The organism is Caldicellulosiruptor bescii DSM 6725 (genome assembly GCF_000022325.1).
GTDB lineage: Bacteria > Bacillota > Thermoanaerobacteria > Caldicellulosiruptorales > Caldicellulosiruptoraceae > Caldicellulosiruptor > Caldicellulosiruptor bescii.
The window spans coordinates 740,858-971,543 of record NC_012034.1 but is presented as its reverse complement, the minus strand read 5'-3'; the positions used below and the strand labels follow the sequence as shown (position 1 = coordinate 971,543).

The following is a 230,686-nucleotide window of genomic DNA, read 5'->3' as shown; positions in this document are numbered from 1 at the left end:
TTGCCCTTATATATTTTAAATCAAGCATTACACTCGCCTCTCCCTTGTAATTGTAATTTTTTATCTTAGAAATTAATAAACTGTATACATTTTATCTTATCAGTATTTTCAGAGGTTGTAAATATCTTTGCATCTCTTTCCAAGCTACCTTGATTTTTGTCTCAAGGCTCTTTACAATAGCCTCAAAATGTTGTATTATATTGTTTGCAAAAACGTTGTGCGCCCGTAGCTCAGTAGGATAGAGCAATGGTTTCCTAAACCATGTGCCGGAGGTTCGAGTCCTCTCGGGCGCACCAAAAAATTAACTCTTCTGTATTTCAAATCTAACACATACCAAATCAACTATGAATTTTTTTAATTAAATTTGAAAAAGAAGTGTTTGAATCTTGAATTTCCTTTCCAACAAAAAATAGATAATTACAAAACTTATTGGCAGATTCGACGAACTTCAAAAATGAAACCAGCTTCATATGTATTGTTCAAAAATACCTCCATTTCATAAGGCCCATAATCTGGCAATAGCAGATTATCAAGACCTATAACATGTATTGCCTCACCCTCAGGGCTTAAAACAAAACCAGGATGCTGTAAATTTAAGAGCGGTTCTCTGCTATCAGGTCGCATTAGTCTTAATTCAATTTTTACATTTTCATTAGGTTCGCCCAGTACCTGGAATACAAAGGCACACCTTGTGTGTTGAACAGGTACATGTTGAGCTAAAATATATTTAAAAATTCCTATCAGACAGACTTTACCTCCTTGATCGAAGAAAGCATAATCACAAAAATGTCCCCAACCAACTTTTGCCATATTCAAAATCCCTCCAATCCCTATGCAATTTGAAAACTTTTAAAGATTTAACAAATACCCATTCTTCTTCAGCCAGTCTTCATGTTTCTTGTAATCAGGCATGAGCAGTTTTACCTTTGTCCAAAAATTTTTGCCATGATTTTTCTCTTCAAGATGGACAAGCTCATGAACAATCACATAGTCTATTACAGACAGCGGTGCCATAATAAGTCTCCAAGAAAAGTTCAAGTTACCCTTTGCAGAACAAGAACCCCATCTTCTCTGTGCATTTGTTATATTTACTTTGTTGTACTTAAAATCTCTTTTTTGAGCCCACCAGTTTACTCTCTCAAGAATCTTCTCATAGGCAGCTTTTTTATACCAATCTATGAATACATTCTTTGCTTCTGGCAAAGCACTTCTTGAGAGATAAAACCCATTTTCGAATTTGAGAGGGAAATCTTGGTTTTCCACTATGTGCAGTTTATAATACCTGCCAAGGTATAAAAATCCCTCTCCGCTGACAAATTCTTTTGGCAAGACTTTGGGATCTCTCGCTTCTATCTCTTTCTTTCTCTTGTCAATCCACTTTCTATGTTTTTGAATAACATCCCATATTGTTTTTTCATCCACATTGATCGGAGCTTTGACTATGAGTGTGCTATTTTCTGTCATTTGCAAAGCTATGGTTTTTCTATTTGAGCGTATGATTTTTTCAATTTTAATGTCTACCATAATATCACTTCCTAAAATGATGATAAGCAAGTTCTAAAAGTCTTTGAGCAATTTCATTTCTCTTGTTGAATATATTTTGACCGGAAGAATTAGAGATATATACTGCAGTTTCTGTTTTAACTCCATCATGGTTGTTTTCATACATAGCAGGTGATATTTTTTCAAGCAAGTGCGAAATTATATAGGATTTCAACTTTCTTTGTTTTGTTGCACTTTCCCAAAAATCAACCGCTTGAACCTCTCTGCTTATTAATTCCACCAAATCTCTTGTTGTGCTAACAAGAAAATCTATTTCCCTCTCAGAAAGTTCACTTACAGGTTTTTTCCCAAATATTTGGTCTTTTAGTAACCCAAAAAACGGCATTTCTTTCTTAGGGTCAAGCCCATAAGTCTGTTCTGCTTCTCTCCCTTTTTTCAACTCTTCTCTTAATTTTTCTAATTCAATACATTGAGCATCCCCATTTTCTTTGTATTCTTGAAGTAACCTCTTTAGTCTATCTGAAAACCTCTCATAAAGTTCTGGATCTTCTTCCCAATGCTCATCAATATACTCAATTATCGCATGCTGAAGCTCTTGAGCTTTTGCTTTGCTTGATTTTTTGTGAAGTTTTTCTAGGAATTTGTCTTCAAAAAGTGGAGTAGGTGGTATTTTGGGATCTATTCCCTGAAAGATCAGGTATTCTTCCACAATTTCTCTTATTTTATTGCTTGCATCTTTTATACTCAGCTTGTCATCTCGGTATCTATTTCGAGCGGATTCTTTTATGAAGGCAAGAATTTTCAAGTCAGTAAGGTATTTTAGTGCTGCAGGGTCAGGAAGAACCTCGTCCATACAGCGGTTAAACCATCTCACAAGAGCTATAAATTCATTTCTGACCTGCTCATCAACAAGAATGTCAATGCATTCATCTACATTCTGGCGCCAATTTCTAATGCCATATTTTTCAAAAAACTCTTCAATAAGATTGTGAACATACTTTAGCTCATCAATGCTTTTTGCTTTGTTCTTTACAACCTCTGAAATTTCCTCAATATCTTCATCAGCGTAAATAGCCAGCGCCTCTTTTAAATGTTTTAAAACACCTACATAATCTATAACAAAACCACAAGACTTATTTTTGTATACTCTATTCACCCTTGCAATAGCTTGTAGTAAGTTATGACCCTTAATCACATTATCAAGATACATAACCTGCTCCACAGGTGCATCAAAACCAGTTATTAGCATATTTTGAACAACCAAAATACCAACATTGCCACTGTTACCATTTTCATCCATATTAGAATATTAGGTGATGTATTAAGGACAGGAATTTCTCCTTTTAATTCCCTCTCTTGAAATTTATGAACCATAGCCATGACAAGTTCGGGTGTGTCAGTTTTTAAAAGTTCTTTAAGTTCCTGAATGCTTCTTGCTAACTTAACAGTAAATCCAACACTTCTTGATGTTTCATTTAACTGCTTTTCAAGATCTTTTCTATCTGTGACAAAAACAACTTTGTAGTTTCCAAACTCAGGATTGTGATAAAGCTTTCGAACCATAAACATCATTGTCAAAGATTTACCGGAGCCTTGCGTATGCCAAACAATTCCTCCTCTTTCGGTTGGTGTTTTGCCTTCTTTTAGCCTTTTTATCATCTTCTTTACTGCTCTAAATTGCTGATATCTTGCAACAACCTTTATCATCTTGCTCTTTGGATCTTCTTTAAAGATGGTGAATGTGTGAAGCAGATCAAGAAGGTTTTCTTTTGAAAGCATCCCATGAATCAAAACTTGCTGGCTTGTTACATTTCCATCTGGATTTACGTCTGACAGCGAAAAAGGATAAGGGTCTTTCCACTCAACAAAGTGCTCATACTCTGAGGTTATTGTGCCATATTTTGCGACCTGATTGCATGTAGCTACCACAAATAGGTTGTACCAGAAAAGCTTTTCATTTCCCTCAATTACGCCACGTCTGTTACAATAGCGCATAAGCTGAGTAATTGCTTCAGAAATTGGGTCAGCAACTGCTGGAGATTTACATTCAACCACCACAAGAGGCAAACCATTTACAAAAAGAACTATATCGGGAACAATATGTTTTTCAGTCCCCGTTATATTCATTTTAAACTGTGATATAGCAATGAATGAATTATTGTCCGGATTTTTAAAATCAATAAACTTAACAGTTGGGCTTTTTTCTCCTGTTTTTCTATTTTCAGAAACTGAGGTGTTCTCTAAAAGCAAGTCGTGGATTTCTTTATTTGCCTCTAAAAGAGAGTTTGACTGTGGTGTTGTAATTCTTCGAATAACTTCACTTATTTGGTCATCTTCTATCCATGGGTTTATTCTCTTTAAAGACTCCCTTAAAACTCCCTCAAGGATTACTTCTTTAAAGCTTTCTCTTAATCTTTGGCTTTCACCATATTCAGCTTCTAATGAAGAAGTGAACGATATTATTTCTTTTGTATCCTCAGGGTTATCTTTGTTTTGTCTGTAAATCTTCCATCCAAGCCTTTGAAGCTGAAAGAGGAATGGATTTTCAACATAATGTTCTTCGTCAAGTTTGTAAAACATTTTTAACTCTCCTTTTCAAGAAGGAATTTTACTGCCTTTTCTAGTTCCGGCAGCTTCTTTTTGATAACCTCCCAGATTATTTCAGCATCTATCCCGAAATACTCATGAATAAGAATATCCCTTAAACCAGCGATTTTCTTCCATTCTATTGGATAAAGTTCTCTTTTATCATCCGGAATCTGCTTAACAGCTTCACCAATATTTTCAAGAGCTTTTAAAACTGCATAAAAAACTAGTTCATTTTCAACAAAATTGTTGTATTTTTCAATTCCTTGTGTAAACTTTTTAATGCGGTCAATCTCTTCAACGATGTCTTCAAGAATTACTTTTAGTATACGCTTTTTAGACATATACTGCTTCCTCCATTATGAAAGGCTTTAGACGTGGATTTATAGCTGATTTAATCACAAGGTCAACCTTTTTACCAAAAAGTTCTTCAAGGTAGAATTTCAAATTCATATAATTATCGAATGTTTTGTAACCCTCTTTAAAATCAACAATGATATCTATATCACTATCTTTTCTTTGTTCGCCTCTTGCATAGGAGCCAAAGATAGCAATTTCAATTACTCCGAACTTTTCCACTAAATAATTTTTTCGTTCTTGTAGAATTACTTGTATATCACTATTCATATTTCTTCCTCCTCAATAAGGTGGTTTATCCTGACTTTGCCTGTTAGCAAATCTTCCATTAAGCCTTTTTTGATTCTTTCAAGCTTTTCCTTATAGGCTTGCTCTTTTTCTATGGCTTCATCTATTTGAGATAGAATTGAAGCTATGCGTTGTTGTTCGGGAAGAGGTGGAAGAGGAATTAAAATTTCTTTAAAGGTTTCTCTCGTAATTGTATTAAATACATTTTCATATGCTAATGATAAAAATGAAGTAATAAAATGTTTTAAAGCATAATATAGGAAATCATTGGAGAGCTTCATTTTATCTTTTGCATCAAGGCCGTAGCATGACTGATTGAAAGCCATATCCGCCCCAAGTTGTGCTAACACACCTACTGTACCACGTGCAGATATTATCAACATACCTTTTTTAAGTAGCTTTGTTGCACTTTGCTTTAAACCTAATTCAGTTATGTATTTTGAACTTGAGAAAACCCATCTTTTGCCTATATTAAAATCTTCTACAGATAGCCAAGGTATACTTCCATTCCAAAACTCGGGCCTTCTGTGCTTGGAGTTCCTCCATTAATTAAGTTGACATGTCCGTAGACATCCACCACTTCCCACTCTTCCGGAATCTTCCCAAGCGGTGAATCCTTGAATTTATCAATATTCTCATTTCTCAACCTCCACCTCTCACTCTCACCTTCACCCTCACATACCACTCCCTTAGTAAGCAAATCTTGCATCAAACCTTGCTTTATGCGTTTGTATTTTTCTATAATGGCGTCAGTCTTCTCAATTGCATTATCAATTGTCTCAAGTATTTCAGCGATTTTGCGTTGTTCGGGGAGAGGAGGAAGAAGAACTTTAAAATTGAAAATCTGAGATTTAGTAATTGCCTGAAAAGTTGAACCCTCCCCTATTGCTTCAACATCAGATTTTTGGAAAGCCATTAGATAATATAAGAAAAGAGCTATAATTCCTTTTTTTGCCCTTAATGAAGCTAATCCTCTCCCGATGCAGTAAGTCTTATCAGCAATATTAACATCACCTACTGGAGCCCTGACTGAAATCAATATAGAATTCTCAAAAGCTATCTTTAAAGGTTTTGTGGTATACTTAACATTTACAGGATGATTGCTTCCAAATTCTTGTTTGCCTTGTAAAAAAGGCATTCCCTTTCCTTCCGTATTGTATGATTCACTTGGTGGAGATTGTCCCATAGTTATTTCACATTTTTCTCCTAACTTTACAACACCCCAATTTTTAGGAATACATTTTGTTTTATCCATTCTTAATTCTTCCTGTTGTTTAAACATTAGTGCCACTCCTCGATATGGTTTTGCATCCTCATTAAACATTTTTTCTACATAAGCATTACACAATCGCCATAATCGCCACAATCGCCAACTAAATGCCAACAAATCGCCAACTTATTTAAGAATGTAATGAGTATTCCTTCCTTTCCCAACAGGCAACAGCAATCCTTTTTCAACTAAAACGTTTATATCCTTTCTTGTACCCTCATCAGAAAGCCCTGTCAGTTCCCGATATTCTCTGTTGGTAATTTTTCCTTTCCCCTTTACATACATAACTGCCTTTATCTGCCTTTCATTTAACCCAAGCTTAGTCAAATACTCTTCTGTGTATATGTCTTTATAAAATTCGACCACAAAACCGCCTTCTTCTTTAAACTCAGGTTCTGGCAGTCCTGCTTCCCTGCAAAGTTCAACCATTCTTTTTGTACCGCTTCCCCATTTTTCAATCAATCCTGCAAGGAAAAATACATAAGCAATATGCCTGTTGCGTGGTATTGATCCATGATCTTGTTTTAGCATCTCAATTGTTATTTCTTCTGGAAGCTTACCCGGATTGAAAAACCAAATTTTATTATCATAAATCTTTATTTGAACGTCCGCAAGGCTTAAATAATCCCTATGAATTAATGCATTTATTACTGCCTCTCTTATAGCTTCAAGAGGATAATCCCATATATCTTCTCTTTCTATCCCTTTTATTTCAAATCGAACATTCAAATGTTTTTTAATAGCTTCCATTAATCCATCAAGCTGTTTGAAAAGATTTCCACTAACATCAATGGTATCAAGTATGATGGTTGGAGTTTTAAATCTTCCAACACGGGCACCTGCACCGTGGATATACTTTTGAGGTTTTTTACCAAAAAGCAACAATCCTGCATTTGTAAGTTTATCCTCTTTTACAAGTTCAAGGTTTTTGAGAATCTTTTCGATGGAATCTTCTTCGGATATTTCGGGCAATCTCTTCTTTGCCATCCTTTTAAACCTTTCTATTGTTTCGATGTCTACTTCGTCAACACCTGCCTCAGAAGGTAATGAATCCCACAAAATTCGCTGTTTTTTTAACATAAATCTCAGAAGTTCATTTCCGCTAAGTTGCTGAATGGTCGAACCTGTCCGAATGTAAAACTTGCCATCATATGAGATCGGCACTTCTGACTTTTCCACTTTTATTTTTATTACCTCTTGCCCTTTTACCATTTCAACATCAACATCTGCAATAACTCCAAGTTTGCTTAAAATTTTATTTGGTATGTCTTCAAGAAGTTTATCCATATTGGTTATTCCAATAGGATTGCCTTTGTCATCTACACCTATGTATATTATTCCACCTTCTGAATTAGCAAATGCACAGATTGTTCTAAGATGCTCGTCGTTCCACTGTGCTTTAAATTCCACTTGTTTAGACTCTCTCATAGTATCCAAGTTCCTCCAAAAATTTATTTAACCTACTGACCTCCTGCTCTCGTTCCTTTAAAAGATGTTCAAGAGACACATGATATTTATCCCAAAGCTTTTCAAAAATCTTTATCAGTTCTTTCTTTTCTGCATTTAAGTACTTTTCAAGTTGATTGCTAATTAATTCAAAGAACTTTACGAGCAATAGCTCTTTTGCTTCTTCTTCAGTAATAGATTCAATCTTTTCATCTATCTTATTTTCAATTTCCTTTTGCTTTCTGCTTATCTCACTTCTCACCTTTTTAATTTCCTTTTCTTTTTGAGCAATATTTTCTAACAAATCTTCCCATTTTTTTGCTTCTCTTCTTGAAGCCTCGCTGTCTTTTGATCTTAAATCTTTAACCAAGTCCTTCAAAAACTCTTTGACCTTGCTTGCAGTTTTATCTCCCTGCTGTTCTTCATCCCAATCTTCAACTTCTTCTAAAAGCTCACTTAAATCTGCTTCAATTTCGGCAAGCCTGCTTTCAAGTTCTTCCATTTCTTCTACATCTTCTTTAAAATACTTTTCCTTAATCCTTTCTCTTTCAACCAAATTCCTATTCCAACCAGCAGAAACTATACTTTTGAAATCATAAACAAGCTCTTCCCACCAATTTGCAAATATGCCCGCAACTTTAAATTCGTCAAATGTTCCAATTGGCAGCAGACTTTCTTTCAACTTTTTCAAAGCTTCATTTCTAAACTTCCAAAGATTATTTCTGCCAAAAAACTGTTCAATTTCAGTCCTTACAAGCTGCCACCAATCCAAAAGTTTTTCTTTGTGTTTTTCTATTGTAACTTTCACTTCAGTGCAATTATCAATCAGTTCCCTAATTTGATTTCTGTCAGTAATGTCCTTTTTAAACTCCAAATAATTTTCGCTCTTCTCTGCCAGCAAAATATCATAGCTCAAGTTAAATTTCCTCAACTGTTTTTCATACAGCAATACTTCTTTCTTCGGTACACCACCAAAAAGCTGTGCACGAACATCTTCGATTTCAGGATCTGGAGAATTGTCCACATAACGCCTAATATTCAGATTAAAATCGTTTTCTTCTATCTCCTTTATATCAACCAACCTGGAGTATTTAGGTATCTCTTTCTTTTCATCGAACACTGTAACTATTTTTTCTATGTCCTCTGGTCTCAAGAAATTCTGATTTCTACCTTCTCCATACTCTCTATCAGCGTTGATAAACAAGATCTTATTTTTTAAATGTTCTGGCTTGTTTTTATTAATCACAATAATACAAGCTGGTATTCCAGTGTTGTAGAAAAGCTTAGGCGGCAGTCCTATTATTGCCTCAATTAGATCATCTCTTACAATTCCTTCCCTTATAACCTTTTCTTGCCCACCTCTGAACAAAACTCCATGGGGCATAACTGTTGCCATTACTCCGTCATCTTTCAGGCTTGCAATCATGTGCTGCAAAAACATAAGGTCTGCCTTTTTTCCATTCTCAGGAGTAAAGTCATATTTAAATCTTTCTTCAAACTGCATATTTGCGCGGGTATAGTTTTCTGAAAAAGGTGGATTGGCCAATATTCTGTCAAACCTTTTTATGTATCCATTTTCCAAAAACATAGGGGTTGTCAACACATCTTCATTTTCTATGTGCGCGTCATTAATGCCGTGCAAAATCATATTCATTTTGCATATAGACCATGTCAATCCATTAAGCTCTTGCCCATATAGTGCTAAATTTCTTGGGTTTTGCCCTTGTTCCTCAACATAGTGGAACGCTTCAATCAAGAAACCACCAGAGCCCACAGTTGGGTCGTAAATTGACATGCCCTCACAGGGCTTAACTAACCTTACCATCAATTTTTTAACATGTGATGGTGTGTAAAATTCTCCTGGTCAACCAAACTGTGTAAAATTGCACAGTATTGGCGGCTGGGGTATTTGTAGTCCGCCTTTCAGGCTTTCCCAGCCCCAGCAGGCGGTATTTGGGAAAGCCATAGCCCCTGCCCCAAGAAGCAGGAACTTACGCCCTTACAGGTCTTCCCCACTTGCCCTGAAATCAAAAGCGATTTCAAGACAGACATATCACGCAGGACTCTGTCAGGGGAGAGTGGCGTTACCACCGCTACCCTAAGAACTTGCCAGGGATTGTGTTTTTTGCCACGACTACCCGCGCTTGTTCCATCCAGAGGCACGGATAGCCTCCCTGGCTCACTCCCAGAGCTTTGTAAAAACTTTATCGCTCTATCTATCGCTTTGAGTTGTTTTTTCCTCAGATGTTTGTTCTTGACTACCTTCCTTACATACTCTTTTAGCTCTTCCAGGTTGTTTACATCAAGCCTACTAAGAAGCAGCATATAATTGTGCGGTATCCTTTCTCTCAAACCAAGTCCTCTTCGCGCTATTACATACGCTGCCGCAATATCCTTGCTCACCATATACTGCGGTGCATACTTCAACATCCCTATCACAGAAGTATACGCCGGGTCTACTTCTATAACCTCTACTCCTTCCCGTTTTGCCAGAAGTTTTACCTTCTCCAAAAGTAATCTGCTTCCAAAATAGTGCCTTATCCGTCTTGATTTTCTACCTGAAAAGTCGCCTCTTCTGCCCCTGTCCTGTATGCTAAGGTTCTCAATCACTATGGCTTTTTGCTTCTCTTTCGCCATTTGTACTATCATGTGTGCATACTGCCACCTGTAATACTCTCTCTTGCTTGAGCTTCCACTCTCAAGCTTCTCAAGTGGTATTCTGCCATATCCCAGAAACTGTCCGTACTCATCTGTTTCTGCCCATGCAACATTCTTTGGATATGCGTTAGTGTCTATCCCTATAACTCCATTTGCTCTCGTTATCGCAGGCTTGGGGAAAACTTCTTCAACGGTGAAGTAGGCATATACTACACCGTTTTTGAGTTTCAGTTCTACAGAATAAGGTCCACTAAAGCTGCTTATTGCTTGTAGCAGTAGGTTCCTATCCATGTATGTCTTACCTTTCATCTTCCATCCAGCTTGTATCGTCGCATATACGTACTCTCTTTTTCCTACGTTAATCCTGAGTTTTGTGAAGTTCCCGTCTATCTCAATCCTTGTATTGAGATTCCCCTTTTTGCTCCTGTCTCCTCTTGAGTACAGATTCCCCTTCCTTTTCTCCTGCCACTCTCGTTGAAGTTTCCTATATACCTTGCCGTTTATGTGCCGCCTCTTTAGTTTTTCAAAAAGTTGCCTGCCACCAAAAATGACCTTTTCAGGATTTTCTCCTCTTTCTTTGCATGAGTTTAAAACACTGTTTGCTTTCATTATTGCATCATCAACGTATCGGGAATTAAGATTAAAAATTCCTTGCAGTTCTCTTTTGAGTTCATTCCTTTTATGCCCTTCCAGTAACCTCTTGTATGCATACCTCATACAAGAGGACCATCTTCTCATAAGATCTAATACTGCCTTTTTGTCTTCCTCTCTATCGAACACTAACTTCGCCTGAACTGTTACCATGTCTTTTAGCACCTCTTTGTCCATAAATCCTCGCTGCAAAAGATGTTACTATCGCTATTAAGTCCTCTGCCAGTTCTCTGTTTATATCTTCTTCATTTTCTCTGCCATTTAACACTACCAGTTCTACCCCAAAGCTCTCCATGAAAAACTTAAGATATTTAAATCCAAACCTTGCAAGTCTGTCTCCTTTTTTACCAGCTGAATCGGCAAATTCCTTTAGCAAATACTCATAAGCAGCACCAAGCAGATCAGGAAATTCAAAGTTTGAAGGTGTTAGTTTATACTTGTTGAAATGGTTAATAAGGTCAATAAGTTGCTGATCTTTGAGTCGGGTTTTTCCCTTTACTGCGTTAAAATCTATGTGTTTCAAAACTCCATCAAGCTCTGGATTTGCTTCCTCTAAAGCGCTCAGAGCTTTATTTAGCTGATTTCCAACATCTTCTTTTAACTTTAAAATATTTTCCCATCTTGCCTTTTCAGGGACAAAAAAGGCATCACCATAAGAGCTTGGATCTTCTAATAGTTCATGTATTTGTTTTTCAGAAAATCCCATAGCTTTAAATCTATCTTTTAACTCCTGTCTTTTTTCTTCAAAAACATCCGAAGTATATTTTAGAAAAAGCATACCAAAAATATATTCTTTATACTCAGAGGCATCCATCTTACCTCTGAGTATATCAGCTGCCTTGAAAAGATGGGTTTCAAGCTGTCTTAAGGTTATTTTGTCACCAGCCAAATCAACCCCTCCGATTAAACTTTATTGACACAACAAATTTTTCATTATAATCATTTTATTCTTTGTTATCTATTTTACCAATTACTAAATTATTTTTCAATCAATTCAACCTGTGAGAATTCCCAATTTATATAACTTTGAATTTGGTATACATAGATACCCTCTTCAATCTTGTATTAATAGTCACACCAGAAATTCTTCCTGTTATTCTGCATATTTACTACTAAATTTTTTATATCCACTGTCATGTTAGTTGAAGGTACTTCAATGTTTTCATAAAAAGTACATACCTGTAGTCAAACCCATTTTAATCTCTTCATGTTGGGCAGAAAAAAATAATCTTTCATTTTCGATTTTGAATTTTTCCACATCATCAAGTCTACTAATCCTCATATGGTCTGCTCACTTCCCTTTAAAAATTTTTGATTTAGTAGCCCTAACATCTCAAACATCAAATTCTTCATCTATGACTTCAGCTTCAAGCAAAAGATTTTTATCTTCTAAAATCTCTTTTGTAGTGCCAATCTTCAGTATTCTGTGGTCTGGTGAAAGCAAAATTGTATAATCAGCCAAGCGAAAAAGCAAGTCAAAGTGGTGCGTAGAAACAATTAGAGTTTTTCCAACATCTTTGAGCTGTTTTAAAATCCTTGCAAAAAACCTTATGCTTTTGGGGTCAAGGTCGTTTGTCGGCTCATCAAGTATTAAAACCTCCGGGTTATTTGCAAGTATTGAAGCAAGCGCTACTCTTTTTTTCTCCCCACCGCTCAATGTCAGTATATCACTTTCAAGTAAATTATCAATCCCCAAAAACTTTGCTACCTCCAAAACTCTTTTTTGGATTTTGCTTTCATCATTCATAAACTGCCTTGGGCCAAAAGCAATCTCATCAAACACAGTGAGATTAAAAAGCTGAAGTTCTGTCTCCTGAAACATATAACCTACCTTTTTGTAAAATCCGTTTTTGAAAAGCTCATCAAAAGAAGTTTTATTAACTTTTTTATCATAAAAGTAAAGCTCACCTTCAAAATCAAGTGTGATTCCAGAAAGTATTTTCATCAGTGTAGTTTTTCCACTCCCGTTGCAACCTACCAGCGCATAAGCCTTTCCTTTCTCAATCTCAAAACTTGCTACTTCAAGAATGGTTTTGTTGTTTACCCTGTATGTTATATCTTTTCCCCTGAACACTGTGCTCATCTTAAAATCCTCTCCAAAATACTCATAATAATTAATGAAAATACCACCAAAAGCTCTGAGATAGTGACCTTAAATCTATACACAGATTTAATATTTCCAGATGAAAAGCCACGCGTTTTCATGGAGATATAAGTAACCTCTGAAATATACATGGTCTTTTGAGCAATGGCCCTTATCATAGATTTTACAAAATCTAATCTATTCCTTGATACACCCACCGTCCTTATCTTCTTTGCGAACAAAATATCTGTAATTGTGTGCAAAAGTACAAAGATGTTCCTTATCGTGAGCTCAACAAGCCATATGAATTCTTTCAATCCCCCAAAAAAAGAAAAAGGCTTAAAAAGCCTGTCAATTCTTGAGTTATATATTACAACCTCACCTGTCATTATAATGATACCTGTCTTTAAAACCTGCAAAATAGCTGGCATAATATTCTTTGTTATTAGCATATAAGGAATGCTTATGATAAATGTAACAAGCGGCACAAACCCCCAAGATGAAACAATCAATGCCTTGATATGAGCTTTTGATATTGCCGCAACTACCAATACAAAAGTAAAAGCAACTGCTAAAAACAAAATACTATTAGAGATACTCACAAGTAAACTAAACCATATTAAAAACAAAAGTTTTGCCCACTCATCAATTCTTGTAAATAAACTTTTGCTTCTTTTGAAAAACCACTGAGAAACTTTCAAGTAACCAGAAAGACTCTTTTCCACATATCCTTCTTTTGCAACTTTGACTTTAGCGTTATCTTCTTCTCTCAAAAAATCTGGCAGCACTTTATCTTACTTCCTTTCAGTCATCAAATGCTTTAATAAGAAAAATATGACGAATATAACCCCTATTCCTATAAGTGCTGATAAAATATAGCCAATGTACTGGTTGGAAATAAACTTAACTGAATAGCCATCAAAAAGGTCAAATTTATAAACCTCAGCATACCTTTTTAACCCTTCAGGCACAAACCCCAGCATTTTCTTTATTTCTTCTTCAGTCCACTCGCCAAACGCCGGGTTTTGCGTCAAAAGCCCAAGCGGGGTCAAAATAGCAAGGGCAAACAGAACTATTATACTCACCTTGAGGTTATTGTCAACTCCCCTTTTCATAACAAAAACACCCCTTTAAACTTCCTTTTTTATCTTAGCAAAATTTTTTAAAGGCGAATATAGCAAAACTGTCAAAACTGCTTCAATCACTCCAACCATCAAAAGGTGTGGAACCATCATAGCAGGAATGGTTGTTTTCAAATCGTACATAAAATATAACGGTTTTCCTGCTTTTGTAAAAAAAATTGGTTGAAGTCCAAGCTCAACTGCCGTCAAAAGCGCAGCCACATTTGTTGAAATGTATGTGCTTATAAACATTCTCACCTTTTCATTCTTGAGATTAGCCGTTTTCAAAAGGCTGTCGACAAAAATGGTAACCAGCGGAATAGCAATGGCCATATTAAACACATTTGTTCCAAGTGCTAAAATTCCTCCATCTCTGAACAAAAGAGCTTGAATTATCAAGACCACTGTAGATGCTATGATTGAAGCAAACGGCCCGAACAGATAAGTTATAAGCGGTATTCCAGTAATATGAGCAGAACTTCCTCCCACTACCGGAAAGTTGAACATCATAACAATAAATGTAAATGCTGATGCCACTGAAAGATGAACAAAGGTCTTTTCATCAACTGATTTTTTAAACTTTGCAAATGCAAAGCCAACTGCTGCCACAGATGCAGCATAAAATGTAGCACAAGTTTGCGGACTTAAATAACCATCAGGAATGTGCATTTGTACCTTTCCTCCTTTTTTTAAAGTATTTGTGAAAAAATAAAAAAGCCCACGAAAAGCTATTTACTTTAACCCTTCGTGGGCTTTGATTCAAATATTTTGTTCTTTTAGTAATCCCTCTTTACTCTGTCGTTTTTAATTTTATCATATAACTCGATTACTGAGCAATACTTTTTGTTGAAAGGCAATTATACCCAAAATATCCATTTAACTAAATTAGAAAAAATTGATAATTAAATCTCCTTAAATGCATTTTACAAAAACTTGTGCACCATCCAATCCTTCTGCCCAAGCTTTCAATTTAAATTCTCCTTTTTTGCCAATGCTCTTTACTATTGCCAATGCTCGCCCCTTATAGAGCTTTCTCTCTCGGCTAACAAATGGTTCTGTTGACAAAGGATTGCTACTTCCTAAAGCAACAAGTTCGCCAACACCTTCAACTTCTACAACTATTCTGTTATCTGCAAAAACAACCTCTCTTCCCTTTCTATCTACTGCCATTATTTTTATATAGCACAAATCACCATAAGAAGAGGATATAACTTCTCTATCAGGCACCAGTTTTAAGGCTACGGGCTCACCTGTTGTTTCTATTTTGTCTCTGCCAATCTCTTTACCATCTTTGTATGCTACAGCTTCTATCACTCCTGGTTCATAAATTGTGTCATAAACCATTTTAAACTGAGTATTAATCCCTACTTCTTTTCTTCCCAAACTTCTGCCATTTACAAACAGCTCAACCTCATCTGCATCTGCATAGACATGTATAGCCACCTTCATCCCTTCATATCCAGGAAAAGTGTAGTTTCTTTCGACCGGTTCCCATGCCCAGGGTTTAAAATATAGTTTTTTGCCATAAACTTGCGGTGGAAGTATTACAATATAAGGGTCTTTTCTATTTCCCCAAACAACATCTCTATAATACGATTGAGGACGTTTTTCCCCACAAATATCAATATCCCCACAATTTGCTAAAAACCATGGATAAGACCCGCAGAAAGATTTAAGGTCATCTGCTTCAATACTTACCCTACCAAGACCTGCTTCGCCCAAATAATCAATAGCCGTCCACACAAAATCACCTATAACATTTGAATTTTCTATTGTTTGTTTCCAGTTTTTAAAAAGAGTATATGGATAAGTTTCTGTGCCACAGATTACTCGGTCAGGATATTTATACCTATCGAATCCATATCTATCTACTTTATAGTTATAACCAACTACATCCAGAAATCTTGAAAACTTCTCTGAAAACTCGCCCCATTTATCTTCAATAACATCTACTTCTTGTTTTAGCATTCTAATTACATAGTTACCTTCTTCAATTATAGCAAAAAGCCTTTTATAATCATCCGGAATTGCGCACAGTGCCGCTGTTATTAGCCTTGATGAATCCAAACTTTTTACCTTTTTTGCTAATCGTTCACACCAGGTGTATATTGAGTAGCTACTATCGTCATCAACATCAACTCCAACTCCCCATGTAATCTCGTTTCCTATTGACCACATTATTATCGAAGGATGATTATAGTCCCTCATTATGGTGGACTCCAAATCTTCTTCCCAGTACTTGTCAAAAAATAGATGGTAGTCAAAGCTAACCTTGCCAGCATGCCATACATCAAAAAATTCTTCTATCACAAGCATCCCTAATCTATCACATGCATCCAAAAAAGCTGGAGCAAAAGGATTATGTGCAAGTCTTACCGCATTGAATCCAGAAGCTTTTAAAAGTTCTACTTTTCTCTCTTCTGCCCTATCGTAACTCGCACTTCCAAGTGGTCCATTGTCATGATGAATACAGCCACCTTTTAATTTTAATGGCTTACCATTTAATTTAAATCCTTCCTTGGGATCAACTGAAATTGTCCGAATACCAAACAATGTAGAAGCACTATCTTCAATACTCTCATCACAAATAATAGTTGCTTGAATTTTATAAAGATATGGGTCTTCTATATCCCAATATTTAAATGGTTTTAGTTCTAAGGTTTTGGCAATTACCTTTTCTTCATTTTTACCAATCAAAAACTTCTCTTCACTGCTGAGAATTAGTTTCTCATCTTTTGAAAATACATCAAATTTTATTACTCCTTGAACTTTTTCATTAACACTGTTGACAACAACAGCTCTTACTTCTAACTTTGCAGTTTCATTTTCAATTGCTCTGGTTTGAACATGCAAATGCCATGGTTTTATATACACCTTGCCACCAATGTGTAGCCACACGTGTCTGTATATGCCACAACCTGCGTACCATCTTGAGCTTGGCTTATGAGTATTTTCTACACGCACAATAATAATGTTCTTATCATCAAACTTGACATGCTTTGTTATATCAATTAGAAAACTTGTGTATCCATTGAAGTGTTTAGCAACTAACCTACCATTTACAAAAACCTCAGCTATACCCATGATTCCTTCAAACTCAAGTATTAAGTTTTTGCCTTGCCACTCTTCATCTAAAATCAATTCTTTTTTGTAATACAAACTGCATCCCGCAGTATACCCTTCACCGGCACCTGAGGGATTAGCCTCACTTCTTTCTTTTTCAATTACAGCATCATGTGGCAGATCCACCTTTTTCCACTCATATTCTGAACTTGTTAAGTTTAATACATTTGCAAAACCAAGCTCAAGATATTCCCATGACCTGTCCAAATTTATCTTCTGCATTTTTTGAAACTCAAGAACATCTTGAGCCGCTTCAGAAAAGCAGCGGCTCAAGATGGCTGGGGTATTTATAGTCCGCCACATCAAAGTCTCCCAGCCCCAGCAGGCGGTTTTGGGGAGAAACCTTTCTCTTTTCTACTTACTACTTTTTCTCATTTCTTGACATCTTGTCAATTGCCTCCCACAGCCCGTTCAAATACGCAATGCCAAGTGCTCTATCATAAAGTCCATAACCAGGTCTCCCTTTTTCGCCCCAAATCATCCTTCCATGGTCAGGTCGCATATACCCGTCAAAACCTATGTCGTATATAGCCTTCATAATCTCAAACATGTCAAATGAACCATCTGTCGACAGGTGGGATGTTTCGTAAAAAGACCTCTCACCTGTAAATTTTATATTTCTCACATGCATAAAATGTATTCTTCCCATTTTGCCAAAATACCTTATAAGCTCCGGAATGTTGTTTTCCCTGTTTGCTCCAAGCGACCCTGTGCACAAAGTCAACCCATTGTACGGACTATCAACCGCTTTTAAAAACTTTTCTATATTTTCCTTGTTTGTTACAACCCTTGGAAGACCAAAAAGTGACCACGGTGGATCATCTGGGTGTATTGCCATTTTAACATCGCACTGCTCACACACAGGAATTATATTCTCCAAAAAGTAGATAAGATTTTGCAAAAGCTTATTCTCATCAACATCTTTGTACATCTCAAACAGGCTCTGGAGCTGTTTTAACCTGTAGCTCTCCCAACCAGGAAGAGAAAATCCTTGTGAGCCCCTTTCCATGCTTTTTACAAGTTCATCTGGTGTCATATTTTTAAGTATCTCATGGTTATATTCCATAACCTCAGAACCATCAGGGAGCTTTTTTGCAAGGTCTGTCCTCAGCCAGTCAAATACAGGCATAAAGTTATAGCATATTACCTTTACTCCCGCTTTTGCTAAGTTCCTTATGGTCTGTTTATAGTTTTCTATATACCTATCTCGACTTGGAAGACCAAGTTTTATGTCCTCATGGACATTTACGCTTTCTATTACCTCAAACTTAAGCCCTGCACCTTCTACCATTTTTTTTAGCTCAAAAATCCTATCTTCTGGCCATACCTCTCCAACTGGAATATCAAAAAGCGCTGTCACAACACCATATATGCCTGGAATCTGACGTATATACTCAAGAGGAATATTGTCATCCTTTGGTCCAAACCACCTAAATGTCATCTTAAAACCCATTTTTCTAGCCCCTTTCTTTTTGAAAATCTTTTAATTTACATACTTTTGCAAGGTCTTTCTCACAGCTCCAATGCCTTGTATCATCTCTTTAAAATATTCTACTACCCTCTGAGATAGTCCCACTTCAAATAAGTCAACCCTGAAAATAACCTCATTGGTTAGAATTGGTCTTAGCTTTTCTTCCAAATCTTCATACTTTTTGCCAAGTTCTATGCCCTCAAGATGTTTTTTAAGCTCAAGTATAAGTGGATCTGGGCTTGGCTCAAAAGCTCTCCCTTCATCATCAATGCACATCAAATATCTCAGCCACCCTGCTATTACAAGAGGAATGTATTTAAGGCTTTTTACATCTAAATCCGGGCTTTCTGCGTATGCTTTTATAGTCTCTCCAAATCTAATTGGCATCTTTTGTGATGTGTCTGTTGCAATCCTCTGCGGTGTGTCAGGTATATACGGGTTTGGAAATCTTTCTTCTATCACTTCCTTTATATACTCCCTCGGATTTATTATCTTCGGGTTAACAACAACCTTCAATCCCTCATCATATCCTATCTTTTCGATAAGCCTTTTTAAATGCTCATCTTTTACCTCTTCATAAATTGTCTTATACCCAAGCAAACAGCCAAATATAGCCAAAGCCGTGTGAAGAGGATTCAAACATGTCTGAACCTTCATCCGCTCAGAGTCTTCCACAGTCTTTCTATCTGTCATAAATACTCCTGCTCTTTCCAGTGGCGGTCTCCCATTTGGAAAACTATCTTCTATCACAAGATACTGAGCCTTTTCTGTATTGACAAACGGTGCAATGTACGTATTCTTTGATGTGCAAATGATATCCATATTCTTCAGTCCATCTTTCTCTAAAAGTTCCTTTATTCTCTCCGATGGCCTTGGGACAATCTTGTCTATCATGCTCCATGGGAAACTTACTAAAGAATTATCGTTCAAGTATTCAACAAAATCCTCTTCAACAAAACCTCTTTTCGCCCACTCTATAGCTATTTGAACTATTGAACTTTGCAATTTTTCACCATTTTTAGAACAGTTGTCAAGGCTCACATATGCAATTGGCTTTTTGCCGCTTTTGTATCGAACATATGCCAATGCTGCAACTTTGCCCATCGAACTTTTTGGACTTTGCGGTCCATTTTCTATATCCTCTTTTACCGCAGGCAGATAGTCACCTTTGAGGTCAAAGAGGTTGTATCCTTTTTCTGTTATTGTAAATGTCACCAGCTCAAGAGTGGAACTTTTAAAAATTCTACAAAGTCTTTGCCAGTCTGCTTCAAAGCTTTTATCACACTTTAGCCCCTCTGTAATGCTTGCAATCACTCTTTTTTCTAAATTGCCTTTTGCATCAGATGTCACAACCAAGCAGAGATTGTCATAAGGCTTGTATATTCTGTCAATTATCTCATAGTCAAAAAGCTCTGCTGCAATTACTCCTCTGTCAAGTTCCCCTCTTTCTATTAAATCCTGAACTATTGCTGCAATATACCCTCTAAAGATGTTACCTGCTCCAAAATGTACCCAAACAGGATTTGTGTAAGTAGCATTTTTTATTTTTTCAATGTCAAACTTAGGCAAAATAATATTGGCTTTTTGCCATAAATCTTGCTTTGATATATCTTTTATCTTCAGTTCAAACATTTCAACTTTTCAACCTCGCTTTCAAAAAATATATATTACGGATATATTAGTCTTCCCTTTTCATCAGGTATTCCTGTCTTTCTATAAAAATATGTGTTGATAACATCTCTCCATTCCATTGCATGTTCTTTTTGCATCTTCAATCTTTCATATACTCTGTTGAAGATCTCCTCATCAATCTTTCCTCTCAGTTCCTCCCACTTTTCTATAAGTTTATCTACCATATCAGCCCCTTCAAAGTGAGAGTCATACATAAACTGCAGGAGCGTTTTTCCATTTTTCAGTCTAAAATCATACGGCACTCTGTGGAAAAATAGAAGAAGTTCTTCAGGACATTTATTTATATCATCGAATATTTCCTGCCAGGGCTTGTGATATTGCAAAGTATAACCTGTCCCTCTTGAAGTTCTGTCAACTCCAATTGCTTTTGTATCTGACCGATGATACGTTCCCCACTTTGAATACTCATACCCTTCCGGGTTTGGACCATAGTGATGACCTGGATTTACCATCCAGCCAAGCCCAAGCGGAGTTGTATATTTTTCGTAGATCCCGTGAGAATTAAGAAGCATCCATAAAATGTTGTCAACCACTTTTTTGTCATCTCCAAATGTTAAAATGGCCCACTCTCTTGCTATATCTTCAATCTTTTTATCTGGGTCCCATGCAAGTTTTCCAAACGTCCACAGATTCGCCTGTGCAAGGTCATGACCTGTCCAGTTGATGCTATCCCCAATATTCGAAACACCTGCAAATCCTGCATATTTCATTCCAAAAAGACTTCCATCCACTATTCTCTTTACGTACGAACCTTTTCCTTTACAATATGTGTCAAACTCTAAAATCTCTTTCCATAGCGTCCCCAAATAGCACAGATGAATTTGTTGCCCCGTATATTCTTGGGTTATTTGAAACTCTATCATCTGGTTTGTCTTTTCCATAGCGCCAAAAAGAGGTGAAACAGGTTCTCTTACCTGAAAATCCATCGGACCATACTTTATCTGTAAAATGACATTTTTAGAGAACATCCCATCAAGTGGTTTAAAATTGTCATATGCAGCCTTTGCCCTGTCTGTCTTTGTATCTCTCCAATCCTGCAAGCAGTTGTAAACAAACGCACGCCATATAACAACTCCTCCATAAGGCAAAAGTGCCTCTGCAAGCATGTTTGCTCCATCTGCATGTGTTCTACCGTATACATACGGCCCTGGATTGAACTCAGAATCGGCTTTTACCAAAAATCCACCAAAGTCTGGTATGTAGCTGTAAATAGTTTTTACAGTGTCCTTCCACCACTTTTGAACGTTTTTGTCAAGTGGGTCTGCAGTGTCAAGACCTCCTATATAAATTGGGCTTGCAAAGTTTATGCTAAGGTAAAGTTTTATCCCATAGAGTCTAAAAATTTCTGCTATTTTCGAGAGGTCATTTAGATATTTTGGCGTAATTAACCATATAGCCTTATCTCTTACATTCACATTATTTATTACAACACCGTTTATTCCAATTGAGGCAAGAAGCCTTGCATAATCCCATATACGTTTATAATTGCGTTTTATTCTACCATTTGTAAAAAATATTGATTTACCCGCATATCCTCTTTCAATACTTCCATCCATATTATCCCAATGGTTAATAATTCGTAACGAGGCCTTTGGATTTTCTATACAATTGAGTTCTTTTAATCCTGTTTTAAGTCTAAATTTGTTTATCAAATGAAATATCCCATATATTATTCCTTTTTCACCCTTTGAAGCAACAATAATGTATTTTTTCTTACTTTTATCTACAAGTTTTATTATAAACCCTTCCTCACCTACTGCTTCTTTTTCAACATCGGTTATAAAACCTCTAAGATTTTCATTTGTCACTTTACCTAAAATAATTCCACTGTCAACATAAAGACTTAAAGCATTGTTCAATCTTAGTTCAGTTTCAAACAATACACATAAAGCCTTTTTAAGTTCATTCGCCGCATTTTCGAAATAAATATTTTTCTCCAATAAAACTATTTGCCCTAAAAATTTTTCAACTTCATGTACATATTCTTTCTTACCTATAGGTTTATAAGAAAGCCAACACATAGAATAGTTTGGGTTACTGCTCCTTGATAAAATCATAATTAATCACACCTTTCCGCAGCTATTTAGAAAACGATTTCTAAATAATAAAAACCACATTACTCCTCGTTGACAGAAACAGAATTTCTAAATTTTGAAGGACTTTTGCCTACATATTCCTCAAATTTTAATGCAAAATAGTCAGGATCACTATAACCTACTTCCTTAGCTATTTCATAAATCTTTTTATCAGTTTTAAGAAGTAATCTTTTTGCATTCTCAATGCGCACTAAATGCAAATATTTGTTAAATGGCATGTTAAAGTGTTTTTTAAACATCCTTCCCAAATATATAGGATTGATATAAAATTGTTGAGCAATACTTTTAATTGTTATATCTCTGTTGTAATTTTCCTTTATAAACAACTCTATTTTCTTCATAAAACTCGAACCATTAAATTTAGAATTTTCGTCAATGCAGTTTATAATCTGCTCCAAAATTTCCATAACTTTACTCAAGAATTTACTTTTTTGTATATTGGTTCTAAATATAAACTTTATACTATCAGTCTCAAATAACTGGTAAACTTCAAAATAATCTATTATTTCAAGCACAGCAAAAAGAATATAACCCTTAATCACCTCAGGCGACACTTTATTAGTCTGACACTCATCAAAAAATCTTGAAACTTTAACATTTATATCTTCAAATCGTTTTTCTTCGATTAGTCTAATCAACTCTTTTGAAAGTTTTTTATCCTCAAGGTAATGTTCAAATTCCCCTATCTCTGATGCCTCAATGACACCACTCTTTTCGTAAAATTGGGCAAAGTTGAATTTTCTCAAAAGCTGTTTATACAATGTATGTATCTTCTGGCTAGATACATACTCCTGCACAATTATTGCCTGCAAATTTAATAGACTTCTTATCTCGTCAAAAACCTGTTTAACTAAACTATTTTTCTTATACCCTTGAATGGTGTTTACTACAAAAAGTAAGTTAAAGTAACTATCCCAATAACATTTAATCTCTATACCTTTGTCCAAATACTTGGTATTTACACTTTTTTCTGTTTCCATTAATTTTTCATAAATGGTCAAATCATCTTCATATTGAAAAGCTTCCTGTTTTGAAATTCCAAGATATTTTTTCACTCCATCTTCACTACTACTTACAAGATAATCATCATTTTGTATCTCAAGAGCTTTTATAAAAGCTGAGTTCCTTCTCACATATTCAAATAATTCTTTCTTTTTATAGTCTTCCTTTTCGCTTGATATCCTCGTTTTTATCCTCTCTAAGGTTTGAATAAGCTCATTCTCATCTATAGGTTTTAATAGATAATCATTTACACCATACTTTATAGCTGCCTTTGCAAATTCAAACTCATTGTACCCACTTATAATTATTATTGCCGGTTTGTTTTCAAACTTCTCTGAGACTCTTTTTATCAGCTCAATTCCATCCATTACTGGCATTTTTATATCCGTTATTATCACATCTACTTTCTCACTTTTGAGAATATCAAGGGCTTCCTGACCATTTCCCGCTTCATATGCAATTTCAAATCCAAGTCTTTCCCAATCAATAAGTTTAATTATACCCTTTCTCATGAATATCTCATCTTCAACCAAAAGAATCTTTATCATGGTTACACACCCTCACTATATTCTATGAAACAAATGCTGGCAATTCTAAAGGAAGTTTAATAACAACCTTTGTCCCTTTATTGATAGAACTTTCAATATAAAACTCAGCATTGTCGTTGTAGTACAGCATTAACCTTCTGTAAACATTTTTAAGCCCAATGCTTTTATCATAGAGTGGATTGTTAAGGTTAGCATAAAGCTCCTCAAGCTTTTTCTCGTTCATCCCTATCCCGTTGTCAGCAACTTCTATTATTAAATTTATACCCTCTTTTTTTACTTTAACTATTACTTTACCACTGTCTTCTTTTTCTTCTATACCATGTATACACGCATTTTCAACAAGTGGCTGGATTGTCATCTTAGGAATCAAACAATTTTTAGCATCCTCTTCTACAAAAATTTCATATGTCAATTTTTCACCAAATCTGTATTGCTGTATTTTTAGAAAATCTTCTACAAAATTGATTTCTTCCTGAACTGTGGTTATATCATTTCCCCAGTAAATAAGCCTCCTTAAAGTCCTTGTTAGATACTTAATTATCTCAGCTGTTTCCAGTTCGTTCTTCAAAACAGAACGCATTCTTATTGAGTCCAGTGTATTGAAAAGAAAATGTGGATTTATCTGACTCTGAAGCGCATTTATCTCTGCCTGTTTTTTTTCAACTTCAAGTGTCTTCTTTTGAATTTCAGAAAGCATTTCCTTCTCTATTAGTTCTTTAAGTCTTATTGTCATATTGTTAAATTCTCTTATAAGATTTCCAATCTCATCGTTCCCTTCTCTGCATGTCAGAATCTCGAAGCGCTGCTTCTTAACTTTTCTCATATGTCTTTCTAAAAGTTCCAGTCTATTTGATATAGAAGAAGTTATGAGTCTTATTAAAAAGGTTGCAAATATCAAGCTCAAAAGGGAAATAAGTAATATGAACTCAATAGCTCTGTATATCTCTCCCATCATATACGATCGCGAAAATACTCCAACAAGTTTCCATCCATTTAAAAGATTTATATCCAGATTATTTACAAACACATACGAACCTTTCGGCACAAATTTACTCGTCTCAAATTTTACAAAAGGCTTGGTAAAAATTAAATTATTGTATGTATGAGCTGCAATTATTCTGTTACTGCTGTCTATTAAGTAAATTTCTCCACCAAATACCTCAAAATTTATGGAATTAAAAAAGCTTGAAAGATAAATATCAATTTTTGCTATTTTCGTATATTTACTATTGTTTCCCGTCGAAGTACTTCTTTGCTCATATTGATTGAGATTTCTTATCAATGACACATATCCTTCTTCTCCATTAACTCCATCGTCGCTGGTAGGTATTATAACTATTCCTTGCAGATTATTAATTACTTTATCATACCATTCTTTAACCTCTTGAATATTTAACTTTCTATACCCGTCACTATTTAAAATTGTAGGATTGTTTGTATATATTGTTACGCGAGCAATGTTTGAATACACATTTCTACCCTGATATATCCTATTTCTCAGATACTGAACATAATTAGAATAAAAATCATCCATACCATGGTAATTAATGTCAAGCATATCGTTAAGTAAATCATCTGTATACAATGTATTTGAATACAATATAGCTTCATCTATTACCTTTTTTATGTTAGTATTTAAGATGTTAAAAGCACTTTTTATCTGGGTAATTTTTTGTTGTTGAAGATTTTTTATAATGAAAATGGTAAATATAAAATGGCTTACTAATGTGGGGATTAAAACACATAGAATGTATACAAGTAACAATTTCTTTCGGACAGAAAGATTATCTAATCTGTCAAGTATTCTTTCTTTTGAAAATTTAAAAAACTTTTTTAACACTTTATTCCACCACAAGTTTTATATCTCCTAAGCTTAATTATATCATAATACACAAGGATAATAACTGTATTTTATTTACTTATAAAAAACAAATCAAAGTGGGCGAAAATCACCCACTTTAAAAAGCTTTGATTACTCTCCTTTAACGCTACCAAGAGTAAGACCCTTTACAAAATATCTCTGCAAGAATGGATAAACCATAATAATTGGAGCTGTGGCAACAATTGTCATACTTGCTCTTACCGAGTTTGGAGTAACCTGCTGAGTTTCAGCCATTGCTCCCATTTGATAGTCAGGATTTCTTCCAACCTGCATGCTTACAGATGCCAGAATTTTTTGAAGCTCATACTGAAGAGTACTCAGGTCAGGTCTTTGCGAATTAAAGATATATACGTCAAACCATGAATTCCAATGCCCAACTCCAATAAAGAGTGCTATTGTCGCAACTGCTGGCAGGGTAAGTGGAAAGATTATCTGCCACAAAATTCTAAATTCGCTTGCTCCATCAATTTTAGCAGATTCTATCAAACTTGATGGCAAAGATTCTATATAGCTTCTGACCACAACAACATTAAACATTCCCAAAAGTGCAGGAACAATATAAACCCAAAATGTGTTTAAAAGTCCGAGCGACCTATACAATAAGTAGGTTGGAATTAAACCTGCTCCAAAATACATAGTCAAAACCATTATTGCAGAAAACGGACGTCTTAATACAAAATCTTTTCTTGACAAAGGATAAGCAACAAACATTGTACAAATAATACCAAGCACTGTACCAAGAACTGTTCTTGCAACAGATACTAAAGCTGCATTGTAAATCTGCGGATTGCTAACAATAATTTCATAGTTTTTTAATGTCCATTTTCTTGGCCAGATATAAATTCCTCCTCGAACTGTGTCAAGTGCATCGTTGAATGAAACAGCTAATACATTTAAAAATGGATATAAAGTCACAATACCGACAAAAATCAAACTTATATAAACAACCAAGTCAACTATAATATCCTCGGCTGTTTTTTTCTTAAACATTTTGAATTTTCCCTCCTTAACGTTTAAGCTTTTTTATACAACAGTTGATGCATTCAATTTTGCAGCAACCTTATTTGCAAACAACACAAGCAAAATACTTACAACGCTCTTAAACATACCAGCAGCTGTAGCATATGAATATCTGTACATTGTAATACCATAATCAAGAACATAGGTGTCAAGAATTTGAGAGTAATCCTGAACAAGGGGGTTTCTGAGCAAAAGAACCTGTTCAAAACCAGCATTCAAAAGCCAACCAACGTTGAGAATAAGAAGCATACTAATTGTTGGAGCAATCCCTGGCAGTGTTACATATCTTATCTTCTGCAGTCTTCCACAACCATCCACGCTTGCAGCATCGTAAAGTTCAGGGTCTATACTTGTCATTGCTGCCAAATACACTATAGCATTCCATCCTGTTTCCTTCCAAACATTCGAGAGAGCCAATATCCACCAGAAATAATGTCCTTCACCCATCCAGACAATTGGCTGTTTAATAATCTTGAGTGACATCAAAATTTGATTGAGTATACCTGACTCAGGTGAAAGCACACTTATAACTATACTCGCCGCCACAACCCAAGAAACAAAGTGTGGAAGATATGAAATTGTCTGAATAGTTCTTTTAAATAACATATTCTTCACTTCGTTAAGCATCAATGCAAGTAAGATAGCTGCTGCAAAGGACGTAACAAGCTTCAAAAAGCTTATAACAATTGTATTTCTCATAGCAAGCCAAAAACCAGAGTCGCTGAATAAATCTTTAAATTGCTGCAAACCTACCCACTCTGAACCCCAAACACCTTGGAATGGCCTGTATTCTTTAAATGCAATGACCCACCACCAAAGTGGTATGTAGTGAAACAAAATTACATACAAGACAAATGGAAATATCATAAAAACAAGTTCTTTCTGCTCTTTTACTTTTTGCCAGAACGTTTTCTTTGAACCATTGTAGTATACTGCATCCAATGTAATTACCTCCTTTTAAAACTTTGCTCCTACAAGATTAGTACCCATTATAATGTAGTCTTAACAATTTAGTTATATAAGGGAAGAGGGTTTTACCTCTTCCCTTTGAGGTTTCAGAAACATTACTTAACTTTAATCCCGTACCAATCTGCCATTCTCTGTCTCATTTCCTGTGTATAGAACTCTTCAATTGGTTTTGTGTTAATCTTTGATCTAACCTCTGCTTTGTATTTGTTCCATACCTCATCATACTTGCCCTTTGGAGCCATTATAAGCATTGGTATATACTTCCTTGCAAGGTCGTTAGCAATGTTGAGTGGAACCTGGATTTCTTTTTGCTTTTCAGGTGGAACGTTGATCTCCCATGCATATCCCCAAGGTGGACATTCAGGTTCATCAGCAAATGGTGGTTCAACAAATGTTTTTGCTTTGTATGCTTCAAGCACTTTCTTTTGTGCTGGTGCCCATTGCATATATGCAATATCTGGATCAAGTTCAGGTTTTACATAATTTCCATCTGGAAGCTTGAGCTGCCATCTTGGCCAGATGTTCCAGTAGCCAAGCCCTTCTTGTTTCTGGTAAACAGGGTCTCTTGCTTTGTCAATCATAGCTTGTGTTCTGTACATCTTACCTTTATTGTCAACAAGATAATCTCTTCCTTTAATACCCCAGAACATAAGTTTCTGAATATCTGGATTGAGCATTTGGTCTAAGAACTGGAATGCTCTTACAGGATCTTTACACTTCTTTGTAATGCTTATGCCATCTCTTGTTCCAATTGACTGAAGCATCACATATCTTGATTTTTTAACCCCTTTAAATACAATGCCAAATGGAACAAGGATTCTATCATCTTCGCCATTCTTTCGTAGTGTATTGAATGCTGTGTTAAAGTGCCATGACCTTCCCCAGCTTGTCACAACTCTACCTTGAGCAACTTTCGCAGCCCATTGGTCATATGTCTGAACAAATGCTTCTTTATCAAACAAACCTTCATTCCACAGAGCATTTAGTGCCTTGTAAGCTTTGTACATTCCTATTCCTGCAGGGTCATAGCTTGCTTTATATGTTTTCGGATCAACTTGTACAGTATCTGCTATAAGACCATTCAAACCTGTTGCAGGATCTTGAATTACATAGAATCTTGCGCCTTCTGTAATTGCTGACATGCCTATTACAGGCATACCTTTGTACTTTGGATATTTCTTAACATAATTTCTTAACATTGGCATCAAATCTTCCCAGTACTTTAATCTTGGCCAGTTATTCTTTTGTAACATGTCAATCATTACATATAAACCTTCACCACTTGCACTTGGTGACACTTCACCTCTTGTGTAGCTCAAGAAATAAATATGTCCATCAGCTTGGCGAAGTTTCCTCAAATCTGCCTGAGAGTACGCCTTCTTTGTCCACTGACCATATTTTTGAATGTAGTTATCAAGCGGAACTAAAGCTTTGTTCTGAATAAATTGTTTGTGCTCACCACTGCCATAAACCAAGTCTGGTAAATCACCAGATGCAAGCATAAGTGATATCTTTGTTGCCTGGTCCATTCCTACAAAGTGTTCGATTTTCAATCTTACGCCTGTCCTTTTTGTAATCTCTTGCCCAATAGCAGTACTGAAAATATCTGGGTGATACTGTACTGTCGCATCTGCACTAAACATTGTAAAAGTTACAACCTTTTTTGATGCACCTTCAACCTTCTGGGAAGATACAGGTACAATCCCACCCAGCACCGCGGAAATAATGAAAACAAGCGCTACCACAATCGAAATTTTTCTTAAAAATTTCAAATTGAAACGCCTCCTCTCTTTGAATTTTTATCAAGGATGAACAATTATCATTCTCTACTGTTCATTTTACATAGTATTTAGATAAAAACAACCCTTAAAATCTAACATATTTCCCCCATAAAATTGATATGTCAAAAGTCTATATTTTTCCATATTCTTGAACTGCCCACATGTATATTTTTATGTTTTCAAGAGGAGTACCTGATGCAACAGAACCTGCTGGTGTCTCGATAAAGTTTCCATCATCTTTTAAAACTTGCATATCTCTTTTTACGTACTCGATAATTTCTTCTGCACTCCCATTTCTCAATATAAATGGTGGCATCTGTCCATAAATCAATGCATTTGGCATAAACTTTCTTATCGTTGCAGGGTGAATTTCAGGCCCAAAATTAACGCTATTTACTCCAAGGTCATTTAAAATAGGAAGTAGGTGCTGCATATTGCTATCCGAATGTTGATAGCGAGTATCTTCTTTTCTTGGTGCAAAATTTTTAAACAAACTCTCTAAAATAGGTGCACAGTATCTTTCATATAACTTGGGCGAAAATAAAAAACAGTTATCATCATTAATTGCAATTCCGTTATATTCAACTTCACAGTAATCTCTTAAATTTTTTATATATTCCACGAGCTTTTCCTTTAATATCTCAAAAAACTCATCCATAAGCTCTGGCTCATCCATGAGCAATATACAAAGACTTGTTGTCCCCAATAAACTTGTTGCAATTGTAGCAGGTCCTCTTGTCATATGCCCCCATTTTAGTTTCTTCCCTGTCGCTTTTTCATAATCTTCTTTTGCCTTCAAAAGTTCAGGTGTAACTACTTTTTTTACATCAATCTTCTCTATTTTTTCTATATAACTCTTCATCTCATCTAAACTTTCAATTGCCGGTTCAAGCCAAGGTGTCCCACCTTCTGATATCACTACTTTACTTCCCATGACAATCTCAAACCTTGTTGGTTCTGGTGGCTCAATTTCTTCCTCAGAATAAAATCTTCTTCCAAGTTCCTTTTCCAATACGTCATTAGCTTTTTTATGAATTTGAAGTCTGTATGATTTTTTAGAATAATAATCAACTGTTGAAAAAGGACCCACCAGCTCAAACAGAAAATGGTCATCAAGCCAAAAGTGGATAGGAATCCTTGTTTTTTTGTCAAAATTAAGCCTACAAAAATCATTCTCTTCCCAGAATTTTTTTACATCAAATTTAGATAAGTCCACAAGAACCCTCCTCCTTTGTTGAAATTATTTTTAGGTTACAAAAATTTATAGGGAAGACCTCTAAAATAAGAGGACTTCCCTATAGAATATACCACAAATTTATTCCATATTTAGTTCCAATTCTTTACTCTCCAGCGAATCATTTCTGTCTTGAACTGCTCATAAACTTTGTAATTTGTTTTTTCAAATGCCTGAACAAATTCTTTCCATATTCTATCAAAATCTGCATCTGTCTTTGCCATTACAAGTTGTGGTAGATATTTTCTTCTCACTTCGCTCATCTTCTGTTGAGCAATTGTAACTTGAGGCTTATCAGCAGGAATATTGATTTCCCATGCAAATCCATAAGGTGTTTCAAGTGGAGGATCTGTAAATGGAGGTTGCATGAAGTATTTAGCTTTATATGCATCGAGAACTTTCTTTTCAGCTGGTGAGAAGTTCTTGTATACATACTCTGGGTCAAATCCGGGCTCTCTGTAATTTCCATCCTGCAGCTTCAAATATGCATGTGGAAATACCCACCAGTATCCAAGACCTTGTTTCTTCCTGTAAACAGGGTCTTCTCTCTGTTTTTTCTGTTTATCTGTTAGGTACATTTTTCCGTTTTTGTCTACACTGTAATCAACACCTTTTATTCCCCAATACATAAGTTTTTGAGCTTCTAAAGAGCACAGTTTGTCCAAGAACTTAAATGCTGTAACAGGATCTTTACACTTCTTAGTTATGCTAATACCATCTCTTGCGCCAATCGGCTGAATCATAAGATATCTTGCTCTTTGAACACCTTTGTAAACAACTGGGAATGAAATATGCATTCTATTGTATTTCTTTGCATTCTTCAGTGAAGCCTCTGCATCATATCCAAATTGCCACCACTGATCATAGAATCCTACAACTCTACCCTGAGCAATCTTAGAAAGATATGTGTCGTAGTTTTGAACGAACACTTCTTTGTCAATAAGTCCCTCTTTCCACATCTTATTCAAATCTTTATAGTATCTCTTTGACCCTCCCATTGTAGAATAAACTTTTGCTTCATATGTCTTCGGGTCAACAATTACATCACCATCATTTTGATATCCCATAAGATATGAAGGCGGATTTTCTAAAGTGAAGAATCTCCAACTTTCTGTAATAAATGTAAATCCAATGGTTGGTTTCCCCTCAATAGTAGGATTTTTCTTTACATAATCTCTAATGAGCTGCTGATAGTCCTCCCAATACCTTACCTTCGGCCATTTTGCTTTTTCAAGAAGATCAATTGGTAGCCAGAAGCCATCTGGTTTTAAGTCTGGAGTTATTTCGTTTCTGTAAGGAGACAAGAAATAAATTTTTCCATCTTTCTGTCTGAGTCTTTTGAGGTCTTTATCAGTGTAAATCTGTTTACAATATTTCCCGTATTTTTGAATATAGTTATCAAGTGGTACCAATACACCAGCTTCTATTAACTTTCCATGCTCCTGATGACCATGAATCAAATCTGGTAAATCACCAGATGCTAACATAAGACCAATTTTTGTTGCTTCATCCTGTCCTGCTAAGTATTCGATTTTGAGTTTTACACCTGTAAGTTTTGTAATTTCTTTACCAATAGGAGTGCTAAACAGGTCTGGATGAGGATCTGCATTTGAATCTCCATAGAAAAATGTCAATGTCTTTACGGGTTGATTGCTTGAAGCCGCTTTCACAAAATCAGATTTTAAACTTGGGAATGTAATAAGAGTTGAAAAAATGAACACAAAACAAATAAACCAAGCAAATACTTTTAATTTTTTTGACATCTCAAACCCTCCTTACTGTATATTTTGACGTTTCTACGGGCAAAAAGACTTTTAAAATTGTGAATCTAAAATAAATTATAACTATAAATTGTAGAAATGTAACCCTGAAAAATTTTATATTTTTCCCCTGAAAAATTGACTTTTTTGGAGCCTGATAAATTAAAAAGTTTATAACTAATCCACAAACATTTCTGCTAAATTAAATCTACTATATTTTTTGTCCATCACTTTTTTCTTGACAACTCCTAATAGTTGATAATAAAATTATTGAAAATCGTAAATTAGGGGTGTGTTAATTTGTTCAGAGAAGTAATTAATACAATTTCACCCTATATCCCTGGCAAACCTATTTCTGAGGTGAAAAGAGAGCTTGGCCTTGAAAAGGTAATAAAACTTGCTTCAAATGAAAATCCTTTAGGACCATCCGAAAATGTTAAAAAAGCTTTGATGCAAAACTTGGATGAACTTGGTATTTACCCGGATGGAAACTGTACAGAACTAAAACTCAAACTTTCAAAAAAGCTGGGTGTAAAACCATCGCAGATACTTCTGGGGGCAGGGTCTGATGAAATCACTCAATTTATAGCAGCTGTATTTATTAATCCAGGGGACAATGCAATAATGGCAAAACCTTCTTTTCCCCGATACGAAACAGTTACAAAAGTGATGGGCGGTGTACCAATCGAACTTCCATTAAAAGACTTTACCCATGATTTAGAGGCTTTCTATAACAATATAAATGAAAGAACAAAAGTAATTTGGATTTGCAATCCAAACAATCCAACTGGTACTATTGTTAAAAGGAAAGAATTATATGATTTTATAAAATCAGTACCTTCACACATTGCGGTTGTTGTGGACCAGGCTTATAAAGAGTATATAGATGACCCTGAATACCCAGATGCTACAGAGTGGCTTTATGAATTTGAAAATCTTATTGTTCTTCAGACATTTTCAAAGATCTATGGTCTTGCATCTTTAAGAATTGGGTATGTAATGGCATCAGAGGAAATCATTGAAAAATTAAACAGAGTAAGACCACCTTTTAATGTAAATCACCTGGCACAGATTGCAGCTTCTGCTGCTCTTGACGATGAAGAACATGTAAAAAAGGCAAAAGAACTTAATAAAAAGTCTCTTGAATTTTTCTATAAAAACTTTGAAGAAATGGGTCTTTTCTATATAAAATCATATGGAAATTTTGTAATGGTAGATGTAAAGAAGGATGCTGTTGATGTGTTCAAAAAGCTTCTTTTAAAAGGTATAATAGTAAGACCAGGCGACATATTCGGTATGCCAACATATCTGAGAGTCACAACTGGGCAGGAAGGTGATAATATGGGATTCATAAAGGCTTTGAAAGAAATTCTATAGAAAAAGAAAATTTGAAGAATGGTAGAACGGATGCAAACTGTAGTAAAATAAAAAATGGTAGTATGGAGGCGATGAATATGATTATTGTAATGAAAAAGGACTGTAAAGAGTCAGATATTGAAGAAGTTGTAAAGCTTATCACATCACTGGGCCTTCGGCCCCACATTTCACAGGGCGTTGAAAGAACTGTGATTGGTGTCATTGGCGATGAGAGAATTCTGTCTGATGTTCCTGTTGAGCTTTTACCAGGTGTTGATAGAATAATACCAATCCTTGAGAGCTACAAACTTGCAAGCAGAACATTCAAATCCGAACCTACAGTTGTAAAAATCAAAGATGTAGAAATTGGCGGAGATACACTTACGCTCATTGGCGGTCCTTGTGCAATTGAAAGTTATCAGCAGATGTTTGAAGTTGCAGAAAAGATTAAAAGAAGCGGTGCAAAGATTCTACGTGGCGGAGCTTATAAGCCAAGAACATCTCCATATTCTTTCCAGGGTCTTGAGGAAGAAGGATTGAAAATCCTCAAAGAAGCTGCACAAAAGTATGATCTTTTAGTAATAACAGAGGTAATAAGTGAAAGCGCTGTTGACAGAGCGTATGACTATGTAGATATTTTTCAAATTGGTGCAAGAAATATGCAAAATTTTAACTTGCTAAAATATGTAGGAAGACAAGACAAGCCAGTTCTTCTCAAGAGAGGGCTTGCAGCAACAATTGAAGAGTGGCTGAATGCTGCTGAATACATTTTAAGCGAAGGAAATCCAAATGTTATTTTATGCGAAAGAGGAATAAGGACATTTGAGACAGCAACAAGAAACACTTTGGACATTTCAGCAATCCCTGTTGTAAAGGAAAAAAGTCATCTTCCAATAATAGTTGACCCGAGCCATGCAGCAGGGAAAGCAAAGTATGTTCCAGCACTTTCAAAAGCGGCAATTGCAGCAGGAGTTGATGGGCTTATGATTGAGGTCCATCCAAACCCGCAAAAGGCTTTATCTGACGGACCTCAGTCAATCACACCTGAGGAGTTTGACAAACTTGTAAAAGAGATATCTTTAATAGCAAAATCAATTGGAAAGAGTGTATAGAGAAAATGGTAAGGGAAAGGATACTCATAGCAGGGCTTGGTCTCATTGGTGGTTCACTTGCAAAAGCGTTCAAAAGATACGGGTATGAAATTCATGCTTACGATATAAACAAAAGTGCAGTTGAAAAAGCTATTTGTGAGGGCATTGTAAAAGAAAAGATTGAAGACTTAGATGAAGCAGAAGATGAGTATGCCTTTAGTTTCATATGTGCCCCAGTATTAGAAAGTATACCTATTCTTAGCAAATTATCATCAAAAATCAAAAATGGAATCATAACAGATGTTGGAAGTACCAAAACTCAGATTTGCAAGTATTCCATCGAACATAAAATTACCAATTTCATCGGTGGACATCCCATGGCAGGCACTGAAAAGATAGGCTATGAATATTCATTTGATACACTCTTTAATGGTGCATACTACTTCATAACCCCAACTGGGATCAATAGAGAAGAGGATATTGAAAAGCTTAAGAATCTATTACAATCAATTGGATGCAAGGTTGAGGAGATTGACTTCGAACTTCACGACAAAATAACTGGAGTTATCTCACATCTTCCTCATGTTGTGTCTGCAGGGCTTGTGAATATGTTAAGTAGTAGCGAGATATATTGCAAATTTGCTGGAGGAGGTTTTAAAAATATAACTCGTATTTCTTCCTCCAGTCCAAAAATGTGGGCAGATATATCAATCTCCAACAAGAACGTGTTACTTGAACTTATTGATGCTTATATTGAACTTTTGAAAAATTTTAAATTAAGTTTGCAATATGAAAACTATAGCCAAATTTACTCTTACTTTGAAAAAGCAAAATTAATTAGAGATAAGATTGTGAGTGATAGAAAGTGAATGTTAAGATTGATGGAAGAAGAAAAATAAACTCAAATGTAATTGTTCCGCCTGACAAGTCAATATCCCACAGAAGTATCATGATTGGAAGTTTGGCAAATGGTGTGACAGAAATAGAAAACTTTCTTTTTTCAGACGATTGCTTGGCGACCATCAATTGTTTCAAAAATCTTAGCACTGACATAGAAATTCGAAATGACAAAATAATTGTTAAAGGAAATGGCTTTGCTCTTAGTGCTCCAAAACAGATACTGGACTGTCAAAATTCAGGAACAACCACAAGACTTCTCCTTGGTATTTTGTCAACCCAGGAATTTGAATCTATTTTGACAGGTGACAGCTCCCTTAAAAAAAGACCTATGAAAAGGGTCACAGTACCTCTTTCTCAAATGGGAGCTGAGTTTGAGTTTTTAGAAAAAGAAGATTTCTTGCCTATTAAGGTAAAAGGCAGCAAAAAATTAAAACCGATTGAATATACCTTACCTATTCCAAGTGCGCAGGTAAAATCTGCATTGATTTTTGCGTCTTTAAAAGCTGAAGGCAAAAGTGTCATAAAAGAAAGTCCTAAGTCAAGAGATCACACAGAGCTTATGTTAAAGCATGCAGGAGCAAATATAAAAAGCTGGGAAAAAGATGGGGTATATACAGTAGAGATACTGCCGAGTCAAATTTCCAGTATAAAGATAAAAATTCCATCAGATATATCATCTGCAGCATTTTTTATTGTTCTTGCACTGATATGTGAAGGTAGCTCAGTGGTAATTGAAAACTGCATTTTAAACCCAACAAGAACAGGTATAATTGATGTTCTAAAACAAATGGGTGCTGAGATTAAAATTGAAGATGTGGAAAATAGAAATGGAGAGCTTGTGGGAAAAATAGTTGCAAGAAGCAGCAACCTAAGAGGTGTAAAGGTTGAAAAAAACGATATTCCGCGCATCATAGACGAAATACCTATTTTGGCAGTTGCAGCGGCATTTGCCGAAGGTAAAACCATAATTGACCATGCTTCAGAGCTAAGAGTAAAAGAGAGTGATAGAATAAAGACAACAGTTGAGATGCTGAAAAGTTTTGGAGCTGAGTGCTATGAACTTGAAAACGGACTCGAAATAATAGGTTCAAGAGAAAAACTCAAAAGTGCAGTTGTAAATTCATATAAAGATCACAGAATAGCAATGGCAGCATCTATCATGGCATGTGCAGTGGAGGGTGAAAGTACCATTTTGGATGCAGACTGCGTATCAATCTCTTTTCCAAACTTTTACGACATTCTTTTTTCCTCAACAAAAAAGATATAAAAAAGGGGCTATTTGCCCCTTTTTTAGCAATATACAATCTCTACATTTTTCTCTCTGATTGCATTTTCTTGGCTTGGCGGCAGTATCTTGTCTGTGAAGATAAAATCAACATCGTCAAGTGTTGCAATGTTTACTAAAGCTGTCTTGTTCATCTTTGTATGGTCTGCTATCATGTAGACTTTATCTGCTATCTCAATCATGAGTTTTTTGACCTGAGCTTCAAGCTCGTTTGACTCAGTAAACCCTTTTTCAATATCAAAACCTTTACAGGATATTATTGCTTTGTTTGCATTTAAAGACCGCAAAGTCTGTTCAGCTATTGGTCCGACAAGCGACAAAGATTTGTTTCTAAGTGTCCCACCAGTTGAGATAACCTTTATTGTGTCTTCAAAAACTTTTAGCTCATTGATTATCTGCTCTGAGTTTGTAATAACAGTGATTTTTTTCTTTGTTTTCAAAAGCTTTGCAACCTGAAGCGCAGATGTGCTCGAATCCATCACAAGAGTATCGCCATCTTCAATGTACTTTATCAAGCTCAGTGCTATCTGCTTTTTACCCTCTATGTTTGTAACATTTCTAAACTCAAAAGGAATATCAACATTGTAGTTCTCAACCAATACCGCCCCGCCATACGTTCTTTTCAGAAGACCTTCTTTTTCAAGCTTTTCAAGGTCACGTCTTATTGTCTCTTCTGTAACATTGAAAAGCTTTGCAAGCTCAGGTACAAGCACACTTTTGTTTTCATTCAACATCGCCATAATCTTTTGTCTTCGCTCAATCGCAAGCACTTTTCCTCTTACCTCCCTTTGTAGTATTCAAACTGTATACTCTTTTTGAGAAGCTCTCTTCCTTCCTGCAGATTCTTAATCTCACCTAAAGCTATAAGTTGCATAATAATATTGCCAAGTACTGTTGCCTCAACAGGTCCTGCTACAACATCTCTTTGTGTAATCTTTGCTGTAAGCTCGCAAAGATACTTATCTCTAATACCTCCACCAACCATATTTATTGTAGAAATCTTAAGCCCTGTTAAGTTTTCTATCTCCTCAACTGTGTTTTGGTATTTTTTAACAATTCCATTGTAAGCTGCTTTTGCAATGTCCCCAAGTGTTTCTGGTTCTTTTCCAAAGTGTGTTTTGCAGAAGTTCTTTATTTCCGAAATGATATCGACAGGTGCTAAAAACTGTACACTGTCAGGATCGATTGCGTAATCAACATTGGATTTTTGTGCAAGTTCACTTATGAGATTGTAATTTACTTCTTCGAACTTTTTGCTCCATGCGCTTTTTAGCTGCTGGATAATCCAAAGCCCAGTGATATTTTTCAAAAACCTTATTTTGTTCTCAACCCCGCCTTCGTTCGTAAAGTTTTTTACAAATGTTTTCTCGTTTATTAAAGGACTGTCAAGTTCAACCCCCATCAACGACCATGTGCCACAGCTAAGAAAAACTGTTTGTTTTCCGTCAGAAAACGGTGCTGCCACAACAGCTGAAGCTGTGTCATGGCTTGCTACTGCTATAACAGGTATGCTTTCTACCTCAAGCTCTTCTTGAATCTCCTTTGAAAGTTTTCCTAAAATGTTTCCTGGATAAATTATATCATTAAATAAATCTTTTTCAAACCCAAGTTTTTCAATGATCTCAAAACTCCATTTTCTCTTGTGGGCATCTAAAAGCTGAGAAGTTGAAGCAATAGTGTATTCGTTTACCTTTTCACCTGTTAAAAAATAAGCAAAAAGATCTGGCATCAACAAAAGCGATGAAGCATTTTTCATTATCTCAGGTCTTGTTTTGTAGTCTATGTACAGCTGGTAAATGGTGTTGAAATTCATAAATTGAATACCAGTGGTGTTATACAACTGATTGAGGGGTATAATGTTTCCTACTTCCTCAATAGCTGATTTTGTTCTCAGGTCACGATAATGATAGGGGTTTGAAATAAGATTTCCACATTTGTCTATCAAACCATAATCCACACCCCATGTGTCAACCCCTATACTTGTTATACTTTCAAATTCTTTTTTTGCTTTGTAGATTCCAATCTTAAGATTGTTAAAAAGGTAAAGGAAATCCCAAAAAAGACTTTTACCAAGCCGCACAGGATTGTTTTCGAACCTGTGAACCTCACAAAGCTCCAAAACAGACCCGTCAAACCTGCCTACAAAAACCCTTCCGTTTGACGCACCAAAATCAGCACCGATGCAATTTATACTTTTCATTTTTGTCCTCCTTATTCTGTTTGGGTTATTTTGTGTTTGTTTTTATTATATCACATTTAAGTTTTGTTTGCTATTTTTAAATAATCTTTTCTTGTCATTCCCATAATAATTACATCATGAAATTTTCCTTCAATAAGCCTTGCTTCTCTTAAAACGCCCTCAATCTTAAAACCGCACTTTTGATATGCTTTAATTGCCCTTATATTCTCATCGAAAGTATCAAGTTCTATCCTATTGATATCAAGTGTATCAAAAAGGTATTTCACAAACGCTTTAATTGCATCGGTGCCAAATCCTTTTCCCCAGTAGTTCTTTTCTCCAATATGTATGCCAAGAACTACCACTTTGTTAATAGAATCATAATCTCTATAGGAAATAGAACCAATCGGCTTTTTTGATTCCTTTGTTTCTATGATAAATCTTTTAACAGAAGAGGAGGAACGCCTGTAATACCATCTTCTAAACTCACCTATAGTCACATTTGAAATATTTGTTTCTGCTCTTGCCCAGTAGGTAACTTCTGGATCATTTGCCCATTTTTGAAGATATTTTAAGTCCCCCCACCTAACCTCTCTTATATTCACAAGTTCACCTTGGGCTATTATCAATTTCTTTCACACCTTTTCCAAATATGCTACAACCCCGTAAGGAGTAACTTCTGCTATTGCAAACGACCTTGAACCATCCCTTGAAAAAGCTAAACTTCCCGGATTTAAAAAGAGAATGCTATCTGAATAAAACTCCTCCTGCTGATGAGTATGACCAAAAAAGCAGGCATCCACTCTAAATGCCTTTGCATGATTTACAATAAGGTCATATGTTGACTTCACAGAATACAAATGACCATGGGTGATGAGGATCTTTTTGCCACCAAACTCAATTATCTTCTCAGACGGAAAATCCTTTGTAAAGTCATTGTTGCCTCTTACAATCTCAAACTTGAGATTGGGAAACCTGCTTTGTAGATAAATTGCATCTTTTACCAAATCTCCAAGGTGAATGCACATTTCTATGTTCTTCTCGTATTTTTTAATAATCCTCTCTGCATCATATACAATCCCGTGTGTATCACTAATTACAAGTACCTTCATTGTAAATCTCACCCAGAATCTTTTTTAAGTTTTCAAAAGCCTTTGCTCTGTGAGATATTTGATTCTTTATATGGCTGTCAAGCTCTGCAAATGTCTTGTCAAATCCATCAGGTACAAACACAGGGTCATAACCAAAACCATTTTCGCCTCTTGGTTCAAAGGCTATTCTGCCACGGCAAATACCTTTTGTCTGATATATCCTACCTTGCTGGTCAATAAAAACAAGAACACATACAAACTGCGCTCCTCTTTTGTCTTCTGGCACATTTTTTAGCTCATCCAAAAGTTTTTTTATTCTATCCTCATCTGTGGCTCTCTCTCCTGCATACCTTGCAGACATCACACCCGGCCTTCCACCTAAAGCATCCACCTCAAGCCCAGAATCATCAGCAAGTGTGGGCTGCCTGTAAAGGGTATATATCATCTTTGCCTTTTTCAAAGCATTCTCTTCAAACGTTCTGCCATCTTCTATGATGTTTACACTGCTGTCAAAATCGTTTAGTGTAACCACGTCGTCAAAATAACTTCCAATGAGCTGCTTTATTTCCTTTGCTTTTCCCTCATTCTTGGTCGCAACGAGAAGTTTTCTCATCTTTTGGCACACTCCCAACAAGCTCGCAATCTTGTCCCAAAACTTCTTTTTGTACTTCTATTATCTTTTGTATACCCTGTTTGCCAAGCTCCAAGAGTTTCTGGAATTGCTCCCATGAAAAAGGAGCTCCTTCAGCAGTTCCCTGTATCTCAATAAACTCACCTTTATCGTTCATAACAAGGTTCATGTCAACTGCAGCTTTTGAATCCTCTTCAAAGCAAAGGTCAAGCATTTCAACGCCGTCGCAAATTCCCACAGATACAGCCGCAACAAAGTCTGTTACAGGAAAGTTTTCAATTATCTTTTCATCGTAAAGTTTTTTGCACGCATCAAACATGGCAATAAACCCGCCAGTGATAGACGCTGTTCTTGTTCCTCCATCTGCCTGGATTACATCGCAGTCTATGATTATTACTCTTTCTCCAAGCGCTTTAAAGTTTATACCTGCTCTGAGTGCCCTTCCAATAAGTCTTTGAATTTCGTGACTTCTTCCACTGAGCCTCAGTTTATTTATATCTCTTACATTTCTCTGCTGGGTTGCACGGGGTAGCATTGAGTATTCAGCTGTTATCCATCCTTCCCCACTTCCCTTTTTAAACGGTGGTACCTTGTCGTCAATGGTTGCTGTGACAATTACTTTTGTGTTGCCCATTTCGATAAGGCATGAACCTTCTGCATATTTGATAAAGTTTCGTGTTATTTTTATTGGTCGAATCTCATTGTAAGCTCTCTGGTCTTGTCTCATTATCTTTTTGCTCCTTTCCTTTTACAATCTTATTTTTAAACTGTTAAGCTTGAACTGGCCTATATCTATATTTTCTTTCAAGTCATACTGGTCAAGATAAGGTTCTTTCCCATCTATTGAGATCTTTAAATACTTAAGAGTTTTGTCTATTCCCCTTGCAGTAAAACATATTGAAGAAAGAATAATATCTACTTGGCTACTACCTTTTAGGTTTAATAGCTCTTTTGACAGATCAATATACAAAGTATTTTCTTTTATCTTTACATTATTCAATTTTAACCCATTTAACTTAGAAAATCTACAGCTAAGACTATTGATTAAACTTTTTTGTGCAAATGTCATGGGAATATTTTTAAACTTTTCTGGAATATCTATCCATTTAGGAATTAGAAAAATCTCTGTCAAAACCTTTTGAGGAACAAAAATTATAACCTGTCCTGCTTTTTTTCGCTCAAAGGCTTTGTTTATATACCTTCTCCCTTCATTATAAAAGTATACTCTATCTATATTTTCAAACGATGTCAAGTAAAAGGTTATTGCTTTGATGTAAAAATCCAAATATTTTTGTTTGAAAAACTCATTATTTAAGTCAACAGCTGCAGTGCCATTTTCAATTTTCAAGAAGTTTATCTTCACACTGTCAGGAAAGATACAAAAAAGCCCAAAACTTCTGAGAGTGTGCTGTCGAGAAGCAGAAAAAATGGAAAGTTCAAGCCCTCTTTTTGCAACATCAAGTGTCTTGGTTGATAAAACTTCTGTCAACACCAAATTGTGATTTTTATCACAAAAAATAGTTTTAATACTTGCAAGATTCTCACTTTGTCCAGTTTGTTGAGAAAAATAAGCATCACTTTCCACAATCTCAAATTTGATGCTATCGTCTGTTTGACTGCTGTCGTTATTGTAATTACTTTCCTGTGAGGTGGAAGATAGACTTTCCCAGCTGCAACCTGCCAAGAAGATTAAAAAAGAAAGCACAACAAAAAAAATAATTCTTTTTCTCATTCCAAACCACCCTTTCAAAAAGTTATGTTAATCTTTCATATTAAGAAAAATATTTAATCAATGGGCGGCTTAGAACAAGAAAAAGAACTTAAAAAACTTTGATATCTTATCTTCTGGCAAGAAGCATGATAATCAGGGATGTCAAAGAAAAACAAATACTAACAAGGTATAAAAACAAGACTGTCTGTTTCTGATTCAAACCTGCCTCCAAAAGCCTAAAATGCACCTGGCTTCTGTCAGCCTGATAAATAGGCTTGCCTTCTTTGATTCTCTTGAATATGACAAAAAGGTTATCAAAAATGGGAAGTCCAAGTGTCAAAATTGGTACTATCAGTGATACTACCGTTGCAACCTTAAAAGTCCCTTCTACCGCAATTGTTCCCAGCACAAACCCTAAAAAAGTGGCACCGCTGTCGCCCATAAAGATTTTAGCCGGATGACGATTGAATATCAAAAACGCAGAAGACACACCCACTAAAGCTGCTGCCATATATGTTGAAACCTTTGCGGTTGATATTATGCTCAGATTCATCAGTGCAACAAAAAACAGGGTTGTTCCGGAAATTGTGGTAATACCAGCTGCAAGTCCGTCTATACCATCAATAAAGTTTATAACAGTTGTCACTCCAAAAAGCCAAATAACTGTTGCTATATACTGGAACCAAACAGGAAAGCTTATGAATTTATGTGTAAAAGGATTTGTAATCCCTTCAATCTGTATTCCCATAAAGAATACTATTGAACATGCTAAAATCTGAACAATGAATTTTGGCAGGGCACTCAGTTCTTTCCCTTGTGATTTATACCAGTCATCTAAAAGACCTATTGCTAAAATCAAACATGAAGCAATAAAAAATCCTAAAAATTCCTTGCTAAAACCTCTTATCAAAAACTGGGATATGAAAAAAGCCAAAAAGAGAGCTATACCGCCTGTCACCGGTATAGGTGTTGAATGAATTTTTCGGGGATTGGGTCTGTCTACAAACCCCAGCTCAATAGATTTTTTCTGCACATACGGTGTGATGATGGTTACAATGACAAATGCTACCAAAAACGAAAGCGCGTCTTTTATCACAAGCTCAGCCATGGTTAGTCCCTCCAAAGATTTTGAAGCTCTTTAGTTTTTGTAAAATCAGCGTAAGAAGATAATCATACAGAATAAAAATAACTTCTGAAGAAATAACTGTAAGAAGTATTCCATATTTGAAATGCGGAATCTCTTTTATAATTAGTTTGAACATAAAATATAAAATAATTAACGCAAAGTTGTAATACAAAAGCTTTAAAAAAAACTCTACATAAATGGGAAAGCCTTTTTCACATAAAGCCTTTATTATAGGATATAGACCAAAAATTAAAATATAAACCATTGCTACAAGCTTGTTAGGAATTAAAAATATCCCTGACAAAGAACTTGCAATATATACTAAAAATCCCTCTTTAATTCCAAAGAGCCAAACCATTATCATGATACTTACAGAGCAAAGTATATAAAATATGCTATTTGCTCGTGGCAAGATTGAAGCAAATATCAAAAAGATTATTATCAGTGCCACCATCATACCTGCGTATGTTATTTTCCTTGTGTTCAAATATTCATCACCTTTTCATAAAAGAAGGTTTTTATGGGTTTTAACCCATATTTTTGAGGCATTATTATCTGTTCGGTTGAACCTACAAACAAAATACCATTCATGACAAGCGACTTGTTAAAATTTCTGTAGACCATATCCTTCGCTTCTTCAGTAAAGTATATTAAAACATTGCGACATACAATCAGGTCAATATCCTTTGGATAAGGGTCTTTCAAAAGGTCATGGTGTTTGAATTCAACACATCTTTTTATTTCATCACTTATGTAATATAATTCTCCATTTTCTTTAAAAAACCTTCTTACAAATTCTTGAGGCAGTCCTTCTAAGCTCTTTTTCATATATACTCCCTCTTTGGCTTTTCTTATAGCATCATCATCAATATCGGTTGCTAAAATCTTTATTTCACTCAAAGGAAAAAATCTTGTCAAAAGCATTACAATTGAATATGGCTCTTCGCCTGTGGAACAGGCAGCAGACCATATCTTGGGTCTCTTTGTCCTCTTTAGTATATACGGCATTATTTCTTTTTCAAGTATCTCCCACTGTTGAGGGTTTCTGTAAAATTCTGAGACATTGATAGTTAAATAATTTATAAATTCGTTGAAAAGTTTCTGGTCCTTTGTTAACGCATTATAATAATCTGCAAAAGTTTCATATCCATTTTTTTTCATAAGAGACTCAATTCTTCTTTTCATTTGTTTTTCTTTATAATACGAAAGATTTATTCCTACATATTCCAAGACCTTTTTCTTGAACCACTCATAATCAAGTTGCATCTCTTACCCTCTTTCTACAAAATTTTATTGCTGACATTTTAGATTCGCATAAAATGCCTGAACATCTAAAACAAGATATACTCCCTCTTCTACAAACCCAACTCTTTTGAAAAAATTGTCATTGAGCCCCTTTTTTACTTTAACAAAACTTATTGAATTTCTATAACAGTAATTAATCTGCATTTTTAAAAGCCCATCTCCCAATCCCATGTTTCTATATTCTTCCTTTACAAAAATGGACAAGATCTCAGCTATACCATTTTCAATCTTGATCTGAGCAACTCCTAATATATTGCTGCTATCCAACACAACATGTGAAATTGCGTCTGCATTAAAAGGTACATTGTTGACACTACAAAAATTTTTGATTTTCTCTCGGTTTTCCAGTGGTACTTCTTTGATCTCTATCATCAAATTTTCCCTCTTTCAATACAAGAAAATATCTTATATAATTATAACAAATTTATGTTGACTTTGAAATGCCAATTAAAAAATATTGTAGCAGAAGCATTGCAGGAAGGAGATGAAAGAATGAATTTTACATTTGCAGTAATCACATGCTCGGACAAAGCTTCAAAAGGAGAAAGAGAGGATTTGAGCGCAAAAGTATTAATTGATATATTATCATCCCAAGGTTTTATAAATGTATTTTATAAGATTGTACCAGATGAAAAAGAAATGATAAAAGAAGCTATAGTTCAGGCACAAAAAAGCGGAGCAAACCTGATACTGACAACTGGTGGAACAGGATTTTATAAAAGAGATGTGACACCCGAGGCAACACTTGAAATTGTTGAAAAACAAACACCAGGCATTTCAGAGCTTATAAGATATGAAACGGGAAAGATAAACAAGAGAAGCTACCTTTCCCGTGCAGTGTCAGGAATATATAAAAACAGTTTGATAATAAATCTTCCAGGTTCGCCAAAAGCAGTAAAAGAGTGCCTTGAAGCAGTTTTGCCAATTTTAGAACATGGCCTAAATATTCTTTTAGAAAATGAAAAAGAATGCGGAAGCGAAAGCTAATTAGAACTAATTTTTTTATCCATTTATAATCTCAATAATATCTCCTGCTTTGATCTTGCCACCTTTTAATACTTTTGCAAAAAGACCCTCTTTTGGCATTATGCAAACCCCAACAGACTTTGCAATTTCGCAGCCACTGCCGTGACACTTTTTCCCTATTTGGCTTATTTCAAGTAACACATTATCTCCTATTTTAAGTTTTGTCCCAAGTGAAATTTTTTGAAAATCCAAATTTTCTGTTGTAATGTTCTCTGCAAACTTTCCAAAACAAAGGCCTTTAAGACCGTACTGCTGCATCTTCTTTATGCTTGAGATATCAAGAAGACTTACCTGACGATGAGAAGACCCTGCATGGGCATCTCCTTCAATCCCATAGTCTTCAATCAAAATGGCTTCACTTACTGGTTCTTTTGGAGTCCCTTTTTGTCTGCTGATGTTGATTGACACAACCTTTGCAGTTTTATTTTCACTCTCAAAAATGTAATGTCCAGATTTTCCCCCAGATTTTTCTATAAGCCTGACATCAGTAATTACCATATCTTTTTTTACCGCTTTGCACATGTCATACACTGTCTCTAAAAAAATGACAACGGCTGTGATTGCTTCCATCTCAGCACCTGTTTTTGCCTCAGTTTTTACTTCTGATACCGCTTCAATGTACCCTTCTTCCCTCTCTATTTTATACGAAACATCAACAAAAGACAAAAATATGTTGTGACAAAGAGGTATGAGTTCAAACGTCTTTTTAGCAGCATTTATAGCTGCAATTTTAGCAGTTGCAAACACATCCCCTTTTGGTAAAAGCCTATTTTCAATTGCTTCAATAACATCCTTTCCTACAAAGATTTTCCCAATTGCCCTCGCAACCCTAAAACTTGGCTCTTTTGACGTAACATCTACCATCTTAGGAAGACCATCTTTGTCAATATGCGTAAATTCCATCTTCAATCTACCCTCCTATTCTGAACATCGGCATATCTGATTCTAAGCTTCTTATCAACTTTTTCTTTTTTACAAAATCCTCTATCTTTCTGAGCAGGAGAGCTTCATCATTCAGAAAATCTCTTAAACGCAAGCCAGTTTTATCAAACAGGCAGTTGTAAAGCATGCCAGTTGATGAGACTCTGACTTTATTACACGTTTTGCAAAAATGGTCTGACACAGAACTTATAAAACCTACCGTGTAGTCGAAATCTTCAATATAGTAATATTTAGCAGCCGAAACTTCCACTGTCCCTATTTCTTTTATCCTTTTAAACCTTTTAATAACATCATCTTTGCTCACAAATTCGTCTTTAAAGATTTGGTTGGCAACGCCAATTGGCATAAGTTCAATAAAGCGAATAATAATATTATTCTTTTTTGCAAAGGAAATCAAATCTTTTATCTCATCAAGGTTCACAGAGCGAATGAGCACAGTGTTTATCTTCACTTTTTTGTGTTCTTTGAGCTCTTCTATAGTCTCTAAAACCTTATCCAAGCCGTCAATTCCCGTTACAAACTTGTATTTTTCTCTATCTAATGTATCAAGAGAAATATTTATTGATTTGAGCGGACTTTTAATAATCTTTTTAATCTTTTCGGTATCTAACCAACCATTTGTTGTTATATTTATATTTTCTATACCAATCTTGTTTGCAAACTCAATTATCCCAAAGATGTCATCTCGCAAAAAAGGTTCACCGCCAGTGATACGAAGCTTTTGTATCCCAAGCTTTTTAAATGCAGAGATTATTCTAAATATCTCTTCTTCTGATAGCTGACTTGAGCTTTCAGAGCATAAATCCTTTGTTCGGCAATACATGCAAAAAAAGTTGCATCTATCAGTCACCGAAAGTCTTAAATAGTTTATTTTCCTTGAAAAACCATCAAACATTTTCATCACCTTTTTCAAATCATCTTTACCTCAACCAAACTTCCCTCTTCCACAACATCCACATTTACTGGAACAATTATATATCCATCTGCCCGTATCAAACTTGAAATCACGCTTGCTCCTCTTTTTAAAACTCTTGCATGGTTTTTGCCATCCTTGTTTTCAACCTGTACTCTTATATACTCCTCAGCTCCAACGTCCGACCCAATCCTTCTTTCCAGTACAGCAAAGTAGCTTTTTTCTTTTGGATTTAGCAAATATGCCTCAAAGAAAGCTTTTAAAAAAATCTCTTTGAGAACAAAAAACATGGAGACAGGAAAACCAGGAAGTCCCATTACAAGCTTTCCATTTACCTCACCTATGACTGTTGGCTTTCCAGGCTTTATAGCTATACCATGGACAGTGACTTTACCAAGACTTTGAATTGCCTCATGTGTCAAATCCTTGTCACCTTTAGATGAACCAGCATTTATAAACACAATATCAAACTCGTCTAAAAGTTTTTTCAAAGTTTCTTTAAGAACATTTAAATTGTTGGCAATCGGTCTAAAAATGGTAATTTCAAAACCATACTGTGAAAGAAGTTCACTAAAAATCACCGAATTGAACTCAACAAGCTGTCCAACTTTTTCAATTCTATCAACAAGCTCATCCCCAGTTGGCACAAAGGCAACTTTTGGCATTTTGTAAACCCTGACGTCAAGCCACCCACCAGCTTTTAAATATACCTTGTCAAAAAATGTCAAAAACTCACCTTTTTTGATTATCATCTCACCTTCTTTTATATCCTCGCCCTGTAAACGCACGTTTTGACGCGGATAGTAGCTTTGAAAAATTTTTATTTTACCGCCTTCAACTTGGACATCTTCAAAAGGAATAACCGCATTGAAATTCTCAACACTTTCCCCTGTTTGGACAGTTTTGAAATTTTCAAGATATTTTGGATTTGTATCATACGCGTCAAATGTCTCTTCAGCCATCACAGCATATCCATCCATTGCAGCAACATCTGCAGGTGGAGATGTGTGAATAGCTTTGTAATCCTCCGCAACAAATCTATTTTTCGCATCATACAATGAAATCTCTTCTTCTTCTAATACCAGATATTTCTTTAGAATTTCCTGGATACAAGCTCTTGCATGCTGGGGAAGCACAGCATAAAAATGATAATCTTTCATATCAATATCACCTCAACAATATCTCCTGCCTTGATACCGGTCTTTGTTGCATCAACTCTTATATATCCACTTGCATTATTCAAAAGATTTATCGAACCTGATTTTCCATAAAGAGGCTCAGCTAAAATCTCATCACCAAAATGAAGCTTTACAAATACAAACTCTGTTCTGCCGGATGAAGTTGCAATGCTTGTCTTCATCTTTGCAAGAATTTTTCTTGAAGTGTCCTGCTGATGTAATATGATGTCAATGAGCCTTTTAACAAAAAAGTTGAATATAAAAAGGCAAGACACAGGATGACCAGGAAGTCCAAAAACCGCCCTTGTTCCAACCTTTGCTATTATTGTTGGCTTGCCAGGTTTTATTGAAACACCGTCAACAAGCACCTTGGAATCTTTTAGGCTCTCAATAGCCTTTAAAGTGTTGTCGTATGTGCCAACAGAACTTCCACCTGAAATAAGAACAATGTCATTTTCCTGCAAAGCTTTAAAGAGGGCATCTTTTAAAGCTTCAAAATCATCTTTTACAATCCCGTACATTTTTGGAAGAGCATATTCCTTGTAGCATGATGTGTACAATGTAAATGAGTTCACATCATAAATCTTTGCACTATCGAGTTTTTCATCCTGCGATATTATCTCATCTCCGGTTGAGATGATACCCACTCTTATTTTTTTAAAAACCTCCACATCCTTTTTCCCTATTGCAGCCAGCACACCAATTTGAGCAGGCTCAAGTTTTTGATATTTCTTGATGACAATGCTATCTTTTTTTATATCCTCACCTTTTCTAAGTATATTCTCGCCAGGCTTTGCTGGCTTGAAAACATAGAGTTTTCCATCCTCTTCAATGGTATTTTCAAACATCACAACGGCATTGGCATTTTGCGGTACATACCCTCCTGTGAATATCCTTGCAGCCTGTCCTTTTTGTATTTGAAGGTCTGGTACCTCACCCGTTTTCACCTCGCCCACTATTTCAAACACTGCCGGGTTTTCATCATTTGCTTCAAATGTCTCTTCACACCTCAAGGCATAGCCATCAACTGTGGACTTATCAAAGTGAGGAACATCTATTCCTGATACAATGTTTTGAGCTACAATTCTAAAAACTGCTTCTTGGATAGAAACCTTTTCTGACTCAAGATTAAAATCACAAAACTCATTTTTGAGTATCTCAAAAACCTCAAAATACGTTTTTAATACCTTCATTTGTAGAGCTCCCCTTCTTTAATAATCTGACCATTTTCAAAACGTATCACATTGCCCTTCAAAGCTGCACCTTGATGATGTGTTACAACTATTATACATCTTTTTTGTGCTTCATCTTCTATAAGTTTGTACACAAACTCTTTTACATCTTTGTCAAGAAAAGAATCAGGCTCATCCAAAAAAAGTACATCAGAAGGTATACAAAACGCTCTTAAGAAACTTACCAGCTGTCTTTGCCCAGCTGAGAGCTGATTTATGTTGGCTTTAATAGGAACACCAAACATCTTTAAAACCTCTTGAGCAGACTTTAGCCTCTCATGCGAAAGGGCAAGTGCAAGATTATATTCAACCGACCCTTTAAAAAAATATGGCTGCTGCGGAAGCATAATGTTTTTCTTAAACAGATTGTGTATCCGCCCTGAATATTCTTTGTCTTTTCCAAACAGCATTTTCAAAAATGTGGTCTTCCCGCAACCATTTGGTCCTTTTACAATATAAAGCCCCCTCTTTTCGAATGTGAGATTTTTGCACTCAAACAATTCTCTGTTTTCAAAACTCTTTTTTACATTTACCACTTCAATCAAAGACATCACCCTGCAATATTTGCAAAATTGTATTAAAAGTAAATGAGATGGCAAGCAGCACTAGCCCGAGCATAAGAGCGTTTGAAAACTCACCTTTAGTAATTTCAAAAATTATGGCTGTTGTCAAAATTCGTGTGCTTCCTTCTATGTTACCTCCAACAATCAAAACTCCACCAACCTCAGAAATTGACCTTGATAGTCCCAAAACAATAGCATACATTATTTCTTTTGAATATTCCTTCATAATGGCTGTATACCTTTTGCGTCCTTTTATGTTCAAATAATCTAAGTTTTCAAGAACCCTATCTATGTTTTTAAGTCCAGACAGGGTATAAAGCATCACTATAGGAACAATTAATATTACCTGGGTAATTATCATAGCCCATTTGGTAAAAAGCATGTCCAAAAAACCAAGAGGACCTTTTCTGGAAAGAAGTATGTATATAAGCAGCCCTGCAAGCACAGGCGGTAGCCCAGATAGAGTATAAACTATTCTAATTAGTACTTTCCTGTATTTAAACCTTTTGACTTTGATAAAATACCCTGCAAAAACACCTATCAAAACTGCCAATAATGTCGAAGGAATACATACAACTAGGGTTGAAAGAACTACATTTGCCAGCATCTTTATACCTCTTGACTGCTTATTTTACCGCTCTGTAGATTTCTTTTTTGAAGAATTTTTGGTTAAAAGAACTTACAAGATTTTTGAATTCCTTGCTTTTTAAGTAAGAAGCAAATTTAGAAAGCTCCGCTTTTTTAGGTGAGTAAGCAAAGTAATAAATATTTGTAAGCACCTGCTCCTTCGGATTTTGATAAATTACATCCAAGCTCTCTAATTTATCTTTCATCTTATAATATGTGGCCTCATCTGTGAGAATAAAAGCTTTCTTTTCATTTGCAAGATTTAGACTCATTCCCATACCCTGCCCTGACTTTATATAGCCTCCAAAATCTGGCTGAACCTTTGCTAACTTCCATATCTCAAGCTCTCTTATATAAGTTGCCGAGTTGTCTGCACGCGAGACAAATTTAAAATTATTTTTTCTTATCAGTGCAAAAGCTTCATGGACACTTTTTACCTTTTTAAATAAATCTTTTTTATCTTTTGGCCCAACAAGTATAAAATAGTTCGAAACAAACGCAGTATAACCATTTATAAGCTTCTCTTTTTTAAGCTCATCCAAAAACGACTTTTCATGTATTATTATCCCATCAGCGTCACCATTTTTAAAAATCTTCACCGCCTGACCGCTTCCCACTGAAATAAAATTGAACTTCACATTATTTTTCTTTTCAAATGCAGGTGTAACAAAGTCCAAAAAACCACTGTCATATATACTTGTAGTTGTAGCTATCTTGTAAGTTTTAACAGAAGCAGTCCCAGAGAAAATACTAACTCCAAACACACAAATCAAAACAAAAAATACAACGACATTTTTTAAATATCTTTGCGTTTTCATGCGCTTTTCCTCCCTTTCCATAAAATTTTTATGTTATAAAAACGAAAAAGGATACTCCCCCGCTTTGAAACTTGAAATAGGAAAGAGTATCCTTCTAAAGCTAAATTTTAGAAGAATCTTTCCTTTCCAAAGCGGGAGGCGCAGAGGTTTCCCAAATCTGCACCCTATCGGCCACAGCTCCATGAAGAGGATACACCCTCTTTTTAGGCTTCTGCGGCTCGGAAAGATTCTAAAACTCAAAAACTCTGTATTCATTTGTCAGAAGATTTACAACCATACACTTTCCGATTAAGTTCTCACCTTGAGCTGATATCAGCTTACAAAATTCAGAAAGTTCCAAAGCTGCTGTCAGCATTGGTGCAAAAATAGGGTTGCCCATGTCTTTTTCAGCACCTTCAACATTTGTCTCTCCCAAAAGTTTTTCAATCCCTGGTGTGTCTTTTGTTATGACGGCAATCTGAGCATACCAGCCAGCACACCCGCCGTGAATTAATATTTTCCCCATCTTTTGTGCAAACTTTGAAAGGCTCTTTCTTATTTCTATATTGTCAGTTGCATCAAATATATAACTTGCTTCCATCAAAAATATATCAAGATTTTCTAAATAAGCCTTTTCCTTTATAGGTTCAAAAGAAACGGCAGGGTTTATCTCTTTTACTCTTTTTTCAGCCTCAAACACTTTGAATTTTCCAAGGTTGTTTACGTTAGAAATTATCTGCCTATTGAGGTTAGTCTCATCAAAAGAGTCCATATCAACAGCAATAATCTTTTTCACACCAAGCCGCGCAAGTCCTTCAATCAAAAAACCACCTATTCCACCCACTCCAACAACTGCAACTGTTGTTGAAAGAAGTTTTCTTTGCCCTTCTTCTGTCAAGGCACTCAAGTTTTTTAAATATCTTTTTTGCATACTCAAATTAGCCTCCAGTTGCAAATGGAGTTATATACACACTATCATTTTCCGACAAAACATAGTCAAAGTCAACTCTTTTTTGATTGACAATCACAAATCCTACTTTGTCTTTTGGAATGTTTAAGTTTCCAAGAAGCTTTTCTACATTTGTGTTCGGGTCAATCTCAACTTCCATTTTCCCTATTTTGCTGCCGTACCTTCCAAAAAAACTATTTACCTCTACTCCAATCTTCATATTCCTTTTCCACCCTCTCGATATACATTTTCAAAAGCCTATTTAACCTCTCTTCATCCATCTTACCCCACATTGTCGGTGTTTCAAATATTCTCTTTGGAAACTTATAATTTTCAAGTGAATATCCAAGCTCTTTTTTGATTTTCAGTTTTGTGAAAAATACATCATTCGCAAGTCGTGTGAGGTCATCGTCTGTCCAGTTTATACCAACAGCATTTAACGCTTTCAAGATGGTTGACCTGTCATACACCTTTCGGGCAAACAGACATATGCATAGTGATGTGAGCACTGCCCTTTCTTTTTCTTCATTAATTACATAATCTATTATTTCCTCATCTTTTAATTCTTTTGCACTCTGGTCATAAGAGTAACCTGCATTGTCTAAATGAGAATGCCTTGCACCAACTGTTTGACCAAGCGCAAATGCATAGCCTGTATGATATCCTGCCATCTCATTGCCACCATACAAAAGTGCAAACTCTTCTCCTCCATATTTTTTCACAGCTTCTTTCAAACCTTTGCCAATTGTGTAGTAAAACTCGTTGCTTCTATCTGCAATATTGTCGATTGCTTTAACATACTCCATGGTGTTGCCAAACTCAAGGTCAGCAAGAGTGTCTTCTCTTGAGATAAGTCCTTTTTTGAGCGCTTCTGTTGCCCATGCCAATACAACACCTGTTGAGATAGCATCAAGTCCTGCAAGTTCAACCTCTTCTATAATCTGCAATACCTCGTCTGTTGTCTTTATCCCCAAAAGGCTTCCAAGTGCGTATATAAGTTCATGGTCATATGAGACAGAAATGGACTCATACTCATATCCCTTGTCAAACTCGCGTCTGAACTGTCCTATATGGATGCATCCAATAGGACATCCTACACACGAAACCTTTCTGACAAGGTTTTTCTCAGCAAATGTCTCACCTGAGATATCGTCCGCATGCTCAAATGTTGACTGAAGTAAATTCTTAGTTGGAAGAGAACTTATGCTATTTAGAACTTTGATATTCATAGGTGTTCCAAGCTCGTGATACTTAGCCATTGCATCTGTCTGTGTAACTTTTTTGTATATCTCCTGATAAGTCTTAAAGTATTCTTTAAGGTTGGCAATTGGCAAGTCCTCTTCTCCCATTATCATCATAGCTTTGAGGTTCTTGCTGCCAAAGACCGTACCAATCCCAAGCCTTCCAAAATGTCTGTAAGTATCAACGTTGACACAAGAGTATGTTACAAGGTTTTCCCCTGCCTTGCCAATTCTGATTATGCTTCTTTTTCCTGGACCTGGCTCTCTTTCTCTTATCACTCTTCCTGTTTCTTCTATGTCAAGTCCCCACATAGCCCTTGCATCTTTAAATTCAATATTCTTATCTGTAATGACAAGGTATGTTGGCTTTTGAGCCTTTCCTGTTATTACTATTGCATCATATCCCGCATTTCTTATAGCCATTGCAAGTCTTCCACCTGCATGGCTTTCACCATACTCGCCTGTATGAGGTGAAATGAAGGTTGCTACAGCTTTTGTCACAACAGGAAAGATTGTTGAAAGAGGTCCGATTGAAATGATTAACGGCTGGCTTTCATGCAAAGGGTCAACACCTTTTTTCATATTTTCCTCTAAAAGCTTTGCAGCAACACCTGCTCCGCCTAAGTATTTATAAAGATCCTTCCTTTCTTGAATGTCTGCTTTTTTGTTTGTAAGGTCTATATAAAGCACTCTTATAAAGTCTTTGCCTATCATCTTACTCACTCACCTCTTCCATTGAAAGACAATTGTGTGGACACATTCTCACACATGCTCCACAGTGCTTGCAAACAATTGGAATTTTCCTGTCATAGTCCATGTGAATTGAGCCAACTATACACGCGCTAACACATTTTTCACATGCAATGCATTTTTCTTCGATTAGCTTAACACCGCCACCAGGCCTTTTTACAAGCGCATTTGTAGGACAAGCCTCTGCACACGCTGGTTCTTTGCACGCAACACAAATTGTTGCTGCAAACTTACTCTGAAGTCCTCCTCTTGTCTTAACTTTTATTGAGCTTTTTGCAAGGTTGTGATTGTTATGGTTCACCGCTGCGCATGTAAGCATGCATGTAAAACACCCCAAGCACTTGTTCATGTTATCAGCTCGAAGAACCTTTGGCAATTAAATCACCACCTGTAAAATCATATTTAAAACTTTCTTATATTATTATCCTCCAAAAATACTATTTTAATTAATACCCAAAATATTAAACCTTTAATCACTCAAAAATTAAATTTCGTTTAAAATTTAACAATCTTATTATATCACCTAAAATGAAAGTTTACAAGAGGCTACTTGCAATTTATTATTTGTGTTTTTGGTCAGGATATTATATAATTTTAACCAAATTATATTTTACATTATTGAGAGGTGCTAAAGATAGATGAAGCTTGGAAGATTTTCTTATGCAAACAAAACATTTTTCGGACTTGTTGAAGGCAGCTCAGTGAAGGTTTTGAAAAGTCTTGCCCCACTTAAAATAAGCGACCAATCTTATCCCATAGAGGAGTTGAAAATTTTGCCGCCTGTCAAGCCTTCAAAGATTGTATGTGTAGGTCTTAACTACAAAGACCATGCGAAAGAGCTGGGACTTGAGCTTCCTGAAAGTCCCGTGCTGTTCCTAAAACCTCCGACATGTGTGATTGGTCACAACGACAGTATAATTTATCCGCAGCACATGAGTAGCCAGGTGGACTATGAAGGAGAGCTTGCGGTGGTTATAAAAAAAGAGTGTCGCAATGTAAAACCACAAGAGGCAGATGAGTACATACTTGGCTACACGTGCGCAAATGATGTGACAGCAAGGGATCTTCAGCCAAAAAACGGTCAGTGGACTGTAGCAAAATCTTTTGATACTTTTTTGCCACTTGGTCCTATTATAACAGATGAAATTGACCCAAACAACAGTCCAATCAAAACTTATCTTAACGGCAAACATGTTCAAAATTCCAATACAAGCAATTTCATCTTCACCGTTCAGGAGCTTGTAAGTTATATAAGTTCTATAATGACTTTAAAACCTTTTGATGTGATAATTACAGGAACACCTTCTGGCATTGGAAGTATGAAAAAAGGAGATGTTGTTGAAGTTGAAATTGAGGGGATTGGAAAGCTTATTAATTATGTAAAATAAAGGCTGGCAGTTTTAATTGTGCCAGCCTCTTAAGACTTTTTTATACAGCATTGTGAACAAATGCAACTATCTTTCTGCATGGAATGTCAACTATTGAACCAAGGCCACAAAATCTTCTGCGTGGCGGGCAACATCTTTCTCTTCGATGATGCTCACCAAACTCTTCTCTTGAGTCATAGCCTCTGTACCAGAAGGGGTCATCTGGTGGTGTCCCTATAGTTACAATAAGCCTTATAAACCTTGGTGTGACAAGTGCCAAAACACCTGTAAATCCCTGTCCGCTTTCTCCTCCGCTTTCTGTGAACACTGTAACTGTCTCACCCAAGTATCTTCTCATGTGCTCACAAATGTCGTGGTAATGATGCTCATGACCTTCATACCTCAAATCCAATTCTTCTGACATACATTCCTACCTCCCATAATTTATATTATGTCTTCTTCTATTGACATAATATGAATTATGGGTAAACTGTGTTACATAAAATTTTTTAACTCCCAAAATCCTCAATTATCTTTATTGCATCTTCAAACGAGTTGACCACGATTCCTTTTTTTAAATCATTGACCTCTTGTTCTGGTAAGTTCTCAATACTAATTGGAGTAATGAGCTTTAGAGTATCACCATCTACAGGTTGCGAATAAAATATAGCTACTCTTTCGTCTTTTATAGAAATTATAAAATGGTTGGGACAAAATCCGTCAAATACTCGGCTTATCACCACATACTTAGAGCTAAATGCATCTATTTCCCATCCTGCAAACATATTTTTAAAGTCCTGTTTTGACATCCCTACATATTCTTTTGGTACTAATTTTTTCTCTTCAATGACGTGTCCACATCCTTTAAAATATTTTCTTACAACAAACAAAGTATTATCAGCTATTCTGCCTTCTATGTCCTTGTTTATATATGCAATCTGTGTTACATTCCTACCTTTTATATCCTTTTCAGACTTTACTTTTCCTCTTTCTAATGTAATAGTAAACCCCACTGCAAATGACACTATAAACAAGAAAATAATAATAGCAGTGAGCGTGGCAGTTTTAAAATACAGTTTCATTTCTTGTAGCCCCCATCAATAACTCAAACTTTTTTTTACTATTATTCCCTGCCAAACCCACTGCTATACATAAAGTTTACTCTTCATCTTCTTCCCAGTTGTGATAAACCTCTTTTACATCATCGTTATCTTCAAGCATGTCAATAAGTCTTCTCATTTTCTGGGCATCTTCACTTGAAAGCTTTACATATGTCTGGGGAATCATCTCTATCTGAGCTCTTATAAATGTAAAACCTTCCTTCTCAAGACCTTCTCTGACCTTTGAAAAATCCTCAGGTGATGTAATTATTTCATATATACCATTTTCTGAGGTAAAATCCTCAGCACCATACTCTAACGCCTTTTCCATCACAAAGTCTTCATCAGGAAAACTTTCTTTTTCAATAACTATGACACCTTTTCTGCTGAACATCCATGAAACACAGCCTGTTTGACCAAGATTTCCACCATTTTTGTCAAAAATGTGTCTAAGTTCACCTGCAGTTCTATTTCTGTTGTTTGTCATTGCCTCAACAATAACTGCAACTCCACCAGGTCCATAGCCCTCGTACGTAATGTCTTCGTACCCTGTTGTGTCAATCTCACCAGCTGCCCTCTTTATAAACCCCATTATCTTATCCATGGGCATGTTGTTTGCCTTAGCTTTTGCGATTACATCCCTGAGCTTCGGGTTTGTCTCAGGATCAGGGCCGTACATCTTTGCTACAACCATAAGCTCTCTACCAAGTTTTGTAAAAAGTTTCCCTTTCTGTGCGTCTGTCTTTTCTTTTTTGTGTTTTATATTCGCCCACTTTGAATGTCCAGCCATATTCTTACTTCCCCCTACTTTTTAAACTCCTATTGTGCTCAATATGGAATTATAAATTAGATTTAAAGCTAATGTCAAATGAAATTGGTACATAAGATTTAATAATGAACAAAGATTAGCTTGTGATGAAAGAAAGATGAATAAAAAGATTTTAAAGCAAATCGTAATACTTACACTTTGTAATATATTAACATATAGCCTATTTTTCTTTTATAGAATATTCATATCGCGCAGAATTGGTTCTGTTGGCATGGGACTTTATACATTTGGCATGACACTTTATTATCTATTCTACAGCATATCAAGCGGTGGAATTTTGACAGCCATTTCAAAATATATTGCTGAAAACTGCTGTCCAGCTGGACTAAAAGAAAAAGTTGTCTTTGTGATGGGCAGGATACTCTTTTTCTGGAGCGTTATAATTGCCTTATTGTTTTGTGCATTAAACCCATTTTTCTGTGATATTGTATTTGCTACTCCACATCTCAAACACTTAGTATACCCTCTTATTGTGTGTATTGTGGTTGTAACACAGTCAGCTATTTTAAAAGGCTTTTTTTATGGCATTCAAAATCCTACTCCACCTGCCTTGGCAGAAGTATTTGAAAATATCGTCAGACTTTCCATCACCTGTCCCATTTTTTTAACAGTAGCAAAGTCATCTTCGCTTGACACAAAGCTATTTTTGTCTTTCTTAGGAATTCTTATAGGAGAACTTTCAAGTCTGAGTTTCCTTTGGATATCATACAAGCTCAAATACAAAAATATTCGATTTTCGATTAAGCTTTCTGAGATTGTGCAGATTTCCTCTAATATATTCAAAGTATCTGTGCCGCTTGCCACAGCAAGTGTACTTGGAATGATTTTTCAATCGGTCGAAAACATGATAATTCCTAAAATGTTTGAAATCATTGGTAATACAAAAACTCAAGCAATTTCTATCTACGGAATAATTAATGGAATGAGCTTCCCAGCAGCAACCTTGCCACTTGTAATAATAAATTCACTATCCATAATAATTGTTCCTACCATCTCTGAAACAAAGATAAACACAAAAATTCTAAACTCTCGAATAAACTCTTTTCTCTTGCTTACCATTGCTATTTCATTGCCAGCAACATGCATATTTTTACTTTTTCCTGTACAGATTTGTAATTTGCTATACAAAAACCCTCAAGCAGGAGTGTATCTTAAACACATTGCACCTGCAATAGCATTTTATTATCTTTCTGTTGTACTTTCAAGTTTACTTAATGCACTTGACAAGGTCTATTTTAATTTTATTTTAAATACAGTACTGACAGTAGCAAGATTGATAGCCTATATCCCGGCAATATTACTTTTCAAAAGTGAAACCCCTTATATCTGGATTTCAAATCTATTTGCTTTTATTTCATGCATCATAATGATTGAAAAGATATCGAAGCTTGAGTTTGAATTTATTCTTGAAAAAAGGATAATTTTTCTCATATTCCAATTTGCAGTTGTGTGCTTGCTTATATTTACCATACTTATTTATCTGAATATAACTTCAATGCAAATCTTCATTATCCTGTTTTCAGCAGGATATTTTCTCAGCGTTTATTTTATCCTTCTATATCAGAAAAGGCGTAAGAAAGACTGAAGGCAAATATATATAAAGCAAACTGTAAAAAAGCACAATTACAAATACTACTGCCAAGGCCTTTGCCCTTGTTATTCCGAAACCCTTTGAAAGTGCTTCATAAACGGATATCAAGAAAAACATCTCTGACACTTTAAAAACTGCATAGCCAATTGGTAAAAACCAGAAGATAATACCTATTAAAAATATATATGACGGAAGAAGATACGATACTGTCAGTGTGGTTATCACTTGTGAAACATTAGCTCTTTTTGTTGTAGCAATGGAAGCTGCTAAAAAGACTATAATTACCAGCATAAAAAGCTTAAAAATTTGGTTTGAAAAAAGGGTAATGATAAGCCTTGCCAGTCTTAAATTCTCTAAATCAGATTTTATCCTGTCCGTGAAAAAAACAAGACCTGCTTCCCCAGGCATAATTTCATACCCTTTTCTTATCTGAAAGTAAACATAGATTGTAAAAAGTGCAATATATACCAAAAACACTACTATTCCTGCTACAAAATTGTTAAGAAGCGAAACGTTCTGAACAAAATAAAGTGGATTTGCAAAAAGGTATCTATACACATTTTCTTTCTTGTACACAGCATATACACATCCTTTTTCCTAAATTGCTCTTAAAACTATCCCTTTTTTGTCAGCCAGGAAATTGCCGGATGTAATATCTGAAACGTTCTTTATAAACTCATCAACCTCTTCTTTTTTGATTGTCAGCAACAAATCCACAACTTGCGAATATTCAATCTTTTCTATCTTTGTATTAAACCTTGAAGCAAGCCATTTAATCTTATCAAAATCAAAATACTCTATGCTGAGCACAACCTCTTCACACTCATGATACTCCAAAATACCCGCTTTTTCAAGTCCCAAGCTAGCTGCCTGAGTGTATGCCCTGACAAGTCCTGACGCACCCAGCAGGATTCCGCCAAAATAGCGTGTTACTATAATCAGAACATTTGAAACATTATTCTTTCTTATTACCTCCATGACAGGAAGCCCGGCTGTACCTTGCGGCTCCCCATCATCAGAATACTTTTGCACAGGATATTCAATACCATATGTATAGGCATACACGTTGTGCGTAGCATCATAAAACTCTTTTCTGACCTTGTCAAGGAAGGTATTAACCTCATGCTGATTTTCTACCCTGAAAACTGATGCAATGAACCTTGACTTTTTTTCAACAAATTCTACTCGGACATTTTGTGCAACGGTTTTAAATCCCATTTTTTATTTTAAGCCCCTTTGCCATAATTAATTATATAACTATTTCTACATCAAAAAGGGCTGTCATTTTATGTTAAATCAAATGACAGCCCGTCAAAATTTTGTACCATATATATTATAAATTGTGATTTAAATATTCACAAGCTGTTTGTACTGTTCATATGCACAAGATGCCAGAGCCTTGTCTTGGCTGTAAGTAATCTTCTGGATAGCCTCTTCAATATCAAAATATCCAGCATCAAAAACGTTTTCTTCCTTGTTCTCTTTTAAAAATTCTGGAGATTTTGCTTCCATAATATACCATATAATCTTGTTACAAACTGGTCTCTGACGTGTGACAGAATAGAACTCATAGCTTGTTTGACCTGCTGTAGAGAGAATTGAAGCATCAATCCCAACTTCTTCCTTAACCCTTCTTACCGCAACTTCGGGCGCAATCTCGCCGTTTCGAATAACACCTTTTGGAAACACCCATTCGCCCTTCTCGTTCTTCATGATAAAGATTTTTCCCTGGTAGAACACAACTCCACCAGCACAATTTCTGATAAGCAATGCGGACAACCCCTTTCTTTTATTTATTTTAATAAAAATTTCCCCCTACTTTAATAATACCCTCTTTATTCACCATATTCAACAAATTTCTTACAACTAAATCCTCTCAATGATCATATCAAGCAAAGTATCAATGCCTCTGCCATCTTGAGCAGAGATAAATACATGCGGTACATTGTCAAACACATCCACACTTGAAAGGTCCACTTTATCTATCTTGTTGTAAACCCTTATAAGAGGGATATTTTCTGCTCCAAGCAGTTTTAATAAATCCTCAGACACTTTTATATGATCATAATAAAACGGGTCAGAAACGTCCACAACGTTCAGTATAAGGTTTGAATACTTGACCTCTTCTAATGTTGAGGAAAATGCCTCAACAAGATGATGCGGCAAGTTTCTTATAAACCCAACAGTATCTGTGAGCAAAAATTCTTTGCCCTTGTGGTACACTCGTCTTGTTGTAGTATCAAGTGTTGCAAACAGTTTGTCTTCCACCAAAACATCTGCTTTTGAAATTCTGTTCATGAGGGTAGATTTGCCTGCGTTTGTGTAACCAATTATTGATACAACCGGCACCTGGTTTTCTACCCTGCTCTTCCTCTGAACTTCTCTATTTTTTTTCACCTTTTCAAGCTCTTTTTTTATCTCTTCAATCCTGCGCTGGATATGTCTCCTGTCAATCTCAAGCTTGGTCTCACCAGGCCCTCTTGTCCCAATTCCGCCACCAAGCCTTGAAAGCAGCACTCCTGTTCCACGCAGGCGCGGAAGCAGGGTCAAAAGCTGTGCAAGTTCTACCTGAAGTTTCCCCTCTTTGGTCTTTGCACGCCTTGCAAATATATCAAGTATCACATCAGTTCTGTCTATCACTTTTCTCAAAAGCAGCTCTTCTAAGTTTTTTATCTGAGCAGGTGAAAGCTCTCTGTTGAATATCACAACGTCAATGTCCTTCTGCTGGCAGATTGAAAGTATCTCTTCTGCTTTACCTCTTCCTATAAAGTATGCAGGGTCTATGCTCCTTCTTACTTGCACTACCGTGTCAACAACTTTAACCCCTGCTGTCTTGCACAAACTCTCAAGCTCTTCAAGCAAGTGCCTGTCAAGTTCAGACGAACTTTTTGGCCACACATCAACAAGCAAAGCCCTTTCCTCTTTTTCTGTCAAAGTCTCGTGAATCTTTTCTCTTTCCCTCTGTTTTTCATCCATTTCTGAAATCTTGGATGAGATATCAAGATTATAAAAATACTCTATTCTGTGCGGTCCAATCGTTTCAACCTCTTTTAAATACCTTCCCCAAAAAGCTATTGTAGCTTCTTCTGTTTTGAGAGAGATTGTCATTACATAGTCATACTTTTTCATTATAAGAGTGGACAGGTCAAGCATTGACGGATGTGATACTGAAGATAATCTTGTAAAGATTAATGCCGCCTTTTTAGGGAAAGAATCCTGGTTTTCCAGTTCAGCGAATTCCTTTTTTTCTATTATGACTTCTTCAATTCTTCCTTTTCTATTCAAAACAATTGCTATTTCCTTATTAAGATTTACCGAAAATTCTTTCAGTGTGTTGTAGACAAACTCATCAATCATATACTCTTCTGTCTGATGCGACTTAAGTTTTTGAATCATATTATGATAATACTCTCTTATTCGTGCCATACGGTTTTTTTAAAAACACCTCCTTGAAGCACCTTACCTTGCACAAAATTTTTTGAGCCAAAAAAAGCCCAAACCTAAGTTTTAGAAAGCTTTAACACTTCTCTTCCTTAGGCTTGGGCTTTTTTGATTATTCAATTATTGTTGTAACAGAACCTGCACCAACTGTTCTTCCGCCTTCGCGGATAGCAAATCTGAGTCCTGACTCAATAGCAATTGGAGAGATAAGTTCAACTGTCATCTCAACGTTGTCGCCAGGCATACACATCTCTACACCCTCTGGTAGTGTGATTGTTCCTGTAACGTCTGTTGTTCTGAAATAAAACTGTGGTCTGTAACCATTGAAGAATGGTGTATGTCTTCCTCCCTCTTCTTTTGTCAAAACGTAAACCTGTGCTTTGAACTTTGTATGAGGTTTAATTGTGCCTGGCTTTGCAAGAACCTGACCTCTTTCAACCTCATTCTTCTGAATACCTCTGAGAAGGCACCCTACATTGTCACCAGCAACAGCCTCGTCCAATACTTTTCTGAACATCTCAATACCTGTAACAACTGTCTTTCTTGGCTCTGGAGCAAAACCTACAATTTCAACCTCTTCTCCTGTCTTGAGTGTTCCTCTTTCAACTCTACCCGTTACAACAGTACCTCTACCTGTGATTGAGAACACGTCTTCAATTGGCATCAAGAATGGTTTGTCAATGTCTCTCTGTGGTGTTGGGATGTATTTGTCAACAGCATCCATGAGCTCTAAGATGCACTGATATTCTGGAGCATTTGGATCTTGTGATGTTGACTCTAAAGCCTTCAAAGCTGAACCTTTTACTATTGGTACTTCATCTCCTGGATAGCCATACTTAGAAAGAAGTTCTCTTACTTCCATTTCTACCAATTCAATCAATTCTGGATCATCTACCATGTCAACCTTATTGAGGAATACAACGATGTATGGAACGTTAACCTGTCGCGCAAGCAAAATGTGCTCTCTTGTCTGTGGCATTGGACCGTCTGCTGCAGAAACTACTAAGATTGCACCATCCATTTGAGCAGCACCTGTTATCATGTTCTTAACGTAGTCAGCGTGACCTGGACAGTCAACGTGTGCATAGTGTCTTGCATCTGTCTCATACTCAACGTGTGCTGTGTTGATTGTAATACCTCTTTCTCTTTCCTCTGGAGCCTTGTCAATCTGGTCATAAGCCATAAACTGTGCTTTACCTTTGAGAGCTAAAACCTTTGTAATTGCAGCTGTCAATGTTGTTTTCCCATGGTCAACGTGTCCAATTGTACCTATGTTTACGTGTGGTTTTGTTCTTTCAAATTTAGCCTTTGCCATCCTGATTTTATCCTCCTTCACAATAATATTTTATTTATGTGAATTTTGAAAATTGCAACCGCAGTTTAAGATTATTTTAACACTTATTTATTCTTCATTTCAAGAATCTTATCAGCAATATTCTTTGGAACCTCTTCATAGTGGTCAAACTGCATGGTGTATGTTCCTCGACCCTGTGTCTTTGACCTCAGGTCTGTTGCATAACCAAACATCTCTGCAAGCGGAACATATGCACGAATGACTTGGGCATTTCCTCTAAGTTCCATACCCTCAATTCTTCCACGTCTGGAGTTGATATCACCCATGACATCACCCATGTACTCCTCAGGTACAACAACCTCCACCTTCATAATAGGCTCTAAGAGTACTGGGTCTGCCTTTTTCATGCCTTCTCTGAACGCCTGAGCTGCTGCAATTCTAAACGCCATGTCGCTCGAGTCAACCTCGTGGTACGAACCGTCAAACAGTGTAACTCTTACATCCACAACAGGATATCCTGCCAAAACACCTGACTGCATTGCTTCCTGGACACCTGCATCGACAGATGGTATAAACTCTTTCGGAATCACACCACCGACTATCTTGTTGACAAACTCATACCCTGCACCTCTCTCAAGTGGTTCAAGCTCAAGCCAAACGTGACCGTACTGACCTCTACCACCAGACTGTCTGATATACTTACCTTCCACCTTGACAGATTTCTTGATTGTCTCTTTGTAAGCAACCTGAGGTTTACCTACATTTACCTCTACCTTGAACTCTCTTCTCATTCTGTCAACAATAATCTCAAGGTGAAGTTCTCCCATACCTGCAATGAGAGTTTGTCCTGTCTCGTGATTTGTAGATACTTTGAATGTTGGGTCTTCTTCTGCAAGTCTTTGCAGTGCAATACCCATCTTCTCTTGGTCAGCTTTAGTCTTTGGTTCAATAGCAACCTGTATAACAGGTTCTGGAAATTCCATAGACTCTAATACAATTGGATGATTTTCATCGCAGAGGGTATCACCTGTTGTAGTATTGGAAAGACCAATTGCTGCACAGATATCACCAGCATATACCGCATCAACATCTTCTCTGTGGTTTGCGTGCATATGCAAAAGTCTTCCTACTCTTTCTTTCTTGTTCTTTGTTGAGTTATAAACGTATGATCCTGCATGAAGAACACCTGAGTAAACTCTCAAGAATGTTAGTTTACCAACATATGGGTCAGACATAATCTTAAATGCTAGTGCACAGAATGGTTCATCTTCACTTGTTTTTCTTTCAATTTCTTCGCCAGTATCAGGTGAAAATCCTTTTACTGCAGCAATGTCAACAGGTGATGGCAGATAATCAACAACTGCATCTAAAAGTGGCTGAACACCTTTGTTTCTATATGATGAACCACAAAGTACAGGTGTCATTTGCATGTTGATTGTAGCTTTTCTTATTGCAGCTTTGAGCTCTTCAACTGTAATCTCTTCACCCTCTAAATATTTCACCATAATCTCTTCATCAGTCTCAGCTACAGCTTCTAAAAGTTTAATCCTATATTCTTCAGCAATATCCTTTACTTCCTCTGGAATATCAGTTTCCTGAGATACTTTTCCAAGGTCGTCAACATAGATTATAGCCTTCATTGTTAGAAGGTCAACAATACCTCTGAAAGTATCCTCTTTCCCAATTGGAACCTGGATTGCAACTGGGTTTGCACCAAGTCTTTCTTTCATCATCTCAATGACATTGAAAAAATTTGCACCCATTATGTCCATCTTGTTAACATAAGCTATCCTTGGAACACGGTATTTGTCAGCCTGTCTCCAAACAGTCTCTGACTGGGGTTCTACGCCGCCTTTGGCACAAAACACAGCAATTGCACCGTCAAGCACGCGCAGAGACCTCTCTACCTCAACAGTGAAGTCCACATGTCCTGGTGTGTCAATAATGTTTATTCTATGACCTTTCCACTCACATGTTGTAGCAGCAGAGGTAATTGTAATACCTCTTTCCTGTTCCTGCTCCATCCAGTCCATAGTAGCAGTTCCTTCGTGGACTTCACCCATCTTGTGAACCTTACCTGTGTAAAAGAGAATTCTTTCTGTTGTTGTTGTTTTCCCCGCATCTATATGAGCCATAATACCTATATTTCTTGTTTTTTCAAGCGGAAACTGCCTGGGCAATTTCTTCTGTCCTCCTTGTCAAAATAGTATTACCATCTGTAATGTGCAAATGCTCTATTTGCTTCTGCCATTCTATGTGTATCTTCTTTCTTTTTGACTGCGCCACCTGTATTATTAGCTGCATCCATAATCTCTGCTGCAAGTTTCTCTTTCATTGTCCTTTTGTCTTTTCTCTCTCTCGCATATTCAACAAGCCATCTAATTCCAAGAGAAAGCCTTCTATCTGGTGCAACCTCAATTGGCACCTGGTATGTTGCACCACCAACTCTTCTTGGACGAACTTCTAATACAGGCATTACATTATTAAGAGCTGCCTCAAGTACTTCCAGTGGGTCTTTGCCAGTTTTTTCTCTTATAATATCAAACGCACCATATACAATCTTCTGCGCAATTGATTTTTTACCATCATACATAACTTTGTTAATAAGCTTTGCAACCACCTTATCATTATATACCGGGTCCGGCAATATTTCTCTCTTTTTAACCGGTCCTTTTCTTGGCAAGCTATTTCCCTCCTTCTACAAAACTGTAAATATTCATGCTGCTCTTTTCGTATACTTTTTACATATTTTATTTCTTTGCAGCGCCTGCTGCTTGTTGTTTTGGCCTTTTTGCACCATATTTGGAACGGCCCTGTCTTCTGTTAGCAACACCAGCACAGTCTAAGGTACCTCTTACAATGTGGTATCTGACACCTGGCAGGTCCTTGACTCTTCCGCCTCTTACAAGCACAACTGAGTGTTCTTGTAAGTTGTGACCAATACCAGGGATGTACGCTGTCACTTCAATACCATTTGTAAGTCTTACCCTTGCTACTTTTCTTAAAGCTGAGTTTGGCTTTTTAGGCGTAACAGTTTTTACAACTGTACAAACTCCTCTTCTCTGAGGACAGCTGATATCATAATATTTCTTCTTCAAAGAGTTAAACCCCTTTTGAAGCGCTGGTGCCTTTGACTTTTCAACCTTTTTCTCTCTGCCGTACCTAACAAGCTGGTTTATTGTTGGCATTCTTGCACCTCCTTGAAAAAATCTTATTCAATTATTGCGGCAGACGATGCTGCCACACTTATACCACAAATTTTGCCAAGCTCTTTTTTGGAATCCACAAACACAAGTTTTATCCCTTTTTGCTTGCACATATCTATTATATCCCTCACTACCCACTCATCGCTGTCCTTTGCGACAAAAACAACCTTCGCTTTGCCTTTTTGGATAGCTTGGGCAGTCTGACGCGCACCAACTGTCTTTGGTGAAGTTTTTAAAGCTTCAATGTCTGATGATGACAAATTCACTTCCTCCCTCTTTTACATGGAAGGTGTAAAATTACACTCAAATATAATAACACTCAAATTATTTTATGTCAAGAAAGTTTAAAACCACATCTTTTGATTTGTTGCAACTTTTAAAAATTTTTATTTTGGAGCGGGCATACCTTTTCTTTGAGGCATACCCGCAACCAATATCACTACTGATTTTCTTCAATAACAATATTTCTGTACTTTGCCATTCCAGTTCCTGCAGGAATTAACTTACCAATGATGACATTTTCCTTAAGACCAATTAGAGGATCAACTTTCCCTTTTATTGCTGCATCTGTCAGTACTCTTGTTGTTTCCTGGAAAGATGCAGCAGACAAGAACGACTCAGTAGAGAGTGCTGCTTTTGTTATGCCAAGTAGTACCCTTCTTCCAAGTGCAGGACGCTTTCCTTCTGCTATTGCCTTGTCGTTTTCCTCTTCAAATCTGTGTATTTCTACAATGTCGCCTGGCAACAGTTCAGTATCGCCTGGGTCTTCAATTTTGACCTTCTTCATCATCTGTCTGATTATTATCTCTATGTGCTTGTCGTTTATGTCAACGCCCTGCATCTTGTAAACTTTCTGTACCTCAGCTAAAAGATAGCTCTGAACACCTCTTGGTCCTTTTATTTTCAAAAGGTCATGTGGATTTATTGAACCTTCTGTCAACTCATCCCCTGCTTGAATATAATCACCATCGTTTACTTTTAATCTTGCACCGTACGGTATTTCATACGTTCTCTCTTCACCATTGTCATTTCGAACTGTTATTGTCCTCTTTTTGTCTTCTTTTATTGAAACATACCCTTCTATTTCAGAAATCACAGCAACACCCTTTGGTTTTCTTGCCTCGAACAACTCCTCAACCCTTGGAAGACCTTGCGTAATGTCTTGCCCAGCAATACCACCTGTGTGGAATGTTCTCATTGTAAGCTGAGTACCCGGCTCACCTATAGCCTGTGCAGCAATGATACCAACTGCTTCTCCAACATTCACCGGCTGACCTGTACCAAGGTCAAGTCCATAACATTTTGTACAAACTCCGTATCTTGTTTTGCACTCTAAAACTGACCTTACATATACCCTGTTGATCCCCGCATCTACAATCTTTTTTGCTGCCTCTTCTGTAATTAGCTCATTTTTCTTTACTATTACCTCACCTGTTTTTTCATTTTTTATATCATCAGCTGCATATCTTCCTATAATCCTCTCTTCAAGTGTTTCAATTACCTCTGTGCCATCTCTTATCTCTTCAACCCATATGCCTTTTTCTGTTCCACAATCCTCTTCCCGAACAATTATATCCTGAGCAACATCAACAAGCCTTCTTGTCAAGTAACCCGAGTCTGCAGTTCTCAGTGCTGTGTCTGCTAAGCCTTTTCTCGCACCGTGCGTAGAGATAAAGAACTCTATTACATTTAAGCCTTCTCTAAAGTTTGACTTTATAGGCATCTCAATTGTTTTTCCAGATGGGTTTGCCATTAGTCCCCTCATACCAGCAAGCTGTGATATCTGGTTTTTAGAACCTCTTGCACCAGAGTTAGCCATCATAAATATTGGATTGAATTCATCAAGATTCTGGATAAGTTCTTCTGTGAGCTTGTCTTTTGTTTCGTTCCATATAGAAATTACTTGTTCATACCTTTCTTGGTCAGAAATCAAACCATGTCTGTATAGTTTTTCAATGTTCTCAACCTTTTGTTCAGCCTCTGCTATGAGCTTTTGTTTGACTTCTGGAATAACCATGTCTGAAACTGAAATGGTAATTGCTCCTCTTGTTGAAAATTTAAATCCAAGTTCTTTTATCTCGTCCAGTATCTCTGCCGTTCGGGTATTTCCATAAACCTTTATACACCTGTCAATAATTTTCCCAAGCATCTTTTTATCAACAAGTGTGTCAATTTCATACTTCAAAAGATTTTCTCTCTTGCTTCTATCAACAAAACCAAGATCCTGAGGAATTACCTGATTTAGTATAATCTTCCCCACAGTTGTCTCAACAAGTCCAGAGATAACTTCCCCATCTACTTCTGCTGTTCTCTTAACTTTTATCCTTGCGTGAAGTCCAACAACCTTGTGCTCATATGCCAAAAGCGCTTCTTCTTCTGATGAGAATATCATACCCTCACCCTTGTCACCTTTCTTTTCAAGAGTGAGGTAGTAAATTCCCAAAACCATATCCTGGGTTGGAACCACAATTGGTTTGCCATCTGCTGGTTTTAATAGGTTATTTGCAGAAAGCATCAAAAACCTTGCTTCAGCCTGTGCCTCTGCAGAAAGTGGAACGTGTACTGCCATCTGGTCACCGTCAAAGTCAGCATTGTACGCTGTACAAACAAGTGGATGAAGTCTTATAGCCCTCCCCTCAACAAGTACCGGCTCGAACGCCTGAATACCAAGCCTGTGCAAAGTGGGTGCTCTGTTTAGCAGTACTGGATGGTCTTTTATTACCTCTTCTAAAATATCCCAGACTTCACTTCTCTGTCTTTCAACGGCTTTCTTTGCATTTTTTATGTTATTGCAGATTCCTTTCTCAACCAGCTTTTTCATGACAAATGGTTTGAAAAGCTCTAAAGCCATCTCTTTTGGAAGCCCACACTGGTAAATCTTAAGCTCAGGCCCAACAACTATAACAGAACGCCCTGAATAGTCAACTCTCTTTCCCAAAAGATTCTGTCTGAACCTTCCCTGCTTTCCTTTGAGCATATCGGAAAGTGACTTGAGCGGTCTGTTGCCAGGACCTGTTACTGGTCTTCCACGCCTTCCATTGTCTATAAGAGCATCAACAGCTTCTTGAAGCATTCTCTTTTCATTTCTGATAATTATATCCGGTGCACCTAAATCCATTAGTTTTTTAAGCCTATTATTTCTGTTTATTACTCTTCTGTAAAGATCATTCAGATCTGACGTTGCAAACCTTCCACCGTCAAGCTGGACCATTGGTCTGAGTTCAGGTGGAATGACTGGTATAACATCAAGTATCATCCATTCAGGACGGTTGCCAGACTTTCTAAAAGCTTCAACAACTTCAAGTCTTTTGATTATCTTTAATTTTTTCTGGCCTGTTGCAGTCTCAAGTTCTTGCCTGAGCTCTTGCGCCAGTTTTTCCAGGTCAATCTCTTTCAAAAGCTCTTTGATTGCCTCTGCTCCCATCCCTGCCTTAAACCTGTCGCCATATTTTTCTTTTAGTTCCCTGTACTCTTTTTCAGAGAGAATCTGTTTCTTTTCTAAATTTGTTACATCGCCCGGGTCAATTACTACATATGCGGCAAAGTACAAAACCTTTTCTAAATTTCGCGGGGTCATGTCCAGGATAAGACCCATCCTGCTTGGAACACCTTTGAAATACCAGATGTGAGAGACAGGGGCAGCAAGTTCAATATGCCCCATCCTCTCACGTCTTACCTTTGCCTTTGTTACCTCAACACCGCACTTGTCACAAACAACACCCTTATATTTGACCTTTTTATACTTTCCGCAGTGGCATTCCCAGTCCTTTGTTGGACCAAAAATCTTTTCACAGAAAAGCCCATCCTTTTCAGGTTTGAGTGTTCTATAGTTTATAGTCTCGGGTTTTTTTACCTCACCGCGCGACCATTCTCTTATCTTTTCAGGAGAAGCAAGACTGATTTTAATAGCATCGAAATTGAACAAATCCATCGGTCTTAACACCCACCTTTTTGAGGTTTTACTCGTCTATATCATCTATCTCGCCCTGGTCGTCTTCTTGTGTTGCATTCATCAAATCCTCATAAAACTTTTCCTTGTCGTCTTCTTTATCCTCCTCTATTTCATCGCCGCCTATCTCAAAAGCTCCAAGCCCTTGTGGCTGCTCATCTTCATCAACAGACTCTTTTAGCTCAATCTCCTTGTTGTCCTCAGACAAAAGCTTTACATCCAAGCACAGGCTCTGGAGCTCCTTCACAAGCACCTTGAAAGACTCAGGAATTCCTGGTTCTGGGATATTTTCTCCTTTTACTATAGCTTCATATGTCTTGACCCTTCCTGTTACATCGTCAGATTTTACAGTCAAAAGCTCTTGCAGCGTATATGCAGCACCGTACGCTTCAAGCGCCCAAACCTCCATCTCACCAAATCGCTGACCACCGAACTGAGCTTTACCACCAAGAGGCTGCTGTGTAACCAACGAATACGGTCCTGTGGATCGTGCGTGAATTTTATCGTCAACAAGGTGCACAAGCTTTAGCATGTACATGTAACCAACAGTTACTTCATTGTCAAATGGTTCACCAGTTCTGCCATCATATAAGATTGTCTTACCTGTAGGATTTAATCCTGCAAGTTTTAATGCCTCTTCGATATCTTCCTCTTTTGCACCGTCAAAAACAGGTGTTGCAACCTTCCATCCAAGCGCTTTTGCCGCATACCCAAGGTGAGTCTCCAAAATCTGTCCAATGTTCATACGCGACGGCACACCAAGAGGATTTAGAACTATGTCAACAGGTGTACCATCAGGTAAAAAAGGCATATCTTCAACAGGAAGAATTCTTGAAATAACACCTTTGTTACCATGGCGGCCTGCCATCTTGTCACCAACTGAGATTTTTCTTTTTTGAGCAACATAAACTCTCACAAGCTGGTTTACACCAGGTGGAAGTTCATCTCCTTTGTCGCGCGAAAATACTTTTACATCTACAACTATTCCGCCTTCGCCATGTGGTACTCTCAATGAAGTATCTCTTGTTTCTCTTGCCTTTTCACCAAATATAGCACGAAGCAATCTCTCTTCTGCAGTAAGCTCTGTCTCACCTTTGGGAGTAACTTTCCCAACCAAAATATCACCACTTTTTACTTCGGCACCGATTCTTATAATTCCTCTCTCATCCAAATCTTTTATTGCATCTTCGCCAACATTTGGAATATCTCTTGTTATCTCCTCAGGTCCAAGTTTTGTATCTCTTGCCTCACACTCATATTCTTCTATGTGAATAGAGGTATAAACATCCTCTTTTACAAGCCTTTCTGAAATCAAGATAGCGTCCTCGTAGTTGTACCCTTCCCATGGCATGAAAGCAACAAGGACGTTTTTGCCAAGTGCAAGTTCACCATGGTCTGTGGAAGGTCCGTCTGCAATAACCTCTCCAGCTTTAACCTCTTGTCCTTTTCTTACAATTGGTCTTTGGTTAAAACATGTCCCCTGGTTTGTCCTTTTGAACTTCAAAAGATGATATACATCTTTTGTTCCATCATTGTTTCTTATAACAATCTCATCAGCAGATACATTTTCAACAACACCATCTTTCTTTGCAAGAATACATACACCAGAGTCAACCGCAGCCCTGTATTCAACTCCTGTTCCAATTATCGGAGACTCTGTCATCAAAAGTGGTACTGCCTGGCGCTGCATGTTAGAACCCATAAGTGCCCTGTTTGCGTCGTCGTTTTCTAAAAACGGAATAAGTGATGTTGAAACTGATACAATCTGTTTAGGTGATATATCTATAAGGTCAACCTCATGTTTGTCAACTTCTATAATTTCCTCGCCAAACCTTACTGTAACCCTCTGGTTTATAAACCTTCCCTCTTCGTCAACAGGTTCTGTTGCCTGAGCAATCTTGTAAGTGTCTTCCTCATCAGCTGTAAGATACACAACCTCGTTTGTCACCCTTGCTTCTTTCTTGTCCACCTTTCTGTAAGGTGTCTCTAAAAATCCGTACTCGTTAACCCTTGCATATGTTGCTAAAGAAGTAATAAGACCAATGTTTGGCCCTTCTGGCGTCTCGATAGGGCACATCCTTCCATAATGAGAATGATGTACGTCCCTGACCTCAAACCCAGCTCTGTCTCTGGAAAGTCCACCTGGTCCCAAAGCAGAAAGCCTTCTCTTGTTTGTAAGTGCTGCAAGTGGATTTACCTGGTCCATAAATTGTGATAGCGGGCTTGAACCAAAAAACTCCTTGATAGCTGCTGTAACCGGTCTTATGTTTATTAGCGTCTGAGGAGTTACAGTATCAATATCGTGTATGTTCATTCTCTCCCGAATAACTCTTTCCATTCGTGCAAGACCAATTCTAAACTGGTTTTGTAAAAGTTCGCCTACAGCTCTGACCCTTCTGTTGCCCAAATGGTCAATATCATCAGTTGTACCTATGCCATATTTGAGACCCAAAAAGTAGCTTGTTGCTGCAAATATATCATCTATTGTAAGGCAATATGGAACAAGTTCTCTCTCTCTTTCTTTTATGAGTCTTTTAATCTCAAGAACATCATTTGTAGTATTAAGAATATCATCCAAAACAGGCCTATAAACAAGTTCTTTTATGTTAATGTCAGACACATCAAATTCTACATATCTGTCAAGTTTTACTGTGTTGTTCCCCACAACCTTAAATGGTCTCTCTTCATCTGCATAAACCCATACCTCGTTAACGCCAGCATCCTGAATTTGGGTAGCAATCTCTCTTGTAATCAGTTCTCCTTCTTTTACTAATATCTCACCAGTCTTGGGATCAACTACATCCTGAGCTGCTCTTTTATTGAAAATTCTCTTCCATAACGACAATTTTTTATTGAATTTATATCTTCCCACTTTTGCTAAATCATACCTTCTTGGGTCAAAGAACATACTATAAAGAAGATTTCGAGCATTCTCAACATTTGGTGGCTCACCAGGTCTAAGTCTTCTATATACCTCTAAAAGTGCATTCTCAACTGGATTTCCAAGCTCACCTTTATTTGCTTCTTTCTCAAGCGAAGCTTTCAGTCTCTCATCCTCGCCAAACTTTTCAAATATCAGCTGCTGATTGTAAAGTCCAAACGCCTTTAACAGGGTTGTGAGAGAGACCTTCCTTGTTCTGTCAAGTCTGACAGACAAAAGCTCGCTTGCATCAGTTTCGAATTCAAGCCATGCACCTCTGTTTGGAATGAGAGTTCCTGAAAATATTTTTCTTCCTTGCTTATCAATGGAAGATGCAAAATAACACCCGGGTGAACGGATGAGCTGGCTTACAATTACTCTTTCCGCACCGTTGATGATAAATGTTCCAGTTTCGGTCATAATTGGGAATTCGCCCATATAAATGTCCTGTTCTTTTATCTCACCTGTTTCTTTGTTTATAAGTCTGACCTTTACCTTTAGAGGTCTTGCATATGTGGCGTCTCTTTCCTTACATTCTTGTTCAGAATACTTAGGTGGTCCGTCAAAATAATAGTCTACAAACTCCAAAAGCAAGGTCTCACTGTAATCTTTAATCGGAGATATTTCTCTTAAAACCTCTCTCAGCCCTTCATCTAAGAACCATTGAAATGATTTTTTCTGGATTTCCAAAAGATATGGCAAATCCAGAACTTCCTTAACCTTACCATAACTCATTCTTTGAACTTTGCCATATTGCACAGGACGAGGTAGTGCCAACTATATCACCTCTTAAAAAATTTCCTTATCTTTATTATTGTTTCCTTAAAAATACGATCTATTCTTGAAAGCCTCAGCATATCTCAGCTTTTATCGGAATAGTCCAAGTTGAAAGGAAGTTATACCCATATTAACGCATTTTGTTATTATAACATAAGCACTTTTTTGTGTCAATGAAGTGAATAAAATTTTCTATCCAAGTTTTAAAAAATAAAGATGACCACTTGCTTAATAGCTTTTTTAAGTGGTCATCTTTTTTGAGAATTGTTAATTTCTTTAAAACCTTCATACTCTATTTAAAAGATCAACAATCTGGTCAGGGTTTAAAACAAGCTCAATCGCTCCCTTTTCAATGGCTGCCTTTGGCATTCCAAAAACCACACAACTCTTTTCATCCTGTGCAATTGTGAGCGCCCCTTTTTTTCTCATCTCTAAAATCCCGTCACTCCCATCAGAACCCATCCCTGTCATCACAATTCCAACAGAAGCTCTTCCACAGGCTTCTGCAATTGAACTGAAAAGAATGTCTGCCGAAGGTTTGTGGCTTTTTATTTTCTCAAGGTCAAGCACCCGTGTATAGAGCTTTCCATTCATTTCTTCCACCGCTAAATGATAACCACCTTTAGCAATGTAGATGCAACCACCATTTATCTCTTCATTATCAGAAACTTCTTTTATACATTTTGATGTAATGGTGGCAAGTCTGTCAGCAAATGGTTTTGTGAAGTTGGGGGGCATATGCTGAACTACAAGAATAGGAATAGGAAAATCTTTTTTCAGTGACTTAAACATCCTTTCTAAAACTGGTGGACCGCCTGTGGATATACCTATACCGATAACCCTTGCCAACCTTACCCTCTCAACAATACTCTCTTCCAGTAAAATTTTCCCTTCAACAGCAGCTGGAAGTCCATAGACTTTTGACGCATCTTCTTTTTTACTCTCTTCGCACACCGCAGTAAGTTTTTTGATTAGCTCATACTTGAACTCTTCAAGTTCTTCTTCAGAAGACGGCTTTAAAATATAATCGAAAGCACCTGCTGACAATGCCTCAAATGTTGTATAAGCTCCTGGACGTGTGTACGCACTTATCATCAAAATCTTTGTATCTGTTATCTCTTTTATCTTTTTTATAAGCTCAACGCCGTTCATATATGGCATTTCATAGTCAATTGTTATCACATCAAACTTAAACTTTCTAACCCTGTCAAGTGCAATGAGAGGAGTTTGAGCAACTGTCACAACAAATTTGCCAGTACTCTCTAAAACCGATTTTATGAGCTGTCTCATAAACGCTGAATCGTCAACAACCAATATCTTGTACATAAACTCATCACCAATACAATCATTTTTCATTAATATTTATTCCCAAAATTGCTGGTATCAAAACAAAAAATTCTCAAAAGCTTTGTACAACCTCATCTGTCAAACCTAAAAATTCATACAAATGTAGTATAGTAAACCTTTCTCTAATATTTGGTGCGCACATAAATGACATCTTAAAAAGATTCTCATCTATACCAATCTCCCAATAATTCATGGGCATTTTAAGTTTTTTGTAAGCATCAACCAGCTCACCATACACACCGATTGCATCTCTTATCAAGTCATCTATACTCTCTTTCTTTTCAACAAGCCTGTTTATCACATTACTCCTAAACTCTTTATCATTTAACTTGTTTACTCTTCCAATATTTTGCTTTATTATACTTTCAAAAGTTGTTTGAAATCCTCTCTTTATCATATCTTCCCACGCTTTAGTATCTACTTTATATTCTTTCCTTTCAATAATTCTGGATTTATCAAGATTTAAAAAGTGCTCATAAAACTTTAGCACATAAAGGGTTGCAATTCCAACTTTCATCCCATGATAAGTTTTTACTTTGTGATATTCCCAAAAATGAGAAAGATGGTGTTCACTGCCTGACGCAGGTCGAGATGAGTTAACTCTTGACATCATAATACCAGAAGTTATTAGACCTTCCAATAAATTCTTATAAAAGTGGTTTTCGCCCACTGATTTCAGAGTTTTTAGATATGTATCTTTCACAATCTGTAAAACTTCCAAGTCTATCGTTTCATCAAAGATAATATGCGAAAGTTGCCAATCAAGAAGAGCAGTTATCTTACCCATCAAATCTCCAAATCCAGCTTTTTTTAAAATTTCAGGTGAATTCACTATCACCTCCATATCCACAAAGATAGCCTCTGGCGATGATGCCAAGACTGTTGTTTTTAGGCCATTTATGGTAAGCGCTACAACAGAAGAGGCAAACCCGTCCATTGAAGGTGCTGTTGGAAACAAAACAAACGGAGTTTTGAACTTGTATGCTGTATACCGTGTTATGTCAGAAATTGTTCCACTCCCTACTCCCACAAATATATCTGCTTGTTCTATCTCAAACAAAACCTTTCCAAGCGCATACTCATCTGCCACACAATCTGGCTCAAAACACACAATCTTATATTTAATATTGGCCTTTTCAGCTGTTTCTTTGACTTTATTAGCACACACATCAAAGGTGTTTCTATCGCAAATAATCAGAGAAGATTTGTAACTATTTGCAGCCATAAACTCAGAAAATACCTCATAGGGTCTTTCCCATACAACTTCCATTTTGGTCTCTCCTTTTTTGGGAATTCATTTGATCTCCTAAGAATAAAGAATTTAAAAAAAGGCTGCCAAAAACAGCCCCAAAAATATGGTACATATGCATCTTCCTGGCAGCCTTCTTCATCTTTTTTACTCTATCACTTTTTTGTCTACTTTTTCTTTTACCATTGCAATAAAATCTTCAATGGTAAACGAACCCAAATCTCCTTTTTTCCTATCTCTTACTGCCACAGTATTCTCTTTTTGCTCCTTTTCACCTACAATCACCATATACGGTATCTTTTGAAGCTGAGCATCTCTTATCTTGTACCCTACTGTTTCTGACCTGTAATCTTCTTCTACCCTAAACCCATTTTCTTTTAATATCCTTGCGACATTTTTAGCATACTCATTGAAATTATCAGAAACAGGAATCACTCTAATCTGCACAGGCGCCAGCCACAGCGGAAAAGCGCCGTTGTACTTTTCAATAAGCATCGCAAGCGTTCTTTCATAACAACCTATCGATGAGCGGTGGATAATAATCGGTCTTTTCTTCTGCCCATCTCTGTCTACATACGTCATATCAAACCGTTCTGCCAGAGCAAAATCTATCTGTATTGTTATTATTGTATCCTCTTTACCATAGACGTTTTTGAACTGAATGTCAAGTTTTGGTCCATAAAAAGCAGCCTCACCTTTTGCCTCTTTATAATTTATTCCAAGCTTATCTAAGATATTTTTCATATCATTTTCTGTCTTTTCCCAAGCCTCAGGATTGTCAATATATTTTTCCTTGTTGTTCGGGTCCCAGCGCGAAAATCTGTACCATATATCATTCTCGATACCAAGTATTTTCATTATATACTGAATCAAATCTAAAACTCCTTTGAACTCTTCCTCAACCTGGTCGGGTCTGCAGATTATGTGTGCATCTGAAAGAGTAAACTGCCTAACCCTTATAAGTCCGTGCATCTCACCTGAACTTTCATTTCTGAAAAGTGTTGATGTCTCACTGTATCTTATTGGCAAATCCCTGTAGCTTCTCTGCTTTGAGTTATATATCAAAAACTGAAATGGACATGTCATTGGTCTTAAAGCCAGAACTTCATTTTCATCTTCCTCTATTACAAACATGCCATCTCTGTAATGGTCCCAGTGCCCAGAGATTTTATACAAATCACTTTTTGCCATGTAAGGAGTCTTTGTCAGAAGATAACCTCTCTTTTCCTCTTCATCCTCAACAAACCTTTGAAGAATCTGGAGGATTTTTGCGCCTTTTGGCATTAAAAGAGGAAGACCTTGCCCTACAACCTCGGATGTTGTAAAAATCTCAAGCTCTCTTCCTATTCTGTTGTGGTCACGTTTTTTTGCCTCTTCAAGCTTTTTGAGATACTCATCAAGTTCAGATTTCTTTTCAAAAGAAATTCCATAAATTCTTTGAAGCATCTTATTTTTAGAATTTCCGCGCCAATACGCACCTGCTACAGAAAGTAGTTTGAATGCTTTTACTCTCCCTGTTGAAGGAAGATGTGGTCCTGTGCACAGGTCAACAAATTCACCTTGCCTATAAAAAGATATAATCTCTCCCTCTGGAATATCATTTATAAGCTCAACCTTGTAGTTTTCTCCTCTTTGTTGCATAAGTTTTATTGCTTCTTCTCTTGAAAGTTCAAATCTCTCAATCTTTAAATCTTCTTTTATTATTTTTTGCATCTCTTCTTCAATCTTCTCTAAAATCTCCCTCGTAATTGACTCTTCAATATCAAAGTCGTAATAAAAACCATTGTCAATTGCAGGTCCTATGCCAAGCTTTACTTTATCGCCAAAGAGCCTTTTAACAGCCTGAGCTAAAATATGAGACGTTGTGTGCCAATAAACCTTTTTACCCTCATCACTTGAAAATGTCACAACCTCAAAGCTGCAATCTCTTTCAAGAGATGTCCACAAATCCTTCAAAACACCATCTATCTTACACGCAACTGCTTCTTTGTAAAGTCTCATGGAGATTGTCTTTATAAACTCCATACCAGATATTCCTTTTTCTGCTTCCAACACTTTTCCGTCTGGAAGTGTCACAGCTATTTTGTCCATTGTGCTATTCTTGCCTCCTTTTGCGAAAAGATGGTATAGTATTTTAAACTTCCTTGTTTAGCAAAAGCTCTTTGAAATCACCAAACCACTTAGAGAAAACTGCCTGCGAAATTCCAAAAATCTTGGCTACATCTTTTTGTTTTATCTTCTCTTTTTTCATGTACTTTTTGAACACATACCAAACAATTGCAGCAATAGCCAGAAGATTTAACCTGGGCTTTTCAAGCGGAAGACTTTTTAGAAGATTAAAAATAGCCTCTTGGTCTTTCTGATTTAATTCAACATGTTGGTGAAGAATTTCCATAACTTTTTGTCCATTTTCTTCGACAGTTTGAGAAAAATAATTGTCAATATGATTTTGGAGCTGTCTTTTAAACTCCTTTTCGTCCATGCCTTCCAAAAATTTAAAACCTGTTTCAAAATAATCTATAGTATCTTTTTCAAATGTCTTTATTACATTATCGACTTTCTTCAAAAAATAGTCAATCCTTATCTCAGGCATCTCAAAGTTCTTTTTTAAGAACTCCCAAATTTTTTTAGCTTTCATGTACTTTCGTGTATTGTAAAGGCTTATTGCTTCAATATGTTTAAAATATGGCTCTCTTGTGATCTCAAAAAGTTCATTTGCACGCTGGGCAATTTCACTGTGCTGATTTAACTTGATAAGAGTGTCTAAAATCTTTATTTTATCTTTACTATCGTATGTTTTTATTTCCAATACCGCTTTTAAATGCCTTTTCATCTCTCTTTCTTTTCCTATGCTGCTGTAAAAAAATGCTAAGTTACAGTTTGCATATACATTGTACTTATCAATTTGAAGAACTTTTTTTGCTTCTTCAATCGCTCTTTGAACATCACCCATATAAAAATAAGCAAGTGAAAGGTTGTTCCTTGCAGCAAGGACACTATCATCTTTTGCCAATATCATCTTGAAATATTTCATTGCATCTTCATATCTGCCACTTTCAAGAAGAAAATTTCCTCTCTCTAATAGTTTTGAATATTTTTCAATTTCTTTTTGTTCTTTTTCAAACTCTTCTTGGCTTTCAATAAAATCAATAAGGTCTTCTGCCGCCTCTTTAAACTCAATGTTGTTAGAAAGTTTTACATACCTCTTTAAAAAATTCTTTGCCTCCTTGAACTTGCCCATTTCAAAAAAGTTACATCCAAGTCCAAACAACGAGTCATAAAACTCTGGACTATCTTTTGTAAGCTCGCTCAAGAGTTTATTTGAAGTTTCAAAATCCCCAACCTGTGCTAAAAGCCCAGCCAAGTTAAACTTTATCTCAACATTTTTATTATCAAGTTCAAGAGCTTTCATGAGCCTTTTTATGGCAAGCTCTACTTCTCCTTTTTCATAATGTTTAATACCAATTTTAAAATACATTGAGGATGTAGGATTGAGACTAATTACCTTTCCCTTGACCATTTTTCATTACTCCTCTTTTTTACAGTTTATCAATAGGTGGCAATATTATTTTAAATGTATTCTGTGAGTTTATATTTATAATCTTCACATTTGAATATGTTTTTCTTATCCTTGATATTCCCTTGCCAGCTTTCAAAAAGAGATTATTGTCATCTAAAATTATCATCTTTTGATAAATCCACGGATTCCGACGTCTTGGTATAATTTCCCTACCCATACTAAATATCATATTGCTCTCAAGAAGACATCCAGGATTTGCAACTTCAATGCTTCTCTCACTAATCTTGACTGCCGTGCATCTTGCCAAGTCATAATAATCCCTGTGAACAAGTGCATTTCCAATTGCTTCGAACAAAGCCCACAGGTCCTTCTGAGGATATTTCTGAGTAAAAAAATTTATAGTCTTTTTGATTATACTATATATGTTACCACAAATAATCTGAATTTGGTCAAAAAATTCAATTGTCAAATACGCTGACGGCAAAAATCTCTCTGGATATTTTCCAAACACAAGAATACCTGCTAAGGTAGGATAAAGATTATTATTTTCTCTATCTCTTTGGACAATCCCAAAACTTTCAAGCAAAATTAAGTTATCCCACTCGGATGAGATGCCACTTCTTTTAAAAAATATAGAGATTAGCTCAGGTTCAAGGTCATTTAAATTTGCATTTCTTACAATAGACATCTCAAAATTGACGCTGCCGCTTTCTTCAAACATGGAAGCTATCTCTTCTCTTCTTGCAACGTCTGTTGTTGACCCACGTCTTATATAAAACACGCCGTTTTGAACCATCTGATGAGGTCTTAGACTGCTTTTGTATATTGTGAGTACGCCAAGTTTTTTATCATTGTACTCTACAATCTCAAATTTAATTGATACAGGTGGGTCACACCTACTTGAGATTATTTGCTGAATTTTTTCTTCAGAGATGTTCTCGTCTTTAATTCCAACAATTCTTTTTGTCTTATCTTCAACCCCAAAGATGATATAGCCCCTTCCACCTCTTGAATTTGCAATGGCAATGACGTCTTTTACAAGCTCTTTCTTTTCACCATCTGTCTCAAGCGAAAGAGACTGTTTAAAATCAAGTTTCGGTCCCTCATCAGACTCAAGTAGCATTTTAAGCTTGTACTTATCCATCTATCTTCATCTCTACCGAATTTAAGATTTTTTCCTCTTTAAGCACACTCAAAAACGCCTCAAAAACTTCAGGGTCAAACTTCTTACCAACATCTTCTTTTATAATCTCTAATGCCTTTTCCTCTGAAAAAGCACTGCGGTAAGGTCTGTCTGTGGTAAGAGCATCAAATACATCTGCAACAGAGATTATCTTTGACTCAAGGGGAATTTTGTCTCCTTTTATCCCCAGCGGATAGCCACTTCCATCTACATTTTCGTGATGGTACAAAATAATCTCTTTTATATTATCAAAATATTCAATGTTTGAAAGAATGTTATAACCATCCAATGAATGTCTTTTGACTATTGAATATTCTTCTTGCGTGAGCTTGTCAGGTTTGTTTAAGATACTTTCCGGAATTACAATCTTGCCAATATCGTGAAGATATGCGGCAATTTCTAAGTCAAACAGGTCTATTTTATATCCCTTTGAAGACAGTTTTTCTCCAATTTTCTTGCTGTATTTCATAACCCTTTCTGCATGTCCTTTAGTGTAAGGGTCTTTCATTTCAATAATAGATATTAAAAGTTTTATCGCTCCTTCAAAGTTTCTCTTCTCCTTTTCAAACAATTCTTTCAATAGTTTATCCTGCTGCTTTAATATCGAAATCTTGCTTTTTATTTCGTTTGAAAAATATTCCAAAATAAGCTCTACATTTTTAAACCTTCCCTCTTTCTTTACGGTTGGTTTTGGAGTGGTTACATCACCGTTTATGCCAGAAAATAGAGAAATAGCGTAATCTTCAAGTTGAATAACTTTTCTTGTAAGATATACTCCCCCTAAAAATGCAATAAGTAAAGTCAAAGCTATGAGAAACAAAAATGTAATAATAAGTAGTTTTTCAAAGTGTCTTTTTATATTCACAAGTGTTCTTTCATTATAATTGATTACAAGTGTTCCTATCCTATAACCATCAATATCAAATAGCTCAACATGATTTTTAAGAAGGTTTTCTTCGGTAGATACATTTGTTTTATCCACGAAATATATTCTATCCACCATGTAAGGCTGAATCAAAGCCACAAACTCATCAATATCCCTTGCCAGAAAAAGTGCTCCAGCAACAGGTTTTGTTAAATCTTTGTCATCCAAAACAGGCGAACATACAAAGGCAAATACCTTATCATTTATTTTAAGAAAACCTCTTTCAACAGGTATTAAATTTATACTATTAGAAGGGTAAACTGTGCTTGTTACTTTTTTAAATACATGGAATACTTTTGTGCTATCAGAGCTTTTAATATTCCCAAATGGAGAGTGATACGAAATAATACTCCCCTCTTTCGAAAAACCAATTATTAGTGAGAAATTGTAAGGTTTCTGGTATAACCAGCTTGTCCAGTAAAAGTTGATTGTCTTTTCATCTTTTGTCAAAACAGCTCTGTAAAGTTCATTCCAAATAGCATATTCTTTTGCTATGTTTGACATATCATCAAAAATCTTTTGAGTTATCCTCTCTAATGTTTGTTGCTGTTTGTTTACAAAGTAATCATAGGTAATTTTTTCGTACTGAGGAATTACGTTGTTCATTACATACATAGCGACAATTGTTGTTGGTAAAAACGCTATTATCAGTGTAAGAACAAGCATTTTAAATCTCAGCTCCACCTTGCCCCATCCTTGTATTCTACTTTATTTTATTCACTTTAATCTGTCGATTTTTGTCTAAATTTAGTATAGCATAAATTAGCTTGAAATGTCATTTGTGAAATATTTCTAAACTACATTATTTCTTCTCTCTTAAAATATATAAAATCTTTTCCCACAAGGTCAAATGGCAGCTTATATCCTATTATCTCACCTTTTTTTAAAACTTCCCCTTTTTGAATGTTTAAAACATTAATGTTTTCAATCCTATAAAGTATCCTGCTACCTTGCTGTATGACAACATCAAAAGTTTCACCTTTTTTAATAATTTCTGCTACCTTTCCATCACAGGGACTGAGAATATTAGTTTTCTTTTTAACTATAATAAAAGTTCCTCCATCGTCAGAGGTTTGAATTTGCCCATCTGCAGGATATATGTAGGATGTAGAAGATTGTTTTTTGAGCAAGCTGTCCTTGCTTGTCGGATCTGAGAAAGATAAAGGCTGCAAAAAATCTTCTACCCATTTGACCAGCTCTGAATAAATATTTTCATCACGCTGAAAAAAAACTTTGGCTTTTTCAAATGGAAAATTTTTAATATGAATATATTTGAACTTTAGTGTCAGGACAAAAAGTAAAATAAGAAACACCAGTATCGCTTTTATTATTGGTACTTTTGAACTTTTCTCTGCTATTTTCTTTTTTCTCATTTTCATTGCTCCCTTCTCAATTATTTTCAATTTAATTTCTATTCTTTCACATAAAAAAAGATGATAGCAAAGCTATCTTGCTATCATCTTCTCTGAATAATTTCCTTGATATCTTCAATTATGTTTGGAATGATATCAATTATTCTCTCGATGCTGCTGTTTGCTGAAACATTTAAAAGCCTTATCTGGTCCTGTGTTACAACTAAAAACGCAATTGGCATAACAGAGATTCCAGCACCAGTGCCGCCTGCAAAAAGCGGAATATTTTCGTCGTTTTTATTCATCTTATTACTGTCCTGTTTTATGTCACCCCCACCTGCCACAAATCCAAACGAAACTCTTGAGACCGGAATTATAACAGCTCCAGCCGAACTTTGAACAGCATCACCCACAATTGTGTTAACGTCAATCATCTGTTTTAGGTTTTCCATTGTTGTCTGCATAAGCATTTCAATTGGATGTGCCAAGTTTAACACCACCTTTTTGTTTATTTATTGCTTTTATTGTATTAGTTAGAAGCTTTATAGGAAATATCTTGATGCTAATATTTAGTTGCAAAGTACTTGACAAAAAATTCTCTTGACAGAATGCTTGATAATCAAGTTTTGTATTCTGTCCACATGACATTAATATTCCCCAAATTGAATATATACTTGCACTTAAAATACTCAAAATAAAAGCATCTGCACAGTAAATACGCGCACAAATCTTCACTACTTTCACTACAGTAGACAAAAGGAAGATTCTTATAAGTCTAAATACAGTCTTGGTAGAAAAAAGTTTTGATTTTTTCTTTTTCGCTCCTTTTCCAATAGAAAAATGTTTAACTTTTTTACACCCAGAAACAGGAATTTTTTTATAAAATATACACACATAAATTCCTAAAAAGTTAAACTTTACTCCAACAAAAATTGCTTTTTCAACTTTTATCTCAATCAAAAATATTTTTGGTAAGCAAAGATAAATAACTAATATTGTAAAAAGCAAGAAATTTAAAAGAACTATCAATTTTTTTTATCAATGACCCTCACAAAGTGCTGTGGTTTTATTAAAATTATTGCCACAAAAATAAAAGAGGATACATCAATTTGATGTATCCTCTTTCTGGATTTTTAAAATTTTTTCTTTGAGTTCGTCTATATCTTTAATGCCAAGAGAAGTATAAAAAAGTGAGGTTACCTCATAAACAGCAGGCTTGCCAATTGTATCCAGTCTTCCAGCTTCTCTGATGAGCCCTTTTTCTATAAGGCTTTTTATGACATTCTCGCTGCTGACCCCTCTTATTTTTTCTATCTCCTGCCTTGTAATGGGACCTTTCAACGCCACAATTGATAGCACTTCATACGCCGCCTGAGAAAGAGATATATACTTTTGCTCCAAGTCAAAGTACTCCCTTATATATCCTGAATTTTCTGGATTGGTGACCAAAACATATCCATTTTCCTGTTCGGTTATCAGAAACCCTCTGTTCTGTTGTAAATATTCCTGTTTTAGTTCCTCAATACAGCTTTTGACCTCTTGACTATCTACTTCTAAAATCTTTGCAACCTTTTGTACATCCAAAGGTTCAGTAGCCAAAAATAGTATACTTTCCACGATTGATTTTATTCTTATTCTTTCCATCTCTGTCTTGCTACCTCTTCAAAATCTTTATGTCGTCAAACACCTCTTGCTGATGAGCAAAAATATGACCAAGCTTGCACAGTTCTAAAATTGCCAAGAATCTGTAGATTATCTCTTCTTTTGAAATCCCTTTAATGAGGCTGCTAAAATATAAAACCCCTTTTTGTTTGATATATTCAAAAACCTGTTTCACAACTTTCAAAATAGATATTGGCTGTTTTTTGGTAATCTCCTGAAGCTTTTGAATGCTCTCTTTTGGCAAATCCTGATTTTTTTGGCTAATGGCTAAATATGCTCTGCAAAGTTTTTTAATATCAAGCTGAGCTACAAGCTCTTTTTTATTTTCCTTTAAAAGCAAATAATCTTGATTTGTTTTTCTATAACATTCCCTGTAAGGATAATTTTCTTTTAAGTAGACGGCGATCTGTTTGTATCTCTGATATTCTCTCAGCCTTTCCACAAGTTCTTGGCGCGGGTCTTGCTCTTGTTGAGCTTTTGGCAAAAGCATTCTTGATTTTATCTCTAAAAGTGTTGCAGCCATTACCATGAACTCAGAAACAGAATCTACATTGATTGTATCTAAATGGTTCAAATATACCAAATATTGGTTTGTAATCTCGGATATAGGAATATCATAAATGTTTATCTTTTCTTTTTTTATAAGGTAAAGCAACAGGTCAAGAGGTCCTTCAAAGTTAGGAAGTTTAACCTCAAAGTTCATAACAAACCTGCCCTGTCCTTTGCTTCTTGTAATGTTCTTGATGCTATTTCTCTTGCCTTTCTTGCACCTTCATTTATAACTCCCAAAACATAGTCAAGGTCATTTTCAAGCTCTCTTCTTTTTGACTGAATTGGCTCTAAAAACCTTGAAATATTTTCAAATAACCTCTTTTTGCACTCAACACAACCTATTTTACCCTGTCTGCAGTCCTCTTCTGTCTCTGATACAGTCTCTGGGCTGAATATCTGATGGTATGCAAAGACTGTGCACACTTCAGGATGTCCAGGGTCGTTTTTGCGAATCCTTGCAGGGTCTGTTACCATGTTCATTACCTTTTTCCTTACACTTTCCAAGTCTTCAGAAAGTGCAATTGTATTTCCGTAGCTCTTGCTCATCTTGCGTCCGTCTGTCCCAACAAGCACCTTTACAGTGTTAAGGATTGCTTGTGGTTCTGGAAAAGTCTGACCATATAAGAAGTTAAACCTTCTTGCAATCTCTCGTGTCAGCTCCAAATGCGGGAGCTGGTCTTCACCAACTGGCACAAGCTCTGCTTTGTATATCAATATATCCGCTGCCTGAAGACATGGATATCCCAAAAAACCATATGTTGCAATGTTCCTCTCTTTTAACTCTCTCATCTGGTCTTTGTAAGTTGGACACCTGTAGAGCCAAGAAAGAGGCATTATCATTGAAAACAAAAGATGAAGCTCAGCATGCTGTGGAACATGCGACTGCACAAATATTGTACACTTTTTCGGGTCAAGACCGCATGCCAAAAGGTCTATCACAACCTGCTTTGTATATTCTCTTAAATTCGAAGTGTCCTCATATCCGGTTGTCAGCGCATGCCAATCTGCAACAAAAAAGAAACATTCATATTCATCCTGAAGTTTTACCCAGCTCTCTATAGCTCCAAAATAGTTTCCAAGGTGCAAAATACCCGTTGGTCGTGTACCAGACAAAACTCGTCTCATCTTTTCATTCTCCTATTCTCCTACAAGATTTTTTGATTTTTATAAACATTTAAGGAAATAACATGACAATAAAATCAATGAAATTGAAAATAAAATATGCTATTGGCTGCAAAACGTATGAAAGCAAAAAAGGTGCAAAAAATATGCAAGTAATCAATATTATTTGCCCTACCACTTCATATCTATAATAAAACTCAACATATCTGTTTGGTGCAAAGATAAACAGAATCTTTGAACCATCTAAGGGTGGTATTGGTAATAAATTGAATATTGCAAGATACACATTAATCAAATATGCTTCTTGAATCATAATTTGAAGATATCTATTTGTTATTAAATTGTACTTGTCAATATATTTAAGCACAATAGCAAAGACAATTGCAGAAAGAATATTTGCAACAGGTCCTGCTAAGGCTGTCAGCCCCATACCTACTTTTGGATTTTTGTATCTTGTTGGATCAGTCACAACAGGTTTTGCCCATCCAAATCCAAAAAGAATCAGCGCTATCGCACCAAACAAATCTATGTGCGGAAGAGGGTTTAAGGTTATTCTTCCTTGTCTTTTTGGCAGGTCATCTCCCTGCAAATATGCAACAAGGCCATGGGCTGACTCATGCACAGATATTGCAAAAAGCAGCCCTGGAATTCTCAAAAGCATTGTAATAATACTTGGCACAGCCATCATAAATTCTCTCCAAACATAATTTTATTAAATCTCCATATCATTTTTCACAAGGTCTTCATATGTTTCACGTTTTACAATAACCCTTGCTTGACCATTTTTCAAAAGTACAACTGCAGGTCTTGGGAACCTATTGTAGTTGCTTGACATAGAATAATTATATGCTCCTGTTGCCAAAATGGCAAGATGTTGACCAGTCTTAAGCTCTGGAAGCTTTATGTCTTTGATGAGTATATCACCAGACTCACAGCATCTTCCCGCTATTGTATAAACTTTTGTCCGCTGCCCCAAAGGATTTTCAACAACATATGCATCATATCTTGCCTGATACAGCGCATATCGTGGATTGTCTGTCATTCCACCATCAACAGATACATAGTTTCTAACATTTGGTATTTCTTTGACATTTCCAATTGTATAAAGCGTAATTCCAGCTTCACCCACAATTGACCTTCCAGGTTCTAAAACAATAAACGGTTTTTTTAGCCCCTTTAAGCTACAAAATTCTTCTACCTCTTCAGTAATTACTTCTATAAACTTTTCAACTCTTGGTGGTTCATCATGAGCGGTGTATTTTATTCCAAATCCGCCCCCTAAATCTAATATTTTTATCTCATAGCCAAGTTCATTTTTAATCTTGAGCATAAACTCAAGCATGACCCTTGCAGCAAGCTTAAACGGAGCTGTTTCGAAAATCTGTGAGCCAATATGGCAATGAAGACCTACCAAGTTTAGCTCCTCTTTTTGCAAAACTTTTTGAACAATAGAGAATGCTTCGCCATTTTCAAGCGCAACCCCAAACTTTGAGTCTATCTGCCCTGTCCTAATAAACTCATGTGTATGAGCTTCTATTCCTGGTTTTATTCGAATCAAAACATCTGCTTTTTTGTTTTTTGTTCTACATATCAGACTTAGCATCTCGAGCTCATCAAAATTATCAAGTACAATCTTTACACCCTTTTCAACTGCCATCTCAAGCTCATCATATGTTTTATTATTTCCATGGAAGAATATCTTATCTGGGTCAAAATTTACAGAAAGTGCTGTGTAAAGTTCCCCCCCTGATACAACATCAAGGCCAATTCCTTCCTCTTTTGCTATTTGGCACATAGCCTTTGTGCAAAAAGCTTTTGATGCATAAATTATAAGACCATTTTCTCCAAAATATTTATTCAGGGAAGTCTTAAATATATTGATATTTTCTCTTATCATTGTCTCATTCATAACATAAAGAGGAGTTCCATACATCTCTATCAAGTCAAGAAGGTCAATTCCTTCCCATGAAAGATTACCTTTTGGTGAAACTTCAAGATTATATCTTAGTTGCATGTATTTTCTCCCCTCGCAATTTTAATGTTGAAAATAATTCTATCATACAATCAAAGAAAAATTCAATATTACCGGGGGCAAAAACTTAAGCTGTTTCGATATTTGCCGCATCGTGAAGACCAAACATCTCTATAGCCATCTCTCTTAGTTTATATTTTTGTACTTTTCCGTTTGCAGTTGTGGGAAACTCGCTAACAAACACAACGTATCGTGGCGTTTTGTGCCGTGAAAGATTTGCTTTTACAAACTCTTTTATCTCTTCCTCGCTTGCATAACACCCATCTTTGAGGATTATAAATGCAGCTATCTCCTCACCATAGACTTTATCTGGTACACCTACAACTTGCACATCTTTCACTGCCGGATGTGTATATAAAAACTCCTCTATTTCACGTGGATATATGTTTTCTCCACCTCTTATTATCATATCTTTGAGCCTACCAGTAATTCTTAAATATCCATTTTGGTCAATGTATCCTAAATCACCTGTGTGAAGCCAACCATCCTCGTCGATGGCTTGTTTTGTTGCCTCTGGCATCTTGTAATACCCTTTCATAACGTTGTATCCCCTTGCACATATCTCGCCAATAACACCGTTTGGAACCTCTTTTTTAGTGTGGATATCCACAATTTTTACCTCCACACCTTCAAGTGGTTTTCCAACTGTAGACACCCTAAACTCAAGAGGGTCGTCAACCCTTGTCTGAGTTATTACAGGTGATGCCTCAGTTTGACCATATGCTATTGTAATCTCTTTCATGTGCATTTTTTCGACAACTTCTCTCATAACCTTGATAGGGCAAGGTGCTCCTGCCATTATACCAGTACGAAGAGAAGAAAAATCAAACTTATTAAATTCAGGATGCTCCAATATTGCAATAAACATTGTTGGCACACCATGTAAGCCAGTGCATCTTTCAAAGTGGACTGTCTCCATAACTTTAAGAGGATTGAAATGGTCAAGCGGTACCATGGTGGCACCTTTTGTCACGCATGCACCTATACCCAAAACAAGTCCGAAACAATGGAAAAATGGAACGGGGATGCACAGCTTGTCCTTGTGTGTAAGTTTCATACAATCTGCTATAGTGTTTGCATTGTTGAGAATATTTTTGTGTGTAAGCATAACACCTTTTGGAAATCCAGTGGTACCAGAAGTGTATTGCATATTTATTACTTCATCTGGCTCAAGGCTTTTTTGTCTTTGAATGAGGTCCTCATCAGGGATATTCTCTCCAAGTTCAATTACCTCGTGCCAGTTGTATATTCCATCATGAGAGTCTTGCCCGATAAAAATTAGTCTTTTAAGATAAGGCAGATTAGGATTTTCAAGTTCTCCTTTTTTGCACACCTGAAGCTGAGGATTAAGTTTTTTAACAATCTCAAGATAATTTGAATCTTTAAATCCTTCTGTGAATATTAAAGTGGAACTGTCAGATTGTCTGAGAAGATACTCAAGCTCATATATCTTATAGTTGGTATTTACAGTAACAAGCACTGCTCCAATCTTGGCTAAAGCAAAGATAGAAATGAGATATTCAAGCCTGTTCGTTGCCCATACAGCTACATGTTCTCCTTTTTGAATCCCAATTGCCATAAACCCTTTTGCTGTATCATCAACCATTTTTTTGAACTGGGAATATGTAAGGTAAATCTTTTCATGATGGTAAATGACAGCGGGATTGTCAGCAAACTTTGTAGCTATAATATCAAAATAGTCTGGAATAGTCATTTCTATAAGAGACATTGAAACATTGCCCCCTTAAAAAATTTACAAGCCTTTTACCTTACTTTTAAGGTAAAAGGCTTTTTGTCAGTTTTAGATTATTATAAATTTTGAATGCATAAATTGTCAACAACAAAATCTTAAATATACTTTTTAATATGTCCTATTGCACTTTTTTCAATTCTTGAGACCTGTGCTTGAGAAATTCCTACAATTTTTGCTACCTCCATTTGGGTTTTTCCTTTATAATAACGCAAATACAGAATTTCTTTTTCGCGCTTTGTAAGTTTCGAGAGAGCATCTTTGAGTGAAATCTCCTCAAGCCAAACACTTTCGCATGATTTGTGGTCGCACAGTCTTTCCACAACATACATTGTATCAGTACTATCTTGAAACACTGGCTCATAAAGAGAGATTGGTTCTTGTATAGAATCAAGCGCAAAAACAAGATCTTCTTTGGTTATTGATAGCTCTTTTGCTATCTCTTCTAATGTTGGTTCTTTCTGGTTATTATTTATATACTTTTCCTTTATTTTTAAAGCTTTATAGGCTGTATCTTTCAAAGACCTCGAAATTCTCATAGAGTTATTATCCCTCAGATATCTTCTTATCTCCCCGATTATCATCGGCACCGCATAAGTCGAAAACTTTACATTCTGAGAAAGGTCAAAATTATCAATTGCCTTTATAAGACCAATGCATCCTACCTGGAACAAATCGTCTAAATTCTCGCCCCTGTTTGCAAATTTTTGTACAACGCTCAAAACAAGCCTCAAATTTCCTTCAATAAAAATTCTTCGTGCTTCTTTGTCTCCTTCTTTCATTCTTTTCAAAAGTTCAAGCTTTTCTTCATGGCTTAAAACGGGGAGTGTTGATGTATTCACACCACAAATTTCTACTTTGTTCAATTTAATTACCTCCCCCTTTTTTTACTTTACACTATGGTTATTATTAACCTTGGGGAAGGTAATTATTCTAAAATAGATTTCTATATTATATAATTTTTGCCAGTTCTTTTTTTAGTCTTGTTATAATCTTTTTTTCCAAGCGCGAGATATAACTTTGTGATATCCCCAGCATATCTGCAACCTCTTTTTGAGTTTTTTCTCCACCATCTCCAAATCCAAATCTCAGTTCAACAATCTTTTTTTCCCTTGACGGAAGTTTTTGAATTGCTCGCAAAAGTGCTTCTCTCTCCACACTACTCTCAATCCTGTTGTAAATTTCTTCTGTATCAGTTCCCAGAACATCAGAAAGTAAAAGCTCATTGCCATCCCAATCTACATTTAGTGGCTCGTCTATTGACAACTCAAGCTTTTTGTTTGAATTTCGTCTTAAAAACATCAAAATTTCATTTTCAATACATTTTGAAGCATAAGTAGCAAGTTTTATATTCTTGTTTGGATTATATGTATTTATTGCTTTAATCAAACCTATTGTGCCTATTGAAACAAGGTCTTCAAGATTAATCTTTGTATTTTCAAATCTTCTAGCAATGTAGACAACCAACCTCAAATTCCTTTCTACTAAAAGCTTTTTTAATTCTTCTTTCCCTTGGTAATGAATCTTGTATAAAATCTGGGCTTCTTCGTCAGGTGTAAGCGGCGGCGGAAGAGTATCACATCCACCAATATAGAAAATCTCCATTATCTGATTTTTTGAAAGTTTAAAACCAAGTTTTTTAAATATTTTTAATACATATTGCAAAATATTAGAATCAAGTTTCATAAAATCACTCCTGGTCAACCAAACTGTGCAAAATTGCACAGTATTGGCGGCTGGGGTATTTGTAGTCCGCCTTTCAGGCTTTCCCAGCCCCAGCAGGCGGTATTTGGGAAAGCCATAGCCCCTGCCCCAAGAAACAGGAACTTACGCCCTTACAGGTCTTCCCCACTTGCCCTGAAATCAAAAGCGATTTCAAGACAGACATATCACGCAGGACTCTGTCAGGGGAGAGTGGCGTTACCACCGCTACCCTAAGAACTTGCCAGGGATTGTGTTTTTTGCCACGACTACCCGCGCTTGTTCCATCCAGAGGCACGGATAGCCTCCCTGGCTCACTCCCAGAGCTTTGTAAAAACTTTATCGCTCTATCTATCGTTTTGAGTTGTTTTTTCCTCAGATGTTTGTTCTTGACTACCTCCCTTACATACTCTTTTAGCTCTTCCAGGTTGTTTACATCAAGCCTACTAAGAAGCAGCATATAATTGTGCGGTATCCTTTCTCTCAAGCCAAGTCCTCTTCGCGCTATTACATACGCTGCCGCAATATCCTTGCTCACCATATACTGCGGTGCATACTTCAACATCCCTATCACAGAAGTATACGCCGGGTCTACTTCTATAACCTCTATCCCTTCACGCTTTGCCAGAAGTTTTACCTTCTCCAAAAGTGACCTGTACCCAAAATAGTGCCTTATCCGTCTTGATTTTCTACCTGAAAAGTCGCCTCTTCTGCCCCTGTCCTGTATGCTAAGGTTCTCAATCACTATCGATTTTTGCTTCTCTTTCGCCATTTGTACTATCATGTGTGCATACTGCCACCTGTAATACTCTCTCTTGCTTGAGCTTCCACTCTCAAGCTTCTCAAGTGGTATTCTGCCATATCCCAGAAACTGTCCGTACTCATCTGTTTCTGCCCATGCAACATTCTTTGGATATGCGTTAGTGTCTATCCCTATAACTCCATTTGCTCTCGTTATCGCAGGCTTGGGGAAAACTTCTTCAACGGTGAAGTAGGCATATACTACACCGTTTTTGAGTTTCAGTTCTACAGAATAAGGTCCACTAAAGCTGCTTATTGCTTGTAGCAGTAGGTTCCTATCCATGTATGTCTTACCTTTCATCTTCCATCCAGCTTGTATCGTCGCATATACGTACTCTCTTTTTCCTACGTTAATCCTGAGTTTTGTGAAGTTCCCGTCTATCTCAATCCTTGTATTGAGATTCCCCTTTTTGCTCCTGTCTCCTCTTGAGTACAGATTCCCCTTCCTCTTCTCCTGCCACTCTCGTTGAAGTTTCCTATATACCTTGCCGTTTATGTACCGCCTCTTTAGTTTTTCAAAAAGTTGCCTACCACCAAAAATGACCTTTTCAGGATTTTCTCCTCTTCCTTTGCATGAGTTTAAAACACTGTTTGCTTTCATTATTGCATCATCAACGTATCGGGAATTAAGATTAAAAATTCCTTGCAGCTCTCTTTTTAGTTCATTCCTTTTATGCCTTTCCAGTAGTCTCTTGTATGCATACCTCATACAAGAGGACCATCTTCTCATAAGATCTAATACTGCCTTTTTGTCTTCCTCTCTATCGAACACTAACTTCGCCTGAACTGTTACCATGTCTTTTAGCACCTCTTTGCCCATAAATCCTCGCTGCAAAAGATGTTACTATCGCTATTAAGTCCTCTGCCAGTTCTCTGTTTATATCTTCTTCATTTTCTCTGCCATTTAACACTACCAGTTCTACCCCAAAGCTCTCCATGAAAAACTTAAGATACTCAAATCCAAACCTTGCAAGTCTGTCTGGATACTCTATTACAACTTTTGTAACTTCTCCTCTTTTGATTTTGTTCAAAAGTTTTAATAGTCCTCTCCTGTTTTCATCTACTTTGCTGGCTATTTCAGATATAACTTCATACTGCCAACCTTGAGACTTTGCGTATTCCTCAAGTCTTCTAATTTGGTTTTTAAGGTACTCTTCTTGCTTTTTAGTGGAGACTCTTGCATACAAAACAACGGTTGGTTTTGGTTTTTCCTTTATCATGCCAAGTAGTTTTTCTATGTCTTCTTTTTTATACCTTCTCCTTCCCTTCGGTGTCCTGAGAGGTGTTATTAACCCTTCCTTCTCCCAGTTTATTAGTGTTCTTCGGCAGATAGAATATATCTCTTTAACTTTTTGCACACTTAGCAACATTCAATATCACCTGGTCAAAATTATACCTTTTTGCATTGTTATTTTCAACTGTTGTGACCTCCTTTAAGAATCAAATTAAATCAGGACCAAGAAGTGCCGAGTATCTGTTTGAAATTTTTTTGTCATACAAGGCAATCGCTACATCTTTCCTTACCCATGTATTTTTGTTTTCTGAAACATAAAACTCATCAGGTATAACTCCTACCAAAACCCCATGTTCCTGCCCAATTGAATTGTAAGGTATCAAAACAATTCTGCTACCAAAAGTTTTTTGAAGCTTCTCAAGGTCCTTGGAAGATATGTCTTTTGCCTCTTCTTCCATTCCAAGTAGCTTTTTTTCAACAATTACAACAGGTTTGCCTGAAAAAGGTTCTTTTAAGTTATTGCCTGTATCTATATATCCTACACAGCTATACTCTAATTGATTTATCTTGAATCTTATATACCTAATGAGTGAATCTTTGTAAACCTTTTTGATTATAAGTTCATATGATAATTTGAACACAATTAGTGAAATGCCAAGTGCAAGTAGAACATTTTTTAGTTTTAGCTGAACAGAGTATTCAATACTATTTTCCGAAATGTAATAAAGAAAAAATCCCATTCCCCCAAACATGATTGTAACAAGGTAAAAACTAAGAAACTGTCTAATAAATCCATAAAAATTTTTCGGCGAAAAGGTAAGATATACAAAGAAAGCCGAAACAATTATTTTCCCAATTGGAGAATATAATAACTGTAAAGGCTGATAAAATTGAAATAGTGAATAAAAAGCTCCAAGTATACTTACAAGTAAAATCTTAAAACTGTTCACATTGGCTTTAAGTAAATATGATGTTGCAAGTAGAATAAAATAATTTATAACTAAATTTTCCAATATATATATATCTGCATAAATAATCATCTTATTCTATCAACTCTTTATCCTCAAAATAGGCACCTCTAAGTAATAATTATATTCCTGAAAAGGGTAAAATTATGTCAAAATAGTTTCAATTGTTTCCTTAGTAAAAAACAATTTTCTAACAATTTTTTGCAAAAAATAAATTCTTAATTGTTTTATACCCATCGCAATTGTGTATTTATAAAATAAAAGAATTTTTTATTAAAGAGTACTTTAAAGCAAAAAGGGACTACCCAGCAAAAAGATAACTGGATAGCCCCTTAATCGTATAATGTATAATTTTTTGTATGTTACTCTCTTTTACTTCTTATTTTTCAAAAATATAGGGATTTCAAATATATCATCATCTTGGAACAGATTTTGGAGATTGCCCATTTTTGGCATCGAGGCTTTATTTACCTGGGCAGATGACGACTCTTCATTGGTTGTGTCAAACCCTGTTGCAATGACAGTAACTTGAACCTCGTCTTTCATTTCTTCATTGAAAACAATACCCATTATAAAGTTGACATTCTCATCAGCTTCGGAAGAAATAAGCTCGTTTGCTCTTTCAATTTCGTCAAGCAGAAGTTCTTCTGGATTTCCCGTGTAGTTTACAAGAACACCTTTCGCACCTTTTATTGAAGTCTCAAGAAGCGGGCTGTTGATCGCTTGCTCTAAAGCTTTGAGTACTTTTTCATCGCCTTTTGCCTTGCCTATTCCCATGTGAGCATATCCCTTATTCATCATGATAGTCTTCACATCTGCAAAGTCCACATTTATTAACCCAGCATTCAATATAATATCAGAAATTCCCTGAACACCCTGTCTTAGCACATCATCAGCCATTCTGAATGCATCTGAAATTTTAAGGCTCTTATTAGTCGAAAGCATAAAGAGTCTATCGTTTGGCACAATAATTATTGTGTCAACAATCTTTTTCAGCTCTTCTATTCCTTTTTCTGCGTTAATTCTTCGTTTCGCACCCTCACTTTTAAACGGTCTTGTAACAACAGCAACAGTTAATATCCCCAGCTCTTTTGCAATCTCAGCAACAACAGGTGAAGCACCCGTACCGGTCCCACCACCCATTCCTGCTGTAATAAATACCATGTCTGCTCCTTTTAACACCTGCGCTATATCCTCTTTACTCTCCTCTGCAGCTTTTCTTCCAATCTCCGGGTCTGCCCCCGCTCCAAGTCCTTTTGTAATCTTCTCACCTATCTGAATCTTATAATGTGCCTTTGAACGCTGAAGAGCTTGCTTGTCGGTGTTAACTGCTATGAACTCTACTCCTGACACACCAACGTCAATCATTCTATTTACCGCATTGTTTCCTGCGCCACCAACACCAATAACTTTCAATTGTGCAACAGTCATTTTTTCTGTGTCAAAACTAATCATTGGTTTTTCTCCTCCTTAGAAAAACTCTTGTTTTTTATCAAAATACTTCTTCGCATCTCCCCAAAATTTTGAAAAATCCTCACACCAAAAGCCACAACCGCTGCCTGGTACAGCGGAATGCCAAGCATGTCACCCATGTAGGCAAGAAGCATGGCTATGAGAGTGTTGCCCACAAACCCTGAAATAAATATGTCAATCTTAAAATCACCCTTTAGATTTGACTTTAAAGCACCAAATATGGAATCAAGTGCTGCAAGAAGACCAACTGCAACATAAGATGAATAATCCTGAGGAATACTTATTGGAATAAAAAGTCCTATCAATATTCCAACCAAAAGAGCAATTACAAGTACTATCATCTTTTCATCAGCTTCCTTCACTTCTTATCTTTGCGTAGTTGAATCTTAAGCTTCCAGTATAACGTGGAATCACAACTTTTGAAGCTTCTTCAATCTTAACCTCTATAGAAAATTCCTTCAAAAGATCTATGATACCTCCCCGCATCTCAAGAGAATTTTTAAGAATCTTAGGGTCACCGATTGCCTTTATTATGTACGGAGCAGAATACCTTGTGTTGTTTATGCTTATAGTTGGTCCTGCACATCTTATCTCTGTGGTTGAAACCACTCTCTGGTCATTTATCGCTATTGCTTCAGCTCCTGCTGCCCGAAGTTCGTTTATAACCTGTAAAATGTCAGAGTCATGTAGCAGAAAACTGTTCGGATCAACATTGGGCTGGGTAGGCATTTTGCTGTCATCAAGTGTAATAATTATACCTGGTCCTTCTACATCCGTAAGCCCTGCTAAAATCTTGACTTTGTCAAGCTCCTCTTTCAAAAGCTCGGTTGTTTTGCTAATACTTGCTGCTGAGTCCTGATATTCTTTGATTTTTTTCTCATAATCATAAATCTGCTGGCGAAGACCTACATTTTCTTCTCTAAGTTTGTTTATCTGTTCAGCAAGTTCAATGGCTCTTGCTTTTTCTAAATTTTTCAATTCATTGCTCTGTCTAACACTTTTAATTTGCATTGACATTAAAATCCCTAAAACTAGTAGCAAAATAGCAATGGCAACCTGTCCACCCGTCGGTTTTTTAATCTTTACCTTCATATTCTTTCAATTGTCCTCCCCAGTATCTGGACTGAATGTGGCAATACCATTAGAATTTAGTGTAATAATCCCTTCAACATTTTTTGGCAATTTATCATATACACTTTTCAAAAGTCTTAATTTGTAATCTATATCTGACCCGTCTCCAAGTTTTATAGTTAGCTTGCCCATTTTAAGTTGAAGGTCGCTGACATTTTTTAAAAGCAAAATGATCTTTTCTATTTTAAAAACCTTTAGCGCATTAAAACGTAAAAGACTCTCAGCTACATCAATTGCCCTCTGCAAAAGTACTTCATCTGTGACCACAATTTTCTTGCCAACTGCTGCTTGAGTTACTTTAAGCCCTTCGAACACAATCGAATTTTGTGGTAAATCTCCTTCTATTCTTATTACATACCCTTTTTTGTCGATTTCTATATACGAATTTAAATATTTTATAAGACCAACTGTCCTTTTTTCGTTCACATATATTAAAAGGGTATCGGGTAGCTTTCTTTTTATTACAACATCTTCTATTTCCGGATTTTCCAAAAACTTTTGTTTAAGCTCTTTTGTGTTCACACTCAATATGTTCTGGTTTTGATATTGCTGTATTATTTTTATAATATCATTTTTTTTAACTCTTTGCAAATTATGTATACTGAAATTTTTTACATCAAAGTAGTCCAAATTAAAAATAAAAAGAGAAAATACAACTCCTAACATTAATAATACACTAATCTTTACACTCAATCTACCCATTTTTAAATATTCACTCACCTTTTTCTCTGAGAATCTTTGCTCCAAGCAATGAGTATTTTTCCTCTATTTTCTCGTATCCCCTGTCGATATAGTCTGCATCCATAACCTCTGTTACCCCTTGAGCAGAAAGCCCCGCTATAAAAAGTGCTGCACCACCTCTCAAATCACGCGCAAAAACCTTACAACCTCTTAACTTCTCAACACCGTTTATAACTGCAATATCCTTTTCAACATGTATATCAGCACCCATTTTGACAAGTTCGGGTACGTGTTTGAACCTGTTTTCAAAGATGGTTTCTTTGATTATTGTAACTCCGCTTGCTACTGCAAACGCACTGCAAACAGGAGCCTGAAGGTCTGTGGGAAAACCAGGATAATAATGTGTGGTTATCCGCAAACCGCCTTTTAATCTTCCTTCTTTCTTTATCCAAATTTCATTCTTTGACTCTTTAATTTTACATCCCGAACCTTTGAGAATATGCAATATTGAATCTAAATGTCTTGGAAATACACTTTTTAAAACTACTTCTTCCCCGCACGCAGCAACTGCACACAGGTACGTCCCTGCTACAATTCTATCAGGAATAACCTTGTGAATTACCTCTTCACTATTTAACCTTTTCACACCCTCAATCTTAATTATATGTGTACCTGCACCTTTTATCTTTGCACCAAGCTTATTTAAAAAATGACAAAGGTCAACTATCTCTGGTTCTTTTGCCGCATTTTTTATTACTACTTCACCGTCACAAAATATGGAAGCAAGAATTATATTTTCTGTTGCTCCAACTGAGGGAATTGGCAAAAAAATTTCACTGCCTTTAATTCTATCACAGCGGCACATTATTCTGTTATTACTTTCAAATACCTCTATTCCAAGCTGTCTAAAAGCTGAGATGTGAAGGTCAATTGGTCTTTGCCCTATCTCACACCCCCCTGGATGATTAGATAACTCTACTCTTCTGAACTTGCTCAATAGTGCTCCCATAAAAAGTACACTTGACCGCATAAGCTTTGCATACTCTGGTGGAATGGTAAATCTTTCAATTGAACTACTATCTACCACCACCGTATTGTTTTCAAATAATACATTACACCCAAGATACTTTAGAATCTCTATGGTATGTTTTACATCAACAATATCAGGTACATTTGTAATAATAACTTTATTTTGAGCTAAAATAGAAGCCGTCAATATGGGAAGTGCTGCATTTTTTGCACCTTCAACCTCAATCTCTCCCATGAGGCTTGTCGGACCATATATGATAAGTTTTTGCATTTTTACTTCCAAACTTTTATTTAGCAAACCGTCGCATATTATTTTATTCTCAAACTGCATTGACTGTTACAAAAAACTTATTAGATATATTCACTCAATAACCTCGCTATTTTCTCGGTTGCATCAGGTCTTCCCAAGTTTCTGCTTTTTTTCTGCATAGAAGTATATAGCTGTTTATCATATATAAGCTTTTCCAAAAGAATTCTGAGTTTATCGCCATCAAGTTCACTTTCAAGTACCACAAAACATGCACCTTCTTTTTCTAAAGCCCTTGCGTTGTAATCTTGATGGTTGTTAACAACATATGGTGATGGAACAATTATACTTGGCTTACCAAGTGCAGTTATCTCTGAGATGGCTATAGCACCACCTCTTGAAATAACAATATCAGCAGCGGCAAGGTACTTTGGCATTTCCTTAATGTACGGATACAGACTTATGTTTGCCCCCGCATTCAACTGTTCGGCATAACTCTTTGCATCATCAAACTTCTTCTCACCTGTCGAAAGGATAAAATGTACATCATTGTTACCTTCAAAAGACTTTGCAAGTTTTATCGCTGCCCTGTTTAGATTTTCTGCTCCTCTGCTTCCACCTACTATCAAAATGGTGGTCTTGCCATCCATTCCAATTTCACGTTTTGCCTGAGCTTGATCGTAATTCAAAATCTCAAGCCTGATAGGATTCCCTGTTAAAATGATATCTTTGCTTTTTTTGAAGTATTTTCTGCTCTCCTCAAAGCTTATCAAGACCTTGTCACAAAACCTTGAAATTATCCTGTTGGCAAGCCCCGGAAAAGCATTCTGTTCGTGTAAAATAATCTTTATCCCAAAACTTTTTGCAGCAAATGCAACAGGAAGTGATACATACCCGCCTGTTACAAATACACAAGCTGGCTTATATAGCTTTAATATTTTCCTTGCCTGCCAAAATCCTTTCAAAAATTTTGCTGCTACAGTAATATTTTCTATTTTTATCTGTCTTTTAAGACCTTTTACTTCTATGAATTCTATCATATATCCTGTCTCTGGTACAATTTTTGCTTCAAGTCCTTCCCTTGTCCCAATAAAGATTATGTTCGCACGACTATCAATCTTTTTCAGACAGTCAGCAACAGAAATTGCAGGATAAATATGACCACCTGTTCCGCCACCACTAAATATCAATGTTTTACTTCTTTGTGTCATTTTATCACCTTTATCCTTTTTGAAATGCTCAGTAATATCCCTACACCAAAAAGATGAAACACTATTGAAGTTCCCCCGTATGTTATAAAAGGTAGTGGCACACCTGTTGCCGGCACTGAAGCTGTAACAACAGCTATGTTCAGGATTGCCTGCATGGCTATTACGCTTGTGACACCAAATGCTAAAAGTGTTCCAAACCTGTCAGGGCTATTTAGCGCAATAACAATCCCTCTCCATACAAAAAGTACAAATAGGATTATCACAAAAATAGCTCCAATAAACCCCAGCTCCTCACATAATATTGAAAATATAAAGTCTGTGTGGGGTTCAGGAATGTACAGCAATTTTTGCCTACTCTGCCCAAGTCCCATTCCAAAAAGCCCACCGGAACCAATTGCATACAATGATTGAATTATCTGGTATCCTTTGTCTGTTGGGTCTGCCCACGGGTTAAAAAGCGCCTGAATTCTTTCAACCCTGTACTGCTCTTTTGTTGTGAGGTAATACAAAACTGGTACAGCCAAAGCACCCATCGTGATAAAATATCCAAGATTTAACCCCCAAGCAAAGAGCATGAGCATTGAAATACCAAGTATCAGTATGCAAGTGCTCATGTTTGGTTCTTTATAAATAAGGACAAAAAACAGCCCTGTCAAAAACATTGAAAAGACAAAAACTTTAAACCTTGACTTTGGTTTTTCAATATGGTCAAAATAAGTACTGAGTGTTATCACAAGAGCATATTTTGCAAGTTCTGATGGTTGAAACTGAATTGGACCAATATCTATCCATCTACGCGCGTTGTTTACAAGCTTGCCTATGCCCGGAATTAAAACTGCTACAAGCGATATTGCAGCTATTATATAGAGCATAATAGCAAACTTTTTCCATACTCTATAGTCAATCTGACTTGTTATATACATTACTATCAAACCAAGTACAAGACCTATTATTTGTTTTTTTAAAAAATGGTAACTGTCATGAAAATGGTAATAAGCGTAATAATAGCTTGCGCTAAATATCATCACAACCCCAATTAGCGAAAGCAAAAGAGTAATATACAAAAGCGGATAGTCAATCATCTTCCTTTCCATTTTTTAACATTCACATCCCTGTTGTTAAAAGCTCATTTACATATTCTTTAAACATCCTTCCTCTTTGTTCATAGTTTTCAAACATATCCCAACTCGCACACGCAGGTGACAGAAGTACAATATCGCCATTTTGCGCACATTCAAAGCTTTTTCTAACTGCCTCTTTCAAAGTAGAGACAAACTCAAAGTTTTTATACCCAATTCTCTCAAGCTCACTAGCAATCTTTTGTTTTGTCTGACCGAGCAAAAATACTTTCTTAACCTTTTTGGCAACTAAGCTTGCAAACTTTTCAAAACTTTCTCCCTTGTCATACCCTCCAGCAATTAAAATTATTGGGTTTTCAAAAGCATTGAGTGCTTTTTCAGCCGCATCAGTGTTTGTACCTTTTGAATCATTGTAAAATTTTATACCATTTATCTCTGCCACGAACTCTATCCTGTGTTCAACTCCTCTAAAGGTTTTCAGTACCTGCTCAATTGTATCTTTTTCTATTCCAAACGGCAAAGTGCAACTAATTGCTGCAAGAGCATTTTCTAAATTGTGCTGCCCCGGGATAAATATCTCATCTTTTTTCATAACCTCTTGTGTTTTTCCTTCAAAAGTAAAATAGATTACATCATTTTCGACAAACACTACATTTTCAAACTGAGTCTTTGTTTTTGAAAACACTATCACATTTCCTTTTGCCAATCCTATTAAGTCACGGGTTATGTTATTGTCATAGTTGAGGACTGTATATCCCATTTCATCAATATTTTCAAATATTCTCATCTTTGCTTTTGTATAATTCTCCATTGTTAGGTGTCTGTTTAGATGGTCGGGAGTTATATTGAGAATACACCCAATCTTCGGTTTAAAGTACTTAATTGTTTCAAGTTGAAAACTTGATATTTCAAGTACAAAAATAGTATCTTCACTTGATGTTTCTATCGTATCAATAAATGGAAGACCAATGTTGCCGCATACAACCACATCTTCATACTGCTTTTTTAAAATCTCTCCTACAAGAGTTGTTGTTGTTGTCTTGCCATTTGTCCCAGTGATTGCAACTATGTTTTTACTTTTGCAAAACCTGTACGCAAGTTCAATCTCACCAATAACCTCAATGCCCTTTTTATGAGCAAGCACCAAAGGTCTTTTGCTAAGTGGCACTCCAGGACTTACAATAACAAGTTGGACCCTGTCTATAAACTCATCAGGAATCTCACAATAATAGATTTCATCAAGTAACTTTTGTGCATCATTTTTTTCTTCTTTGAACTGTTCTTCTGCTTTTTCATCAAAGCCTATCACAAAAGCACCATGTTTTTTTAAAAACCGCGCAGAAGCTAATCCGCTTCTACCAAGACCTACTACCAAAACATTTTTCCCTTTTAAATCCAATTTATAAACCTCCAACTCCTAAATTTTTAGCTGTATCATTGCCAAGGCAAGAAGGCAAAACAGAATTGTAAATATCCAAAACACAACAACAACCTTTGCCTCATCCCAGCCCAAAAGTTCAAAGTGATGGTGCAAAGGTGCCATTCTAAATATTCTCTTTTTTGTGAGCTTAAAATATAATACCTGAAGCATTACTGATACTGCCTCTATTATATATAGCCCACCTATTACCAAAACAAGTACAGGCTGCTTTAACATCACAGCAATTGCAAAAATACTTCCTCCCAGCATCAAAGAACCAGTATCTCCCATAAACACAACTGCCGGGTGGGCGTTGTATCTCAAAAATCCCATGCAGCTTCCCACAATAGCTCCGCTAAATATTGCCATATCATGGTTTTTCGAAAATATAGATATGATGGCTAAAAACAAAGAAACTATCATTGTCACACCGCTTGCCAAGCCGTCAAGTCCATCTGTAAGGTTCACAGCATTTACAGTGAACACCATTAAAACTGACATCACAGGAACATATGCCCATTTCAAATCAATGTATCTATTTATAACGGGTAAGTAAACATCGCTTCCCAAATGTTTTTGTATAACATACAAAAACGTTATGCTAATCAAAAATTGAAGTACCAACTTTTCGCGTGCGCGAAGACCTAACGACCTTTTTAGCACTACCTTTATAAAATCGTCTATAAAACCTATAAGCCCAAACGCAACTGTGGCTATCAGAGGTGCTCCAATTGCAGGATACTTTTTGTAAAAAATTAGCGATGTCACAATAATAGCAAGACCTATAACAAGCCCGCCCATTGTAGGTGTTCCACTTTTTTTGTGGTGTGTTTTTGGACCATCATCTCTCACAACCTGACCAAATTTTAAATATTTTAAAAAGGGAATTACAATTGGCATAACAATTAAGACAATCAAAAATGAAATTATTATTGCAAGTATTGTGTCTATGTCAAGCATCTTTTATCTCTCCTTGAGAAATTCATCTACAACTTCATCAAGTTTTATGCCCCGCGAAGCTTTAAAAAGGATTGTACAGTTGCTTGTAACTTCTCTTTTCAACACATCTAAACACTCATCTTTTGAAACAAAATATGCTTTTACACCATCTTTCTTTTTTGCTTCATCGAATATATAAAACGCATCTTTCCCTGTACATATGACAACATCTATCGGCTTTTGCAATATGTATCTGCCAACCCTCCTGTGTTCCTCTTCAGAAAACTCGCCAAGTTCAAGCATGTCGCCCAGCACTAATATCTTTTTGCCGTCAAACTCACATATACTGTCTATGGCAGACAGCATCGAATGTGTGCTTGCGTTGTAAGTATCATCCACAACTGTAATGCTTCCTTTATTGATAACCTCAAACCTTCTTTTTAGCCTCTCCTTTTGACGGATTGCTTCTTTTATAAGCTCCCTGTCTATCTCTAAGATTGTCCCCACTGCAATTGCAAAAAGAGAGTTATAAATGTCATGAAAATTAAAGCTTTTTATAAAATAGGTGTAGTTATCTACCTCAAATGAAAATCCATTCTGATGTTTTTGCACGTTTTGCGCTCTGAAATTGCTCTCGTTTTCAATCCCAATGGTAACAACCTTTCTTTTGAATTCTTTTTTGTGAAGGTTCAAAATATCATTGTCGTTGTTTATAATCAGTATTCCACTTTCCGGCATTCCGTCCTGAATCTCTGACTTTGCAAGAAAAATGTTGTACCGTGACTTTAAATTTTCAATGTGAGCAACACCAATATTTGTAATAACACCAATATCGGGTTTTGTAATTTGAGATAGTTTAGAAATCTCTCCAAAATTACTCATTCCCATTTCAAATACAGCAACCTGTGTATCTTCTGGCATGTTCAGAATAGAAATTGGAAGACCTATGTGGTTGTTAAAGTTGCCCTGGTTTTTAAAAGCTCTGTACCTCAAACTCAATACATTGAATATATACTCCTTTGTTGAGGTCTTGCCTACACTACCAGTAACTCCTACAACCTTCAAGTCATTTAATTTTCTTCTTGCAAAATAAGCCAAGCTTTGCAGTGCTAAAAGCGTATCTCCTACCTTAACATAAGGTACTTTTAAATCATCAAAGTCTTTCTGAGAAATAAACGAAATTGCACCGTTTTGCAGTGCTTCTTTTACAAAATCGTGTCCGTCAAATCTGCTTCCTCTTAAGGGAATAAACAAAGTATCTTTTCCTATACTTTTGCTGTTAATTGAAAAATTTTTAACAAGAACATCAGTAGAAAAATTTTTAAGTTCTCCATTTACAGCTTTTGCTATCTCAGAAAGCCACAGGTTCATTCTCTTATCTCCTTTAAGATATTCTTCACAACCTCTCTCTCATCAAATGGTATTGTTCTGTCTTTTAAAATCTGGTAAGTCTCATGTCCTTTCCCGGCAAGAACAATAAAATCGTTTTCTCTTGCATTCTTTATGGCATATTTAATAGCCTCATACCTGTCGGGTATGACCACGTACTCAACATTTGTCTTTTTTATCCCTTCCAAGATATCAGCAATTATCTTGAGTGGGTCTTCTGTTCGTGGATTGTCAGATGTAACAATCACAAAATCTGCCATTCTTCCGGCAATCTCACCCATAATCGGTCTTTTTGTCCTATCTCTGTCTCCGCCACATCCAAAAAGTAACACTTTTCTGCCGTCTGTAACTTCATTTACTGTCTTCATGAGATTTAATAACCCATCTGGTGTGTGTGCATAGTCAATCACCACAGTAAACTTTTGGTTTGACTCTACAATCTCGAACCTTCCTGGCACTGCTTTTAGATTTTCAAGCCCTTTTTTTATATCATCAAGCTTTATACCAAGCGAAATACAACATGCAGAAGCAGCAAGGCTGTTGTAAATCGAAAAAACACCAGGAATGTTAAGTGTTATCTCCTCTTTTTCCCCATTGTACCACAACTCAAATTGATTTTTGTTAACAAAAAGTTTTATATTTCGTGCAAAAACTTGGGCATCGCTGTCTTTAGCGTATGTCACACTGTCAGGATACATTTCTATAATCCTTTTTCCCCACATATCATCAGCATTTACAACCCTCTTTTTGCTCATACCGAAAAGTTTCAACTTTGCAGCAAAATAATTTTCCATTGTTCCATGAAAGTCTAAATGGTCCTGAGTGAGGTTTGTAAAAACTCCAACGTCAAAATCACAGTCATATACTCGAAAAAGTTCAAGAGAGTGCGAAGAAACTTCCATCACAACACTGTCAACACCCTCACTTTTCATTTGCCAAAAGAGTTTTTGCAGGTCATAAGACTCAGGCGTTGTATGCTGAGCTTCAATTTCTCTGCTACCTATCATATTCTTGATTGTACCAATCAACCCCACTTTTTGCCCATGAGCTTCAAGGATGGATTTTATCATAAATGTTGTTGAAGTTTTGCCGTTTGTACCTGTTACACCTATTAGCAAAAAGTCCTTTGAAGGATGACCAAAAAAGTTTGCAGACATAACAGCAAGGGCTTTACGTGTATTTGAAGTCTTTATATAATCAATCTTCCCTTCAATTTTAGATGTGTCAAAAAACTCATCTACAACCACCAAACATGCACCATTTTGGATTGCCTCATTTATATATTCATGCCCATCTGTTTTAAAGCCTTTTATACACACAAAAACACAGCCTTCTTTTGCATTCTTTGAATTGTACGCAATATCAGTTATATCTTTATCAAAATCTCCAACATTTGTTTCTAAAACATCAATATTCTCAATCAAATCCAATAATTTCAAGAAGTCTTCACCCTTTCTATTCTGCATTCTCTTTGTCAGCAATTTCAACCTCAACAATTGAACCTATTGAAACTTTTGTTCCTGGTTGTGGATTTTGTCTTATAATCTTTCCCTTTATTCCTTTCACTTTTATGTTGAGAAGACTATTTGAAAGCACCTTTTGTGCATCCTGGGAACTCAAGCCCACTACATTTGGAACAGCTACAGTTGTCTGCGACATCTCTTGAGTGAACAATATTATCGTTGAACCTTCTTTCAACATAAACCCAGCTTTTGGAACCTGGTCAATCACTTTGTTACCATTACCTATGACTTTTGCGTTGAACTTGTTATCGTTTATTTCTTTCTTTGCATCTTCAACATTCATCCCGATTGTATTTGGCACTATATACTCTTTATAAAACTCAATCTGTTTCAACTCTTCGGCTGTATACTGTGGCTGTATGTCCAAATATCTTAGTATATCATTTAACAAATCTCTTGCAACCGGTGCGGCTATAAGACCTCCATAATAAAGTGAAGGGTCAGGCTCATCTATTATGACAAGAACCGACACCTCGGGATTGTCAGCTGGTGCAAACCCTCCAAATGATGCTATATACTTTTTAGATGTTTTGTCATACTTTTGCGAAGTTCCTGTTTTTCCTGCAACTTTATAGCCCAGAAGATAAGCATTGTGCCCTGTTCCGTTTGTCACAACAGACTGAAGTATTACTTTAAGCCTTCGCGCAACATCTTGGTCTAAAACTCTTCTTTTTTGTGGTGTGTCAAAAGACTTGAACAGTTTTTTGTCCTTATCATATATGGCCTTTACAACATGAGGCTGGACCCACACACCGTCGTTTGCAACTGCATTTATCATGCTGATAACCTGAATGGGAGTTGCTGAAATTCCCTGGCCAAAAGAAATTGTTGCAAGTTCAACAGGTCCAACCTTTCCAAGTGGCTGAACAATCCCTTTTGCCTCACCGGGAAGGTCTATTCCTGTCTTTTGACCAAACCCAAAAAGGTTTATATATTTGTAAAGTTTCTCTTTTCCCAGCCTTTGCCCCACCTCTATGAACACAGGGTTACATGAATTTTGAACACCCTCAACAAAGTTTTCGCTACCATGCGGGTTGTAATATCTCCAGCACTTTAATATTGCATTTGCAACCTTAACATATCCCCTGCAATAAAACTGAGAATTCTCATTGACAATCCCTTCTTCAAGTCCTGCAGCTGCGGTGACTATCTTAAATGTTGACCCGGGCTCATATGTGTCTGTCAGTGCTCTGTTTCTCCACATCGACTGGACTATCTTGTTTTTCTCTGCTTGAGAAAGCTTATAAAAATCAGGAAACTTATCTTTGTATATAAGCTCAAATGGTCTATTGGGGTCAAAATCAGGTTTTGAGGTCATGGCCAGAATCTCGCCTGTTTTAACCTTCTCGACAATTATGGTCACACTTTTTGCTTTGTTATCGTAAAGCGCTTTTTGTGCATATTTTTCAGCAAAATGTTGTATTGTCTCATCAATTGTAAGCATTAGGTCATATCCATCAACAGGTTTTTTAAAAAACTCTTCCGAAAACGGCGCAGCCCTGCCGCTTGCATCAGTCTGGGCTGAAATAGCACCGGGCTTGCCGCGAAGATACTTATCATAATAAAGTTCAAGCCCAGAAAGTCCTTGGTCGTCTATTCCTGTAAAACCAAGAACCTGAGCCAGAAAATTGCCGTTTGGGTACACCCTTTTTGTTCCGCCTGTTAAGTAAATCCCTGGCAGGGCATACTTCCTTATCTTATCTGCTTTCTCTTTGTCAATATTGCGTGCTATGTAGATGTCTGAAACTCCTTTTGTATTAAGCTTATTCAAAATCTTTTTATAGTCCATCTGCAAAATACCAGACAGCACTTTAGCTGTCCATTCTTTGTCTTTAATCTGATTCAAAGATGCAACAACTGTCTCAGCTGTGATTGACATTGCCAAGATCTTGCCGTTTCTGTCTACAATGCTTCCTCTTTTAGGTGCAACAAGCCTCTCCCGTGTCCACTGGGAAAAAGCTCTTTTTTTGAGTTCTTCTCCTTTTATCAGTTGAAGATAAAAAAGGCGTCCCACCAGCAACACAAAGCTTAAAAAAAACACTGCCATAACAAAAAGGATTCTCTTTTTTACCCTTAACGCCGCTTCTTTCAAGTCTTATTTCCTCCAGCTTCTTGGGTCTTAAAAAAATTTAAAAGATTTTCTTAATAAAGTTTATTATCAAAGACACTTTATTATTATAATTCGATTTTACTTCTTTTGCGACCCTTTGATTTTTTTCTTCAGCTGAAGGGACAGTGATATATACAACCTGAGAAAAGTCAGGATAAGTCATTGAATACTTCTGCTGTGCAATCTTTTCTATCTCTGAGAGAGTAAGCTTGCCATCTATCTCAAGCTTTAACTGTTTGTTCATATCAGTTTGTAATTTAAGTTCATTCTGAAGCTGAGCAAGTTTTGCTCTCTCATGAGTAATATTCACATACCCGCACATAATAATTATTGACATACTGCAAAATATACAAACAAACAATACATTCCTTAAAAACCTCACCTTCTCAACCTTTTTTTGTTTTGAGATTTGCTTTATTATCTGATTTTTTCTGGCAATCTCCTGTTCAATCTCTTCTCTTGCAACCTGATAATTTTCCCAGTAATCCTCACTGTAAATTGCTGAACCTGTTCTTGACATTTTAAAAACCCCCTTTATATTTTTCAGACCTTTTCGGCAACTCTAAGTTTTGCACTGTGACTTCTTTTGTTACTCTCAATCTCTTCTTTAGAAGGGGTTATTGGCTTTTTTGTAATGATGTTAAGCTCTTTTTTCTTGCCACATCTACATACAGGAATATCTTTCGGACAGACACACTCAAGAGAGTGAAATTTGAAAAACTCTTTTACTATTCTGTCCTCAAGAGAGTGAAAAGAAATTGCACATATCCTCCCACCAGATCTCAAAAATCTCAAACTCTTTTCAAGTGCAATCTTTATCTCGTCAAGCTCACCGTTTACCTCTATTCGGATGGCCTGGAAAGTTCTCTGTGCAGGGTGTGACCCGTCCTTTGGCCTTGGCACTAAAGAAGAAATTAAACTGCTCAGCTCTGTTGTGGTTTCAATAGGCTTTTTACTCCTTCTTTCAACAATAGCTTTTGCAATCCTTCTTGCAAACCTCTCTTCACCGTATTCTCTAATTATCTTTTCCAAATCTTCCTGAGAATAAAAGTTGACAACATCATATGCTGTGAGCTTTGATGTTGTATCCATTCTCATATCCAAAAAGGCTTCTTTATTGTATGAAAAACCTCTTTCCTGCTTGTCAAGCTGCAAAGAGGAAACTCCAAAATCGAAAAGTATTCCGTCTATCTTTTCAATTCCTAAACATTCCAGCAACTCATCCACTTTTGAAAATGAAGAATGCACAATCTTTACATTCTTGTATGCTTCTAATTTTCTTTTTCCAAGTTCAATGGCTTCCAAGTCCCTGTCAATGGCAATAAGAAAACCCTTATTTGAAATCTTTTCAAGAATTCTTTTTGAATGTCCACCAAGACCAAAAGTAGCATCGACATAAATTCCATCCGGATTTGTAATCAAAAAAGATACAGACTCTTCAAGTAGTACTGGTATATGCTCAAACATCAGAATTTCCTCTGCTCCTCTCAAAACTTATATGCCCAATTCTTCCATTTTTTGTGCTATCCTATCAACAGAAAGGTTCTCATTGGTCATTTCTTTTAGCCAGTTATTCTCGCTCCATATTTCAATTCTTGTCATTACTCCAATTATAAATACCTCTTTTTGAATACCTGCATATTCTCTGAGGTTCTGGGGAATGAGGACCCTTCCCTGTTTGTCAACCTCGCACTCACAGGCTCCCGCAAAGAAAAATCTTAAAAATGTTCGTGCTTCTTTGCTTGTAAGTGGAAGTTTTTTGAGCTTTTCCTCAAGTACACCCCACTCTTTTAAAGAATAGCCAAAAAGACAGTTGTCAAGCCCTTTTGTAAGTATGAATCTCTCACCAAGCTCTTCTCTGAATTTAGAAGGAAGAATTATTCTACCTTTACTATCCACCACATGTTTGTATTCTCCTATTAACATTCAACCACTTTACTCCACTTTGAACCACTTTATAAAAATATTCTATACCAACTTGAAAAATCCTTCAACAAATGAAAAAAAAATAGGACAGATTTTTATCTGCCCTATTTTTTATATCTTAAAACTTTTCATCTTTTGTGTTTTGCCCCCCGCTATCAGGCTTTTTTTGACCAAAGCAAACTTTTCTACGCATTCCCTTCCTTTTTGATTAGTTTTTTGATCACCATTTCATTTCTCTCCTTGTAATAATCCAAAATAAGCTTGTCCAGCTCTGTACTGACATGATATATCGATTCATAATCAGCATTGTTGTTAATCAGTTCATCCAACTTCTCTCTTAGTTTCATTATTTTTTCTGTTATCATATTCCCACCATCTTACAAAGATTGTATTTTAATTATAAACCCAAACGCGTATTTTGTCAACAAAAATACTCTAAAAATACATTGTACTATTTTTTTGCTATATTTTGTCGAAAAATGACCTGCTGTTCGATACCACAATCGCACTTCCTACAACAATACACAAAACTGCAACAATTTGAGAAACTCTAAAATTTCCTATCATTAAACTGTCTGACCTTAAGGCTTCTATAAAGAATCTGCCGAGAGAGTAAAGTATAAAGTAATACCCTAAAATATCCCCCTCTTTCTTTTTATACTTTCTTAAGAATATCAAAAGTAAGAAGACAAGAAAATCCCATAGAGATTCATACAAAAATGTTGGATGAACCTCTATTCTTTTTCCCGCCTCTCTGCTATAAATCTGCATACGCCACGGAAGATTTGTTTCATACCCGTAAGCTTCCCTGTTTGCAAAGTTACCCCATCTTCCTATTGCCTGTCCTAATATCAGACCGTGAACACCTACATCACATATTTTGAAAAAATTTATTTTTTTTATCTTGCAATAAATGTATGTGATCAAAATTGCACCTATCAGAGCTCCATATATCGCAATTCCACCCTGGCGAATGGCAAATATACTTAAAATATCTCCTTCGAACTCTTTAAAATTAAAAATCACATAATAAGCCCTTGCAAAGATTATTGCAACAGGCGTTGCAATTATTGCAATGTCAAGTAAAATCTCTGGATTTATATCTTCTTTTTTGGCAAAATATGTGCTTACAAGAAAGCCACATAAAAAACCAATTGCAATTATAATCCCGTACCATCTGACCTCAAGTCCAAAAATCTCAAATGCTATAGGACTGAAGTCAAACCTCAAACCAAGTCCTGGAAAGACTATGCTATCATCTATCATTTTCCTTTACTCCATACTTTTATTTTTCAATCTGCAGGCCATACAATTGATATACAGCTCAAGCTCTCATCAAAAAATTCTTTGAGCCTTTTTTCGCACATTTCAAATGATACAGAAGTGATTTCCTTAACATATTCAAAAATATTGACTCCTTTGAAATAGCTGTATATAAACTCAACAGAGAGTTTTTCAGGATTGTCAAACTTTCTCAGGTGGCTTCCCAGCACAACCTTTTTTGCCCTCTCAAACTCTGCCCTGTCAATTCGTTTTTTCTTGACCCCCTCTATGTGTTCTATTATTCTCTTGTAGACCTCTTCAGGGTCTTTGCTTTCTCCACCAATCATAAAAAATGAATATTCAGGCTCACAGTTGTACTCAAACCCAAAGTTTTGATTGATAAGCCCTTCTTTATAAAGCTTCTCATAAAAATCTGTGGATTTTCCAAATAACATCTCAGCCACTATCTGTGTTTGGATATCCTTCATTATCATCTCATACGGTGGAAGGTCATTTTGATTGTCTTTAAAGCCTATATAGAAGATTGGCACTGCCACCGAAAGCCTTGCCTCTATCTTTTTTTGATTTACTTCTTCGGGCTCATCAGGATAAATCCTTTCTATCAGGCTTTGATATTCTTTTGTCTTTTCCATCCTTTCAATTATATCAAAAACTTTTTGCGGGTCCACATCACCGCATACAACAATTATCATATTGCTTGGATGATAGAATGTATTATAACACAAATACAAATCCTCTTTTGTAATTTTTTGAATACTTTCTAAGGTTCCTGCAATGTCAATTTTCACAGGATTGTTTACATAAAGTGCATTCAAGAGATTAAAATAAACCCTCCAGTTTGGATTGTCCTGGTACATTCTTATCTCCTGTCCAATTATTCCTTTTTCTTTCTCGACATTTTGATCAGTAAAATATGGATTTTGAACAAAATCTAAGAGAATCTCAAAATTTTCATAAAAGTTTTGAGTGGATATAAAATAGTAGACTGTTTCTTTGAAGGAAGTAAATGCATTTGCCATTGCACCAAATTTTGCAAATCTGTCAAACACATTTCCTTCTTCTTCCTCAAACAATTTGTGTTCCAAAAAATGTGCAATGCCATCTGGAACCTCAACAATTTCTTTTGTTTTTGGATGGACAAATTTGCTATCAACAGAACCGTATTTTGTTGCAAAACCTGCAAATGCCTTGCTAAAGTTTTTCTTTTTTATAACAAAAGCTTTTAGCCCGTTGGAATACGAATTTATATAAACTTCTTCGTGAAGAGCCTCATCATAAATCCTTTCCATCTTTAGCAACACCTCTGTTTTTCAAAAAATATACAGTATCAAGCTCAAACCTGTTTGCTATCCTTTTTATATCCTCTATATTCACATTTTTGAGGTTTTCAAAGACTTCCTTGGGCTCTATTATTTGTCCAACCAATGCCTGATTTAAATAAAAACTCAGAAGATCCCTTGGACTGTCATATATAGCCATCAGGGCTGTTTTATAATAGTTTATTGCACTTTCATATTCGATATCATCAATCTTCCCATTTTTGATATCCTCTATTTGTTGCAAAATCAAATTCAGAGCCTTTTCATAGTTTTTAATCTCAATTCCAGAGCTAATAATCATTACAGATTTGAACCTGTCAATCCTTGAAAATACGTAGTAGCACAAAGAAGCTTTTTCGCGAACATTTTCAAAAAGTTTTGATTTTGGAGATGCTCCTAAAATTCCGTTGAGCATCAAAAGTTTGTAATAATCCTCAGATGTCACATCCACATTTGTTCTTATCCCAAGGGCAATTTTGCCTTGATTTACTTCCATTTCTTCTGTTACATATCTTGTGTTTTCAAATGGAATGTTTACAAAAAAATTATTGTGTATACTCTCTCTTTTTTCCTCTCCAAAAATCTCTAATGCTTTTGAAGTTGCCCATTCTTCATCATAGTCACCATAGACAAACACGTACATAGGCTTTTTGGTAATAACCTCTTGGTATTGTGAAAAGAGCTTGTCTTTTGTGATGGTTTGCAAGTCATCAACATTTCCTTTTTCATAAAGAGCATAGTTTTGCCCCTCAAACATAATCTCTATACACCTGTCAATTGCGTATTGGACCTTGTCGTTTATCCTGCCTTCAATCTCCTGTTTTAGATTGTTCTTCTCTTGCAATATAGCTTCTTCTTCAAATCCACCGCCATATTTTATCGGACCATATATGATGTCATACAAAAACTGTAGCGCTTTTGTATAAAGGTTTTCTCCTGCAAATCTATCATTTAAAAAGCTTATTGCAAATGAAATTGCCTGCAGGTCACCCTTTTTATCTACATCAATGCTCAAAGATGCACCATACATATTGTCCAAAAATCTATTTATTTCTTTCATATCCTTGTACTTGTTGTTCCCTCTTATTAAAACCATTGGAAACAGGGCATTCAAAGTATTTTTTTCTCTTTCAAGCCTGTCTATAAAGGTAACTGCTATTCTATTTATCTTGAACCTGTCATCACAAAATGCCATGTAAAAGTTGTTGTTTTTTTCTTTCTTTTGCATCTTCCCATCTCCTCAAATGTCTGCTTGTTAAAAGCTTCTTTTCTTAATTTTATTTTACCCTTTTTTTGCAAATCCATCAACAAATTTGCCATCTTCATAGTTCAGAAGATACTATCTCTTCAAATTTTAAAAGTAACTTTCTAAATAGTTCTATATACTCGTATTTAATGTTGTTATAAATCTCACAAGCCATTTTTTGGTTATATAAATGTGAAGTCATATTTCTATCTGAAAGCATTTTAAGCCACTTGTCACCGTCTTCTATAATGCCATTTTGATATGCATACTTTATAACGGTCCGAGGATTGTTAATCTCCAAACCAGTATACTTCAAATATTCCCTCATGAGCTTCCATGAAAGTTCAAAGACAAATTCAAATCTCTGGATTGCCCCGTCCATAATAATATCCTTGTCCGGCTGTATACTCATACCTTCTTCTAATCTTTTTAAAACAGTCTTAAAATCTTCATACTTCTCTACTATTCTCTCTTTCATATATAATTACTCCTTCTTTTATGATACTTTCTTTGAGACTTTCTTTTGTAATGCTATTGAACGCAACAACATCAAACAGCAATATTGTATTAACTTCTTCTAATTCATTCTGGATTTTATAAATTGGATTTTCACTCTCCTCTTCAAGCCAAATACATATATCTATATCAGAACCTCTTCTATAGTCTCCTCTTGCCCTCGAACCAAAGATGCAAGCTTTTTTAACTTGCTTATATTTTTTAAAAATCTCGATAATCTTATCTAAGATTTCTTCCTCTATTCCAAACCTTTTGGTTTCCACCTTCATTCTCACCTTTTCAAAAAATTTAAAAAAGAGGGAGCTTAAATTTTCTCAAGCTCCTCTCTTAAAATCTCATTTACAAGCTGTGGATTGGCCTTGCCTTTTGTTATCTTCATAACCTGCCCAACCAAAAAGCCAAACGCCTTATCTTTGCCATTCTTGTAATCTTCTACTGATTTTGGATTGTTTGCTATTGCCTGTTTCACAGCTTCTAAAATTACGTTCCTGTCTGTTATCTGAACAAGCCCTTTTTCTTTTACAATAACTTCAGGATCTTTGCCCGTTTCGAACATCTCTTCAAAGACTTGTTTTGCAATAGTGTTGGAAATTGTCTTGTTATCAACAAGGTTAATAAGGCTTGCAAGCTGATTTGGCTTAATCTTTATATTGTTAATTTCCTCAGGTTCTAACCCTTTGTCATTTAAGATTCTCATAATCTCTCCCATCATCCAGTTGCTTGCAGCCTTTATGTTTTGCGTATATTTTATGCACTCTTCAAAATAGTTGGCTATAGCCTTTGATGAAGTCAGAACGCCGGCATCATATTCTGGAAGCCCATACTCTTTTATATACCTTTCCTTTTTCTGGTCAGGAAGTTCAGGAATTCTTTTTCTAATCTCCTCAATCCAGCTGTCGTCTACAACTATAGGTGGAAGGTCAGGCTCTGGGAAATACCTGTAGTCATGCGCTTCTTCTTTTGTCCTCATAGATAAACTTATACCTTTTGGATCATCCCAGCGCCTTGTCTCCTGAACAACAACACCACCGCTTTCTAAAACCTCTATTTGCCTTCTTGCCTCATATTCTATTGCTCTCACAACAGACCTGAAAGAGTTTAAGTTTTTCATTTCTGTTCTTGTACCGAATTCTTTTGAACCTTTTGGACGCACAGATAGGTTCACATCCACTCTGAGAGAACCTTCCTGCATCTTGCAGTCAGAAACCTCTGTGTATTGCAAAATTGCTTTTAGCTTTTCAAGAAAAATTCGTGTCTCCTCACTTGAACGTAAATCCGGCTCTGTAACAATCTCAATTAAAGGAACACCGCACCTGTTAAAATCAACAAGACTCCCTTCTTCCCACTGGTCATGAAGAAGCTTTCCGGCATCTTCTTCTATGTGAATCCTCTTTATTCCTATTCTCTTTTTCTGCCCATTTACCTCAATGTCTATATAACCATTGTAACAGAGTGGCAAGTCATACTGTGAAATCTGGTAAGCCTTTGGAAGGTCCGGATAAAAATAATTTTTTCTGTCTTGCTTACTATATCTTGCTATCTGGCAGTTTGTTGCAAGACCTGCCATTATGGCATATTCAACTGCCTTTTTGTTCAAAACAGGAAGAACTCCTGGCATACCAGTGCAAATAGGACAGCAGTGGGTATTTGGCTCACCGCCAAACTCTGTTGTGCAGCTGCAAAATATTTTCGACTTTGTCGCAAGCTCAGCATGAACCTCTAAACCTATTACAACTTCATATTCCATCTTCTTTTTTCACCTCTTGTTTAAAATAATGGTTTTGTTCAATCTATAGGGTCCTGTATTATAAATTCTGAGGTTTTAAGTTTCTATATCCGCTGTTCTGCTCATAGGTATATGCAACTCTTAATATCGTCTGTTCATCAAACGCCTTGCCTATAATCTGAAGACCTATTGGAAGGTTATTAGAATCAAAACCGCACGGAATAGATATTGCAGGAAGCCCTGCAATGTTAACTGGCACTGTGCATATATCCGACATATACATCTCAAGAGGGTTTGAAACTCTTTCACCTATTTTAAAAGCTGTTGTTGGGCTTGTAGGAGTGATTATGACGTCATATTTCTGGAAAGCTTCATCAAATGCTCGCTTAATCAATGTCCTCACCTGAAGTCCTTTTTTGTAGTATGCATCATAATACCCCGCAGAAAGTGCATATGTGCCAAGCATAATTCTTCTTTTTACCTCTGCACCAAAACCTTCAGACCTTGTCTTTTTGTATAAATCTATTAGGTCTTCATAGTTTTGCGTCCTGTACCCATATTTGATTCCATCATACCTTGCAAGGTTTGAACTTGCCTCAGATGATGCAATGATGTAGTAAGTTGGAAGAGCATACTCCACAATTGGTATTGAAAACTCTTCATAATCTGCACCCAAAGATTTTAAAAGCTCAAGAGCTTTTTCAATAGCTTTTTTTACTTCATCGTTAATTCCTTTTTCCATATATTCTCTTGGAACTCCAATCTTAAGACCTTTGACATCATTTACAAGAGCCTTCGTAAAGTCAGGAACCTCAATTGGTGCTGATGTTGCATCATATGGGTCATGTCCACAGATGATATTCATAGCTAAAGCACAGTCTTCAACATCTTTTGTCAAAGGTCCTATCTGGTCAAGAGAAGATGCAAATGCAACAAGTCCAAATCGCGAAACCCTTCCATATGTTGGCTTCATGCCAACAACTCCACAAAGTGAAGCTGGCTGTCTGATAGACCCACCTGTGTCAGAACCAAGGGTGAAAAATGCTTCATCTGCCGCAACAGCCGCAGCAGATCCACCTGATGAACCCCCCGGAACTCTTTCTAAATCCCACGGATTTCTTGTTGTGTGGAAAGCAGAGTTTTCTGTTGATGAGCCCATTGCAAACTCGTCCATATTGAGCTTTCCTAAAAGCGTCATATTATTTTCTTTTAGCTTTTTCACAACAGTTGCATCGTAAGGGGGAACAAAGTTGTAAAGGATTTTTGAGGCACAGGTTGTCTTTATTCCATCTGTGCACAGGTTGTCTTTGAGAGCAATTGGAAGCCCATATAAGCTTCCTACCTGTTCACCCTTGGCAATCTTTTCATCAATTTTTTTTGCATTTTCTAAAGCCTGTTCTTCTGTGATTGTTATATATGACTTTACCTTATCTTCAACCTGTTTAATTCTCTCAAGAACGCTTTCAACAACCTCTTGGCATTTTACCTCTTTTTTCTTGATAAGATCAATTGCCTCGTGAGCAGTCAGTTTGTAGAGCATCTTTTGTTTTGCCTCCTTACATATAAAGATTTATTCTACTATTTTTGGAACTTTTATACAAACATCGTCATGAGATGGGGCATTTTTCAAAATCTCTTCACGTGGATATGAAGGTTTTACCTCATCGCTTCTAAAAACATTGTAAATATTGAGGACATGTGCTGTTGGTTCAATCCCTTCAGTATTTAACTCAGAAAGCTTATTTGCAAACTCGATTATAGCTCCAAGCTCTTTTGTCATCTTCTCTATCTCTTCTTCTGTCAAAGTTAGCCTTGCAAGGTTTGCAACATATTCAACATCGTTTCTTGTAATCATACTTTATCTCATCTCCTTTTGTTTTTAAAGCTTTTTTGCTACTCTTCTTTATTTTATAGTAAAAAAATTTTGTTATCAAGAAAAAGAAGAGGGGTACTTATCTACAAAAAAATAAAGCCTTCTGCTAAGGCTCTTATTCCCTTTAATCGTAATTAAGGAGGCTTTTGAAATTGGTAAGTTAACAAAGTGTTACAGCAAAGATTTTATTTCCCAAAGAAAATTAAAATTTAAGTAACAAACCTTGGAGAATTATTACGCCACACAACATTAAGAACTTAACTTTTTCATTTTGCCAAAAAATTTTCAACACAAAAAACAAGAGTGAATCTAATACTAAATACCAAATCACTTTGTAATACCAAAACGGTTGTAAAAAGGCAAGTAGTAAGAAATTTAAAAATATATTAATAAGCACAAAAGACAATGCTGAAAATATTAATTTTAAGTTGTTCAATCTATGCATATAGAAATATACATGTTCTTTTGTATCCATCAGGTAGAATAGTAAAAGGTAAAATAATAAGAAGCTATGAATGATAAAATAGCAATATGGCTGCACACTTAATTGCTGTTTTGGCATGATAATAATCGATAATATAGTTATCAACAATAACAACATTAATTGCCTCGAATAGACTCTTTTGAAAATCAAAAATTGGTATAAATAAGCATTAAACGGAAATGACAGCACCAAATCACAAGATTTCTTTTCACTAAAATCAATCAACTTCTTGTATTCTTCACCTACTTCTACAAGTAATCCCCAGTCACCTTTTGCAAATCCCCAATTTGATTTATATATAATCTTGCTATAATTTAGCAATTTCTGTGTATCAACGTTTTTCAAAATTATGGGTATTAACACTATCTCAATTGCTAATAATATAAGAAAAACCTTTTCCTTCAAAACGTAAACTAATAAAACAAACGTCAACAACGATAGCGTTTTTATTATGAAAGAATATTTTAAAAAAAGAGTAAACGAACAAATAAACTTGATTGACTCTGAAAAAATGTCTGTTACAATAAACAGAAATAAAATTTCCTTTGTTATAAAAGAATGTAAATTATCACCAAATATATATATCATGATTTTATATAAAAAGTAAAATAAAAAACTTCTTGAAATTAAGTAGTTGATAAGTCTCATTATTATTACAAGTCCAAGTCTATAAAAATTTTGCGTATAAAAATGAACAAATGTAGGTAAATAAATGTAGAAGTTAGTATTTTTAGATATATATATCTTCAAAGTAAAGTATAATGTAATAGCTGAAAAGAGCATCCATCTAATTGCTAAATAATTCAATTTATTTAAATAATGGGTATTAATCAAATTTGGCATTATCCAAAATAATAATATCAATCCAAATACAAGTATTACTCCAGAACGTTTAAATATCAACATTTGCATTCGTAGTTTATCTTTATATTCAACTAAAAGCAACTTTAACACTTTACTCTACACTCCTCTTAAGTTCAATCTCTCTGTCTATCAAACTTTTTATATATTCAACTTCATGCGATGTTAATATTATAGTCTTTCCACTACTTTTTATTATAGATAATATTTCGAATAAAGCCTTAATAGAATCAGTATCCAAAAAATTAAATGGCTCGTCAGCTATTAACACCTCAAAATCCTTTAGCAAACCACAACACAGCATTACTTTTTGCTTATTACCACGCGAAAGTTGAGAAGGTAAATAATTCAAATATTCTTTTAAATTAAATACACTAACATATATATTTACAATTTCTCTTGCTTCTTCGTCTTTTAAACCATACATTGAGGATATAAAATTCAAATGCTCCTTTACTGTTAAACCTTCATAAAAAATAGGTGTATCTGGTATATAACTGATTGGATAATTATGTAATTTTATCTTTTTTAAGCTTACGCCTTTAAATTTTAGTTCACCACCCCATAAATTATCTAACTTTGCAATAATATTGAGTAGCGTAGTCTTTCCTGCTCCATTTGCTCCTTTTAAATAAACGAATTCATTTTCATATATTTCAAAACTCAGTTTATCTATAACCATTTTATTTCCAAATTTTTTTGTTAATTCAGTGGCAATATAAAGTGGAACAGACATTATAATTACCCTCCGAAAAGTTACTAAGTCTCTTCTCAGTTGTTCTTTCCATTTACATTTGTGAAAATCAAGAGAATATGCAACACCAAAGCAGCTATGACAATATACTGAGAAGTATGTTTTTGGATTTAATTATTGTATTTTACGGACAAAATTTTTGTACCAAGATCAAACTAATAAACAAAATAAACAGGGGTAGGCAATTATTTACTTTTTGCCCACCCTAACTATTGTCATTGAATCATATTTTTATTTCTGACTAAAAATAGTTTGATATATATATAGGTAGCAGTTAAAACTGAAAGAATAAACAAAAGACTTACGTTTGTATCTTGGAATATAAAGGCTGTAAACATAAAAACTAAAGTTATTGTTCTTATAATGGTTAAAGCGCCTTTCCAATCATTTTTTTGTTCAATATTGAATCACTCCTAAAATTTGAATTTTAATTAATTGTTTGGCCACCGCTGCATCTTTGCCAACATTTATTGACATGGGAGTAAGATACATTAAGTGAATAGCCAGCGCCATTGAGTCCCACATTAGAAATCGAAGCAGAAGGTCCTCGTTAATTTTTTTATCACACCTCCTATGCGCACAATAGAGATTGTGACCGTAGATCAAAACTAAGATTGCTCTAATCTTAGTATATTCCTCTGTCTTACATAGCAGTATTTTCCACTCATTATCCGTATACTTTTGCTAAATATAGCTTTTGTGTTTTTTTCTTGTTCTATTATGATTTTTGCTACAATTAATCTTTTAACCACTTATTCCCTGTAGTTTTCTGTTAAAATTTTATACAACTACTTGCAACTTTGTCAATGATCAATTTTGCTTTTTTTCGTCAAAGTAATTTCATTTTTTGAGTTTAGATCTCGATTAAATTAAAAATTCCCACCTCAATAAATTTTTCTGTAGAAGAGTAAATATTTTGACATATTTAGTCCAAAAAATAAAGGACTGCAAAGCGCAGTCCCTCTCCTTACAAAACACCTTTCAAGCATATACTTACCTCACCTTAGCTTGCCATCCTCTTTGTCAAAACCTCGCAAACCCTTTCTTCAATCCCAAGTAAATAAATCTTGAAATTATTTGTTGCAATCACTGTTCTTCTGTCACCTGTCTTGCTGGGGTATGCATCTTTAAAATCTGTCCACTTAACAACTCCAAAGTGTTTTTTTGATGGGTCAATTAGGTAAAAACCGTTTTGGCAGACATGCAACTTCATTCTACCCTGATACTTTATGTCTGGATGACCTTCAATGTACTCAACATCAAGCGGCTCACAGATGTCGCGTCCCAGCTCTTTTATCTGTTTTGGAACCCCTAATCCAAACAGACCCATCTGTGCTCCCCCTATTCATTTCCTAATTTTATTATACCATTTTTGAAAATTGTTTAACAACTTTAATTTATTTTCTGTATAAGCAAACTTAAATTCAGTCCCTATCTTCAATTCTCAAAAACAAAAAAAAGGAAGAAGGACTGTAGCTTCCCTTCTTCCCTTTTGCCTCTATTTTCCCAAATAAATCTTTTATCTAAAGAGTGATACAAATACAAGAGTAATTGTAGATATAAGCTTTACAAGCACATGCAAGGACGGACCTGCTGTGTCTTTGCATGGGTCACCCACTGTATCGCCAACGACTGCTGCCTTGTGTGCATCTGACCTCTTACCGCCGTAGTTGCCAAGCTCTATGAACTTCTTTGCATTGTCCCAAGCACCACCGCCGTTGTTGAGGAAAAGTGCCAAGATAACACCTGCAATTGTTCCTATCATTAAAAAGCCTGCTGCTGCCTCTTTACCAAGAAGTATTCCAACAAGTATTGGCGCAATAACAACTATCATACCAGGAACAACCATCTCTTTCAAAGCACCTTTTGTAACAATATCAACACACTTTGCGTAGTCAGGCTTTGCTCTTCCTTCCATAATGCCAGGTATCTCTTTAAATTGACGTCTTACTTCCAAGATAACATACTGAGCTGCTCTTCCAACCGCCCTTATTGCTGTTGAGCTGAAAAGGTAAACAACCATCGCACCTATAAATGCACCGATGAATACTTCAGGTTTTCCAATATCAACAGAGAACCAAGACTCAAGTGGTCTTCCCAGTATCTTTTTGACCTCATCAAGGTAAGCAGAGAAAAGTAAGAAAGTTGCAAGTGCCGCAGAACCAATAGCATAACCTTTTGTCAAGGCTTTTGTAGTATTACCGCAGGCATCAAGCCTGTCTGTAACATTTCTTACCTCTTCAGGTGCACCTGACATCTCAGTGATACCACCTGCATTGTCTGTAATCGGTCCAAATGTGTCCATTGCTAAAATGTATGCACAGGTTGAAAGCATACCCATTGTCGCAATTGCTGTTCCGTAAAGTCCTCCGTTTGCAAACCCAGGAAGTGCATGTTCACCAAGCTTGTATGCGATATAAATCGCAATTGAGATAAATATAACCGGTAATGCAGTTGATTCCATACCAACAGACATACCTGTAATGATATTTGTTGCAGGCCCAGTTGTTGATGCTTTAGCTATCTCCTGAACAGGTCTGTAGTGGTATGAGGTATAAAAGTCTGTAAGCCATACGAAAATATAGCTAAGAATTATTCCTGCAACTGCACAGCCATACAAAAGCCACCAGTTAACCTCTTGACCGTTTGGAAGCTTGCCAGAGAGCATTGCTTTTACTATGAAAATCAATACTATCAAGTTCAAAATTGTAGTAACAAAATAACCTTTATTCAAAGCCTTCATTGGGTCTTTGCTTTCATCCTTTGTGTTGACAAAGAAAAGACCAATAACAGAGGAAACAATACCTACAGCACGCGCAACAAGCGGGAACAAAATTCCCTTCCATCCGAACACCGGATACAGTGCAACACCCAATATCATAGCACCTATATTCTCAGCTGCTGTTGACTCAAAAAGGTCTGCACCACGGCCTGCACAGTCTCCAACATTGTCACCAACAAGGTCAGCAACAACAGCTGGGTTCCTCGGATCATCCTCAGGAATTCCTGCTTCTACTTTACCTACAAGGTCAGCGCCAACGTCAGCAGCCTTTGTATAAATTCCACCGCCCAGCTGAGCAAAGAGAGCCACAAACGATGCACCAAAGCCAAAACCAACAATCAACGAAGGAGCCTCTTTTATAAGATTTTCTTTTCCAGAAGCTCCTCCGTACAGTAAAAACAGTGTCGCAACACCCAAAAGCGACAGCGCGGTCACAGCCAATCCTGTCACTGCACCGCCACGAAGAGCTATCTGCAAGGCTCTGTTCAGGCCTTTTCTTGCACCTGCTGCAGCTCTGACATTAGAATTCACTGCAATATACATTCCCAAATACCCAGATATTGCTGAGCAGAGTGCACCTGTTATAAAAGCAAAACCTATGTGAAAAGCAATCGAAGCAGCCTGTGCCGAACCTTTTGAAAGGTTACCAAAATAGTTTGCAATGATGATTATAACAGCTACAATCAACGCAAGAATACCTATAGTTTTGTACTGCCTGTTTAAAAATGCCATTGCACCTTCTCTAATTGCACCTGCAATCTCCTGCATCTTTTCATTGCCTTTTTCTTGAGAAAAGATAAACCTGACAAGACCAATGATTACAAGAATTGCAAATACAATAACTCCATAGATTAAAGCTATGTAGGCTCCCACAATAATCCCTCCTCTTTAGAATAAAATTTCTTGTCAATAATTTGACAACCTTTAAAAAAGCGTACAGTATATTTTTATTCGACACAAAGCTCAAAAAATCCTTCTTTAGAAAAACAAAAACCTGCTCACGCGTTTCAGAGCAGGTTTAATAACTTTCACATATTGGAGGCGCCACCCGGATTTGAACCGGGGAATCAGGATTTTGCAGACCCTTGCCTTACCGCTTGGCTATGGCGCCGTATTTTTTCTTATATAAAATTTTGGAGCGGGAAACGGGACTCGAACCCGCGACATCTACCTTGGCAAGGTAGCGCTCTACCACCTGAGCTATTCCCGCTCATTTTAAAAGATGGTGCCTCGGGGCGGAATCGAACCACCGACACGAGGATTTTCAGTCCTCTGCTCTACCAACTGAGCTACCGAGGCACATTTATTTTTAAGCTGGCGACCCAGAAGGGACTCGAACCCTCGACCTCCAGCGTGACAGGCTGGCGCTCTAACCGACTGAGCTACTGGGCCATTTTATATGGTGGGCAGTGCAGGGCTCGAACCTGCGACCCCCTGCTTGTAAGGCAGGTGCTCTCCCAGCTGAGCTAACCGCCCATTTTTTCAACCGCCGCTTCAATCAGCGGCGACATGTTTTATTATACTTAAGATGCGTGTTTTTTTCAATAGTATTTTTTGGGCAAAATTTTTTTAAATTTAGCCGTTTTAGCTCAAATTTTAGCTTCTCCTTACTATTGCTAAAAAAATCTCGATTTTTCTCTCAATTATTCACCATATTTAATTTTAAAAGCTTCTTCCTTGGAAAAATAGTATTTTTTCTGGCAAAAAGTGCATACAATTTCGATTATCTCATTTGAAATTTCTTCGTCCTTCAAAAGCGGAATTATAGATTCCACCTTTTCTTTAGAACAGTCACACTTGTATACTGGATGATACTTAGCTAACACTTCATATTCTATATTGCCAAAAAGTTCTTTTACAATCTCTTCAATGCTTTTATTTTCAAGTACTGATGAGATATTCGAAAAATCCTTCAATTTCTGCTCAAGTTCCAAAATAACCTTCTCATCTGTCTCAGGTAAAACCTGAATAATAAAGCCTCCTGCTGACTTTATACTTTCATCTCTGTCAATTAAAACACCAAGCGCAACTGCTGAAGGAATTTGTTCTGACATGGCAAAATAGTGTGTTATATCCTCTGCTATTTCGCCAGATACAAGTTCAATTTGACCTATATAAGGTTCTTTCAAACCCAAATCCTTTATCACCGTTAGCGTGCCTTCTCCAATTGCTCCTTTTACATTTAACTTTCCTCTCTCATCAATCTCTGTGAGTACCTCTTTGTTTTTTACATATCCCTTTACATTTCCTTTTGAGTCAGAAACAGCAACCAAACCTTTGAGTACACCTGAACATGATATTTGAACTGACACAGAATGATTTTCACCTTTTAACATAACACCCATCATAGATGTTGCTGTCAATAACCTTCCTAAAGCTGCTGCAGGAATAGGTGGAAGATTATGTATTTTGCACGCATATTCTACTATATCTGTTGACTCCATGATAAAGATTGCTATGTTTTTGTCTTTTGACAGAGCCCTTAAAATTTGTGCCATGTAAATTCTCCCTCCGAAATTCAATTTATTGAGAGTTATATAAGTCTATTTTAATCCAAAAACAAAAAAGCTTCCAGCAAAACTGCCAGAAGCTTATTTTACTTTCCTTACATTCAAAGCCTGATTGCCTCTTTCTGTCTTCACAATGTCAAACTCAACCGTCTGCCCTTCTGCAAGTGTCTTGTACCCCTCCATATTGATAGCAGAGAAGTGCACAAACACATCTTCGCCATTGTCAGCACTTATAAACCCATAACCTTTTTCGGGATTAAACCATTTGACCTTGCCTCGCATTTTTAAAAATCCACCTTCTTCAAAAATGATTTACACAGAATATTATTCTCTTTTTTGAGATATTATTATTCACCAAATCTTCTTACACACATAGCACACTTTTGATGAAAATTTGGTTTTAAAAGGCAGCTTATAATCATACACTTTCTTCAAGACCTCAAAACCGCAGTCTTTTAAGGTATTCTCAATAAATTCCTCGTCATATATAAACTGGTATACATCTTCCGAAACATTCTCACCATTTTTTTCTCTTACTGAGAAATTTATTTTGAGATACCTTGAGCTTAAGCTAAACTTCCATCTCAAAAGTGTTCCTCCAATTTTTTTGACAACAAATCTTCTCTTGCCAAGCTTTTGTAGGTATTCTTTGGTATTTATATCAAAAATAAATATTCCATTTTTCTTCAAAATGGTATTGGCACTTTTAAAAAAGCCAAATATCTCTTTCTTAGGAATGTGATTTACAACATCCACTGTGCACAGAGCAGCATCAAACTTCTTTCTGGACGTAAAATTCAAAAAATTCAGATTGTAAAGCTTTATCCCTTTTAAAACGGCTCTTTTGAAAGCAAGCTCTATCATCTTTGCAGAAATATCAATTCCATAAAGTTTTTTAAAACTTCTCCTTTTTAAAAGAAATAGCAGTTTGGCATCTGCACACCCTATATCCAATATCTTACAATCTTTTTTAACTCCAAAATTCAAAAAACTTTTTTCAATAAATCTGAGAATGTCTTTCCTACTAAAAAACAATGACGAAAATTTTGAATAGTAAGCAGCTATTTTACTATACGAATTCATTTTGTTTATTGAAGCTTAACCCTTTCCCCTACCTTTCTTTCTGTGCCATTTAAAAGCCTTTTAATATTTTCTCTGTGTCTTACGATTATAACCACTAAAATAATTAAAGCTAAAAACCAATACTCTCTTGCAAATGTCAGAACTGCAAAGAAATACAAAATTGCTCCAACAATCACTGTCAAAGACATGTACCTTTTCAGTAGAAGAACAATAAGCGCTAAAGCAATCACAACAAGTGTTATGGTAGGTGTTGCAACAAGCGCAACACCAATTGAAGTTGCCGCTGCCTTTCCTCCCCTGAACCCGAAATAAAGTGGGAAAGTATGCCCCCAAATAACCGCAAATCCAGCCAAAGTAACACCAAGCACAACGTCATCTGGCATAACTATCTTTGCAAACAAGGTCGCAACAACTCCTTTTAAAACGTCAATTGCAAAAACCAAAATTGCAGGACCAATTCCAAGAGTCCTCAAAACATTTGTTGTTCCAGGATTTCCACTCCCATACTTTCTAATATCAATACCATTTACCATCTTGCCGATTATGAGGGCTGGAAGAACGCTTCCCAGTAAATAACCCACTGCAAGGATAATCAAAATCTGAAGTGCTTTCATTTGTCCTGTTCCCCTTTCTCTCTAATAAGAAATATTATCGGAACTCCAGTAAAGTCGAAGGTTTTTCTCAAATAATTCTCAATATACCGTTGATATGAAAAATGAAACAGGTCCTTGCTGTTTACAAAAATAGCTATTTTGGGCGGTTTTTCACACACCTGAGTCATGTAATAGATTTTGAGCTGCTTTCCTTTGTCGCTTGGTGGCTGATAGATTGTAGTTGCTTCTGCTAAAACATCATTTAACTGACCGGTGGTTATTCTTCGTGTATAATTGCCATATACATATAATACTGTCTCAAGCAGCTTCTTGACTCTGAACCCTGTTTTTGCCGAAATAAAAAGTACCGGTGCAAATTTTAGAAAACTGAGCTTTTCTTCTATCTGTTTTTTGTACTCATCTGCAGTTTTTTCATCCTTCTCAACAGCATCCCATTTGTTGACTGCCACAATACAACCTTTCCCAGCCTCATAAGCATATCCTGCAACCTTTGCATCTTGTTCAGAAACATTTTCTGTTCCATCCAGTAAAATTATACAGATATCACTTCTTTCTATTGCCTGAAGAGTTCTCAGCATACTATACCTTTCCACGTTGTCATATATCTTGCTTTTTCGCCGAAGTCCAGCCGTGTCAATCAAAGTTATAGGAATGCCTTCAAATTCGAACGTAGAGTCTATCGCATCGCGCGTTGTTCCAGGAATATCGCTCACAATAACCCTTTCCTCACCAAGAATATAATTTACAAGAGAGGACTTTCCTGTGTTTGGCTTCCCTATTATCGCCACCTTTATTGTACCTTCCTCTATTTCATTTATTCCCTCTTTATTTAAATAATTAACAACTGCATCTAAAACATCTCCAACTCCTGTTCCGTGCTCAGCAGACATAGCTATCGGGTCAGAAAGCCCAAGCTCATAAAACTCATATATCATAGCCTGCTGCGAAATATTATCAATCTTATTTACAGCAAGAACAATTGGTTTTTTTGAGGTTCTGAGCATGTTGGCAACTTCTCTGTCTGCATCAGTAAGACCAGTCTTGCCATCAACCATGAAAATAATAACGTCAGACATATCAATTGCAAACTGGGCTTGTCTTCTCATTTGTTTTAATATTATGTCTTCAGAGTACGGTTCAATTCCGCCAGTGTCAATCACATTAAAAGTGATTCCTCTCCATTCTGTCTCACCAATTATCCTGTCACGGGTAATACCCGGTGTGTCATCCACAATTGCCCGTCTTTCGCCAATGAGCCTGTTAAAAAGTGTTGACTTACCCACATTTGGTCTTCCAACTATTGCAACTGTTGGCTTCAATTCTTCTCACCACCTTTCAAAAGGTAATATAAAAGTTTTCTGCCATGATTTTGCACAGGATATACAGGCTTTTTTATTTCTTTGGCAACATCATCTATATGAACATCATCCAAGAATTTATTTTCATGATTGAGAGCACATGCAGGAACCAAAACATAATCCCCAAGTTCTCTGCAGTTTAGCTGGCTTATAATATCCTGGCCAGTTAAAAGCCCTGCAACAGTGACATTTTCACCAAAAAAATTATTGACAATAGCCACAACATCAACCTTTATATTTGGGTATTTCTGGTTAAAAGTTTCAATTAGTTCTTTCATAAACTTATATGCTGCCACAGATGTCACAAGAGTTATACGTTTTTTTAATTTAACATTTGGTTTTAGTTTTTTTAAGCTACTTAAAAACTGTTTTTTAAAAAGGGCAAGAAGACCCACTCCATTTTCAATCTGTCTGAACTCTTCATAAAATCTATAATCAGGTATTTTCTCTTCTGCCTTTACATAAAACTCATCTGAAGCAAATACAAGTTTGGTTCCAAATCTTCTTTCAAACTCTTTTTGCCATTTTGATATCTGCCAAAGAACCTCTTTTGCATCCTCTTTTGAAAAAGGCTCAAGTTCAAAAAGCCCCTCTCTATACTTGGTAAGTCCAACAGGCACAACTGCAATCGACCGAAGGTTTGGATAGAAGTTTGCAAGGCTTGATATAGTCCTGTCAAGATTATCTTTATCGTTGATATTTTTCATCAAAACTATTTGAACATCAAATTCAATGTTGTGGCTTGACAAATATTCAAGTTGCTTTAAAATCAAAGAAGCTTTGGGATTTTTAAGAATAAATTTTCGAAGCTGCGGGTCTGTTGTGTGCACAGAAATTTTCAAAGGACTCAAGTGAAACTTAACTATTCTCTCAAAATCTTCTGTAGTCAGGTTGGTAAGAGTGATATAGTTACCACTTAAAACCGAAAGAACGGTGTCATCGTCTTTGACATATAAGGTATCTCTCATTCCTTTGGGAAGCTGGTCAATAAAACAAAATATACATTTGTTTGTGCACCTTTTTACATTCTCATATTCAAATTCCATCCCAAGAGGCTTCACTTTTCTATTTATAAGCCCTATTTTTTGGATATTGCCGTCTCTTATATATTCTATTACAAGACTTTCATCCTTGGAGTAATACATATAGTCAAGAAGATCATTAATTTTATTACCATTTATGCTCAAAATCATATCTCCTTCTACGATACCGCATTTATGAGCTAAGCTTTTTTCAGCTACTTTCGAAACCCTTAGCATCTTTTCACCTTTTCATATGCTTTTTTAATCTAAAAAACCTTCCCGTGCTTTTGTTATAAATTCCATGCAAAACTCATCCTGCCCAGACAAAGTCTCAGAAGCATAAATGAGTTTCATCAGAACATCATCAAGCGGATCAGCAATACAACTGTTGAGTCCATAATAGATTGCAATAGGCAAAAATGCTCTGTTTATCCATCTTCTTTTTGGCAAGCCAAAGGATATATTTGAAAGTCCGCATATGATATTCACATTCTCAAACTCATTCCTCAAAAGCCTGATTGTCTCAAGTGCAATATCAACATATCTTTTATCCACAGAAACTGGCTGAACCATCGGGTCCAAAAAAATGTCCTCAAGCAAGATTCCTTCCTTGTCAAATCTGTCAACAAGTCGTTTTGCTATCTCAAGTCTACTTTTAGGATCTTCAGGAATACCACTGTCTTCCATCAAAAGTGCAACAACTTTCATGTTGTACTCTTTTATCACGGGCAGAGCTTTATTTAAGATTCCTTGCTCATATATAACAGAATTGAAAATTGCTCTTTGACCCCTGTAGACTTTCATAACCTCAGAAATTACCTCTGGTCGTGGACTGTCAATTGAAAGTGGGGTGTCAACTTTGCTTTGAATGCTTTGAACCATCTTTTTTAGTATTTCCGCCTCAATGTCAACAAACGCCCCAGCGTTTACATCTATATAATGAGCACCTGCTTTTGCCTGTTTTTCTGCAAGGGATACTATGAAATTGTAATCTTCATTTTTTATAGCCTCTGCGACGTTTTTGACTGTTGAATTTATTTTCTCACCAATAATTATCATTCTGGGTTTTCACTCCTTTTTCTTAAGATACTCTTCTACCTTGTCCAGTTCAAAACCATTGTAAATGTCGTTTAAAAGAAAATTGAGCTTGTGAAGCGCATCTAAAACCATCTCTTCAGAGATTTTATTTTCTCTTCTCAGCATTACAAGCTCATCTATGTCCATTATTCTGTAGCTACCGTCAGGATATACCACAACATCAACAAGCAGATCTTCTGTGACAATCTTTTCTTCATCTTTCCGTGTATTAATGATATCACAATAGGTGTAAATTAGTCTATCATCATGTCCATAGACCTTGCTAATCTTTATTCCCTTGTCAAAGTATATGCAAGAAGCTCCCCATTTGATATCCTCTCTTTTTTTGATTGGCAGCCACTTGGTGACCAATACTTGTTCGTCGAGGTAGACTATTTGGTCAGATGAGATATCTATCTCTTCTTCTGGGTAAAATCTTTTTCTTATAAGCTTCAATTTTATTCTCCTTTTTCGATTGATTTTTTTGAAAATTATTATATAATGTTAAATAGAGCTTTGTAAACTTTATTTTAAAAAACATATAAAGAAAAAGGTCGGGATGTGGCTCAGCTTGGTAGAGCGCCTGGTTCGGGACCAGGAGGTCGCAGGTTCAAGTCCTGTCATCCCGACCATTAAAAAAACCTTTTTGTCACGAATTCGTGATTCTATTTCACGAATTCAGGATTTCTACTAAGCAAGATGTAGCTTTTTTCTTTAGCTCAATGTTAACGTGACTGTAAATATCCAACGTGGTTGAGATATCTCTATGCCCTAAGATTTCTTGGACAATTTTGGGATGTACGTTCTGCTGCAATAGCAAGGTAGCCACAGTATGCCTCAAATCGTGTAACCTGATGTTTGGCAAATTGGCTTTTTTGAGAAGTTGTTTAAATTTTCTCTCAAAATTCCTTGGGTCGATAGGTGTTCCTTGAGTAGTAACAAACATCAAATTTAAAGAGTTAAAGTTAGGCTGGGATAATTTTATCCTTTGATGTTCCTCATAGAGTTCTTTTAATTCTGCAACAACAAAGTCTGGAATTGGTATAACTCTATAACCTGCTTTGGTCTTAGGTGGCTGGAGAAGGAGTGTTGTTTTTTTCAAATTGTGGTCATATACTCTAACTAATGACCTTTTAACGTGAATGGTACAATTATCAAAGTCTATGTCATCCCATTTTAGCCCTAACAGTTCGCCTCGCCTGAGACCTGTATAAAGCTCTAACAAAAATGCAGGATAAAGAGAGTCTGTTTGGGCAGCTTGCAAAAATGTTGTTACTTGCTCTGAAGAGAGAGTTTTTATTTCTGGACGTTCAACTTTGGGTAGTGCTACTGCCTCAGATACATTTTGATTTATGTAGCCGCATTTTATAGCTTGTTTTAGAGCACTGTGGATAATTACATGAATGTTCTTAACTGTTTTAGGTGAAAGGTTTTCAAGTAAAAGGCTATTGTAACACTCTTGAATAGCCAAAGGGGATAAATTTTGAAGCTGAATATGACCCAGTTTGGGTTTTATATGCTTGTTTATAAGCTGAATATAGCTTGAATAGGTTGTAGGTCTCAGTTTAATTTTCATGAATTGATTCATCCAAATATCTAACCATTGAGAAAATGTTAGTCCAAAATTTGTAGTACTGTGATATTGCATTGAAAACCAACCCCCTTATAGCGAACGTATATTCAAAAAACTTTTTCCTGCGAAAAAAGCGAAAAAAGCGAAAAAACTCTAAAAAACAGGATTTTCAAGGGTTTGAGGTAGGGACTTTTTTCGCAAAGCTCTGCGAAAAAAGTGCGAAAAAAGTCCCTCTGCAAAATTTGTTAAGAAGCAAAATCGATATTAGAAGATTCCAGTTTCTTTAGACCAAGTGGTGTAATGTACCAGCGTGTTTTTGGTCGGCCGTTGCTTCTTTCTTTCTTTGCTTCTATATAACCTTTTGTACTCATCTTTTTTAGCAAATAAGCCATTTTCTTGGCATTGATATGTTTGTTGAAAACCTCATAAATTTCGCTTTGGCTCAATGGTTTTTCTTTTAGTGCGCTCAATAAATTTAAAACCATTGAGCTTTCTTTTTCTCTGTTGAATTCACTGAAAATGAATTCAACAGATTTTTGACAGTACTCCCACACCAACCTTGCAGTGCATATATGTTCATGAGTAATTTTCTCGCTCCCATCTAATAAAGCATATATTAGGCTTAATCTCAAAATCTGTGCTTCTGCCCTGCCTATTAAAGCCGCTGTCTCACCTTCTCCCTTGTCTGCGTATTTTTCATATATAAGTGCCCAAGCTTCTTCAGCTGCAGGAGTTTTTGTAATTAAACCTTTTGGTGCTTTTGAAATACTCTCTCTTAATAATAATCCCCAACCTGTAAGCTTGTCCTCTGGTAATAACGGTGGATTAGGTAACAGTTTGCTTCTTCGTGTACATACCCATAAAAACCTGTTGCCAAAACCGTTCATTTTCTCAACGTCTGATAATTCTTTTTTCAGTTCATCAAACGTTATATGCCCAATCAATGAGATATGAGCATTAGTTGCCTTTGTGTAATTTGTTTTTGAGAGTGTCTCTAATTTGTATTTGCCATCCCATGCATTCCTTAACAATGGAGAAATTGTGTTCCCTTCTCTTTTCATAACCCTAAGTAGAGAGGCAAACTCAGACTCAATAATAAGTAACCTCTTATCCTCAACGCCGGGGTCTATCATTTCATAAGTCTCAGAGTTCTTGTCCCACTTGAAAATAGGGTCTCTGACATGATATATAATACCCTCACCTGACACTGTACCATTTCTTAAATTGTTTAATACAAAATTTTTGTCAGCTTTCTCCAATACCCTTTCAATAATTGACCAACTTGACCCTTTTCGTCCACTTGCAGTATCTCCTACCAAGACAGCAAAGAGATTTGGATAATGCCTGTCGCCTCCTACCTCTATCCATGCTTCCTTCCCAACAATGGCACCAAATACTACCAATAAGTTGATAAGCAAAGCTTCAGGAGCTGCTTCAGTAAAGTTTTCAAGATATTTTACAATAGTACCTACCATTCCTCGATATACCTCTGCAGGCATAGGCTGAGGAAATTCTTTTATCTCTATATTGTCCAAATCTTCAAACTCTTGATTGTTTTGAGCTGAATTTAAAAGTGTCTCAAGTTCTATGATGTTGCTCATTATTTCATTCCCTCCTTTAGTCTTTGTACCTCTCTTTTGGCTATTGATTCACATATTCTTATAACTTCTTTATCATCCATTGGTGGCTTATTGAATTCTCTATTCCATGCTATAACCAGCATAGTAGCTAAAACAGGATTTATCCTCTTCCTCAGCAACAGCCCCATAAGAGAGGCTGCCGACATATTTCTGTAGCCTTCTGGTACGCCTTGTGCTAATTTTCTCCACCATTCAGGTGGTCTTTTTCCATCTGGTGTTGAAGGCTTTTCGGCTATCATATCAATCAACCATTTTGGAGGCTCAGCTATCTCAACCTCCAATGGGTGGCTGAAAGCTTCCCACATGTATTGATTGCCACTTTTATGAATAGATGGAGCAACAACAATGTAACCTCCATCGCCCCTAATATCTACCTTAGGAATAAAGCCTACCTTGTTTTGTATTACAATATTTTCGGGATATTTAAAGAGAATATGTTTACCTCCACTACCTGTTAACTGTTCAACAGTATCAGGTAGCTTATCGTATTCAACTTCAAGAGCTCTCAATTCTTCCTTCCCTATCTCACCGTCAACATCCAAAACAAAGAATCCAGATATCTTACCAGTTGCGATACCAATATTAGCCCATGGCTTTTTGAGCCACCATTCTTTTACTTTGCTGATATCTTTTGTGGCATCTTTCACTCCATTAGGTACAATCTCACCGATGGGATGTTTGCCTGCGCTTGTACAATCTTTTTTTCCACAGGTACAACTGCCATTTATCACAGAATGCAGGGGCAAAACAGCCCAGTTCAACTTTTCTACGTAAGCAATCGCTGCTCTTAACATTCTATTGTAGTTTTTTCCAATACTACTCAAAGTATTACACCTCCTTTTTGTTTAATTTTCATAAAAATGTTTCATTTAGTTGACAATGTGTTTACCATTTTGTAATATTGTCTTAAGGCAAAACTCAAAATTTTTTAAATTTTCTCCTTCAAAACTCAAAATTTTTGGATTCCTCTCTCCTTATCTGTTGACAACTTTGGGAGTCCCATCATCTTCAAAAATCTCATTTACAGCAACCCCATAGAATTCAGATAGAGCTTTCATCATTCTTGGGTATGCCTTCCTATACCCTTTTTCGACCTGCCACAATATGTTGTAATTGAGCCCCGTTTTTATAGATACCTTAGAAATACTCAAATTTCTTTCCCTTCTGAGTTTTTCAAGAATGTTCATAATATCACCTCCAAACATTTATTTTGTGCCGTATATAGGTTGTCTCACTTTGTGACTGTCCCATATACAATATTGTATATATCACAAAAAATTTGCCAAATCAAGTGGGAACAATAAAAAATAAATACGTATTTTATACACTTGTAAACAAAGAAATCATTGTTATTATATTGCGCAAAAATATAGTTTTGTGCAATCAGAAATCGTCCAAATATGTATTTTGTCTGTCTTTATTGCCAACTATTAGATATGAATTTTGGTTTTATTTCAAGTTATGCTAATTAATTTCCTATTTGTAAGTGCAGTTTAAAAATTTTTTGGTAAAAGTGCGACTGTTAGTTGCACTTTTTACTTGTCAGCAAGTCACCCAAATGCAAAACCTCCAGTTTTCTCAAGTTTTATCAAATTCAAAACCTTAACAAACCTTAAGTTTTACTAAGTAGCTTTTTGCTCAAAATTCTGGAGTTTAAACTAAAGCCTGCAAAGAACAGACAAGCTCCAAAAGACATTGAAAACTTGCGGTCACATATGCAAACCCCAGCGCGCTGGTCCTGATTGAAAAACTACAAGGATTTATAGGTCCATTCCCCTTTAAAATGACTTTCCAAGTTAGGAAGTCACCTTTTAGGAACTGCAAAATTGTAAGTTTTATGTTGCTCTTTTTTTAGGGACTCCGAAATTTCCGAATAGTTTATGGGGTGTCGTGAATTTCGACACCCTGTATTTAGGATGTTCCAAGTTAGAATACCCTTTGTAGAGTCTTCTCCAAAGGTTAGCATTTGTTAGCATGTTCAAGCATACGAATTTCGTCGGCTTGGCTGAAAACAGACAACGAATTTCATCGGCTGTTAAACTTGAATAACTGCCATTTTGAGATGTGCCAAGGTTGATAAGCTTTAAAGAGAGGTCAAAGCTGTAGCTTACCTTAACATTTCTTAACACAGGACAGCGTTTATAAAACAATTTGACACTTCTTGACAATTTAAAACTGTTAACCTGTTAATCTTTTCTCGATGGTTGTTAAGCTTGTTCCACTTTGACCGCTGCGGTCAAAATCAGCTCTGTTAAATTGTCAACCTGTCACGTTAAACTTTGCATTTGACACGTTTGACAACCTTCTCAAAGCGCTTTTAAAGTCTCTACAACGTGCAGAATGAGATAGGGGAATATAAAATACCATCTTGCCATTTTGATGTGCTTATAAACGATGGTAAGAATGGAATTACTGGAAAGGAATTATAAGGTTCAATTTGAACATTTAAATTACTGGCTATGCTGTGAATGTTTCAAAGGTTCAAAATGATCTTTTGAAATTTTGTATCTGTTCTCTGTCTTTCCTTTTTGTCCTGTGAAAGCTTTTTAGCCTCTTTAAAATTGCAATGTTTTAAGCAATTTTAAAATTATTTCAGACTTTTTAAGCTAAAATGCGAAATTTTGTTTGTTTTTTAACCTTTTTTGTTTAACCCCCCTCGTGTGCGTGTCAATCGCAGGTTTTTGGAGCTGGGCCCGCCGGTCTCAAGATGGCTTGCCTACTTGTCAAGGTGGGGGGATATACCAAAGTTTTATACCCCCTATAGGGTATATGGACTTTTTTCACACTTTTTTCGCAAGGTTGTAATTCAGTCGCCACAAGGTTTTTAGGCTTTTTCTGAACTTTTTTCGCAATAGCTGCGAAAAAAGTAGGTATACTAAAAACCTTGATATTCCTATTCTCAAGACTTTTTTCGCTTTTTTCGCTTTTTTCGCAAGAAAAAATTTTTACAAAGCTAACTTTTTGACCACTCTTTTTATTTGCTCTCTGTACTTGCTGCCATACTTTTGTACCATTGAAAGATGGGAAAGACAATACACAAAATAGTCCTGCAAAAGCCTTGCATTCTGGATTGTGAGATTATCCCAGTTGCGTTCTATAAACTCTTCTACTTCCCACTTGGCAACAAGAAGTTTCATTCTGTCCTGTTCGCCTTGTTGTTTTAAAACCCTCAGCTTGTCCAATTGTGGTATTGCAGACAAAACCTCAAGCTGTTTTCTTTTCTCTTCTCTATCAATAACAGTTGCCTCAACTGGTGAATAGCCAAAATTACTACCACTTGCTATATGCACAGCTGGGCAGGATATAAACACTGTCAAGTCGTCAAGGTCTGCCTCAAACTGTTCTTGTCTCATCTTGGCTATTATCTTTCTTCTTGCTTTTTTGAACACATTATCACTGGCAGGTAAATTCTTTCCTGTGGAGATGTAATATAAGACTCTTTCTTTTTCCTCTTCGGTTAAGATGGCAAAATACCTATGTAGCTTTTGGACTGTGTCTTTCCTAATCACTTCGCTTTCGACTGAATAACCATCTGAGATTATATCTGCAACTGTAGATGTATCTTCTTCGGGTTCTTTTGATACTGGACTGTCCAAAGAGATGGCACAAGATAACTCGTATTTTGGCAAGCTTCTTTTTATCTTGCTCTCAATCACCTTGCAAGCATAGGTTGAAAAACTGCCTTTGGCAGGGTCATAGTTCTTTGCTGCAACAACAAGTCCAATGTACCCTTCACTGACAAGGTCATCAACTTCATAGTAATAGCCCTTTGGACATGGCATAAATTTATTTGCAACATGATACACAAGCTTCAGGTTGTCGACAATTAAAAGCTGGCTTTGTACCTTGGCAAACTGTCTTTTTTCTGACTGCTGCATTTGTTTATTGCCACTCCTTATATTGCAAGCTTAGTTTAAAACAGAAGGCTCATCTGGTTCATGAAGTGCTTTGATAAGTTCTCTAATACTGTCTTCAATCTGCGGTTGATTTGAGTTTTTCTCATCAAGTCCAAGAGCAAGTCTCTGTCCTTTTTGCACCCTCTCAACCACCAAAGCCAGCTTTTCAAGTGCATAAATGTTTATTCTGCCATCCTTGGTTTTGATGGTTTTCTCATCATGCAAAGCCTGCCACACCAAGTCAAGAAGCCTGTCCCAAAACTCAACATGCAAAGTATTGTAGTCGCTTGCTTTTTCTATTTGTTTTTGCAATGTCTTTTCAACCACAAGCTGACTCTTGGTTTTGCTAAGTTGTCTTTTCTCCTGAGTCCAGCCTTTTGCTTTGTTTCTCAAAAATCCATAGCTTATATTTTTAGCCTGTGCAAACTCTTTGAGAGTCTTGAAATCTCCAAGCATAAACTCACGTTTTAAACTTTCCCAGTCATAGTATGGCATTTTGAAATCACCTCAAACTTATGTTCTTACTATGATTATACTATATGCAAAGCTTTTATGTCGAATTTTGTCATAATCTTGTTATGTGTTTGCAACAAAAAAGGTATCCCCAAATAAGGATACCCCCTTTTGCGAAATAAAGGGAACTTTTTGCGCGCTGACTTGCCCCGCGCGATCCATAAGCTTTTTACAAAATTTTTGACTCCCCCCTACCCCTGCCTTTTATCAGTTTCAAATGTTTTGGTCTTTCTTTAACTCTTATAGTTCTGCCTGTTTCTTCATCAAGCAAAAACTTTTTGCCATTGCTGCTTTGATACAATCTATAAGTTTTAAGCCCAAGTTCTTTTGCCATCTCTTCAGCAAGGGATGGTTTGCCTTCAAATCTTCTTAATTTGCTGACTGTGACCATGTATCTTACAAGAAATTCTTCTATGTCGTCATTGGCATAATCCCATAAAAAATCAATAACCTTGTCACCAATAGGACTGTTCATATCAACTTTGCTGAGCATTTTTTTTGTTGTGTAGTAATCTTTGGTTGAATACTTGCTACCCTTGTAAAATTTCCTGATAGGGAAGATGTTTAAAAACTGTTTTGGTGTCATTTGAGCAATAAATTGTAAGGCCAAAGTTTGCAGTGAAAGAGCAGCTTCTACATCTTCCATTGTCGTAAAATCAGTTTTTGGTTTGGTGTTTATATACCTGATCAGATAGAAAACAGTTTTTTTGAGTATCTCTTCTATGCTTTGCCCTGCTGGCTTGTCCATTTTTTGTTCAGATAAAAAGCTTGCAATTGTTCTTTCAGCAGCCTTGAGATATAATAACGCCTCTGCCTTCATAGTCAACCTCCTTCACTTGTATTTAAGAGCCGACAGGTTCTCACCCCATCGGCTCCAACATAAGCTTCTATTCTGCCAAAAGCTTTACTGTCAGTTTTGCACCATCTTTGAGACCTTGTTTGTAACCGTGAAGTTCATAAATTGCACATAGGTAGTTCTGGAGTTCTTCAATCTCTGTGTAAATTTCTAAAGCTTCTTTACTCATCAGTTCTTTGAGCTTTGCCTCAAGGATATCAATTTTGCCTGTTGTCTTTAAATACTCTGGGTCTTTTAAAATCTCGTTAGACCTATAGCTTACAAGGTCAACTGTTAGCTGCGAAAAGACTTTTTCAAATACATCATTTGTTTGAGCTTTCTCAATTGTTATCATTGATAAACCGCCTCGCTTTCTGAATTGGATTTTAGAAGTATGTTCTCTGGAATTGTAAAGCCTTTGTCCTGCCAAAACTTGAGTTCTTCATCCAAAGGTGGATATCTGAGCTCTACCAGATTTACAATACCTTCATTGTGTATACACTCTTTCAAGTACTCAAGCAATATGAGAGTTCTTAAACACTGAGAAGTTTCTCTGTTATTTCCAACTTTGAGGTTCTTTATAAAGACTGATGAGAATAGCTCTGTGCCTTGGTCTAAAAATGCAATCAAAAGCTTTCTGTAATCCATATCAATGGCAGAAGCAATTGTAAACCAGTGAGCTGTCTCTAACTCTCTTTTGGTAGCTCTTCTTATAGTGTCAATCAAAATTCCACTTGCATGGGTTACAATCTCGTCCAAAGTCCTGCCTTCAACTGCAAGTTTACAAAGCTTGTCATAGACTGGCTTAGGTATGTTCACTGTTACCTTTGGCATTGTAAAATCACGCTCCCCTTATTTTTGATATATGGCTTTGTAAAAAATTTTACTCATAAGCATGTTTACAACAGTAACTGCACACTCAAGTTCATTTTTAAGAGCTATTACTAAATCTCTCTCACCTTCTTCAAGTACTTTTTTCATAAACTCATCCATCTTGTCGCAATAGTCAATAAGGCTTGAACGCATATCCCAAAGCTGGTTATATATTTCTTTGTACATCTTCACCATCTCCCTATAGTTTTGTATCACTATTATACACTGTGTAACACCTATTGTCAAGAGTGTATTAGAGTGATATAATCAAATAGTAAACAAAGACTTTGTAAGAAGGTGATTGAATGGCTGTGTCAAAGAAAAATACTCGTGTACTTGTAACAATGCCAAGAGAATTGAGAGAAAAGCTTCAAGAGATGGCCAACAAAGAAAACAGGACTTTGAGTAATTTTGTGTTGACTATTATTCAAAAATACCTTGAAGAGTTAGAAAAGCATCCCTCATAATTTTAAAAAACCACCTTTATGGTGGTTTTTCTTTTTCTTTCATTTATTCAAATAACTACTTGGTTCGGGACCAGGAGGTCGCAGGTTCAAGTCCTGTCATCCCGACCATTTTATATACCATCACATAACTTTTGAAGTTCCCCATAGAGCTTTTGAAGTGCCTTTTTTTCTATTCGTGAAACGTATGAGCGGGAAATACCAAGCAAGTTTGCAACCTCCATCTGTGTTCTTTCTATGCCATTTTTAAGCCCGTATCTGAGCTCAATGATCTTTTTTTCGCGACCTTTTAAAATTTTGTCAAGCTTTTTCAAAAGATTTTTTATCTGGATTTTTAAATCAACCTGCTCGTCTATATCTTCCTGGTCATTTTGCATAACGTCCATGAGCGTTATCTCATTTCCGTCTTTGTCACTACCAATTGGATTTTCAAGTGAAAGCTGAGACAAAAATTTTTTGTTCTGCCTAAGATACATCAGTATCTCGTTCTCGATACATTTTGCTGCATATGTAGAAAGCTTTGTGCACTTAGCTGAAGAATAAGTCTCAATTGCTTTTATAAGGCCAATTGTCCCAACAGAAATGATATCATCTGTTAAATTTGGGAATGAAAATGTGTATTTTTTTGCTATATGCGCAACAAGACGCAGATTTTTTTCAATGAGAATATTTCGCGCCTCTTTGCAGCCTTCCCTCATCTTGTTCAGATACATTTCTTCTTCTTCAGGAGACATCGGTTGGGGGAATGAGCTTTGATTTTCGATGTAAAACATTTTTCTTATTCCCCGCCACATTTTTTAAGGTCAGCATATAGTTTATGCTCATTCCCCCATTTTGTTGCATGTCCACCATTAATTTTTAATTTTCCACCTTCTTTCTTAGCATTGCAAACTCTACAACAGGTCTGTCAAATTTTATTTTTGTAAGCTGCTGGGCATGAGGAACAACATCTAAAGGATTGTTTTCTAAGTCGTATATTTCATTAAGTTTTTGTATAAAATATTTTCCGTTTGGAAGTATAACCTCAACAGTATCTCCTTTGAAAAACCTATTTCTTTGCTCAACCACAGCCCAGCCGTCATTCAATACCTCTTTGACAATTCCCACAAATTCATATTCCCTGACATATTTGCTTGACTCAAATCTATAGTCGTCATGATCTGGCTTTCCAAAATAAAAGTTCGTTGTGTAACTTCTGTGAGAACACTTTGCAATTTCTTCAAGCCACTCTTTTTCAGGTTCAAAATGTTCAGGGTCTTTTATAAACTTGTCAATTGCTTTTCTGTACACACTTACAACTGTCGCAACGTAGAAACTACTTTTCATCCTTCCTTCAATCTTAAAAGCGTCAATACCTGCAAAAGCAAGCTTGTCAATGTGCTCAACCATGCAAAGGTCTTTCGAGTTAAAAATATACGTGCCATCAACATCTTCAAATACCTCAAAATACTGGCCTGGTCTTTTTTCTTCCATGACATAATATTTATACCTGCACGGATGAGCACACTCGCCTCTGTTTGCGTCTCTGTATGTCATATACGCACTTAGAAAACACCTGCCTGAATATGAAATGCAGACCGCTCCATGAACAAAAGCCTCAAGCTCAAGTATATCTGGAACATTTTCTCTTATTTCTCTGATTTCATCCAAAGACAACTCCCTTGCAAGTACAATCCTCTTTGCTCCAAGCTGATGCCAAAAACGAGCAGATTCATAGTTTGTTGTATTTGCCTGAGTGCTTATATGAATTGGTATTCCAAGCTTTTTAGCTTTCACGAATATCCCTGGGTCGGACACAATTATTCCGTCAAATTCAAAGCTTTTTATAATGTCAAAAAATTCATCTATTTTCTTAATATCTTCATTCCTTGCAAATATGTTAGCTGTAAGATACACCTTTTTGCCATGTTTGTGTGCAAAATCAATGCCTTCTTTCATCTCATCAAAATCAAAATTGCCCGCATATTTTCTAAGTCCAAATTCCCTGCCGCCAATATATACACTGTCTGCCCCGTACAAAATTGCAGTTTTGAGCTTTTCCAAATCGCCCGCAGGTGCAACAAGTTCAGGCTTTTTTATCTTCATCTTCTTAAAAACCTCCACAAACTTTTCTTCTACTTTCTTACGGCTATCAAGACCCCGTCGCTGATGGGAAGAAGTGTCATTACAAAGTCAGGGTCATCTTCTATCATTTTTATGAACTTGTTCATTCTTTTTGCAATTGTTATCATCCTTCTTTTAAGATATCTTCTTCCCACAACCATTCCCTTAAAAAGCACGTTGTCACATATAAGGAGGCAATTTTTAGCCATCCTCTCCTTGGTAAGGTTGAAATAATCAATGTACTGAGCTTTTGCGGCATCAAAAAATATCATGTCAAACTCACCTTCAATTGCCTCTAAAACCTCTTCCGCCTCACCACCAATAACAACTATTTTGTCCTGTGCACCAAACTCTTTTATATTTTTCTTAGCCTCCATGACCATGTCAAAGTCCATCTCTATTGTAATAATCTTTGCTTCAGGACAGCCAAGGTGCATGGACAGCGTTGAAAATCCCACTGCAGTGCCAATCTCCAATATTCTCTTTGGTTTTTTCAGCATTGTAAGTATTGTTAAAAGCCGCGATACCTCTTTTGAAACTATTGGTATATTTTTCTTTTGAGCCTCCTTTTCAATCTTAGAAAGTCTTGGGTCCAAATTTGTAAGCTTACTTCTTATAAACTGGTTTAAAATGTCCTGTGATATATCCATTTTTATTTTTTCCCTTCTTCTATTTGTTTTTGAGCCCTCAAATGGTCTTCAAATGTCTTTGAAAATATATGAGTTCCATCCTTTTTGGCAACAAAAAATAGATAATCTGTTTTTTCAGGAGCTAAAGCTGCAAGAAGACTTTTTCTGCCAGGGCTGCAGATAGCAGAAGGCGGCAGTCCTTTTTTTAGGTATGTATTGTACGGAGATTCTATTCTAACATCCTGCAAAGAAAGAACCTCTTTGTGAACAGGCAACACATATTCTACCGTTGCACAGCTTTCAAGTTTTATGCCTCTTTGTAGCCTGTTTGAAAACACACCAGCAATAATCCCTCTTTCGCTATCTTTTTTTGCCTCTTTTTCAACAATTGAAGCAAGTATAACTGTTTGAATATCATCTAAATTTGTTGTCTTTTTAATTTTTATGTTTTCATATACTTCTAAAAATCTATTTAGCATCATTTTTATAATATCCTTTTCAGAAGCGCCGGGATATACTTCATATGTATCTGGAAACAAAAACCCTTCAAGCTTATACTTTACTTCTTTCGAACTGTATTTATACTTAAAATTAAAGTCGTAACTATTAGCAGTTTCCAAAAACTTGTTTTCATCTACAAGTCCAAGACTTTGAAGTTTTTTGGCAATTTGCTGGACCGTAAATCCTTCTGGAATAGTAAACTTAATAGCAACTTTTGGAACAAAACCTTTTTCAAGAACTTTGCAAAGCTCTCTATATGTCATATCAGATGAAAGTTTGTATTTTCCTGCTGCTATTTTATAGTTGTTGAGTTTGACGTAAAACATAAAAAAGTATGGGTTTTCAATAATTCCATTTTTCTTTAAAATCATAGCAACATCTTTTGTGGATGTATTTTGTGGAATCTCAACCATAGCTTCGATTACTTTTTCTTTTTGAGGTTTGAAGAATACATAAATAAGTGAAACCATTAAGACTAAGAAGAGTAATACAACCAAATAATATTTAAAACTTTTTTGCCATAATCTCATAGTACTATTTACCTCAAAACTTTTCTTTTGATTTTTATGCTAATATTATACCACAATGAAAAACTAAAAAAGAAAAAGAGCCGTCAATAAACAGGCTCCTTTTCCTCTTTTTTGGCTCTTGCTTCCATCTTCTTTCTCATCTCATGATTTAAAATCTTTTTCCTAAGCCTTAAGCTCTTTGGTGTCACTTCTAAAAGCTCATCCTCTGCCAGAAATTCTATACACTCCTCAAGCGAAAGCTGCAGAGGTGGAGTTAAACGCAAAGCTTCATCAGCCGTTGCTGAGCGCATGTTTGTCAAGTGTTTTTTCTTGCAAACATTGACAACAATATCTTCTGGGCGCGAACTTTCACCAACAATCATACCTTCATACACCTGAGTTCCTGGGCCAATGAAAAGCCGACCTCTCTCCTGGGCATTGTAAAGACCATATGTCACAGCTTCACCAGTTTCGAATGCTATGAGTGCTCCTCTGTTTCTTTCAGGAATGTCACCAGCATATGGCATATAGTCATAAAACACATGGTTCATAATGCCATTGCCCTTGGTATCTGTCAAAAACTCAGAACTAAAACCTATAAGCCCTCTTGCAGGTATTATAAACTCAAGACGCATAAATCCATCGTTTAAGATAGTCATATTTTGAAGTTGTGCTCTTCGCGGACCCAATTTTTCCATGACAGTGCCCATAAATTCTTCTGGAACATCAATTATCAAATATTCATACGGCTCATAAAGCTCACCATTTACAATCTTTGTTATAACCTGCGGCTTTGAAACCTGAAACTCATAGCCCTCTCTTCTCATAGTCTCAATTAAGATTGCAAGGTGAAGCTCCCCTCTTCCTGACACCTTAAATGAATCGGGTGAATTGGTCTCCTCAACTTTCAAACCCACGTTTCTCTCAAGTTCTTTGAAAAGGCGCTCTCGTAAGTGCCTTGATGTTACATACTCACCTTCTTTTCCTGCAAAAGGTGAGTCGTTTGTTGAAAATATCATGGAGATCGTTGGCTCATCAATCTTGATAAATTCCAAAGGTTCTGGATTTTCTGCATCTGCCACTGTCTGCCCAATGTTGATACCATCTATTCCGGCAATTGCAACAATATCACCAAGCTTTGCTTCGCTACATTCTACCCTTTTTAAACCTTCAAACTGATACAGCTTCGTAACCCTTGTCTTTTGCAAAACTCCATCTTGTTTTGTACAAACTGCAACCTGCTGATTGAGTTTTACACTGCCTCTTACAACCTTACCAATTGCAATCCTTCCCAAGTAGTTGTCATAGTCGATTGATGTCACTATCATTTGAAAAGGTGCATCAATTTCACCTGTTGGTGCTGGAATATTGTTTATAATCATTTCAAAAAGTGGCTCTAAATTGTGACTTTCATCTTCTAAATCAAACTTTGCAATGCCTTCTTTTGCTGATGCAAAAACATATGGAAAGTCAAGCTGGTCTTCATCTGCTCCAAGTTCAATAAACAAGTCTAACACCTTATCCAAAACTTCATAAGGCCTTGCAAAAGGCCTGTCAATTTTATTTATAACAACGATTGGCTTGAGTTTAAGCTGAAGGGCTTTTCTTAAAACAAACTTTGTCTGGGGCATTGGACCTTCATAAGCATCTACAACCAGAAGCACACCATCTGCCATGACAAGCGACCTTTCAACTTCACTTCCAAAGTCTGCATGCCCCGGTGTGTCTATTATATTTATTTTTATTCCTTTGTACATAATGGCTGTGTTTTTTGCCATTATGGTAATTCCTTTTTCTCTTTCAAGCTGGTTTGAATCTAAAACTCTTTCTTCAACCACTTGATTTTCGCGGAATATTCCACTTTGTTTTAGCATGCTATCTACAAGGGTTGTTTTACCATGGTCAACATGGGCAATTATAGCAATGTTTCGGATGTCGTCTCTTTGGGTTAGCATTTTTAGGTTTTTTGCTGCCTCCTTTTATAAGTTTGAAGATAGCTTTTAATTTTAAATATATGTAAGTAAAAAGTCAATAACTAAATAACCTGACAAATCAAAAGCAGGGGGAGTGAGTAACCCCTGCTCTTAATATGCATAACTTGTGGTTGTTATGTTTTTGCACTATAATATCTTATGACTGTGGGGATATTTTTTTATCTCTTATATAACTATTTTTACCTTCAATAACTATATCTTCTATTTAACAATTTTTATTTTCATAAAAATCCATCCTCATATTTTCACAATTCCAGATGCAATGTGTTGGGCAATTAATTCTTTATCATAATAAATATCAGTTTTTTCCAATACTCCCGTTGCTTTAAGTTCAAATATCGATTTATATTTTAATAATTCTTTTTCGTATGTAAAATCCTTAAATAGATTATCCTTGCATTCCACTAAATGCTTAGCCCTAGCTTCTTTTAAAAAATCATATACTTGATTTGCACCAATTGGACATTTATCCAAAACATAACCAACATAATCACATATCCATACTACTTTATTACTGTCTTTCTCAATTATTATTTCAACCCCTGCATAGGGATTAAATCCACGATAAGAATCTTTAAAAATGTATCGGTTTATCTCCTTTTTAAACTCCCAATCGTAAACATCTGATTTTTCATATGGATTAAACTCCTTAGTTTTCTTCACATAGCAAGACAACCTTCCTTCAATTATTGTCCTTTGCAATAAGTCCAACATAGTAATACTCCCTCTATTTCTTAATTTTTTGTATTTTGTAAAAGTATTCAACTAACCACGCGCCAAAATTCCGCTAAAGATAATGCTAAATTTACTCAATCACTCTCAACAATTCTCAAAACCTCTACAAAAAACAAATTGTCATTAGGCAAACTATTTCTTACCCTAAATCGCACATCGGTTCTGATTACCTTCCTAACATTTGACCATATTTCTTTGTTCTCTGATTTTCTTTTGCCTGCTACATCTTTTCTCTTGCTTTTTGTTCTCGTTCATCACATTAAACCTTAAATTGTTTCAAACTTACTGTCAAAAAGTTTCACAAACTTAAAAAGTCTATCGCTTACAACTTTATTTTTTTATTCTTATTATCTCGTAATCGTTCATTTGATATTTTTTGGTTACCTTCAGGCCTTAAAAAAAGTTTATTAAGAGAGTATAGGATTGTATATTGTCTTTTTTAAGAATCGTTAATAATTCTTATTAATTCAAGTTGATTGTTATTTTAGTATCCAAAATTACTTCCATTCATGTCTAATTCTGCAAGCATTTGATTTACAATTAAGTAATTATAAACTGGAATTGCACCATCCCAATAGCCAATATTAAACCCAATTGGATTGAGGTAACTTTTAAAGGAAATTTTTTCGGCTTTTTTTAAAGCTTCTTTTGGAGGGTTAGGGAATAAAACATCTTTCCCAAATTTGATGTTATCAAGGGTTATTTGCAATGTTGTAAAATTACCATTGTAAGTAATAATTATTTTCTTAGTTTTATAGTCATTTTCATCAATATAAAAGTTATATTTAACAGGATTTATAGGTATCATTTCAAGCAAATCATCACTTACAAGATCTAAGAGATCAGTTACAACATCCAGACTCCCAGTCACATCTCCTTTATCTCCCAATACTACATTTACACTATCTCCTACTAATCTTCCAAATATATTTGCTACGCTAAATAACTTTTTAATATTTTCTTTTAAGAATTTTTTGGTGCATGCTTCCATTTTACTTTGAGAAACAGTAATTAATGCATTTTTTGTCTTTAATTTTTTCCCTCCAACAAGCACTATTTGGTCGAAAAACTTTGCTTTTTCACTTAGAATAGCATTTTTAAGATCCTGGTTGAAGTCTTTTCTACTTTTTAGATAGTGTCAAGAGTTTGTAGGAAAAAATTTTTATCAGAATATACCTGCATTATAGAAGCTACAACTAATCAAAGACTTTAATGCTCTTCGTAACTGGTTAACTTTACCATTTGCTATAACTGGTATATTATTCCACTTTTCCGTACCTTTTCGTACTCTTTTCCCGTTCTTTATAATTCCTTTTGCTATTTCTTTAACTTCTTGCCTTTCTGACTTCTTGGCTTTTATCTTCTCTAAATATACATTCATAAGTTCAAAACCATTATATTTTAAACTCAATAACTTTACCATGGTCTCCGCTATATCTTCGCTCCATCCTCTTGGTCTTGAACTCATCCTCTCTGCTAATACATGACTTACATGCCCTTCTGCACTACATCCCTTTATATTAACATTCGCTGCTTCTAATACTATATTATCCCAGTGCGAAAGTATGTATCTCCTTCCCTTCTTTATCCTCCTCTTAGCTAACTCATCTTCTTTTACCTCCTCCATCTTTTCTTTTACTAATGCCTCAAATCCCTCTCTATCCTTCTCTCTTAATGCTTTCAAAATCTCATTAAATAATTTTCTATCCCCTCCTGCTATTTTCATTATCTCCTTCGTTAAGTGAAACTTATCTAATACAAATTCCGCTCCATCTATCCACTCTAATCCCTTCTTTATCCAATTAGCTCCATCTCCTAAAAGATATATGTTTTCTATCTTCTCAACTTCAAAATTCTCTTCAATATACTTACCCACTTTTGCCCAAAAATCATCTGCATCCTCTTTTACACTGCTAAAATAATGCAAATCCTTTAATTCCTTCCTAATAACAACGCCCTTCTCTTCCTTATATCCCGTATTTATGTAAGCAAGCTTCGCTATCTCTTTCTTCCCATTCTGTAATGAAATATGGTCTTCATCCGCCTCGATATAAAGCTCTTTTACAACTTTCTTCTCTCCTTTTACACTCTTGCTATGCTGGATTTCATCTAATTCTTTACTATCTATCCCTTTCAAAATATTCATTACACTTTGTCTACTAATCCTATCCTCCCCTAATACTTCCTTTGCTGCCTTCTCATATGACATGTCTACTACTCTCTCTATTATCGCTCCCTTTACCGCATTGTCTATCCTTTGATATCTCTCTATCCCTAAAACTATATCAACTAAATAAACATATCCTTTGCCTTCCTTATCTTTGTAATATGTTCTCTCATATTCAATATCACCAAATATTGTCTTTAAACCCCTCTTGTCTCTCCTCACAACTTCATACCTCTTCTTCCTCTCTTCGTTTTCTTTCAATGATTCATCTATAAGTTCACATGCTTCCTTTATCATCTCCTTGCCTATCAGGTCTAACTGCTTCTTAAGTTCAATTGAATATTCCGCTAAATCCTTCTCCCTTTTCACTATCTTCTCTAATCCTTCCTCAAAAGTCTTTAAAAGTTCTTCTATTTTTGATACAATATTTTCAGTCATTTTGCTCCCTCCTTTGGTTTGTTTTTCCTTTTTCTTTTTTTATTTTTTCATCATTATATTCTACTTCATTTTTTCTCTTCTACCAAGAGGAGGGAGCTTTTTTCCATCCAATGTCCTATAAATATTTTACACTAAGAAAGTTTTATACTCGAATAGGTGTAGAGATATTTACCACAGCGAAAGAATGTGCGAAAATAGTGAGGAGAAACTCATAAAAAGAATTGAGGCTGCCTCCATCCTGTTTGATATAATTAAAAAGTGTAATCTCCCATTCAAAAGAAAAATCAAAAAACTACCAGGATGGGAGGACAGCCTACTATGAATATTATATCATATCATGAAATGAGAAAAATATCTCCCGAAAAAGCAAGGGAATTAATCCGAAAAGTGTTTGAAAATAATAACAAAAACGTATCAAGAACTGCTAAAATATTAGGTGTATCAAGACATACTGTCAGAAGAGCAATATATGGTCCCCTTGAGGATAAATCAAGAAAACCTAAAACTTGCCCCAGAAAACTTTCTACTGAACTTGAAAATCTCATTATCGAGGAATCTAAAAGAACTGGCTTCAGATACAGACGTTTGTCTCTTTACCTGCTCAGAAAATATGGTATTAAAATAAGCGAAAATACAATAAAGTCTATTCTCAAAAGAAATGCTATACCAAAAAAATCAAGAAAGACAAAAAAGGGTGAAAGAAGTTTGTACGATTATGAAGCCCTCATTCCATTTTCTGAATTTCAACTTGATACAAAACATCTTTTAGATAAAGACAGTCTTCCTGAAGAGGTATATGAACATATGAAAAAACACAATTTACCTTGCTATGAGTGGAACATGATAGACATTGCAACAAGAGCAAGATTTACAGCCTACTCCTATGAACTTTCATCTGCTTTTGGCTTTATGTTTATATCCTTGGTGGCTTTATGGCTAAGAACGCATAATGTAAGAAACCCAATAAAAATCCGATTGGACAATGGAGAAGAATTTTGCGGAGGAAGTGAAAGAAAGCTAAAGGAGTGGAATGAGATGTTTTCTATTTTGGGTGTAGAACTAAATCCTATTCCACCAAGAGCAAAACATCTTATGGGGGTAATTGAAAATTCACATAGAGCAGATGACGAATATTTTTTAATGATTCATGCCGAAAGATGTAAAAACAAAGATGACTTTATTCAACGAGCTCAAAGGTGGCAGGATACGTGGAACTTTTTTAGACCTCATAATGGTAAAGGTATGAATGGGAGGACACCATTTGAAAAATTCATAGATTCTAAAACTCTGGTCTCCTCCCATGTGTTTCAGTTCCCTACTTTACTTCTTGAAGACTTATTAAAGAAAGTAGGAACTTTTTATTCTCTATTCTGTAATAAATTAGGTGGTAAATATGTCTTCACCACGTGCCATTAGAAAGTTTATATGGCTAAAAGATTGGAACCAATCTTATTATATTAGCTTCATATTAGTAATATATTGCAATTTTCCATATTGTCAGATATTATTTATTATAAAAAACTCTTCTGAATAATTTACTAAGACTTTAAAGAAAAGGGGTACGTAATACCGAAGATGAAAGAAAATCTATTAAACTTTAGCAAAAACACTTACTCAAAATTAATTGTTCTCATGCTCTGCTGTTTATTTACAATATTTAACTCAACTATTTCACAGGGTGCTGTACCAAAAGTAAAATATGTGACTGCAGAAGAATTTGTTCAAAAGGTTTTTGTAGCTCTCAAGATAATTAACCACTCACAAGATCCCTTGAGCAAAGCAAAATTATTAAAAGTTCTTCCTGCAAACTTGAACAAAAAATCTATTATCACAAAAGCTCAAGCTTCATATATTCTGTGGCATACAATACAAAATTTAGAGTCTTTAAAACAGAAATTATTGCCAGCTAAAACTAACATATTATCCTGTTGGGACTATTACAGACAAACTGGAAAAGGGTTTATAACAAAAAAAATTCCGACCGAAATAGCACTTCTGTATTATAACTTCGTGGTAATAGAAAAAATATACAAAGATGGCCACAAAAAATATGTCTTTGTTTGGAATCCATATACCAAAGCGCGAACACAAGATGACTATATGAAATTGGTAAGGGATTTCATAAATAAAAATCCACAAAAGTACAAAGTTGCGCTCAGGGAAAATACAAAAACACTATCGGTAGATTACATAAAAAAAGTCTTTCCAATTATTGATAAATCAAATAACCTTCCTTCAACCATTTTCAATAAAGTATATCAAAGTGTATACCAAAATACATATCAGGATACTGAGAACGTCGTGTTAAACCAACTTTATACTGCCAATGATCAAGTTTACTGTTATTTTTTAGAAGACAAAATCCTTAAGGTTGCGAAAATTCAGAATTTCAAAACTTCATTTTTGGGAAAAGAATACAATGTAAATGTAAAATTAGATCCTCGATGGAACAAATTTATTGAGGACTACATTATGTCATTAAAAAGAGACTTTCCTGTTAATCACGAAAGATTTAAATACATTGTTGCTGATATATTTTCTACCCCTGTAAGTTTTCAAGAATCTATTCTTCGTTTATTAGATTTGGGGTTATTAACACCTGAAATTAATCCCTACGACCAACGCTTTTATATCTATCCAAACAAAAGACTCTCAAGCACAGAGGTAAATGAAATTATTAATAGAATATCAAAAAATGAAAACTTATCTTTTGACGAATTTAAAGTAGACAACAAATTCTTCAGAATTGACAACCTTAGATTTTTAAAAATGCTAAAAAGCCTTCCATTAAAAACTCAAAGTAAATTGAAGTTTACATCAAATCAATTTGGTATTGATGAATTTGGAATTTATATAATTGTTGAAGGAACAAAATATTATCTTGCTGAAACCCTTCCTAAGGACGGGAATATATTTTACTATATAAAACCTTATATAACCTATGCAAAAACAAAACTTCAGTATAAAAATCTCATCCCAAAAGATCAGATAATTGAAGTATTAAGCGAAGTAGATGGTATTTGCCTTGTAAAATATAGGAATTCTAAATTATGGGTACCATCAAGATATTTGACCATTTTACCGCAAAGGAAAGTTTTTCTTAACCCACTAACAAAAGAAGAAGTTGAAAAATTTATGAATTCACGAGTAAAAAATGAAAAATCAAATTATTTTATATGGGTTGACTTGGCAAGACTATCAATTTATTTGATGAAAAAAGAAAATAATGCGTATGTTCTTATCAGAACAATTGATTGCTCTGCAGGGGCTGAATATACCCCTACATTGAGAGGTTATTTCAAAAGTAAAGCCAAAGTTTATAAATTTTATAATACACGATATAGGGCGGGAGCAATGTATGGATTGGTGTATTCTGGTAATTATATGATACATTCTGTTCCAATAGACCAAAAAGATGAAATTATCAATAATTCCATAATACAAAGAATTAGCCATGGTTGCATCAGGGTCTCTTTGAGCGATGCAAAATACATTTACAGAAATGTGCCAACTGGAAGTATAGTGTGGGTGAATTAAAAATAAAGGGGCTGTCCAAAAAGATAATTGGATAGCCCCTTTTCTTACAATATATAGTTTTTGATTTATTTAACTTTACCTATATATTGCGAAATAAGAATTTTAAAATTTTGTTTTTAGACAACCCCTTCTTGGATTTGTATTATTCATTTTAATGGGTATATACATTTATTGGAATAACATGTGTTTTATGTAAATAATCAAAGTCATATGGGTAAAAGTTAAAATCCATATATAGCTTTGAATTTAAAGTGCCTTTGAAATCTTTTAAAAATACCGTAAATGTATTTCTCTGATCATCAAATAAATCTGACATTGTAGCCAGTATGTTGTATTTTTGCCCGTTTTTATCAATTATATATGCAGTTAAATTACACGGAATAATAGAAAAAACAGAAGCAATTGTATGAAAATCTTTTTCATGTTTTTCATCGTAATAATGTATACCTGTCATTGCTAAAACGTAATGAGACTTTGGTGGAATCGAAACTTCTAATCTCAACTCATCACTCTCATAGACGTTCGAAAAAGTAGTCTTTTCCCATTGTGAACTTTTCATGTTCCACCTATAGACATTTAAAATCTTTATATTTTGTGTATCTATTTTTAAATCAATATCAATTGTTTCTTTAGGTTTTTTAATAACTAAATCTCTTTTTGGCTTATACGCTAAACAATACATACCATAGTATGAAGGGTTACCTCCAAAAATCCATACTTTCCCATGATTTCCTACGTCAAATTTAATACTTCTTCTAATACCAATATTGCAAATTATTTTGGAATATGACCACTTACTATTAAAACTAATATACAATTTGTCATTTAGTCCTACTCCACCAAATCCATACAGGATATGAAAATTGACTACCCCAAACTTACTTATATCTAACTTTACACTCTTATTATTATCAACCTTAATTTTTGCAAAGGCATATTCCATTGCATCCGAATTGTTTGCACCATAACCAATTTTTAGGTAATGCTCGCCTTTAGTAACTAATAACGGTATAAAGCCATTTTTGTCCGTTTTTCCTATATATATATCTCCCTCAAGATATCCCTGCTAATAATAAACACCTGAGCATAAGAAATTGGTTTAGAGCCATCGTATATGTGCATATTTACAACTTTGTCTAATGACATATTTGAAGTAATATATACTTTATCTGATATGGAGCTAACATTTGTAAAATTAAAATTTCTTTTTATCAAAAGTCCGTTTGAAGCAATATAAATGGTCATTTTAGAATTCTGAGTTACTGATAATTTTACTGATTTTTCTGTAGAATAGTAAACAGTTCTATCATCACTAAATAGTTCAAATTTAGAAAGTAGCTTATCATTATACTTTACATAAAAACTCACCAATTTTGATTTCTGTGCTTTATTATTTTGCATACTAGCAAAAGCTGTACTATCTCGGAAAAATAGAAATTCAGAAAAAATATTTAAAATAATAAAGCTCAACAAAGGAATGATTAAAAAATTCAATTTAAACTTTTTTGAACTTATTAACATTTTAAACCCCCTCTCTCTATCCTATTTTAGTCCTATATGTTTTGTAGAAGTGCTTAATATACATCATAAAAAAGTCCTAACGGCTATATAATTTTTAGTGCATTTGAAATGTATATCATGAATCTATAACAGATATTAATATTTTACCTCCCTATACATTACAGTTATCGCATCTTCCAAACCTTTGCTCAATCCGCGCATATCTCCGTCTTCTGACCGGGAACATCCAACAGCCATGTATCTTCCATCATTTTTTGTAGAAACAGCATTAAACAAAACTGTACTACTTCCTCCACCTCCAAAAGATTTTGCCCATTTTATATTTCCATTTATATCAAACTTTACAATAATTGCATAGTACCCACCTTTATTTAATCCTTGTAAATCTCCATCCTTTGAACCCGAAAACCCAACAGCTATGTATCCTCCATTTTTTACACATTCTATTGCATTAAATATATCACAGTCACTTCCACCGAAACCTCTTATCCATTGTATATTCCAGTTTGCATCATATTTGCAAATTATAGCTTTGTCTTTATATTTGTCAAATTTTAAACTACCTACTCCAGCTGCTATAAAACTTCCATTTGATAAAGATACTATATCGTATAAAATTATATTGGCATCTTCTTTTTTCTTCCATTTTATATTTCCTTGAGAATCAAATTTTATGACAAACCCATTACGTTCTCCATTTTTTGATTCTAATGAAGCAAAGACTATATATCCACCATCTATTGTTTCTGACAGTTTACCAAATCCATCATCACCTTCACTGCCAAAACCCCTCTTCCATTTTAAATTTCCTTTTAAATCATATTTTACTATTATTCCATCCCATTCACCCTTATTTAAACCTTTCATATCTTTATCCGATGAATATGAATGTCCTGTCGCCACATATCCTCCATCTTTAGTTTCTATCACCGCTGTAAACTCATCAGAAAGACTACCTCCAAAACTTCTTATCCATTTAATATTTCCTCGAGTATCATACTTAACTATTACTGCATCGCTTTTTCCTCTATTTAGCCCTTTCATATTTCCATCATTTGAACATGAAGTACCTACTACTATATACCCGCCATCTTTAGCAGTTGATACTGCAGTAAATCCATCATCTCCACTTCCACCAAAACTTTTTCTCCATTTCAAATTACCTTTAGAATCATATTTTACTATTATTGCATCACTACTGCCTCTGTTTAGTCCTTTCATGTCTCCATCAGTTGAGAATGAATATCCAACAGCTATATATCCCCCATCAAAGGTTGAAATCACATCTTCATAACAATCACTCCCTTTCCCACCAAAAACATTTATTTTCTCTACCTTTATTTGCAATGCATTAACATTTAATAATGAGTCATATAAAATCAAAAATACAGCTAAAACTATTGCAATAAATTTACAAATCCCTTTGTTCCTCATAAAAAATCTCCTAAAAAACATTTCTTTACACCCCATCAAGTTTTTTATTTGTTTTATTTATTTGAATTTTAAGAAACCCAAACTTCCCATCTTTATATACAACATAGTCCCATTCTGTGCTATATTCTATAGGAACTAAAATATAACTAAAATCAATATTTAATTTATTAACTTATTTCCTTTTTTATCTATAAAGTAATAACCATCGTCAGTGCTTACCAAAGAAAAACCCTTTTTAAAACTTTCAGCATCATTATATTGAGGTTTTATTATTTCATTACCCATTTTATCTACAAATCCCCATTTACCATCTATTGTTACTGCTGCTAATCCTTCTTTATAGTCCTTTACATAATCATATTTTGGTTTTACAACTTCATTACCTTTCATATCTAAAAATCCCCACTTTTTGCCGACTCTAACCGCCATTAGTCCTTCACTAACCTCCCAATATAATCATATATTGGACTTGATAATTCCTTTCCTGTTTGTCTATCTACAAGCCCCCATTTGCCACCTATTCTAACCTTTACAAATTTCTTTTCCTTTGAATAATAGTCTACAAAGTCATATTTTGGAGGAATTATTTCTTTTCCTGTGCTTATATTCACAAAACCGTATTTAATTTTTCCTTGCTGCGTAATTTCAACCATTGCAACAGAGTCACTAAAGTATTCGATCCCATTATATATTGGTTTGATTATCTCTTTTCCTGTTTTTTTATCTATAACCCCCATTTACCTCTAGCCTTAACCATAACTAACCTTTTATTAACTTGCAATAAATCGTTATAAAATGATTTAATTTCGTCATATTTAGGCTTAACAACTTCTTTGCCTGTCTTATCAATAAAGCCCCACTTTCCATTAAATTTAACTGCAGCCAATCCGCCATTAAAAGCCTCTACATCTTCATATTGAGGTTTTATAACTACCTTCCCTTTCTTATTAAAAAACCCCCACTTGGGATAAAATGCTCCTAAACCGAAAGCTGCTAAACCTTCTCGAAAACTATCTACAAACCTCTTCCATCTGGCATCATATGGCAATTTCAATATTTTCCTACCTGATTTATCTATAAAATATCACCAGATGCCTTCTACAACTGGCGCTAATCCTTCACTGAAAATGCCTGCATAGTTATATTGTGGTTTTATTGCTATTTTGCCATTTCTAGCATCAACAAATCCATACAATCCATTTATTCCTACTGTTACAATGCCTTCGCCAATTCCTTTGATTTCATCATATATTGGCTTCACAACTACAACTCTATTTCTATTAACAAGACCTATTTTATTGTTTAGCTTTATTTCAATCAAAATATCTCCATTGCCATAATAATAACCAGATGTAAAAGAATCATAATCATATTTGACCGGTAATATTTCTTTACCAGTAATTTTATTTATCAATCCACATTTATTGTTTATTATAACACGCACTAAATTCTCAAAATAGTCACTATTTACAACATAATCATATTTTGGTGCAACCAATTCTTTTCCTGTCTTCTTATCCACAAAACCATATTTACCTTTATATTTAAACTCAATTAAACTATCACTAAACATGCAGTTTACTTCATCATATTTATCAGGTATACGAATTTTAGAGTTTCTTATATCTATTACACCAAATTTACCATTGCTACTTCTATATACAACAATATTAGAATCTATATATACTGCTTCTCCATCATATTTTGGTTCCATTATTATATAAATATCCTTGCTGAATCCTAAAATAATCGTATTCCTTAGAACAGATATTATTAAAAATATCAGTAACAATTTCATCTTTAATTTTCTGTAAAATCATACTTTTCTCACCTCAGATTCCATTTATAAACTACAAATATTTGCTACCACATTTCCGCTCTTAATTACATAAATCTATTTATATCATAATTGCACCTCCGTTCGGCAAATAATTATATGGAAATCTTAGTTTTTCTCTTTCAATACCACGTTCTTTAATGCAATAAATCCTACAAGGTTATTTTTATCAATATGAGCAAAGCCATTCATAAACCCACTTGCTACGTCATAATTAGGTTCAACAATCCATTTCCCATTTTTATCAATATATCCATATTTTCTATTTTTACAAACTGCAGCTAAACCATTTGTAAAAGTATATATAGCACTGCAATATATTATAGGTTCATCAAATTGAGGCTTAATTATAAAATTACCTTTTTTGTCAATAAAACCCCATTTACCTTTCAATTTTACAGCAGCTACTCCCTCTGAAAAACTATAAGCTTTTTCAAACTGAGGTTTTATAGTAAAATCACCTTTATAATTAATAAAACCCCATTTACCATTTAACTTAGCTGCTGCTAAACCTTCTGAAAATAATAACATATCTTCATAAACTGGATTGATTATAAAATCTCCTTTCTTATTTATATATCCATATTTTCCATTGTAGCAAACTAAGGCAATATTTTTATCAAACTCAAGAGCATATTCAAATTTTGGTTGAATAACTACTCCACCTTTTTCATTTATATATCCAAACTTGTTATTCACTCTTATTCTTGCTAACCCATTCTTGAAAATTTTATCATAGTAAATGTTACCAATAAACCCTGCTAAAAAATCATATTTTGGTTCTATAACATATTTGCCATTTCTATCTATAAAGCCATACTTTGTATTTTTTTGTGCATCTAAAATTGCAACAGCAGCAACACCTTTTGAAAATTCATAAGCTACATAATATTTGGGTGATATTATTATTTTTCCACTCTTATCTATATAGCCAAATTTTCCATTTAGCTGTATTACAGCTCTGTCCTCAAAAAAATTACCCGCACTTTCGAATTGAGGCTCAATCACTATTTCACCTTTTTTGTTTATATACCCCCATTTTTTATCTTTTTCTACTGGTGCTAAACCCTCGCTGAAGCTTCCAACATAGTCAAAATCCAAACTTAAAATGATATTACCTTTTTTGTCTATAACTTTCCATTTTCCTTTTTCCTTAACTACTGCTATACCTTCAGAAAAACTATGGGCTTCTTCGAAATTAGGTTTTATTATAATATTGCCTTTCATATCCAAGTATCCATGTTTATTATCTTCGCTTATAAAAACAGCTAACCCTTCTGAAAATGGATATATATATTTAAACTTAGGTTCTATTATAATTAGATTGTCTTTAACATTCACATTTTGCTTACTATAAACTCCAATTGTATTAAGTACTAAAATTAACACCATAATTGCTACAATCAATTTGATAGACTCATTATTTTCCCTGTTCAAAATTTTTACTTTATTCCACATTAATCCTGCCTCCCTAAATTGTTTTGGATTTGAAGCTAACAATTAAGCACAACCTAATATCCAACTCTGTTTAACATGTTTCTACAACCCTTTTTTCTTTATCAATATATAGCTCACCTCTGAGTTTTTTTCCTCTGTCTTGGACTCAATATATAATTCCACATCTTCACCAACTTCATATGATACTAAATAGCTTCCCCACTCTTCATCAATCCCTTCACCATTTTTCTTTATCTCTTTAATTTTCCCTATCTTTTCATCCACATCTGAAAGAGAACTTTTAATGGAAATACCAAAAAGCTTTATATTATTCCCAGCTATAATAGAATTAACAGTTGCCATAGATATATTTTCCCAATTTTCAACTGAATCAAAAGTAAAACTAAATGTTAGCCCACTTTTAGTTTCATATAAAAAACCACCCTCAGACGAATAAACTTCTATTGGTAAACCAAATTCTTTCCTTACATTCCCTAAGTTCATGCTCAATAACCTTTTTATTGTACTATAGTCTTTTAAATCAAAATCTGCATTTACACCCTTTTGCTCAAGTTCATCTAATCCAAACCAAAATTTTACAACCCCGCTTGAATATGGTCCAATTTTATAAGGTTCAAAACAAATTAAATAACCTTTGTTTTTAAATATCATATCATCAAAAAAGTCTTTTTGATAAGAATTACTAAAATCCTCTTTACCCCCAAGCTCTTCACTGAATGGGTCAAATAAATCTTTAGATATTGTTCTTTCAATGTTTACATAATTTTGAATTAACTTCTTTTGTTCATTATTTAATAAACTTTCAAGTCTTATATTATCTCCTGTTTCTAAGTTAAATGTAAAACTTTCTAAATGTGTCATTCCATGTGCTCCGCCAGTATATGAATATTCTTCGAACAAAAAAGAAATGTACGGTGAAACACTTTTATCCCATTCACATTTTATAGCAAGTATATATGGATAAAAACTTGAGTTATCTTCTGGACTCTCAGTTATCTTTTTTATATCTTCTATTCGTTGATCAATATATTCTCTGAGAAAAGAATTTATTTTATCACTGACTTCTTGTTTTAATCCACTACCAGTAATTTTAGGAACATAAATATCTATTTCGTACCTTTCTGTAGTTTGATATATCCTTTCAAATACAACATCCCATGTAGGCTTGCTTGTAGCTTTATTATCACTTAAATACTTAATGGCCTGATTTGATTTTTGTAGAGTTGAAGTATTGACTTTACTTATACTTTCTTTTTTTGTTTTAAACACTGAACATCCAGTAATTGACAACAACAAAAGAATAAATATACAAACTATTACCATTCTACCTTTTATCATATTCACAAATCACCTCTATGCCAAACTAAAAAAATCTTAATTTACCTAACCCTATAAAATTCATAACTACCTTTGCCTGAACCAGGAATAGGCTCCAATATCAATTTATTGCCCTCAACTTTGTAATAATACCCTTCTTTTCCAGTTAATATTCCTGTAAGATATAACTTATTCCCATTTATCTCCCAATTTCCACCTAACCAATAATAATTAGCCTTAAATGTTCCATCTGAGTTGAATGTAATAGTATCTTTATCATCTGACCAGGTACCAATAATGCTATTTGAACTAAAACTTGTCGTACCAACTCCTCCTGAGCCTACCATTCCATTAGCTAAGGCAAACATGACTATTGCCACTACAATAATACATACAATATACGTTGTTGCAGTGATGTAAAGCGCTGTAGTATCTTTATTTTGTGATAAAGTCCTAATTGACCAAAAGTTAAGAATTGTATTTGTGATAATACCAAAAATACCTAATAAAATTACAAGCCATATAGCAATAAACTGCAATAACAGATTTAACAATACTATCCATACAATTGGAATAAGGCTTACTCCAACCGCACCTAATACAGCTTTAAAATCTACACTTTCTTTAATTATCATAAACGCTAACTTGATAGTACCGCAATATAGAAGATATAAAAGAAACAAAATTATGAAGTTATATAAAAAGGCTCTAAAGGATGAATAAGAGGACAAAAGACCTGATATTCCTGTAAAATCTTCAATTAACTTTATACCCCTCCCCGCTAAAACAAGATTTTGAATAGAAACAAATATAAAAGTGAGAATGGCAAACAAAATGCCTGCTTTATAGTCATTGTTCTGTATAACCTTTGAAATAAAAACAAATGGATTTTTCAAAAATGCCCAAGCAAATTTTATTGTAAGATAGCAATACTGAACTGCTGAGTTAATTACATCATTTAGGGTTGAAGTATTAGTAGATTCCTTTTTCTTTTCTTCAGCGGTATTCACAGTCTGCTCAATGTTTTCGCTTTTAACATCCTCACTAACTTTCGCAGTATTTTGAGTATCATTCAATACTTCACCGCTTGTAACTTGATTGCCAGTTGTTTGACTCACCATCGTTTGATTTGTTTGGCAAATGCAAACCTCACCTTCCTGAAGTTCTCTACCACAATACGGACAATTTATCATTTCAATCACACACTCCCTAATTTGTATTCTTTAACCTTGCCATCTTCTGGCCAGTCATAAAACCAGGGAGCCTCTATTCCGACAATAATAAAGTTCTTTGCATTTTCACCCCATACAAGCGTGTAAACCTGTGCAGTTACTTTTTCAGGAATATCTTGTGGTGGAGTCTCGTCTTGGAAATATACTGCATCTTTGTAGTAAATTTTTGCAGTAATTTTTAATGTTATTTTTCCTTCTTCGTCTTTAAACAATTGTAATGTTCCAAAGTTGAACTCAGTTTTTGTTACCTTGCCTGTAAACTTTTGGTTGTTAGCTTTTAAATCTTGAATTCTGCTTGTAAAAACTTGTTTTAACTCATCAGAAATATGCAAAAACTTATTCGGATCATGAGATGTCATAGCAGTTCTGTAAGACTTTTCGAAATCATTTATAACAGAAGCAACCTTTTCGAATGTCGAATTATTAGTATCATCGTTTGAAAGTGTATTTGGAATTGTAACGCTATTTGACCAGCTGCCAAGTTTTACAGAAGTTGTTCTCACTTCACCCCATGGAAGTTTTATTTTTGCACTAAACTCACTTTCGTCACTTATAGGTCCAAATTCAGACGCATCTTTTACCAAAACACCGGTTGGCTTACCGTTTAAAATAATCTCCGCATCTTCAAAATTTGAGTTTAATTTTACATAGCGTGGATAAAGATTTATTTCAGCTGTGTATTGGTTAGAGTTGCTGAAATCTGGGCTGTAAATTTTTTCTTCATAAACCTTTTCTAAATTGCAATATGGTCCTTTATACTCGACTTTAATCTTGTATATTCCAGCAACCAGTGGACCTATTGAAATTTCCTGAGATGGGTCTGAAACTGAAGCAATGTTTTTACCATTTAAAAATATTTTTGCATCTTTTGTATCACACTTCACTTTTAAAAAGTAATTTTTTGCTGCAATCTTATATTTCGTGAAGAAAATCAAGCCCTTGCCTGTAGGTTTTAAAAGAAAATCATTAGAATAATCTTGAGTTGAGAAAAGATCAGATAAAATATCAGTTAGAGATCTATTCTTTTTATCTGAAGATGAATTTGAAATTGATTGAATTGCTTCATCTAATGCTTTAAAAACACCGTTTATGTATTCAGGCTTTGTCTGACACAACTCCAAGAAGGCCTTTAGATTATCTTGGGAAACTTGTTCATTTGTCTCATGAATAAGTATCTGTGAAAGCTTTTTTGTGTCTTTATTTTTAACAGCTTCCTTGAATTCATTCACAACCCTTTGGGGAGAATATATTGACTTTCCAATTACTACAAACAATATTAAGAACACCAGGAAACCTATAATTCCGTAAAGCCACGGTAAAAGTTTTCTGTCAAATTTAAATTTTATGCTTGGAACTATAAATTCTTTTGTTTGGCCATCAAAGTATTTTTCTAAGAAGAACTCTCTCTTTGTCCTTTGCAAATTACTCAAAATCTTTGACTCTAAGCTCTCTCCACACTGACTACATACTTTCTGCCCCTTTTCAATTGTAGCACCACACTTGGGACAGTAAAGCAACTTTTTCCCCTCCCATCATAACTCTTTAATATAACTCGACACAATTCGACATTATTCGACAAATTATATACTTTTAAGGTGTAATCTTGATTTAATTATAATTTTTCTCGTATATAAATACAAGAGCTTATTTATCTCAAAATATGGTTGACATTAAGTTTTTCGTTTTGTGTATTAAATAAAAAGTACAAAATCATTTACAGGGAGGTTGAGGAAATTGAAAAAGCACATCTCAGTATTTATAATCATACTTGCTGTTATCTTTTGTTTTGTTGCAGTTGCGTCATCTCCAACAAATTATAAGACCATGTACGAAAAACTTTTGAAAGATTACAATTCTCTAAAAACTCAATATGATAAGCTAAAAAAAGAAAATGCTAATCTTCAAGCAAAGGTGAATGAATTCAGCAAAAAGGCAGCAACAAGCACAGTTTATGAGTATCAAAGAGATATTATCCTAAATGGAGCAACACTCAAATACAAAGTTCCATTTATTAACTACAAAGGAATGAGATTTGTTCATCTTGACTCTATTCTTTACTGTTTCTACAACAAAAACATTGCGCCTTGGAAAATTGATGACAACAAAAAAGCATTGGTTATTGGACCTAATTTAACACCAAATGGAGGCATCTTTTTGACTGATTTGCCATTAAGCGACTATTATTCAATAGACTTTAATCCAGTTTCTAATTCAAATGAGGTCACAATATTAGGCGCAACAAAGGGCAAAAATACTGTGTGGCGAGCATATAACACACAATGGTGGGATGAAAATGATAGTAAAAGATATACTTTTGTTCAATATAAACTCAATGGAGATTACAAAAAGTTAAATCTAACCCTTGGGCTTGACGATGATACAGATGTCGGTGGAAGTGGTGTTTTCAAAATTTATTTAGATGGTGAAAAGAGATATGAAAGCCCAATTGCGAAGGGTGAAAAACCTAAAAATGTATCATTAGAAGTTGTAGGAGAAAATACATTAAAAATTGAATTTTATATAAATAAACACTACAGAGATCTTCAAGCCTTTCCTGTCGTTGTTGATGCAGTACTATATAAATAAATTGTAAAATCGATGAACCCTGTAACAAAAGCAGGGACTATCTGCTCAAAAGTAGTCCCTGCTTTTTTATTACTATTCCAAAAAATCCTTAAGCTTCTTACTCCTGCTCGGATGTCTGAGTTTTCTCAAAGCCTTTGCCTCAATTTGACGAATTCTTTCACGTGTCACGTTGAATTCTTTTCCAACTTCTTCTAAAGTACGTGCTCTACCATCTTCAAGCCCAAATCTGAGTTTTAAAACCTTTTTTTCACGTTCATTTAATGAATCTAACACCTCTAAAAGCTGCTCTTTGAGCATTGAATATGCCGCTGCTTCAGATGGTGCAAGAGCATCATCATCAGGGATAAAGTCTCCCAAGTGGCTGTCTTCTTCCTCACCGATTGGTGTCTCCAACGATACAGGCTCCTGGGCAATCTTTAGAATCTCCCGCACCTTTTCAACTGGCATGTTCATCTCTTTTGCAATCTCTTCAGGCGTTGGTTCTCTTCCCTTTTCCTGTAAAAGCTGACGTGATACCCTAACTAACTTGTTTATTGTCTCAACCATGTGAACAGGAATTCTTATAGTTCTTGCTTGGTCAGCTATAGCTCTTGTGATTGCTTGGCGAATCCACCAGGTTGCATATGTTGAAAATTTATAACCTTTTCTGTAGTCAAACTTCTCAACTGCTTTTAAAAGTCCTAAATTTCCTTCCTGGATGAGGTCCAAAAACAACATTCCACGTCCAACATACCTTTTTGCAATACTTACAACAAGCCTTAAGTTTGCTTCTGCAAGCCTCTTTTTAGCCTCTTCATCGCCCTGTTCAATCCTCTTTGCAAGTTCAATCTCCTCTTCAGGGGTCAAAAGTGGAATCTTGCCAATTTCCTTCAAATACATTCTAACAGGGTCATCTATAGCAATACCTTCAGGTAGATTTTCCAAGTCGTCTTTTAAGAGCTCCTCCTCTGATACTCTGTCGTCAACAACGTCAATTCCCATGCTCTCTAAGGTATCGTAGATGTTTTCAACCTGGCTTGCGTCAAGCTCTACCTTGTCAAGAATCTCCTGTATCTCAGAATATGTCAGAAAACCTTTGCTCTGACCAAGTGAGATAAGTTCTCTGACCTTCTCTCTTATAAGTGTCTTCTTTTCTTCACTCATTTTTTTACCATCTGATTTACTTTCTGTGCTCTTTTTTGTAGACTGCTTTTCTTGATTTTCATTTTTCTGTGATGCAAGCAATTGTTTTTCAGTTTCTTGCTGGTGTTCGTTTTCACTATTTTTATTTGTATTTTTGTCATTGAGGTTTTTTACCTCATTGTTTTCCATGTTCTGCTCTGTCATCCCTTAAATTCCCTCCTTTCTGTCTTTGATTTTTCTAATTAGCATTTGTAACTCCAATACCTTTTCAGTATCTCCTCTCTTTTGCGCCTCCAACATCTCACGTTTTAACCATAACATTCTATTATTGTTTGTTTTCAGTTCTTCTATCGCTCTCTTGGCAGCTTCTTCTGTTTCGAATCCTTTTGAGGAAAAGCTTGTAAGTTCTGATAATATTTTTTCGTCATTAACAAAGGTCAAAAGCATTGAATAGGTCAATTCCATCCCCTCATTAATTAAGTTTTTTATTGAACTGAAAAGCATTTTTATATCCTCGGTGCAAAAATCATCTTCGGCAACAGCATTTCTTATGCTTTCTGACTTGTTAGCCCATTCCACATAGATAGATAAAAGGTCTATATCATTTTTTTTGATTCTCTCTTCTTCTGTTAAGTTACTTTTTTGCTGAACTTGTTTAAAATGTTGAATACTTTCCAAGCGTTTTAGTTTTATGTTTTCATTTTTGGTAAATTCCTTTAATATTGCTTCTTCATCAATTTGTGTAAGTTGCGATAACTTTCTTATATATTCCTGCCTCTCAACCTCATTTGTAATCGGCATCAAAATCTTTTCAAAGTATTCTCGTACAAATCTGAACTTTTGGTCTGATTTTGATAAATCATAGTTGGAAGAAAGCTGCTTTACTTTGAAATCTATTGCAAACATAGCATTTTGTTTCTTTAGTAAAAACGCATCCTTTCCAAACTTTTTTATATACTCGTCAGGGTCTTTGGCATTTTCAAGCTCCATAACCTTTACTATAAGCCCATTTTGGTAAAGTATATCAGCACTTCTAAATGTAGCATTTCTTCCTGCCTGGTCACTATCTAAGCAAAGAACAACCTCATTTTTGTACCTGCGCAGAAGAAAACTATGGTCTTGTGTAAGTGCTGTGCCCAAAACTCCCACAACATTGTCTATACCTTCTTGATGAAGAGAAATGACATCCATATACCCCTCAACAATTACAAAATCTTTTTCTTTGCTTGATTTTGCAATGTTAAGACCATATAAAACCTTCGATTTTGAAAATATAAGAGTATCGGGTGAATTCATGTATTTAGGTGCTTGGGAGTCCTCAATTATACGACCACCAAACCCAATTACTCTGTTCATTGTATCGAATATAGGAAAAATGAGCCTGCCTTCGAATCTACAATAATTCTTTCCATTTCTCTCAATAAAAATTCCACTTTTATCAATAATCTCTTTAGAATACTTTCTTGAAAGCATCTCATACAAGTTGTTATCCTCAGGGCAAAATCCAAGTCCGAACTGCTTTGCAGTTTCTTTTCTTATCCCCCTTTTCAAAACATACCTTGCAGCATCCATGTTTTCTCTTAAATATAACTGCCTCTGAAAATATTCCAAACAATCATTGTGAAGAGAAATAAGCTCTTCTTTTTGTTTTGCTAATACTTTATCTTTTGACGACTGAGTTTGAGAAAAATCTACATCAATCTTAGCCTTTCCTGCTAAAACCTTAAGTGCCTCTGTGAAAGTTAAATTTTCTATTCGCATTACAAAATGGATAGCATTACCACCAACTCCACATCCAAAACAGTGAAATATCTGTTTTGCCGGTGAGACATAAAAAGAGGGTGTTCTCTCTTGATGAAAAGGACAAAGCGCTCTGAAGTTCACTCCTACTTTTTTAAGCGGTACATACATTGAGACAACATCAACAATGTCGACTTTGCTTAGAACCTGTTCTACAACTCTTTCCAGCACATCATGTTCACCTTCGCGTTTTTTTAAACAATTTAATTTTATTTCGACACATTTTTTAAAATACCTTTTAGCATTTTTAATAAAAATCAAAGCTTGTTCCATGGTGACGGTAAGAATAATTCATAAAACTTTCGCATAGCATACCTGTCTGTCATTCCAGCTATATAGTCAACTATTACCTGTTCCTTTCCAAATCTGTCGATATTCTTTTTCACATCGTCAGGTAAGACGTCACAGTTCGACATAAAATATTCATAGAGAGCTTGTATAATATATTTGGCTTTACTTTCATCCTTTTTTGCTTCAGAACCAATATACACATTTTCAAACATGAAACTTCGTAAAGTCTGCATAGCATAAAAAACATCTTCACTCATGGAGATTTCTGGCTTGTCCATACTATTTTTTATTATATCCCTAATTAATGTATTAATTCTCTCTCTCTTAGAATATCCCAGTATTTTAAGACAGTCTTTTGGCAGGTCATCTTCCTTCAATATACCTGCTCTTATTGCGTCGTCAATGTCATGGTTGATGTATGCAATCCTGTCTGCAAACTGGACAACTCTGCCCTCCAAAGTGGCAGGTGTCCTTCCCCACACATGATTCAAAATCCCGTCTCTGACCTCAAACGTGAGGTTAAGACCATCTTCACCTTCCAAAAAATCAACAACCCGCAAGCTCTGAACGTTGTGTGAAAATCCAGTTGTGGTTATTTTATTTAAGATATCCTCACCTGCATGGCCAAAGGGTGTGTGACCCAAATCATGACCAAGTGCTATTGCCTCTGTCAAATCTTCGTTGAGCCTCAGAGCTCTTGCAATTGTCCTTGCAATTTGTGCAACCTCCAAAGCGTGTGTGAGCCTTGTTCTGTAATGGTCACCTTCTGGAGATATGAACACCTGGGTTTTGTGTTTTAGCCTCCTGAAAGACTTGGAATGTATTATTCTATCTCTATCTCTTTGAAACTCTGTTCTCACATCGCATTTCTGTTCTTGCTTTTGTCTTCCTTTTGTATTTTTTGAAAGCATTGCATAGGGAGAAAGAATCTTTTCTTCTAAATTTTCTTGATACTCTCTTATTTTAAGCAAAACCTCTCACCGAACCTTTTATAAGGCCAAGTTTATACTTGTTTTATTTATACCAAACTTATTATAATATCTAAATTCTCTACAAACTCAAATTTCCCTTCTTGGAAATGAAAAATTCAAAAAGAAGAAGGCTGGCATTTTCATCCAGCCTTCCATTCCAATTGTCAGTTTCTACATTTCAGATTTTTGTGTTATGAAACATTTCCTCTTCTTTCCTGAAGTCGCTGTTTTAGTTTTGGTCTTTTCTGAGCTTTCTTGTTCTCATTTATTATTACAATAGGTTTGTCTTCTTTTAAAACGGCAGCTTTTGTAATAATAACCTTTTCTATCTTATCATTTGACGGAATCTCAAACATCACATCAAGCATAATCTCTTCCATTATAGCTCTAAGACCTCTTGCACCTGTGTTGCGCTCAATAGCCTTGTCAGCAATCGCTTCTAATGCATCTTTTTCAAACTCCAACTCAACACCATCCATTGCAAAGAGCTTTTGATACTGTTTTACAAGAGCATTTTTGGGCTCTGTTAGTATCTTTATCAGGGCTTCCTTGTCAAGTGCATCCAATGTAACTATTATAGGCACGCGTCCTATGAACTCTGGAATCATTCCAAACTTTAGAAGATCCTGAGGCATTATTTGTCTTAGTATATCCCCAATCTTTTTTTCTTTTTTGCTTTCAATCTTTGCATTAAAACCAAGTGTCTTTTCACCAATTCTCTTTTCAATTATCTTCTCAATACCCTCAAATGCACCGCCACAGATAAACAGGATGTTTGTTGTGTCTATCTGTATAAATTCCTGGTGCGGATGTTTTCTCCCACCCTGTGGTGGAACAGAAGCAATAGTCCCTTCCAATATTTTGAGCAGGGCCTGCTGAACACCTTCGCCTGAAACATCTCTTGTGATAGAAGGATTGTCAGACTTTCTTGCAATCTTGTCAATTTCATCTATATAGATTATACCACGCTCTGCTCTTTCAATATCATAGTCAGCATTCTGTATGAGCCTGAGCAAGATATTTTCAACGTCTTCACCAACATAACCTGCCTCTGTCAAAGTTGTTGCATCAGCTATTGCAAACGGGACATTTAACATCTTTGCAAGAGTCTGAGCAAGGTATGTTTTACCAGACCCTGTTGGTCCAAGCATCAAGATGTTGCTCTTTTGAAGTTCAACATCGTCTTTTTTAGTGTTGTGGTAGTATATCCTCTTGTAATGGTTATATACAGCCACAGACAAAATCTTTTTTGCGTGGTCCTGACCAACAACGTATTGGTCTAAAAACTCTTTTATCTCCTTTGGAGTTGGAAGTCTGTCGTCAAACTCATTGTATTCTTCTTCTTCAAAATCTTCTGAGATTATTTCAGAGCAAAGTTCAATACACTCATCACAGATATAAACGCCAGGACCAGCAACAAGTCGTCTTACTTCATCCTGTGACTTCCCACAGAATGAACATCTTAGCTGTTTCTTCTCTTCAAACTTAGCCAATTTTGAATCACCTCAAATTAAAGAAGGATTTATGGGCGCCTTTCAATCACCTTGTCAATGATACCGTATTTTAATGCCTCTTCTGCTGTCATGAAAAAGTCACGGTCTGTATCACGTTCAATAACTTCTATTGGCTGACCAGTCCTCTCTGACAAAATTTTATTTATTCTATTTTTTATCTTCAAAATCCACTCTGCATGGATTTTTATATCTGTTGCCTGACCGCGAACACCACCAAGCGGCTGATGTATCATTATCTCGCTGTTTGGAAGGGCAAACCTCTTGCCTTTTGCACCTGCCGCAAGAAGAAATGCACCCATTGATGCTGCCAAACCAACACAGATTGTTGAAACATCAGGTTTTATATATTGCATTGTGTCATAGATTGCAAAGCCTGCTGTAACAGAGCCACCAGGTGAGTTTATATAAAGGTAAATGTCTTTGTCAGGGTCTTCAGCTTCTAAGAAGAGAAGCTGAGCAACTATAAGTGATGCAATATCGTCTGTAATCTCACCGCTCAAGATTACTATTCTATCTTTTAAAAGCCTTGAATATATGTCATATGCTCTCTCGCCACGGTTTGTCTGCTCTATAACTATTGGAACAAGTGCAGACATAATTTTTCCCTCCTTTATCCAAAAAACAATTTAGTAACACTAAAAATATTAATTCCATTCAACAATTCTGTTTAATTCTCTTGATTTTCACCTTGATTATCTTCACTTATAATTTTAGCATTTTCGTAAATAAAATCTATAGCCTTATTTAGGATTATACCCTCTTTTATATATTCAATATCATCTTCAGAAAGTCTTTCTTTGAGCTTATCAACTTCCAAATTATACATCTTTGCAAGTCTTTCAAGCTCTTTTTGAAGCTCTTCTTCTGTTGCCTGGATATTTTCTACCTTTGCAATCTTTTCCAAGATAAGGTTATTCCTTACAGCCTTCTCTGCTCTTTCTCTAAACTGGCTTCTAAATTCCTTGTCAGTCTTTCCTATAGCTTGCAGGTATCTCTCGTATGTCATGCCAAAGTACTGAAGGTTTCTTGCAACATCTTCAACATAATAATTTATCTGATTCTCAATCATTGGTTCGGGAATATCTATTGAAGTATTCTGGGCAATTTTTTCTAAGATTGCGTCTATCATCTCATCTTTTGCTCTTTTGTCATTTTTCTCTCTAATTCTGTTTCTAATATTTGCCTTCAGTTCTTCTAATGTCTCAAATTCACTGACATCTTTTGCAAACTCATCGTCAAGTTCAGGAAGCTCTTTCACCTTTATATCCTTCACTTTTACCTTGAAAGTTGCCTTTTTACCAGCAAGAGAAGGTTCTTGATAATCCTCTGGGAATGTTACCTCTATTTCCTTCTCCTCACCCTTGTTCATACCAATAAGCTGTTCTTCAAACCCTGGTATAAAAGTATTTGAACCTATTGTAAGTTCATAGTCCTTTGCTGAACCGCCATTTATAGGCTCACCATCTACAAAACCTTCAAAGTCAATTGTAACAATATCTCCGTTTTCAACCGGTCTTTCAACAGGAACAAACCTTGCATTTTCCTCTCTTAAGTGTTCAAGCTCATGTTCTACCTCTTCTTCAGCAACAGGATATTCAATCTTTGTGATTTCCACGCCTTTGTACTGGCCAAGCTCAAATTCAGGTTTTACATATACTTCAGCCTTGTATATGAAGCTCTTGCCTTTTCCAACCTGAACAATATCCACTTCTGGCCTTGAGACAACTTCAAGTTTACTCTCTTCAATTACTTTTGGATATGTCTCATTTAAAACATAGTCAATAGCATCATCATAAAAAACCTCTTCGCCATAAGCTCTCTCTATTAAAGACCTTGGAGCCTTGCCAGGTCTGAAACCTGGAATTTTGAAATATTTTGCGTTTTTCAAATAAGACTTTTGAAGACCTTCTTCAAACTTTTCAGCCTCAACCTCAACCTCAATGATTGCCTTGTTTGTACCCTTTTTCTCAATCTTGAACTCCATTCTAATCCTCCCTCAAAAAGATTTATTTTAAATTTTTCATTGCTGTCACTCTAATAAAAAGTTATATTTTAACTATGATATTGTAGCATAAAAGTTTTTATTTTAAAAGTGGATTTTGAAAAGTTTGCTTCCCAACTTGTATGTGAACAATTTTTTGATTTTAACTGGAATATAATGGAATTATTTTATTGTATGCACAAGTTGAAAGGTATATAATTAAATTATAAAAACATTTCCGAATTTATAAGAACACTTGGGAGGGAATATTTAAGATGATTCAAAACATACCTGAAGTAAAACTTGGAATTGTGGCAGTTAGCAGAGACTGTTTTCCAATCACACTTTCTGAAAAAAGAAGAAAAGCGGTGGTTGAAGCGTGCAAACGTCTTGGCATTGACATCTTTGAAGCAAAGACAACAGTAGAAAATGAAAACGACGTTTTAAAAGCCTTAGACGAACTCAAATCAGCAGATGTAAATGCTCTTGTTGTGTATCTTGGAAACTTTGGCCCAGAAGGACCTGAAACAATGCTTGCACAAAAGTTCGACGGACCTTCTATGTTTGTCGCAGCAGCCGAAGAAACACAAGAAAATCTGTTTGATGGTCGCGGTGATGCTTACTGTGGTATGCTAAACGCTTCGTACAACATAGGTCTTAGAAAGCTCAATCCTTACATTCCTGAGTATCCTGTTGGAGATAGCAGCGAGGTTGCAAACATGATTGCCCATTTTGTAGATGTTGCAAGGGTTGTGATAGGAGTAAAGAACCTTAAAATCTTCAGTTTTGGACCACGTCCACAGGATTTTCTTGCTTGCAACGCACCAATAAAACCTCTTTATGACCTTGGCATAGAGATAATGGAAAACTCTGAGCTTGATCTGTTTGAGGCATTCAACAAACACAAAGACGACCCACGTATACCTGAGATTGTAAAACAAATGCAAGATGAGCTTGGCACTGGCAACAAACATCCAGGTATTTTGCCAAAGCTTGCTCAATATGAGCTCACTTTGATGGACTGGTATGAAAAATATCGTGGCAGCTGCAAGTTTGCAATATTTGCTAACAAGTGCTGGCCAGCTTTTCAGACACAGTTTGGGTTTGTTCCATGCTATGTAAACGCAAGGCTTGCATCAAGAGGTATTCCAGTTGCATGTGAGGTTGATATATACGGGGCACTGAGCGAATATATAGTGACACTTGCGACACAGCTTCCCGCAACAATCCTTGATATAAACAACACAGTGCCAAAAGATATGTACGAAGCAAACAAGGACAAGTTCAAAGATTACAAGCTAACAGACCTTTTCATGGGATTCCACTGTGGAAATACTCCAATTTGCCATATGAAATATGCAGAGATGAGATACCAGCTTATTATGCACAGACTTTTAGAACCTGACAAAGAACCCGACATCACACGCGGAACACTTGAAGGTACAATAAAACCTGGTGAAATAACAATATTCAGGCTTCAGTCAACAGCCGATTGTTTGCTCAGGTCGTACATTGCACAGGGTGAGGTAATTGACATTGACCCACGATCATTTGGTGGAATTGGTGTGTTTGCAATAAAAGAAATGGGAAGATTCTACAGATACGTTCTGATTCAAAAGAGATTCCCGCATCACACAGCAGTTGCATTCAAACATGTTGGGAAAGTTCTATTTGACGCAATGAAAATGCTGGGTGTTGATGACATATCTTTCAATCAACCAGCAAATATGCTCTACAAGGACGAAAATCCGTTTAAATAATGTGGATATAAAAAGGGCTGCAGCCGGTTTTATGTAACCTATCCGCAAGCTGCAGCCTCTTTTGTTTTTATATCCTACTTTTCAAAACCTTATCCTCGTACTCCTTTACTTTGTCAAGCCAGCTGTTTCCAACAGGGACGTTACTTTCATAGCAGAACTTGTTCCACACAGCACCAAATGGCAAAGTTTTGAACTCTTCTAAAAGCGCAAGCCGTTTCCCAAAATCCCCTTCATTTTCAGCTTCATTTAAAAGATGTGTTGGTTCAAGCAAAGCGTACAGAATTGATTTTAATGCAGCTCTTGCACCTGTCACCCAAGCAGTAATCCTGTTTATGCTTGCATCAAAAAAGTCCAATGCAAAAAACACCCTGTCAAAAGCATCTGCCCTTTTTACTTCCTGCGAAACAGACACCACTTCATCGTTTAGCACAACAACATGGTCACTGTCCCACCTCATACCACGGCTCAAATGCAAAAGCACCTTCTTTGAAAATGCTAAAATTGATGAAATCTTGTCAGCCACACTTTCTGTTGGATGGAAATGTCCAAGGTCAAAACAAATTGCTATATCATGCTTGCTTGTAAAAACATAGCCCATGTAAAACTCATGAGAACCAACAACAAATGCCTCAGACCCAATTCCGAAAAGCTTGCTTTCAACAGAATCAACAAGATAGGTTTTGTCAACCGACGCAGCAAATATCTCATCTAAAGACTCTTTCAAAATCTTCCTGTACTCATACCTCTTTGCTGTAAAGTCTTTTGACCCATCAGGAATCCAAATGTTGTTTATACAAGTCTTTTTTAGTTCTTTCCCTATTTGGGAGGCAATTTCTCTTGATTTTATTCCATGCTTTATCCAGAAATTTCTAATATCTCTATCTGTACTTGAGAGAGTATATCCTGACTGTGCCTTTGGATGGGCAAAAAATGTGGGATTAAAATCAAGCCCTATATCCTTTTCTTTTGCCCACTTGAGCCACTTTTCAAAGTGGTCAATTGAAAGCTCATCCCTGTCAACCTTTTTCCCATCTGTCTCAGCATATATTGCGTGAAGATTTACCTTATGCTTGCCAGGAATGAGGCTCATAGCAAACTCTAAATCAGACCTGAGTTCATCGCCGTTTCTCGCCCTGCCAAAAAAGTTTCCTGTTGCTAAAATTCCGCCACCGCCCATGCCTTTCGTTGCTTCTTCAAACCCTGTCACATCATCGCCCTGCCAGCAGTGAAGTGAAATACTAATCCCTTTCATCTTCTTTAAAACTTCATCTGTGTCAACACCAAAAGTTTTGTAAACCTCTTTCGCCCTTTCATAATCGGCATGAATTTTTTCGTACTCTAAGCTCATAAAAACCTTCCCTCCCTTTTCCCTCAATATAAAATCTCAACACCACTTTCACGGGCAGCCTTTTCAATGTCTTCTGGAAGTGCTTTTTCGCAAACCCATATGTCAATCTCCTCAAGCCTTGCGTACGAAAATGGCATGTTTTTGCCTACTTTTGAAGTGTCCATAAGCATAACCACTTTCTGACTTCGGTCGATTATCCTTCTTTTGAGATCACCTTCATATGCATTTGAAACACTAAATCCTGTTTCAAGGCAAAAACCTGATGCGCTCATAAAAGCAATGTCAATGTTCATTCTATCAAGAGAAAATATGGCATTTGGACCAGACACTGATAAGGTGTTGCTGTTAACAATTCCCCCAAGCATCACAACAAAGACATTTTTCTTTTTCACAAGTTCAAGTGCAATGTTAAGCCCGCTTGTAATGATTGTATAATTGTCACTCTCGAGGATTTTGGCAAGACACATGATGGTGGAACCTGCGTCAAAATATATTGACCTGTTTTTTTCAACAAGTCCTTTTGCAATATTTGCAATCTTCATCTTTGCTTCAATATTTTCCTGAGCACGCTTTGAATATTCGTCTTCCTGGCCAGTTAGTTGCCACAGCTTCTTTGTGCTGATAGCACCACCATGCGTCCGAATGAGATGACCTTCCTTTTCAAGCGCAATCAAATCACGTCGCAGCGTCATGGTAGATACGTCCGGAAAAAATTCTTTGAGTTTTTGAAGCTGGATTTCCCCTTTTTGTTCTAATATATCAAGGATTTTTTGCCTTCTAAAATCATTCACAACACCACATCCCGAAAACTCATCTTGGATTTAAAAGTATTATATACCAAGTCTATTTGTCCTTAAAATCTCATTTGTTGTGAAGTTGTTCTTTGGCACATGACCTTTGAGCGGCATAATCCTTTCATGGATTGCGTCAATAATCCAGTCAGCTTGCGGAAAGAAATAGTTTTCAAATTCGTATGCAGGGACAATCCAGTTTTTAGAACCAACTACAACAGGTGGCGCGTCAAGATAGTCAAATGCGAGGTCGGCAATTGTTGCTGCCATGTCTTTCAAAATTGAGCCCCTTGCACATGCGTCAGAAGCCAGTACAATTTTTCCTGTTTTTTTGACAGATTCAATCACCTTCTCATAGTTAAAAGGTACGAGCGACCGCGCATCAATGATTTCAGCACTAACACCATACTTTTCTTCCAAGATTTTGGCTGCATCAAGTGCTCTGTACAGTGTTGCTCCAACTGTCAGGATTGTAATGTCCTTACCTTCTTTTTTGATATCAGGTTCGCCGATTGGAACCTCATAATATCCTTCCGGGACACCTTCTTTGTGGAAAAGCTCTCCAATGTCATACAGTCTTTGGCTTTCAAAAAATATCACTGGGTCTGTGGAAGACAGTGCGCTGTTCATAAGACCTTTTGCATCGTAAGGTGTTGCTGGGAATACAACTTTAAGTCCAGGAATGTGAGAGACAATAGAAGACCAGTCCTGTGAGTGCTGTGCACCATATTTTGAACCAACAGAAACCCTCACAACAACAGGCATTTTCAATGTCCCTGCGCTCATTGCCTGCCATTTTGCAAGCTGATTGAATATCTCATCCCCTGCTCTTCCGATAAAATCGCAGTACATTATCTCCACAACAACCCTTCCACCACACATCCCATATCCAACTGCAGACCCAACTATTGCACCTTCTGAGATACAGGTGTTAAATAGTCTGTGATATGGCAAAGACTCTGTAAGTCCTCTGTAGACCGCAAAAGCTCCGCCCCAGTCGCGCAAGTCTTCCCCGTATGAGATAAGTGTTGGATCTGTGTAGAACTTATCAAGCAGCGCTTCAAATATTGCGTCTCTGAGATTGAACACCTTTGCCTTTGGAACAGGTTTTCCGTCAACAATTCCTACTCTTATTTTGTTTTTTATCTGTTTTACGCGCGGATTTTCTTCTTTTGGAATCAAAACCTCAGGAGTTCTGTCTTCCATCTTCTCAATCTTCTGGTTTGAGAACATATATCTTGCTATACCATCAGGGTCTTTCACAAGATTTATTCTTGGCGAAACATTTTCATCAACAGCAAGAGCACATATCTTTGTTATAAGCTCTTTCACATAGCTTTGAATCTCCTCTATCTTTTCTTCTGTCACAACACCTGCTTTGATTAACTCATCCTTATAAGTTACTATTGGGTCTTGAGCTGCCCATGCCTCAACCTCCTCTTTTGTCCTGTAAGAAGATGAGTCAGATGGTGAGTGTCCTGTGAGCCTGTATGTGACAATATCCAAAAGAACCGGACCCTGTTTTTGTTCAAGAAGGTATTTCTTTCTCTTCATTGCATCAATTACAGCCAGTGGATTGTAGCCATCAACACGCTCAGCATGCATCTGCTCAGGGTTAACGCCTGCTCCGACTCTTGCAAGCATGTCATATCCCATTGTCTCGCCGCGTGTCTGCCCGCCCATAGCATATTGATTGTCCATAAAATTGAAGATTATTGGAAGACCACCTCTATATTCATCATCCCACAATTTTTTGTATTGGTCCATTGAAGCAAGGCACATAGCCTCCCATACAGGTCCACACGCCATCGAACCATCGCCAATATTGACAACAACAATGCCATTTTTCTTATTGATTTTCTTAAACAAAGCTGCTCCTACTGCAATGTCAGCAGACCCTCCAACAATTGCATTGTTCGGGTAAATTCCAAATGGTGGGAAGAACACATGCATAGACCCGCCAAGACCTTTTTGAAACCCAGTCTCTCTTCCAAATATCTCGGCAAGCGTGCCATACAAGAAAAAATTGACTGCAAGTTCTTTAATACTTGAGATATTTTTTAAGTTTTCTTCCACAACTCTAAGTATTGAACCATCAAAATAGCTTTCCATAATTTTTAAAAGCTCATTGTCACTGAGCTTTTCAATTGTTGAAAGGCCCTTAGCAATAACCTCTCCATGACTTCTATGTGAACCAAATATAAAGTCATCTTTATCAAGCACAAAAGCCTGGCCCACCGCTACTGCTTCCTGACCAATCGACAGGTGTGCCGGTCCCGGGTAGTCATACTTTATTCCATTGTACTCCCCAGTTGTTTTTATTAAAGAGAGCATTGTCTCAAATTCGCGGATTATAAGCATGTCTCTGTAAATTCTAATCAGCTGGTCATCCGAAAAGTTTTGTCTCTCCTCTTCTAAGGTTTTGTTATACTGGTTTACAGGAATATCAAAAAATTTTATCCAGCCACTTTTTCTCACCTCGTTCGGGTCAATAAACTGTGACTTTGGCATCTTTAAACCAACCTCCCCCACAAATTCTATAGTTCAAATATGACCTCTCTTATGATTTCGCTAACCGTCGGATGTGGAAATACAATATCCTTTATATCTTCAACTCTCAGTTGTGCCTCAATCATCACACCAACACCGAAAATTATTTCTGAGCTGTAGTTTCCTATCATGTGACAGCCAAGTATTGTTCGTTTCTTTCTATCAATCAATATCTTGCAAAGCCCGTCAAATTCTTCATTTTCGGCAACAAACCTCCCACTGTAAAGCATGGGAAGCTTTGTAACTTCATATTCTAAGCCTTTTTCTTTTGCCGACTCTTCACTCTCGCCCACCCATGCAACCTCCGGGTTTGTATATACAACAGAAGGAATAGAATTGTAGTTCACCTTCACCCTTCTTCCAAGCATATTCCATACAGCAACCTCTGCTTCTCTGTATGCTGTGTGAGCAAGCATGAGCTTTCCATTTACATCCCCCGCAGCATACACCTCTTGAACATTTGTCTTCATTCTCTCATCTGTTTTTATACACCCTTTTTCAATCTCAACTCCTATGTTTTCAAGTCCAAACCCTGTTATATTTGGCCTTCTTCCGACGCTCAGCAAAACTTTCTCTGCCTCTTTTTCAAAAATCTTTCCATCTTTTTCATACACCACTTTTCGGTCATCAATTTTAGTAACTCTTGCTGAAAGTTCAAACTCAACTCCCTTTTTCTTGTATGCTTCAAGCAGTATATTCGAAATTTCCCTGTCCATGCTGCCGCCAATGTGGTCAAGCATTTCAATCACAGTCACTTTTGAACCTGCCGAATTGAAATATGACGCCATCTCAAGCCCAACAATTCCCCCACCAATCACAACCATCGATGCTGGCACACTTTCAATCTCAAGAATTTCTCGACTGGCTAGCACAAAACCTCTTTCAAGCCCCTCTTTCACGCCCTCAATTGGTGGAATGAAAGGCGAAGAACCGGTGGCAATCAAGAGTCTATCTGTGGCAAATTCTTTATCGCCCACCGCCACAATATATCCTTTGCTGTTTCTTCCCAAAATCTCTCCATGGCCGCTGAGTATTTCAGCACCGCTTTTTCTGAGCTTACTTTTTATTCCTGCCATAAGAGTTTTTATTACTTTGTCTTTTCTTTCAAGTACCTTTTTATGGTTTAACGTGATATTTTTTACCTCAACACCATATTTAAAACCGTGCTTTGCCCCTTCTAAAATCTTTGCACTGTACAGTAAAGTTTTTGTAGGAATACAGCCTTCGTTGAGACAAACACCGCCCAAATACCTTTCTTCTATTAAGAGCGTTTTAATTCCTCCTTTTGAAGCTCTTTCCGCTGCCAGATACCCCGCAGGTCCACCACCTATGATTATAAGGTCGTATTTCATCTAAGTTTTCACCCTTTCTTCAGAATCAGAGTGCCAAAAGCAAATCAAAGTTTTCTAAAAGCTCCTTTAAATCCTTCAAAAACCTTGCTGCATCAGCTCCATCTAACGCCCTGTGGTCAAATGTTAGTGATAGCCCCATTGCAGGATAGAATTTTATATGCCCATCTTCTTCCTTAGGCCTTTGAACAATTGTATTTACACCCAAAATACCTGTCTGAGGAGGATTTAGGATAGGTGTAAAACTTTCTATGCCAAAGCTTCCTAAGTTAGTGACAGTGAATGTTGCTCCTTTCAAAAGGTCTGGTGAGATTGTTCCTTTTCTGCAAAGGGCAATTAGCTCCTTTGCTTCTTTTGAAATTTGACTCAAACTCTTTTGGTTACAATTGAATATTGTTGGCACCATAAGACCACGCTCTGTATCAACTGCAAACCCAAGATGAACATTCTTGAAATATCTCATTTTATCATCCAAAAAATGGCTATTGAGCGATTTGTGTTTTGGTAAAACCCTTGAGACAGCAAAAAGGATTATATCGTTTATTGTGATATCCTCAAGTCCCAGTTTTTCTCTGTTTTCTTTTACTTTCTTTCTAAACTCAAGGACTTTACTTGCATCAAATGATGTATGTAATGTCAGCTGAGCTGTTGTGGTAAGTGATAGATACATAGCCTTTGCGATAGCCTTTCTGATGTTAGATAGCGGCACATCTTCATATTCTACATTCTGCCCAGAAGACTCAGAAGGTTTTTCAACATAAGCCTCTTGTTTTGCCCTTTCAATGTCAAAAGTTGTAATTCTACCACCAATGCCAGTTGGTTCTAAAATCTGAGCATCTTCAATTTCTTTTGCTTCCTGCTTTGCCGCACTTGTGAACACAGGCCCTGACTCAAAAAGCTTTAAAATGTCTCTTTCAATTATTCTTCCGTCCGGTCCTGAAGGTTTTGCAAACCTAAAATCAACATTTAATTTTTCAGCTAAGTTCTTTGCCCTGGGCGAAATTTTTATTTTCCCTTCAATTGGAGAATAGTCCCCTGGAATTTTTGCTTGAGTTTCCATCGGCACGTCTTGTTCAGATGTCTGCAAATGTGAGATGTCATCTTTTTGAGCTTCCAAGAAGGTCTTTGGATTGAACTTAAGTACATCCTCACCAGGCTCACCAATCACACACACATTTGTCAAGACAGGAACCTCTTCACCCTCTTCAAAAAAAATGTCAAGAAGAACACCACTTACTTTTGCTTCCTCATCAAAGCTTGCCTTGTCAGTCTCATAAGAAAATAAAAGGTCGCCAACCTCAACCTTATCACCTTTCTTCTTGTGCCACTTTGTAATTATACAACTTTCAACAGTCTGCCCTTGCTTGGGCATTATTACAGGTGTTGCCATCTCAAAAAACCTCCATTTTAGCTGTTTATTTATTTCAATATGTTTGATATATTTTTTCATCTATCATGTTAACTTTTTTCATCTCCAATTTAATAGTATCATTTTGTTTGTTTTTTTGTCAATGTTATTTTGATTTTTGCATTTCTAATTTTATATTTTGCGGACATTTTCAATTATATCTTTTGTATTTTCTGCCATATATGAACTTCTCACAAGAGGACCTGACATAACAAACTTAAATCCAATTGAAATTGCAAACTCTTTGTACTCTTCAAAGACATCCGGATGAACAAACTCAACAACAGGATGGTGATTTTTGGAAGGAGATAGATACTGTCCTATTGTTACAAAATCACATTCTGCATTTCTTAAGTCTTCAAGTGCCTTTTTAACTTCATCTTTTGTCTCACCAAGTCCAACCATGATACCCGATTTTGTAAATATATTCTTATCAATCTCTTTTACCATCCTCAAGACATCGAGCGACCTTTTATAACTTGCCAAAGGTCTTACGCAGGGATATAACCTTTCGATGGTCTCTATGTTGTGTGCAACAACATCAGGTGAAGCTTCTACAACCTTTGAAACTGATTCAAAACTACCTTTAAAGTCAGGAATTAGAACCTCAATCTTTGTGTATGGCCTTTTTCCTTTTATGCTTCTTATGCACTCTGCAAAGTGAGAAGCCCCTCCATCTGGCAAATCATCCCTTGTAACAGAGGTTATAACAACATACTTTAGTCCCAATGCACCTACAGCATTTGCAACCATCTTAGGCTCATCACTATTTAACTTCACAGGTTTCCCTTTCTTGACATCACAAAATGTGCAGTTTCTTGTGCATACATCTCCCATAATCAAAAAAGTGGCAGTTTTTTTTGAAAAACACTCATAAATGTTTGGACACTGAGCTTCTTCACATACAGTGTGAAGAGAAAACATTTTTAAAATTTCTATGACATCATCTATTTTTTGATCTGCCTTTACTCTTATCTTCAGCCAATCAGGCTTTTTTAGATAGCTCATCTTTCCATACCTTCTTGTGTTTAAATTTTTAGCAAATCGAAAAGTTTTTCTTTGCCCAATATATTCAAACTCTTGCCGAAAACCTTTCCAAAATAAGTCTGAACCTTATCCACCACATCTTCAAACCGAATTGTGCTTCCAATCAGTCTTTCTAAGGATGTAACACCTCTATCTTTCAGTCCGCACGGGACAATCCACGAAAAGTGTTCAAGATTTGTATTTACATTGAAAGCAAACCCGTGCATGGTCACCCACTTTTTAACTGCTATACCTATAGCAACTATCTTGTCATTGCCAACCCAAACACCGGTGTATTTGTTTTCATCCCTGTGCGCTTCTTTTCCAAACTGGTCTTTTAAAAGCCTTATAAAAACTTCTTCTAAAAGATACACAAACTTTTTTATGTCTCTATCTGTCAAAGCCAAATCAAAAATTGGGTATCCTACAAGCTGACCAGGACCGTGATATGTCACATCCCCGCCACGGCTTACCTCAAACACCTTGACATCCATTTTCTTTAAAAATTCATCTGACACAAGTATGTTTTTCTTGCTGCCACGTCTTCCTATTGTGATAACAGGAGGATGTTCAAGCAGCAGCAGTGTGTCACCAATCTTTTTTTCAACCCTCAACGCCCAAATCCTCTCTTGAATAAAAAGAGCCTCTTGATACTCTACCTCTCCCAAATAACAGACATTTATACACACTTTGCATATCTTCCTTTCATACTGTTAATACTCAATTTTAACTGTCAAATCTTCTTAGCATTTTCTAAAAGAAAATCTTCTGCCTCTTTGCACCAAAGGCCATTATTTCTTTCAACAATCTTTGCAAGCTCTGCAAAAAGAGGCTCTTCTTTTCCCTTTTCCTTGAAATCTTCTATTGCTACAAGGTCAAGCTCTATGTTTGTGTATATAAGCTTTTTTCCGCCAGGGATTTTGGGAAGATTTAGAGTTGTTTGCGCTACACAATTGAGCCCTCCAATATGAGTAATCATTGCAGCGGGGTTGACGATACCTTTTGCCATCAAATCAAGCGCTTCAATCATGTCATCGGTATTTCCACCACTTGTTCCAACAACGTGCGTTGAGTTGTAATGGACATTGTAAAAGTTCAAAAGTGCTGAAAAATTGGGGTCGCTCGGTCCTGCAAAAAAGTTTAGGCACCCATCTCTTGCAAGAATTTTATCTGCAAGTTCAACAAGTTCTCTGACTGGTGCAAAGACAAACACATCGTCAAAGCCTCTGCCATCAGTAAATGAAAGAAGATAATTCTCAACATCATCTATATTGGCAGTATTGACATAATAAAGGTCAACACCATACTTTTTAGCATCCTCTTGAGTATATATTGAGGCTGCTCTATCTAACCTTTCCTGGTTTATATCTGTCACAACAAGCAGTTTTGGTGGTTTAGGGCCGTGCACAGCATAGTCAATTGCTCCAAGCCCCATTGGTCCAGCACCTGCTAAGATTGCCATAAAACCGTTTTCTAACGTTCCCATTCTGTGTATATACTTGCCTGGCTGTGTGTGATAGCTTGCATGAAATGCACCAATAATGCACGACATTGGCTCAGCCAGTGAGCCGTAAAAGAAAGCATCACCTTTATACTTTAAAAGACAGTTTTGTTCCATTACTTCATTTGGAATAATGATGTATGTTGCATCACCACCAATGTACTGGAACGAATATCCCGGTGCTGCATACGGATTGTCTTTGAGGTTCAGCGCAGGCTGAACCGTGAATTTGTCACCTGGTTTGAACTTATCCTGCCACTTTTTACCTACCTCTACTATCTGCCCGCAAAATTCATGGCCTATTATAACAGGGTTTTTATCTATGTCTTTTGGTACTCTTTTATGGTCACTTCCTTGAATTGCTGCCTTGTAAGAAGACATGCAAAGACTATCAGAAATTACTTTTGCCAGAATTTCGTCTTCTCTTATTGGTGGAAGTTCAAATTCTTCAAGTCTCAAATCGTTTTTGCCATATAATCTCACAGCTTTTGTCTTCATTTTTATATCCTCCTTTACAAATCAAAATCTTAACTATAACATCAATGTTATCATAAGATAATGATAATACATCTTAGTCAAAAAATCAATAAACTCAAAAATAAATCAAATTGATATAGACATAAACACAACACATATTGTATAATTAATTTTAGATAGAGCAAAAAGACAACATGTTAAAACAATATCAAAAAGGGGGTACTATAATATGATCTGCAAACGATTAGAGGGACAGGTTGCGATTGTTACAGGGGCTGCCCAGGGGCTTGGCGAAGCTTTAGCAAGAAGACTTGACAAAGAAGGATGCAAGGTTGTTGTTGCAGATATAAACTTCGAAGGTGCTCAAAAAGTTGCAAGTGAGCTATCTGAAGCTATTGCTGTAAAGTGTGACGTTACAAACGAAGAAGATGTCGAAACAATGGTCGACAAGACAATTGAAACTTTTGGCCAGCTTGATTTGATGGTTGCAAATGCCGGAATACTGATTGCAAAGCCTATTACAGAATTTTCACTTGCTGAGTGGAAAAAGGTAATCGATGTAAACCTCATTGGATATTTCTTGTGTGCAAGAGCCGCAGCAAGAGTGATGATTCCACGCCGAAAAGGAAATATAATCCAGATAAATAGTAAGTCTGGAAAGAAAGGATCATACAAAAACTCCGCATACTCTGCATCAAAGTTTGGTGGCATTGGTCTTACCCAGAGCTTGGCACTTGAGCTTGCAGAGTACGGGATTAGAGTAAATGCTATATGCCCGGGAAATTTGCTTGACTCACCTTTGTGGGTAAACAGCCTTTATGAGCAGTACTCCAAAAATCAAGGACTTACACCAGAACAGATAAGAGAAAAATATTTGAGCCAAGTACCACTCAGGCGTGCATGCACATATGACGATGTTGCAAATGTTCTCGTATTTTTAGCATCTGATGAGGCAAGCTATATGACAGGGCAAGCTATAAATGTAACAGGTGGTCAGGAAATGAGATAAATCTTGAAAAAGGAGCAAGGTTGGCAACATGGCACAAGTTGAGTTTGAGCTTGAAAAAGAACTAAATCATGAAGATAAGGAGAGAAGACTTGAAGCTCTTTCAAAGTTCTTTGAGCTTGTCAGACAAGGCAAGATTTCCTTGCCACCAAAAAGTAGCGTCATAAACAATCACATACATACATTCTACTCATTTTCACCATACTCTCCTTCAAAGGCAATCTACATGGCCGCAAAAAGCGGTCTTCCGACAGCAGGCATAATGGACCATGATACTATAGCAGGTAGCAATGAATTTATTGTTGCTGGTAAATTAGCAGGTATTGCAACAACAATTGGTGTTGAGTGCAGAGCTGATTTTTCAAAAACTTTGCTTTCAGGCAAAAAGATAAATAATCCTGACCAGCATTCAATTGCTTATGTTGCAATTCATGGAATTCCACATAACCAAGTTGAAACTGTAATGAAATTTTTCAAACCATACGTGGAGAGGAGAATGAGAAGAAATAGACTGATGGTAGAAAACATTAATAGCCTTCTTTCAAAGTACGAAATTGTTTTGGATTTTGAAAAGGATGTTGTGAGTATTTCAAAATATAAAGAAGGTGGAACTGTCACAGAAAGACATATACTTTTTGCTCTTGCAAAAAAAATCATTGAAAGAGTTGGCAAAGGAAAAAGATTGATAAATTTTTTCAAAGATGAATTGAAAATTAAGATTAGTAAAAAGGTAGAAAGCTTTCTCAACGATGAGCAAAATCCTTTTTATGAGTATGACTTGTTAGGTCTTCTCAAGAGCGATTTTACTCCAAAGTTCTATATAAATGCCACAGAAGAGTGCCCTGACATAAAAGAGGTTGTAGAGTTTTCACATAAGATAGGTGCAATAATTGCATATGCCTACCTTGGTGATGTTGTTGAATCTGTCACAGGCGATAAAAGAAGAGAAAAATTTGAAGATGATTATCTTGAACTTCTGTTTGAGGTTTTAAATGAGCTTGGCATAAAAGCAGTAACATACATGCCCTCAAGAAATACTCTTTCTCAGCTCAAAAGAGTCAAAAACTTATGTGAAAAATATAATTTTCTTCAGATAAGCGGAGAAGACATAAATTCCCCTCGCCAAAGTTTTATATGTGAAGCATTAAATCAGGATGAGTTTAAACATTTGATAGATACTACATGGGCTTTGATTGGACATGAAATGATGGCAACAGAGGACAAAGAGTTAGGATTTTTCTCAGAAAAAATGCAAGAAAAGTTTCCAAATTTAAGGGAGAGAATAGAATATTTTAAAAACATCGGCATTAAAATGTGGGCAAAACCAGATTGAAAGTGATAATGTTGAACATAAAAAGGCAACAAGCGGTCAAGAACACTTGTTGCCTTCTTATTTTGCCATTTTCTTTAGTAGCTCTTTTCTATATTTTTCGCTCTCCCAGTTTTTGATATACTCCATTTCATCCTCTGACATAGTTTTTATAGTAAGACCAAACTTGTTGATTTTGGCTATCACATAAAGATAAGCAAGCAAAGTCTCTTCAGTTGCAAGCGCCTCTGAATAGGCTGCATTGTATATAACTCTGCCTCTTGGCAAATCTATTTCTATCTTTGGATTTTCTGCATACAGACTTGAGTTTATATAAACAAGCTGGTCAGGATAAAGAGGATACTTCTCAAATAGTTCAACTTCAAACATTTCTGATTTTATAAAATCCAAAACAAACCTTGTTCTGCTCTGATATCTGTTATCACCAATTTGTTTTAGCACACAAGACGGATATCGTCCTCTTATTTTGAACCACCTTTTTATCAAAAGGTTAACCCTCTCATGTACCTCATATGTTTCTTGCATATTATCTGAAGACACAATAAGTCCATGATTTTCCATGAAGATTACCTTCGGCCTTTTATCTTCAGCTGGCAGGCTTCTAAGCTGGTTTGCAATTTCAATGGTCAACGAAAAACCAGGATTGATATAAGATATCCAGATAAAGTTAAAATTTTCATTTTTAAAAATTTGGTAGCAAAGCTGCCTGCCTTCATGTGAACAAGCCAAGATATTAGCATATACAGAATGAGAGTGGATGACGTACCTGTCAAGGATTGAGTGAAACCCTACCTCCACCGATGGTCTTAAAACCCTACCGGGAAAACTTAAGACGCTCTTTTGAACAACTTCTGAACTTTCTTTTTCATAGTCCTTAACCTGTGAAAGATTAACATTCTCATAAAAGCTTTTTATTTTTTGATATTCTACAATTACATACCCGTCTTCTTCTGTCACCTGGTCAAGCCTAAAACCAGAAGCTTTTATCGCCATATACTGTGAGTCAAGCTTTACAGAAATGTTTCCCCCGCCACCCTGAACATAGTCAATTTTTCTGCCAATCTTCTGGCATAGCCATACAAGCTCGTGCAAACTTTTACTTTTTTCCATCTCATCATCCCTTTCAAAATATTTTTCACAGTTTAAATGCTCTTTCTATCTCTTCAATCTCTTCTTGGCTTATTAGCACAACATCACCCAACCTCTTTGCATCTATGATGGCCTTTGCGGTGAACTCCAGTACCTCAAGCTTGTCAAATGCATCTAAAAGGTCTTTACCAACAACAATTACACAATCATTCTCAACAATCACAGCTGGAGTCTCCTTAGAAAACACATCTGCAGTCATTTTTGGCTGCATAAACGATGAACCAAACGGAATTTTTTTTACGTTTCTGAGAGAAATATAAGTTTCGGGTATTGTTTTAGAATCAAAATCATTATCTGTCACTGCAAAAGCCATAATGTTGGGCGGATGAGCAATTATGATTGCATTGACATCTGGATGCTTTTCATAAATAAACTTATGCAACAGAACTGACCTGCTTGGCTTTTTCCCAGCCTCCTTGTACCCATTTTCTATTCTCACAATATCCTCTGGCTGAATATACTTCCTATCAACCATGTAAGGAGTTATTATAAAAGAATTGTCACTGAGCCTTTGTGAAAATGTTCCTTGCGTGCTTGTAAAAAGTCTCTGGTCATATGCCCTGTGGATAAGCTCACACATCTTTTTCCTTGATAGCCTTTCGAAACTCGAATATGTTTTTGGAATGAATTCATCCATTTGAATATCCTGTTTTGCTTTTGAAATCTCAATATCTTTTGGTCTGAGTTGTCTTGATTCACCAATAAGCCTTGCCCTTATCTCAAGCTGAGCACAAAAATCAAGCGTTTCAAACGCCATAAAAGCCTTGAAAAGGTTTTCGGCACCTACAACAATCCCGTGGTTTGATAAAACAGCTGTTGATACCCCTTTTTTGAAAGTCTCAGCTATTTTCTGACCAAGCTCAGTACTTCCAGGCAAAGCATACTCAACAAGCTCAACCTCGCCACATATTAGATGGACATTTGGAATAAGCTTGGTATTTGGAATTTTGCGTGCAAGTGAAAATGCCATAATCGCTGGTGGGTGCGCATGAATTATTGCTTTTATATCAGGCCGTGCTCGGTATATCATCTCGTGAAATGGAAGTTCAACAGAAGGTTTGTGTTTGCCAATAATCTCTCCATTTTCTTTTACCTGAACAATATCGCTACTTTTTAAACTTCCTTTGTCTATGCCAGAGGGTGTAATCCAGATATCGCCATTGTCATCTTTAATTGATATATTGCCACCAGATGTTGTTGTCATACCATAACCATATATCCTTTCCATTATCATTACTATCTGGTCGGCTGGATGTAGTAGTTCAAATTTCATAATTTATGCTCCTTTCTACAACCGATATTTGTGCAATTTTGATTTTATGTTTAATTATGCTTGATTTTTAAAGCTAAAGTTAAATAGTTTTGTATTTATGTGTTTTTGTATTTGATTTTGATGTCTTTTATTAATTATTATAATATAACTCAGGTATTTTGTCACTATGATTTATTTAAAATTTAAACTAATTAAATTGTTAATTTACTCTGCAAATTGTTGTTAGATTATTAAAAATACACAAAAATCATTTCAAAACAAACCACTGCTAAAAAGTTTCACCACGATAACATTTATCTTGCACAAAGATTTTACTTGTGTTATATTTTTAGCTAAATGCGACAAAGCTTTTGCAACTTTTGAAATAGATTATCCAAAAAGGGGCGCAAGATGGAAAGCAACATTCCTCTCAAGAAAAAAATCTAAATATCTGGATGGTACTGTTCTTAGTTGTGGGAATGGTAATCGGTTCAGGTGTATTTTTTAAAGCAACACCTGTTGCAAAGTACTCTGGAAGTTTTGCTTTTATTTTTTTTTGCATGGCTTTTAGGCGGAGTTATGTCACTGTGCGGTGCCCTTGTTGCTGCTGAGTTTTCAGCAAGATATCCTCACACAGGCGGGCTTTATGTCTATCTTGAAAAAATTTATGGCAATAAAATTTCTTTTTTGTTTGGTTGGATGAATACTCTAATTTATACACCCGCCATACTTTCTGCATTATCAGTTTTGTTTGCAGACCAAGTATCAAGTATGTTAAATGCAAATCAGATGATGCATGATATTTTAGCTTTGAGTATCTTGACAGCAATAGTTATAATCAATTTTTCAAACCCTACAGATTCAATCTTTTCCATCTTAGTTACTATTCTTGGTTTACCTGTGTATGTAATCTTTGTTAAAAAGAAAAACTAAAAAGGCTCTTTGGGGTTTCCCACAAAGAGCCTCCTCATGTTACTTTATATTTTTCATCATCTCATCAAGTTCTTTGAACTTCCTCCCAAATTCTTCCCAGTTACCTTCTTTCAAAGCTTTCTTAGCATCCTCAAATATACCTTTTAACTTTGAAAGCTGCTCAGAAAAGCTTTGAATTTCCTGAGCACCTTGCTGCTGCGGCGTTTGTAGCTCTTGAGTAGTTTGTGCAAGCTGCTGCCCAATCAGCTGCGTGAGAGCATCATTTAGGCTGCTTCCCATTACTACTTTGCCGTTGCAGGCAGCAATCACTCTTTTTACCTCTGGCAAAGCTGATGCGTTGTCAGATGCAATATATATGGGTTCGATATATAAAATCTTCTGGTTTATAGGCAGTGCCAACAAATTACCTCTTATTACCTTAGAACCTCCCTGATTCCAAAGAGACAAATCTTTTGAGATTTGTGGGTCCTGGTCAATCATATTTTCCACCTGCAGCGGACCATATACAGTTGAGCCTTTCGGAAACTTGTAAAGCACAAGCTTTCCATAATTTTCTTTGCTACTTTTTGCTGCAAGCCATGCAATCATTGTATTGTATTTTAGCGGTGTAAATGGTACCATCAAAATCATCTCTTCTTTTTGCGAATCTGGAAGTTTCATTACGCTATAATATGGGGGAATATAGTCAATTGAGCCATCAGGGGTTTTGTGCTTCCCGAAATCCCACAAATCTTCTTTGTTGTAGAACACATTAGGGTTTGTCATGTGATATCTTTTCAGCACACTTGCCTGAACCTTGAAGATATACTCTGGAAATCTTATGTGCTCAGCGATATCCTTGGGAATGTCTCCTTTTTCAAAAAGCTGAGGATATATGCTCTTGTATACATTCACAATCGGGTCGCTCTTGTCAACAATGTAGAACTTCAAGGTGCCATTGTACGCATCAATCAAAACCTTTACAGAGTTTCGGATATAATTAAAACCCTCCTCGGTAGGCTCTGAATATGGGAAATAACTTGTCTTTGTGTACGCATCCAAAACCCACACTAAACGGCCCTTCCCATCAATCAGGATATATGGGTCAGGGTCAAACTCCAAAAACGGTGCAACCTTTTTGGCTCTTTGAACAATGTTTCTGTTTATAAGAATTTTGCTGTTTGAATTTATCGCAGAGGAAACAAGAAGCCTAAAATCTTTGTATACATATGAAAATATCAGTCTGTTTAGCGGTGTAAGTTTTATTCCCCCCTGACCTGTGTACCTGTAGAGCTTGTTTGAATCTCCTTCTGGATAATCTATCTCATCAATTTTTGTGTTGACTATTACATACGGGTCTGTCTTTTCTCCATAGTAGATGCGCGGCTGTGTGACTTTTGGGGCACCATCCAAGCTTTTTATTGGAATATCCTTTATTATGAACTTTGGTTGACCCTCTGGGGTGACCTCTGTCATAAGACTCATAACAACGCCGTAACCATGGGTATACTGGAATTTCTGGTTTATATATGTCTTTGTAGGAATGCCCTCATAGTTTATCTCCCTTGCAGAGATAAACACCGATTTTATCCTGCCGTTTATGGTGTATTTTGCAATGTCTGCGTCATTAAAGATATAATATTGTTTAAACCGCTGAATCTGGTTTTGTATATCTAAGGTAGTTGGAAAATCTGTTATCCTTATATTTTCAACTGTTGCTTTATTTTGCTGCAAATCTTTTGCTGTTATATTATTTGATGTGTCTACAGGAAAATATTTCTCTTCGATGTTTTCTAAATTGTAAGCAAGACGTGTAAACTTTATATTCTTCTCTAAAAATGGCCTTTCATATACCTGTTCGTTTGGTGATACCACAAAGTACTGAAAACCTGCTGAAATTATGGTCCCTAAAACTGCCCATCCAACATAAGAAAGCATAACTTTTCCGATGTTTGTGTACTTTCCTTTTGCAAAAAAGTAAATACTAAGCACAATGACTGCAGCCAAAAATATATAAGAAAGCTTAAAATAGTTCATTCTAATATAATAGTCTGTATACCCAACACCAACAACCTCTCCAAAGAAAGAGTATAAAAGCCCTTCCATTTCATACTTCAATGTGAACATTTTAACAACTAATATGAGTATAAGATTGAAAAATATATGAGCCCTGACCTTTTTGTCAGATAGAATATTCCACGAACTTGTTCTGCTAACAAATGAAGCTGTGTAAAGAAGCAAATATAGCACCACTGTGTATATACATACAAATATCATCAAGAAAAAGAGGAAATTTACCACAGTCAGAAAAAAAGGTCTTTCAAATACATAGTAGCCTATGTCTTTCTTAAAGATTGGATCTTTGATATTAAAAGGTTTTGAATGTGTCAATGTCAAAAACTTTATATAGAGATTGTTTTCCAAATATTTACTTGTCACAAGTGCCAAGAAAATAGAAAGAATAATGTTGGGAATGTTCTTCTTCAAAAAACCAATTTTCCCTACAATTCTTTCGATATTTTTTTTCACAATTGCATTGTTTATAAAAAACACAAAGAACAATATAACAAAAGAAATTATCTGCACAGAAAGTTTTACATAGAAATTTTTCCAGAACACACTGACAAAATTCTTACCAATCTCTCTTATCTGGATTAGTTCCAAAAACAAATCAAATGCAATTGAAAACACAATTGCAGCCAAAATCAGCAGCGCCAAACCAAACCCTGCTCTTTTTAAAATCCTTTTCGTCTTTTCCCTTTTGTAATCATAAATTATTCTATCTGCCATCTTCGAACAAATCCCCTCACTTTTGTTTTTACTTATTTATCTGCAAATCCCCATAGCTCATCTTTAAACTCAATACTGTCGGCAATGATTTTTGAAATGTCAGCAATTATCTTTGCCAGCATCATCTCAGCAGAAAGGTACTCTTCTATATCAGGATTCAATGAGATTATTTGATAAAGCTGCTGCAAGGAGTACACGTCAGAGCTTGTAACTTCCTCTCCTTTGAGGCGCTTTTGTTCAAGTTCGAACTGTTTCTTTTTAAAATCAGAAATCATCTGTTTTAGCTTTTCATCCTTTTCAATCTTTTCTTTTGCAGCTTTAAACCTTTTAAATTCGTTTGACTCCTTCAAAGCAGTGGCAAGTTCATATGCAATGTCATACACATTCCTCATCTTTCGTTTTGCCACCTCTCATCATTTTTTATTGTGATGATGATTGAGAGTTTGTACTATCATTTGTTCTTATTAGCTCAGAAGCGCCAATGAGAGTTCCAAGATTTTTGAACGCATCTGTTGGGATATATACTTTATTTGCCGGATTTTTAGCAATCTCAATTGCAGCCTCAATCTGTCTCATCGCAAGCACAACCGCATCTGTTCCACTTTCTTTTATTGCCCTGTTGACATATGCAATAGCATTTGCCTGAGCCTTAGCTACCATCTCTATTGCCTGAGCCTGACCTTCTGCCTGCAAAATCTTCTGCTGCTTTTCACCCTCAGCTCTCTTTATAAGCGCCTGCTTATACCCTTCTGCCTTTGCAATTTCACTTTCTCTTACACCTTCTGCCTCTAAAATCATTGCTCTTTTGTCTCGTTCTGCTTTCATTTGCTTTTCCATTGCCTGGGTAATTTCTGCTGGCGGAATAATATCTTTAATCTCAACCCTTTTAACCTTAACACCATAATTATCTGTTATCTGGTCCAAAACAGATGTGAGCCTTGAGTTAATTACTTCCCTTGATGAAAATATCTCGTCAAGTGTCATGTTACCAACAACATCTCTCAAATTAGTGAGCACTGAATACATAATCGCTGCCTGATAGTTTTGAATGTTGTAAGTACACATTTTAGCGTCAAATACTTCAAAAAACACAACAGAGTCAATCTTTATTCTGACATTATCCTTTGTAATCACATCCTGTGGCGGAACATCAAGAATTCGTTCCTGCATATTTACCTTTGCTCTAACGTTATCAATAAACGGAATGATGAGATGAACACCAGGTTCCAAAACCCTGTGAAACTGACCGATTCTTTCAACAACATAGCAGTATTTTGTCCTGACCACCTTGATGCTTGAGAAGAAAAATATTAAAAATAATCCAATAACAAGTATTACCCAACCAATTGCTGACATTTACATTTCCCCCTTACACTTTATTTTCAATTTTTTCAACAAAGATTTTTAGCCCATCTACCTTTGTAACCCTGACCTTATCACCAATTTGAAGTTTTTCTTGACAATAAATATTATAAAATATCCCGTCTTTTTTTATCTTACCAAAGTATCCATCCTCAGATACTTCTTCAACAAAAAATTCATCGCCAACAGATACAAAACTTCTATTTTCTATTTTTGGCATGTTTTGAAGAAACCTTTTTATCTTGGGCTTAAAAATTAAGAAAATAATAATTGCCAAAACAATAAATATCCCCATTTCAAGTGCTATATTGTTTATAAATAAGTCAAGAATGAACACTACAAAAGCAGATATATAAATCGGAAACAAAACAAAACCTATAAACATATCAGCAGCAAGAGTTGCAAGAGCAATCCCAAGCCATATAAAGTCATAAACGCCTACATTCAACAAAACTCCCCCTTTCATCTTTTATCCTTTCAATGTTCTGTAAAAGCTGTACACCTTTGTAGATTTTAGGTTCACCTTTTCTTGTGTTTTAAAAAACTCTTTTACCTCAATTCCCTCGTGAGTAACCTCTGCTAAAATGAGACCTGCCTCTTCAAACATTTGGACAATAAAAAGCAATTTTACCACATTCAAAAATGGGTCTGATTCATATATACCCGAAAAATTGTAAGATATAAACTCACAGTCCCTCAATGTTTTATAAACATTAACACATTCTTCATTTATGTGAAGTGAAAATTCATCAAATTTGTTATCAAGGTCAATCAAAAGAGTGTTAGCATCTTGATAAAAGTTTTTGACATACTGATAAGAAGGCATATCAAGAGCAACAACCAAATCTGCCTCGTTCACAATAGCATTTAGCTTATCAAGCCTTGTTGCAAAGATATCGTCAAAATACACCTCTTTGAGGCTACTTTGATGCTGAATTATCCTACCTTGTTTATTTAAAAATTCAAAAAATTCACTCTCCACGTCTTCTCCTTTTAAAAATTTAAGAAAATTGAGAACAATGTGCGGCCAAAAAGCTACAAAAACACACCTTTTTTCTTCTATATCCTGCAAACTGCCTCTTTTTACTTCATATCTCTGAAAACTTAAGCAGTTATTTCTAACAGCCTTCAAATTATTATATAAGTCCTTTATAACTCCAAAACTAACATTTTCGCAAATATCAAGAATATTGAACTGATTTTTTCTCACACTGTTAAAAAGATTCTTTTCGAGTTTGCAAACAATATCTACTTTTTTCATTGAAATCAGCTCATCTTCATCTTCCAAGTTGGAAAAGCATACAACATCATATTTTGTTGAGTTGCCAGCAAAAAATTTGTAGTATTTGTTACCATCACCCATGAACCTAAAATTCTCTACAACAAGATTTTTTATCAAAAAAGTTGGTTCAGGGTTACCAACACCAAACGGTTCTAAAAGATAAACCTGGTCGATAAGTTCATCATCAATTTCATTTAAAGAGAGCACAAGATCAATTTCAATTGCCGGCTTGAATATCATAAAATGATAATCCTGTGCAATTGAGTTTAAAATCTCGTCAAGTTTGTCAACATTGTCAACAGGAAGTGAAAGACCTGCTGCATGTTCATGACCACCAAACTTGAGCAAAATTCCTGCACAGTTTCTGAGTGCTTCAAACAAGTTAAAACCTTTAATTGACCTTCCTGAACCTTTTAAAACACCCTCGTCAGCAAGTGTCAGCAAAAGAGAAGGTCTGTAATATTTTTCTGTGATTTTTGAAGAAGCTATCCCAACAACTCCAGCATGCCATGAACCATTGCTAAGAACAAATATCTTCTTTCTTAAAATACCTTTATTTTTATTAATTAAGCTCTGAGCTTCTTTAATTGTCTTTTCTTCTATTTCCTGACGTTTTCTATTCTCTTCGTCAAGCTTTTTTGCGATGCTCTCTGCCTTTATAATATCCTGCTCTAAAAGAAGTGATACAGCCAAATTCGCATCAGAAATTCGCCCAGCAGCGTTCAGCCTCGGACCAATTATGAACGACACATCATAGGGTTTCAGTTCCTCTTTTGACGAAAGTCCAGCTACTTCTATAAGTTTCTTGAGTCCGACATTTTTCGTATTTTTTAAAATCTTAAGCCCAAACTTTGCTAAAACCCTATTCTCTTCAACAAGAGGCATTACATCTGCAATTGTTCCAATCGCAACAACATCAAGGTACTCAGATAGTTTAAGATTTATCCCTGAGCTTTTGAGTGCATGTAAAAGCTTGAACGCAACACCTACACCCGCCAAATCCCTGAAAGGATAAATGCTATCTTTTCTTTTGGGATTTATCACAGCATCAGCCTCTGGCAAAACTTCTTTCGGTTCATGATGGTCTGTTATTATAACTGTTTTCCCTTTTTCTTTGAGATACTTCACCTCATTTTGTGCGCTAATCCCCGTGTCAACAGTAATAAGCAGGTCAAACTTGTCTTCCAGTTTCTTTAAAACATCAAGGTTGAGCCCATATCCATCTTTAAATCTATTGGGGATATAATATATTGTTGGCAAAAAATTTTTCAAAACTGAATAAAGCAAATATGTACTTGTAACTCCATCGCAGTCGTAATCACCATATATAAGCACTCTACTTTTGCGCAAAATAGCCTGGTTTATAATTTTAACTGCTTCTTTCATATCAGGCAAAAGGAATGGATTGTGAAGATTTTTAAGTGAAGGATTTAAAAACTTCTCTATTTCCTCCTTTTCCTGTATACCTCTATTGTTCAAAACCTTTATAATTTGAGGCTTTATTTTCCTACCATCAATTTCAATATCCATATCTTCAATGTTGCTGTTATCTTTCAAAATCCATCTCTTTTTCTGAAAAATCATACCTCAAAAAATCCCCCTCAGAGGCAGAAAATAACTTTTTATGAAACTCAATATATCCAAATCATTATTATGAGTGTTACAAAAAAAGATGTGGCAGCACCTGCCAGAAGCTGTTTTGTATCATGTCTTTTGAGTACAAGTCTTGACCACATGACAAGAGGAATGAGCAAAGCCAAATAGATCATCTTTATTCCCGCAATAAAGTTTATTGCAACAATCGGACCGGTAATTCCACATGCATGACCACTTGCTTTGAATCTCAAGACCTTGTTTACAAATGCCAAAATCAAGGCTGATATAAGATATGATAAATAAAGTCCTACCATGGCCCTTGTTGGTTTTTTCATAAACATTAAACTTATATTTCCAAGCAGATATCCAACTATTCCGAACACAAACGCAAGTTTTCTCTCAACTTCTCTTCCCACGGCCTTAAACTTTGGAAAACTTCTTGCAACAATGTAAGCACAAAGGGGAATTATAGTAAAAAAGAATATCGAATTTATATAGTAGTAGAAATTCCCATTAAAGTTTTTATAACTATTGTCAAACCACATGATAGTAAAAACAAGTAGTGCTACCATAGGAACTGTAAAAAGGCTGCTGATAAGATATGCAATCTTTTGTTTCATTATCTTTTCCCCCAAAAAGATTAATTTTTTCTTGAAATTATTATATACCATAAACGGTTTAAAAGCAAAAAAATAAAACCCCTTTGCTCTTTTAAAAGCAAAAGGGTTATGCATTATTTTGAGCTTTATCTTCTTTTTGTTCTTGGTCTTTTCGCTTTACTTGAATTGAGTGCACCTGTTAAAAATCCTACAAGCGGTCCAAATATAAGAATATATAATTGGTATTTTGAAACATTAAAGCCTTTTTTAAATATAATACTTAAGGCAAAAAGAGCAGCTGCAACAAAAGTCGAAACCAAAAACGCTGCAATCTTTTTATTACTTAGTGACAAAGTTGCTGCTTCATAGCCCGAAAATGCTATTCCTACAAACATAGAAAATAACGTAAGAAAAAATGCAACCCTGTCTGGCATAGAGAAATACATTACAAAAATGGATATAACAAATATCAAAAAGCAAGCCATGAACAAAGACTTTACTATAACCCATATATATTGATAAACTGAAACTGCTGTATTCTTTTTATCCATTAAATTTGCTCAAATCTACTTAAAATAATCTCTAATAAACATTATTAAAGTTTTTAAAAAGTTAGAACTATTCTTTCGAGAATTTTAAACGTTCTGAGCCTCTTTTAGTATTTCACCTACCTTGTCTGTTCTTTCCCACGGGAGGTCCAAATCTTCTCTTCCAAAGTGACCATAGGCAGCAACCTGCTTGTAGATAGGACGCCTTAAGTTCAAATCTCTAATTATTGCAGCAGGGCGCAAATCAAATACCCTCTTTACAATCTCAGCAATCTTTTCATCGCTAATTTTACCCGTGCCAAATGTGTCAACCCTAATTGAAAGTGGTCTTGCAACACCTATTGCATATGAAACCTGAACCTCACATTTTTTTGCAAGCCCTGATGCAACAATGTTCTTTGCAACATATCTTGCAGCATATGTTGCAGACCTGTCAACCTTTGTCGGGTCTTTACCAGAAAAAGCACCACCTCCATGGCGTGCATACCCACCGTAAGTGTCAACAATAATCTTTCTTCCTGTTAGACCTGAATCACCTTGTGGTCCGCCAATCACAAATCTTCCTGTAGGATTTATAAAAATTTTTGTGTTTTTATCAAGCATTCCTTCTGGAATTACAGGTTTTATAACATGCTCAATAACATCTGCCTCTATCTGAGCATGAGTAACCTCCGGACTGTGTTGTGTAGATACAACCACCGTGTCAACTCTAACTGGTTTGTCATCTTCATACTCAACTGTAACCTGAGTCTTGCCATCTGGACGAAGATAAGGCAATATACCCTCTTTCCTCACATAAGCAAGTCTTCTTGCAAGCTTGTGAGCAAGATAGATTGGCATTGGCATCAAAACAGGTGTTTCATCACATGCAAATCCGAACATCATACCCTGGTCGCCTGCACCAATTGCCTCTATCTCATCTTCTGTCATCTCACCAAGCTTTGCTTCTAAAGCTTTGTCAACACCCATTGCAATGTCAGGTGACTGTTCGTCAATTGAGGTTATAACAGCACATGTGTCAGCATCAAATCCATATTTTGCACGTGTATAGCCAATCTCTCTTATTGTATCCCTTGCTATCTTTGGTATGTCTACATAGCATTTTGTTGTAATCTCGCCCATCACAAGAACAAGGCCTGTTGTTACCGCAACCTCACACGCAACCCTTGCGTAGGGGTCTTTTTCCAATATTGCGTCAAGCACAGCATCTGAAATTTGGTCACAGATTTTGTCAGGATGACCTTCTGTTACTGACTCTGATGTAAATAGCTTTCTCATCTGAAATTTTTACCTCCTTTTAAGTAAAATAAAAACTTCTCTTGAAAATCTTTAAAAATTTAAAGCCCCTTCTGAAAAGAAGAGGCAAAACTTTCTTTTGCAAAAGTTTTATCCTCATCTCTCAGAAAGCTAAGATATTTTGCTTTCTGACGGAGTTGGCACCATTGCAAAGCTAAAAGCTTTGCCGGTTGCCGGGTTTCATCGGGCCTTTTTCCCTCCACCTCTCTTGATAAGGATAAGCTTCTCATATATTTACAATATTCAATTTTTAAATTTGCCTCATTAATATTAACAAAACAAAAGGGCATTGTCAACCGGAAATGTTATTACATTCAGTACTCTTTTAACCTATTTTCAACTTTAGCAATTTTAGAATAATCTCTATCATTGTGGAGCAAGTAAAGATTATTTTCAATAGCTATCTGGGCTATTATCACATCGACAGTACTCCTAAGATTTACGCCTCTTTTCTTGCACTAAAAGTAGAGCAGCGCTGCTTCTTCATACGATTTTTTTCCTTTTGTCAATTCGTAAAATGGTTGAGTACTCAAATATTCTTTTAATAGCTCAAACTCTTTTTCATTTTTAGCACCTTGTAAAATCTCCTGGTAAATTAAATGAGTAATTCCAAATGGTATTTTATTTGTTAATACCCCTTCAAACTTTTCTACTTTTTCGTTTGTATTCCCTTTAAAAAAGTCTATCAACACAGAAGTGTCAACTAAAATCATTGCCCTGCCCTCATCCTTTTATAATCATAATCTTCTGCAAACATTATTTTGCCCTTCAACTCCAACAAATTCTTTCGTGTGTGATTTTCTAAGTACTCCCTCAACGCAATCTCAACTGCTTCTTTTTTTGTCTTTACTCCAGCAATCTCCATCACTTTCTTTAATAAATTTTCATCTATAAAAATATTGGTCCTCATTTTATACACCTGGTCAACCAAACTGTGCACACTAACACAAGTTTGATGGCTGGGGTATTTGTAGTCCGCCTTTCAGGCTTTCCCAACCCCAGCAGGCGGTATTTAGGAAAGCCATAGCCCCTGCCCCAAGAAACAGGAACTTGCGCCCTTACAGGTCTTCCCCACTTGCCCTGAAATCAATAACGATTTCAAGACAGACATATCACGCAACACCCTGTCAGGGGAGAGTGGCGTTACCACCGCTACCCTGAGAACTCGCCAGAGATTGTTGTCTTTACCATAGGTACCAGAACTTGTTCCGTCCAGAGGTCCTGATACCCTCCCTGGCTCACTCCCAGGGCTTTGTATCATCCGCATTACATATTCAATTTCCCTTATCTGCTTCTTCCTCAAAATTACATTCTTCACCGTTTTGCTTACATACTCTTTTAGTTCTTCCAAACTACTGACATCAAGTCTGCTCAAAAACTCCATATAGTTTGATGGTATCCTCTCATTTAATCCAAGTCCCCTTCTTGCTACTACATATGCTGCAGCTACATCTTTTGTCACCATAAACTGCAGCGCGTACTTCAAAATCCCTATTACAGAAGTATACGCCGGGTCTACTTCTATAACCTCTATCCCTTCTCGCTTTGCTAAAAGTTTTACTTTCTCTAAAAGTGACCCATACCCAAAATAGTGTCTTATCCGTCTTGATTTTCTACCTGAAAAATCTCCTCTTTTTCCCTGTCTTTTATGTACAGTCTTTCAATCACAATAGCTTTTCTCTTCTCTTTTGCTATTTTTACAATCTCATGAGCATACTGCCACCTGTAATACTCTCTTTTATCAAAACTGCCACTTTCAAGCTTCTCAAGTGGTATTCTGCCATATCCCAGAAACTGCCCGTGCTCATCTGTTTCTGCCCATGCAACATTCTTTGGATATGCATTCGTGTCTATCCCCATAACTCCATTCGCTTTTGTTATCTTAGCCTTTGGAAATTCCTCTTCAACAGTGAAATAGGCATATACTACACCACTTTTAAGTTTCAGCTGGACAGAATAGGGCTGTCCAGAAATACTTATCGCTTCAAGAAGTTGATTCCTATCAATGTTCGTTCCATCTTTTATCTTCCATCCGGGCTGTATTTTCGCATATACATGCTCCCTTTCTCCTACGTTGATTCTAAGTTTCATACAATCTTCATCTATCTCAATCCTTGTATTGAGATTACCTTTCTTGCTCTTGTCTCCTCTTGAATACAGATTCCCCTTCCTTCTCTCCTGCCATTCAATCTTGAGTCTTTCGTAAGGCTTGCCGTTTATATGCCGCCTCTTTAGCTTCTCGAAAAGCTGCCTGCCACCAAAAATAACCTTCTTGGGATTTTCTCCTCTTTCTTTGCATGAGGTCAAAATGCTTTTTGCTTTCATTATTGCATCATCCACGTATCGGGAATTAAGATTGAAAATTCCCTGCAGCTCTCTTTTTAGTTCATTCCTTTTGTGCCCTTCAAGTAACCTCTTGTATGCATACCTCATGCATGATGACCATCTTCTCATAAGGTCCAAGACTTTTTGCTTATCTTCCCCGCTTTCAAAAATTAGCTTGGCTTGAACTGTTACCATGCTTTTTTGCACCTCTTTGTCCGTAAATCCTTGCTGCAAAAGATGTATACTGCTGCTATTAAATCCTCTGCCAGTTCTTTGTTTATGTCTTCTTCGTTTTCTTGACCATTTAGCACTATAAGCTCTACTCCATAGCTTTCCATAAAAAATTTGAGATATTCAAACCCAAACCTTGCAAGTCTGTCAGGATACTCCACTACAACTTTTTCAACTTCTCCTCTCTTAATCTTGTTCAAAAGTTTCAGCAGTCCCCTTCTGTTCTCGTTTACCCCACTCGCTATCACAAATATAGTCTCATACTGCCACCCCTGAGAATTGGCATATTCTTCAAGTCTTCTAATCTGATTTTTAAGGTACTCTTCTTGCTTTTTTGTTGATACCCTTGTATACAAAACAACGGTTGGCTTTGGTTTTTCCTTTATCATACCCAGTAGTTTTTCTATGTCTTCTTTTTTATACCTTCTTCTACCCTTTGGGTTCTAACAGGAGTAATTAACCCCTCTTTCTCCCAGTTTATAAGCGTCCTTCGACTGATTGAGTATATTTCTTTTACTTTTTGCATACTTAATAACATCTATCATCACCTAATTAAAATTATACCCTTTTTCATAACTATTTTCAACTGTTGCTGCCTCCCTATGTATATCTTAATACACATAGGAATAATTGTCAATCTCTTACTCTCCTATAATCTTCACAAGCACTCTCTTTTTTCTTTTGCCATCAAATTCACCATAAAACACCTGTTCCCATGGACCTAAGTCAAGCTTGCCATTTGTTATAGCAATCACAACTTCTCTTCCCATTATGGTTCTTTTAAGATGCGCATCTGCATTATCTTCACCGACGTTGTGATGGTACTGAGAATAGGGTTTTTCAGGTGCCAGTTTTTCAAGCCAGATTTCAAAATCTTTGTGAAGACCTGGTTCATCGTCATTAATAAATACACTTGCAGTTATGTGCATAGCATTGCAAAGTAAAAGTCCTTCTTTTATACCACTTTCATCAACACACTTTTGAAGAGTGTCTGTAATGTTTACAAATGCTCTTCTTGTTGGTATTTCAAACCACAGCTCTTTTCTGTAAGTTTTCATTTTATATTTTTCACCTCTTTTGTGAAAATTGGTTATCCTATTGACAGGTTTCAAAGATATTTTACATAATTTTTTTGTAATTATTCAATACCAAATGTGGTATATTTCAATGTATAGACAATTTATTTGTGGGGGGATTAAAACAATGAAAAAGGTCTTTGCAAAAAAGGACATATTTACACGCTACAGCGGAAATCCAATAATCACAGTATTTGATATTCCATATTCAGCAAATGCTGTGTTTAACGCTGGTGCAATAAAATATAAAAATGAGTACTTACTACTTTTGAGAGTTGAGGATAGACAAGGAAAATCGCATTTGACTGTTGCTCGAAGTAGTGATGGAAAGACTAATTGGAAGATTGAAAAGTCACCTCTGATTTATCCCCAACCCACAGTGTTCATATACGAAGAGTTTGGCTGCGAAGACCCGCGAATAACCTATATTCCTGAAGATGATTACTACTATATAACCTATACTGCATACTCTCGTTATGGTCCAGCAGTTGCACTTGCAAGAACAAAGAACTTTAAAAAAGTTGAAAAAATGGGATTAATTTATCCTCCCAACAACAAAGATGCAGTTTTGTTCCCTGAAAAAATTAACGGTAGGTACGCCATGCTTCACAGACCTGTTGCAGGGGACATCGAACACATTTGGATTGCATATTCGTCAGATCTTATCCACTGGGGAAACCATGAGGTTGTGCTTGTTGAAAAAGGAGGCCCGTGGTGGGACGGCTTTAAAGTCGGCGCAGGAGCTGTGCCAATAAAAACTCAAGAGGGCTGGCTAATAATCTATCACGGCGTGAAGATGATGCCATCAGGACCAATTTACAGGCTTGGTGCTGCGCTTTTGGACTTAGAAAATCCGGCAAAGGTCAAGAAAAGATGTCCAGAGTGGCTATTATCACCTCAGGAAGTATATGAACGAATTGGAGATGTCAACAATGTGGTATTCACCTGTGGAGCAATTGTTGAAGACAACCAAATCTATCTTTACTATGGAGCTGCAGACTCTTGCATTGCTCTTGCTTTTGCTGAGATTGACCAGATTTTGTCCATCTTGATTGAGGGGGATTTGGCAACAAAATAGCCAAAAAGGGGCTCTCACTTAAAATTTTTGTGAGAGCCCCTCAGTGTATTAAAAAATAATTTTCCATCAAGTGCCGATTAATTTTGAGAAATCCAATTCAATACCTTATCTTTTAGCTGATAGTATTCAGTTAATTCATTTTTGTTATATACAAAAACCTCATAATTTTTCACTTGCCCGTATTTTATTAATATATTACCTTCAAGATTAATCACCTTTGTAGTATTTGATTTATTAATTTCAAATTTATCAACAGCAGAATTATGAGCAAAGACATAAATCTCTTTGCCTCTATAATATGGATTATATCTAACAAAATTTGTATACTTCCATTTCTTCAAAAAAAGAATATAATTGTGACCTGGCTTCATAAGATTATAGCCACAGTATGCAAAATAATTGTTGTACTTACCTAAATTAAAATAACTTGGCTCAAATATATAAATTTTTGAATTCGTTATTTCCCCTTTGTAAGCCTTGATAACATTGAAAGCTGTCAGTACTGAACCTTTTAAATAAATTCTATCGCTCAGCGCAGTACCCTTTACAATTACCTCAGAATCTCTAATAATCTTTTCCAACGAAAAATTTTCATTATTGCACCCCTTAAAACTACCACCATTTAAAAAAACGCATTGGTCTACTATATTTTCACTTACACTTTGTGTTTCAGTATTAATAAATGATTTTTTTACAATAAAACTTACAACTATATCTAAAGCTAAAATAACAAATATCACCACAAACCACTTTCTATTCATCTTTGCTTTCTTCCTCCGAATAGTAAACTTTCCCTGAATCTACCCTGAATTTATAATCACATAGCAAATTTATGTCTTCCTTTATATGACTTGCTAATAAAATTGTTGCTCCTCTTCTTTTTTCTTCTAACAAAATCTGTCTTACAAGTTTAACACCATCTTCATCAAGAGAATTTGTTGGCTCGTCAAGAACAATCAATTTAGGTTTTTCCATTATAGCTTGTGCAATTTTCAATCTTTGTTTCATACCAAGCGAATATTTTTTATACGGTCTTCTATCTTCTGGATCAAGCCCAACCCTTTTTATAGCACTTTTGATCTCATCATCAGTAATTAAATTTTTTATAGAAGCCAATAATTTGAGATTTTGAAAGCCTGTTAAATTTTCCCACAAATCAACATTTTCTATAATAACCCCTAAACTCTCAGGAAAAGAAATATCTCTTCCTATTTTCTTTTCAAAAACAATAACTTCTCCAAACGTTGGTTTTATCAAACCACATATAGCTCTAAATAACATAGTCTTGCCTGAACCATTTCTACCATAAAATCCATAAATATTTCCCTCTTCAAGTTTAAGATTAACATTATCCAAAATAACTTTTCCTTTGATTATCTTTGTTAAATTTCTGACTTCTATTGCTTTCATATTTAAAATCACCTCTTTCCTGTCAATCTCTCTCAAATATTTCGATATTTTTAACTACTTTTATTCCTATTATCACTACAATCGAAAAATAAATAGCAAGTATAAACATTGACCACCATATGCTAAAACCATTTATGCTATCTATTCCATAGATTCCAGTTATATCTACAATAAATCTATCACTATGCCAACTCAAAACAGCTTGTAAAACAGGACTAAATTTTATTAAAAGATAATTGAAATCATTTAAAGATATAAAAAAGGGAACAAAGAATATTAGCCAAACTGTTATAGTAAACAAAAAGGATATTCTTGAACTCATATATAATGATAATATATTTGCAACTATAGTAAACAATATTATAGAAATAAAATTTAGCAGAATTATTATTGTACAACACAATATACCTTTAAAAAAAGATTCTACCCTAAATTTATTTGCCAAGGCAAATAGTGTTGTGGTTATTACAAATGTAATTAGAAAAGATAAAATGTATAAAGATATAAAATAAAGCTTATTAAAATACCATGAGAGCCTACTATCTTTTCTTGTAAAAATGTAAACTGCACATCTTTTAAAATCATGAGAAAAAACATTTCCTAAGGTAGCTATAAGATATAATCTGGGCAAAGCATATACTAAAGGATATATAAATGAAGTTACTTTACCTGGAAAAGGTAAATAATTCAAACTCAAAATCAAAAAAATTTCAACAGAAGTATTACTATAAAATTTCAAAGACATCAGCCAATATAAATCAATTAACAAAGAGAGAACTGCTGAACTGACAATACTATTTATCAGTTTTCTGATTTCTTATCACCTCTGTAAATATCTATTTTTTTCAATGTATTTGTCATAACAATGTTCAAGAAGGTAAAAAGCAGCAAAAAATAACTAAGGTATATTCCAAATAAAAAAAGATGCTTTTTTAGCGATAAACTATAGCTCATCAGAAAATTTATTAACATACCTAAGGTAATACCAGAAAAATTCACTGTTTTAAATATATATATAAAGACAAAATCTATGAAAGGCACTAATATGCCAACTATATACGCCGTAATAGCTCTTTTAATAATAGCCAATACAATAAGATATGCTGTTCCATATACAACTAACAAAAGAAGCACAATAAATAGAAACTCTAAAATGAATATAAACTCCTTGTAGCTTAAAGCTTTTAAATACTTTGAACTCAACATAACAGTTACTATCAAAGGTATAGTGTATATAGATAATAAATAGATTAAGGTATCTTTTAGTAAAATTTTTATTTTTTCCTTCCACCAATCCTCAACATGAGTATATTTCAGAATAATCAGGCAATTATCCATATGTATTTGCGAACTGACCAAAAGAAGATATATGGGTACATAAAAAAACGTAATTGCGTTTGCTTTAAATATTTGACTTATAATTAAATTAACAGTCCATGTTTTATTTGCATCCAAAAATTTTAACAATAAAATTGAAAGTACTAATTCTACAAATAAAGTTGCAAAATAAGCCATAAACTTTCTTGTTAAGTTTATATAAAAAATTTGCCTTAATTTCATTATACTTCATCCTTACTACATCTAAGGTTTATAGTAATAGCACTTATAAACAATAGCCCCATTATAAAGATTAGTAAATACTGGTATTTCGTAATTTCAGAAGAAAATGGAAGAATAATTAAATAATCAGCTATTGAAAATGTGGTTGACGAACTAATTAATTTTCCAATAAAATTTTCCAGCAGATAGAATAAAAAAGCTAAAATAACCACCAAATATCTGTTCATTTTTCTAAAGAAGGATATAGAATATGAAACCAAAGCAATGATACCAGCACAAACGCCATTTAAAAGCATGTAAAATAAATTATGTAAATAAGGATTTATCGAATGCAATTTTGGAAGTTGTACTGTACTTAAAAATTGGTAAGCGTTATATGTCGGATGATTAAATACATTTTCTGACGGAGAATAAACTGGCAATAGACAAAAGCATAATAATTGATCAAAAAGCAAAGGTGCAAAAACTACAATAAAACCAGAGAAAAAGACAACTATTCCCTTACAAAAAAGATACACTCTTTTATCACAACGCGTAATAATAAAATTTATAACTCCTGCCCTTTTATCCTCTAAATATGAATCTGAATACGGTATAGTTGCAAATAACGGAATTAAGAAATAAGCAAATAGTTGCCCCCACTGTCCACGAACTTTATTGTACAACAACCACATCTGATATGCAGATGGTAGTTCAAAAAGAGGTGAATTGATTAACATTACTGAATGATAAATAAAATCGACACTTATGTAAAAAAAAGCAATTACAATTACAATAAAAAATTCCTTTCTACTAAATAACCTCTTCAATTCATATCTTAACACATTAATCAAATTACAATCACTCCCAAACATTTGATAATGTAGGGTTATAGCAATAAATGCTATAACCCTACAAATTAGCTTTATCAAATTTAGCGCAAATCATACCAACCACTTGCTTGGACAGACACAACATCTACAGCGTCATTTTGAGCCCATAAATTAATATAGGTTCCACTCTTAATATAATTGTTAGTATTAAAACCAATATTAACAGTGCCGTTTTTAGGAGATACTGCTACAACATTTGTAAGATAATTACCATTTGAATCAGTGACCCAGAAATCTACTTGGTTGTTACTACTTAATAATGAAGTTCCTTTGCTAATAACTCTTACTTGTACAAACTGATCATTTGTTACTTTATTTGCTCCATTAATTTTTACATCACCTTTAAAAGCTGGCAATATTACGTTGAAATAACCGCTTACTGCTAGTGCAAATACAAACGTTAAAGCAAAAGCAAATAAACATAGTACTGAAATTAAACTTTTGAATTTAAGACTTCTCATTAACATACACCTTCTAATTTTTCTATTCGCATCCCTTCATAGGTACCTATGAAAGGTTGTTGCCAACAATAACACTTACTTTAATTTTTTAATTAATATTAATTTTTAGTATAGCTATTTCTTTGCTTTGTTATTAAAGATATTCTGTAGTTTCTAAACCTTTAATGTAAATTTATTCTTGGAAATTTCTATGTTAATTTTATTATTTATATCTTCACCTGTCAATCCTATTTTTTTTTCTTTTTTTGGCTCATATTCCTCTAATTCTTTAGCTAAAACTAAGCTTTTCTTTAAATCTCTTTGTATTTCTTCAATTTTCTTAAATTTTCATTAAATATTGAACAGCTAAAAAAACAAGCTCTATAATAAATATTGGGGTGGGTAAAATAAAAAAAGCACTTGTTTCTGAATGCCTGGTATAATATTATTGAAAAAAGGAGAAAAACACAAAAGAAAAGGAGGTATTCAGAACGAGTGCCTGACATAAATTATATCACCCAATTATTAAAATCTGAAGATGTAATAATAGAGGATATAGTGGAGAATCCAACTGAAGTAGAACCTTATATAAGACTCAGGCAAAAAGTACATATTTGTCCTAATTGCAAAGCTCAGACTTCAAAAGTTTACGATTACAGAATTCAAAAAGTCAAAGAAATACCGATGTTAGGAAAAAAGACATACATTGTATTAAAGAAACGTAGATATGTTTGCAAGGTTTGTAAAAAGAGATTTTACGAACAAGTTGATTTTTTACCAAAACATCAAAGAATGACAAATAGGTTAGCAGCATGAACAGTAAAGTCAATTAGTAAATATAGTTAGCATGACAGAAGTTGCGAAGTAGAGGCTTGTCAATAATTTTGTGTTACCAATTTATAACGTAAGTTGTAAAGTTAGGTTATGTTATTGATGCATTTTCTAATACTGAAAAGCTCCATTTTTCCATTTTGTACGGCGCAAGTTCTCTTCTTGTTAAGTAAATATTAATTTCTAAGACTTTGACAGCCTTAAAAGTATCCACCTGAATTTACTTCTTGCCTTTTCAATCATGCTGTTTACACGCAAGGCGGCGTCTGTAGCAAAGAATCTGCTTCCTTAATTCCTCAGGGTATTTCATATGGGCAAAATAAAACTCTGCTTTTTCTGATGTTGCAGCAATAAAATTGAGGATATTTTGAAAGGTATCCATCGCAAAGTTCTTTAAATTTCAGTACAGCTTCGTCAAAATCGAAGGAAGAAATTCTAAGTCTGTCTAAATTCTTGTTAAAAGTTGAAAGCTATGTCTTTTGTCATATGTTTTCAGCTATTTCATTGGAGGTGGACAAAAGCAAGCTCAAGGTCAGCAAGAGGATAAGCAAGTTTGACAGCATCTATAATACCAGGAAAGTCATCGCTTATGACAATTAAAACTTCTTTAAGACCTCTTGTAATTAAATCGTCAAAAACTTTCATCCAATCAGCCTTATTTTCTTTGCCGAAGAAAGGGCAGAATACCAAAGATATCTTTTTTACCTTTCTTGAGTCGATACCGAGGCTGGCATTACAAGTAGCATGTTTGCTTTTAGAATTGTCCTTAACTTCACTTCTGAATAACCGTCGATGATGAGAGCAAAAGCACTTGTTAGCAATTCTCTTTGTTTGAATAACTGAAGTTCGTTTTTAAGGTCTTCTTTGATTTTTAGTATTTCATTTTCGGAATATGGAAGATTCAAAGCTTTCAAAGTCTGGACAAGGGAAAGCTCAAGAATAACCATTGACGTACTTGCGACATAAGAAGGGAAGTAGATAAGCTATCAACTCTTTTGTAGCGGAAAGAAGAGGATAGAAGGTCGGAAATTCTAAGGGCGTGTGCGAGGGACAGAGATTTCAAGACGTTAGGCAGGTGTTGAAAGTTTACTTCAATAAAAGCCATTGCCTTTGTCATTGTCATTTTTAGCAAGGAATACTTTTCTTTCCGATAACATAAAGCAAGCGAGCAAGTTTTACTTTCAGTTGCTAAAGAAGCTTGGCGGTTAGGATTATCTTTTGAGCAATACATATTTAATACTTGCTTCTTGTGCCATATTTTTAGCAGTCTCAAAAATTCATTTTATTCATTCCAAGTAGCCCCCTTTGATGATTATTTCAATAACTAATTATACAGTAAACACAATTTAATTTAACCCCCTATTTTGAGGGAAAAAGGTAAAGGAATAAGTAGTGAAAGGATAATGGAAGCGATAGATTCAATGAACTTTATTGAAATAGAGATAAAAGGAAAGAAATATTTGGTAAAGCAAAGGACAGAAGGAGAAGCTGTAGATATACTGAATGTGATGAAGATAAAGGGGCCGAAAAATTTTATTACATATGAGAAAGGTTTAGAATTTATTGGTATTAGCAAATGATGTAGTGACAAAATTGAGGCTCAAATTTTGTCAATCCCAGTCCTCCCAAGCTTTTTGAGTTTCAAACTGACAAAGTCAAGAGGGCTGGCTAATAATCTATCACGGCGTGAAGATGATGCCATCAGGACCAATCTACAGGCTTGGTGCTGCACTTTTGGACTTAGAAAATCCGGCAAAGGTCAAGAAAAGATGTCCAGAGTGGTTACTATCACCTCAGGAAGTATATGAATGAATTGGAGATGTAAACAATGTGGTATTCATCTGTGGAGCAATTGTTGAAGACAATCAAATCTATCTTTACTATGGAGCTGCTGATTCTTGTATTGCTCTTGCTTTTGCTGAGATTGACCAGATTTTGTCCATCTTGATTGAGGGGGATTTGCAGGTAAAATAGAAGATAAAGGCTCTTTGTCAAAAGTTGGGGTGGTCATTATAAATATCAACCTCTCTTTTGACAAAGAGCCAGATTAATAGAAACTTTTTAATCATTTCTTTTTTCTTTTTATCACCAAAGGAAGCCTGAATTTTAACACAAACTTATAACATACATTAAATAGAAACTTTTTCTACAACAAAATGGAAGTTTAAATAAAATTAAGGCTCATAACCTGGTAGATAATTGAAGTTTTCTGAAGTAATTTTCCATTTTCCGTTTTCTTTTGATAAGTTAAAATAATATCTTATTACACCTTTTGGATTATATGTCACCAATTTTTTGGGAAGTTTTTGCGTTTCTTCATACAGCCTTTTCTGATATTCTATTGTCATTTCTTCAGGCTTTATGCTTCCATTTACTTTATTATCAATTGGAATCAACGCAACCATTTTGTTTTCGCAATATACATCTGCTATGACTGTTGCTGTATCACCTTCAATCCTTGTTTCTAAAAATTTTATATCATTTATTTTCCATTCAACAGTCCTTATATCTGAGGGTGAATAAGCTTCTCCTAAAACAGCCGTTTGAAAAACTTTTATTTTATTTGCTAAAATACCTGACTTTGCACTGTAATATTTCTCACATTCCTGGGTAATTTCATTTATCTTTTTTTCTATAAGCTGTGAAGGAATTTTAATACCTGGTGATTTTGTATACTCTGGTGGATACACACTTTTACTATAAATATTTAGTGCACTCTTCACCACTCCTTTTATTTCCTCCTCATTATTCAATTGCTGAATACTTTCTGCATTATAACCAATTATAGTTGCAACTATTGTAATAAGTACCAATAAACCTAATACAAATAATTTTCTTTTTTTCATAAAATTTGACCTCCCCATCTTATTGTGGTCTAACAGCAATTATGATTGTAGACAGAGGATTAAGATTATATGGCTTTAAGTGCCATATTGCCCATTTTCTATCTGTTGTGTGTTGATCTTGCAAAACACCTTTTATCCTAGAATCAGGGTCTCTGGCATAAACCACTACAATAGCAGAATGATCATATGTTCCATCAGAATCCCAATCATAAAATAATACATCTCCTCGTATAATATGATTATCAAATCACTTAAAACTTCATATCTCAATTGGTACATTAAATTATCAGCACCAATTGATTACTGGAAACTCACCTTGATAGCAAACTTTTCTTAAAACACTCACTTCTCAAAAATTGAATATTAAAATTGACTGCTACAGTTTAAATTTGCCCTTTATCTTTGGTAAACTAAAATCAGAAAAAGTTTAAGCCTGATTTAGTTTATTTGGATATTTTTGATCACCTCCTGCTGGACGTGCTTTGACATCTGCACGCCACAGCTTGCGAAAGACTTCAGCCCCAAAGGATTACATGAGTAATGTTTACTCGAAGGCTTAAGCACTGGCAGTTTACCACATCTGATTTGAGCATGTCAGATGTGTGCTACAGCATAAACTGCTCAAGTAGCTCTAATATCGGCGAGGCTGCTATTGTCATGTAATCCCCAGGGATAAAGGGCTTAATACTTTTTCTTACCACTACTTGCAAAAAGGAGGTCTTCAAATTGCCAAATACTTTAATCGTGGGCATTGATATCAGTAGTCAGTCAAATTCTATCTTCTTCGTCGATGATGCCGGTAATCACTTGATTAAAAAATCTTTTTCCTTGCCTAACTATCAAGAAGGTGCTAATGAATTAATCAGAAGGAGTTATTGATTACTTCAGCCAGTACAATCTATCCTACGTTAAATTTGGCATGGAAGCAACTTCACATTACGCTTGGCATCTGCACTTGTATCTTGCTTCTTCATCTGAACTGCTGCCATATAAACCAACTTTTTATGTTCTCAACCCAAGCATAGTCAAAGGCTTTAAAAAAATCTATACTTTCTTGCCTAAAACAGATAGCATCGATGCAATTATCATCGCTTCAATAGTGTCAGGTTCAGCAAACTCAACCCAACACCTTTGCCTGATTTTAAATATGCTGCGCTACAACGCCTTACCAGAATGCGCTATCATCTTGTTCACAATTTGACACGTGAAAAAAACAGAGCCCTCAATCTCATATACCTTAAATTCTCTACTTATTCTCAAGACTGTCCATTTTCAGATATCTTCGGTAAAGCTTCTTGTGCTATCATCGAAAACTTTACACCTGACGACATTGCCTCCATGCCACAAGAAAGATTTAATTAAGTTCATATCCGATAACGGCAACAATAGACTCTCAGATGTCAATAAAATCGCTGAAATACTTAAAACCGAGGCTCAAGCGTTCATACAGATTACATCCTCTGTTGGCTGAGGCAAATGACTTAGCTTTGTCTATGACCCTTGAAAACATCAGATTTATGCAAGAACAACTCAAAAAACTCGACAAAGAAATCTCTAAACTACTTAAAGCTTTCTCTCAAACCCTGACTACCATCCCTGGCATAGGAGATGTTCTTGCAGCTGCTATCTGTACTGAAATCGGTGATATCAAGCGCTTCAAAAATGAAGCTGCTTTGGCAAAGTATTCTGGCCTGGTTTGGACTCAGTACCAATCAGGCAACTTCAATGCCCAAGATGTTTCATTAGCTAAGTGTTGTAACCAATATTCTCAGAATACTATCTTGTTGAAGCTGCTAACTGTGTACTGTAGCACACAGTACGTTACAAAGCCTTCTACAACAAGAAGTTTTCAGAGGTGGACCTGTCATCAGCATAAACGTGCCCTCGTCCTCACCGCAAGACGATTAATTCCTCTGATCTTTGCAATGCTCTAGCCTTGGTCAAATATATCAAGAAAGAGGTGATGTTTACAATACTTAGTTAGTCCCAATTTTTTAATTTAATAATCTTTCCCAAACAAGCTGCCAGTTAAATTTTCCCATACTGAGCGGCTCGGTATTCTATTGCCTTTTTCACCCTAATTATCTAAAAAAAATTTTTTAAAAACCCCCTTGACATTATACCGTTTGTCTTTTTTGTTTTGATATTTATCTCAACCTTTTTCAGCCGGCTGATAAAAGGTTAGAGCTTAGATTTAAAAAATTCTAATTTTTTTTATTCTAAAGATTTTTCAAATATCACACGAGGCCTATTTAAAACTCTATCTGCATCTCATACATTTCTTAGCTCATCTATTTCCCCTACACTGCAAACAAATTGTTGATAAGCCTTCTTGAGCACAGACTGTTATATCTTGTGCCTTATATAATAGCATCTTCTTTTTATCTTTTCAGTTAACTTGATTTTTTAGTATATTCATTTTTTATTTTATTTTTAGACTATTCTATGCTTAAATTATTTCTTCTGTAAATCTCTTCTTGGAATTTCTATGTAAATCATATCTTATATATTTTCTCTTTGTCAATCCCGTTTTTTTTTTTTTTTTAGCCAATTTTTAGCTAAATTTTGAGCAAAAAATACATATTTCTTTAATTAACTTTAAATCTCTTCGATTTTCTCGATTTTTAAAATTAAAAATTAATTTAAATACTTTTACTAAAAAAATATGCTCCCTTTTCAATCAAACAGTTTTGTTTCTCCATCGCTTACTAAAAAGGGAGCATATATTGTTTTCTACTTTTTTTATATTAACTGGCAAACGCTAAAAGAGAGTATATCCCAAAGAAAATGTAAATCATTTAAAATCCCTCTTTTAGTCTATAATCTCATCAATTGGCGCGCCGGGTGGGACAATTGGCAGCGCTTTTTCGTCTTTGTCAATTACAAAGTCAATTACTGTTGGTCTTCCTGCCTCTAACGCTTTTAAAATAGCCCTGTCAACCTCATCTGGCGATGTAACTCTTATGCCAACTGCACCATATGCATCTGCAAGCTTGACAAAATCAGGCGGCCTGTCAAGAGTTGTTTGTGAAAATCTCTTGCCATAGAAAAGGTCCTGCCACTGGCGAACCATTCCCAGAACACTATTGTTAAGCAGCGCAACTATCACAGGAATATTGTAGTGCACAGCTGTTGCAAGCTCGCCACAGTTCATCCTAAAGCTGCCATCACCTGCAATGTCAATGACTACTTTGTCCGGCTTTGCTATCTTTGCTCCAATTGCCGCACCAAAGCCATAACCCATTGTACCAAGCCCGCCAGAGGAAATAAATTGTCTTGGTCTTTGGTATTTGTAATATTGTGCTGCCCAAATCTGGTTTTGTCCAACCTCTGTTGTGATTATTGCATCGTTGTTGGTAAGAGCAGAAATTCTCTCAACAACATACTGGGGATGAAGCTTGCCATCTTGAGGATAGCTCAAAGGATAGTTTTTCTTCCATTCGTAAATCATCTCTATCCAGTCTGTGTTAGTCTTCTTCTGTACATTCTCAACCAAGATTTTTAATATCTGCTTTACATCGCCAACAAGCGCAATGTCTGTGCTTATATTTTTGTCAATCTCAGCCGGATCAATATCAATGTGAATAATCTTTGCATTTGGTGCAAACCTGTCAACCTTGCTGATTACCCTATCTGAAAATCTTGCACCAACAGCAATCAAAAGGTCACAGTGCGAAACTGCATAATTAGAAGCCCTTGTGCCATGCATTCCAACAAGCCCTGTATAGTTCGGATGGGTAGAAGGAAATCCACCAACACCCATGAGCGTTGTTGCAACAGGTGCGTTTATTTTTTCCACAAATTCAATAAGTTCTTCAGAGGCTTCAGATGAAATAACACCGCCACCTGAGCAGATAAAAGGTCTCTCGCTTGCATTGATAAGTTCTATTGCCTTTTCTATCTCTTCTTTTGTTGCTAATACCTTCTTTTTTATCTTTTTAGGTTCTTTCTTCTCATATTCAGCATATGCTGCTGTCACATCTTTGCAAACGTCAACCAAAACAGGTCCAGGTCTTCCACTCTGCGCAATCTCAAATGCGCGTCTGATTGTGTCTGCAAGTGTATTTACATCTTTAACAATAAAATTGTGCTTTGTGATTGGCATGGTAATACCTGTAATATCAACCTCTTGGAACGAGTCTTTACCAAGCAAATTAGTTGGTACTTGCCCTGTGATTGCCACAACCGGCACAGAGTCCATGTACGCTGTTGCAATACCTGTCACAATGTTTGTTGCACCAGGTCCTGAGGTAGTAAAAACCACGCCAACCTTGCCGGACGCTCTTGAATATCCGTCTGCAGCGTGGGATGCGTGCTGTTCATGGGATGTTAGATAATGTTTTATCTCATTTTGATGTTTGTAAAGAGCATCATAAATATTTAAAGCAGCACCACCCGGATAACCAAAAACAACATTTACGCCCTGTTCTTTTAAACATTCAATTATAATCTCAGCTCCTGTCAATTTCAAAACTCAACAACCCCCAAATAAGATTTTTTACTCAAGTATAGCACCAGTTGACGCAGACCTGACAAGTTTTGAGTATCTGTAAAGATACCCTTTTTTCACCTTTGGCTCAAACGGTGGTAAGATTTCAAGTCTTCTTTTGATTTCTTCTTCTGGTACTTCTAACGTAAGAGTCTTGTTTTCTATGTCAATTGAAATCATATCTCCATCCTGAACTGCTGCAATTGGTCCTCTTTCTGCTGCCTCCGGCGATACATGACCAAAACATGCACCTCTTGTTGCACCTGAAAACCTTCCATCAGTTATCAGCGCAACATCTTCAATTAGCCCAACTCCTGCCAGTGCTGATGTAGGAGAGAGCATCTCTCTCATACCAGGTCCGCCTTTTGGCCCTTCATATCTTATGACAATAACATCTCCTTTTTGGATTTTCCCTTTCAAGATTGCCTCAAACACCTCTTCACCGCTTTCAAACACACGCGCAGGTCCTCTGTGCTTCATTAGCTTTGGTGGCACAGCACTTTTTTTGACAACAGCACCATCTGGTGCAAGGTTACCCCTCACAATTACAAGCCCGCCTGTTTCAGAATATGGATTGTCAATTGGTCTTATGACATTGTAATTCTTAACATTTGCATCTTTAATATTCTCACCAACTGTTTTACCTGTAACTGTCATAAGATTTAAATGAAGCAAACCTTTTTTAGAAAGCTCATTCATAACAGCCTGAACGCCGCCTGCAAAGTAAAGGTCCTCAATATGATGTTGTCCTGCCGGTGAGAGCTTACAAAGATTTGGTGTTCTATCACTTATAGCGTTTATTATATCAAGATTTAACTTTATTCCAACTTCATTTGCAATAGCAGGAAGATGCAAGATAGTGTTTGTTGACCCACCAAGCGCCATGTCAACTGCTAAGGCATTTTCAAATGCTTCAACTGTCAAAATATCAGACGGTTTTATGTCCTTTTCAACAAGCTCAACAATCTTCATACCTGCCATTTTAGCAAGACGGATGCGTGCTGCCATTACAGCCGGAATTGTTCCATTTCCAGGAAGAGCAAGCCCCAAAACCTCGCTCAAACAGTTCATGGTGTTTGCTGTAAACATTCCAGAACATGAACCACATCCAGGACATGCATTTTCTTCTAAGGCATATAAATCTTCTTCAGAAATCTTGCCTGCAGAGTATGCACCTACACCTTCAAATACAGAGTTAAGGTCACATACCTTATCACCAATTTTACCCGCAAGCATAGGTCCACCACTTATTAAAATGGCAGGGATGTTTACTCTTGCTGCTGCTATTAGCATTCCAGGGACTATTTTGTCACAGTTTGGAATCAAGACCATGCCATCAAACTGGTGTGCCATTACCATTGCCTCGATTGAATCTGCAATGAGCTCTCTTGTGATGAGCGAATACTTCATGCCAATGTGACCCATAGCGATACCATCACATACACCTATGACATTAAACTCCATTGGAGTTGCACCAGCAAGCCTGATACCAGCTTTCACTGCCTCTGCAATTCTGTCAAGATGAATGTGTCCAGGTACAACTTCATTCCATGAATTCACAACTGCAATAAGTGGTCTTCTTATCTCTTCATCAGTGTATCCCATTGCTTTGAAAAGCGAACGCTGAGGAGCCTTTTCAAACCCTTTCTTGACAGTATCACTTCTCATCTTTCATTTTCATCTCCTTATTCGTAAATATCAACACCATCTATCTGTGTTAACTTTTTAAATTCTTCCATGAGCTTTTTGGTGATTGGTCCAACCTCACCATTTCCAATCTTTCTACCGTCAACTTCAGTCACAGCAATAACCTCTGCCGCAGTTCCTGTAAAGAAACACTCATCAGCATTGTAGAGGTTGTAGAGTGTAAATACCTTTTCATACACAGGTATTCCCAAATCTTTCGCCAAAGCCATAACAGTTCTTCTTGTAATTCCATCCAAAGCTCCAAGATACACAGGTGGTGTGATAAGCTCACCATCTTTGACAATGAAGATGTTGTCTCCTGTGCACTCCGTCACATACCCATCCTGCGTTAGCATTATAGCTTCAGGAACTCCGGCTCTGTTCGCTTCTATCTTTGCTAAAATGTTATTTAAATAGTTTAATGATTTTATTTGCGGGTCAACACACTGTGGACTATTTCTTCTTGTGGATGCTGTTATTACCTTCATTCCTTTTTCATACATTTCCTGTGGATACAAAACAATTGAATCGGCAATTATTACAATTGTCGGTTTTGGACATTTTGTTGGTGAAAGACCTAAATCACCCACCCCTCGTGAAACAACAAGTCTGATATATCCTTCCCTGATATTGTTTACCCTGCAAGTCTTCTTCAGAGCTTCAATCATCTCTTCTTTTGATATTGGAATTTCCATATAGATTGCTTTTGCAGCCTGATACAACCTGTCCACATGCTCTTTACACTTAAAAATCTTGCCATTATATACCCTTATTCCTTCAAACACGCCATCGCCATATAAAAACCCATGGTCAAACACTGAAATTTTTGCTTCTGATTTCTTGTAAAACTCTCCATCAATATATATTAGTTTTTCTTCCATTGAATCATTTCCCCCTATGTGTATAGTTTGATATGTTCATAAAAAGATTAATTATTTATTGTATAATACCTGAAAATCTTTGTCGACATGTTTTTTATAATATCCCCAATTTTTTTAACGATTTTTTCGCCTAAATAGAATAGTAAAGATGAATAATTAATCATTTTTAATACATTATACTTGAGCAAAGGAAAAATTACAATAACAAAAAAGGACCTTGTAAAAAGGTCCTTGTGAAAAGCTGTTTGCAGGTTTTTCCTTTCATTGCACACACTCTAAGATTTTGCACATCCATTCATATGTCTTAACAATCTCACCCAAAACAGCATATTCAGACGTTGTGTGAGGATTGTAATATCCCACAGAAAGACAAAAACTGCTAATTCCAAACTTGTCTGCAATAAATCTTATATCAGCAACATGAGGGCTTTTTTCTTTCTTAGCAGGTATTTCCAATGATTTACCAATATCTATCACCTTGTCGATACATTCATTTTTGAAACATACGTCTTTCCCACCATAGCTGCATACAACATCCCCAAACCCTTTTCTGTCAAGACCAATTACAAGGTTTACACCTTTGAAAAATTCTGGATGATTCTCAATAAAGAATTTCACACCTTGATGTTCATCTTCGCAGGATGTAGTGAAAAGAAACTTGAACTGATAGTCAGTAAATCTCAAAAGAGCTAAGATTATAGCAATACCACATCTGTCATCAGCACCTATAGGCCTTACACCATTTCCTTTTATTCTGCCTGTTTTTTCATCATAAATGACCTCAAACATCCAGTTTTTACCCACATGTTCTGCTCCATATGAGTCAAGATGAGCATTCAAAAGCACCTTTGGATTTTTTCCTCTCTCGCCAAAGAGATTGTTTTGCATATCATCATCATAAAAGATGAGCATCTCAGAAAGTTCATTTTCAACAAACTCTTTTAGCTCCTCTTCTTTGCCAGGATATGACTCTAAAGCACACATCTTCAAAAGAATTGATCTTATATAATCCCTTACCCCTCTGACATGATTAAAACCTTCTTCAGAAAGTATTATTTTCTATTTTTATTATATCACTTTTTAAATAAAAAAATAATAAACTTACCAATAAAAAACTATAAGCCATGGAACAGATCTTCCATGGCTTTGCTGCTGAAGAACTTACAACGAATTTGTCCACTTACCGCACCTGTCACCCCACATTGCAATGACCTTGCCTTCCATTGAGACTTTTACAACCTCGCACCTATTCGAACAACCCTTGCATTCAAATGATGATGTTGAAAAATCAATGTCAGTAGCGTCAAACCCCCTGAAATTTGTTCTTGCCTTTGTCTTTTCTATATAATCTTTTGCTAAAATGGCGCTACCTATTGCCCCCATCACATTGAAATGTTCAGGTACAATAATCTTACTTTGAAGCTCTCTTTCAAAAGCTGCTCTGATACCCTTGTTTGCTGCAACACCACCCTGAAAAACAAATGGTGGTTCTAAGTTTTTTCCCCTTCCAACATTGTTCAAATAATTTCTAACAAGAGCATCGCAAAGCCCTCTTATTATCTCAGCTTTTGAAAATCCAAACTGCTGCTTTGCAATCATGTCAGACTCTGCAAACACCGTACATCTTCCCGCAATTCGAACTGGTCTTGTTGCAGATAGTGCCAAATCGCCAAACTGTTCAATAGGAATTTTGAGCCTTTCTGCCTGATGGTCCAAAAAAGAACCAGTTCCTGCAGCACATACAGTGTTCATTGCAAAATCTACAACCATCTGGTCTTTTATAATTATTATCTTTGAGTCTTGCCCTCCTATTTCAAAAATAGTTCTCACATCAGGCACAAAATGAATTGTAGCTGTCGCATGAGCTGTAATTTCGTTCTTCACAACATCAGCACCCAGAATAGCACCTGCAAGCTGTCTTCCAGACCCAGTTGCCCCTACTCCTAAAACTTCTACATCTCCAAGAGTCTCTTTTAACTGCTTTACACCTTCTTTGACAGAATCTATAGGCTGTCCGTTTGTCCTTATATACGTCTTAAAAAGTACGTTTACATTTCTATCAATGGCAACAACGTTAGTTGAAACAGAACCCACGTCAACTCCTATGTAGATTTCCTTCATACCATTACAACCCTTTCTTCCTGAACATGTTCTTGTATGTTGTCAATAAAGACTTCTTTTGTTTTTCCTCTTTTCCTATTTCTCAAAAGGTCAATGAAAGCTTCTATCCTGGTGAGCATATTTGCCTTTCCTGTCTGCTCATCTATTGGAAGCGACAGAATTGGAATATCAATCTCTTTCGATATCTTTGGAATTAAACTCTGGGTTACAAGTTCTGGCAAACATGCAAAGGGCATAAGATGAACAATTCCGTCAAATCCTCTCTCTTTAAAGTCTATAATATGTCCCACAGTCTCAACCGCATGACCACCAATTAAAATCTTGATATATCTTTGACCCTTTTTTATAATCTCTTTAAACCTCTTTGGTCTCAAAATCCATGGAACCAGATTGTCGTTTATCCACTCAAAAAGATACAAGCTTCTTTCTACCTCAACCCCAAGATTGCCCAAAATCTCTTCTATCCCAAAGTTAATAGAGCTTTCCATCACAACATAAATCTCGCCTACAATCCCAACTCTTATTCTGTCTTTTTCATCAACCTTTCTTGTTGGGATACTAAGAAGCATCTGCTTGCACTCTTCATAAACTCTATACAGTTCTTTTCTTGTCTTTATTTTGTCAAACTTTTCTTGGATTTGATTCCAAACCTGAGTTGTCTGACCTTTGTTGACTTCATATGGTCTTATTTTTTGAACCATCTTTTCAAGCTCATCAAGCTTCTGGACAAATCTGTATAAGGTGTACATCCTGTTTATAACCTTGTGCCATGGAACTCCATTTCTGATTTTTTGAACGTTTCTTAAAAATGCCCTCCAGTTATCCTGTGGAGCATCAAAGATTATAAGCTCAACATCGTCATAGCCAAGAGATTTTAATATGTTCCTGTGAGTGTCACCATAAAAACCTGCTCTGCATGGACCATGTCCACCAGATGTCACAAGCACTTTTGCACCTTTTTCAATGGCCTCTAAATATGTCCCCATGACCATTTTAAGAGGAATGCAAGCAAACTCTGGTGAGTATTTGACGCCAAGGTCCATGGTCCTCTGTGTTGGTTTTGGCGGCATTATCACTTCATGTTCCAAAAACTCAAAAAGTTTTTTATACACTATGGCAGAGCCCATGTAAGGAAATGATACTTTCATTTTTATAATACCTCCGACAATTTTGCCCACTTTTTTCGCTTGAGCATGTCAACAAAGGCTTCTATCCTTGTTATCATATGCCCCTCGCCTGTATGTTCATCTACTCTCAAAGTGGTAAATGGCTTCCCTGCAACATCACTCTCATATTGCAAAAACCTTCCGACAATTGCATCAGGTCCACACCCAAAAGCTGTCACATGGATTACACCATCTACCTCTGGGTCTTTAAGATAATGAAGACCTGCGCCAAGTACCCTGTTTGAAAAAGTCCAAAAAAGCCTTTTCCTGTAATGTTTTAAATTGTCATATGCAACCTCTTGGGGTACCATCTCAAATGTTTTTATATTTACACCCAAATTTTCAAGCTTTTTTATAACATCCATGCTTATGAAAGAATCATACACATCATACACATATCCTAAAACAGCAATTGTCACATTGCCATCTTTTTTTACACTTCTTAAGTCCTCTTCCCATCTACCCGTTCTGTAGCTATCAAGTGCTTTGTCGCAAGAAAGTCCACTGTGCAAAAGAGCTTTAAACCTTTCAAAAACCTCTTCTGCTCTTTTTATCGCAAGTCGTATCTCCCTGTAAGAAAATCCAAACATTTCTGTCAACATTTCATAAATCTTTGGTGAGCTTATATTCTCGTTGTTTTTTTCATTTATTATGGGTGAGATAACTCTTCCTTTACTTTCTTGTACCGTTCCTTCAATTATGTCTGGAAGCCCCATAAACTTTGGACAAAAATATTCTGGTTTTTTTATCCTCGCAAATCTTGGAACAAATACATAATCAGCTACCTTCAAACCCTCAATAACATGTCCTGTAAATATTTTTATAGGCGCACAGATGTCAGAAACAGCCGCCTTCGAACCTTTATCAAGAATATCCTTAGTTGTTGGGCCTGTATCCACAACCTCAAACCCGAGCTCTTTAAAAAATGTATCCCATAAAGGAAAGTAGTAGTAATACAAAAGTGAATGTGGAATAGCAATTTTCATGCTATTTAAAATCTCCTTCTTTCCCATTTTACCTTCCCTTACTATTATAGCACAATTAAAAGATTATAGTATTCTAAAAAAAGGGGCAGCTTTTTCAAAAATAAACAAAACTGCCCCTTCATCTTTTACTAATCCTTCGGTCGCATTGTTGGAAAAAGTAACACATCTCTGATTGAATACGAATCTGTTAAAAGCATAACCAGCCTGTCAATTCCTATTCCAAGCCCGCCTGTCGGTGGCATACCGTACTCAAGCGCTTCTATAAAATCCTCATCCATCATGTGGGCTTCTTGATTGCCTCTCTGCCTTTCCTTGAGCTGCTCTAAAAATCTCTCTTTCTGATCAAACGGATCGTTGAGCTCTGAAAATGCATTCGCAATTTCCCTACAAGTAATAAAAAGCTCAAACCTCTCAGTAAACTGAGGATTGTCTTTCTTACGCTTTGCAAGTGGTGAAACTTCAACTGGATAGTCCATTATGAACGTGGGCTGAACCAGAAAATCCTCAACTTTCTTTTCAAATATTTCATTTATGATATGACCTATCTGCCAGTTTTCCTCAACCTCAATCCCAAGGTCCTTTGCAATTTTTCTTGCTTCATCCAAAGAAGTAACATTTTCAAAATCTACGCCAACATACTTTTTGATTGCTTCAACCATGGTAAGCCTTTGCCATGGCGCTGTCAGGTCAATTTCCTGCCCTTGATATGTTATTTTTAATGTACCTAAAACCTCTTGTGCAACCGTTGTGATAAGCTTTTCTGTTAAATCCATCATGTCCTTATAGTCAGCATACGCCTGGTAAATCTCAATGGTTGTAAATTCAGGGTTGTGTTTTATTGAAATACCTTCATTTCTAAACACTCGACCAAGCTCATATACCTTATCAAACCCACCAACTATAAGTCTTTTTAAGTGGAGCTCTGTTGCAATTCTCAAATAAAGGTCAATGTCCAAAGCATTGTGATGGGTAATAAAAGGTCTTGCAGCAGCACCACCTGCAACAGGACTCAAAACAGGAGTTTCAACCTCCAAAAATCCCCTGTCATCTAAAAACTTGCGTATTGAACGGATTATTAAACTTCTTTTGATAAAAGTATCCCGAACCTGAGGATTTACAATCAGGTCAAGATACCTTTTTCTATATCTTGTATCAACATCCTTGAGCCCATGCCACTTTTCAGGAAGTGGTCGCAAACACTTGGTAAGCATCTCAATCTCTTTCGCCTTTACCGAAATTTCGCCCTTGTGAGTCTTGAAAACCTCTCCCTTTACCCCTATTATATCTCCAATATCATAATATTCTTTGAACTCCTCGTACTTTTCTTCTCCAACTTCATCAATTTTTATATATATCTGGATTTTGCCTTTTGTATCTAAAATATCCACAAACGAAGCCTTGCCATGACCTCTTTTTGAAAGCATTCTTCCTGCAACACAGACAAACTTGCCTTCAAATACTTCAAAGTTCTCTTTAATATCAGTAGAATAATGTGTCGGGTCATATTTTACCTTTTCATATGGATTGTATTTATTCTTCTGAAGTTCTTTTAGCTTTTTTATCCTGTTTTGTATCTGCTCGTTTAGCTCTTCCTGAGTAAACTCAAAATCCTGCATCCCCATTCACCATCTCCGTCTTTTTATTTTGATATCTCAAGTATCTTATATCTAAACTTCCCTGCAGGTACACTCACCTCAACAACATCTCCAACTTTCTTGCCCATTAAAGCTTTTCCAACAGGTGACTCATCAGAAATCTTAAAGTTCAGAGGATCTGCTTCCTTTGAGCCAACTATTGAATATTCAAATATATCCCCAGTATCTAAATTCTGAATTTTTACGTTTGTACCAATTCCAACAAAATCAGTTGAAACTTCATCTTTATCAATAATCTTAGCATTATTGATGAGTTGTTCTAAATACGCAATTCTTTCTTCTAAAGCTGCTTGTTCGGCCTTTGCCTCATCATACTCAGAGTTTTCTGAAAGGTCACCAAATGAACGAGCAACCTTTATCTTTTCTGCAACCTCTTTCCTCTTAACTGTCTTTAAATTTTCAAGTTCTTTTAAGTATTTTTCATATGCTTCACGAGAAAGTTGATATTTTGCTGTATCCATTTCTCTTGCCATTTTTTCCTCCCCTTTTTCAAAAAGAAAATAGACTTTATTTTTTTATGATTAATTTTAATTCAAACCACTTCAATTTATGCTTGTACATTTTAACTTTTGTCAATTATAAATCAAAGATGTGCTTCATGTCAAGTGAAGAAAAAGAAAAGCCGCAAGAATAGTTCTTTGATGAAAACCATTTGCGGCCAAATTTATCATATAGTTTAAAACTTTCTTTCTTAAAATCAAACGTAAAAAACAGTTCCAGGAAAGTCTATATATTCAAAAATGGCTGTACAAGCAAAATCAATGTTAAAATTATTATGAACACAACTGTCACCCATGCAATTACATTAAATAGTTTTGAATTCACATACTCACCCATGATTTCTTTGTCGTTTGTAAGCTTGAGCATGTAAATGAGAATTATTGGAAGCAAAATTCCATTTATCTCCTGAGCTATTATCATAAGTTTAATTAGTGGTATATTCGGAAGTAAAATTATTCCCGCACCTATTACAATAAAAAGAAGTATTATTCCATAAAATACAGGTGCTTCTTTGAACTTCTTGTCAAGTCCATTTTCAAAACCAAACGCCTCAGTTATAGCATACGCTGTTGAAAGTGGCAGAATATGTGCACCTAAAAGTGATGCACCAAAAAGCCCTATCGCAAAAAGACTTGATGCATATTTTCCTGCAAATGGCTCAAGAGCCTTTGCTGCATCTTCTGCTGTTTCAATGTTAATGCCATGCTTGTAAAGTGTAGCTGCTGTTGCAACAACTATGAAAAACGCAATAAAGTCTGTCCAGAAAGCTCCCAAAAAGACATCCCATCGCTGGTACTTAAGGTTCTTAACATCAACTCCTTTATCCACAACAGAGGACTGCAAGTAAAACTGCATCCATGGCGTTATCGTGGTACCTATCATAGCAATAAATATCAATACAAAACTGGGCTCAAAACTAAATGAAGGTACAAATGTGTTTTTGAACACCTCTTTCCAGTCTGGTTTAGCTAAAAATCCTGAAATTATATAGCTGATATAAATTACCATAAGACCTAAAAAGAACTTTTCAGTTTTTTTATATGACCCTTTGTTAATAATATACCAAACAAAAATAGCAGTAAGAGGAACAGAGATATATTTTGATATACCAAATATTTCAAGGCTTGCTGCAATTCCTGCAAACTCTCCAACTGTTGTTGTAAAGTTGGCAATCAAAAGGGTCACCATTGCAAAAAATGTCATTTTCACACCAAAGTTTTCCCTAATAAGGTCAGAAAGTCCCTTGCCAGTTACAACACCCATTCGTGCTGCCATTTCTTGAATTACTGCCAAGCTTATAGTTATCAGAAAAAGTCCCCACAGCATCTTGTAACCAAACATGGAACCTACCATTGCATATGTTGCAATACCCGATGCATCATTGTCAGCTGTTGCAGTCACAAGTCCTGGCCCAATTACACTTAAAATTAAAAGAATATTTCTTAGTCTGGTACTTCTCGTTGTCTGTGCCATCTTTTCATCACCTCTTTGGTATCAACCTATTATCTACAGCAACAGTTTCCTTTTCATCTTCAACAGTTCGTATACAATGTCGTTTATAATGACAACTCCTATAAGTTTTTTGCTCTCATTCACAACAGGCACAGCAAGAAGACTATATTTTGAAATAATCTCAACAAGAGAATTAACATTATCAGTATCCTTTACACAAACCACATCCCTGTTCATTATCTCATAAAGTGGTGTTTGAGGCTCAGAGATTACCAAGTCGCGCAAAGATACAACTCCGCAAAGC

212 protein-coding genes, 7 tRNA genes, 11 pseudogenes and 2 riboswitches (2 of these 232 cut by a window edge) are annotated in these 230,686 nt (G+C 35.8%); of the genes and pseudogenes, 24 read left to right on the top strand and 206 right to left on the bottom strand.

Annotated features, from left to right (window positions below; genetic code table 11):
* Positions 1-28, bottom strand: the beginning of a protein-coding gene (gene serS, locus ATHE_RS04380) for a serine--tRNA ligase (RefSeq protein ID WP_015907409.1). Its footprint begins 1,235 nt before the window's first position; the window shows 28 of its 1,263 coding nt (coding positions 1-28); the start codon lies at positions 26-28; its stop codon lies beyond the left edge, outside the window.
* 191 nt (positions 29-219) lie between these two features.
* On the opposite strand from serS, the gene ATHE_RS04375 reads away from it, so the two are divergent.
* Positions 220-296, top strand: a tRNA-Arg gene (locus ATHE_RS04375).
* Between the two features lie 130 nt (positions 297-426).
* Here ATHE_RS04375 and ATHE_RS04370 read toward each other — a convergent pair.
* The 28 genes and pseudogenes from ATHE_RS04370 to ATHE_RS04240 form a co-directional block, all read right to left on the bottom strand.
* Complete coding sequence (locus tag ATHE_RS04370) at positions 427-810, bottom strand: DUF6941 family protein (protein ID WP_015907408.1); 384 nt, start codon at positions 808-810, stop codon at positions 427-429.
* Positions 811-849: 39 nt separating this feature from the next.
* Positions 850-1,524, bottom strand: a complete 675-nt coding sequence (locus ATHE_RS04365) for a M48 family metallopeptidase (RefSeq protein WP_015907407.1) — start codon at positions 1,522-1,524, stop codon at positions 850-852.
* A gap of 4 nt (positions 1,525-1,528) precedes the next feature.
* Positions 1,529-4,083, bottom strand: a pseudogene (locus ATHE_RS15365) (type I restriction endonuclease subunit R).
* 2 nt (positions 4,084-4,085) lie between these two features.
* Positions 4,086-4,433, bottom strand: a complete 348-nt coding sequence (locus ATHE_RS04355; RefSeq protein ID WP_015907406.1) for a HepT-like ribonuclease domain-containing protein — start codon at positions 4,431-4,433, stop codon at positions 4,086-4,088.
* Entirely contained in the window at positions 4,426-4,716 is a 291-nt protein-coding gene (locus ATHE_RS04350; protein ID WP_015907405.1) for a nucleotidyltransferase family protein, read from the bottom strand. The genes ATHE_RS04355 and ATHE_RS04350 overlap by 8 nt, the downstream gene beginning before the upstream one ends.
* Complete coding sequence (locus ATHE_RS15455) at positions 4,713-5,204, bottom strand: restriction endonuclease subunit S (protein WP_231503413.1); 492 nt, start codon at positions 5,202-5,204, stop codon at positions 4,713-4,715. Before ATHE_RS15455 ends, ATHE_RS04350 begins: the two co-directional genes overlap by 4 nt.
* Positions 5,205-5,215: 11 nt before the next feature.
* Positions 5,216-6,016, bottom strand: a complete 801-nt coding sequence (locus ATHE_RS15450) for a restriction endonuclease subunit S (protein ID WP_231503273.1) — start codon at positions 6,014-6,016, stop codon at positions 5,216-5,218.
* Between the two features lie 114 nt (positions 6,017-6,130).
* Positions 6,131-7,432, bottom strand: a complete 1,302-nt coding sequence (locus ATHE_RS04335) for an AlbA family DNA-binding domain-containing protein (protein WP_015907404.1) — start codon at positions 7,430-7,432, stop codon at positions 6,131-6,133.
* Positions 7,419-9,311 (bottom strand): annotated as a pseudogene (locus tag ATHE_RS04330) (N-6 DNA methylase); the annotation flags it as partial. The gene ATHE_RS04335 and the pseudogene ATHE_RS04330, both read right to left, overlap by 14 nt.
* 62 nt (positions 9,312-9,373) lie before the next feature.
* Entirely contained in the window at positions 9,374-10,912 is a 1,539-nt protein-coding gene (locus ATHE_RS04325; RefSeq protein ID WP_015907403.1) for an IS200/IS605 family accessory protein TnpB-related protein, read from the bottom strand.
* Positions 10,878-11,096 (bottom strand): annotated as a pseudogene (locus ATHE_RS14615) (IS607 family transposase); the annotation flags it as partial. The pseudogene ATHE_RS14615 and the gene ATHE_RS04325, both read right to left, overlap by 35 nt.
* Positions 11,097-11,648: pseudogene (locus ATHE_RS14950) on the bottom strand (type I restriction-modification system subunit M N-terminal domain-containing protein); the annotation flags it as partial.
* A gap of 273 nt (positions 11,649-11,921) precedes the next feature.
* Positions 11,922-12,041, bottom strand: a complete 120-nt coding sequence (locus tag ATHE_RS04315) for a hypothetical protein (RefSeq protein WP_015907402.1) — start codon at positions 12,039-12,041, stop codon at positions 11,922-11,924.
* Positions 12,042-12,092: 51 nt separating this feature from the next.
* Positions 12,093-12,842, bottom strand: a complete 750-nt coding sequence (locus tag ATHE_RS04310; RefSeq protein ID WP_015907401.1) for an energy-coupling factor ABC transporter ATP-binding protein — start codon at positions 12,840-12,842, stop codon at positions 12,093-12,095.
* Positions 12,839-13,630 (bottom strand): energy-coupling factor transporter transmembrane component T family protein, encoded by a 792-nt coding sequence (locus ATHE_RS04305; protein ID WP_015907400.1) that lies wholly within the window; start codon positions 13,628-13,630, stop codon positions 12,839-12,841. The genes ATHE_RS04310 and ATHE_RS04305 overlap by 4 nt, the downstream gene beginning before the upstream one ends.
* A 6-nt stretch (positions 13,631-13,636) precedes the next feature.
* On the bottom strand, positions 13,637-13,957 hold the full coding sequence (locus tag ATHE_RS04300; RefSeq protein WP_041727099.1) for a PDGLE domain-containing protein: 321 nt from the start codon (positions 13,955-13,957) through the stop codon (positions 13,637-13,639).
* Positions 13,958-13,972: 15 nt separating this feature from the next.
* Positions 13,973-14,632, bottom strand: coding sequence for an energy-coupling factor ABC transporter permease (locus ATHE_RS04295; protein ID WP_041727097.1), 660 nt, complete (start codon positions 14,630-14,632; stop codon positions 13,973-13,975).
* A gap of 243 nt (positions 14,633-14,875) precedes the next feature.
* Entirely contained in the window at positions 14,876-17,308 is a 2,433-nt protein-coding gene (locus tag ATHE_RS04290) for a glycoside hydrolase family 2 TIM barrel-domain containing protein (RefSeq protein WP_041727352.1), read from the bottom strand.
* Between the two features lie 139 nt (positions 17,309-17,447).
* Positions 17,448-18,539 (bottom strand): mannonate dehydratase, encoded by a 1,092-nt coding sequence (uxuA, locus tag ATHE_RS04285; RefSeq protein ID WP_015907398.1) that lies wholly within the window; start codon positions 18,537-18,539, stop codon positions 17,448-17,450.
* Between the two features lie 30 nt (positions 18,540-18,569).
* On the bottom strand, positions 18,570-20,189 hold the full coding sequence (locus tag ATHE_RS04280; protein ID WP_015907397.1) for a mannitol dehydrogenase family protein: 1,620 nt from the start codon (positions 20,187-20,189) through the stop codon (positions 18,570-18,572).
* Positions 20,190-20,224: 35 nt separating this feature from the next.
* Positions 20,225-22,306 carry an alpha-glucuronidase family glycosyl hydrolase gene (locus tag ATHE_RS04275; protein ID WP_015907396.1) on the bottom strand — a complete coding sequence of 694 codons (2,082 nt, stop codon included), beginning with the start codon at positions 22,304-22,306 and terminating at the stop codon, positions 20,225-20,227.
* Between the two features lie 59 nt (positions 22,307-22,365).
* Positions 22,366-23,895, bottom strand: coding sequence for a response regulator transcription factor (locus ATHE_RS04270; protein ID WP_015907395.1), 1,530 nt, complete (start codon positions 23,893-23,895; stop codon positions 22,366-22,368).
* A 22-nt stretch (positions 23,896-23,917) separates the two neighbouring features.
* Positions 23,918-25,750, bottom strand: a complete 1,833-nt coding sequence (locus ATHE_RS04265) for a sensor histidine kinase (protein WP_015907394.1) — start codon at positions 25,748-25,750, stop codon at positions 23,918-23,920.
* A gap of 117 nt (positions 25,751-25,867) precedes the next feature.
* Positions 25,868-26,767: a carbohydrate ABC transporter permease gene (locus ATHE_RS04260; RefSeq protein ID WP_013430735.1), complete on the bottom strand. Its 900-nt coding sequence runs from the start codon at positions 26,765-26,767 to the stop codon at positions 25,868-25,870.
* 33 nt (positions 26,768-26,800) lie between these two features.
* A complete protein-coding gene (locus tag ATHE_RS04255) occupies positions 26,801-27,739 on the bottom strand; it encodes an ABC transporter permease (protein WP_015907393.1) in 939 nt (312 codons plus the stop codon).
* A gap of 122 nt (positions 27,740-27,861) precedes the next feature.
* Positions 27,862-29,538, bottom strand: coding sequence for an ABC transporter substrate-binding protein (locus ATHE_RS04250; protein WP_015907392.1), 1,677 nt, complete (start codon positions 29,536-29,538; stop codon positions 27,862-27,864).
* A gap of 139 nt (positions 29,539-29,677) precedes the next feature.
* On the bottom strand, positions 29,678-30,763 hold the full coding sequence (locus ATHE_RS04245) for a uroporphyrinogen decarboxylase family protein (protein WP_015907391.1): 1,086 nt from the start codon (positions 30,761-30,763) through the stop codon (positions 29,678-29,680).
* A gap of 110 nt (positions 30,764-30,873) precedes the next feature.
* Positions 30,874-32,544, bottom strand: a complete 1,671-nt coding sequence (locus tag ATHE_RS04240; RefSeq protein ID WP_015907390.1) for an ABC transporter substrate-binding protein — start codon at positions 32,542-32,544, stop codon at positions 30,874-30,876.
* Between the two features lie 297 nt (positions 32,545-32,841).
* Here ATHE_RS04240 and hisC point away from each other — a divergent pair, with 297 nt between their 5' ends.
* The 4 genes from hisC to aroA all read left to right on the top strand — a co-directional run bounded on the left by hisC (position 32,842) and on the right by aroA (position 37,155).
* Complete coding sequence (gene hisC / locus ATHE_RS04235) at positions 32,842-33,918, top strand: histidinol-phosphate transaminase (RefSeq protein ID WP_015907389.1); 1,077 nt, start codon at positions 32,842-32,844, stop codon at positions 33,916-33,918.
* A 77-nt stretch (positions 33,919-33,995) separates the two neighbouring features.
* Positions 33,996-35,009, top strand: a complete 1,014-nt coding sequence (gene aroF, locus ATHE_RS04230) for a 3-deoxy-7-phosphoheptulonate synthase (RefSeq protein ID WP_015907388.1) — start codon at positions 33,996-33,998, stop codon at positions 35,007-35,009.
* A gap of 5 nt (positions 35,010-35,014) precedes the next feature.
* Positions 35,015-35,857, top strand: a complete 843-nt coding sequence (locus ATHE_RS04225) for a prephenate dehydrogenase (RefSeq protein ID WP_015907387.1) — start codon at positions 35,015-35,017, stop codon at positions 35,855-35,857.
* Positions 35,854-37,155: a 3-phosphoshikimate 1-carboxyvinyltransferase gene (gene aroA, locus ATHE_RS04220; protein WP_015907386.1), complete on the top strand. Its 1,302-nt coding sequence runs from the start codon at positions 35,854-35,856 to the stop codon at positions 37,153-37,155. The genes ATHE_RS04225 and aroA overlap by 4 nt, the downstream gene beginning before the upstream one ends.
* A 23-nt stretch (positions 37,156-37,178) precedes the next feature.
* On the opposite strand, the gene ATHE_RS04215 is transcribed toward aroA, so the two are convergent.
* From ATHE_RS04215 to ATHE_RS04165, 11 genes are all read right to left on the bottom strand, one after another.
* Positions 37,179-37,943 (bottom strand): DeoR/GlpR family DNA-binding transcription regulator, encoded by a 765-nt coding sequence (locus tag ATHE_RS04215; protein WP_015907385.1) that lies wholly within the window; start codon positions 37,941-37,943, stop codon positions 37,179-37,181.
* A gap of 8 nt (positions 37,944-37,951) precedes the next feature.
* Positions 37,952-39,373, bottom strand: a complete 1,422-nt coding sequence (locus ATHE_RS04210) for a rhamnulokinase (protein WP_015907384.1) — start codon at positions 39,371-39,373, stop codon at positions 37,952-37,954.
* 56 nt (positions 39,374-39,429) lie between these two features.
* Positions 39,430-39,981 carry a GNAT family N-acetyltransferase gene (locus tag ATHE_RS04205; RefSeq protein ID WP_015907383.1) on the bottom strand — a complete coding sequence of 184 codons (552 nt, stop codon included), beginning with the start codon at positions 39,979-39,981 and terminating at the stop codon, positions 39,430-39,432.
* A gap of 6 nt (positions 39,982-39,987) precedes the next feature.
* The gene (locus ATHE_RS04200) at positions 39,988-40,464 is read right to left on the bottom strand and encodes a metallophosphoesterase (protein WP_015907382.1); all 477 of its coding nucleotides are present in this window, start codon (positions 40,462-40,464) and stop codon (positions 39,988-39,990) included.
* Entirely contained in the window at positions 40,445-41,056 is a 612-nt protein-coding gene (locus tag ATHE_RS04195) for an XTP/dITP diphosphatase (RefSeq protein WP_015907381.1), read from the bottom strand. The genes ATHE_RS04200 and ATHE_RS04195 overlap by 20 nt, the downstream gene beginning before the upstream one ends.
* On the bottom strand, positions 41,025-41,801 hold the full coding sequence (rph, locus tag ATHE_RS04190) for a ribonuclease PH (RefSeq protein ID WP_015907380.1): 777 nt from the start codon (positions 41,799-41,801) through the stop codon (positions 41,025-41,027). Before rph ends, ATHE_RS04195 begins: the two co-directional genes overlap by 32 nt.
* Positions 41,802-41,822: 21 nt before the next feature.
* A complete protein-coding gene (locus ATHE_RS04185; protein ID WP_015907379.1) occupies positions 41,823-42,806 on the bottom strand; it encodes a GerMN domain-containing protein in 984 nt (327 codons plus the stop codon).
* Between the two features lie 106 nt (positions 42,807-42,912).
* Positions 42,913-43,893 carry an MraY family glycosyltransferase gene (locus ATHE_RS04180; RefSeq protein WP_015907378.1) on the bottom strand — a complete coding sequence of 327 codons (981 nt, stop codon included), beginning with the start codon at positions 43,891-43,893 and terminating at the stop codon, positions 42,913-42,915.
* Positions 43,886-44,398, bottom strand: a complete 513-nt coding sequence (locus ATHE_RS04175) for a hypothetical protein (protein WP_015907377.1) — start codon at positions 44,396-44,398, stop codon at positions 43,886-43,888. Before ATHE_RS04175 ends, ATHE_RS04180 begins: the two co-directional genes overlap by 8 nt.
* Complete coding sequence (locus ATHE_RS04170; RefSeq protein WP_015907376.1) at positions 44,395-45,177, bottom strand: CheR family methyltransferase; 783 nt, start codon at positions 45,175-45,177, stop codon at positions 44,395-44,397. Before ATHE_RS04170 ends, ATHE_RS04175 begins: the two co-directional genes overlap by 4 nt.
* Positions 45,178-45,201: 24 nt before the next feature.
* A complete protein-coding gene (locus ATHE_RS04165) occupies positions 45,202-45,588 on the bottom strand; it encodes a GNAT family N-acetyltransferase (RefSeq protein ID WP_015907375.1) in 387 nt (128 codons plus the stop codon).
* 120 nt (positions 45,589-45,708) lie between these two features.
* Between ATHE_RS04165 and ATHE_RS04160 the strand changes: the two genes are divergently transcribed.
* Entirely contained in the window at positions 45,709-46,203 is a 495-nt protein-coding gene (locus ATHE_RS04160; RefSeq protein ID WP_015907374.1) for a MogA/MoaB family molybdenum cofactor biosynthesis protein, read from the top strand.
* A gap of 15 nt (positions 46,204-46,218) precedes the next feature.
* On the opposite strand, the gene ATHE_RS04155 is transcribed toward ATHE_RS04160, so the two are convergent.
* From ATHE_RS04155 to ATHE_RS04105, 11 genes are all read right to left on the bottom strand, one after another.
* The gene (locus ATHE_RS04155) at positions 46,219-47,145 is read right to left on the bottom strand and encodes a cyclic pyranopterin monophosphate synthase MoaC/MOSC-domain-containing protein (RefSeq protein ID WP_015907373.1); all 927 of its coding nucleotides are present in this window, start codon (positions 47,143-47,145) and stop codon (positions 46,219-46,221) included.
* 7 nt (positions 47,146-47,152) lie between these two features.
* A complete protein-coding gene (moaA, locus tag ATHE_RS04150) occupies positions 47,153-48,088 on the bottom strand; it encodes a GTP 3',8-cyclase MoaA (RefSeq protein ID WP_231503411.1) in 936 nt (311 codons plus the stop codon).
* 5 nt (positions 48,089-48,093) lie between these two features.
* Positions 48,094-49,257: a molybdopterin molybdotransferase MoeA gene (locus ATHE_RS04145; protein ID WP_015907371.1), complete on the bottom strand. Its 1,164-nt coding sequence runs from the start codon at positions 49,255-49,257 to the stop codon at positions 48,094-48,096.
* Entirely contained in the window at positions 49,254-50,468 is a 1,215-nt protein-coding gene (locus ATHE_RS04140) for a molybdopterin molybdotransferase MoeA (protein ID WP_015907370.1), read from the bottom strand. Before ATHE_RS04140 ends, ATHE_RS04145 begins: the two co-directional genes overlap by 4 nt.
* Complete coding sequence (locus tag ATHE_RS04135) at positions 50,465-51,052, bottom strand: ATP-binding cassette domain-containing protein (protein ID WP_015907369.1); 588 nt, start codon at positions 51,050-51,052, stop codon at positions 50,465-50,467. Before ATHE_RS04135 ends, ATHE_RS04140 begins: the two co-directional genes overlap by 4 nt.
* Positions 51,045-51,677: an ABC transporter permease gene (locus tag ATHE_RS04130; protein WP_015907368.1), complete on the bottom strand. Its 633-nt coding sequence runs from the start codon at positions 51,675-51,677 to the stop codon at positions 51,045-51,047. The genes ATHE_RS04135 and ATHE_RS04130 overlap by 8 nt, the downstream gene beginning before the upstream one ends.
* A gap of 19 nt (positions 51,678-51,696) precedes the next feature.
* Positions 51,697-52,515: an extracellular solute-binding protein gene (locus ATHE_RS04125; protein ID WP_015907367.1), complete on the bottom strand. Its 819-nt coding sequence runs from the start codon at positions 52,513-52,515 to the stop codon at positions 51,697-51,699.
* A 103-nt stretch (positions 52,516-52,618) separates the two neighbouring features.
* A riboswitch (molybdenum cofactor riboswitch) is annotated at positions 52,619-52,751 on the bottom strand.
* Entirely contained in the window at positions 52,745-53,425 is a 681-nt protein-coding gene (locus ATHE_RS04120; protein WP_015907366.1) for a HesA/MoeB/ThiF family protein, read from the bottom strand. Its footprint overlaps the riboswitch before it by 7 nt.
* A gap of 7 nt (positions 53,426-53,432) precedes the next feature.
* A complete protein-coding gene (locus tag ATHE_RS04115) occupies positions 53,433-53,663 on the bottom strand; it encodes a MoaD/ThiS family protein (RefSeq protein WP_015907365.1) in 231 nt (76 codons plus the stop codon).
* Positions 53,638-55,398: an aldehyde ferredoxin oxidoreductase N-terminal domain-containing protein gene (locus ATHE_RS04110; RefSeq protein ID WP_015907364.1), complete on the bottom strand. Its 1,761-nt coding sequence runs from the start codon at positions 55,396-55,398 to the stop codon at positions 53,638-53,640. Before ATHE_RS04110 ends, ATHE_RS04115 begins: the two co-directional genes overlap by 26 nt.
* A gap of 1 nt (position 55,399) precedes the next feature.
* Entirely contained in the window at positions 55,400-55,810 is a 411-nt protein-coding gene (locus ATHE_RS04105) for a 4Fe-4S binding protein (RefSeq protein ID WP_013403731.1), read from the bottom strand.
* Between the two features lie 262 nt (positions 55,811-56,072).
* On the opposite strand from ATHE_RS04105, the gene ATHE_RS04100 reads away from it, so the two are divergent.
* Positions 56,073-56,822, top strand: coding sequence for a fumarylacetoacetate hydrolase family protein (locus ATHE_RS04100; RefSeq protein WP_015907363.1), 750 nt, complete (start codon positions 56,073-56,075; stop codon positions 56,820-56,822).
* Between the two features lie 40 nt (positions 56,823-56,862).
* Here the strand turns inward: ATHE_RS04100 and ATHE_RS04095 are convergent, their stop codons facing one another.
* From ATHE_RS04095 to ATHE_RS04085, 3 genes are all read right to left on the bottom strand, one after another.
* A complete protein-coding gene (locus ATHE_RS04095; protein ID WP_015907362.1) occupies positions 56,863-57,225 on the bottom strand; it encodes a hypothetical protein in 363 nt (120 codons plus the stop codon).
* A gap of 85 nt (positions 57,226-57,310) precedes the next feature.
* Complete coding sequence (locus ATHE_RS04090; RefSeq protein WP_013433105.1) at positions 57,311-57,883, bottom strand: BofC C-terminal domain-containing protein; 573 nt, start codon at positions 57,881-57,883, stop codon at positions 57,311-57,313.
* A 76-nt stretch (positions 57,884-57,959) separates the two neighbouring features.
* On the bottom strand, positions 57,960-58,691 hold the full coding sequence (locus ATHE_RS04085) for a YebC/PmpR family DNA-binding transcriptional regulator (protein WP_015907361.1): 732 nt from the start codon (positions 58,689-58,691) through the stop codon (positions 57,960-57,962).
* Between the two features lie 136 nt (positions 58,692-58,827).
* Between ATHE_RS04085 and ATHE_RS04080 the strand changes: the two genes are divergently transcribed.
* Positions 58,828-60,315, top strand: coding sequence for an oligosaccharide flippase family protein (locus ATHE_RS04080; protein WP_015907360.1), 1,488 nt, complete (start codon positions 58,828-58,830; stop codon positions 60,313-60,315).
* Here the strand turns inward: ATHE_RS04080 and ATHE_RS04075 are convergent.
* From ATHE_RS04075 to ATHE_RS03720, 72 genes are all read right to left on the bottom strand, one after another.
* Entirely contained in the window at positions 60,286-60,897 is a 612-nt protein-coding gene (locus ATHE_RS04075; RefSeq protein WP_015907359.1) for a hypothetical protein, read from the bottom strand. The two genes, ATHE_RS04080 and ATHE_RS04075, sit on opposite strands and share 30 nt — an antisense overlap.
* 21 nt (positions 60,898-60,918) lie before the next feature.
* The gene (locus ATHE_RS04070; RefSeq protein WP_015907358.1) at positions 60,919-61,539 is read right to left on the bottom strand and encodes a YigZ family protein; all 621 of its coding nucleotides are present in this window, start codon (positions 61,537-61,539) and stop codon (positions 60,919-60,921) included.
* A 129-nt stretch (positions 61,540-61,668) separates the two neighbouring features.
* The gene (locus tag ATHE_RS04065) at positions 61,669-62,091 is read right to left on the bottom strand and encodes an NUDIX hydrolase (RefSeq protein WP_013403739.1); all 423 of its coding nucleotides are present in this window, start codon (positions 62,089-62,091) and stop codon (positions 61,669-61,671) included.
* Positions 62,092-62,187: 96 nt separating this feature from the next.
* The gene (hflX, locus tag ATHE_RS04060) at positions 62,188-63,717 is read right to left on the bottom strand and encodes a GTPase HflX (RefSeq protein ID WP_015907357.1); all 1,530 of its coding nucleotides are present in this window, start codon (positions 63,715-63,717) and stop codon (positions 62,188-62,190) included.
* A 157-nt stretch (positions 63,718-63,874) separates the two neighbouring features.
* On the bottom strand, positions 63,875-65,077 hold the full coding sequence (gene tuf, locus ATHE_RS04055; RefSeq protein ID WP_013403741.1) for an elongation factor Tu: 1,203 nt from the start codon (positions 65,075-65,077) through the stop codon (positions 63,875-63,877).
* A gap of 83 nt (positions 65,078-65,160) precedes the next feature.
* Complete coding sequence (gene fusA / locus ATHE_RS04050; protein WP_015907356.1) at positions 65,161-67,236, bottom strand: elongation factor G; 2,076 nt, start codon at positions 67,234-67,236, stop codon at positions 65,161-65,163.
* Between the two features lie 29 nt (positions 67,237-67,265).
* Complete coding sequence (rpsG, locus tag ATHE_RS04045) at positions 67,266-67,739, bottom strand: 30S ribosomal protein S7 (protein WP_013290053.1); 474 nt, start codon at positions 67,737-67,739, stop codon at positions 67,266-67,268.
* 67 nt (positions 67,740-67,806) lie between these two features.
* Positions 67,807-68,244: a 30S ribosomal protein S12 gene (gene rpsL / locus ATHE_RS04040; RefSeq protein ID WP_013290052.1), complete on the bottom strand. Its 438-nt coding sequence runs from the start codon at positions 68,242-68,244 to the stop codon at positions 67,807-67,809.
* A gap of 23 nt (positions 68,245-68,267) precedes the next feature.
* Positions 68,268-68,522, bottom strand: coding sequence for a L7Ae/L30e/S12e/Gadd45 family ribosomal protein (locus ATHE_RS04035; protein WP_013430775.1), 255 nt, complete (start codon positions 68,520-68,522; stop codon positions 68,268-68,270).
* A gap of 179 nt (positions 68,523-68,701) precedes the next feature.
* The gene (gene rpoC / locus ATHE_RS04030) at positions 68,702-72,193 is read right to left on the bottom strand and encodes a DNA-directed RNA polymerase subunit beta' (protein WP_015907355.1); all 3,492 of its coding nucleotides are present in this window, start codon (positions 72,191-72,193) and stop codon (positions 68,702-68,704) included.
* Positions 72,194-72,221: 28 nt separating this feature from the next.
* The gene (gene rpoB, locus ATHE_RS04025; protein WP_049760278.1) at positions 72,222-75,866 is read right to left on the bottom strand and encodes a DNA-directed RNA polymerase subunit beta; all 3,645 of its coding nucleotides are present in this window, start codon (positions 75,864-75,866) and stop codon (positions 72,222-72,224) included.
* Positions 75,867-76,193: 327 nt separating this feature from the next.
* Positions 76,194-77,264, bottom strand: coding sequence for a chemotaxis-specific protein-glutamate methyltransferase CheB (gene cheB / locus ATHE_RS04020; protein WP_015907353.1), 1,071 nt, complete (start codon positions 77,262-77,264; stop codon positions 76,194-76,196).
* Positions 77,265-77,307: 43 nt separating this feature from the next.
* Positions 77,308-78,525 (bottom strand): iron-containing alcohol dehydrogenase, encoded by a 1,218-nt coding sequence (locus ATHE_RS04015; protein WP_015907352.1) that lies wholly within the window; start codon positions 78,523-78,525, stop codon positions 77,308-77,310.
* A gap of 126 nt (positions 78,526-78,651) precedes the next feature.
* Positions 78,652-80,595 (bottom strand): threonine--tRNA ligase, encoded by a 1,944-nt coding sequence (thrS, locus tag ATHE_RS04010; RefSeq protein ID WP_015907351.1) that lies wholly within the window; start codon positions 80,593-80,595, stop codon positions 78,652-78,654.
* Positions 80,596-80,638: 43 nt separating this feature from the next.
* Positions 80,639-82,024: a tetratricopeptide repeat protein gene (locus ATHE_RS04005; protein WP_015907350.1), complete on the bottom strand. Its 1,386-nt coding sequence runs from the start codon at positions 82,022-82,024 to the stop codon at positions 80,639-80,641.
* A gap of 19 nt (positions 82,025-82,043) precedes the next feature.
* Positions 82,044-83,168 (bottom strand): RNA-binding domain-containing protein, encoded by a 1,125-nt coding sequence (locus tag ATHE_RS04000; RefSeq protein WP_015907349.1) that lies wholly within the window; start codon positions 83,166-83,168, stop codon positions 82,044-82,046.
* Positions 83,161-84,816, bottom strand: a complete 1,656-nt coding sequence (locus ATHE_RS03995) for an HD domain-containing phosphohydrolase (protein ID WP_041727092.1) — start codon at positions 84,814-84,816, stop codon at positions 83,161-83,163. The genes ATHE_RS04000 and ATHE_RS03995 overlap by 8 nt, the downstream gene beginning before the upstream one ends.
* A 113-nt stretch (positions 84,817-84,929) precedes the next feature.
* Positions 84,930-85,505 (bottom strand): M23 family metallopeptidase, encoded by a 576-nt coding sequence (locus ATHE_RS03990; protein ID WP_015907347.1) that lies wholly within the window; start codon positions 85,503-85,505, stop codon positions 84,930-84,932.
* Positions 85,506-85,588: 83 nt separating this feature from the next.
* Entirely contained in the window at positions 85,589-85,972 is a 384-nt protein-coding gene (gene ytfJ / locus ATHE_RS03985; protein ID WP_015907346.1) for a GerW family sporulation protein, read from the bottom strand.
* Positions 85,956-86,513: a hypothetical protein gene (locus tag ATHE_RS03980; protein ID WP_015907345.1), complete on the bottom strand. Its 558-nt coding sequence runs from the start codon at positions 86,511-86,513 to the stop codon at positions 85,956-85,958. The genes ytfJ and ATHE_RS03980 overlap by 17 nt, the downstream gene beginning before the upstream one ends.
* Positions 86,514-86,588: 75 nt before the next feature.
* The gene (gene scpB, locus ATHE_RS03975; protein WP_015907344.1) at positions 86,589-87,128 is read right to left on the bottom strand and encodes an SMC-Scp complex subunit ScpB; all 540 of its coding nucleotides are present in this window, start codon (positions 87,126-87,128) and stop codon (positions 86,589-86,591) included.
* 10 nt (positions 87,129-87,138) lie between these two features.
* The gene (locus tag ATHE_RS03970; protein WP_015907343.1) at positions 87,139-87,849 is read right to left on the bottom strand and encodes a segregation and condensation protein A; all 711 of its coding nucleotides are present in this window, start codon (positions 87,847-87,849) and stop codon (positions 87,139-87,141) included.
* The gene (gene trpS, locus ATHE_RS03965) at positions 87,846-88,823 is read right to left on the bottom strand and encodes a tryptophan--tRNA ligase (protein WP_015907342.1); all 978 of its coding nucleotides are present in this window, start codon (positions 88,821-88,823) and stop codon (positions 87,846-87,848) included. Before trpS ends, ATHE_RS03970 begins: the two co-directional genes overlap by 4 nt.
* Positions 88,824-88,872: 49 nt before the next feature.
* Complete coding sequence (locus ATHE_RS03960) at positions 88,873-89,508, bottom strand: site-2 protease family protein (protein WP_015907341.1); 636 nt, start codon at positions 89,506-89,508, stop codon at positions 88,873-88,875.
* A 24-nt stretch (positions 89,509-89,532) separates the two neighbouring features.
* Positions 89,533-90,834, bottom strand: a complete 1,302-nt coding sequence (lysA, locus tag ATHE_RS03955; RefSeq protein WP_015907340.1) for a diaminopimelate decarboxylase — start codon at positions 90,832-90,834, stop codon at positions 89,533-89,535.
* 85 nt (positions 90,835-90,919) lie between these two features.
* Positions 90,920-92,581, bottom strand: coding sequence for an AMP-binding protein (locus ATHE_RS03950; protein WP_015907339.1), 1,662 nt, complete (start codon positions 92,579-92,581; stop codon positions 90,920-90,922).
* Between the two features lie 119 nt (positions 92,582-92,700).
* Positions 92,701-93,468: an RNA polymerase sporulation sigma factor SigG gene (gene sigG, locus ATHE_RS03945; protein ID WP_015907338.1), complete on the bottom strand. Its 768-nt coding sequence runs from the start codon at positions 93,466-93,468 to the stop codon at positions 92,701-92,703.
* Between the two features lie 85 nt (positions 93,469-93,553).
* Entirely contained in the window at positions 93,554-94,288 is a 735-nt protein-coding gene (gene sigE, locus ATHE_RS03940; RefSeq protein ID WP_015907337.1) for an RNA polymerase sporulation sigma factor SigE, read from the bottom strand.
* A 73-nt stretch (positions 94,289-94,361) separates the two neighbouring features.
* The gene (locus ATHE_RS03935) at positions 94,362-95,900 is read right to left on the bottom strand and encodes an IS200/IS605 family accessory protein TnpB-related protein (RefSeq protein WP_015907336.1); all 1,539 of its coding nucleotides are present in this window, start codon (positions 95,898-95,900) and stop codon (positions 94,362-94,364) included.
* Positions 95,866-96,474, bottom strand: coding sequence for an IS607-like element ISCbe1 family transposase (locus ATHE_RS03930; protein ID WP_015907335.1), 609 nt, complete (start codon positions 96,472-96,474; stop codon positions 95,866-95,868). The genes ATHE_RS03935 and ATHE_RS03930 overlap by 35 nt, the downstream gene beginning before the upstream one ends.
* Positions 96,475-96,544: 70 nt before the next feature.
* A complete protein-coding gene (locus ATHE_RS03925) occupies positions 96,545-97,378 on the bottom strand; it encodes a sigma-E processing peptidase SpoIIGA (protein WP_013430795.1) in 834 nt (277 codons plus the stop codon).
* 300 nt (positions 97,379-97,678) lie between these two features.
* Positions 97,679-98,761, bottom strand: coding sequence for a cell division protein FtsZ (ftsZ, locus tag ATHE_RS03920; RefSeq protein ID WP_015907334.1), 1,083 nt, complete (start codon positions 98,759-98,761; stop codon positions 97,679-97,681).
* Positions 98,758-99,120, bottom strand: a complete 363-nt coding sequence (locus ATHE_RS03915) for a small basic family protein (RefSeq protein ID WP_013430797.1) — start codon at positions 99,118-99,120, stop codon at positions 98,758-98,760. The genes ftsZ and ATHE_RS03915 overlap by 4 nt, the downstream gene beginning before the upstream one ends.
* 7 nt (positions 99,121-99,127) lie before the next feature.
* Positions 99,128-99,871, bottom strand: a complete 744-nt coding sequence (locus ATHE_RS03910; protein ID WP_015907333.1) for a DUF881 domain-containing protein — start codon at positions 99,869-99,871, stop codon at positions 99,128-99,130.
* Positions 99,872-99,877: 6 nt separating this feature from the next.
* Positions 99,878-100,612, bottom strand: a complete 735-nt coding sequence (locus ATHE_RS03905; protein ID WP_041727350.1) for a cell division protein FtsQ/DivIB — start codon at positions 100,610-100,612, stop codon at positions 99,878-99,880.
* Between the two features lie 10 nt (positions 100,613-100,622).
* The gene (gene murA, locus ATHE_RS03900; protein WP_015907332.1) at positions 100,623-101,891 is read right to left on the bottom strand and encodes a UDP-N-acetylglucosamine 1-carboxyvinyltransferase; all 1,269 of its coding nucleotides are present in this window, start codon (positions 101,889-101,891) and stop codon (positions 100,623-100,625) included.
* An 80-nt stretch (positions 101,892-101,971) separates the two neighbouring features.
* Positions 101,972-103,078: an undecaprenyldiphospho-muramoylpentapeptide beta-N-acetylglucosaminyltransferase gene (murG, locus tag ATHE_RS03895; RefSeq protein WP_015907331.1), complete on the bottom strand. Its 1,107-nt coding sequence runs from the start codon at positions 103,076-103,078 to the stop codon at positions 101,972-101,974.
* Complete coding sequence (gene ftsW / locus ATHE_RS03890; protein ID WP_015907330.1) at positions 103,075-104,160, bottom strand: putative lipid II flippase FtsW; 1,086 nt, start codon at positions 104,158-104,160, stop codon at positions 103,075-103,077. Before ftsW ends, murG begins: the two co-directional genes overlap by 4 nt.
* 22 nt (positions 104,161-104,182) lie before the next feature.
* Positions 104,183-105,556: a UDP-N-acetylmuramoyl-L-alanine--D-glutamate ligase gene (gene murD / locus ATHE_RS03885; protein WP_015907329.1), complete on the bottom strand. Its 1,374-nt coding sequence runs from the start codon at positions 105,554-105,556 to the stop codon at positions 104,183-104,185.
* Positions 105,557-105,574: 18 nt separating this feature from the next.
* Positions 105,575-106,537 carry a phospho-N-acetylmuramoyl-pentapeptide-transferase gene (gene mraY, locus ATHE_RS03880; protein WP_015907328.1) on the bottom strand — a complete coding sequence of 321 codons (963 nt, stop codon included), beginning with the start codon at positions 106,535-106,537 and terminating at the stop codon, positions 105,575-105,577.
* Positions 106,538-106,540: 3 nt separating this feature from the next.
* A complete protein-coding gene (locus ATHE_RS03875) occupies positions 106,541-107,887 on the bottom strand; it encodes a UDP-N-acetylmuramoyl-tripeptide--D-alanyl-D-alanine ligase (RefSeq protein ID WP_015907327.1) in 1,347 nt (448 codons plus the stop codon).
* A complete protein-coding gene (locus tag ATHE_RS03870) occupies positions 107,884-109,371 on the bottom strand; it encodes a UDP-N-acetylmuramoyl-L-alanyl-D-glutamate--2,6-diaminopimelate ligase (RefSeq protein ID WP_079504010.1) in 1,488 nt (495 codons plus the stop codon). Before ATHE_RS03870 ends, ATHE_RS03875 begins: the two co-directional genes overlap by 4 nt.
* Positions 109,361-111,520 (bottom strand): stage V sporulation protein D, encoded by a 2,160-nt coding sequence (locus tag ATHE_RS03865; RefSeq protein ID WP_015907325.1) that lies wholly within the window; start codon positions 111,518-111,520, stop codon positions 109,361-109,363. Before ATHE_RS03865 ends, ATHE_RS03870 begins: the two co-directional genes overlap by 11 nt.
* 37 nt (positions 111,521-111,557) lie before the next feature.
* Positions 111,558-112,058: a cell division protein FtsL gene (locus tag ATHE_RS03860; protein ID WP_015907324.1), complete on the bottom strand. Its 501-nt coding sequence runs from the start codon at positions 112,056-112,058 to the stop codon at positions 111,558-111,560.
* 23 nt (positions 112,059-112,081) lie between these two features.
* Positions 112,082-113,005 carry a 16S rRNA (cytosine(1402)-N(4))-methyltransferase RsmH gene (gene rsmH / locus ATHE_RS03855; RefSeq protein ID WP_015907323.1) on the bottom strand — a complete coding sequence of 308 codons (924 nt, stop codon included), beginning with the start codon at positions 113,003-113,005 and terminating at the stop codon, positions 112,082-112,084.
* Positions 113,006-113,032: 27 nt separating this feature from the next.
* A complete protein-coding gene (gene mraZ / locus ATHE_RS03850; protein WP_015907322.1) occupies positions 113,033-113,464 on the bottom strand; it encodes a division/cell wall cluster transcriptional repressor MraZ in 432 nt (143 codons plus the stop codon).
* Positions 113,465-113,649: 185 nt separating this feature from the next.
* Complete coding sequence (locus ATHE_RS03845) at positions 113,650-113,829, bottom strand: Spo0E family sporulation regulatory protein-aspartic acid phosphatase (protein ID WP_015907321.1); 180 nt, start codon at positions 113,827-113,829, stop codon at positions 113,650-113,652.
* 97 nt (positions 113,830-113,926) lie between these two features.
* Positions 113,927-114,730, bottom strand: a complete 804-nt coding sequence (lgt, locus tag ATHE_RS03840) for a prolipoprotein diacylglyceryl transferase (protein WP_015907320.1) — start codon at positions 114,728-114,730, stop codon at positions 113,927-113,929.
* A gap of 26 nt (positions 114,731-114,756) precedes the next feature.
* Positions 114,757-116,037 (bottom strand): EF-P 5-aminopentanol modification-associated protein YfmH, encoded by a 1,281-nt coding sequence (gene yfmH / locus ATHE_RS03835; protein ID WP_015907319.1) that lies wholly within the window; start codon positions 116,035-116,037, stop codon positions 114,757-114,759.
* Positions 116,021-117,295 carry an EF-P 5-aminopentanol modification-associated protein YfmF gene (gene yfmF, locus ATHE_RS03830; protein ID WP_015907318.1) on the bottom strand — a complete coding sequence of 425 codons (1,275 nt, stop codon included), beginning with the start codon at positions 117,293-117,295 and terminating at the stop codon, positions 116,021-116,023. Before yfmF ends, yfmH begins: the two co-directional genes overlap by 17 nt.
* 94 nt (positions 117,296-117,389) lie before the next feature.
* On the bottom strand, positions 117,390-117,791 hold the full coding sequence (locus ATHE_RS03825) for a nucleotidyltransferase substrate binding protein (protein ID WP_015907317.1): 402 nt from the start codon (positions 117,789-117,791) through the stop codon (positions 117,390-117,392).
* Positions 117,763-118,098 carry a nucleotidyltransferase domain-containing protein gene (locus ATHE_RS03820; RefSeq protein WP_015907316.1) on the bottom strand — a complete coding sequence of 112 codons (336 nt, stop codon included), beginning with the start codon at positions 118,096-118,098 and terminating at the stop codon, positions 117,763-117,765. Before ATHE_RS03820 ends, ATHE_RS03825 begins: the two co-directional genes overlap by 29 nt.
* A 35-nt stretch (positions 118,099-118,133) precedes the next feature.
* A complete protein-coding gene (gene gatB / locus ATHE_RS03815) occupies positions 118,134-119,576 on the bottom strand; it encodes an Asp-tRNA(Asn)/Glu-tRNA(Gln) amidotransferase subunit GatB (protein ID WP_015907315.1) in 1,443 nt (480 codons plus the stop codon).
* Between the two features lie 58 nt (positions 119,577-119,634).
* Entirely contained in the window at positions 119,635-121,095 is a 1,461-nt protein-coding gene (gatA, locus tag ATHE_RS03810; RefSeq protein WP_015907314.1) for an Asp-tRNA(Asn)/Glu-tRNA(Gln) amidotransferase subunit GatA, read from the bottom strand.
* Between the two features lie 30 nt (positions 121,096-121,125).
* Positions 121,126-121,410, bottom strand: coding sequence for an Asp-tRNA(Asn)/Glu-tRNA(Gln) amidotransferase subunit GatC (gatC, locus tag ATHE_RS03805; RefSeq protein WP_015907313.1), 285 nt, complete (start codon positions 121,408-121,410; stop codon positions 121,126-121,128).
* 220 nt (positions 121,411-121,630) lie between these two features.
* A complete protein-coding gene (locus ATHE_RS03800; RefSeq protein ID WP_015907312.1) occupies positions 121,631-122,866 on the bottom strand; it encodes a hypothetical protein in 1,236 nt (411 codons plus the stop codon).
* A gap of 1 nt (position 122,867) precedes the next feature.
* The gene (locus tag ATHE_RS03795; protein ID WP_015907311.1) at positions 122,868-123,509 is read right to left on the bottom strand and encodes an ATP-binding cassette domain-containing protein; all 642 of its coding nucleotides are present in this window, start codon (positions 123,507-123,509) and stop codon (positions 122,868-122,870) included.
* A gap of 1,021 nt (positions 123,510-124,530) precedes the next feature.
* Positions 124,531-124,857 (bottom strand): hypothetical protein, encoded by a 327-nt coding sequence (locus tag ATHE_RS03790; RefSeq protein WP_015907310.1) that lies wholly within the window; start codon positions 124,855-124,857, stop codon positions 124,531-124,533.
* A gap of 189 nt (positions 124,858-125,046) precedes the next feature.
* Positions 125,047-127,182, bottom strand: coding sequence for a sodium-translocating pyrophosphatase (locus tag ATHE_RS03785; RefSeq protein WP_015907309.1), 2,136 nt, complete (start codon positions 127,180-127,182; stop codon positions 125,047-125,049).
* Positions 127,183-127,345: 163 nt separating this feature from the next.
* Positions 127,346-127,420 (bottom strand) — tRNA-Cys (locus ATHE_RS03780).
* 23 nt (positions 127,421-127,443) lie between these two features.
* Positions 127,444-127,519 (bottom strand) — tRNA-Gly (locus ATHE_RS03775).
* A gap of 13 nt (positions 127,520-127,532) precedes the next feature.
* Positions 127,533-127,608, bottom strand: a tRNA-Phe gene (locus ATHE_RS03770).
* A 16-nt stretch (positions 127,609-127,624) separates the two neighbouring features.
* Positions 127,625-127,701: transfer RNA gene (locus ATHE_RS03765), tRNA-Asp, on the bottom strand.
* Between the two features lie 8 nt (positions 127,702-127,709).
* A tRNA-Val gene (locus ATHE_RS03760) sits at positions 127,710-127,785 on the bottom strand.
* Positions 127,786-127,952: 167 nt separating this feature from the next.
* A complete protein-coding gene (gene hslO / locus ATHE_RS03755) occupies positions 127,953-128,807 on the bottom strand; it encodes an Hsp33 family molecular chaperone HslO (RefSeq protein WP_015907308.1) in 855 nt (284 codons plus the stop codon).
* 93 nt (positions 128,808-128,900) lie between these two features.
* Complete coding sequence (locus ATHE_RS03750) at positions 128,901-129,101, bottom strand: cold-shock protein (RefSeq protein ID WP_015907307.1); 201 nt, start codon at positions 129,099-129,101, stop codon at positions 128,901-128,903.
* A 69-nt stretch (positions 129,102-129,170) separates the two neighbouring features.
* The gene (locus ATHE_RS03745) at positions 129,171-129,902 is read right to left on the bottom strand and encodes a class I SAM-dependent methyltransferase (protein ID WP_015907306.1); all 732 of its coding nucleotides are present in this window, start codon (positions 129,900-129,902) and stop codon (positions 129,171-129,173) included.
* A gap of 5 nt (positions 129,903-129,907) precedes the next feature.
* Entirely contained in the window at positions 129,908-130,516 is a 609-nt protein-coding gene (gene plsY, locus ATHE_RS03740) for a glycerol-3-phosphate 1-O-acyltransferase PlsY (protein ID WP_015907305.1), read from the bottom strand.
* Complete coding sequence (gene der, locus ATHE_RS03735) at positions 130,513-131,835, bottom strand: ribosome biogenesis GTPase Der (RefSeq protein WP_015907304.1); 1,323 nt, start codon at positions 131,833-131,835, stop codon at positions 130,513-130,515. The genes plsY and der overlap by 4 nt, the downstream gene beginning before the upstream one ends.
* A complete protein-coding gene (locus ATHE_RS03730; RefSeq protein WP_015907303.1) occupies positions 131,832-133,133 on the bottom strand; it encodes a DUF512 domain-containing protein in 1,302 nt (433 codons plus the stop codon). The genes der and ATHE_RS03730 overlap by 4 nt, the downstream gene beginning before the upstream one ends.
* 24 nt (positions 133,134-133,157) lie before the next feature.
* The gene (locus tag ATHE_RS03725) at positions 133,158-133,955 is read right to left on the bottom strand and encodes a dihydropteroate synthase (protein WP_015907302.1); all 798 of its coding nucleotides are present in this window, start codon (positions 133,953-133,955) and stop codon (positions 133,158-133,160) included.
* 9 nt (positions 133,956-133,964) lie between these two features.
* Complete coding sequence (locus ATHE_RS03720) at positions 133,965-134,429, bottom strand: DUF402 domain-containing protein (RefSeq protein WP_015907301.1); 465 nt, start codon at positions 134,427-134,429, stop codon at positions 133,965-133,967.
* Between the two features lie 99 nt (positions 134,430-134,528).
* Between ATHE_RS03720 and ATHE_RS03715 the strand changes: the two genes are divergently transcribed.
* A tRNA-Pro gene (locus tag ATHE_RS03715) sits at positions 134,529-134,605 on the top strand.
* A gap of 38 nt (positions 134,606-134,643) precedes the next feature.
* On the opposite strand, the gene ATHE_RS03710 is transcribed toward ATHE_RS03715, so the two are convergent.
* The 10 genes from ATHE_RS03710 to ATHE_RS03665 all read right to left on the bottom strand — a co-directional run bounded on the left by ATHE_RS03710 (position 134,644) and on the right by ATHE_RS03665 (position 143,489).
* Positions 134,644-135,621 carry a tyrosine-type recombinase/integrase gene (locus ATHE_RS03710; protein ID WP_015907300.1) on the bottom strand — a complete coding sequence of 326 codons (978 nt, stop codon included), beginning with the start codon at positions 135,619-135,621 and terminating at the stop codon, positions 134,644-134,646.
* A gap of 170 nt (positions 135,622-135,791) precedes the next feature.
* A complete protein-coding gene (locus ATHE_RS03705; RefSeq protein WP_015907299.1) occupies positions 135,792-137,147 on the bottom strand; it encodes a helix-turn-helix domain-containing protein in 1,356 nt (451 codons plus the stop codon).
* Positions 137,147-138,010 (bottom strand): bifunctional DNA primase/polymerase, encoded by an 864-nt coding sequence (locus ATHE_RS03700; protein ID WP_015907298.1) that lies wholly within the window; start codon positions 138,008-138,010, stop codon positions 137,147-137,149. The genes ATHE_RS03705 and ATHE_RS03700 overlap by 1 nt, the downstream gene beginning before the upstream one ends.
* A 150-nt stretch (positions 138,011-138,160) precedes the next feature.
* Positions 138,161-138,373 carry a helix-turn-helix domain-containing protein gene (locus tag ATHE_RS03695; protein WP_015907297.1) on the bottom strand — a complete coding sequence of 71 codons (213 nt, stop codon included), beginning with the start codon at positions 138,371-138,373 and terminating at the stop codon, positions 138,161-138,163.
* A gap of 1,758 nt (positions 138,374-140,131) precedes the next feature.
* Positions 140,132-141,064 carry a sigma-70 family RNA polymerase sigma factor gene (locus tag ATHE_RS03690; protein WP_012660747.1) on the bottom strand — a complete coding sequence of 311 codons (933 nt, stop codon included), beginning with the start codon at positions 141,062-141,064 and terminating at the stop codon, positions 140,132-140,134.
* A 30-nt stretch (positions 141,065-141,094) separates the two neighbouring features.
* Positions 141,095-141,577 (bottom strand): hypothetical protein, encoded by a 483-nt coding sequence (locus tag ATHE_RS03685; protein ID WP_015907296.1) that lies wholly within the window; start codon positions 141,575-141,577, stop codon positions 141,095-141,097.
* A gap of 187 nt (positions 141,578-141,764) precedes the next feature.
* The gene (locus tag ATHE_RS03680) at positions 141,765-142,415 is read right to left on the bottom strand and encodes a hypothetical protein (RefSeq protein ID WP_015907295.1); all 651 of its coding nucleotides are present in this window, start codon (positions 142,413-142,415) and stop codon (positions 141,765-141,767) included.
* Between the two features lie 67 nt (positions 142,416-142,482).
* Positions 142,483-142,785, bottom strand: coding sequence for a DUF6809 family protein (locus tag ATHE_RS03675; RefSeq protein WP_015907294.1), 303 nt, complete (start codon positions 142,783-142,785; stop codon positions 142,483-142,485).
* On the bottom strand, positions 142,782-143,264 hold the full coding sequence (locus ATHE_RS03670) for a hypothetical protein (protein ID WP_015907293.1): 483 nt from the start codon (positions 143,262-143,264) through the stop codon (positions 142,782-142,784). The genes ATHE_RS03675 and ATHE_RS03670 overlap by 4 nt, the downstream gene beginning before the upstream one ends.
* Positions 143,265-143,282: 18 nt before the next feature.
* Positions 143,283-143,489: a hypothetical protein gene (locus tag ATHE_RS03665; protein ID WP_015907292.1), complete on the bottom strand. Its 207-nt coding sequence runs from the start codon at positions 143,487-143,489 to the stop codon at positions 143,283-143,285.
* Between the two features lie 119 nt (positions 143,490-143,608).
* On the opposite strand from ATHE_RS03665, the gene ATHE_RS03660 reads away from it, so the two are divergent.
* Positions 143,609-143,770 (top strand): ribbon-helix-helix domain-containing protein, encoded by a 162-nt coding sequence (locus tag ATHE_RS03660; protein WP_015907291.1) that lies wholly within the window; start codon positions 143,609-143,611, stop codon positions 143,768-143,770.
* A gap of 110 nt (positions 143,771-143,880) precedes the next feature.
* Here ATHE_RS03660 and sigK read toward each other — a convergent pair whose 3' ends face one another.
* The 6 genes from sigK to ATHE_RS03630 all read right to left on the bottom strand — a co-directional run bounded on the left by sigK (position 143,881) and on the right by ATHE_RS03630 (position 150,217).
* Positions 143,881-144,540, bottom strand: coding sequence for an RNA polymerase sporulation sigma factor SigK (gene sigK / locus ATHE_RS03655; RefSeq protein ID WP_015907290.1), 660 nt, complete (start codon positions 144,538-144,540; stop codon positions 143,881-143,883).
* 85 nt (positions 144,541-144,625) lie between these two features.
* On the bottom strand, positions 144,626-145,852 hold the full coding sequence (locus ATHE_RS03650; RefSeq protein WP_015907289.1) for a peptidase U32 family protein: 1,227 nt from the start codon (positions 145,850-145,852) through the stop codon (positions 144,626-144,628).
* 29 nt (positions 145,853-145,881) lie between these two features.
* Positions 145,882-146,520, bottom strand: coding sequence for an O-methyltransferase (locus ATHE_RS03645; RefSeq protein WP_015907288.1), 639 nt, complete (start codon positions 146,518-146,520; stop codon positions 145,882-145,884).
* A 2-nt stretch (positions 146,521-146,522) separates the two neighbouring features.
* Positions 146,523-147,530 (bottom strand): endolytic transglycosylase MltG, encoded by a 1,008-nt coding sequence (gene mltG, locus ATHE_RS03640; protein WP_015907287.1) that lies wholly within the window; start codon positions 147,528-147,530, stop codon positions 146,523-146,525.
* A gap of 83 nt (positions 147,531-147,613) precedes the next feature.
* Complete coding sequence (typA, locus tag ATHE_RS03635) at positions 147,614-149,464, bottom strand: translational GTPase TypA (protein WP_015907286.1); 1,851 nt, start codon at positions 149,462-149,464, stop codon at positions 147,614-147,616.
* A gap of 276 nt (positions 149,465-149,740) precedes the next feature.
* Positions 149,741-150,217, bottom strand: a complete 477-nt coding sequence (locus ATHE_RS03630; protein WP_011916452.1) for a DUF5680 domain-containing protein — start codon at positions 150,215-150,217, stop codon at positions 149,741-149,743.
* A 110-nt stretch (positions 150,218-150,327) separates the two neighbouring features.
* Between ATHE_RS03630 and ATHE_RS14945 the strand changes: the two are divergent.
* Positions 150,328-150,561: pseudogene (locus ATHE_RS14945) on the top strand (ISNCY family transposase); the annotation flags it as partial.
* A 161-nt stretch (positions 150,562-150,722) separates the two neighbouring features.
* On the opposite strand, the gene ATHE_RS03625 reads toward ATHE_RS14945, so the two are convergent.
* Both ATHE_RS03625 and ATHE_RS03620 read right to left on the bottom strand, forming a co-directional pair.
* The gene (locus tag ATHE_RS03625) at positions 150,723-151,292 is read right to left on the bottom strand and encodes a hypothetical protein (protein WP_015907285.1); all 570 of its coding nucleotides are present in this window, start codon (positions 151,290-151,292) and stop codon (positions 150,723-150,725) included.
* Positions 151,293-151,403: 111 nt separating this feature from the next.
* A complete protein-coding gene (locus ATHE_RS03620; RefSeq protein WP_015906731.1) occupies positions 151,404-152,843 on the bottom strand; it encodes an ISLre2-like element ISCbe4 family transposase in 1,440 nt (479 codons plus the stop codon).
* A 318-nt stretch (positions 152,844-153,161) separates the two neighbouring features.
* On the opposite strand from ATHE_RS03620, the gene ATHE_RS03615 reads away from it, so the two are divergent.
* Both ATHE_RS03615 and ATHE_RS03610 read left to right on the top strand, forming a co-directional pair.
* The gene (locus ATHE_RS03615; RefSeq protein ID WP_015907284.1) at positions 153,162-154,259 is read left to right on the top strand and encodes an IS481-like element ISCbe2 family transposase; all 1,098 of its coding nucleotides are present in this window, start codon (positions 153,162-153,164) and stop codon (positions 154,257-154,259) included.
* Between the two features lie 159 nt (positions 154,260-154,418).
* Positions 154,419-156,380: a L,D-transpeptidase gene (locus ATHE_RS03610; RefSeq protein WP_015907283.1), complete on the top strand. Its 1,962-nt coding sequence runs from the start codon at positions 154,419-154,421 to the stop codon at positions 156,378-156,380.
* A 151-nt stretch (positions 156,381-156,531) separates the two neighbouring features.
* Here the strand turns inward: ATHE_RS03610 and ATHE_RS03605 are convergent, their stop codons facing one another.
* From ATHE_RS03605 to ATHE_RS03560, 11 genes are all read right to left on the bottom strand, one after another.
* On the bottom strand, positions 156,532-157,323 hold the full coding sequence (locus tag ATHE_RS03605) for a hypothetical protein (RefSeq protein ID WP_015907282.1): 792 nt from the start codon (positions 157,321-157,323) through the stop codon (positions 156,532-156,534).
* Between the two features lie 92 nt (positions 157,324-157,415).
* Positions 157,416-157,901: a hypothetical protein gene (locus ATHE_RS03600; protein ID WP_015907281.1), complete on the bottom strand. Its 486-nt coding sequence runs from the start codon at positions 157,899-157,901 to the stop codon at positions 157,416-157,418.
* 135 nt (positions 157,902-158,036) lie between these two features.
* The gene (locus ATHE_RS03595; RefSeq protein WP_015907280.1) at positions 158,037-159,335 is read right to left on the bottom strand and encodes a PKD domain-containing protein; all 1,299 of its coding nucleotides are present in this window, start codon (positions 159,333-159,335) and stop codon (positions 158,037-158,039) included.
* 159 nt (positions 159,336-159,494) lie between these two features.
* Positions 159,495-159,764 carry a WG repeat-containing protein gene (locus ATHE_RS03590; RefSeq protein ID WP_015907279.1) on the bottom strand — a complete coding sequence of 90 codons (270 nt, stop codon included), beginning with the start codon at positions 159,762-159,764 and terminating at the stop codon, positions 159,495-159,497.
* Positions 159,764-160,072, bottom strand: coding sequence for a WG repeat-containing protein (locus ATHE_RS03585; protein ID WP_015907278.1), 309 nt, complete (start codon positions 160,070-160,072; stop codon positions 159,764-159,766). The genes ATHE_RS03590 and ATHE_RS03585 overlap by 1 nt, the downstream gene beginning before the upstream one ends.
* Positions 160,060-160,389 carry a WG repeat-containing protein gene (locus ATHE_RS14085; protein ID WP_049760247.1) on the bottom strand — a complete coding sequence of 110 codons (330 nt, stop codon included), beginning with the start codon at positions 160,387-160,389 and terminating at the stop codon, positions 160,060-160,062. Before ATHE_RS14085 ends, ATHE_RS03585 begins: the two co-directional genes overlap by 13 nt.
* A 30-nt stretch (positions 160,390-160,419) precedes the next feature.
* Positions 160,420-161,049 carry a WG repeat-containing protein gene (locus ATHE_RS14080; RefSeq protein ID WP_015907276.1) on the bottom strand — a complete coding sequence of 210 codons (630 nt, stop codon included), beginning with the start codon at positions 161,047-161,049 and terminating at the stop codon, positions 160,420-160,422.
* 231 nt (positions 161,050-161,280) lie between these two features.
* A complete protein-coding gene (locus tag ATHE_RS03575) occupies positions 161,281-162,630 on the bottom strand; it encodes a WG repeat-containing protein (protein WP_015907274.1) in 1,350 nt (449 codons plus the stop codon).
* Positions 162,631-162,711: 81 nt separating this feature from the next.
* Positions 162,712-163,968, bottom strand: coding sequence for a DUF4163 domain-containing protein (locus tag ATHE_RS03570; protein WP_015907273.1), 1,257 nt, complete (start codon positions 163,966-163,968; stop codon positions 162,712-162,714).
* A gap of 41 nt (positions 163,969-164,009) precedes the next feature.
* A complete protein-coding gene (locus ATHE_RS03565; RefSeq protein ID WP_015907272.1) occupies positions 164,010-165,140 on the bottom strand; it encodes a hypothetical protein in 1,131 nt (376 codons plus the stop codon).
* 5 nt (positions 165,141-165,145) lie between these two features.
* Complete coding sequence (locus ATHE_RS03560; protein WP_015907271.1) at positions 165,146-166,696, bottom strand: zinc ribbon domain-containing protein; 1,551 nt, start codon at positions 166,694-166,696, stop codon at positions 165,146-165,148.
* 217 nt (positions 166,697-166,913) lie between these two features.
* On the opposite strand from ATHE_RS03560, the gene ATHE_RS03555 reads away from it, so the two are divergent.
* On the top strand, positions 166,914-167,765 hold the full coding sequence (locus ATHE_RS03555; protein ID WP_015907270.1) for an NPCBM/NEW2 domain-containing protein: 852 nt from the start codon (positions 166,914-166,916) through the stop codon (positions 167,763-167,765).
* 72 nt (positions 167,766-167,837) lie between these two features.
* On the opposite strand, the gene rpoD is transcribed toward ATHE_RS03555, so the two are convergent.
* From rpoD to tig, 6 genes are all read right to left on the bottom strand, one after another.
* Positions 167,838-168,908, bottom strand: coding sequence for an RNA polymerase sigma factor RpoD (gene rpoD / locus ATHE_RS03550; protein ID WP_041727339.1), 1,071 nt, complete (start codon positions 168,906-168,908; stop codon positions 167,838-167,840).
* 186 nt (positions 168,909-169,094) lie between these two features.
* Complete coding sequence (dnaG, locus tag ATHE_RS03545; protein WP_015907268.1) at positions 169,095-170,948, bottom strand: DNA primase; 1,854 nt, start codon at positions 170,946-170,948, stop codon at positions 169,095-169,097.
* Positions 170,945-171,949, bottom strand: a complete 1,005-nt coding sequence (locus ATHE_RS03540; RefSeq protein WP_015907267.1) for a deoxyguanosinetriphosphate triphosphohydrolase — start codon at positions 171,947-171,949, stop codon at positions 170,945-170,947. Before ATHE_RS03540 ends, dnaG begins: the two co-directional genes overlap by 4 nt.
* Positions 171,950-172,140: 191 nt before the next feature.
* Positions 172,141-173,442: an ATP-dependent Clp protease ATP-binding subunit ClpX gene (gene clpX, locus ATHE_RS03535; protein WP_015907266.1), complete on the bottom strand. Its 1,302-nt coding sequence runs from the start codon at positions 173,440-173,442 to the stop codon at positions 172,141-172,143.
* 29 nt (positions 173,443-173,471) lie between these two features.
* Positions 173,472-174,059 (bottom strand): ATP-dependent Clp endopeptidase proteolytic subunit ClpP, encoded by a 588-nt coding sequence (gene clpP / locus ATHE_RS03530; protein ID WP_013430845.1) that lies wholly within the window; start codon positions 174,057-174,059, stop codon positions 173,472-173,474.
* Between the two features lie 71 nt (positions 174,060-174,130).
* Complete coding sequence (gene tig / locus ATHE_RS03525) at positions 174,131-175,447, bottom strand: trigger factor (RefSeq protein WP_015907265.1); 1,317 nt, start codon at positions 175,445-175,447, stop codon at positions 174,131-174,133.
* 272 nt (positions 175,448-175,719) lie between these two features.
* Here tig and ATHE_RS03520 point away from each other — a divergent pair, with 272 nt between their 5' ends.
* The gene (locus tag ATHE_RS03520; protein WP_015907264.1) at positions 175,720-177,204 is read left to right on the top strand and encodes an L-fucose/L-arabinose isomerase family protein; all 1,485 of its coding nucleotides are present in this window, start codon (positions 175,720-175,722) and stop codon (positions 177,202-177,204) included.
* 67 nt (positions 177,205-177,271) lie between these two features.
* Here the strand turns inward: ATHE_RS03520 and ATHE_RS03515 are convergent, their stop codons facing one another.
* The 8 genes from ATHE_RS03515 to ATHE_RS03480 form a co-directional block, all read right to left on the bottom strand.
* Positions 177,272-178,552, bottom strand: a complete 1,281-nt coding sequence (locus tag ATHE_RS03515) for an L-rhamnose isomerase (RefSeq protein ID WP_015907263.1) — start codon at positions 178,550-178,552, stop codon at positions 177,272-177,274.
* A gap of 23 nt (positions 178,553-178,575) precedes the next feature.
* Positions 178,576-179,343: a DeoR/GlpR family DNA-binding transcription regulator gene (locus ATHE_RS03510; protein ID WP_015907262.1), complete on the bottom strand. Its 768-nt coding sequence runs from the start codon at positions 179,341-179,343 to the stop codon at positions 178,576-178,578.
* Between the two features lie 39 nt (positions 179,344-179,382).
* Positions 179,383-181,854: an alpha-ketoacid dehydrogenase subunit alpha/beta gene (locus ATHE_RS03505; RefSeq protein ID WP_015907261.1), complete on the bottom strand. Its 2,472-nt coding sequence runs from the start codon at positions 181,852-181,854 to the stop codon at positions 179,383-179,385.
* Between the two features lie 26 nt (positions 181,855-181,880).
* Entirely contained in the window at positions 181,881-183,245 is a 1,365-nt protein-coding gene (gene lpdA, locus ATHE_RS03500) for a dihydrolipoyl dehydrogenase (protein WP_015907260.1), read from the bottom strand.
* A 25-nt stretch (positions 183,246-183,270) separates the two neighbouring features.
* Complete coding sequence (locus ATHE_RS03495; RefSeq protein ID WP_015907259.1) at positions 183,271-184,632, bottom strand: dihydrolipoamide acetyltransferase family protein; 1,362 nt, start codon at positions 184,630-184,632, stop codon at positions 183,271-183,273.
* A gap of 150 nt (positions 184,633-184,782) precedes the next feature.
* Entirely contained in the window at positions 184,783-185,658 is an 876-nt protein-coding gene (gene lipA / locus ATHE_RS03490) for a lipoyl synthase (protein ID WP_015907258.1), read from the bottom strand.
* Between the two features lie 20 nt (positions 185,659-185,678).
* Complete coding sequence (gene lipB / locus ATHE_RS03485) at positions 185,679-186,365, bottom strand: lipoyl(octanoyl) transferase LipB (protein ID WP_015907257.1); 687 nt, start codon at positions 186,363-186,365, stop codon at positions 185,679-185,681.
* Between the two features lie 44 nt (positions 186,366-186,409).
* A complete protein-coding gene (locus ATHE_RS03480) occupies positions 186,410-187,675 on the bottom strand; it encodes a zinc-binding dehydrogenase (protein WP_015907256.1) in 1,266 nt (421 codons plus the stop codon).
* Between the two features lie 208 nt (positions 187,676-187,883).
* Here ATHE_RS03480 and srlD point away from each other — a divergent pair, with 208 nt between their 5' ends.
* Together srlD and ATHE_RS03470 are read left to right on the top strand one after the other, a co-directional pair.
* A complete protein-coding gene (srlD, locus tag ATHE_RS03475) occupies positions 187,884-188,663 on the top strand; it encodes a sorbitol-6-phosphate dehydrogenase (protein WP_015907255.1) in 780 nt (259 codons plus the stop codon).
* 28 nt (positions 188,664-188,691) lie between these two features.
* The gene (locus tag ATHE_RS03470) at positions 188,692-189,993 is read left to right on the top strand and encodes a PHP domain-containing protein (protein ID WP_015907254.1); all 1,302 of its coding nucleotides are present in this window, start codon (positions 188,692-188,694) and stop codon (positions 189,991-189,993) included.
* 57 nt (positions 189,994-190,050) lie between these two features.
* On the opposite strand, the gene ATHE_RS03465 is transcribed toward ATHE_RS03470, so the two are convergent.
* The gene (locus ATHE_RS03465; RefSeq protein ID WP_015907253.1) at positions 190,051-191,100 is read right to left on the bottom strand and encodes a class II aldolase/adducin family protein; all 1,050 of its coding nucleotides are present in this window, start codon (positions 191,098-191,100) and stop codon (positions 190,051-190,053) included.
* A gap of 25 nt (positions 191,101-191,125) precedes the next feature.
* Positions 191,126-192,412 carry a class II aldolase/adducin family protein gene (locus ATHE_RS03460; RefSeq protein ID WP_015907252.1) on the bottom strand — a complete coding sequence of 429 codons (1,287 nt, stop codon included), beginning with the start codon at positions 192,410-192,412 and terminating at the stop codon, positions 191,126-191,128.
* A gap of 519 nt (positions 192,413-192,931) precedes the next feature.
* Between ATHE_RS03460 and ATHE_RS03455 the strand changes: the two genes are divergently transcribed.
* Positions 192,932-193,324 (top strand): amino acid permease, encoded by a 393-nt coding sequence (locus ATHE_RS03455; protein ID WP_041727083.1) that lies wholly within the window; start codon positions 192,932-192,934, stop codon positions 193,322-193,324.
* 39 nt (positions 193,325-193,363) lie between these two features.
* Here ATHE_RS03455 and ATHE_RS03450 read toward each other — a convergent pair whose 3' ends face one another.
* The 13 genes and pseudogenes from ATHE_RS03450 to ATHE_RS03385 all read right to left on the bottom strand — a co-directional run bounded on the left by ATHE_RS03450 (position 193,364) and on the right by ATHE_RS03385 (position 206,390).
* Positions 193,364-196,093: a UPF0182 family membrane protein gene (locus tag ATHE_RS03450; RefSeq protein ID WP_015907251.1), complete on the bottom strand. Its 2,730-nt coding sequence runs from the start codon at positions 196,091-196,093 to the stop codon at positions 193,364-193,366.
* A gap of 32 nt (positions 196,094-196,125) precedes the next feature.
* Positions 196,126-196,485 carry a YlbF family regulator gene (locus tag ATHE_RS03445; RefSeq protein ID WP_015907250.1) on the bottom strand — a complete coding sequence of 120 codons (360 nt, stop codon included), beginning with the start codon at positions 196,483-196,485 and terminating at the stop codon, positions 196,126-196,128.
* Positions 196,486-196,513: 28 nt separating this feature from the next.
* Positions 196,514-197,449, bottom strand: a complete 936-nt coding sequence (locus ATHE_RS03440; RefSeq protein ID WP_015907249.1) for an SPFH domain-containing protein — start codon at positions 197,447-197,449, stop codon at positions 196,514-196,516.
* Positions 197,450-197,462: 13 nt separating this feature from the next.
* Positions 197,463-197,903 carry an NfeD family protein gene (locus ATHE_RS03435; protein ID WP_041727080.1) on the bottom strand — a complete coding sequence of 147 codons (441 nt, stop codon included), beginning with the start codon at positions 197,901-197,903 and terminating at the stop codon, positions 197,463-197,465.
* A 21-nt stretch (positions 197,904-197,924) separates the two neighbouring features.
* On the bottom strand, positions 197,925-200,321 hold the full coding sequence (recJ, locus tag ATHE_RS03430) for a single-stranded-DNA-specific exonuclease RecJ (RefSeq protein WP_015907247.1): 2,397 nt from the start codon (positions 200,319-200,321) through the stop codon (positions 197,925-197,927).
* Positions 200,322-200,368: 47 nt separating this feature from the next.
* Entirely contained in the window at positions 200,369-200,953 is a 585-nt protein-coding gene (locus ATHE_RS03425) for a hypothetical protein (protein WP_041727336.1), read from the bottom strand.
* 125 nt (positions 200,954-201,078) lie between these two features.
* A complete protein-coding gene (locus ATHE_RS03420; protein WP_015907245.1) occupies positions 201,079-201,483 on the bottom strand; it encodes a hypothetical protein in 405 nt (134 codons plus the stop codon).
* 84 nt (positions 201,484-201,567) lie between these two features.
* Complete coding sequence (metK, locus tag ATHE_RS03415; RefSeq protein WP_013430869.1) at positions 201,568-202,758, bottom strand: methionine adenosyltransferase; 1,191 nt, start codon at positions 202,756-202,758, stop codon at positions 201,568-201,570.
* Positions 202,759-202,869: 111 nt separating this feature from the next.
* Positions 202,870-202,994: riboswitch (SAM riboswitch) on the bottom strand.
* A 96-nt stretch (positions 202,995-203,090) separates the two neighbouring features.
* A pseudogene (vapC, locus tag ATHE_RS15355) lies at positions 203,091-203,489 on the bottom strand (type II toxin-antitoxin system VapC family toxin).
* A complete protein-coding gene (locus ATHE_RS03400; RefSeq protein WP_013403845.1) occupies positions 203,486-203,686 on the bottom strand; it encodes a type II toxin-antitoxin system VapB family antitoxin in 201 nt (66 codons plus the stop codon). Before ATHE_RS03400 ends, vapC begins: the two are co-directional and overlap by 4 nt.
* Positions 203,687-203,788: 102 nt before the next feature.
* Positions 203,789-205,296, bottom strand: a pseudogene (locus ATHE_RS03395) (IS200/IS605 family accessory protein TnpB-related protein).
* A pseudogene (locus tag ATHE_RS03390) lies at positions 205,265-205,870 on the bottom strand (IS607 family transposase). The pseudogenes ATHE_RS03395 and ATHE_RS03390 overlap by 32 nt, the downstream one beginning before the upstream one ends.
* A 103-nt stretch (positions 205,871-205,973) precedes the next feature.
* Complete coding sequence (locus ATHE_RS03385) at positions 205,974-206,390, bottom strand: secondary thiamine-phosphate synthase enzyme YjbQ (protein ID WP_013430871.1); 417 nt, start codon at positions 206,388-206,390, stop codon at positions 205,974-205,976.
* Between the two features lie 145 nt (positions 206,391-206,535).
* Here ATHE_RS03385 and ATHE_RS03380 point away from each other — a divergent pair, with 145 nt between their 5' ends.
* Positions 206,536-207,486 (top strand): glycoside hydrolase family 130 protein, encoded by a 951-nt coding sequence (locus tag ATHE_RS03380; protein ID WP_013430872.1) that lies wholly within the window; start codon positions 206,536-206,538, stop codon positions 207,484-207,486.
* A 77-nt stretch (positions 207,487-207,563) separates the two neighbouring features.
* Here ATHE_RS03380 and ATHE_RS03375 read toward each other — a convergent pair whose 3' ends face one another.
* From ATHE_RS03375 to ATHE_RS03350, 6 genes are all read right to left on the bottom strand, one after another.
* Positions 207,564-208,247, bottom strand: a complete 684-nt coding sequence (locus tag ATHE_RS03375) for a hypothetical protein (protein WP_015907243.1) — start codon at positions 208,245-208,247, stop codon at positions 207,564-207,566.
* Positions 208,240-208,896: an ABC transporter ATP-binding protein gene (locus ATHE_RS03370; RefSeq protein WP_015907242.1), complete on the bottom strand. Its 657-nt coding sequence runs from the start codon at positions 208,894-208,896 to the stop codon at positions 208,240-208,242. The genes ATHE_RS03375 and ATHE_RS03370 overlap by 8 nt, the downstream gene beginning before the upstream one ends.
* Positions 208,897-208,918: 22 nt before the next feature.
* Positions 208,919-209,197 (bottom strand): hypothetical protein, encoded by a 279-nt coding sequence (locus ATHE_RS14935; RefSeq protein WP_143287496.1) that lies wholly within the window; start codon positions 209,195-209,197, stop codon positions 208,919-208,921.
* Between the two features lie 500 nt (positions 209,198-209,697).
* Positions 209,698-210,456 carry a hypothetical protein gene (locus tag ATHE_RS03360; protein ID WP_015907240.1) on the bottom strand — a complete coding sequence of 253 codons (759 nt, stop codon included), beginning with the start codon at positions 210,454-210,456 and terminating at the stop codon, positions 209,698-209,700.
* Positions 210,456-211,280, bottom strand: coding sequence for a hypothetical protein (locus ATHE_RS03355; RefSeq protein WP_231503409.1), 825 nt, complete (start codon positions 211,278-211,280; stop codon positions 210,456-210,458). The genes ATHE_RS03360 and ATHE_RS03355 overlap by 1 nt, the downstream gene beginning before the upstream one ends.
* An 89-nt stretch (positions 211,281-211,369) precedes the next feature.
* Entirely contained in the window at positions 211,370-211,789 is a 420-nt protein-coding gene (locus ATHE_RS03350; RefSeq protein WP_015907238.1) for a hypothetical protein, read from the bottom strand.
* Between the two features lie 474 nt (positions 211,790-212,263).
* On the opposite strand from ATHE_RS03350, the gene ATHE_RS03345 reads away from it, so the two are divergent.
* A complete protein-coding gene (locus ATHE_RS03345; RefSeq protein ID WP_157678150.1) occupies positions 212,264-212,584 on the top strand; it encodes a transposase family protein in 321 nt (106 codons plus the stop codon).
* Between the two features lie 106 nt (positions 212,585-212,690).
* Here ATHE_RS03345 and ATHE_RS15350 read toward each other — a convergent pair whose 3' ends face one another.
* The 3 genes from ATHE_RS15350 to ATHE_RS15340 all read right to left on the bottom strand — a co-directional run bounded on the left by ATHE_RS15350 (position 212,691) and on the right by ATHE_RS15340 (position 213,546).
* Positions 212,691-212,813, bottom strand: a complete 123-nt coding sequence (locus tag ATHE_RS15350) for a hypothetical protein (RefSeq protein WP_408605148.1) — start codon at positions 212,811-212,813, stop codon at positions 212,691-212,693.
* A 287-nt stretch (positions 212,814-213,100) separates the two neighbouring features.
* The gene (locus ATHE_RS15345; protein WP_408605151.1) at positions 213,101-213,319 is read right to left on the bottom strand and encodes a transposase; all 219 of its coding nucleotides are present in this window, start codon (positions 213,317-213,319) and stop codon (positions 213,101-213,103) included.
* Complete coding sequence (locus ATHE_RS15340; protein ID WP_408605147.1) at positions 213,301-213,546, bottom strand: hypothetical protein; 246 nt, start codon at positions 213,544-213,546, stop codon at positions 213,301-213,303. Before ATHE_RS15340 ends, ATHE_RS15345 begins: the two co-directional genes overlap by 19 nt.
* 414 nt (positions 213,547-213,960) lie before the next feature.
* On the opposite strand from ATHE_RS15340, the pseudogene ATHE_RS14600 reads away from it, so the two are divergent.
* Positions 213,961-214,179 (top strand): annotated as a pseudogene (locus tag ATHE_RS14600) (IS1634 family transposase); the annotation flags it as partial.
* A gap of 70 nt (positions 214,180-214,249) precedes the next feature.
* A pseudogene (locus ATHE_RS14470) lies at positions 214,250-214,573 on the top strand (glycoside hydrolase family 130 protein); the annotation flags it as partial.
* A 200-nt stretch (positions 214,574-214,773) separates the two neighbouring features.
* On the opposite strand, the gene ATHE_RS03335 reads toward ATHE_RS14470, so the two are convergent.
* The gene (locus ATHE_RS03335) at positions 214,774-215,445 is read right to left on the bottom strand and encodes a hypothetical protein (protein WP_015907237.1); all 672 of its coding nucleotides are present in this window, start codon (positions 215,443-215,445) and stop codon (positions 214,774-214,776) included.
* A gap of 19 nt (positions 215,446-215,464) precedes the next feature.
* Positions 215,465-215,677: an amidase domain-containing protein gene (locus tag ATHE_RS15335; RefSeq protein WP_408605150.1), complete on the bottom strand. Its 213-nt coding sequence runs from the start codon at positions 215,675-215,677 to the stop codon at positions 215,465-215,467.
* 308 nt (positions 215,678-215,985) lie between these two features.
* Between ATHE_RS15335 and ATHE_RS15130 the strand changes: the two genes are divergently transcribed.
* Complete coding sequence (locus ATHE_RS15130) at positions 215,986-216,108, top strand: hypothetical protein (RefSeq protein WP_256861305.1); 123 nt, start codon at positions 215,986-215,988, stop codon at positions 216,106-216,108.
* Positions 216,109-216,171: 63 nt separating this feature from the next.
* Positions 216,172-217,425 (top strand): annotated as a pseudogene (locus ATHE_RS15445) (IS110 family RNA-guided transposase).
* An 832-nt stretch (positions 217,426-218,257) separates the two neighbouring features.
* On the opposite strand, the gene ilvB reads toward ATHE_RS15445, so the two are convergent.
* The 11 genes from ilvB to ATHE_RS03270 all read right to left on the bottom strand — a co-directional run.
* Positions 218,258-219,916 carry a biosynthetic-type acetolactate synthase large subunit gene (gene ilvB / locus ATHE_RS03325; protein ID WP_015907236.1) on the bottom strand — a complete coding sequence of 553 codons (1,659 nt, stop codon included), beginning with the start codon at positions 219,914-219,916 and terminating at the stop codon, positions 218,258-218,260.
* A gap of 27 nt (positions 219,917-219,943) precedes the next feature.
* The gene (gene ilvD / locus ATHE_RS03320) at positions 219,944-221,602 is read right to left on the bottom strand and encodes a dihydroxy-acid dehydratase (protein ID WP_015907235.1); all 1,659 of its coding nucleotides are present in this window, start codon (positions 221,600-221,602) and stop codon (positions 219,944-219,946) included.
* A 17-nt stretch (positions 221,603-221,619) separates the two neighbouring features.
* Positions 221,620-222,501: a branched-chain-amino-acid transaminase gene (ilvE, locus tag ATHE_RS03315; protein ID WP_015907234.1), complete on the bottom strand. Its 882-nt coding sequence runs from the start codon at positions 222,499-222,501 to the stop codon at positions 221,620-221,622.
* Positions 222,502-222,762: 261 nt separating this feature from the next.
* Positions 222,763-223,485, bottom strand: coding sequence for a M28 family peptidase (locus tag ATHE_RS03305; RefSeq protein WP_015907233.1), 723 nt, complete (start codon positions 223,483-223,485; stop codon positions 222,763-222,765).
* Positions 223,486-223,662: 177 nt separating this feature from the next.
* On the bottom strand, positions 223,663-224,622 hold the full coding sequence (locus tag ATHE_RS03300; protein WP_015907232.1) for an acyl-CoA dehydratase activase: 960 nt from the start codon (positions 224,620-224,622) through the stop codon (positions 223,663-223,665).
* Positions 224,619-225,770 (bottom strand): 2-hydroxyacyl-CoA dehydratase, encoded by a 1,152-nt coding sequence (locus ATHE_RS03295; RefSeq protein ID WP_015907231.1) that lies wholly within the window; start codon positions 225,768-225,770, stop codon positions 224,619-224,621. Before ATHE_RS03295 ends, ATHE_RS03300 begins: the two co-directional genes overlap by 4 nt.
* Positions 225,771-225,772: 2 nt before the next feature.
* On the bottom strand, positions 225,773-226,774 hold the full coding sequence (locus ATHE_RS03290) for an acyl-CoA dehydratase activase-related protein (protein WP_015907230.1): 1,002 nt from the start codon (positions 226,772-226,774) through the stop codon (positions 225,773-225,775).
* 128 nt (positions 226,775-226,902) lie between these two features.
* Positions 226,903-228,396 carry a lysine--tRNA ligase gene (lysS, locus tag ATHE_RS03285; protein WP_015907229.1) on the bottom strand — a complete coding sequence of 498 codons (1,494 nt, stop codon included), beginning with the start codon at positions 228,394-228,396 and terminating at the stop codon, positions 226,903-226,905.
* 17 nt (positions 228,397-228,413) lie between these two features.
* The gene (gene greA, locus ATHE_RS03280) at positions 228,414-228,890 is read right to left on the bottom strand and encodes a transcription elongation factor GreA (protein ID WP_041727332.1); all 477 of its coding nucleotides are present in this window, start codon (positions 228,888-228,890) and stop codon (positions 228,414-228,416) included.
* A gap of 265 nt (positions 228,891-229,155) precedes the next feature.
* Positions 229,156-230,403 carry an Nramp family divalent metal transporter gene (locus ATHE_RS03275; protein ID WP_015907228.1) on the bottom strand — a complete coding sequence of 416 codons (1,248 nt, stop codon included), beginning with the start codon at positions 230,401-230,403 and terminating at the stop codon, positions 229,156-229,158.
* A 33-nt stretch (positions 230,404-230,436) separates the two neighbouring features.
* On the bottom strand, positions 230,437-230,686 hold the final stretch of the coding sequence (locus ATHE_RS03270; protein WP_013430891.1) for a magnesium transporter. Its footprint extends 1,004 nt past the window's final position; 250 of the gene's 1,254 nt are visible here — the last part of the coding sequence; the start codon falls outside the window, past its right edge — the gene reads right to left on this strand; the stop codon is at positions 230,437-230,439.

Excerpts from the sequence above, each read along its gene's own strand:
- ATHE_RS04370 (WP_015907408.1), bottom strand. The coding sequence starts at position 810 with ATGGCAAAAGTTGGTTGGGGACATTTTTGTGATTATGCTTTCTTCGAT.
- ATHE_RS04365 (WP_015907407.1), bottom strand. The coding sequence starts at position 1,524 with ATGGTAGACATTAAAATTGAAAAAATCATACGCTCAAATAGAAAAACC.
- ATHE_RS04355 (WP_015907406.1), bottom strand. The coding sequence starts at position 4,433 with ATGTCTAAAAAGCGTATACTAAAAGTAATTCTTGAAGACATCGTTGAA.
- ATHE_RS04350 (WP_015907405.1), bottom strand. The coding sequence starts at position 4,716 with ATGAATAGTGATATACAAGTAATTCTACAAGAACGAAAAAATTATTTA.
- ATHE_RS15450 (WP_231503273.1), bottom strand. The coding sequence starts at position 6,016 with ATGTTTAAACAACAGGAAGAATTAAGAATGGATAAAACAAAATGTATT.
- ATHE_RS04335 (WP_015907404.1), bottom strand. The coding sequence starts at position 7,432 with ATGAGAGAGTCTAAACAAGTGGAATTTAAAGCACAGTGGAACGACGAG.
- ATHE_RS04325 (WP_015907403.1), bottom strand. The coding sequence starts at position 10,912 with ATGGTAACAGTTCAGGCGAAGTTAGTGTTCGATAGAGAGGAAGACAAA.
- ATHE_RS04315 (WP_015907402.1), bottom strand. The coding sequence starts at position 12,041 with ATGAGGATTAGTAGACTTGATGATGTGGAAAAATTCAAAATCGAAAAT.
- ATHE_RS04310 (WP_015907401.1), bottom strand. The coding sequence starts at position 12,842 with ATGAGCACAGTGTTCAGGGGAAAAGATATAACATACAGGGTAAACAAC.
- ATHE_RS04300 (WP_041727099.1), bottom strand. The coding sequence starts at position 13,957 with ATGAAAAGGGGAGTTGACAATAACCTCAAGGTGAGTATAATAGTTCTG.
- ATHE_RS04295 (WP_041727097.1), bottom strand. The coding sequence starts at position 14,632 with ATGCACATTCCTGATGGTTATTTAAGTCCGCAAACTTGTGCTACATTT.
- ATHE_RS04290 (WP_041727352.1), bottom strand. The coding sequence starts at position 17,308 with ATGCAGAAGATAAATTTGGACAGGTCATGGGAATATCTTGAGCTTGGT.
- uxuA (WP_015907398.1), bottom strand. The coding sequence starts at position 18,539 with ATGGGTTTTAAGATGACATTTAGGTGGTTTGGACCAAAGGATGACAAT.
- ATHE_RS04280 (WP_015907397.1), bottom strand. The coding sequence starts at position 20,189 with ATGTTTGAACTGAAGATAAAAGATATATCAAAGCAAGATTTATGGCAA.
- ATHE_RS04275 (WP_015907396.1), bottom strand. The coding sequence starts at position 22,306 with ATGATTTTATCAAGGAGCAGTAACCCAAACTATTCTATGTGTTGGCTT.
- ATHE_RS04270 (WP_015907395.1), bottom strand. The coding sequence starts at position 23,895 with ATGATAAAGATTCTTTTGGTTGAAGATGAGATATTCATGAGAAAGGGT.
- ATHE_RS04260 (WP_013430735.1), bottom strand. The coding sequence starts at position 26,767 with ATGTTTAAGAAAAAAACAGCCGAGGATATTATAGTTGACTTGGTTGTT.
- ATHE_RS04240 (WP_015907390.1), bottom strand. The coding sequence starts at position 32,544 with ATGTCAAAAAAATTAAAAGTATTTGCTTGGTTTATTTGTTTTGTGTTC.
- aroF (WP_015907388.1), top strand. The coding sequence starts at position 33,996 with ATGATTATTGTAATGAAAAAGGACTGTAAAGAGTCAGATATTGAAGAA.
- ATHE_RS04225 (WP_015907387.1), top strand. The coding sequence starts at position 35,015 with ATGGTAAGGGAAAGGATACTCATAGCAGGGCTTGGTCTCATTGGTGGT.
- ATHE_RS04210 (WP_015907384.1), bottom strand. The coding sequence starts at position 39,373 with ATGAAAAGTATAAATTGCATCGGTGCTGATTTTGGTGCGTCAAACGGA.
- ATHE_RS04200 (WP_015907382.1), bottom strand. The coding sequence starts at position 40,464 with ATGAAGGTACTTGTAATTAGTGATACACACGGGATTGTATATGATGCA.
- ATHE_RS04195 (WP_015907381.1), bottom strand. The coding sequence starts at position 41,056 with ATGAGAAAACTTCTCGTTGCGACCAAGAATGAGGGAAAAGCAAAGGAA.
- rph (WP_015907380.1), bottom strand. The coding sequence starts at position 41,801 with ATGAGACAAGACCAGAGAGCTTACAATGAGATTCGACCAATAAAAATA.
- ATHE_RS04185 (WP_015907379.1), bottom strand. The coding sequence starts at position 42,806 with ATGAGAAAAAGAATTATTTTTTTTGTTGTGCTTTCTTTTTTAATCTTC.
- ATHE_RS04180 (WP_015907378.1), bottom strand. The coding sequence starts at position 43,893 with ATGGCTGAGCTTGTGATAAAAGACGCGCTTTCGTTTTTGGTAGCATTT.
- ATHE_RS04170 (WP_015907376.1), bottom strand. The coding sequence starts at position 45,177 with ATGCAACTTGATTATGAGTGGTTCAAGAAAAAGGTCTTGGAATATGTA.
- ATHE_RS04165 (WP_015907375.1), bottom strand. The coding sequence starts at position 45,588 with ATGATAGAGATCAAAGAAGTACCACTGGAAAACCGAGAGAAAATCAAA.
- ATHE_RS04160 (WP_015907374.1), top strand. The coding sequence starts at position 45,709 with ATGAATTTTACATTTGCAGTAATCACATGCTCGGACAAAGCTTCAAAA.
- ATHE_RS04155 (WP_015907373.1), bottom strand. The coding sequence starts at position 47,145 with ATGGAATTTACGCATATTGACAAAGATGGTCTTCCTAAGATGGTAGAT.
- ATHE_RS04145 (WP_015907371.1), bottom strand. The coding sequence starts at position 49,257 with ATGAAAGATTATCATTTTTATGCTGTGCTTCCCCAGCATGCAAGAGCT.
- ATHE_RS04140 (WP_015907370.1), bottom strand. The coding sequence starts at position 50,468 with ATGAAGGTATTAAAAACGTATTTTGAGGTTTTTGAGATACTCAAAAAT.
- ATHE_RS04130 (WP_015907368.1), bottom strand. The coding sequence starts at position 51,677 with ATGCTGGCAAATGTAGTTCTTTCAACCCTAGTTGTATGTATTCCTTCG.
- ATHE_RS04125 (WP_015907367.1), bottom strand. The coding sequence starts at position 52,515 with ATGAAAACGCAAAGATATTTAAAAAATGTCGTTGTATTTTTTGTTTTG.
- ATHE_RS04120 (WP_015907366.1), bottom strand. The coding sequence starts at position 53,425 with ATGCAAAAAAGATATTTAAAAAACTTGAGTGCCTTGACAGAAGAAGGG.
- ATHE_RS04115 (WP_015907365.1), bottom strand. The coding sequence starts at position 53,663 with ATGAAGATTGGAGTAGAGGTAAATAGTTTTTTTGGAAGGTACGGCAGC.
- ATHE_RS04110 (WP_015907364.1), bottom strand. The coding sequence starts at position 55,398 with ATGATAGGCAAAGACTTTATAAGAGTGCTTTATATAGACCTTACAAAC.
- ATHE_RS04100 (WP_015907363.1), top strand. The coding sequence starts at position 56,073 with ATGAAGCTTGGAAGATTTTCTTATGCAAACAAAACATTTTTCGGACTT.
- ATHE_RS04095 (WP_015907362.1), bottom strand. The coding sequence starts at position 57,225 with ATGTCAGAAGAATTGGATTTGAGGTATGAAGGTCATGAGCATCATTAC.
- ATHE_RS04090 (WP_013433105.1), bottom strand. The coding sequence starts at position 57,883 with ATGAAACTGTATTTTAAAACTGCCACGCTCACTGCTATTATTATTTTC.
- ATHE_RS04085 (WP_015907361.1), bottom strand. The coding sequence starts at position 58,691 with ATGGCTGGACATTCAAAGTGGGCGAATATAAAACACAAAAAAGAAAAG.
- ATHE_RS04080 (WP_015907360.1), top strand. The coding sequence starts at position 58,828 with ATGAATAAAAAGATTTTAAAGCAAATCGTAATACTTACACTTTGTAAT.
- ATHE_RS04070 (WP_015907358.1), bottom strand. The coding sequence starts at position 61,539 with ATGGGATTTAAAACCGTTGCACAAAATGTCCGAGTAGAATTTGTTGAA.
- hflX (WP_015907357.1), bottom strand. The coding sequence starts at position 63,717 with ATGATTCAAAAACTTAAGTCGCATCAGACAGAAGAGTATATGATTGAT.
- tuf (WP_013403741.1), bottom strand. The coding sequence starts at position 65,077 with ATGGCAAAGGCTAAATTTGAAAGAACAAAACCACACGTAAACATAGGT.
- rpsL (WP_013290052.1), bottom strand. The coding sequence starts at position 68,244 with ATGCCAACAATAAACCAGCTTGTTAGGTACGGCAGAGAGAAAAAGGTT.
- rpoC (WP_015907355.1), bottom strand. The coding sequence starts at position 72,193 with ATGGATTTGTTCAATTTCGATGCTATTAAAATCAGTCTTGCTTCTCCT.
- rpoB (WP_049760278.1), bottom strand. The coding sequence starts at position 75,866 with ATGAGTTATGGTAAGGTTAAGGAAGTTCTGGATTTGCCATATCTTTTG.
- cheB (WP_015907353.1), bottom strand. The coding sequence starts at position 77,264 with ATGAAAAATGATTGTATTGGTGATGAGTTTATGTACAAGATATTGGTT.
- ATHE_RS04015 (WP_015907352.1), bottom strand. The coding sequence starts at position 78,525 with ATGGAAGTTGTATGGGAAAGACCCTATGAGGTATTTTCTGAGTTTATG.
- thrS (WP_015907351.1), bottom strand. The coding sequence starts at position 80,595 with ATGGACAAAATAGCTGTGACACTTCCAGACGGAAAAGTGTTGGAAGCA.
- ATHE_RS04005 (WP_015907350.1), bottom strand. The coding sequence starts at position 82,024 with ATGGTCAAGGGAAAGGTAATTAGTCTCAATCCTACATCCTCAATGTAT.
- ATHE_RS04000 (WP_015907349.1), bottom strand. The coding sequence starts at position 83,168 with ATGGATAAGTACAAGCTTAAAATGCTACTTGAGTCTGATGAGGGACCG.
- ATHE_RS03990 (WP_015907347.1), bottom strand. The coding sequence starts at position 85,505 with ATGAGAAAAAAGAAAATAGCAGAGAAAAGTTCAAAAGTACCAATAATA.
- scpB (WP_015907344.1), bottom strand. The coding sequence starts at position 87,128 with ATGGAAAGAATAAGAATAAAATCAATCGTGGAAAGTATACTATTTTTG.
- ATHE_RS03970 (WP_015907343.1), bottom strand. The coding sequence starts at position 87,849 with ATGAACTTTGAGGTTAAACTTCCTAACTTTGAAGGACCTCTTGACCTG.
- trpS (WP_015907342.1), bottom strand. The coding sequence starts at position 88,823 with ATGAGACGAGTTTTGTCTGGTACACGACCAACGGGTATTTTGCACCTT.
- ATHE_RS03960 (WP_015907341.1), bottom strand. The coding sequence starts at position 89,508 with ATGATGGCTGTGCCAAGTATTATTACAATGCTTTTGAGAATTCCAGGG.
- lysA (WP_015907340.1), bottom strand. The coding sequence starts at position 90,834 with ATGCAACTAAGATATAATCTTGAAGTTTCACCAAAAGGTAATCTTTCA.
- ATHE_RS03950 (WP_015907339.1), bottom strand. The coding sequence starts at position 92,581 with ATGTCTCTTATAGAAATGACTATTCCAGACTATTTTGATATTATAGCT.
- sigE (WP_015907337.1), bottom strand. The coding sequence starts at position 94,288 with ATGAAACTTGATTCTAATATTTTGCAATATGTATTAAAAATATTTAAA.
- ATHE_RS03935 (WP_015907336.1), bottom strand. The coding sequence starts at position 95,900 with ATGGTAACAGTTCAGGCGAAGTTAGTGTTCGATAGAGAGGAAGACAAA.
- ATHE_RS03930 (WP_015907335.1), bottom strand. The coding sequence starts at position 96,474 with ATGTTGCTAAGTGTGCAAAAAGTTAAAGAGATATATTCTATCTGCCGA.
- ATHE_RS03925 (WP_013430795.1), bottom strand. The coding sequence starts at position 97,378 with ATGATTATTTATGCAGATATATATATATTGGAAAATTTAGTTATAAAT.
- ftsZ (WP_015907334.1), bottom strand. The coding sequence starts at position 98,761 with ATGATTAGTTTTGACACAGAAAAAATGACTGTTGCACAATTGAAAGTT.
- ATHE_RS03915 (WP_013430797.1), bottom strand. The coding sequence starts at position 99,120 with ATGATAGTACTTGTAATTGCTCTTTTGGTTGGAATATTGATAGGACTT.
- ATHE_RS03910 (WP_015907333.1), bottom strand. The coding sequence starts at position 99,871 with ATGAAGGTAAAGATTAAAAAACCGACGGGTGGACAGGTTGCCATTGCT.
- ATHE_RS03905 (WP_041727350.1), bottom strand. The coding sequence starts at position 100,612 with ATGGGTAGATTGAGTGTAAAGATTAGTGTATTATTAATGTTAGGAGTT.
- murA (WP_015907332.1), bottom strand. The coding sequence starts at position 101,891 with ATGCAAAAACTTATCATATATGGTCCGACAAGCCTCATGGGAGAGATT.
- murG (WP_015907331.1), bottom strand. The coding sequence starts at position 103,078 with ATGACACAAAGAAGTAAAACATTGATATTTAGTGGTGGCGGAACAGGT.
- ftsW (WP_015907330.1), bottom strand. The coding sequence starts at position 104,160 with ATGATTGACTATCCGCTTTTGTATATTACTCTTTTGCTTTCGCTAATT.
- mraY (WP_015907328.1), bottom strand. The coding sequence starts at position 106,537 with ATGCTTGACATAGACACAATACTTGCAATAATAATTTCATTTTTGATT.
- ATHE_RS03875 (WP_015907327.1), bottom strand. The coding sequence starts at position 107,887 with ATGAACCTGTGGCTTTCTGAGATAGCAAAAGCTGTAAATGGAGAACTT.
- ATHE_RS03870 (WP_079504010.1), bottom strand. The coding sequence starts at position 109,371 with ATGCAGAATAGAAAGGGTGAAGACTTCTTGAAATTATTGGATTTGATT.
- ATHE_RS03860 (WP_015907324.1), bottom strand. The coding sequence starts at position 112,058 with ATGTCAAGAACAGGTTCAGCAATTTACAGTGAGGATTACTGGGAAAAT.
- rsmH (WP_015907323.1), bottom strand. The coding sequence starts at position 113,005 with ATGTTTGAGCATATACCAGTACTACTTGAAGAGTCTGTATCTTTTTTG.
- mraZ (WP_015907322.1), bottom strand. The coding sequence starts at position 113,464 with ATGTTAATAGGAGAATACAAACATGTGGTGGATAGTAAAGGTAGAATA.
- ATHE_RS03845 (WP_015907321.1), bottom strand. The coding sequence starts at position 113,829 with ATGATAACAGAAAAAATAATGAAACTAAGAGAGAAGTTGGATGAACTG.
- lgt (WP_015907320.1), bottom strand. The coding sequence starts at position 114,730 with ATGATAGATGATAGCATAGTCTTTCCAGGACTTGGTTTGAGGTTTGAC.
- yfmH (WP_015907319.1), bottom strand. The coding sequence starts at position 116,037 with ATGGAAAGGATTTATGATGAGGCTCTTCACGAAGAAGTTTATATAAAT.
- yfmF (WP_015907318.1), bottom strand. The coding sequence starts at position 117,295 with ATGCAAAAGAAAGAAAAAAACAACAACTTTTACATGGCATTTTGTGAT.
- ATHE_RS03825 (WP_015907317.1), bottom strand. The coding sequence starts at position 117,791 with ATGAAAGAGAGAATAGTAGAGAAGTATGAAGATTTTAAGACTGTTTTA.
- ATHE_RS03820 (WP_015907316.1), bottom strand. The coding sequence starts at position 118,098 with ATGAAGGTGGAAACCAAAAGGTTTGGAATAGAGGAAGAAATCTTAGAT.
- gatB (WP_015907315.1), bottom strand. The coding sequence starts at position 119,576 with ATGGAATATGAAGTTGTAATAGGTTTAGAGGTTCATGCTGAGCTTGCG.
- gatA (WP_015907314.1), bottom strand. The coding sequence starts at position 121,095 with ATGCTCTACAAACTGACTGCTCACGAGGCAATTGATCTTATCAAGAAA.
- gatC (WP_015907313.1), bottom strand. The coding sequence starts at position 121,410 with ATGATTACAAGAAACGATGTTGAATATGTTGCAAACCTTGCAAGGCTA.
- ATHE_RS03795 (WP_015907311.1), bottom strand. The coding sequence starts at position 123,509 with ATGTCTGTTCCACTTTATATTGCCACTGAATTAACAAAAAAATTTGGA.
- ATHE_RS03790 (WP_015907310.1), bottom strand. The coding sequence starts at position 124,857 with ATGGGTCTGTTTGGATTAGGGGTTCCAAAACAGATAAAAGAGCTGGGA.
- hslO (WP_015907308.1), bottom strand. The coding sequence starts at position 128,807 with ATGGCACAAATTTTAAGGGCTCTGTCAAAAGACAAAAACATAGCAATC.
- ATHE_RS03750 (WP_015907307.1), bottom strand. The coding sequence starts at position 129,101 with ATGCGAGGCAAGGTCAAATGGTTTAATCCCGAAAAAGGTTATGGGTTT.
- ATHE_RS03745 (WP_015907306.1), bottom strand. The coding sequence starts at position 129,902 with ATGAATTCGTATAGTAAAATAGCTGCTTACTATTCAAAATTTTCGTCA.
- plsY (WP_015907305.1), bottom strand. The coding sequence starts at position 130,516 with ATGAAAGCACTTCAGATTTTGATTATCCTTGCAGTGGGTTATTTACTG.
- ATHE_RS03730 (WP_015907303.1), bottom strand. The coding sequence starts at position 133,133 with ATGCTAAGGGTTTCGAAAGTAGCTGAAAAAAGCTTAGCTCATAAATGC.
- ATHE_RS03725 (WP_015907302.1), bottom strand. The coding sequence starts at position 133,955 with ATGATAATTATTGGTGAGAAAATAAATTCAACAGTCAAAAACGTCGCA.
- ATHE_RS03710 (WP_015907300.1), bottom strand. The coding sequence starts at position 135,621 with ATGCAATATCACAGTACTACAAATTTTGGACTAACATTTTCTCAATGG.
- ATHE_RS03705 (WP_015907299.1), bottom strand. The coding sequence starts at position 137,147 with ATGAGCAACATCATAGAACTTGAGACACTTTTAAATTCAGCTCAAAAC.
- ATHE_RS03695 (WP_015907297.1), bottom strand. The coding sequence starts at position 138,373 with ATGAACATTCTTGAAAAACTCAGAAGGGAAAGAAATTTGAGTATTTCT.
- ATHE_RS03690 (WP_012660747.1), bottom strand. The coding sequence starts at position 141,064 with ATGCAGCAGTCAGAAAAAAGACAGTTTGCCAAGGTACAAAGCCAGCTT.
- ATHE_RS03685 (WP_015907296.1), bottom strand. The coding sequence starts at position 141,577 with ATGCCATACTATGACTGGGAAAGTTTAAAACGTGAGTTTATGCTTGGA.
- ATHE_RS03680 (WP_015907295.1), bottom strand. The coding sequence starts at position 142,415 with ATGAAGGCAGAGGCGTTATTATATCTCAAGGCTGCTGAAAGAACAATT.
- ATHE_RS03675 (WP_015907294.1), bottom strand. The coding sequence starts at position 142,785 with ATGATAACAATTGAGAAAGCTCAAACAAATGATGTATTTGAAAAAGTC.
- ATHE_RS03670 (WP_015907293.1), bottom strand. The coding sequence starts at position 143,264 with ATGCCAAAGGTAACAGTGAACATACCTAAGCCAGTCTATGACAAGCTT.
- ATHE_RS03665 (WP_015907292.1), bottom strand. The coding sequence starts at position 143,489 with ATGTACAAAGAAATATATAACCAGCTTTGGGATATGCGTTCAAGCCTT.
- ATHE_RS03660 (WP_015907291.1), top strand. The coding sequence starts at position 143,609 with ATGGCTGTGTCAAAGAAAAATACTCGTGTACTTGTAACAATGCCAAGA.
- sigK (WP_015907290.1), bottom strand. The coding sequence starts at position 144,540 with ATGTTTTACATCGAAAATCAAAGCTCATTCCCCCAACCGATGTCTCCT.
- ATHE_RS03650 (WP_015907289.1), bottom strand. The coding sequence starts at position 145,852 with ATGAAGATAAAAAAGCCTGAACTTGTTGCACCTGCGGGCGATTTGGAA.
- ATHE_RS03645 (WP_015907288.1), bottom strand. The coding sequence starts at position 146,520 with ATGGATATATCACAGGACATTTTAAACCAGTTTATAAGAAGTAAGCTT.
- mltG (WP_015907287.1), bottom strand. The coding sequence starts at position 147,530 with ATGAGATTATGGCAAAAAAGTTTTAAATATTATTTGGTTGTATTACTC.
- typA (WP_015907286.1), bottom strand. The coding sequence starts at position 149,464 with ATGCTAACCCAAAGAGACGACATCCGAAACATTGCTATAATTGCCCAT.
- ATHE_RS03630 (WP_011916452.1), bottom strand. The coding sequence starts at position 150,217 with ATGTTGGACTTATTGCAAAGGACAATAATTGAAGGAAGGTTGTCTTGC.
- ATHE_RS03620 (WP_015906731.1), bottom strand. The coding sequence starts at position 152,843 with ATGACTGAAAATATTGTATCAAAAATAGAAGAACTTTTAAAGACTTTT.
- ATHE_RS03615 (WP_015907284.1), top strand. The coding sequence starts at position 153,162 with ATGAATATTATATCATATCATGAAATGAGAAAAATATCTCCCGAAAAA.
- ATHE_RS03610 (WP_015907283.1), top strand. The coding sequence starts at position 154,419 with ATGAAAGAAAATCTATTAAACTTTAGCAAAAACACTTACTCAAAATTA.
- ATHE_RS03605 (WP_015907282.1), bottom strand. The coding sequence starts at position 157,323 with ATGGAATATGCCTTTGCAAAAATTAAGGTTGATAATAATAAGAGTGTA.
- ATHE_RS03600 (WP_015907281.1), bottom strand. The coding sequence starts at position 157,901 with ATGTTAATAAGTTCAAAAAAGTTTAAATTGAATTTTTTAATCATTCCT.
- ATHE_RS03595 (WP_015907280.1), bottom strand. The coding sequence starts at position 159,335 with ATGAGGAACAAAGGGATTTGTAAATTTATTGCAATAGTTTTAGCTGTA.
- ATHE_RS03590 (WP_015907279.1), bottom strand. The coding sequence starts at position 159,764 with ATGGCGGTTAGAGTCGGCAAAAAGTGGGGATTTTTAGATATGAAAGGT.
- ATHE_RS03585 (WP_015907278.1), bottom strand. The coding sequence starts at position 160,072 with ATGGGGGTTATAGATAAAAAAACAGGAAAAGAGATAATCAAACCAATA.
- ATHE_RS14080 (WP_015907276.1), bottom strand. The coding sequence starts at position 161,049 with ATGGAACCAAAATATGATGGAGAAGCAGTATATATAGATTCTAATATT.
- ATHE_RS03575 (WP_015907274.1), bottom strand. The coding sequence starts at position 162,630 with ATGTGGAATAAAGTAAAAATTTTGAACAGGGAAAATAATGAGTCTATC.
- ATHE_RS03570 (WP_015907273.1), bottom strand. The coding sequence starts at position 163,968 with ATGATAAAAGGTAGAATGGTAATAGTTTGTATATTTATTCTTTTGTTG.
- ATHE_RS03565 (WP_015907272.1), bottom strand. The coding sequence starts at position 165,140 with ATGATAAATTGTCCGTATTGTGGTAGAGAACTTCAGGAAGGTGAGGTT.
- rpoD (WP_041727339.1), bottom strand. The coding sequence starts at position 168,908 with ATGAGTGAAGAAAAGAAGACACTTATAAGAGAGAAGGTCAGAGAACTT.
- clpP (WP_013430845.1), bottom strand. The coding sequence starts at position 174,059 with ATGTCTGCACTTGTTCCAATAGTTATAGAGCAGACAAACCGTGGCGAG.
- tig (WP_015907265.1), bottom strand. The coding sequence starts at position 175,447 with ATGGAGTTCAAGATTGAGAAAAAGGGTACAAACAAGGCAATCATTGAG.
- ATHE_RS03520 (WP_015907264.1), top strand. The coding sequence starts at position 175,720 with ATGATTCAAAACATACCTGAAGTAAAACTTGGAATTGTGGCAGTTAGC.
- ATHE_RS03515 (WP_015907263.1), bottom strand. The coding sequence starts at position 178,552 with ATGAGCTTAGAGTACGAAAAAATTCATGCCGATTATGAAAGGGCGAAA.
- ATHE_RS03505 (WP_015907261.1), bottom strand. The coding sequence starts at position 181,854 with ATGCCAAAGTCACAGTTTATTGACCCGAACGAGGTGAGAAAAAGTGGC.
- lpdA (WP_015907260.1), bottom strand. The coding sequence starts at position 183,245 with ATGAAATACGACCTTATAATCATAGGTGGTGGACCTGCGGGGTATCTG.
- ATHE_RS03495 (WP_015907259.1), bottom strand. The coding sequence starts at position 184,632 with ATGGCAACACCTGTAATAATGCCCAAGCAAGGGCAGACTGTTGAAAGT.
- lipA (WP_015907258.1), bottom strand. The coding sequence starts at position 185,658 with ATGAGCTATCTAAAAAAGCCTGATTGGCTGAAGATAAGAGTAAAGGCA.
- ATHE_RS03480 (WP_015907256.1), bottom strand. The coding sequence starts at position 187,675 with ATGAAGACAAAAGCTGTGAGATTATATGGCAAAAACGATTTGAGACTT.
- srlD (WP_015907255.1), top strand. The coding sequence starts at position 187,884 with ATGATCTGCAAACGATTAGAGGGACAGGTTGCGATTGTTACAGGGGCT.
- ATHE_RS03470 (WP_015907254.1), top strand. The coding sequence starts at position 188,692 with ATGGCACAAGTTGAGTTTGAGCTTGAAAAAGAACTAAATCATGAAGAT.
- ATHE_RS03465 (WP_015907253.1), bottom strand. The coding sequence starts at position 191,100 with ATGGAAAAAAGTAAAAGTTTGCACGAGCTTGTATGGCTATGCCAGAAG.
- ATHE_RS03460 (WP_015907252.1), bottom strand. The coding sequence starts at position 192,412 with ATGAAATTTGAACTACTACATCCAGCCGACCAGATAGTAATGATAATG.
- ATHE_RS03450 (WP_015907251.1), bottom strand. The coding sequence starts at position 196,093 with ATGGCAGATAGAATAATTTATGATTACAAAAGGGAAAAGACGAAAAGG.
- ATHE_RS03445 (WP_015907250.1), bottom strand. The coding sequence starts at position 196,485 with ATGAGGAATGTGTATGACATTGCATATGAACTTGCCACTGCTTTGAAG.
- ATHE_RS03440 (WP_015907249.1), bottom strand. The coding sequence starts at position 197,449 with ATGTCAGCAATTGGTTGGGTAATACTTGTTATTGGATTATTTTTAATA.
- recJ (WP_015907247.1), bottom strand. The coding sequence starts at position 200,321 with ATGATTTTTCAGAAAAAGAGATGGATTTTGAAAGATAACAGCAACATT.
- ATHE_RS03425 (WP_041727336.1), bottom strand. The coding sequence starts at position 200,953 with ATGAAACAAAAGATTGCATATCTTATCAGCAGCCTTTTTACAGTTCCT.
- ATHE_RS03420 (WP_015907245.1), bottom strand. The coding sequence starts at position 201,483 with ATGGATAAAAAGAATACAGCAGTTTCAGTTTATCAATATATATGGGTT.
- metK (WP_013430869.1), bottom strand. The coding sequence starts at position 202,758 with ATGAGAAAGCTATTTACATCAGAGTCAGTAACAGAAGGTCATCCTGAC.
- ATHE_RS03400 (WP_013403845.1), bottom strand. The coding sequence starts at position 203,686 with ATGAGGACCAATATTTTTATAGATGAAAATTTATTAAAGAAAGTGATG.
- ATHE_RS03385 (WP_013430871.1), bottom strand. The coding sequence starts at position 206,390 with ATGAAAACTTACAGAAAAGAGCTGTGGTTTGAAATACCAACAAGAAGA.
- ATHE_RS03380 (WP_013430872.1), top strand. The coding sequence starts at position 206,536 with ATGAAAAAGGTCTTTGCAAAAAAGGACATATTTACACGCTACAGCGGA.
- ATHE_RS03375 (WP_015907243.1), bottom strand. The coding sequence starts at position 208,247 with ATGAATAGAAAGTGGTTTGTGGTGATATTTGTTATTTTAGCTTTAGAT.
- ATHE_RS03370 (WP_015907242.1), bottom strand. The coding sequence starts at position 208,896 with ATGAAAGCAATAGAAGTCAGAAATTTAACAAAGATAATCAAAGGAAAA.
- ATHE_RS03360 (WP_015907240.1), bottom strand. The coding sequence starts at position 210,456 with ATGAAATTAAGGCAAATTTTTTATATAAACTTAACAAGAAAGTTTATG.
- ATHE_RS03350 (WP_015907238.1), bottom strand. The coding sequence starts at position 211,789 with ATGAGAAGTCTTAAATTCAAAAGTTTAATTTCAGTACTATGTTTATTT.
- ATHE_RS15340 (WP_408605147.1), bottom strand. The coding sequence starts at position 213,546 with ATGGTTATTCTTGAGCTTTCCCTTGTCCAGACTTTGAAAGCTTTGAAT.
- ATHE_RS03335 (WP_015907237.1), bottom strand. The coding sequence starts at position 215,445 with ATGAAAAAAAGAAAATTATTTGTATTAGGTTTATTGGTACTTATTACA.
- ATHE_RS15130 (WP_256861305.1), top strand. The coding sequence starts at position 215,986 with ATGTTTACTCGAAGGCTTAAGCACTGGCAGTTTACCACATCTGATTTG.
- ilvD (WP_015907235.1), bottom strand. The coding sequence starts at position 221,602 with ATGAGAAGTGATACTGTCAAGAAAGGGTTTGAAAAGGCTCCTCAGCGT.
- ilvE (WP_015907234.1), bottom strand. The coding sequence starts at position 222,501 with ATGGAAGAAAAACTAATATATATTGATGGAGAGTTTTACAAGAAATCA.
- ATHE_RS03305 (WP_015907233.1), bottom strand. The coding sequence starts at position 223,485 with ATGTGTGCTTTAGAGTCATATCCTGGCAAAGAAGAGGAGCTAAAAGAG.
- ATHE_RS03300 (WP_015907232.1), bottom strand. The coding sequence starts at position 224,622 with ATGAAGGAAATCTACATAGGAGTTGACGTGGGTTCTGTTTCAACTAAC.
- ATHE_RS03295 (WP_015907231.1), bottom strand. The coding sequence starts at position 225,770 with ATGAAAGTATCATTTCCTTACATGGGCTCTGCCATAGTGTATAAAAAA.
- ATHE_RS03290 (WP_015907230.1), bottom strand. The coding sequence starts at position 226,774 with ATGAAAATTGCTATTCCACATTCACTTTTGTATTACTACTACTTTCCT.
- lysS (WP_015907229.1), bottom strand. The coding sequence starts at position 228,396 with ATGGGGATGCAGGATTTTGAGTTTACTCAGGAAGAGCTAAACGAGCAG.
- greA (WP_041727332.1), bottom strand. The coding sequence starts at position 228,890 with ATGGATACAGCAAAATATCAACTTTCTCGTGAAGCATATGAAAAATAC.
- ATHE_RS03275 (WP_015907228.1), bottom strand. The coding sequence starts at position 230,403 with ATGGCACAGACAACGAGAAGTACCAGACTAAGAAATATTCTTTTAATT.